Raw genomic sequence first — 227,437 nt, forward strand, 5'->3', positions numbered from 1 at the left:
GCGCTGGGTACAGAGCGGTGTGCAGGCGGTGCCGGATTCGTTCTGGGCCGAACGCGTGCTGGTCGCCTCGACCGCGCTCGCGGGTGAGAGAGCCCAATCCCGCCGGCAGGCGCGAACGCTGTTGCGCAAGGACGACAGCCTTACCGTGACCGGCGCGCGCGCTGCCTGGCCGTTTACGCCAGGCTTCATCGACCGGCTGGGAGAGGGATTGCAGATCGCGGGCGTGCCAAGGAACTAGCCGGGTATCCTGGCCTGCCATTTCGTCTCTACTGTGTGCCAGTTGGAGCGCGCCTGAGCTATGCGATTGCTCGCGCGAGGACACGCATGCTCGGCGCAGATCAGGCGACGCTCGGGCCATCCTCGCGCCCGAGGAAGTGCATTTCTATGAGCATGACAAACGGCAGATCTAAGAGCAGGACAAACGGCAGGATCTAAGAGCAGGCAAATGGCAGAGCCGCTGGATTCCAGGTCCGGGCGTACAGCGGTCGCGTGCGCACTAGGAATTTGTTCACGTGAAACAACGGACCAAATCCTTGAAACCTGGTCATTATTGACGCCGCCTCGAGGCGGTCCTATATGGCGCGCCATGACGAAGGCGCGCCCATTCTCGTTCCGCCGCCGTGCCGGCGCGGCACGGGTGCGTGCTTGCGCGTGATCGTCTCGTGCCGCCGGACATCGGCTCCGCGGCGTTTCTTCTCCCGAAATTCGCGGTTGTCATGTCCCGGCGGCGCCGGTTGATTGAACATGGCGGCTCGCGTAAGCCGCTGGCGAAGCTTGGAGAAACGACATGGCGACGAAGGCGAAGATCGGGGTGCTCGGCGCCTCAGGCTATACCGGCTCCGAACTGGTGCGGCTGTTGCTGCGGCATCCGCGCGCCGAGATCGCGCTGCTCACCGCCGACCGCCGGGCCGGGCAGGAGATGCGCGCCGTGTTTCCGCAATTCTCGCCGTTCGATCTGCCGACGCTGGTGTCCATCGATGACGTCGATTGGAAGACCACCGGCCTCGACCTGATCTTCTGCGCGTTGCCGCATGCGACCACGCAGAAGGTGATTTCGCAGATCTTTGCGGTGAAGCCTGACGCGAAAGTCGTTGACCTGTCTGCCGATTTCCGGCTGCGCGATGTGGCCGCCTACGCCAAATGGTACGGCCATGAGCACCACGCACCGGAGCTGCAGAAGGAGGCCGTCTACGGCCTTGTGGAAGTCCACCGGCGCGAGATCAAGAATGCGCGGCTGATCGCCAATCCCGGCTGCTACACCTCGGGCGCGCAATTGCCGCTGACTCCGCTCCTGAAGGCGAAGGCGATCGAGACCGACGAGATCGTGATCGACGCCAAGTCCGGCATGACCGGGGCGGGGCGTTCGCCCAAGGAAGCCATGCTCTTCTCGGAGGTGTCGGAAGGCTTCCACGCCTATGGCGTCGGCCATCACCGGCATATGGCTGAACTGGATCAGGAATTCTCGCTCGCCGCCGGCAAGGAGGTGATCGTCACCTTCACCCCGCATCTGGTGCCGATGAACCGCGGCATCCTCTCGACCATCTACGTGCGCGGCCGGCGCGGCAAGACGCCGGAAGACCTTCATGCGATACTATTGAAGTTCTACGAGAAGTCGGCGTTCGTGCACGTCCTGCCGTTCGGCGAGACCCCGCAGACGCGGCACGTTCGCGGCTCAAACATGACCTTCATCGGCGTGGCCAAAGACCGCATTCCCGGCCGCGCCATTGTGATCTCTGCGCTCGATAATCTGGTGAAGGGCGCCTCGGGGCAAGCGATCCAGAACATGAATCTGGTACTCGGCTATCCCGAGACGACGGGATTGGAACAGGTTGCGCTGTTTCCGTGAGCGTCAGTGCATCAGCGCGGAATAGCTCATGTACAGGCCGACGCTGATGACGATGCCTGCAAAGGTGAGGGAAAGCGCCCGCTTGTAGGGCGCCAGCCGTCGCGCTAGTGCGATGCCCAACACGCCGCCGATCATGCCTCCGGCAACAAAGGTTGCCGCCAGCCGCCAGTCCACAAGACCGGAGAACGCGTAGCTCGTCGCGGTCGTAAGCCCGAAGGCGCTCACCGACACCAGCGAGGAGCCGATGGCGTTGAGAAGCGGCATCGCGGTCGCACCGATCAGGCCGGGCACGATCAGAAAGCCGCCGCCGATGCCGAAAAAGCCGGACAAGGCGCCGACGCCGAAGCCCCAGGCGGCGAGACGGGGCAAAAGCTTGCGCGCGCTGGCGCGTGTGAGTTTGACTTCGGGGTCGCCGTCGGTGCGGCGCGGCCACAGCATCAGGAGGCCGACGATCACCATCAGCGCGCCGAACAGGCCGAGCAATGGTCCGCCCGGCATCATCTTGCCGAATTGCGCGCCGGCCGCTGCGCCGGCAATGCCGGAAAGCGCGAACACGATGGCGCAAGGCCATTTTACGGTCCGTGCGCGTGCATGCCCGGCGAGATTGAAGGCCGCGCTCAACGCCACCGCCACCGCGCTGGTTCCGATCGCGACATGCGCCGACGGCACCCCGACGACATGAATCAGGAGAGGCACGGCGAGGATCGAGCCGCCGCCGCCGATCAGGCCAAGAATGAAACCAACCGCGCTGCCGGAGAGGACCGACAGGATGTCCTGAAACTCGATCATGTCGGGGTAACGCGCCTTACGCTGCTGCGGCGCCCCTGCGATTCCACGGCATAAAGGCCAGCACCTTTGCCATGCCGCAAAAGCCGGTGATGCCTGCAAAGATCAATCCGGCGCCGACGAATCCGGACAGCGCGTAGAAGAAGGGATTGACCAGCGCACCGAGCAAAACGCCAATCAGAACAAGGCTGCCGGCTCCGATTTGCACCTGGCGGATGATCTCGATCGGCTGCTTGCGATCAATCGCGACCGGCAGGCCGGCCTTCTTCCAGGCGTCGAGCCCGCCTTCCAGCACATAGACGTTGCAGCCCTGCACCGCCTCGGCGAGCTTCGCAGCATTGGCCTTGGTGCGCATGCCGGTGCGGCAATGGAAGATCAGCACATCGTCACCCGCCCGAACGGGGCTTTCGGCGTCGATCTTCGACAGTGAGTGGTGACGCGCGCCGGCGATGCGCTCGCGCGCATGCTCGTCGGCTTCGCGGACGTCGACCACCACCGCGCCTTCGCGGATCAGGCGGGCCGCCTCATGCGGCTGAACAGCTTTCAGATCGCTCATCTTGTATTCCTTTTCTTGGTGTTGCGAGCTTTCGCTCGGGATCACGGGCAGTAGATATCCTTGAGGAGCTGAAGCAGCCGCGCGACTTTCGGATCGGTCAATCTGTAGAAGATTGTCTGTGCATCGCGCCGCGTTCCGACGAGGCCGTTATCCCGCATCATGGCGAGATGCTGCGACAGCGCCGACTGACTGAGCCCGACCGCATCGGCAAGGGCGCCAACCGGCATTTCCTCCTCGCCGATCAAACGGCAGAGGACCAGGAGTCGTTTCTCGTTGGCGACCAGCTTGAGCAGGCGCGCGGCATCCCCCACTTTCTTCTCGAAAATAGCGAGGTCGGCAGCCCGTTTCGTAGTCAAGACTATGCTCCTGATTAGATATTGCTAAATTAGGGTACCATAATATATAAGTCAAGGTCAGCACAGGAGTTTGCCATGACGACACCGCGCAGGCCCGAGATCAGGGCCTTTTTCGATGAACCGACCAACACCGTGAGCTACCTGGTCTGGGACGCCGCCACCCATGAGGGCGCCGTGATCGACCCGGTGCTGGATTTCGATCATCGCTCCGGCAAGGCGTCGGTCGCTTCCGCCGATGCGATCCTGGATTTCGCCGTACAAGCCGGGGTCAAGATCGTCTGGGTACTCGAAACTCACGCGCACGCCGATCATCTGTCGGGCGCGCCGTACATCAAGCTGAAAACCGGCGCCAAGGTCGGCATCGGAGAACATATTCGCGACGTGCAGCGCATCTTCCGACCGGTCTTCAATGCGCTCGATGTGTCGGGCGAGGGCACTGAATTCGATCATCTCTTCAAGGACGGCGAGCGGTTCAAGATCGGCGGGCTCGACGTCGAGATCATCTATACGCCTGGCCATACGCCTGCCTGCGTGTCGTACAAGATCGAGGACGCCGTGTTCGTCGGCGACACAATGTTCATGCCGGATTACGGAACCGCCCGCGCCGACTTTCCAGGCGGGGATGCACGTTCGCTCTACCGTTCGATCCAATGGATCCTCAGTCTGCCGGCCGAGACGCGCCTATTCATGTGCCATGATTACAAGGCGCCGGGCCGGGATTCATATGCGTGGGAGACCACCGTGGGCGAGGAGCGCGCGCGCAATGTTCACGTTCGCGATGGCGTCAGCGAAGATGAATTCGTAACGATGCGCGAAGCGCGCGACGCCAAGCTGGCGGCGCCGCTGCTGCTGTTGCCCTCGATCCAGGTCAATATCCGCGCCGGCAAATTTCCCCCCGCCGAATCCAATGGCGTCCACTATCTTAAAATTCCGGTGAAGCTGGCGTCCTAGACACCGCACCCAATGCTGAAATCGAGATCCTGGCGAGGCCGGTGGCGGCCTTGCCAGCCTTGAATTTGCGGCAGCCTGGTTCGATAATCGAACCTGAGTTCGTTATGCGAATAGGATTCCGCATGGCTTCCCATCTGACATCCCTGCCGGAGACAGCCGTTTCCGGCCCAGGATCACCCCGTGCGGGCCGTCCTGGTGCGGCCGACGACAAGGAATTCATGACCACTTTGGCCAAGGGCCTCGCGGTGCTCGACGCCTTCGGCCCGCACCGTCCGGCGATGACGCTGTCGCAGGCCGCTGCCGCGACGCAGGTCTCGCGCGCGACCGCCCGCCGGATCCTGCGCACGCTCACCGAACTCGGCTATGTGGCGCAGGAGGGCCGGCATTTCTCGCTGACGCCGAGCATCCTCGATCTCGGCTTCTCCTATCTCTCGACCCAGAACTGGATCGATCACGCGGTGCCGCTGATGAAGGAGCTGAGCGAGCGCATCCATGAATCGAGCTCGGCCGCGATCCTGCAGAATTTCGAGATCGTCTATGTCGCGCGCGTGCCGGCGAGCCGTATCATGTCGGTGGCGATCTCGGTTGGCAGCCGCCTGCCGGCATTCCACACCTCGATGGGGCGCGTCCAGCTCGGCTGCCTCGCCGACGACGTAATCTGGCGGCGGCTGACGTCAGTGCGTCTTGCGCAATACACACCGAACACCATCACCGAGCCGCAGGCGCTTTTCGCACGCATCCGCGCCGATCGCGCGCAAGGTTATTCCATTGTCGACGAGGAACTGGAGACCGGCTTGCGCTCGATCGCCGTGCCTATTGTCGACCGGCGCGGGCAGGCGGTGGCGGGGCTCAATCTGTCGGCGCATGCGATGCGGACCACGCGCGAAGACATGTGCAATGCTTTTCTTCCGGCCTTGCGCGACGTCGCCGCCCGGATTTCGGCGTTTGTGAATTAGGCAGTCCACGCGATCTTCCTCGACAGGTAGCCCGTCGCAGCCAGAAACAAAAAAAGCGCGGGTCTTGCGGCCCGCGCTTTCTGCTCAATTGCGTCCGGTGATCAAAGCAGCCGGAACACCGCCAGCACCAAAGCCGCCTGCGCCAGAAAGCCGACCGCGAAGGCGAGGGTGCGCAGCACCGGCACGCCGAGCGCATAGACGATCGCATGCGCCAGCCGCGCCCAGAAATACACCGCGCAGGCGATGGCGGTGGTCTGTGTCTGCCGGCCGAGCGAATCCAGGATCAAGACCAGCGGCGCAAAGATAACGAGATTGTCGACCGCGTTGGTGTGGGCGAAATACAGCCGCTGCGCCCACGGCGATTGCGGCTTATCCTTCGGAGAGGGATTGTCCAGGGTCTTCATCAGGCCGCGGACCATGATGCGGTCAATGATGTAGGGCAACCACAGCAGGCCGGTCAGAATGACCGTCATCGTCAGCCAGAATAATTCGCGTGACACGATTGCCTCCCATTTGCGTCGAAGCCGGACGGAGAGTGTAGCGCCTGTACGTTCTAAAATCCCACCCTTTGCGCTGGCGCTAATAATCCGGCGAATCGGTCAGACAAGGATAGAGTGGCCGCAGGTTGTTCCGGGAGGTCTTCATGCTGTCACGCCGTCGTCTTCTCCATGGTGCTGTCTGTGCATGCGGGGCGGCGTCGCTGGCTCCGTTTGTCCGGCAGGTCCATGCCGCGTCCGCCATGCCGAAAACCGCTTTGTCCGCCGATCAGGCACTTGCCTTGCTGAAGGAAGGCAATGACGCCTTTGTGAAGGGTTCCTGCGCCGCGACCGGCGCGCCGGCCCGCATCGGAGAACTAGCCAAGGGGCAGGCGCCTTTCGCGATTATTGTCGGCTGTTCCGATTCTCGGACACCGCCGGAGCAAGTATTCAGTCGCGGGCTCGGCGAATTGTTCATCACCCGGGTGGCAGGCAACACAGTCGATCCCGTCAGTCTCGGTTCGATTGAATACGGCCTCGCAGTCCTTGGGGTACCGCTGATCGTGGTTCTTGGTCACACACAATGCGGCGCCGTCGACGCCGCGGTGAAGGCGGTGAAAGACCATGCCAAATTTCCGGGCTCTATCGGCCGGGTGGTGGCACCGATCATTCCCGCTGTGCGCAGCGTCAAGGGGAGTGACGATATGGTGAACAAGGCAGTGCGCGCCAACGTCCAGCGCACGGTCGCGCAGCTCAAGACGGCCAAGCCGATCGTCGCCAAGGCGGTGAGTGGCGGTACGGCCAAGGTCGTCGGCGGTGTTTATGATCTGCAGAGCGGACTGGTGACGTTCATGATGTGACGGATGCGCCGGCGGACGATCACGACCGCACGCGCACATAGCTGCCCGGCGCATCCTCAATGGGTTTGAGTTTGCCGCTCCCCGGTTTTCGCGCCGGCACACGTTCGACATTTTGCGCTACGATCCAGGCGAGCCAGTCCGGCCACCACGATCCCTTGTGCTCGACCGCCTTTGTCATCCAGTCTTCGAATTCGCCGGCCGGCGTGTCACCCACCCAATACTGATACTTCGCCTTGGCGACCGGGTTGACCACGCCGGCAATGTGCCCGGAGCCCGACAGCACAAAGCGCACCGGCCCGCCGAAATATTGCGCGCCGAGAAACACAGATTTCGCCGGGGCAATGTGATCCTCGCGGGTGGCGAGATCATAGATGGGGACGGTGACCTTCTTCAAATCGAGACGAACGCCGCCGATCTCCATCTGGCCGCGGGTGAGCAGATTGTTGAGGTAGCAACTGCGCAGATAGAAAGAGTGATTGGCAGCCGGCATGCGCGTGGCGTCGGAATTCCAGTGCAGCAGGTCGAAGGGGAAGGGAGCTTTGCCTTTCAGATAATTGTTGATGATATAGGGCCAGATCAGATCGTTCGACCGCAGCAGATTGAACGCGGTCTTCATGTAGCGGCCGTCGAGATAGCCACGCTCCTGCATCTTCTGTTCCAGCGCCTTGAGCTGCTCTTCGTCGACGAAGACTTTCAGGTCGCCGGCATGGCGGAAATCGACCTGCGCAGCGAAGAAGGTGGCAGACAGGATGCGGTCGTCGTTCGTCGCCGCCATGTAGGCGAGGGTGATGGCGAGCAGCGTGCCGCCCACACAATAGCCGACCGTATGCACCTTGCTCTCGCCAGTAGCGTCGCGGATGGCGTCGAGCGCGGCCAGCGGCCCCTCGCGCATGTAATTCTCAAATCCTTTATCGGCGAGACGCTCGTCCGGATTCACCCAGGAGATGACGAAAACGGTGAGCCCCTGATCGACGCACCATCTGATGTAGGATTTCTCGGGCGTCAGATCGAGCACATAGAATTTGTTGATCCAGGGCGGCACGATGAGGAGGGGAGTCTTCAGCACCGCTTCTGTCGCCGGCGCATATTGGATGAGCTGCATCAACTCGTTCTGGAAGATCACCTTGCCAGGCGTCAGCGCCAGATTGCGGCCGAGCTCGAAGATGGACGGATCGGACTGGCGTATGTTGATATGCCCATGCGGATCGATGTCCTCGCTGAGCATCTGCATGCCGCGGACGAGATTCTCGGCATTAGAGGTCAACGTCTCGCGCAGCAATTCGGGATTGGTCAGGACGAAATTCGACGGCGACAGCGCGTTGGTGATCTGCCTGATATAGAATTCCGCCTTCTGGCGCGTATGCGGATCGAGGCCGTCTGCATTTCTGACCAGCCGGTCGGCCCAGTCGGTCGAGAGCAGATAAAGCTGCTTCAGGAAATCGAAGAACAGGTTTGACGACCATTCCGGGTCGGCGAAGCGCCTGTCCTTGGGATCAGCCTTGGCGACCGGTTCAACAGTTTCGCCGGCGAGGCGCTTGGCGGCCGAGCCCCAGAGTTCGAGATAGGAACGGCCGAGCGAGATTTGCAATTCGGCCGAGCGCTGCGGATCGGATAGCCAGTATTCCAGCACCTGTCCGAGCGTCTTCACCGCATCATTGATCTGGTCGGCAAAGTCGTCGCGGGCCCTGCCTTCCTCGCGCGGCTTCAGATAGGCGGCAAGCGCCTTGCCGCCTTCTTCGACAAAGCGTGCGAGATTCCCCGCGAAGCGCTCCACATCGACCGTGCCGTCTTCAGCAACGACCGGTTTCTCCGGCACCTTGTTCATCATCAACCCGAGCGCTCGCGGCTTTGTCTGCCGCTTTCCTCCAGCTCACTTTTGAGCTCCTTTGCATTGAGCATTGAGCCCCTTGCGCATTGATTCTAAGCAAGAATAGGACCGCAGAAGGGCTCAATTCGCCGTTAACCGCCTGTTTTTGCATCCTTGCTTTGGTCATATTGGCCCGATAGGGGCGGCTGATACCCTCCGCGGACTAAGATCTGATGTCGCGACGCCGGCCGAGTGTGCCTATAAAACTGCAACGTGCTCTTGGCCGGGCCCTTTGGCCGGTGCTGTTTTTGGCCGCAACTTTGATGGCCGGCTGCAGTACCGCGCAGATCGACCATATTCCCCACAATATAGGAGGGCTTCCCGAGGGCGCCCCGGCACGGCCGACCGTTCAGCCGGCTTATCCCGCAGTGCACGATATGCCCCCGGCCAGGGCACAGCCCCTGCTCGATGAGGAGCAGCAGAAGCGCCTGGAAAAGGATCTTATCAGGGTGCGCAACCGCAATACTGGCCAAAGCAAGAACCCGTGATAAAAGCTTGATTCCAGACGCCCGAGCCGGCCCATTGGCCGGGGCGCCAGAAAGCCCTGCAACCATGGAAGAATTTCATCGCATCCGCCGCCTGCCTCCTTACGTTTTCGAGGTGGTTAACCGCGCCAAGGCCGCGGCGCGGAATGCGGGCGCCGACATCATTGATCTCGGGATGGGCAATCCGGACCTGCCGGCACCGCCCCATGTGCTGGAGAAGCTCAAGGAGACCTTGGGCAAGCCGCGCACCGACCGCTATTCATCGTCCAAGGGTATTCCGGGCCTGCGCAAAGCGCAGGCGGCCTATTACGGCCGCCGCTTCGGCGTGAAGCTTAATCCCGACACGCAAATCGTCACCACGCTCGGCTCCAAGGAAGGATTCGCCAATGTCGCGCAGGCGATCACCGCGCCGGGCGATGTCGTGCTCGTTCCCAATCCGAGCTATCCGATCCATGCTTTCGGCTTCCTGATGGCCGGCGGGGTGATCCGCTCGGTACCGTCGGAGCCCACCCCGGAATTCTTCCACGCACTCGAGCGAGCGGTCATTCACTCGATACCGAAGCCGATAGCGGTGGTGGTCTGCTATCCGGCCAATCCGACCGCCTATGTGGCCGATATCGATTTTTACAAGGACCTCGTGGCTTTTGCGAAAAAGCACGAACTCATGGTCTTGTCGGACCTCGCTTACGCCGAGGTTTATTTCGACAACAACCCGCCGCCCTCGATCCTGCAGGTGCCGGGCGCGTTCGATGTTGCCGTCGAATTCACCTCGATGTCGAAAACCTTCTCGATGCCGGGCTGGCGCATCGGATTCGCGGTCGGCAACGACCGCATCATCGCCGCGCTGACGCGGGTGAAGTCCTATCTCGATTACGGCGCGTTTACGCCGGTGCAGGTTGCGGCAACCGCCGCACTGAACGGCCCGGAAGATTGCATCCGCGAGATGCGCGACACGTATCGCAAGCGCCGCGACGTGCTGGTTGATAGTTTCGGTCGCGCCGGCTGGCATATTCCGACGCCGTCCGCCTCGATGTTCGCCTGGGCGCCGCTGCCCGAGCAGTTCCGTTCTCTGGGCAGCGTCGAATTTGCAAAGCTGCTCGTTGAGAAGGCGGAGGTTGCGGTCGCGCCGGGCATCGGCTTCGGCGAGCACGGCGACGATTATGTGCGCCTTGCCGTCGTCGAAAATGAGCATCGCATCCGCCAGGCCGCACGCAATATCCGCCGTTTCCTTGAAACCGGCGCCCAGACATTGCACAACGTCGTTCCTCTTGCCACACGGCGCTGAGGCGCCATTCTTGCTTTTCGGAATTTTCAAATGGTCGCGCCCCTGAAAGTGGGTCTTGCCGGACTCGGAACTGTTGGCGCCGCTGTCATCCGTCTGATCCGTGACAATCAGCAGGCGCTCGCCGCGCGCTGCGGCCGGCCGGTTGAAGTCGTGGCGGTGACGGCACGCGCGAAAAACAAGGATCGCGGCATCGATCTGAAATCCGTGCGCTGGTTCGACGATCCGATAGCGCTGGCGCGCGATCCTGGCATCGACGTGTTTGTGGAGTTGATGGGCGGCGAGGGAGATCCGGCGAAGGCTGCGATCGAAGCCGCGCTGGGTGCGGGTAAATCCGTCGTCACTGCCAACAAGGCGCTGCTGGCGAAGCATGGGATTACACTGGCGGGTCTGGCCGAAAAAAATCAGGTCGCCCTGAATTTCGAGGCGGCAGTCGGTGGCGGCATTCCGATCGTCAAGGCGTTGCGCGAGGGCCTTGCAGGCAATGCGATTAGCCGCGTCTATGGCATTCTCAACGGCACCTGCAATTACATCCTGACCCGTATGGAGCAGGAGGGGCTATCCTTCGAGGATTGTCTGAAGGATGCGCAGCGCCTCGGCTATGCCGAAGCTGATCCGACCTTCGATATCGAGGGCTTCGATACCGCGCAGAAGCTCGCCATTCTGGCCAGCATCGCCTTCGGCACCAAAGTCGATTTCGACGCGGTGTATGTCGAAGGCATTTCGTCGATCACCTCGGCCGATCTGGCGGCCGCCGACGAGCTTGGCTATCGCATCAAGCTATTGGGTGTGGCCGTGAGAACGGACACCGGCATCGAGCAGCGCGTGCATCCGACCATGGTGCCGAAGGAATCCGCGATCGCGCAGGTCATGGGCGTGACCAACGCGGTGACGATCGACGCCGAAGGCTTTCCGCCGATCACGCTGGTGGGGCCGGGCGCTGGCGGCGCGGCCACCGCATCCGCAGTCGTCGCCGATATCGGCGACATTGCCCGCGGCACGCGCATCGCCCCGTTCGGCCAGCCGTCAGGCCGGCTTGCCGCCGCCGGCAAGGCGCCAATGCAATTGCATGAGGGCGGCTATTACATCCGGCTGCTTGCGCTGGATAAACCGGGCACTGCCGCGACCATCGCCACCCGTCTCGCAGAGCAGCAAATCTCGCTGGAATCGATTGTGCAGCGCCACCGCGGCCCGGAAGGCGGCAAGGATGCCCGTGCGGTCAGCGCTCCGGTTCCGGTGATCTTGATCACCTATGCCACGACCGAGGATGCTGTCCGCCGCGCTTTGGCCGCGGTGAAGGCGGACAAGGTAATAACCGGCGAGCCGCAATTGATCCGCATCGAAAAAAACCGATAGAAGAGCGGCGGGAAGCCGGGGACAAGACTGGAAAGTCGGGGAAGAAAAGGATTTCACTGATGTCGTCGTTGACCATTACGGTGCCTGCGCAACACGCTCTGGAGCGCATTCTGTCGCTGGAGATCGTGCGTGTAACAGAGCGCGCCGCCGTTTCGGCCGCCCGCCTGCGCGGCCACGGAAAGGACAAGGCATCGGATCAGGCGGCGGTCGATGCGATGCGCCGCGAGCTCAACAAGCTTCCTATCGACGGCACGGTGGTGATCGGCGAGGGCGAAATGGACGAAGCGCCGATGCTGTTCATCGGCGAACAGGTTGGCACCAAGACTGGTCCGAAGGTCGACATAGCGGTCGATCCGCTGGAAGGCACGACGCTCTGCGCCAAGAACATGCCGGGCGCGATCGCCACGCTGGCGATGGCTGAGGCGGGGACGCTGCTGCACGCGCCCGATTGCTACATGGACAAGATCGCCATCGGCCCGGGTTATCCGAAAGGCACAATCGATCTCGACGCACCGGCTGACGAAAACATCATTAGCCTCGCCAAAGCCAAAGGCGTCAAACCCTCCGAAATCAACGCGATCCTGCTCGATCGGCCGCGGCATGCAAAGATCATCGAAGCGGTGCGCAGGACCGGGGCGGCGGTCAGCCTGATCTCCGACGGCGACGTGGCCGGAGTCATCCATTGCGCCGAACCCAAGACCGGCATCGACATCTATCTCGGCATTGGCGGCGCGCCGGAAGGCGTGCTGGCGGCCGCGGCGCTCCGCTGCATCGGCGGCCAGATGCAATGCCGCCTTGTGGTTGATTCCGAAGCGTTGCGTGAGCGCACGCTGAAGATGGGTATCAAGGACCCCAACAAGAAATACGAGATCGAGGACATGGTGAAGGGCGATTGCCTGTTCGCCGCGACCGGCGTCACCACAGGACCGATGCTGACCGGCGTGAAATTCAGCAAAAGCATCATCGAGACCGAAACGGTGGTGATGCGCTCGGTCACCGGAACGGTGCGCAAGATTTTTGCCGAGCATCGTCAGCTCGACAAATTCCACCTGGATTGATCGGGCGATGTCGAGTGGCGATCTGCACGTTCGACCGTTGCGGCCGGACGAGCGCGCCGCTTGGGAACCGCTCTGGAACGGCTATCTCGCCTTTTACGAAACAGCGGTGCTGGCGGAGGTGACAGAAGCCGCCTGGCGGCGCATGCATGATTCGGCCGAACCCATGTTCGGTCTCGGTGCATATGCCGACGGCAATCTGGTCGGCATCGTGCATTACCTGTTCCATCGCTCCTTCTGGACTATCGGCGATTACTGCTATCTGCAGGATCTGTTCGTGTCGGAGGCGGCGCGCGGCAAAGGCGCAGGGCGTGCGTTGATCCAGGCGGTGGAGCGCGCGGCGCGGGAGGCGGGTGCAAGCCGCGTGCACTGGCTGACCAAGGAAGACAATCACACCGCACGCGCCCTTTACGACAGGCTGGCGGATCGCTCCGGTTTCATCCAGTATCGCAAGCTCTTCTAAATCGCCTGGTCGGGGTCCATGTCACTTGCTTTGGCCACCGCGCCGAGAATGCCCGCGCGGCATTTTCTCGGCGTCGAACGTTCCGTCTGCGGCCGCGCCTGGCGGGACCGGCTGGACGAGCGCGCGGCCGCGCAGGCTTTGGCGATCACACAACGCCATGGAATGCCCGAATTGCTTGCGCGCATTCTGGCCGGTCGTGGCGTGACTCCGGATCAGGCCGTCAGCTTTCTTGATCCGACGATCAAGACCCTGCTGCCGGACCCCAGTACGCTCACCGCCATGGCGTCAGCGGCGTCGCGCATCGCCGATGCCATCATGCGCGGTGAGAGCATTGCGATCTTCGGCGACTACGATGTCGATGGTGCCACCTCGTCCGCCTTGCTGGCACGCTATCTGCGCTATTGCGGCCTGTCTCCGATCATTCACATCCCCGACCGCATCTTCGAAGGCTATGGCCCGAACATCGAGGCTGTCCGCTCGCTGCGCGAACGTGGAGCGTCGCTGCTGGTCACGGTCGATTGCGGCACCACCAGCATTGAAGCTTTGGCGGAAGCGAAGAAAATCGGATTCGATATTGTCGTCATTGATCATCATCAGTGCGGCGATGCGCTCCCCGATGTGCTGGCGCTGGTTAATCCGAATCGGCCCGATGATTTGTCGCAGCTCGGACATCTGGCGGCGGCCGGTCTCGTTTTTCTCACGCTTGTTGCGGTCAATCGTGAATTGCGATCACGCGGATTTTTCTCGGGCGACCGGAAGGAACCCGATCTGTTGTCGACCCTCGATCTCGTCGCGCTCGGCACCATCGCCGACGTTGTGCCGCTGAGGGGATTGAATCGCGCTTTCGTCGCCAAGGGCCTGATCGCGATGCGCGGACGACGCAATGTCGGCCTGACCGCTCTGATGGATGCCGCGCGTCTGGATGGTCCGCCGGAACCGTTTCATCTCGGCTTCCTTCTCGGGCCTCGCATCAACGCCGGTGGTCGTATTGGCCGCGCCGATCTCGGCGCCAATCTCCTGCTGGAAGAAGACCCTATCGAAGCGGCGCGGGTCGCCGCCGAACTCGATCGCCTCAATCGCGAACGGCGGGCGATGGAGCAGCAGATGCTCGTCGAGGCGGAGGCCGAAGCTTTCGCCGCGTTGGGATTGGAGGAGAAGGGTGCGGTCGTTGTCACCGCCGCGCGCGGTTGGCATCCGGGCATTGTCGGGCTGATCGCGGCGCGGCTGAAGGAGCGCTTCGGACGGCCGGCCTTTGCCGTCGCGCTCGACACCGAAGGCGTCGGCACCGGCTCGGGGCGTTCGATCGCTGGCGTCGATCTGGGCCAGGCGGTACGGCGGGCAGTGTCGGAGGGACTGCTTCTGAAGGGCGGCGGCCATGCCATGGCCGCCGGCATTACCCTGCGCAAGGACGCCTTGGCTGCGTTCCGCGCCTTTATGGAAGACGCGCTCGGAAACACGGTCGAAGCTGCGCGGCGCGACGATGCATTGTTGATCGATGGAGCCCTTGCCGCGGCGGCCGCCACCGTCGAATTCTGCAACACCGTTGCACAGGCCGGTCCCTTTGGTGCCGGAAATGGCGAGCCGGTTTTCGCCCTGCCAAATCACGCCATCGCCTTCGCCGATGTGATCGGCGAAAAGCATGTACGGGTGCGGCTGCGGGCTGCGGACGGCGCCATGCTGAATGCGATCTCGTTTCGCTCCGCTGACAACGATCTCGGCAGGGCGCTGATCGCAAATCGCGGCCAGCCGGTTCACATCGCGGGATGTCTAAGCGTGGATCGCTGGCAGGGCGCCGAACGCGTGCAGCTTCGGATTCTCGACATGGCACCGGCCGGGCCCATGCCAGCAAACATGCCCGCAATCGGGATGTGAATGGCTTTCTGTTTTGCTTCTTGCGTCGCTTTCGCCTAAAGCAAGACGTTGTCAGTTCACGCGAAGTCAGCATACATGTCGAAGCTCAGTCTTTCCGTTGCCATCGGCGATTACGACCGCAATCGCCCGCTGATCGACGGCGCCGTCCAGATCGACGGTGTCGACCCGGTGTTCATGACGCTGTCGCCGGAGGAGATTTTCTTCCGCGCGTTTCGGGCGCAGGAATTCGACATCTGCGAATTGTCGTTGTCGAGCTCGACGGTGAAAACCGCGCAGGGCAATTTTCCGTATGTCGGCGTACCGGCATTTCTGTCGCGCGCCTTCCGCCACACCTGCATCTGGGTGCGCACCGACCGAATCAAGAAGCCGGAAGACCTGAAAGGCAAGCGTTTCGGGCTACCGGAATATCAATTGACTGCCATGGTCTGGGCGCGCGCCATGCTGGAAGACGATTACGGGGTGAAGCCGTCAGACGTCACCTGGGTGCGCGGCGGGATCGAGGAGCCGGGACGCCCGGAAAAGATCAAGCTCGATTTACCGAAGGACGTGCGGCTGGAAACTGCGCCGGAAGGCAAGACGATTTCCGGAATGCTGGCCTCTGGCGAGATCGACGCCTTCATGGCGCCGCGCGCGCCCGCGCTGCCGGCCAACACGCCGAATGTCGGCTGGCTTTTCCCAGATCCGGTGGCGGCGGCCAAGGATTATTACAAGCGCACCAAGCTGTTTCCGATCATGCACATTGTCGGCGTGCGGCGTGAGCTTGCGGACAAGCATCCGTGGTTGCCGGGCGCGGTGTTCAAGGCCTTCGAACAGTCAAAGGCGAAGGCGCTGGCGCATCTTGGCGAAACCTCGGCGACGAAGGTGACGCTGCCTTTTGTCGAAGAACGTTTGAGGGAAGCGCGCGACCTGATGGGCGACGATTACTGGTCCTACGGCGTCGAGGCGAACCGCCATACGCTGGAATATTTCTTTAAGCAGCACCATGCGCAGGGGCTATCGTCGCGGCTGGTGAAGCCGGAGGATCTGTTCCATCCCGGGACGCTGGAAAGCTTCAAACTCTGAAAGCATCGGGCCCGGCGAAAGCCGGGCCCGATTATTGAGGCTTAGGCCTTTGCCGGCCGCAGCCGTACGTGAATGTTCTTTTCTTGCGTGAAGGCGAACAACTCTTCAATGCATTCCTCGCGGCCGATGCCGGACTGCTTGAAGCCGCCAAACGGCGTACCGATGAAATGCTTGCTGGTCTCGTTGATCCAGACAAAGCCGGCTTCGACGGCGCCTGCGGTGCGGTGCGCGGTCGACAGATCGTTGGTCCAGATCGAGCAGGTGAGGCCGTATTCGACCGCATTGACCTGATCGAGCATGTTCTGTTCGTCCGACCATTTGAAGATGCCGAGCACGGGACCAAAGATTTCCTCCCGCGCGATGGTCATGTCGGGCGTGACGTCGGCGAAGATCGTCGGCTCGACGAAGAAGCCCTTGCCGAGCTTCGCATTGGCGGGGCGACCGCCGCCATAGAGCACGCGTGCGCCTTCCTTCTTCGCCGTGTCGATGTAATGCATGACACGGTTGAACTGCACCTTGGAGACGATGGCGCCCATGGTGGTGGCTGAATCGGTCGGGATGCCTGGCTTGTAATAGGCGACCTTCTGCTTCACGCGCTCCAGCACGGCGTCGTAGATCTTCTCATGGATGAAGGCGCGGCTGGTCGAGCCGCAGGATTGCCCGCACCAAGTGAAATTCATGCCGCCAACCACACCGCCCGCGACCTCGTCCGGATCGGCGTCGGGATAGGCGATCAGCGCATTCTTGCCGCCGAGTTCGAGCAGCACCGGCTTCACGGTGTCGGCGGCGGCTTTCATCACCGCGCGGCCGGCCGGCACGCTGCCGACCAGCGCCACCATGGCAATGTCGGGATGGGCGGAAAGACGCGCGCCCGCGTCCTTTCCGCCGGGGACGACGTTGAACACGCCGGGCGGGAACAGGCCGTCGCAGAGCTCGGCGAGACGCAGCGAGGAGAGGGGCGCCTGCTCCGGCGGCTTGACCACGATGGTATTGCCGGCGGCCAAGGGAGCGGCTGACTTGCCGGCGCAGAACATGAACGGATGGTTGAACGGGATGATGCGGCCGATGACGCCGCGCGGCTCGCGCACGGAGAAATTCACCACGTCCGGTCCCATCGGAATGGATGCGCCCTTCATTTCGGTAACGAGACCGGCAAAAAACTCCATCTGCGCTGCCGCGATGTTGGCGTCGGCGAGCATCTCCTTCACCGGGTTGCCGCAATCGGCGGCGTCGATCATGGCGAGTTCGCCCGCATGCTCGCGCAGGATTTGCGCGACCCGCTTGAGAATGCGTGCACGCTCTAGCGGCGGCACGCGGCGCCATTCCCTGAAGCGGGCCTTCGCCGAAGCGATGGCCGCATCCATGTCGGCGTCGCCGCAATCGGCGACTTTGCCAAGCGATTCGCCGGTGCCTGGATTGATGGTGTCGACATAGCTGCCGTTCTTCGGCTTGTGCCATTTGCCGCCGTAATACGCATCGCGGTGCTCGGGCAGCCGAATCTCCGTTGGAACGGCGGTCTGCGGAGGCAGGGCGGTCGTCACTGCATCACCTCTCAAAAAGAAAGCCCGCCGCGCGGACGCGGCGGGCGGATTACATCGCCTTACTTCTTGCGTGGCGGAATCTGGATCAACTGCTTGAGCTGATCGGCCGTGAGCGGCTGCGCGGTATATTTGAAAGTCACGGCGTCCGGCACGATCGCATCGAGGCCCTTCACTTCATCCGGATTGACCAGCGACTTCGGAAAGAATTCATCGCGCACGCGCTTGGCCGTTGCTTCCGGCACGCCGACGAATTCGGCATAATCTTTGATGACCTGTGGATTGTCGCTGTACATGTAGTCGATGGTTTCGCGATAGGCGTCCATGAATCGCTGCAGCACATCCTTCTTCTTCGCGACCGTATCGGGATGGGCGATCAGCAACCGGATGGTCTGGCCGCGCACCAGCGGGGAGTCGCTGGCCTTGGCGACGATATTGATCTGCTTGGCATCGATCTCCTTCAGGCCAAAAGGCGGGGAGGCCCAGCCGACATCGACCTGGTTTGTCATCACTGCTGTCAAGGTCGAGGCCGGATTGCCGGTCGCCGTCGGTTTCGCGGTCAGCTTGTTTTCCTTGACGAAGGCGAGAACGATTGAATGGGTCGAGGACCCGTTAGTGGAATAAGCAATTGTCTTGCCGTTGGTGTCCTTCAGCGATTTGATTCCGGAATCGGCTTTCGCATACCAATAGTCCGCGGCGCCTGTCGCCTGCGCGCCGATGATACGGACCGGCGCACCCTTCGAGAACGCGCCAAGCACGCCGTAAATGCCGGCTGCGGCGCCGACGTCGACGGAATTCGAGATCACCGCCTGCTGGGTTTCGCCGCCGCCGGAGGTGTAGAGTAGTTCAAGCTTGATACCGTGCTTCTTGAAAATACCGGCCTTGTCGCCGAGATGCGCGATGGCGGTGTCCCAGTTTCCGCGCTGGCCGATCGCCATCTTCACCAGGTCTTCGGCCGTCGCAGCCGTTGAAACGGACATTGCCGCAGCAGTTACGGCGGCTGCGCAAAGCAGCGACGTGAAGTTTCTCATTTGGTTCCTCCCTTACAAACGCTTGATGGAATCAAGCCCGCCAAGCCGCCCGACCAGAGCATTCGCGCCGATTGCCAGCACGAACAAGACGATCAGCATGGCGTACATGCGCGGCATGTCGAACAGGCTGTAGGCCTGAATGATCAGGAAACCGATGCCGCGGTTCGACAGCTTGGTTTCCGCGAGCAGTGTGCCGATGATGGCGACGCCGAGGCCGAGCCGCACGCCGTTGATGATCGGATGGCGCATCGCCGGGAGATAGATCTTCCAGGCCATCTGCCAGGCGTTTAGGCGGAAGCTCTTGCCGACGCGGATCAGGACGGGATCGATCTGCCGCATGCCGGCCGCGACGGAGAGGGCAATCGGAAAGAAGCAGGAGAGCGTGCCGAGCGCAACTTTCGAGGCGGGGCCGACACCGAACCACATGATCATGATCGGGAAGAAGATGATCTTGGGCGTCGGGCCGAGATAATAGAGATACGGTTCGTAGGCCTTGCCCAGAAAGCGGCTGCCGCCCAAGACCAGGCCGACCAGTACGCCGCTGATGCCGCCGATGGCCAGCGCCGCGCCGATTTCAGCGGCGGTCACGCCGAGATGCCAGTAATAATCTGGATTGGAAAGAAGCGTCACGAGCGCACGGCCGATGGCGAGCAGCGAGGGCACCACGTCGCGGTAGAGCCACCCGGAGGCGGCCACAGCCTCCCACAACACCAGCACGGCGGCGATGATGGCGACGCGAACCAGCGTCACCGGCCTCAGGAGTGGCGAGGTGATCGCCGCTTGGGTCAGTCTGCCGGTCTCAGCCATCGCTCAATCCGTTCAATGACGACAAAGAAGACGACGCTCACCAAGATGACAAAGCAGATCGCCGCGTAAGTGCCTGGAAGATCATAGCGTTCGGCCAGATCATTGATGAGCTGCCCGAGGCCGCCGAAATTGATCAGGAATTCCACGCCGACGACATTGATCAGGGCGAAAATCAACCCAAGCTTCAGCCCGACGAAGATCGTCGGCATGGCGGCCGGGAACAGGATTTTCCAGAACATCTGGCTTTCGCTCAGCTTGAAGCTGCGACCGACATTGATCAGCACACGCCGTGTCCCGGAGAGCCCTTCGATGGTCTTGAGAATGACCGGCGGCAGGCCCGCAACGAAGCCCATCATCACGATTGTCGTGGCCGACCGGCCAAAGATGACCAGAAAGAGGGGATACATCAGAACGGTTGGCGCGGATGCGGCGGCGGCGACCCATGTTTCGGTCGCGCGGCGTAACAGGTCGAAGCGGTGCAGCAGGGTGCCCATTGAAACACCGATCACGGTGATCAGCACTGCGGCGGCGAAGCATTCCTTGAAGGTCAGGTAAAAGCGGTCAAGCAGATGCTCTTCCACGATCACGCGCTCGAAGCTGGCCGCGATCTCCGACGGCAGCGGAACGATAAACTGATTGAGCAGGCCGACACGGATCGCAGCTTCCACGAGAAGCACGGCAACAACGAGCGTGCCGAAGCCGACAATTGCCGGCGCTCCGGGGATGCGGTTAAGCGCGGTGGCGGTCATCGCTTGGCTCGCGCCACGCGGCGGCCTTCATCTTCGCTCAGGCCGCGGCTGGCTTCCTCGCGCAGATCGTTCCAGATTTGCGCAACGTAATGACCGAAGGCCTCGGAGCCGACGATTTCGGATGAGCGCGGTCGCGGCAGATCGATATCCACCATGCGCTTCACTTTGCCGGGACGATAGGTCATCACCATGATGCGGTCCGACAACTGCACGGCCTCCGTGATGTTGTGGGTGATCAGCATCGTGGTCTGTTTCAGCTCCTGCTGAATCTGCAACACCTTGTCGCCGAGCAGGAGGCGGGTCTGCTCGTCGAGCGCCGCGAAAGGCTCGTCCATCAGGAGGATTTTAGGCTCGGACGCCAGCGTGCGCGCGAGCGAGACGCGCTGCCGCATGCCGCCGGACAATTCAGAAGGGTACCGGTTCTCGAAGCCGTCGAGCCCGACCATGTGGATGAAATGCCGCGCCTTCTCGTAACGCGTCGCCTTCGGCATGCCCTCGATTTCGAGCGGGAAGGAAACGTTCTCTATCACTGTGCGCCAGGGAAATGTCGATTCCTCCTGGAACACCATGCCGACAGACGGATGCGGGCCGGTGATCTTTTCGCCGGCGACGGTGACATTGCCTTCATACTCGCCGAGCAGGCCGCCGATTACGTTGAACAAGGTCGACTTGCCGCAGCCGGAAGGGCCGATCACCGACAGGAACTCGCCTTGCTTCACTCCGAGCGACACATGATCGACCGCTGTTACCGTGCCGTCCGGCGTCGGAAAGCGCTTGCTCAGGTTGTCGACAATGAGCAGGCCTTTGCCGTTATTTGCCGGTGCGGGAGCAGCTTGCTTGATGGGCATGGAGGCAACAGACATCGATCATCTTCCGTGTTGAAGTGCTCGGCTAGTCAGCTTGCCGGGTCATGGCTGCTGTTGTGAGCGGAGCATAGCCCGGTTCGACCCGCACATCGACTACTGCAACGGAGCCATTCTCGACAGCGGCAATCGCGTTGCGGAAAATTTCAGGCAGATCCGCCGACTGCGTGACCGGACCAAATCCTTCTGCACCTTGCGCGCGTGCCATAGCGGCAAGGTCGATCTCGGGATCAGACATGCGCTGGCCGATCCATCTGTTTTCCACCGGCCGGTTGCGCGTGCGGGCGACGCGTTCCTGATGCAATTCGTCGTTGAAGAAGGATCGATTGTTGGCCACGACAATGAGGAGCGGAATGCGGTAATGCGCCGCTGTCCAAAGTGCAGTCACACCCATCAGGAAATCGCCGTCGCCGCAAATCGCGATGGGGAGGCGGTCGCTGTCCTTCAGCGCCAGCGCCGCGCCGACGGCTATGCCGGGGCCGCCGCCAATGCCGCCGCCGCCGTCGGAGCCCAGATAATCGAGCGGATGACGGAACGGCCACCAGGCGCCGTTCCAGGATAGTGGCAAATGGCTGAACGACACCGGCTTGCTACCGACGGCGTCGCGCAATGCGTTTGCGAGATGCTCGACGGTGAGAGAAGTCTTGGAAAGACTGGACGCCGCGGGAATGGAGTTGCGTGGCTGATAGGCGGGCTTCGCCCCCGGCGCGAGGGTTTCAAGCAATGCGCTCACGGTGGCATCGGCATCGGCGGAAATGAACAGATCGACCGGCGGCAAAGCCTGATGATCCATGCTCCAGCCGTTATGGAGGTGATGATCGAGCGAGACTTGGATGATCTGCGCCTTGGTCGAAAGCGCCTTCGCTGTTTTCAACGCGCCGGCAAGATCCACCCAGTCGAGACTGAGAATGACGTCGGCCTCGGCCAGCGCTTCCAGCCCTTGCGCATCAGGAACGAGATTGCTCGGCGCGCCGACATGCAACGGATGGTCGGTCGGGAAAGAAGCGCCGATTTTCAGGTCAGTCATGACGCGCGCATTCAGCGCTTCAGCCAGCGCCACGCGATCGTTCCAGGCCGCGACATCGCGCGACGCACGGCCGGCAAGGATCACAGCGTTTTTGGCACCGCGCAGCTTGGTCGCGGCGAGTTGCACCGGTCCGCGGGCGGGTGCTGCGAGTACGGGCGGCATGAAACGCGCCGCATCGATCGGCGGCAAGGGCTGGGGAAGCCTTGCCTCCTGCATCTCTGCATCAAGATTGACATAGACCGGCCCCTGCGGTGCCGTGTTGGCGATCCACGCGGCGCGCAGAAGGGATTCGCGCGCTGCGGCCGGGGAGGCCGGCTGATCGTCCCATTTCGTGTAATTGCGGATTAGCGCGCCCTGGTCGCGCGCAGTGTGGATCCAGTCGATCCAGGGGCGGCGCTTGTCGGCATCGACCGGTCCGGTTGCGCCGAGGATCACCACCGGCGTGCGGTCGCACCAGGCGTTGAAGACCGCCATGGTAGCGTGCATCAGCCCGACATTGGAATGCACGACGGCCGCCATGGCGCGGCCGGTGACCTTGGCCCAGCCTTGCGCGATGGCGATTGCGGCTTCCTCGTGCAAGCAGAGCAGCATTTGCGGCTTCTGGTTGCCGAGATAGTTGACGATGCTGTCGTGCAGCCCCCGATAGCTCGCGCCGGGATTGAGCGCGACATAGGGGATGTCGAGCGAACGCAACGTCTCAGCGACGACATCGCTCCCGAAGCCCGGAGTATTGGCGCCGGAGGCGACGGGCCGCTCAAGAGACGTCAGATCCTGCGATACCATTTTTGCGGTCTGGACGCGTGATGTCGGTACAGTCACGAATGGTCCTTTTCGGCGAGCGGTCTTGCCTGCGTTCGTCCGGATATGAGGGTGAGCCCGTGGCGGGCGCTGTGTGGTTCGTTTTCTCCCTGCTGCGGCGCGTACCGCGCCGTCATATTGTTGCAGTCACCCTACGCTTTGACATTAGCGACGATAAGACGCTAAATACGAACCGCATTGTTGCAGATCATTAAACAATAGAGTCCGCGATGGACCGTTTCCGGACCATGGAAAGCTTCGTGCGGGTGGTGCGGGCGGGCAGTTTCACTATCGCCGCTAACCAGCTCGGGCTCTCGCGCGCATTGGTCTCGCGTCACGTCAGTGATCTCGAAACACGGCTGGGCGTGCGCCTGCTCAATCGTTCGACCCGCTCGCTCAATCTGACCGAAGAAGGGCAATCCTATCTGGAATTCTGCGAGCAGCTTTTTCGGGACGTTGAAAGCAAGGAGCGGCTCATTGTCCGAACGCGCACCGAAGCGGTGGGCACGCTGAAACTGACGGCGCCAAAATCCTTCGGGGCCATACATCTGTCCGACGCCGTCATCGCCTTCGCGGGCACGCAACCCAGGCTGCGCGTCTCATTGATCCTGGAGGATGTGTCAATGCGGCCGGGAGAGTTCAGCGAAAAGGGGCTTGATCTTGCCCTGCGGATCACCTCCGCCCGGAACGCGTCCTTCGTCGAGGAGGAGATCGCGCCGATCGACTGGATCGTCTGTGCCTCGCCGGAATATCTCGCGCGCAGAGGCCGTCCAGCCACGCCTGCCGAGCTCACCGATCATGCCTGTCTCGTGCATGTGAATGTGCTGCCGAGCGATCACGTCTGGCGTTTTGAGGGACCGAAGGGGGGCCAGTCGGTCAAGGTCAGGGGTGCCTTCATGTCCAACAGCGCACTCGCGCTACGCAAGGCGGCATTGGCGGGACTGGGCATCACCTTGGTGCCGCGTTATGCGGTTGTCGAGGATCTGGCAAATGGTGCGTTGTCAGCCGTACTTCCACGCTACAGGACAACGCCGCGCCCGCTTCTCGCCGTGTATCCGCGCGCGCCGGCGGTGCCGCAAAAGGTGCGCAGCTGCATTGATTTCCTGAACGACTGGTTCGCCGCGCGTAACGTCAATCGCGCGGCGGGGCTCAGGCCCTAATTGCCTTGGCGCAGCCGCGCCAGCAGCTTGACGCCGGCATATCCATCTGCAGGCTCCATGCCGACCTTGCGCTGATAATTGCGTACCGCCTTCATGGTCTCCAACCCGACACGGCCATCGGTGCCATTGGTATTGAAGCCGAGCGCCGTTAGCCGCCGCTGGATTTCCTGCACTTCAGCCAGCGTCGGCGCTCGTTCGCTGCCGGGAAAAGTCTGCAAAAATGGCTCGCCGCCGAGAATGCGGTCGCCGAGATGACAGATCGCGAGCGCATAATTCATCGAAGGATTGTAGCTCTTCACCGCCTCGAAATTCTGCCCGATCAGAAAAGCCGGGCCGCCGGCGACCGGCACCCAGAGTTTCGCCGAAGCGCTCGGCATGGAATAGGGTTTGCCGTCGGCGCGGACCACACCAAGCTGCTGCCACGCGGCATAACTGCGCGTGCCATTCGCAGCGTTCGCGGCCCGCACCTCATAGCCCCACGGCTCGCCGCGCCGATAGCGGCCGCGCTTCAGGAGATATTTGCAGGTGCCGGCCAGCGCATCATCAGGCTTGCCGAACGGTGAGGCCCGGCCGTCGCCGTCATAATCAAAGCCGATATTGAGCCACACCTCCGGCATCCATTGCGTGTGTCCCATCGCGCCGGCCCACGAGCCGCGCATGTCCTGCGGCGTGCTCCAGCCGCGTTCAATGATAACCAGCGCATTGAGCAATTCGGTTTCCCAATAGCTGCGGCGGCGCGGCTCCCCCCAGGCGAGAGCGGCCAACGCCGGGATCACCGGACGCATGTGGTTCTGATGTACGATGGGGTCGCCGAACGCCGTCTCCATGCCCCACAGGCCGAGCAGGATAGAGGGCGCGACGCCAAAATCTTTCTCCAGACGGGTGAGCAGAGGACGCACCTCGCGCAGCCGCTCCTTGCCGGTCATGATGCGCCAGTCGGAGACACGCCGGTTGAGATATTGCCAGAGCTGTTCGCGGAATTCCGGCTGGGAGCGTTGCAGGGTGAATACGCCCATGTCCGGCTTCAGGTTGCCCATCACGCGATTGTATGTCGCTTCCGAAATGCCGCGCTTCAACGCGCGCGGACGAAAGGCGATGATCCACTGCTCGAACGTTTGCTGCGCGGATTGCGCCAGCGTCGAAAGTGGTGACGCCAGCAGCGTGCATGATGACAGCGCGGAAACGAGCAGCGCGCGGCGTGTCGGCTTCGAATCGGGAAGGGGGCTCATCCTGCAATCCTATTCATGGAGGCCTTCGCTGCAATGAACGAGCCGATTGCCTGTGGTCGCGAGGCCGCCTCTGACGGTCACCGCGCTTGCCGGCATCCGAGCCGAGACTTGAAAGGAAAAGGCCTAAAGGGTGGTGCCCGGCCCGGGCCGCGCTGAGCAAGGTGGTCCTAGCCAGTTTGGAGGGGTCAAAGCGTGGTTGCCAGAAAGGCAACCAGGGCAACTCCCAGAATCCAGGTCAAGGTAAGAGCCGGTTCAAATTCGCTGTCTGCCTGCCGCCAGTCGCGGTTGGACCCGTCTTGCGCCATGGGTGCGTCCCGGGATCAGACCCGTGTGCCTTACAACCTTGAAACCGCCGCGCGGTTCCCGCGGAACCTTGCCTTGTTGCAGCCGACATTCAGACTGATGAAGCTGCACCCGGACGCGGCCGGCGTCTGGTTCAGGGGACATGGTTTCGGATATGGCGTTGGGCCGTCTTGCGACAATTTTCCTGCTGCTGACGGCGCTCGCCGGCTGCGGCTTTGGCCTTTCACCGGACAGCATAGGCGCCATTCCGGCCGCCGAGCGGCGCGACCTGCCTGGGCACGTCTATCTGCTGCGCGGTCTCATCGGCGACGTGTTCTCATTGGGCATGGACGATCTTGCTGCGAAGATCCAGAAGCGGGGCGTCAAGGCTTCGGTTCATGGCGTGTCGGCCGCGCGGTTTCTTGCCGACGATATCATCAAGGAGTATCGCGCCGATCCCGCGCATGCTCCGATTATGCTGATCGGACATTCGACCGGCGGCGACGAGATCATTGCGATGGCCGAGCGGCTGAAGGCTGCGAATGTTCCGGTTGCGCTTGCGGTCGGATACGATCCGACGCGCATAGCGGGCGATGTGCCGTCCAACGTGGAATTGTTCATCAATCTCTATCAGGCCACCAATCTGATTGGTGGCGGACGCGCGACTCCGGGGCGCGGCTTCCGCGGACGTCTTGTGAATGTCGATCTGCGTCAGCGCAGGGAGATCGTGCATATCACGCTGGACAAGTCCCCCGTCATTCATGCGCTCTTGATCGACAAGATCGTCGGCATTGCCGAGCTCGCGGCAGAAAGCCGTGAGTCGGCGCAGGCGAGCGCGTCAGCAAAGACATCACGCCGCCGCGACTCTCAGTCCTCTGACATCAGGCCGCTGGTAATGAAATATGTGATCCCGGCAAATGCGCGGATCGAATTGTGGGACAGCGCAATTGCTGAGACTGTTGCAGATGACGACACGCTTAACTCGATTGCTTCACGCACCGGCGCACCCGCCTGGGCCATCGCGCAAATCAACAATCTTGACGAGAATGCGTCGCTGCAACCTGGACGCAAATTGACGATCCCGCGCAACGCTGTGACGCGGGATCGGGCGAAAAATGACGGTTCTTCCGACACGGCGATCGGTGCCGCGCGCATAAAGCCGTCATCGTCTTCAATTCATTGAAAATTCTGCTCGGAACCTTACCGAATGGGCATTGTTGTCTTTCGTGCACGGACCGAAGCACAGGAGATGAACTATGTCTGACATGAGGGATCCCAGGCTGGACCCCAGCCACCCCGACTATCGCAATCCAAAAGCGAGCTATGAACCGGACGGGATGAACTGGAGCTGGATTCTCGGCGGAATCGGCGCTCTGGTCGTGCTTCTGTTGGCACTGAGCTACTGGTCCGGAAGCGATCGCCAGACGGCCGGCGATACGACACCGCCCGCTACCACTACTGGTCAGGCGCCGAAGCCTACTCCACCGGCCACAACCGGGCAGGGGTCGACGCGTCCGACCTCGCCGCCGCCGAGTTCAAATCAGTAAAAACCATTTGTTTTCAGGCCCCGGCAGCGATGCCGGGGCCTGTCGTCATCAAAAAGGCCCGAAATATCGGGATATCCAACGACATTGCATCAAAAAATGCTTGGTATTGCTTCGCTTCTGAGTGCGAATCTCCTAATGCCTTTTTCTGTAGGCGCATCACGCGCTCTCGGAGAAACAACAAATGGCTGCCAAAAAAGCGCCCAGCGCGAAACCCAATCGTCCCGTTACACTCAAGCATCTCGCTCATGCGCTTGCTGAAAGCCATGAGCTGACGAAGAAGCAGGGCGAAGCTCTGCTCGGTGATCTCGTTGGAATGATCACCAAGCATTTGAAGAAGGGCGAGAAGCTCCGCCTCACCGGTCTTGGCATTCTGCAGGTCCGCAAGCGGGCAGCCCGCATGGGCCGCAATCCGGCGACCGGTGAAGCGATCAAGATCAAGGCCAGCAAGAAGGTGGCGTTCCGCGCCGCCAAGGAATTGAAAGAAGCGGTCTGATCGCTACACGACATGCGGTCGATTTCGAAACCCCGCGGGCCCGAGCCGGCGGGGTTTTCGCTTGCCGGGCTTGCGTGACTTCACAGGAATACATTCCAGCGTGCGCCGGCAAGCGCGAAGGGATATTTGTCATCGCTGAAGGCGCGAGAAAGAGCTGGCGCTCCCTAGCGGAATCGAACCGCTCTCTCCACCGTGAAAGGGTGGCGTCCTAACCGATAGACGAAGGGAGCTTCTGCTCATGGCCGCGCCGGGGGCGCGTTGAGGCTGTGGGTATAGTCACCCGGGCCCCGACAGGCAAGCAGCCTGTCGCTACCATTTGCCGGAATTTGGCATCGACTTCCAAGGCTCTTGCGGCGGCAGCGGGTCGCCCTTCTGCAGCAATTCGATGGAATGGTGATCGGGTGAGCGAACAAAGGCCATCTGGCCGTCCCGGGGCGGCCGATTGATGGTGACTCCGGCCGCCATCAGGCGCTGGCAATGTTTGTAGATATCGTCAACCTCGTAGGCGAGGTGGCCGAAATACCGTGCTTCTCCGTAATCCTCGGTGTCCCAGTTATAGGTGAGCTCGACCAGCGGCGCCCCGCGATGGCCCTCGGCCTTCGCCACGCCGACCAGCTTCTCGTCCTCGGGAGCGGCGAGGAAGACGAGGGTGTAGCGGTTCTTCTCATCCACCCGCCGGCTGGTCTCCTTCAGGCCGAGCTTGTTCACGTAAAAATCCAGCGCCGCATCCAGATCGCGGACACGCAGCATGGTGTGCAGAAACTTCATGCGAATTCTCCTCGAAGCGCGGGCAGGGCTCATCACCGAATTAGGCGAAGCGCGGATGAGGTCAATAGACCCGCCCGAAGCCCGCATGTGGATAGGGGCGGCGGCGCTCTTGTGCCGCCCGGATGTTCCCGATACGTCCCGACAAGGTCAATGGAGTGACGTCATGCAGAAAATAGACTTGGACGCGATGTCGATCGAGGAACTGGCGGCGTTGCGCGACAACGCCACCGTGAAGCTGGCGGAAAAGGTCGCCGCGCGCCAGCAGGAACTCGAAGCCGAACTGGAAAAACTGTCCGCCTATGGCGGCAAGCCTCGCAAGACGCCGTCGCCCAAATCGGCAAAAGAGCCGGCGAAGGAGCAGAAAGACCCGGTCGCCAAGGCCGCGTGAGACAAGGCTGCGTGATAAATGGTCCGTTGAACGGGGCCCTTCGGGCCCCCGAATGCGTTTGTCGTCATCTGCCTGCATCTTGCAACCAGGCGCATGATGACAAAGATGCACGGTCATGATCCAGCTGCCGCACTGATCGTCCTCGCATGATCGCTCCCGATCTCACGACCGCCATCGACCGTCTGCGCGAACTGGTCGAGGAATCCGACATGGTGGTGCCGTTCACGGGCGCCGGCATTTCGACCGAATGCGGCATCCCGGATTTCAGATCGCCGGGCGGGCTCTGGACCAAGACGCAACCGATTCCCTTCGACGACTTCATGGCGCGACAGGACATGCGCGACGAGGCCTGGCGGCGCCGCTTTGTCATGGACACCTATTTCGCGAATGCGAAACCGGGACGCGGGCACCTCGCTCTGGCCAGTCTCTATCGCCTGGGCAAGGTGCCGGCGGTGATCACGCAGAATATCGACAATCTCCACCAGGTTTCAGGTGTCTCGCACGGCGACGTGGTGGAATTGCATGGAAACACCACCTTCGCCACCTGCATCGGCTGCGGGACGCGCTACGAACTGGACTGGGTCAAGCAGAAATTCGACGCGGAGGGCGGCCGCGCCCCCGATTGCGCCTGCGGCGGCCATATCAAGACGGCGACGGTGTCATTTGGGCAGGCGATGCCAGACGATGCGATGCTGCGCGCCGACGAACTTTCCAGCTCGTGCGACCTTTTCCTGTCAATCGGCTCTTCGCTTGTGGTGTGGCCCGCGGCTGGATTTCCGCTGCGGGCGAAGCAGCGAGGCGCGCGGCTGGTCATCGTCAATCGCGAGCCGACGGAATTCGACGAGATGGCCGATCTCGTTATTCGCAACGATATCGGCGACGTATTCGGTCCTTTCATTGCGCAATGATTCGCGCCGCGTGCGCGCGCATGGCGGTCAAGCGAACTTGTGCACAGCTCTTACAATCTCTTGCGCGACCACATTTTCCACTTTTTCCTCGGCGTCGCAGTGTTATCTTTAAACACATAGAGATTCGTTCAAGCGCCCTTGAAGAGGCGCCAGGAAAGCGGCGGCGCGAAGAGAGTCATGGCGTCGGACGGATTGGGGCCAAAAATGCCCGGCGCAACTTACGGTCTGGGGCCGGACCGAGGCGTCAACGAGCAGGATATCCACGTCTCGGATGAGACCGCGGCGAATATCGTCGAAATCTCCGGCGTCATCAAATGGTTCGATGTGTCGAAGGGTTTTGGCTTTATCGTCCCGGACAACGGGATGCCTGATGTTCTCCTGCACGTGACCTGCCTGCGACGTGATGGTTTCCAGACCGCCTATGAGGGGGCGCGGGTCGTCTGCGAAGCTCTGCAGCGGCCGCGGGGGCTTCAGGCGTTCCGGGTTCTGTCAATGGATGAATCGACCGCGATCCATCCGGCACAATTGCCGCCGCCTCGCACGCATGTGACCGTGACACCGACCAGCGGGCTTGAGCGGGCCGTGGTCAAATGGTTCAATCGCTTGCGCGGCTTCGGTTTTCTCACGCGCGGTGACGGCACTCCGGATATTTTCGTGCATATGGAGACGTTGCGCCGCTATGGAATCACCGAACTGCGCCCTGGTCAGACCGTTCTGGTGCGGTTTGGTCCCGGACCGAAGGGTATGATGGCTGCGGAAGTGCAGCCCGATGGCGGACCACACGGACCCGCCTCGCATTAGGCAGGGTGGTTGCGTGCTGCGATCTGGTCGGGAGTGGTGTGCGAGGCGGCGCCTGTGTCGGGTGGCCGCCTTTGTCATTCTGGCGCTGCTGGCCTGGCCTGCCGTTGCGGCCGACCAGAATACACTTGAGATCGTCAGCAAGTCCGGCGTGCATGTGTTTTCGGTCGAAGTCGTTTCCAACGATGCTGACCGCGCAAAGGGGCTCATGTTCCGCAAGGAATTGCCGGAAGGACGGGGCATGCTGTTCGATTTCCAGCGCGACCAGGAGATCGCGATGTGGATGAGGAACACCTACATACCGCTGGACATGATCTTCATTGCCGGGGACGGACGCATCAGGCGCATTGCCGAAAACACCGAGCCGATGTCGGAACGTATCATTCCGTCAGGCGGACCGGTTCGCGGCGTGCTGGAAGTCATTGGTGGAACGGCGCGCCGATTGGGCATCGCGCCGGGCGATCGGGTGGCCCATCCGATATTTTCGGGGCGCTAGAACCAATTCCGATCAGGCCACATTGACCCGGCGTTCGTCCCTGTGCCCCGATCTTCGCTCGCTTTGCGAACTTCGGCGGGTTCGAGTCCGCCGAAGCGCAGAGCGCGAAGGCGGAAAGCGGGGGGCCTGAGGCAAATTGCGTTGGATTCCCACTGGAGCCTGCACTTGGGGCTGCTCCGCGCGGACCGGGGTGCAGAAGTCATGTGGCACTTGCTGAGAGACAAGTTGCTGTACGTGCTCAAAGCTGTCGCTCCGCTGATTAGCGCAGTCCTGGTGCTTCAGATCACGATTGTTCAGGCGCCCGCTGAATTATTTCTGCAATTTCTGGCGGGTTCGGTGCTGGCGGTGGTCGGCATGATGCTGCTCTTTGTCGGCATCGACCTCGGCATATTGCCAATGGGCCGATTTGTCGGAGCCGAACTGCCCAAGAAGGGCTCGCTGGCGCTGATCCTCGCCGTGACCTTTTCGCTCGGCTTTGCGACGACCATCGCCGAGCCCGATGTGCTGGTCCTGTCACGGCAGGTCGATGTCGTATCGCAGGGCACGATCCCCGGGCAGGCAGTGCTGTATGTGATCGCTCTCGGTCTCGCCGTCTTCGCGGCGCTGGCGATGGCGCGAATCATCTTTGGCTGGCCGATGGCCTATCTGCTGACGGCCGCATATTCGGTCATGCTTGTTCTTTCGTTCTTTGCGCCTGCTGAATTCATCCCGCTGGCCTATGACGCGGGCAGCGTAACGACCGGCGTCTTGTCCGCCCCGATCGTGATCGCGCTGGCGATTGGCCTCAGCTCCGTTCTGGCGGGGCGTTCGGCCGTGTCTGACGGTTTCGGACTTCTGGGATTTGCCTCTGCTGGGGCAATTATCGCCATCCTGCTGATGGGAATGCTGCTGTCATGATTGATGTCTGGCTGGCCGAGATCGCGGAGACGATATGGAGCGTGACGATTGCGGTTGTTCCATTGGCGATTCTTTTTCTGCTCTTTCAGATCTTTCTTCTGAGATTGCCGCGCAGAGAAGTCGCAGACATCCTGAAGGGCACGGTGATTGCAGCGGTCGGCCTTTTCTTGTTTCTGCTCGGAATTGCCATTGGCTTTCTTCCATTCGGACGCCTCATCGGTGAGGCGCTCGGCGCGATGGACCAGGTATGGCTTTTCGTGCTCGCGGGATTGTTGCTCGGATTCGTGACCACATGGGGGGAGCCTGCCGTGCGCATTCTGGCGGAGCAGGTGGAGGAGGCCTCGAATGGCTCCATTCGCGGACCGGTGGTTTTGCTCGCGGTCTGCCTCGGGGTCGCGCTCTGGGTGGGGCTCGGGCTGATAAAGATCGCCTTTGGGATACCGCTGCTGTATCTGCTCGTGCCGGGCTACACTTTGGTCATCCTTATGATGTGGCGCAGCGAGCAGGATTTCGTCGCGGTTGCCGTGGATGCCGGCGGTGTTGCCACCGGACCCCTGGCGAACACGTTTCTCCTGGCCTTTGCGCTGGGCGCGTCCGCCGCAATGGAGGGGCAGAACCCTGTCGTTGATGGTTTGGGTTTCGTCGCGCTGATTGCGCTTGCCCCCATCATGTCGGTCATGATGCTGGGCTTCTTCTTTCGCCTGAAGACCCGCGAACGGGAGTAGATCACATGCACAATCCCTGCCTGATAGTCAGCATCGTTCGAAAGGGCTGGGGGGATACGGTCCTGGAAGCAACAATGAAAGCCGGTGCGCATGGCGGCACCGTGCTGTTTGGACGGGGAATCGGACGCAACGAGCAGCAGAGGGTCTTCGGCATCCAGATCGAGCCGGAAAAGGAAATCGTCCTCACGGTTGTTCCCCGTGAGATCAAGGAGGCCGTGCTTCAGGAGATCGTGCGGGCGGCGCAATTGACTGTGCCCGGTCACGGTCTCGCTTTTGTCGTGCCGGTCGAGGCGGTGGCCGGCATCGTGCATCTCGTGGAGGAGCGGCCTTCGTAATGGTCGCGACTTGCGGCCGGCGCCGGTCAGGTCGCGGTGGTCTTCCAGGCCCTCGGGTCCCTCACGACAAGCGCATCACACGGCAATTCCTCCATGATCTGCTTGGCGACACTGCCGATCAGCACGTCAAAGAACGCACTGCGCCCGTGCGTTCCCAAGACGACAAGATCGATGTCTCTGTCGCGCACATAGTCTCGCAAGAGCGCGCTCGGTGTTCCGAACTCGATGAGAGGCCGCGCACGTTTTCGGATCGCCGCGCCGGAGGGGATGGAGTTGAGAAACGCGTCATATTCCTGCTGGACGGAGTCTTGATAGTCCCGGCGATATGTTGCGGGATCGGTCGCGAGCCCGCTCATCACCGGATCGTAGGCATGGAAGATCGTCAGCGGATCTGACGGAAAATAACGGTCCGCCGCTTCGAGGGCATGGCGCGAGGATTCGGAGAAATCGGTTGCCACGAGGATGTGATGATAATGCCGTCTCGCCCTGTTCTTGACGACCAGGACGGGTAGAGGTGAATCGCGAAGCAGGCGGTCTATTGTCGTTCCCAGAAGGAAGCGTCCAAGCGGTTCGTCGCGGGCGACGCCGGTGATGATGAGATCGCAGTCTCGCGCCTCGGCGGTCCGCAGGGTCGCATCGGCCGGATTGCCCTCGTCGATGACGATCGTCGCCGTATTCGCCACCGGACCGACGTCGTCGATGAGCTGCCTTTGAGCAATTTTGAATGGATCGGGCGGACGCTTCCAGGACGGCAGAACAATATCCGTGTCCCAGGAGCGGACATCTTCGAGGACATTTAGAATGATGAGCTTGGCTTGCCACAGCTCAGCGAGCAGCACCGCCCGGTCCAGTGCACGGTCGCAGCGCGGGCTGAGATCCGTGGCAAGCAGGATTTTTTTGGGTGGTCCGCTCATCCAGCGCGGCGCGTTCATATGGCAATCCTTCCGCTTTCGTCTGACTCAAATGATTGAGAAATATCCGTTCGCTCGTCGTCCGGAAACCGAGGGATATTATGGCTGCGACAATCGGCTCCAGCATGTCATTTAACGATAGCAAAGTTGAATATTTTGAGAATTCTCAATCCGCCTTCTCAATGATTGTGGAAGATTAAATTGTCGCGCCGGCTGCATCCGATTCTGAAACAGGCGTATCTTTTCCCGCATGCAGGGCATATCCGAGGATTCCGCAGATGCAATTGCGCGCACGCCGCACCACCACGCGGTTGGTGATGTTCTGGCGGCTTTGCAGACCCACGCCGAGTCGGGCTTAGACCCGGCAGAGGCCGCGCGGCGTCTGGCGCGCTACGGCAGAAACGAGCTTGCCACCACGGCGCCGCGGCCGACATGGCGGAAATTCCTCGACCAGTTCACCTCTCTGCTGGTGATTCTATTGCTCGTGGCGGCGGCGATTTCAGCCGGCCTCTGGCTTTACGAACGCGAGTCCGTGCTGCCCTACGAAGCCATCGCGATTTTCGTCATCGTCATCCTCAACGCCTTCATGGGCTACATCCAGGAAGCCCGGGCCGAACGGGCCGTCGCGGCGCTGCGGGATCTGTCGGCCGCGCGCGCCAAGGTGCTCCGCGGCAATACAAGGCAAGTCATCTCGGCGACCGAGCTCGTTCCGGGCGACATCATTTTCGTCGAGGAAGGGGACACCATTCCGGCTGATGCGAGGCTGATCCAGTCTACCGCCCTGCAGACGGCTGAGGCCGCGCTTACGGGCGAGAGCCTGCCGGTTTCAAAGGACACCACCCCGGTCGTCGGTGAAGCGGAAGTCGGCGATTGGCACAACATGGTGTTTGGCGGCACCACGGCCGTTTACGGACACGGCCGCGCCGTCGTGACGGCGACCGGAATGCGGACGCAGATGGGCCGGATTGCCGACATCCTTGAGAGGGCGCCGGACGAGACGACGCCGCTCCAGAAAGAACTCGACCGCGTCGGCAGGATAATCGCGGTCACGGTCGTGGTGATCGCCACGGCAATGATCGGCACCATCTTGCTTGTCAACGAAGTGCATGGCTTCCGCGATTTGTTCGACGTGCTGATCCTGGGGGTCGCGCTTGCAGTTGCCGCCGTTCCGGAAGGATTGCCAGCCGTCGTCACGGCCGTTCTCTCCCTTGGTGTCCAGCGCATGGCGAAGAAGAACGCCATCATTCGGCGCCTCGCCGCCGTGGAAACGTTGGGCTCGGCGACGGTCATTGCTTCGGACAAGACCGGCACGCTGACGCGAAACGAGATGACGGTGCGGCGGGTCGTCACGGCAAGCGGCTGCGCCAATTTGTCGGGCACGGGTTATGTGCCGAACGGCAAGGTGGATCTTGTCGGCGGTCAATTGGACAGCGGCGCTTTGCAGTTCGAGCTTGTCCGCGCCTTGTCTGCGGCCGATCGGGCCAGCAATGCCGCATTGCAGGAATGCGACGGAGACTGGATCGTGCGGGGCGACCCGACAGAAGGGGCACTGATTGTGGCAGCGCGCAAGGCCGGCCTGTCGGCGGGATCGCTGGCCGCGCGTTTTTCCCGGGTCGGGGAAGTGCCATTCTCTTCCGAACGCAAGCTGATGAGCACGGTGCATACCGATGCGGAACGGAATGAACGTCTGATCGCAGTCACCAAAGGGGCGCCGGATGTTCTGCTTGGACGCTGCTCGCATGAACTTGTCGGCAAGGATGCGGTACCGCTGACCGACGCGCGGCGGTCCGAGATCGTGGCAAGTAACGATGCATTGGCAGCGGAGGCGCTGCGCACGCTTGGCGTTGCCTTCCGCTCGCTGCCGATCGATGCGATGGGAAGCGATTCATTCGATGAAGATGTAGAGCGCGACCTCGTCTTTCTCGGCCTGATCGGCATGATGGACCCGCCGCGACAGGAAGCGCGCGACGCCGTTGCGCGTGCGAGTGCAGCAGGAATTCGCTCCATCATGATTACGGGAGATCATCCGAGGACGGCGGCCGTCATTGCCGCGGAACTCGGCATAGGGTCCGGGCAGCGTGCCGTCAGCGGTGCCGAGCTTGCAGCGATGTCGGATGAAGACCTCGACCGGACGATGCGGGATGTGTCGGTTTATGCGCGCGTCAATCCCGAGCACAAATTGCGGATCGTCACCGCATTGCAGCGGGCAGGCGAAACGGTTGCGATGACGGGAGACGGTGTCAACGACGCGCCGGCGCTCAAAGCAGCCGATATCGGCGTGGCAATGGGTATCACCGGAACCGACGTTTCCAAGGAAGCCGCCGATATGGTGCTGGCGGACGATAACTTTGCCACCATCGTCGCTGCCGTCGAGGAAGGGCGGGCGATCTTCTTCAATATCAGAAAGTTCCTGCGCTACCTGCTCTCGTCGAATATCGGAGAGGTTGCGACCATGTTTTCCGGCGTGCTCCTCGCCGACATGATCGGACTGTCTGTCGCAGGAGACAGCGGCCTCGTGCTTCCGCTGCTGGCGACGCAGATATTGTGGATCAATCTGGTTACGGACGGGGCGCCCGCGCTTGCGATCGGCGTCGACCCGGCAGATCCTGGCGTGATGACGCAGCCGCCGCGCCCGCGCGGTGAAGGCGTGATCACAGCCCGCATGTGGGCCGGCATCTTCTTTGTCGGAATCATCATGGCAGCAGGGACGCTTCTCGTGCTCGACGCCTCCCTGCCGGGAGGACTGATCGAAGGGTCCGGCACCGTCGCCTACGGTCAGACGATGGCTTTTACGACCCTCGTGATGTTCCAGCTTTTCAACGTCTTCAATGCGCGCTCGGACGAGGAAAGCGCATTTTCGAGACTGTTCAGCAATGGCTGGCTCTGGGCCGCGGTCGCGCTTTCGCTGCTGCTGCATGTCGGCGTGATCTATACGCCGTTCCTGCAGGAGGCATTCTCAACCGTGGATCTGAGCCTCCGCGATTGGCTGTTTTGCACGGCCGTCGCCAGTTCGGTGCTGTGGCTGCGCGAACTCAGCAAGATTATGACAGGGGCATTCCGATCGTCATCCTCGCCCCGAGACGTCGCTCAAAGCCCCAGCCGGGGGTGAAATTCACCGCCAGTTCCGACAGGCGGTCAACCCGGCCTTGCGGAACGGGAGCAAAAACCCTATGCCAACTGGGCCTTTGGCGGCATCGGGGCATAGCGCAGCCTGGTAGCGCATCTGCTTTGGGAGCAGAGGGTCGCAGGTTCAAATCCTGCTGCCCCGACCAGCCTTCGGGCTATGGCTTGGCAAGCGGCCCGAATGCGAACGGTGAAGGCTGTCGCGCCAGAGCCTTGGCGAGGGCGGACGACAGCCGTGGGTCGAGATTGAGGTCTGATAGGAAGAATATGACAGCCCGCATCTACAAACCGGCGCGTACTGCGATGCAGTCCGGCACTGCCAATACCAAGGACTGGGTTCTGGATTACGAACCCGGCGCGCCGCGGGTGGTCGAGCCGCTGATGGGCTGGACCAGCTCCACCGACATGAACAGCCAGGTGCGGCTGCGCTTCGCCAGCAAGAAAGAGGCGATCGCATATTGCGAGCGGCACGGCATTGCCTATCAGGTGGCGGAGGACAAGGCGCCGACGCGCCGGACCATCGCCTATGCCGACAATTTTGCATTTCAACGCCGGGGAATGTGGACTCATTAGAGTCAAAGTCCCCGGACCCGAGCAGGGGCGATCGATGACATCGAATCTGCGTTTTCAGAATCCGGCGACGCTGTCGAAGCCGCCTGGCTACAGCCATGTCGTCGAGGTGATCGGGCCGGGGCGCATTGTCTATATTGCGGGTCAGCTCGGCCTTGACCGCGACGGCAATGTTGTCGGCGCGCCCGGCGATTTTCGCGCACAGATCACGCAGGCGTTCGAGAATCTGAAACTGGCGCTGGCCTCGGTCGGCGCGGGATTCGAGCATGTGGTGAAGATCACGAATTATCTGACCGACATGTCGCATCTGCCGATCTTCCGCGAGGTGCGCGACAGCTATTTCAACATGGCGGCGCCGCCGGCCAGCACGACCATCGAGATTTCTAAATTTGCCCGGCCCGGCGCGCTATTCGAAATCGAAGCCGTGGCGGTGCTGCCAGTGTGAGCGAATTTTCGAACCAACCACCCTAATTCTGGCGAACGTCGGAATTGGACACTAGGCCTTTTGAGGTAGGCTGCGCGGGCCGGTCGCGTCATTTTTGCGGCGGTTTTTCTGCTAATGTTGCTCGACGAATTATCTGCGGTGACGACGAATTATCTGAGGTGACACTGTACTTTTGCAGAGGCATCAGGTGTCAGGAACGGTCGGCAGGCGGATGCGATTTCTGGTGAGATCGTTGTGTCTCGCCGTTGTTGCCCTGTCGGCGCCGCTCGCGGCCGAACCTGTGTCGGTCGATCGCAGTGTGAAGGCACAATCCGGCCGCGACGTGCGCGTGGGCGTTTTCACCAGTCTCAAATCCGACTGCACGGCGGGACAATTGCCCACCCTGCGTCTCAAGGAGACGCCGAAAAACGGAACGGTGACCGTCAAGCAGGGGCGCTGGCGCGCCACCAACATCAAGCGATGCCTGGCGACGGAAGTGCCGGCCTTCATCGCGATCTACCGCTCGCAGCCGGATTTTTCCGGCAGCGACGAACTGGTGCTGGAGGTCGTGACTGCAAATGGCAAGATTCAACTGCAACGCATTCAAGTCACAGTCGAAAAGCCGCCGGCCGGGCAGTCGCTCTGAGCTGCAAAAATCTGGGAATTTGCTGTTAACTATTTGAAATGACAATATTTTTGGCGACCCCGGGAGGACTCGAACCTCCGACCAACAGCTTAGAAGGCTGCTGCTCTAATCCACTGAGCTACGGGGCCGCATCTGCAAACACATATCGGCAGAGTGGGACGGGCGCCAGCGCCCTGTATGGCGACAATTTGAGCGCATGGTTTGAACCGTCGGCGTCTCCCGCGCGACAAAAAACGTCTCATGCCGTCACGAACCCGACAATTTTTACCGCTGACCTGATGAAACCCCGCCGGCCTCGATTCTGACCTGCCGGCCGGCACCGGGGAGGAGGATTCTGCCCATGTTTGCGCATCTCCGTGCGGGCCTTGCCGCCGCGCTCGTCGCCTTTGCGTGTCTGCCTGCGGCCGCGGCCGACAAATCGTTCGAGCGCGACGATCTCGCGCAAGCCGCGATCCGGCTCGAAGCGCAGATCAAAAGCGATGCGGGACAGGTCGGAAAATCCGCCGCGCAATTGCGCAAGGAGATCGACGCCGCCTTCCAGCGCAACGATTTCCGCGGCGGCCTGCAGCTTGTCGGGCAGCTCGCGGCGATTGCGCCGCAGGATGCGTCGAACTGGCTGCGGCTCGCCCGCACCGTCCAGCAGATCAGGCCGGCCAACAGCAGCGAAAGGACCATGCTGCTGGAGCGGTCCGGCACCGCCGGCTATCTCGCCTACAAGCGCACCAAGGACCGCGGTGAGGAAGCCGACGCCCTGGCCATCATCTCGAACAGCTACGCGGAGCGGAAAATCTGGCGACCGGCGCTCGATGCGCTGCGGCTGTCGCTCGATCTGCGCGAAGTGGCGGAGCTGCGGGCGCAATATGAGAAGATGCGGGAAGATCACGGTTTCCGTCTCCTCGACTACAGTGTTGATGCGGATTCAGCGTCTCCTCGGGCCTGTTTCCAGTTTTCCGAAAGCCTTCCCGGGCGGCGGACGGATTTCTCACCCTTCGTCGCCGTCGAGGGGCAGGACCGGCCGGCGATCACCGTCGATGACAAGCAGCTTTGTGTCGAAGGCCTGAAACATGGCGAGCGCTATCAGGTGACTTTGCGCACCGGCATGCCGTCGACGGTCAAGGAAACCCTGGCGCGCTCTGCCGAAATGAATGTCTATGTGCGCGACCGCAGGCCGCTGGTGCGTTTCACCAACAAGGCCTATGTGCTGCCGCGGACCGGCCAGCAGGGCATTCCCGTCGTCAGCGTCAATACGCGCGCCGTCGAGATCGAGATCTATCGGGTCGGCGACCGCAATCTCCTCAACACCGTACTCGACAGCGACTTTCAGCGCGCGCTTTCGCGCTACGAGATCGAGCGGCTCGCCGATCAGCAGGGTGTCAAGGTCTGGAATGGCGAACTCGCCGTCGAGCAGACGCTGAATGCCGACATCACGACCGCTTTTCCCGTCGATCAAGCGGTGGGTGAGCTGCAGCCCGGCGTCTACGTGATGACGGCGACGCCGAAGGGGCTGCCGTCCGACGACGATTACGGGTCTCTGGCGACGCAATGGTTCATCGTTTCCGATCTTGGACTGACATCCTTCTCGGGCAATGACGGCATCCATGCCTTTGTACATTCGCTCGCCAGCGCCGAACCGAAGGGCCAGGTCGAGGTGCGGCTGCTGTCGCGCAGCAATGAGGTGCTTGCGACCAAACGCACCGATGCGAACGGGTACGTTCAGTTCGAAACCAATCTGGCGCGCGGCGAGGGCGGGGCGTCGCCGGCGCTTCTGGTCGCATCCGACGGCAAGACGGATTACGCATTCCTCAGCCTGAAAGCGCCGGCCTTCGATCTCACCGATCGCGGCGTGGCGGGCCGGCGCACGCCGGCCGGGCTCGATGCCTATGTCTATACCGAACGCGGCGTCTATCGCTCCGGCGAGACCGTGCACATCACCGCGCTTCTGCGCAATGCCGCGGGCGTTGCCGCGCTGAACGCGCCGCTCACGCTTGTGGTGGAGCGGCCGGACGGCGTCGAATATCGCCGCGTCACGTTGCAGGATCAGGGATTGGGCGGGCGCTCGCTCGATCTGCCGATCACAGCGTCGGCGTCGACCGGAACCTGGCGGATCCGCGCGTATACAGATCCGAAGCGCCCTGCCATCGGCGAGACCGCCTTCATGGTCGAGGACTATGTGCCCGACCGTCTCGAATTCGAATTGAAGGCGCAAAGCGAGAAGATCGCGCGCGATATTCCGGCCGAGATCGCACTTGAGGGCCGCTTCCTCTATGGTGCACCCGCCGCCAATCTCGACCTCGAAGGCGAGGTGAACATCGTCCCGGCGAAATCGCTGGCCGGATTTGCCGGCTATCAGTTCGGCGTTGCCGACGACGAATTCTCGGCCGAGCAGCAATCGCTGGACGACCTGCCGCAGACCGACGAGCAGGGCAACGCGCATTTCACGGTCAATCTTGACAAGGTGCCGGCGATGCAACGCCTCTTGGAAGCGCGCATCACCGTGCGCATGGCGGAATCCGGCGGCCGCGCGGTCGAACGCAAGATCACGCTGCCGGTGACGCCCGGCGGCAACATGATCGGTGTCAAGCCGCTCTTTTCCGGCAAGGCGCTCGGCGAGAATGATCAGGCTGCTTTTGACGTCGTCATGGTGCAGCCGGACGGCAAGGCCGTGGCGCGTCAGGGCCTGCGCTATGAACTCTTGAAGATCGAGTCGCGCTACCAATGGTACCGGCAGGGCGGAAGCTGGAATTTCGAGCCGATCAAGTCTGCCCGCCGTATCGCTGATGGCACGATCGACACTGCCGCGGGAACGCCCGGCCGGATTTCCCTGCCGGTGACCTGGGGCCGCTATCGTCTCGATGTGTCTGATGTCAATGGCGCGATGACATCGGTGTCGTTCGATGCAGGCTTCTATGCAGAGGCGACAGCCGACACGCCCGACCTGCTCGAATTGGCGCTCGACAAGCCGGAATACCGCGCGGGCGAGGCGATGAATGTCGCCGTCACTGCGCGCAGCGCCGGCCGCGTTACCCTGCATGTTGTCGGCGATCGCATGATCGCGACACAGACCGCCGAGGTGAAGCCCGGCCTGAATACTGTGAAGCTCGCTGTCGGAAAGGACTGGGGCAACGGCGCCTATGTGGTCGCGACCTTGCGGCGGCCGCTCGATGTGCAGGCCAAACGCATGCCGGGCCGCGCCATCGGCGTGCAATGGTTCTCGGTCGATCGCAAGGCGCGCACGCTGGCGCTCGACATGCAGACGCCGGATGTCATGCGGCCGAATTCGCCGCTGCGCATCCCGGTGAAAGTCGGCGGTCTCAACGCCGGAGAAGAGGCACGTATCGTCATTGCCGCTGTTGACGTCGGCATTCTCAATCTCACCAATTACAAGCCGCCTGCCCCCGACGAATACTATTTCGGCCAGCGCCGCCTCTCGGCGGAGGTGCGCGACCTCTACGGCCAACTCATCGACGGCATGCAAGGCACGCGCGGGCAGATCCGTTCCGGCGGCGACGGCGGCGCACCCGCTTTGGAAGGCTCGCCGCCGGTGCAGAAGCCACTGGCCTTGTATTCCGGAATTGTCACCGTGAAGCCGGACGGCACAGCGGAAGTCGTGTTCGACATTCCCGCTTTTGCCGGGACCGCGCGGGTGATGGCGATTGCCTTCAGCCGCGACAAGCTCGGCGCGGCGACAAAGGATGTGATTATCCGCGATCCGGTAGTGGTGACCGCGACCTTGCCGCGCTTCCTGCTCACCGGCGACCGCGGCACGCTGCATGTCGAGATCGACAATGTCGAAGGCGAGGTGGGCGACTATCTCGTTTCCGCGAAAACGGAAGGGGCCGTCGCTATCGAGGGCACGGGTCAGCGCCCCATCTATCTGCGCGCCAAGCAGCGGGACCGTTTGTCGCTTGCGCTCACCGGCTCATCCGCCGGTGCAGGTGAGGTGAATATCCGTGTCACCGGCCCGAACGGCTTCTCGAGCGAGCGCACTTACCCCATCCCTGTGAAGCCGGCGACGCAGGTGGCGACGCGCCGGACGGTGAAGCCGATCGCCAAGGGGGAAAGCGTCACGCTGTCGAACGATCTGTTCGACGATCTGGTGCCGGGTTCGGGACAGCTGGCGATCTCGGTGGCGCCGTCGACCGCGCTCGACGCGGCTACCTTGCTCAAGGCGCTGGACCGCTACCCGTTCGGCTGCTCGGAGCAGATCACCAGCCGCGCATTGCCGCTGCTCTATGTGAATGAATTGGCTTCGAGCCAGCAACTCGCGCTCGACACCGATGTCGACCAGCGCATCCGCGATGCCATCGATCGCCTGCTGGCGCGGCAGGGCTCGAACGGCTCCTTCGGCCTGTGGTCGGTCGGCGGCGACGAGCCCTGGCTCGATGCCTATGTCACGGATTTTCTGACGCGGGCGCGCGAGCGCGGGTTCGTCGTGCCGGACGTGGCGTTCAAGCTGGCGCTTGATCGGTTGCGCAACTTTGTCGCCACCGCGCCGGAGCCCGGCAAGGATGGCGGCCGCGATCTGGCCTATGCGCTCTATGTGCTGGCGCGCAACGGGAACGCGCCGCTGGGCGACTTGCGCTACATCGCCGACACCAAGCTTGGCGATCTTGCTACGCCCATCGCCAAGGCGCAGATCGCGGCGGCGCTCGGCTTCCTCGGGGACAAGCCGCGCGCCGAACGTGCCTACAATGCTGCGCTCGACGCCATTGCGCCGCAGCCGAAGCTGCAATTCGGGCGCACCGATTTCGGTTCGGTGCTGCGCGATGCAGCGGCTTTGGTGACGCTCGCCTCGGAAGGCAATGCGCCGCGCCAGACGGTGAGCGGTGCGCTGTCGCGCATCGATGCCGCACGCAATCTGTCACCCTACACGTCCACGCAGGAGAATGCCTGGCTGGTGCTGGCGGCGCGTGCGATCAGCAAGGACAAGGGCGGCGTCTCGCTGAATGTGAACGGCGAAGCGCGGCAAGGTCCGCTGTTCCGTAACATGACGGCGGCGTCGCTGCAGACTGCGCCTTTCATCGTGACGAATAGCGGAGAAGGCGACGTGCAGGCGGTGATTTCGGTCAGCGGTGCGCCGCTGGTTCCCGAGCCGGCCGCCGAGCATGGCTTCAGCATCCAGCGGGACTATTACACCCTTGATGGCGAGCAGACCGACATCGCGCAGGTGACGCAGAACCAGCGTTTCGTGGTGGTGCTGAAGGTCACCGAGCAGCAGCCGCAATTCGGGCGCATCATCGTCGCCGATTATCTGCCGGCCGGATTTGAGATCGACAATCCGCGTCTCGTCTCCTCCGGCGACACCGGCACGCTGGACTGGATCGAGAATGCGCAGGAGCCGGTGCATTCCGAATTCCGCGATGACCGTTTCACCGCGGCCTTCGAGCGCCAAGCCAAGGATGCGCCCGTCTTCAGTGTCGCCTATGTCGTGCGCGCCGTCTCGCCCGGCAGATATGTCGTGCCGCAGGCCTATGTGGAGGACATGTACCGGCCCGACCGGTTCGGCCGTGCGGCGACCTCCGAGATGGATGTGACGGCGGCGCGATGAGGGCGTTTCGCATCATCGCCGCTCTTGCAGGCACCGCGCTGTTTGGCGTGGTGTTCGTCTTCGCCTGCTGGGTCGTGGCGTTGGGGCCGGCACCGTGCGGAGAGAGTGTCGTTTTCTCCAAGCAGGTGCTGGATCGTGACGGCTGGCTGTTGCGGCCCTATGCGACGCCCGACGGGCGCTGGCGCATGCAGGCGGGCGTCGAGGATGTCGATCCGCGTTTTCTGAAGATGCTGATTGCCTACGAGGACAAGCGCTTTTACGCGCATCGCGGCGTTGATCCGCTTGCTGTGGTGCGCGCCGCGTATCAGTTCGTCAGGCATGGCCGCATCGTGTCCGGCGGCTCGACGCTGACGATGCAGGTGGCGCGGCTGCTGGAGCCGCGCCGCGAGCGCTCGCTGACGGCCAAGCTGCGGCAGATGGTGCGGGCGGTCGAACTTGAGGCCGTGCTGTCGAAGGACGACATACTCTCGCTCTATCTCAGTCTTGCGCCTTATGGCGGCAATCTGGAAGGAATCCGCGCCGCATCTTTCGCCTATTTCGGCAAAGAGCCGCGCCGGCTGGCGTTGCATGAAGCGGCCTTGCTGGTCGCCTTGCCGCAATCGCCGGAAACACGGCGGCCCGACCGCGCGCCGGACATGGCGCGCATGGCGCGCGATCGTGTGCTCGATCGCATTGCGGAGGACGTGCAGATTCCGGCCGACGAAATTGCGTTGGCAAAAGCCGAGCCGGTGCCGCATGCGCGCAAGCCGATGCCGCATTTTGCGCCGCATGCCGCCGATCGGGCGATCAGCGCCGCGCCGGATGCGCCCGTGCACAAGCTGACGCTTGATCTGCATTTGCAGAAGAATCTGGAACTTCTCGCGCATGAACGTGCGCAAGCGTTGGGGCCGGTTATTTCGGTTGCGATCGTGGTGATCGATCATGCCTCCGGTGAGATTCGCGCGCGCGTGGGATCGGCGGATTATTTCGACGAGCGCCGGGCCGGGCAGGTGGACATGACACAGGCTGTGCGGTCGCCGGGCTCCGCGCTGAAGCCGTTCATCTATGGTCTCGGATTTGAAGACGGACTTGTGCATCCGGAAACACTGATCGAGGATCGGCCGCTGCGCTACGGCAATTACGCGCCGGAAAATTTCGATCTGACCTTTCAGGGCACGGTGATGGTGCGCAAGGCGCTGCAATTGTCGCTGAATGTACCGGTCATCGCCTTGCTCGACAAAGTGGGCGCTAACCGGCTGACGGCGCGGCTGGCGCAGGCGGGCGCGCCGCTGTCGCTGCCCAGGGGCGAAGTGCCCGGGCTTGCCATGGGGCTCGGCGGCGTCGGCGTGAAACTCGCCGACCTGACCATGCTATATGGGGGGCTCGCACGACTTGGAACCACCGTGTCCCTGGTCGAGCATGCAGAAGATGCGTCGCTCGTGCGTCCACCGCGTCGCCTGCTTGACCCTGTGGCGGCCTGGTATGTCGGCAACGTCCTGCTTGGAACGCCGCCGCCCGACAACGCGGTGCGCAACCGCATCGCTTTCAAGACCGGCACGTCATATGGCTATCGCGATGCATGGGCCGTGGGCTTCGACGGCGCGCGAACCATGGGCGTCTGGGTGGGACGGCCCGATGGGGCGCCGGTGCCGGGCATGACCGGACGTTCCGCCGCCGCGCCAATTCTGTTCGATGCATTTGCGCGCAGCGGGGAAATGATCCTGCCGCTGCCGCCAGCGCCAAAGGGCGTGATCTTCGCGGCCAATACCAAGCTGCCGCTGCCCTTGCAGCGCTATCGGCCCGACCGGCTGGCGGGCGATCCGGCCGAGCCTGCAATCCGCATCCTCTATCCACCTGACGGCGCCCGGATCGAGCTTGGCGAAGCGAACGGTGCAGCGGGACCGCTGGCGCTCAAGATTTCCGGCGGTGTCGAGCCACTGACCGTGCTGGTCAATGGCATGCCGCAGGCGGCGCAGAGAGGGCGGCGCACGCTCTTTGTCGATCCGGGCGGGCCGGGTTTTGTGCGGCTGACGGTGATGGACGCAAAAGGCACAACCGACAGCGTTGTTGTCCGGATGCAGTAGCTTCCGCTTTCCGCGCGGAACCCTTTTCTTTATATGGGTCGGGCCGGTCTCCCATCGCCCGCCCCGAATGAGCCTACTCACAGACAATTCCCGCAGTTTCTGGCCCAGAGGACTTGCCGCGCTGCTCGACTATGCCAGCGCCACGCACGCACGTGCGCTGGCATGCCTGGCCCTGTTGTCGCTGCTGACATTCCTGCCCGGTGCCTTGCAGCTGCCACCGATCGATCGTGAGGAATCGCGGTTTGCGCAGGCGACCAAGCAGATGGTCGAGACCGGCGACTATGTCGACATCCGCTTCCAGGACGACGTGCGTTATTCGAAGCCGATCGGTCTGTACTGGATGCAGGCAGCAGTGGTGAAGACGGCCGATACGCTCGGCGTTCGCCGCGCGCTCGCGCGCATTTCGCTTTATCGCGTGCCGTCCCTGATCGGCGGCATCGGTGCGGTGCTGATCACCTATTGGGCGGCGCTGGCTTTCGTGTCCCGGCGCGGCGCTGTTCTGGCGGCGACCATGCTGGCGTCGTCACTCCTGCTTGGTGTGATCGCCCGTCTGGCGGTGACGGATGCCATGCTGCTTGCGGCAACAACCGCGTGCATGGGCGCGATGGCGCGCGCCTATCGTCTGCAGGCGCGCGGCGAGAGCGATAGCGATCATGTCGGCTGGTCTCTGCCCGCCATTTTCTGGACTGCGCTCGCCGTGGGCGTCCTGCTCAAGGGGCCGATTATTGTCATCTTTGTCGCCCTGCCAGTGCTGACATTGTCCGTGCTGGAACGATCGGTGCAGTGGCTGCGCGGATTGCGTCCGTTGATCGGCACCGTTTGGTTTCTGCTTCTGGTCGCGCCCTGGTTTATCGCTATCAGCTTGCGGACCGGGCGCTTCTTTTTCCTGGAATCACTCGGCCAAGACATGCTTGGCCGCATCGCCAATATCAGTGAATTCCGTTTCGTTCCGCCGGGCGTGTATCTGCTGCTGTTCTTTGTAACCTTCTGGCCGGGGTCGCTGATGGCGGCGCTCGCCGCGCCAGCGGTCTGGCGCGCCCGGCACACGCCGCCGACGCGCTTCCTACTCGCCTGGCTCATTCCGGCATGGCTCCTGTTCGAGCTGGTCTGGGCGAAGCTGCCGCACTTCATCCTGCCGCTCTATCCGACGATTGCGATCCTGATCGCGGGCAGCATCGAGACCTTTCAGTTGTCCCAGAACCGCTGGCTGGTGCGCGGCACCTTCTGGTGGTTCGGTCTGCCGGTCTTGTTCGTGCTGGCCGGTCTCATTTTCCTGATCCGCATGGAAGGTGATCTCGGCTTTCTCGCCTGGCCTTTCGCCGTCGCGGCGATGATCTTTGGTTTCCGCGCCTGGTGGCTCTACGACAATGACGGCGCCGAGCGCGGCGTGCTGCGCGCCTGTGCGGCGTCGATCCTGCTCGGTCTCGCTGTTTATTCGGTGGTGATCCCCTCGCTGCGATCGCTGTTTCCCAGCGATCTGGTGGCGCGCGCGATCCGCAATGCCGGTTGCCCGGATCCGGAAGTGGCCTCTGCCGGCTTCCATGAGCCGAGCGTGGTGTTTCTCCTCGGTACGCCGACGCAATTGACCGACGGAGCAGGGGCGGCCGAATTCCTGCGGCGCGGCGGCTGCCGGCTGGCGGTGATCGAGGCACGGCATGAGCGCAGCTTCGCCGTGCGCGCCGACGCGCTCGGGTTGCGCTACGCGCGCGGGGCGCGGATCGAAGCGGTGAACCTGCCGCGCGGCCGTCCGATGTCGGTGACGATCTATCGCTCCGAGGAGCGGCCCTAGCTACTTTTCGCCAACGCCGCGAAGCCGCGTTCGAGGTCGGCTTTCAGGTCGCCGACATCTTCAAGCCCGACATGAAAGCGCAGCGCTGGGCCGCCCGGCGCCCAGCGGGTCGCTGTGCGATACCCCGTGCAGTCGAACAGAATCACGAGGCTCTCATAGCCGCCCCAGGAGAAGCCCATGCCGAACAGGCGCAGGCTGTCGAGAAAGGCATAGACGGCCGCCTGTGAAACGGGTTTCAGAATCAGGCTGAACAATCCCGAGGCGCCGAGGAAGTCGCGCTTCCAGATCGCGTGGCCCGGATCTGTGTGCAGACCAGGATGCAGCACGCGCAAGACTTCCGGCCGTTGCTGCAGCCAGCATGCGATGTCCAGCGCGGATTGCTGGTGACGTTGCAGCCGCACGCTCAAGGTACGCAGGCCACGCAGGCCGAGATACATGTCATCCGGCCCGACGCATAGCCCGGCTGTCAGAACGGTGTCGCGGAGCTTCGGCCAGGTCGCGGCGTTGGCTGACACCGTTCCGAGCATCAGATCGGAATGACCGCCAATGTACTTTGTGCCGGCCTGAATCGAGAGATCGACGCCTTTGTCGAGCGCGCGGAAATAGAGCGGCGTCGCCCAAGTGTTATCCATGAGCACGACGGCATTCCGCTCATGCGCAACGTTGGCGATGGCGGGCACATCCTGCATTTCAAATGTCTGCGAGCCGGGCGCTTCAACGAACACGGCTCTGGTGTTTGGTTTGAACAACGCCGTGATGCCGGCGCCGATCAGCGGATCGTAATAAGTCGTCTCAACACCGAAACGCTTTAAAATCGTATCAGCGAAATTGCGCGTCGGCCGGTAGACGCTGTCGGTGATCAGCAGATGATCGCCCGACGACAGAACGGAGAGCAGTGCGGTGGATACAGCGGCGGCTCCGGACGGCAACAGGGATACGCCTGCGCAGTTTGGCCCCTCCAGCGCGCGCAACGCTTCTTCCAGCGCTTCCGATGTCGGCGTTCCGCGGCGGCCATATTGATAGCGCGCGCGATGCGCGACCATGTCGGCCGCGGTCGGATACAGGACAGTCGATGCGTGATAGACGGGCGGATTGACGAAGCCGTGGTAGAGCGCAGTGTCGCGGCCTGAGGTCACAAGGCGGGTGTCAGATTTCGTGTCCTGCGGGTGCTCTTCGTCTTGCGTGTGGCTCATCCAGTCTGCTTATGGGGTGTGCCGAGATGGTGCAAGGGCGCATGCCGGACGTGGGGATAACCCCTTGACCTGCAAATAAAATCGTTTTCAGATCGGAATGAATTCAGGACAGCAGGCGGGCGCTCTTTTGCCGGTGACAGGACGGGACACACTGGTGAATATGTCGGCTGAGCCGTCCGGTGCCCTTTAGGATGCCATGATGACAAGAATTTCAGGGGATAAGTACATGAAGCGCGTCATTTTGACTCTGAGCCTCGTGGCCGGGATTGCGTTGACGGTAATTCCGGCTTCCGCGCAGACACTCAATACTGTCAAGCAGCGTGGCGTGTTGAATTGCGGAGCCAATGGAACGCTGGCGGGTTTTGGCTTGCCTGATCCGCAAGGGAACTGGACGGGTTTTGATGTCGATTATTGCCGAGCCATTGCCGCGGCGATTTTCGATGATCCGAACAAGGTGAAATTCGTCCCGCTGACGGCCAAGGATCGTTTCACCGCCTTGCAATCGGGCGAGGTCGATGTGCTGGCGCGCAACACCACATGGACCAGCTCGCGCGATACCAGCCTCGGTCTGCAGTTTACTGCGATCAATTACTTCGACGGTCAGGGCTTCCTGGTGCGCAAATCGCTGAAGGTGAATTCGGCGCTGGAACTCAATGACGCGGCGGTCTGTGTGCAACAGGGCACGACGACCGAGCTGAACCTGGCCGACTATTTTCGCGCCAACCGCATGAAGCTGAAGACGGTCACCTTCGCGACTTCGACCGAAGCGCTGAAAGCCTATGACGCGGGCCGCTGCGACGCCTATACGACCGACGCTTCCGCCTTGTATGCCGAACGACTGCGCACCACCAATGCCAACGATCATATTGTGCTGCCGGAAATCATTTCCAAGGAACCCTTTTCGCTTGCGGTCAAGCAGGGCGACGACCAATGGGCCGACGTTGCCAGGTGGGTACATTTTATCCTGATCAATGCGGAAGAATTCGGAGTAACCAAGGCCAATGTCGAGCAGCAGTTGAAATCGGAAAATCCGGAGATCCGGCGGCTTCTAGGTGTCGAAGGCAAGCAGGGCGAGGCCTTCGGTCTGACTAATGATTTTGCGGTTCGCATCATCAAACATGTCGGCAATTACAGCGAAATCTTTGAGCGCAACCTCGGCATGAATACGCCGCTCAAGATTACGCGCGGATTGAATGCGCTCTGGACCAAGGGTGGATTGCAATACGCGCCCCCGGTGCGCTGACGGCAGTTCTGCGATGAACGCGCGGCCAGGAGGCCCCGCATGAGCCGCGCCGATACGGATCAGAAGCCGGCCATTTCGCCGCTGCATGATCCGCGTTGGCGTGGCATCGCCTATCAGGCGCTGCTCTGCATCGGGATCGTGGCGCTGGTCTACAGCGCCATCGACAATGCCGCGCAAAATCTGCAGAAAGCGCGGATCGCCTCCGGCTTCGATTTCTGGAATCACACTGCCGGATTCGACATCAGTCAGACACTGATCGACTATTCCACCGCGTCGACCTATGGCCGTGCCTTCTGGGTCGGCCTTCTGAATACGTTGCTGATCGCCGGTCTTGGTATCGTCTTTGCGACCATTCTCGGTTTCATCATCGGCATCGCGCGGCTGTCGCGCAATGTCTTGGTGTCGAAACTGGGCGGCGCCTATGTGGAAATCATCCGCAACCTGCCGCTGCTGCTGCAATTGCTGTTCTGGTACAACGCCGTGCTCAAGGCCTTGCCGGAGCTTGCCGACAGTCTGATCCTGCCGGGCGGCACTTTTCTCAACAATCGCGGTCTGTTTATGCCTCGCCCCATAGCGGGCGAGGGGTTATGGCTCGTCCCGATGATGTTCGTTGTCGGCTCGGCCTCCGCGGTTGCATTCCGCCGATGGGCGAAACGGCGGCAAGAGAAAATCGGCTTGCAGGCACCGGTAGCGACGGTTGCAACCCTCCTGATTATCGGTTTGCCGCTCGCAACATTTGTCCTCAGCGGCATGCCGGTCGATTTCGCCTATCCTGAGAAGGGCCGTTTCAATATCCGCGGCGGCCTGGAAATCTTGCCGGAATTCATGGCGCTGCTGTTCGGCCTTTCCATCTACACAGCGGCATTCATCGCCGAGGCCGTCCGCGCGGGCATTCTCGCCGTGTCCTATGGGCAGACCGAAGCAGCCTATTCGCTCGGCTTGCGCCCGGCGCAAACCCTGCGGCGGGTGGTCATCCCGCAGGCGATGCGGGTGATCGTGCCGCCATTGACCAACCAGTATCTCAACCTCACCAAAAATTCGACGCTCGCGGTCGCCATCGGTTATCCAGACCTGGTGCAGGTCTTCGCCGGGACTGTGCTCAACCAGACCGGGCAGGCGGTGGAAGTGATCGCCATCACGATGGCCGTTTATCTCACGATCAGCCTCATCACATCGCTCCTGATGAACATCTATAACGCGCGTGTTGCGCTGGTGGAGCGGTGAGCATGAGCGCGGTCACTCATGGCGACGTCTCCTTTGTGCGCCAGGCGCCAGTGGCCCCATTGCCGCCGCCGGTCAGCGAAACCGGCGTTATCGGCTGGCTGCGCAAGAATCTCTTTTCCGGCCCGCTCAACTTCGTTCTGACGGCACTGTCGCTCGGCCTCATCCTGTGGGTCATTCCGCCGCTGCTCGACTTCCTGATCTTCAACGCGACCTGGTCCGGGCAAGATCGCGAGGCCTGTGTTGCGACCGCGGAGCGGCCCGAGGTCGGCGCCTGCTGGGCCTTTGTGCGCGAGCGGATCAGCTATTTCATCTACGGTTTCTATCCGATCTCGCAGCGCTGGCGCGTCGACGTGTTCTTTGCGCTGCTCGCGGTCGGCATCGTGTGGCTGCTGGCGCCGCGTGCGAAGGGGCGGCTTTGGGGCGCATTGTATTTTTTCGTGGTGATGCCGCTTCTGTCCTACATCCTGCTGTTAGGCTGGCCGCGATACGGCCTGCCTTATGTCTCCACCGCGCAATGGGGCGGAATGCTGGTCACCGTGGTGGTGTCGGCGATCGGCATTGTCTTTTCCCTGCCGATTGGGGTCGTGCTGGCGCTCGGGCGCCGGTCGCGCATGCCACTGGTGAAGCTTTTCTCCGTTATCTTCATCGAGTTTGTGCGCGGGGTGCCGCTCATCACCGTGTTGTTCATGGCCAGCGTGATGTTGCCGCTGTTCGTGCCGGACCAATGGTCGCCGGACAAATTGCTGCGCGCGCTTGTCGGGGTGGCATTGTTCGCCTCCGCTTATATGGCCGAAGTGGTGCGCGCCGGGTTGCAGGCGATCCCGCGCGGACAATATGAGGGCGCCCAGGCAATCGGATTGTCCTACTGGCAGATGATGGGGCTAGTCATCCTGCCGCAGGCGCTGCGCACCACCATTCCCAATATCGTCAACAGCTATATCGCGCTGTTCAAGGACACGACGCTGGTGTTCGTGGTTGGCATTTTCGATTTCCTTCGCACCATCGAGACTGCCCGCGTTGATCCGAAATGGGCGACGCCGGTGACCAGCACGACAGGCTATGCCTTCGCCGCCATCGTGTATTTCTTTTTCTGCTACCTGATGTCGCGCTACGCTTATGACATGGAACGGCGGCTGGCGACGGATTATCGGCGGAGGCGACGCGCGTGACCGACCAGCCGACAACCACCGGGAAGAAGCCTGTTTTCGGCGGCTTTGTCCGGCGCGAGGCGGGCGGCGCGACGCGGCCTGCCGTCGAAATGACCGGCGTGCACAAATGGTTCGGTGATTTCCACGTGCTGCGGGACATCAATCTGACGGTCGCCCGAGGCGAACGCATCGTCATCTGCGGACCGTCAGGTTCCGGCAAGTCCACCATGATCCGTTGCATCAACGCGCTTGAAGAACACCAGCGCGGCACGATCCTGGTTGACGGTATGCAATTGACCGCCGATCTGCGGCGGATCGATGAAGTCCGCCGCGATGTCGGCATGGTGTTCCAGCATTTCAATCTGTTTCCGCACCTCACCGTGATGGAGAATCTGACGCTGGCGCCGATCTGGGTGCGGCGGATGCCGAAAGCCGAGGCGGAAGAGAGGGCGATGCATTTCCTGCGGCGGGTAAAGATTCCGGAACAGGCGCAGAAATATCCGGGGCAATTGTCGGGCGGTCAGCAGCAGCGTGTCGCCATCGCGCGAGCCTTATGCATGAATCCGAAGCTCATGCTGTTCGACGAGCCGACCTCGGCGCTTGATCCGGAAATGGTCAAGGAGGTGCTGGACACGATGGTCCAGCTTGCGGAAGACGGCATGACCATGCTGGTCGTGACGCATGAAATGGGCTTCGCCCGCCAGATCGCCGACCGTATCGTCTTCATGGACGAAGGACAGATCGTCGAGGTCAACACGCCGGCTGAATTCTTCGCCAATCCGAAGCACGAGCGGACGAGGCTGTTCCTCAGCCAGATTCTGCATTGATCCGGGATCAGATCGCGTCAATCGGGATTTTCAGATAGGAGCGGCCGTTGCTTTCCGGAGGGGGCAGGCGGCCGCCACGCAGATTGACCTGCAAGGCGTGCAGGATCAGCGCCGGCATCGGCAAGCTTTTGTCGCGCGCCTCGCGCATCGCGATGTAGCTCTCGCGCGTCGGATGCTTGGTAAGATGGATGTTGTTGCTCCTCTGTTCGGCGACGGTGGATTCCCACTGCGCCGGGCGGCCGTTCGGCTTGTAGTCATGGCCCGTGAAAAGCCGGGTCTGGTCCGGCAGCGCCAGAATTTTCTGAATCGAATCGTACAGCACCGCCGCGCTGCCGCCGGGAAAATCGGCACGCGCGGTCCCGAAATCCGGTTGAAACAGTGTGTCATGCACGAAAGCCGCATCGCCGATCACATAGGTAATGGAAGCGAGGGTGTGACCCGGCGAATGGATGACACGGACAGGCAATGCGCCGACCGCAAAGGTCTCGCCATCGGCGAACAAATGGTCCCACTCCTTGCCGTCGGTGGGGAAGTCCGGCTCGTGATAGATGTGCTTCCAAAGTTTTTGCACATCGACCACCTTCTCGCCGATGGCCGTCGGCGCGCCAAGCTTGTCTTTCAGATAGGCGGCGGCGGAGAAATGATCGGCATGCGGATGCGTGTCCAGAATCCAGTCGATCGTCAGCTTGCGGTCCTTGACAGCCTTCAGCAGTTCATCCGCGGATCTCCCCGAGACGCGGCCCGCTCTTTCGTCATAGTCGAGCACGGGATCGATGATGACGGCGTGATGGCTGGTCGGATCGGCCACGATATAGGCGATGCTGCCGGAAGGCTCATGGTAGAAGCCAGCGACGTCCGGACGAGGCAAGGCGCTAGTCATGCTCAGGGCTCAGGTTCGATCGGCAGGTCGCCGCGGCCCGCCCATTCGGTCCAGGAGCCATCGTAAAGCGCCTTCGGCTCCTTGCCGATGGCTTCCAGCGCCAGCGTCAGGATCGCGGCGCTGACACCGGAGCCGCACGAGGTGATCACCGGTTTGTCGAGATCGACGCCGCCCTTGCGGAAGGCCTGCTTGATGCGCTCGGCATCCACCAGGCGGCCGTCTTCCACAATGTCGGCATAGGGAACGTTGAAAGCACCCGGCATGTGGCCGGAAGGCAGTCCCGGCCGCGGTTCGGGCGCAGTGCCGGCAAAGCGCTCGGCGGAGCGCGCATCAACGACCTGGGCGGATTTGTCCGCCAGCGCCTTCTGAATGTCGGCGACCCTCGCCACCGCGCCGGCATTGAAGCGTGGCGTGAAATGCCGCGGGGTGCGGCGCGTTTCGCCAAGCTCGATCCTGCGGCCTTCGGCCTTCCACTTCGGAAAGCCGCCATCGAGGAGAAAGACGTCGCGCACGCCGAAAATGCGAAACGTCCACCAGACGCGGGCAGCGGAAAACAATCCGAGCCCGTCGTAGACCACGATGGTCTGGCCGTCTCCAATGCCGAGATGGCGCATGGCCGACGAGAACGCTTCGGGCGAGGGGATCATGTGCGGCAGATTGCTGGACGTATCCGCAATCTTGTTGATGTCGAAGAACACCGCACCTGGAATATGCGCCGCCAGATATTCCTGGTGGCCGTCGCGCTTCATCGTGGAGAGATAATAGGAGCCGTCCACCACCACAATGTCAGGTGCGTCGAGGTGGTCTTCCAGCCATTGCGTGGAGACCAGCCATCTGCTCGGCAACGTCGGATCGGAATTGGGCATTGCAAACTCTTGTTACACTTTCTCGAACGGCGGCTGAATGCTGGTTTTGCGTTCAAGCCACGCGGGCACCGGCAGATCTTTCGAACGCAGGAAAGCCGGATTGAACAATTTCGACTGGTAGCGCGTGCCGTAGTCAGCCAGCACGGTGACAATCGTCTTGCCCTTGCCGAGTTCCTTTGCAAGACGAATTGCGCCTGCGATGTTGATGCCCGATGAGCCGCCGAGACACAGGCCCTCATGCTCCAGCAGATCGAAGATGATCGGCACGGCTTCTTCGTCGGGGATCAGATAGGCGTGATCGACCTTGATGTCCTCGATGATCGGTGTGATGCGGCCGAGGCCGATGCCTTCGGTGATCGAGCCGCCTTCGGTCGCTTCCACCTTTCCGTGCGCGAACAGATTGTACATGGCCGCGCCTCTCGGATCGGCGACACCGATGACGATGTCTTTCTTCTTCTCGCGCAGGAATGTGGAGACGCCGGCAATGGTGCCGCCGGTGCCGATGGCGCAGATGAAGCCATCGATCTTGCCGCCGGTCTGCTCCCAGATCTCCGGTCCGGTCGATACGTAGTGGGCTTTGCGGTTGTCGAGATTGTTCCACTGGTCGGCGAAGATCACACCGTTCTTTTCAGTCTTCTTCAGTTGCTCGGCGAGGCGGCGGCCAACATGCTGATAGTTGTTGGGATTGCTGTAGGCGACCGCCGGCACTTCCACGAGCTCGGCGCCGCAGAGCCGCAGCATGTCCTTCTTTTCCTGACTCTGGGTGTCGGGGATGACGATGAGCGTGCGGTAGCCCAGCGCATTGGCGACCAGCGCAAGCCCGATGCCGGTATTGCCGGCCGTGCTTTCCACCACCAGGCCGCCCGGCTTGAGCTCGCCGCGTTTTTCCGCTTCCAGAATCATCTGCTTGCCGGCGCGATCCTTCACCGACTGGCCGGGATTCATGAATTCGGCCTTGCCCAGAATGGTGCAGCCGGTCGCGGCCGAGGCATGTTCGAGCTTGATGAGTGGCGTGTTGCCGATGGCGTCGACGAGGCCGTTGCGGATATGCATGAAGATCGATCCGGCTTTCTGTGGAGAGCGCGACCCTATCGAGGCCGTATCCTCACGACAAGCCGTCCCGGACGGGCCTCAGCTATGAGCTTTTGGCGAACACCATCTGCCGGACGTCGATATTTCCGGACAGAAATCCGGCTTCGCAATAGGACAGATAATATTCCCACAGCCGCCGGAATCGCTCGTCAAAGCCGAAGGGCGCCAGTCCCGGCCAGGCGGCCCGGAAGCGTTCGCGCCAGGTCGCGAGGGTGAGGGCGTAGTCATTGCCGAAGACTTTCTCGCCGGCGAGCGGCAGACCGAAGCCCTGTCCCAAAGCTTTCAGCGTTGACGGCGTCGGCAGCATACCGCCGGGAAACACGTAGCGGCGGATGAAATCGATCTCGCGCCGGTAATGGGCGAACAGCTTTTCCTGAATGGTGATGGTCTGGATGCCGGCAAGCCCGCCGGGTACGAGGCGATCGCGCAATTGCCGGAAATAATCCGGCCAGAATTGCTCGCCCACCGCTTCCAGCATCTCGATCGAGGCGATGCGGTCATAGGAGCCGCGCTCGTCCCGATAATCCTGCAGCCGAATCTCAATCTTCTCCGCAAGACCCGCATTGAAGACGCGCCGCTTCGCGTAGTCGAATTGCTCGCGGCTGATGGTCAGACCGACAACCCTGGCGCCGACGTTTTTCGCAGCATACTCGGCAAAGCCGCCCCAGCCGCAGCCGATCTCCAAGATTGTGTGATCGGATTTCAGATCGATCTGCTGTGCCAGGCTCTGATATTTGCGCAATTGCGCAGCGGATAGATCGTTGCCGTCCTGATCGAACAGGGCGGACGAATAGGTCATCGTCGGATCGAGCCAGGCGGCATAGAAGTCGTTGCCGAGGTCGTAATGGGCGTGAATGTTCTTGCGCGCCTGCCGCTTGGTGTTGCGGTTGAGCCAGTGGCGGAAGGTTTGCGCCCAGCGTACGAGGGGATGCGCAAGCACGGACTGCAGCATGTCCTGATTGACACAGAACAGATAGAGGAAACGGGTCAGATCGGACGTTTCCCACTCGCCGCGCAAATAGGCTTCGGCCATTCCGATGTCGCCGCTCTGGAGCAACCGCCAGGCAAATCGATAGTCCTTGATGACCAGTTGCGCGGTGGGACCGTCCGTCTCGCCCTTGAAGACCAGGAGCCGGCCGTCCGGCAGCGAGACCTCAAGCGTTCCGCATCGGATGCGTTCGGCCAGCTTGAAGGCGGTGCGGACCGCCGCCGGCAAGCCGGTCAGAGCCTCCGTACGCGTTTGCGGGGTAATAGTGACGATCTGCTGCATGAGGAGCCGCCCGAAGAACCAAAAAACCCATTATCGTGCGGCCACATCGACCTGTCTACGTGGCCTGTGGAGGCGCCGATGGGCAAATGGGCGGAAAGCCGTGGCGGATGTCCGGCAAAAAAAGAGGCAAATTCGCTGCGATTTTGAAACCACTTTGAAACCATGGCGAAGCGATTCAGCGTCACTCTTTGATCAGTTTCACGACTTGTTTGCCCCCCGGGGCTATTGGTTGGCGTGTTTCCAGACGGGCCGGATTGTCTTGGCATGGCCCGATTTTTTGCTTTCCGGGTCACCGTTGAATGAGTCTCGACGTCCATACGCTTTTTCTCGTCACGATTTACGTCGAGGCAATGCTTGGGCTGCTGCTCCTCTTCGCCTGGGTGCAGAATACGGCGATCACGGCGGTCGCTTGGTGGGCGTGGGCGCATCTGCTGCGGGCGGCGTCCATCGCTCTGTTCGGCAGATTTGGGTCGACCTCGGACCTCATCACCATCGATTTGGCGAACGCGCTTCTGTTCGTATCGTTCGCCATGACCTGGACCGGGGCGCGGGTCTTTGGCGGCCGCGCTCCATCGCTGATCGGTCTTGTTGTCGGTGCCGCGATCTGGCTGGCCGCCAGCAGGCTGGCCATCGTCGCCGAATCGATGGAAATGCGCATTCTCGTCAGTTCCAGCATTATCGCCGGCTATTCGTGGATGTCGGCCTACGAGTTCTGGCGCGGCCGCGACGAGCCGCTAGTGTCGCGCTGGCCCGCCATTTTCATGCTTTTCGCGCATGGCGCCTTGTTCATGCTGCGCACGCCGCTGAGCCTGATCCTCCCCTGGATGCCGGACACCCAGGTTTTCGACAGCGTGTGGATGATCGTCTTGAGCTTCGAAGCACTGCTGTTCACCATTGCGATCGCCTTCATCTTCCTTGCCATGGCGAAAGAACGCACCGAGTTTCTGCACAAGACCGCCTCTCTGGTCGATCCGCTCACCGGCATTGCCAATCGACGCGCCTTTCTGGAGGGAAGCGAGGAACTGGCGCGTCGTATCGAAGCGGATCAGCGTCCGGCCAGCGTGTTGCTGATTGACCTGGATCACTTCAAGTCGATCAACGACAATTATGGTCACGCCTTCGGTGACCGGGTGCTGCAGATTTTCGCCAAGACCGCGACCGCGCGGCTCGGGCCGTGGGATATCGTCGGACGGCTGGGCGGCGAGGAGTTCGGGGTGCTTCTCTATGACGCCGACCATGATCGCGCGATGACCATCGCCGAGGAGATCCGCCATTCATTCGCGGAGCATGCCCGCCAGGTTGACGGATGCGATGTGCGGGCCACCGCATCGATCGGTGTTGCGATCAGTTTCAAGGCACCCCTTGACGTGCATACGCTGCTCGCGCAGGCGGACGAGGCGCTTTATTGCGCCAAGGAGCGTGGCCGCAATCGCGTCGAGACATCCTCGCTCGACCTGATCCTCAGGTTGGACAGTTCGACGCCTTCGCTGCGCATTCCCGAACTGGTGGCGAAGAACGCGGCTTGATCGCGGCGCGCCCGCATTTGTCGGGCGGCGAACCTCTACATTCCAAACTGGGCATCCGACGCCATCGCGGATTTCATATTTGACAGCGCCCGCCGGCGCTATGCATTATAGTTCATGCTGGGTGTCACACCCCAAGAACAACCAATAAAACACTCGATCTGCGGGAGGATTTATGATTCCGGCACGACAGTCGCCGTCGCAGGGCGACGGTAAGCCGCCATTCAAGCCGATCAATTTCGCGACAGCGGATGTCGTCTGCGAGCAGACGCCGGACGGCGGCTACCGAATTCAATCAAAGCGTCCGCTGCAGTCGATCGAGCCAAGCTTGGCCGGCCTGTTTCGCCGCGCTGTCGAGCGACAGCCCGAGCGGCTGTTTCTGGCGGAGCGCGATGCCGCTGGGGTCTGGCAAGGCGTGACCTATGCGCAGGCGCGCGCGAAGGTTGATGCCGTCGCCCAAGCGTTGCTTGACCGCGGCTTGTCGGCCGAGCGGCCGGTCATGGTTCTCTCCGGCAATTCCATCGAGCACGCCATCCTGATGCTGGCGGGTTATACGGCGGGCGTGCCGGTGGCGCCGATTTCGGTTGCCTATTCTCTGCAGAGCCAGGATCACGCCAAGCTCAAGCACATCAATGCTCTGCTGACTCCGGGCTTGGTCTATGTGTCCGACACCGCGCCCTTCGCCAAGGCCCTGGCGCATGTCGATGCCCCCATAGTCGCCGGACGCAACGGCGCCAACATCGATGCTGTCACTGCCTTCGATGACCTGACGCGAACGGTGCCCGGACAGGCAGTGGAACGGGCTGCTGCGTCCATCGGCGCGGATACAATTGCGAAGTTCCTGTTCACATCGGGATCGACGAGTTTTCCGAAGGGCGTGATCAATACCCACGGCATGCTCACCGCAAACCAGCAGCAGCTCAGCCAATGTTGGCCCTTCATCGTCGAACGGCCGCTGATGATGGTCGATTGGCTGCCGTGGAATCACACCTTCGGCAGCAACTACACATTCAATCTGGCTCTTTATAACGCCGGCACCATGTATCTCGATGCCGGCAAGCCGGTTCCCGCCTTGATCGAGCACACGGTGCGCAATCTGCGCGAGGTTTCACCGAGCGTTTATTTCAATGTGCCGGCCGGCTTCGGTGCATTGCTGCCATTCCTTGAAAAAGACGATGCGCTGGCGCGCTCATTTTTTGACAATCTGCAACTGATCTTCTACGCCGGAGCCGCCTTGCCGCAGGATTTGTGGGAGCGGCTGGAAGCGATTTCGATCCGCACGACCGGGCACCGCGTGCCGATGACTTCGGCCTGGGGCACGACGGAAACCTCGCCCTTGGCCACGTCGGCGCATTTCTTTCTTGAGCGCGCGGGAAATATCGGCGTGCCTGTGTCGGGCGTCGAGCTGAAGCTCGTTCCCAACGGCAGCAAACTGGAAATCAGGGTGCGCGGCCCGAATGTGACCCCGGGTTATTGGCGCAGCCCGGAATTGACCAAGGACGCCTTCGACAAGGAGGGATTCTACAAGCCCGGCGATGCGGTGCGGTTTGCCGATCCTGACGACGCCAATCAGGGCGTGATCTTTGATGGCCGCACCGCCGAGGATTTCAAGCTCACCAACGGTACTTGGGTCGCTGTCGGTGCCCTGCGGGTGGGCGCGCTCGCGGCGGCGTCGCCCGCGCTCCAGGACGCCATCGTCGCCGGCGAGGGCCGCGATGAGGTGGGCCTTGTGGCTTGGCTCAACGCGGCAGGTTGCCGGCAATTGATCGGCGACAATGCCCCGGCAGATCTCGCCGAAATCGCCTGCCATCCGGTAATCCATGCGCATCTCGCCAAGGCCTTTGCGCGCTGGAATGCGGTTAATACCGGCGCGACCATGCGGATCGCGCGCATCCTGCTGCTGCCGGACACGCCGTCAATTGACGCCAACGAGATCACCGACAAGGGATACATCAATCAGCGGGTGGCGCTGGAAAACCGCCGTGCCGAGGTGAGCCGGCTTTTCGACAATGCGAAATATCCGGACACCTTGGTGATCGCCTGACGCGGCATCCGGTCACAAAAGTCTCAAGAGCGGAAACATTTGCTGGAATTGCCGCTCGCAGCGCGGTGTTCTATCACTGTTCCATAATCAAGATGGGTACAGGGAGGAACGGCCATGGTTGATGTGAGGCGCGCGCTCGCCTTCGGTGTCTTTGCGGCTCTGCTCGCAACGGCACCGCTTCCGGCTGCGGCGCAGGATTTTCCGAACAAGCCGGTCAAGATCATCGTGCCGTTCGGCGCGGGCGGTCCGGCCGACGTTTATGCGCGCGTTCTGGCTCAGCATCTCGGTGAGTCCTTGAAGCAGTCTTTCGTGGTGGAAAACCGGCCCGGCGCCGGCGCCACCATCGGAACCGACGCAGTCGCAAAGTCGGAGCCCGACGGCTACACGCTGCTAATGATGTCCAACACCCATACCACCAATGAATCGCTGCTGAAGAACAAGCCGTATGAGCTGATGCGCGATCTCACGGCGGTGGCGCCGGTCAATTATTCGGACCTGCTGATGGTCATCCATCCGTCGGTGCCGGCGAAGGACCTCAAGGAATTCATCGCGCTCGCCAAGAAAGATCCCGGCAAGCTGAATTATGCTTCGTCCGGCCCGGGTACGCCGTATCACATGGCCGGCGAGCTGTTCAAAGCGATGAGCGGCACCAACATCGTGCATGTGCCGCACAAGGCATCCGGCGACGCGCGCAACAGCGTGATCGGCGGGCATGTGCAGATGATGTTCGACGCCATCACCACCATGCGGACCAACGCCCAGGCGGGGCAGGTCAAGATCATGGGTACGACCGGCACCAAGCGTTCGGCGCTCTTGCCTGACGTGCCGACGGTGGCGGAAGCCGGCGTGCCCGGTTACGAGGCAACGATCTGGCTCGGCATCATGGCGCCGGCCAAGACGCCGAAGCCGATTATCGACAAGCTGAACGCCGAAATCCGCAAGGCAATGGCACGGCCAGAGGTGAAGGAGGCCTGGGCCAAGCAGGGCGCCGTCGCGATGGACATGAGCCCGGCCGAGTTCGAGGCCTATCTGAAGAAAGACATCGAGAAATGGGCGAATGTCGTGAAGGTGTCCGGCGCAAAGGCGCCTTGACCGTCGACCTCACCGAATCCGAAAGGGCGCGGACCTGTCCGCGCCCTTTCAGTTTCTGAACGTGCCAGCTCCTACGGCCGCGCTTCCAAAATCATATTGAAGGGCGTCTCTGTCGCACGGCGGCATCGTGTAAATCCGCCTTGGCGAAGCACGTCCTCGAGCCGTGCCTGGCCGGCTTGCGCGCCCAGCGCTGTGCCGACTTCCTGATTGAGCGACGTGGGAACGCAAACGCTCGTGGAGAACGCATAGAAGACGCGGCCGACCGGATTGAGATTACCTTCCAGCGTATCGGCGGCCATTGGCTCGACCAGCATCAAAGTGCCGTCGGGGGCCAGCGACTGGCGCATGTGCTTGGCGGCGCCGACGGGATCGCCCATGTCGTGCAGTGCGTCGAAGACTGTCACAAGGTCGTAGTCCCGGCCCGGATAATCTTGCGCGCGTGCGACTTCGAACCGGACGTTCTTGCGGCCTGCAATGCGACTGCGCCCCTCCCGGACCGAAGCCTCATGAAAATCAAAGCCGATGAATTCCGAGTTCGGGAATGCATCGGCCATCAGGATGGTGGACGATCCATGCCCGCAGCCCACATCGGCGACGCGGGCACCTTTCTTCAGCTTGGCCACGACGCCATCCAGCGCCGGCAGCCAGGAGCCGATGAGATTGGCCTTGTAGCCCGGCCGGAAAAACCGGTCGACGCCGCAAAACAGGCAATTGCATTGTTGACTCCAGCCGACTCCATTTCCGGACTTGAACGCGTCCGTCAGTTTCGGCTCTGAAGCATAGACGGCCGCGAGCGAATAGAATCCACCGGTCATGTTCACGGGGCTGTCATCGTCGGCGAAGACGGCTGCCTGCTCAGCAGTAAGAGAAAACTTCCGAGTGGCAGAATCGTATGTCACGTAGCCGGACGCGGCTTGTGTGGCGAGCCATTCACGGACCATTCGTTCGTGAGTGCCGGTCGTCTGAGCCAGCTCGGCCGGTGTCCGCGGCTCTTTCAGGGCACGGTAAAGACCAAGCCTGTCGCCGATCATGACCAGGGGCGCGTTGGCGGCGGCGCCCATCTCGTTCACCATCGTCCCGAGCAAAGCATTGAGTTTTTGCTGATCCAGATTCATCCTGTCTCTCCAGGTTTTAGGATATGTTGGTCGTTCGTCGGGCCGCATTGGTTCGATCAAAATGGCCAGTAATGCGGGCCGCCTCATTGGCGCGGCGACGTATCTCTGTTCAGGCGCGAACTGGAGAGGCAAAATCGCCACGAACGAGCCTATCCGGCCAAAGGAGAGGTCCTGATGCGGGCAAAGCCGCTTCACGTCAGTCTCGTGGTCTTCCCTGAGTGCGATCCGTCAATCCTGTACGGCATCTACGACACGTTGTGGGCGGCAGGACGGTTCTGGGACACGCTGAAAGGCGCACCACCGGGAGAGCCGCTTTTCGAACCTCGGATCGTGGGCGCGCAAGCCGGGCCGTTGCAACTGATCACCGGAGTGTCGATCATCGTTCAGGATTCCGTGGCTTCGGTGCACGACACGGATATCGTGATCATTCCGAACGTGATTGTAAGCAAGGCGGAATCGCTGCGCGAGCTGGATCGTCGGTTGCTTGAATGGATCAAAGCCGCGTATCGGTCCGGCTCATACATTTATTCCTCGTGCGGCGGATCGCTCGCGCTTGCCGAAGCCGGGCTACTCGATGGACTCGAGGCGACGACGCACTGGGGGTATGCAGACTTGTTCCGTCGTGAGTTTCCTAATGTCACTGTGCATGCCAACCGCATTCTCGTGCAATCGGGCCCTGGACAGAGGGTCGTCTGCAGCGGCGGCGCATCGTCTTGGCAGGATTTGGTGTTGTTTCTGGTTGCGCGACATGTTGGCTCCGAAGAGGCCATTCGTCTGTCGAAGATCTTTCTGTACCAGTGGCATCGGGACGGACAATTGCCTTATGCCAGCATGGTGCAAAACGTGCTGCACGACGATCCGCTGGTTCAGAAGCTGCAGGTCTGGATTTCGGAGAATTACAACGGGCCGAATGTCGTCTCCGAACTTGTCCAGATGTCCGGCCTTCCGGAGCGGACATTTACCCGCAGATTCAAATCAGCTACGGGCTATGCTCCGATTGCGTATATCCAGGCGCTTCGGATCGAAGAAGCCAAGCACGCGCTGGAAACGGGGGACGACACGGTCGAGCAGATCGCGCACGACGTCGGGTATCAGGACACAGCTTATTTTCGCCGTCTGTTTGCGCGCCTGACCGGCATGACGCCGGTAAACTACCGGCGCCAATTTCAGCTTCCGATTTATCCAGGAGAACGGATGAGCGACAAGCCGCGCATCCGTGAAACTGCGAAGACGAAAGCAGCGGTCCGCGCGTCCACTGAAACATAACGGACGCGCGGACTCACACGATCAATAGGCCGCCTTGTATTTGGCGAGTTCCGCCTTCAGATCGTCGAAAATCGCCTTCGGATCATGGCCGGCCTTTTTCACCGCCGCTTCCCATTCGGTTTTCAGCGGTTCGGCGGCCTTGCGCCATTCGGCAAGCTGGGCCGGTGTGAGCGCGTAGACCTCGTGTCCCTCCTGCGCCTTGATCTTGCCGCGGCCGCCAGCTTCGAAATCCGCCCAGGGCGTCGCGATCTTTTCGGCCCATTCGCTGGTGCAATGATCGTCCATGACTTTCTTCTGCGCAGGCGACATCGATTCATACTTCGCCTTGTTCAGCACCCAGGTCTGTTCGGTGACGTAGAAGGCCGAATCGATGTGATACTTCGTCACCTTGTCGATGCCGAACAGCACGATCGATCCCCAAGGAAAAGTGATGCCTTCGGCGACGCCCTTCTCCAGCACATCGCGGGCCTCGGGGGCTGAGGCCTGGATGTTGGCGCCGCCGAGCAGGGAGATGAAGCGCGCAATTGTTGCGTTCGCCGGACGGATCTTCATGCCGGCAATATCTGTCGGCATGACAACCTTCTTCTTGGTGGTGTGCACCGTTGCCGGGTCATGCGCGAAGGTGAGGCAATAGCGGACGTCCTTCATCTCCTTGTCGGCATATTTGCGGTACCAGGCATCAAGCGCGGCGCTGCCGCTCTTGGCATTGGCGAAGATGAAGGGGAGTTCGGACGCGCCCATGATTGGAAAGCGGCCCGGCTCGTAACCGGGATTCACATGCGCGATGTCGGCAATGCCGTCGCGCGCCATGTTATAGTGATCGAATGCCTTGCCGAGCTGCTGCGACGGAAAAATCTTGATGCTGATCGTACCGTTCGAGGCCTTCTTGATCGAATCTGCCCAGGCTTCCGCGGCCGCGTGCATCGGATGCGCCGGCGGCACCCAATGCCCGAACCGAAGCTCCATCGGCTTGTCCTGGGCAGGCGCAGGGGATGCCTGTGAAATCGCTACGAAACACAATCCAATCAAACACAGCCCAATACGTCTCATATCTGTCCTCCCAAATAATCGCGATTTGTTGTCGAGCAGAGCGCGTATGTGATCAGTTTGTCGTGTCAGGTCTCCAGAAGACGTTAGGATTCGTAGCGGCCGCAGATCACTCCGCCGCCTGTCGCGTGGCGCGACGCTCCCAATACGGTGCCGCGCTGGTGTGATCCTGATCGCCGCCGACGGCTTCGCGTGCGTCCGCCCACATGTCGCGGATCAACTGGGTGAGTGGCGCATTCATGTCGATCTGCTCGGCGAGATCGGCGGCGATGCCGACATCTTTTGCCAGCAGGCCGAGCGCGAATCCGGTGCCGAAGGCGCCGCTCAGGACGTGCTGCTTGATCAGGTTCTCGCTGGCGAAACTGCGGCCGGTCGAGACATTGATGACGTCGATCATGACCGCCGGATCGAGTCCAAAGCGACGTCCGACCGCGACGGCTTCCGCCGCCGCAGCAAAGCTGGTGGCGGCGAGAAAGTTGTTCAATGCCTTCATCGCGTGTCCGCAGCCAAGGCCGCCGACCTCAAACAATTTCTGGCCCATATTGGTGAGCAGCGGCTTGACCGCGGCCACCCCACTGGCATTTCCGCCGATCATGATGGCGAGCGAGCCATCCTTCGCGCGCACAACCCCGCCGGAGACCGGTGCGTCAATAAGCGTGATGCTCCGCGCCGCAAGATCCCGGCCAAGGGCCCGCGTGCCGACTGGATCGGCCGAACTCATGTCGATCACATACGCACCGGCTCTTAAATGGGCGGCGAGGGCGCCACCCTGCGCGTGCAGCAGGACATCGCGCACGTCGTGGCCGGTCGGCAGCATGGTGATGATGGCGTCAGCCGCCTTGCCGAGTTCGGCGAGATCGGATGTCGCCCGGGCAGAATGATCCTTTGCAAAAATCTGCGTGCGCCCCGCATCGAGATCGAAACCGATGACCTGATAGCCGCCGCGCACAAGATTGGCCGCCATCGGCACGCCCATATTGCCGAGGCCGATAAAGCCGATTGTTCTGATGTCACCCATGTCCGTGCGCTCTATTCCAGACCCATTTCCTTCAGCACTTCGGCGGCGGAGCGAAAGCCCTCGACGCCGCGCGGAATGCCGGAATAGACCATCGCGTGCAGCAGGACTTCCTGGATTTCCTCCTTGGTCAGGCCGTTAGCGATAGCGCCGCGCACATGCACTTTCAGTTCGTGCGGCCGGCCCTGCGCCACCAGAATGCCGAGCGTGATCATGCTGCGCGCCTTGCGCGGCAACTTGGTGCGCGTCCAGGTCTCGCCGAAACACCAGCGCGTCACATAATCCTGCATTGGCCAGATAAAATCGGTGGCTGAATCGATCTGACCTTCCGCGCCTTCGTGTCCCCACATGGCGCGGCGGACATCAAGGCCGCGCGCGAAGACCGGGTTGGCGGATTCCCGTTTCGAGCGGCTGTCAGGTGTCGGATTTTTCTGCGGCCTGGCGGATTTTCTTGTGGCGGTTTTTGTTGCTGCCGGCCTGATCCTGTTTGATTTTTTCATGATCGGGCGTTCCTCCAGCCGCGATCATGTATCAATTGTTGCGTGAGTGGAAGCGTTGCGGTTGCCCACCGTTGTCTTGATCTCTGCTCCGAGCGTTATTTGTTGGGCTGTTTTTACGACGCGCGGGTGTGAAACTGCGCCCAGGCCAGGGCCAGGGCCACAGCGAAAATAATGAAGGCACCCGTAATGGCCCCGACCACAATGGCAACGTCTGCCGGCATTCGCTCTACTGCGGCCCGCCTCGCTTTGATCCGGATCAAGGCGCGCAGGAGACAGCGGTTGCCGTATTGAAAAATTAAGATTGGCCGTCGAACAGATCATGCTCACGGGCAAGGCCATCGCCGACGAGATCGAAGAAAGCACGGACCCGCGCCGTTCCCCGGAGGTCCGCGTGGGTCACGATCCATAATTCGCCCGATAAATCCGGCACCGGATTCGGCAGCGCGCGGGCGAGGCCTGAATCTCCATCTCCGAGATAGCAAGGCAGGAGGGCGAGACCGATGCCGGCCTTCGCGGCGACGAACTGATTGATGAGGCTGTTCGTCCTGTAAACGACGGTCTCACCCGACACCGCTCGGTTCAGCCAGTCCGCAGCCATGATGCCGCCGACCGTTTCTTCCCATCCGATAAGAGGATGACGGCCAAGGTCTTCCGGCGACGACACGGTCGCGCCGTCTCCTTGCAGATAGTCAACGGCGCCGTAGACGGTCCATGCAACATTGGCGAGTTTGCGGCCCCAGAGATCACCTTCCTTCGGCCGCATCGGGCGAAGGGCGATGTCCGCCTCGCGTCGTGAAAGGCTGAGGACACGGTTGTCGACGACAAGTTCGACCACAATGCCCGGATGGGCCTGCCGGAACGCGGCGAGATGGCGGGTCAGGATCCGATACGCCAGCGTCTCCGAAGATGTTACGCGCAAGCGGCCGGAGAGACGGTGGTCCCGGCCGGCAACATCGCGGTTGATGGCGAGCGCCTCGTCCTCCATTCGCTCGGCCGCCGCCGCCATTCGCTCGCCCGCCGGGGTCGCCTGATACGCCCCGCCGGGCAACCGCTCGAACAGGCGCACGCCGAGCCGCGTCTCCAAGGCATTCAGGCGGCGAAACGCGGTGGAATGATCGATGCCGAGTGTTTTGGCCGCGCCGGTCAGGGTGCTCGTTCGTTGCACCGCAAGCACGAGTTGGAGCTCGTTCCAGTCATCCATGCACCATCATAACATCTGATCGCTTGCGGCTGTGCAAGGGGCGCTGGCGTAATCCCAACGTGCTTTCCATTTTGCCAGACCTAAGGTCTCGGGCAGTGGGCGAGTGGTTGTGTCGCTCAACAGCGGGAACACGAGATGACCCCGATCCAGCTTTATACCTACCAGACTCCCAATGGTCACAAAGCCTCGATCATGCTCGAGGAGACAGGCCTGCCATATGGCGTGCATGTCGTGGATATCGAGAAAGGCGATCAGAACGGCCCCGAATTCCTTGCCCTCAATCCCAACAACAAGATTCCGGTCATCGTCGATCCGGATCGAAACCGGACGGTCATGGAGAGCGGCGCCATTCTGCTCTATCTGACCGAGCGCTCCGGCGTCCTGAAAGCGCGAGACGAGGCCGAAGCGGGACTGACGCTTCAGTGGATCCTGTTTCAAGCGGCGCATGTCGGCCCGACACTCGGACAGCTCTGGAACTACAAGATCTTCGCCCCGGAGAAGATCGTATCCGTGATCGAGCGTTTCGAGCGCGAGACCGCGCGCGTTCTGCGCGTTCTCAACACCCGGCTGGCAGTGAACCAGTACCTCGCCGGCGATCGTTACGGTGCCGCCGACGTAATGACCTGGCCGTGGATTTACGCCGCTGCAGCGAGGATAGGCGTCGCATTGGATTCCTACACGAGCCTCGTCCGCTGGCGTGATGATGTCGCGTCGCGGCCGGCCGTCCAGCGCGGCCTTCTTGTTCCGGACCTCGCAAAACATGAGGCCGCCTGAACACAACATTCGACCAGACCTTCAGCACAGGAGAGAAAAATGGGCGCTCCATCCCCCGAACTTTGCAATCTCTGGCTCGCACGCGCCTTCAACGCGCAGGACGTTGAAGCCGCTGCGGCAATGTATCATCCCGACGCATCGATCGTTCAGGTCGATGAAGTTCATGGCGGGACCACCCTCGCGCGCGGCGCTAAAAACATCCGCAAGACGATGGCCGCTTATGTCGGGCTGAAACCACATATGGATGTTGTGACTCATCACACGACGGTCGCCGGCGACTTCGCCATGACCCGCTCACAATGGCTGATCAAGGGCACGGACAAAGACGGCAAGCCGACACAAGTGCATCACCACGGCATGGAAGTTCATCGCCGACTGCCGGACGGGACATGGGTGTTCTTCATGGATCATCCGTTCGGCGCCGATCCGAGCTGGGCGATCGAGGCCCCGCCGCACACCGAATAGCGGCGCCGGCGGCCCGTCTGCTATTGTGTTCAAGGTTCCGCTCGAGACCAGCGCGTTACCGAAGCCTTTTCGGCAATCGTTGCGCAGCGCATCTGTGGAAGGCGGTTGGGTATTGCGCCGCAGATGGAGCGCGGCCCAGGCGGCCGCAACAGACCGTCCAAAAACTGGCTCCGCGGGCAGGATTCGAACCTGCGACCAACCGGTTAACAGCCGCTAGATATAGCGTTTAGGGGTGTTTCCTACCGGTTCAACGGATTGCAGATTGTCCTCTAAAATAGCCGTTTCCTCGCATATTCTGCTTGCAAATCGTTTCACGGGGCCACACTCTATTGCGCATGATTTGTGGCCCCGACGTGGCCCCGGAGCGAGATATGGCCCGCAAGAAATTTTCCGATGCTTTCCTAAAGAGCCTGAAACCCGCCCCAGCCGGCACGCGATATGAGCGCCTAGACAGCGAAGTCCCCGGCCTCATCGTCCGCGTTACGGACAAGGGCACCCGCACATTCGCACTCAAAACCCGGATGCCGGGTAAAAAGCAGCCAACCCGCCGGGCAATGGGAGAGTACGGCGCAATCTCGCTCGCGGAGGCGCGCCAGAGGGCCAGGGATTGGCTCGCGATGGTGAAGCGGGGCGAAGACCCCAAGGCCGCAGAGGAACGCGCCAAACAGGCCGTGGCGCGCCGGCAGGCCCATACGTTTCGAAAGGTTGCCGAAGCCTACATCGCGGACGCCGTGATCGGCGCCAAGCCCGACAGGCCGATCCAGCGCAAGGGTGAGGAAGTTGCTCGGATGATCCGTAACGAGCTGGCCGGTGCCTGGGGGGATCGCCCGGTGGCCGGTATCGACCGCCACGACGTGCTGGCTCTAATACGCGCGAAAAAGGTGGAGGCGCCGGCACAGGCCCGCAATCTGCTTTCCATCGCCCGCACACTGTTTTCATGGGCCGTCATGAACGGATACGGCCTCGATCACTCACCTTGCGATGGAATCAAGCCCAAGCTGATTTTGGGCGACAAGGAATTTCGGGATCGGACGCTGAATGACGAAGAGGTCGCGGCACTCTGGCGAGCGTCCCGAATGCCATATCCATACGGGCCAATCTATCGACTTCTCCTGCTCACCGGACTGCGCTTGAATGAAGTCGCGGACGCGCGATGGAGCGAGTTTGATATTCCAAATAGGCGCTGGGTCATTCCCGCCGAACGAATGAAGGGCAAGAACCAGAAGGCGCGGGCGCACCTGGTGCCGATCACTGACGACATAATGGCCGTTCTGAACGGCTTGCCACGGTTTAAGCGCGGCGATTATTTATTTTCGCTCACATTCGGGGAGAAGTCCGTCTGGATTTCCAGCAAGGTCAAGGAACGAACTGATGCGCGGATGCTGCGCTCGCTAAGGGCGTGGGCAAAGCTGCAGGGCAAGGACGCTTCCAAGGTTCAACTTTCTCACTGGCAAAACCACGATATTCGCCGCACGGTTCGAACGATCCTTTCCTCACTGCAGATTTCTGAGGAGGTCCGCGAAGCAGTGCTGGCCCACGTGCGACCCGGCATCAAAGGCGCATACGATCACTACAAATATGAGCGGGAGAAAGCCGAAGCGCTAACGTTATTAGCGCAGCATATTCGACGCATTAGCACGCGGAAATCCGAACCCAATAACGTCGTTTCGTTGGTCGGGGGTAGATTATGACATTCGTATCCAAACACATGAGTTACTACGAAGCGCGGAAGCTTGCTCAAGCGCGCGACAAATCTGGCGTGTATGATCCGCTCGATGCGGCCATTAAGGAGGGTGCCCTTGTTGCTGAGATCAGAAAGAACGATGGTGACTTGTGGGAGATTTGCGATGTGGCAACATGGGATAAGTCATCAAAGTATGATGGCATGCGTTACCGAATAACGGCGGAATATCCCGAACATTTCGACATCGATCTCGGTAAGACCCGACTGTCTCGGGACGACGTTGAAAAACTGTGGCCAGATCAGCCTGCTATAAATGGAGAAAGGAGAGGGCGACCATCCCACGACTGGGAGGCGTTTTATATTGAGATCATCCGGCGCGCTAACACACCAGATGGACTACCTGACAAGCAAGCGGACCTAGAACAATCGATGCTGGTTTGGTGTCAATCAAAATGGGGAAAGGAGCCGGGCATCAGCACGGTTAGGGAGAAAATCTCGCCAATCTACAAGGCCAGAAAATAGTTTTATGACCTTTTCCGGCCATTTGCGGCCGACAAAGCGGTGTGAAATGCCGCTTATTCCTTCGCACAGAAATGCACGCGAAGGAATAACAAATGACGCTTCGAATTTTGAGTTACGAGGACTTAGCCACCCTGAAGGGTGTGAAGTATTCAAAAGTCCAACTTTGGCGGCTTGAGAAACTCGGCAAATTCCCGAAACGTGTCCCGGTTGGCCCCGCCCGTCATGGGTGGCTTGAGACCGAGATCGACGCCTATCTGCGCCGGCAGATTGAAGCCCGCGACAAGTCGATGGTGGCTGCATAGTGCGGACGCCACACACGGCGAACGCCGCCCTCGCTGAGACGAGAAGCGGCGTTCGGAAATCAGATCAAGCTGGCGGGCTGATCGAAAGTATCCTTAGCCAAGGACGCGCCTTTCCGCAATCTCGGAATTTCTTCGACGTTGGAATAGATGCGCGCACAATCGCTTCAATTCTAGGCGGCGACCTCACGAGCAAAGATTCGGTGAAGGTTCCCGGCCCAGGGCACAGCCCGCGCGACCGCTCCCTTTCAATCCGCGTCGATCCGAACGCGCCAGACGGCTTCGTTGTTCACAGCTTCGCCGGCGACGATGCAATTGCCTGCCGAGATTATGTGCGAGATCGGCTTGGGCTGTCCAAGTGGAAGCCTGGTGAACCAAATCCCTTCACGACCTTCCGCCCTAAACCTAAGACGGCGCCGGAGACTACCAACTTCGGTCAAGTGGCTTTGAGAATCTGGAAGGAAAGTGTCGATCCGCGCGGCACACTTTCAGAAAAATACCTGCGTCAACATCGCGGCCTCGATCTGCCGGATGACGTTGCCGGCGAGGTTGCACGCTTTCATCCGCGACTATCTTTTAACGGCGGCTTTGCGCCTGCGCTCATCACGTTGTTTCGCGACGTTCGGACAAACGCACCGGCCGCGATCCAGCGCACCTTTCTTGACAAGGAAGCGCGGAAGCTGGAGCGAAAAATGCTCGGCAGCGTTCGCGATGCGGCAATCAAGATTAGTGCCGACGAAAACGTCACGCAGGGACTTTGCATCGGTGAAGGGTTTGAAACGTGCCTCGCGGCGCGGGTGCTCGGATATTCGCCGGTTTGGGCCGTTGGTTCGGCCGGAGCAATTGCTTCATTCCCCGTTTTGCCCGGTATCGATACGCTCACCATTCTCGGAGAGCGGGGCGACAACGGCGCAAACGAGCGCGCGGCGCGTGAGTGCGGCGAGCGTTGGACGGCAGAGGGTCGCGAGGTTGAGATCGTTTTGCCCATGGTGGGCAACGATTTCAACGACGCGGTGCAGGGCGTCGAATGAAAAGCCTGTCCCCTGTCGGGAGTGTTCCCGTTGAGATTCAACGCTTCGGCCAACCCGCCAGCGCCGAACCGGCGCGTATCATCTGCGCGGCATCGTGGGCAGGAAGAGAAATCAAGCCGAGAGCGTGGATCGTTCCCGGCCTCATTCCGGATCGGACACCCTCAATCTGCTCGGGCGATGGCGGAACGGGCAAGAGCCTGCTTGCTCTGCAGCTCTGCGTCGCCATGGCAATCGGAAAGCCCTGGCTTGGCCTGGAAACAACACCGGGCGCGGCGCTCTTCGTCTCCGCTGAAGACGAAGAGGATGAGTTACATCGCCGCCTTGATGACATCTGCAATTCAAACGCGGTCAGCATTTCCGATCTAAACGGACTGCATCTTGTTCCGATGGCCGGCCGCGATGCAATCCTTGCGCAATTTTCGAAGGCCGGAGAAATGAAGCGCACCGCCCTCGCGGAATGGCTGCAGGAAACAATTCGCCATCGCCGGCCGAAGCTGGTTGTGCTGGACACCCTGGCCGATGTGTTTGCCGGTGACGAAATACAGCGAGCGCAGGCGAGGGCATTCATCGGAATGCTGCGCGGCTTCGCTCTCGATTTTGATACTGCAATCCTGCTTCTGTCTCATCCCAGCCTATCAGGGTTGAGCACGGGGACCGGGGCGTCGGGATCAACGGCTTGGAGCAACTCAGTCCGCTCGCGGCTCTATTTTCATCGAGCCACTACTACGGACGATGCCGAGCCCGATCCCGACCTTCGCGTTCTCACTACGATGAAGGCAAACTACGGACGCGCCGGCACCGAAATTCACGTCCGATGGCGTGATGGCGTTTTCATTCGCGAAGAAAGCGAAACCGGGTTCGATCAACTCGCGGCCGAGATGAAGGCGGATTACGCCTTCCTCGATCTACTGCGGTTGATGGCAACCCAAGGCCGAGATGTCAGCACGAAGCCGTCGCCAACCTACGCGCCAGCAATCTTCGCGGCACACCCTCAAGGCAAACGTATCACCAAACGCGCATATCGCGCGGCAATGGAACGGCTGCTTGCGTCGGGAAAGATTCGAATTGAACAGATCGGCCCAGCTTCGAAACGGCGGGAGAGGATCGTTCTGGCGAACGCAATCACACCTGGAGGGGACGATGATTGAACCTTCCAACCCCCTTCCAACGCGGAAATATTCCTATTCCAACGGCCTTCCAACCCCCTTCCAACGCCGTTCGAACCCCCTTCGAACCTATGCTCGCACACACCCCTATAACCCCCTTGGAGTTGGAAGCCGCCTGACGGCGCTTCAACTCCCTAAGGCAGGAACCGAAGCTAGAGGATTGTGGAAGTCGCGCAATTTTATTTCGTGGCTCCTTGTTTTTTCGGGGAGGCGATGTGCGGTCGTGGCCCGGCTGGCCAGCGCTCCAGGTTGGCGAAGTGGGGCACGCTCCAACGATCAGGCGGTATTCAACCGGTTGCACTGCATTTCATTTAGGCCGGTGAATACGAATTATCTTGCAAATCAGAATGAAGCTAATTTCTTATGGGGCCACACAGGGGCCACGCGAATGCTTGAGAATACCAGCGACGTGCAAGAGGGATACCCGGCCGAAGCCATGCCGAAGGGCGGGAGCAAGGCTCGCTTCCTGACGCTCGCGGACCTGGACCGCCGAACCAGTGCGTTCAGGAAGACGGAAGCGCTGATCGTCGCGCTCGAGTCCGATCTGGGCGGTAGTGAGGCCCTGACCACTGGCGAGCGCCAGCTCGTACAGCGAGCCGCCGTGCTGGGCTCCATGATCGAGGACATGGAAACGAGGTGGATCGGCGGTGCGCCCTTGGACACGACGGCATTCTGCACCGTCGTGAATGCGCAACGCCGCGTCTTGGAAACAATCGGCATCAAACGCCGACAGCGCGACGTAACTCCAAACCTGTCCGACTACATTCAAAACTCGGAGCGGGCGGCATGAGCGTGATTGATTTCACCGCCGAACGACAGGCGCGCCGCAACTCTGCCGAGGCGTGGCTAATCTGTTGCTCTGCATTGGACGCTATCGACAGGCGCCGGCAAACGGCAATCGCGGCCTATCGCGACAATCCCGCGTCGTGGCTTGCCAAACATGGCCAGAGCTTCGGTCAATTCCTCGCAGAACAGGCTGAGGAAGAGCGCGAATGGTGGGGGCGCATGCCATGACTATCCGTGCTGATCTCATCGGCAGTCAATGCGCTACGGCCCTGGGCATTACAGCAACAGGTCCGGCGCCTGTGCTTCGCTTGTGCCGTGCGCTGATTTCAACGGGCCACGATCCAGCGACACGATTGGAAGCGTATCGCGGCGAGACGTTATGCCTTGTCATTCGTTCAATCGGTGAAGCGGCTACGCTGACCGTCAAATCGACATCGGCAGGCCAAATAACGTTCGCGCCTGATAGCGCCACAGCCCCGTGCATTCGCGAAAACGAGTTGGCCGCTACCTCGGGCCACGAAACTGAAATTAGCGAACGTGCGAGCCTCCTGCACGGGGAGGCAGCATGAACGCTCGCTGCATTCTTGGAATTGATCCTGGCGTGACAGGCGGAGTTGCCTTCTATTTTCCAGATCAGCCCACGGTCATCGTTGCCGAGGATATTCCGAACGTTGCGGGTGAGGTTGATGCTGATGCTTTTGCCGCGAGGCTTAAGCAGATGCGGCCTGACTTCGCTGTGATCGAGCGGGCCGGTGCTATGCCTGGGCAGGGGGTTAGTAGCACGTTCAAGTTTGGGGCGGCCTACGGCGCTCTCTGCGGCGTTGTCGCTGCGCTTGGCATTCCCTCGCACCGTGTTGCGCCTGCGGTCTGGAAGCGGCATTTCAAACTGGACCGCGACAAAGAAAAATCGCGCGCGCTGGCTGTGCAGCTATGGCCTGGCGCTGGCTGCTTTTCCCGCAAATCCGATCACGGCCGTGCAGAGGCCGCGCTGATCGCCAGGTGGGGCGCCGCCGTGGCGTTTCAGGCTGAGATCGGGAGGGCTGCGGCATGATGCTCTCCAAGAACACGGTCCAATACATCTTCGCGACTGCGCGCATGATCCCTGATGTGGACCGGGACGAATATTTCGCCCGCGTTGCGCAATTGCTGCGGGGCACGCCAGCTGAGTTCGACGATGTGAATCGAGCCTGCCTGGATGCTCGCAACTACGTACTTGGGGGTGCTGAATGACAATCGTCGAGGCGCTTTCCGACCCGAAACTATTTTCGCAGTGGTTCCGCAAGCCGAAGACCTGGACGGCGTGGTTTGCCTTCCTGTGCGCGTTGTTCGCTCTCCCGATGACGGCGGCGCAGCTTGAAATCTATCAGCAATGCACGGGGCGAAAGCTGGCACCAACAAAGCCGGCGAGGGAGGCGTGGCTGATCTGCGGCCGGCGCGCTGGCAAATCGTTCATCCTGGCGCTGTGCGCTGTCTATCTGGCCTGTTTCAGGAGTTACCGCGAATATTTGATGCCCGGCGAGCGAGCGATGGTTCTTGTGATCGCCACCGACCGCAAGCAGGCCCGCGTCATCTTCCGTTATGTTCGCGCGTTCGTGACGCTGATTCCGATGCTCCGAAAGATGATCGAGAACGAAAATTCCGACAGCTTCGATTTAAAAAATTCGGTCAGCATAGAGGTTGCCACCGCGTCATTCAGGGCGGTGCGCGGCTATGCGATTTGCGCCGCTCTGCTCGACGAAATGGCTTTTTTTCCAACCGGGGATTCGGCCGAGCCTGACACCGAAATCCTCAACGCCATTCGCCCCGGCATGGCGCAATTCCCTAACGCGTTGTTGCTGTGTGCCTCATCGCCATACGCTAAAAAGGGCGAACTGTACGACGCCTTCCGCAGATACTTCGGACAGGACGGCGAAATCCTGATCTGGCACGCTGCTACGCGCACGATGAATCCGAGCGTGCCGCAGCGAATTATTGATGAGGCGATTGAACGGGACGCTGCAGCGGCGCGGGCGGAATACCTCGCTGAGTTCCGCGATGATGTTGAGTCCTACATCTCTCGGGATGCCATTCTCGCCTGTGTGGCGAAGGGCGTCATGGAGCGTCTTCCCATCGCCGGGCATCGTTATGTCGCCTTTGTCGATCCTTCGGGCGGGTCGAAGGATTCCATGACCGTGGCGATTGCTCACAATGAGGGCGGCGTCGCCCGGCTGGATCTGATGCGGGAGCGGAGGGCGCCATTCAGTCCCGAGGCTGTTGTCGAAGATTTCTGCCGCGATCTGAAACGTTACGGAATTCGCAAGGTCCGAGGCGACCGGTATGCCGGCGAGTGGCCGCGCGAACAGTTCCGCAAGCGTGGCATCGAATACGAGCTTTCTGATAAGCCCAAGAGTGACATTTATCGGGACGTGTTGCCGTCGATTAACTCGCGCAACGCCGATCTTCTCGATAGCGAACGACTGATCAATCAGTTCACGAGTTTGGAACGCCGCACGGGTCGAGGCGGCAAGGATTCTATCGACCATCCGCCGCAGGGCCACGACGATCTTTGCAATGCAGTTGCAGGAGTCCTGGATACTGTCATGACAAAACCGAAAACCGCAACGGCCGCAATTGGCCATTTTCAAACAACGTGGTGATCAAATGGCGAGCAAATATTACACGCGCGACACGTCGAAATGGGTGAAGAAGTCCAGCCTTCGACCGGGGGGCGAACCAACGACCGATCTATCCAAGTTCATCGGTTACTTTTGCTTTGATCCTGATCTGGACGCCAGCGGCACGGTTGCCAAGGCGCGGGGGGCTTATGCGGCGGCCTTCGAAATTGTTGATGGGCTTCGCGCCAAGCGCGGTGAACTGGAATCCAGCAAGAAATTCACGCCGCTCGGCCTGCAGGAACAGCTTGGTGATGCCGCGTTGAAAGAAGCCTTGCCGGCGCTGAAACGGTCACGAGTTGAGATCGAGAAGTTGCAGGCAGAAATAGCGGAACGCCGCAGGAAGGTGACGCTGGCCAAGCCATCCGAAGATCAGCGCCATGAGCAGGAGGAAATCCGCTCCGCGATGCGGGCAATGACGCCGGCCCAGCGTGATCAGTTTCTCGCAGATAATCGCGGCAATCCGGTTGTTGCCAGCGCAATCGCTAACGCTATACCGGCGTTGAGCGGCGTCCACGTCAAGGTCCATGAAAACATCTTCGCTGAGCAATTGCTGCGCGAGCGCGGGGAGGAGGTCGAGGAACTGGACGGGCTGACCGAGGTGTTGAACCTCGCGGCGGACGTGAGCGACAAAGCGCGCGCCGAATTGCAGGCAGTGATCGGCTGCAGCCGCGAGATTTTCGAGGAGATTGCCAAGGCCGCGGAGGCTAACGGAGGCCGCGGCCCAATGCGCCGGGAGCTTCGCGTGGTCGGCGGCGAGGAAGTTGAAATCCCTCGGGTCTACGACATTGAACGAAAAATATGGCGCGATGCCACGGCCGACGAAATTCGGGAGTTTGCAGCATGAACTGGATCAGCGGAATTTTCGGACCCGGAGCGCGGCTGACGCCGCAGGCTGCGGTCCATGCGCCCAAGGTTGCGGGTCCGGATACGTTGTCGGCCGAAGTCGAGGCGATGCAGCCGATCTGGCGAAAGATCGGCGACGTGCTTGAAGGGCACGATGCAATCAAACGCGGCGGTGAAATGTATCTGCCGCGCTTTGAAAAGGAAACCGAGCAAAAGTACAAGCGACGTCTCGCTGATGCACCTTGGCGCCCGATCTTTTCGGCCGCGTTGGAAAGCTTGTGCGCGCGGCCGTTTCGGAAGCCGGTGACATTGAACGGCACGCCGCCGGCGGCGCTGCAGAAATTTGCGGAGAACGTCGATGGGCGCGGCAACTCATTAAGCGTGTTTGCACGGTTGCTCTTCGACGAGGCGGTGGCAAACGGGCCGGGCCTATTCCTCGTGGATTATTCCCGACCGACGCCCCGCGCCGACGGCAAGCCGCTGACCATTGCCGAGGAAAAAGCCCAAGGATTGCGCCCATATTGGGTTATGATCCGTCCGCGTGACGTGATTGACGTGCGCACCGATTGGATCAGGGGCCGCGAAGTCGTCACGCACGCGCGATGGTTCGAATACGCAACCACTGCCGAGGGCTTTTCCGAAACGACAGTGACGCGCGTGCGAGTGATGGAGCGCGATCCCGGCGGTGCCGGAGCTCGGTGGACCTTATGGCAGAAGCCCGCCGGTTCGGGCGATTATGTCGAGATCGACAGCGGCATCATAAGCATCGGTGAAATTCCGCTGGCTCTATTCCACGTAGGAAAACGCAAGGGCACCGTGTCCTGCAAGCCGTGGTCATACGAACTTTGCCACGTGGCGCTCGAATACTATCGCAGCCTGGCGCGCCAAACTGAGATCGAAAATTTCAGCGGATGGCCGATTCTGGCTGGGCAAGGCATCGGCAAGCCGGAAGGCGACGAAATCACGGTCGGGCCGCATGTGACCCTGTTCGCTCAGGCAACAGGCGAAGGGAATCCGAAATGGGAAATCCTCGGTCCTGATGCTTCTCTCGTAGCAGAAATTGCCAAGGGTCCGGAACGCATCATGGAGGTGTTCTCCAAGCTCGCGCTTGAACCGACTCTGCCGAGATCGAACGTCACTGCGACGGCATCCGGCATCGACCAGAGCCGCGCACATAGCGCAATAGAATCCTGGTCCATCGCGTTGAAGAACGCCTTGGACGAAGGTCTCGCGTTCACCGCAAAATGGATGCAAATCGCCGACGTGACGACGGCGAACGTCTCGACCGACTTCGCGGCGCAGGCCGGCGGTGCCGAAGAGGCAAAGGTTCTAGCCTCCGCTCAGCAACGCGGCGTCATCTCCGCAAAGACCGAACGAAACGAACTGCGGCGCCGATCAATCCTCGGTCCCGACGCTCCGGATGATGAAGCCGAAGAAGAATTGATCGCTATCGAGCGCGAAGGTCTTGAGCCGGAATTTCAGACGGACCCGCGCACTGGCGAGCTAATCGATCCCGCGGAAAATCTGGAGGTCGCGGCATGAATACGAATGCGAACAGGCCAAAGCGGAATGCTGCGGCCGAGCGCAACCCCGTGCGGCTAGAGGGAGTCCGGTCGCACGGGACGCGCCTCGTCGCCGGCACAGGTGGCGGTCGGCAAGGCGCAAAAGGAGCGGAAACTATGATGGCTCAGCCAATCAAACCAGGAAGCCTCACGTCGGAGAAGATCGTCCTGCAAAGGAATGGCGGCGATTGCTCGCTCGCGTCGCTAGCCACCGTGATGGGCTGGACCTACGAAATGGCAGCGGAGGTGCTGGGGCTTGCGATCGATCCCGACACGGGATTCACCGAGCTGCAAGATCATGAACCAATCTATGAAAATGAAATCATCCCGCCGCTTTTTCGCATGGGGGTTTTGGCGATCCCATTGGCCAGCAACGACGCCATCGTCAATCTTTCATCGAGTTTTCGTCGGGCCACACTTCCTTCCACGCGAGAGGTCCGCGACATGATTAGCGGCCGTGTGGGAATTGTCGGCGTCATCGTTGATGAGCCAGTCGAAACCGACCTTGAGAAATTTCATTCATTGGCGTGGGATGGATCGCAACTTTTCGACTGTCGCGATGGAGCGGCGGTCGATCTCGATGAGGCGAACATCTGTAGCGCGCTGTTGCTGTCTCGAACCAGGGAAACTTAGTATGCCGCTTCGATGTACATTTGGCGCTGGAAGTGTTCGTGGGTTTCAGTCACCCCACCCGTTCATTCCGTTCGGCCTTGAACTGGTCGACAGCAAGACCAGCACAGCGACCGCCGCCGAGACGACATTTGAGGATGTGAATTTCGGCGCCAACGTTCCTGGCCGCGTCATCGTTGCCGCACTGATCATTGCTGATGGCGGTGTCAATTCAAACACGATAACCGCCTTCACTGTGGGTGGCGAAGCCGCGACGGAGCGAGTTGAGGCGCACCGAGACAACGCCACAACGGACGTGGTGAGTGCCTACATCTACACCGCGACACCGGGCGGCACTTCCGGTGATATTGTCGTCACGACTTCCACTACGATGGCGGCCAATTCATTCAAGACCCTGTTCGTGTATCGGTTGGTTGGCGGCGTTGAAGCGCCGCATGACACTCTTTCCGTGACTGGCTCAAATTCTGCGTCCGGCGCGATTGATTGTCCTGCTGGGGGGGCGATTCTCGCCGTCACCGGTTATCTGGACGCAGACGGGCCGGAAACGGCGGCAAGCGCATCCAAGACCTACGAATCCGCGCAGTCCGGCCTCACAATTGGGGCGGCCGGCGCGGCTACGCCAGATATAAGCTGGACCGAACTGACCGAAGACATTGAGTTTGATTTCTCTGAAGCGGTCAGCGGCTCGAACCGTCTGGCGTTCGCTGCGGCTGCGTTCGGTCCAGGAAAAGCCTGAATCGGCCTACCCTCGAAGCCGCTGTCGCTGCGGGGGAAAAATCCCAATAAAGACCCGCGCCGTCCTTGGGGACACGAGGGGGACAGCGCGGGTCGTCCGGCCTTGGGGAGACCTTATGAAAGCCTAGTCCAGACAAAGAAAAATCCAACGCGCGAAAGGCCGCACCTAAGCGCATGATTCCCTGATCGCTGCCGCGCACCGCGCACAAGCCGACGCACTCGACATCGAAGCGCAGGCCAAGCGCCGTCTCGCCGATGAATATGATGCAGCGCAGGAGCGCGGCGAGGTCGCAAAGATTGGCGACAACCTTCCTAAAATTTCCAACGGGAATTCTAAACCAACCATCGCAGACGTTGGCTTGAAACCCAAGGATTTGCACGAAGCCCGCGAAATCCGTGACGCCGAAGAACAAGACCCTGGCATCGTGCGGCGCCACCTGTCCGAAAGCCGGCGAGCGAAAGGCCGCGCTTCACTCCGATCTCAGAAAATCAATTTGTAAATGTTGTTCTTGGAGTCCTTCGCTACGCCGTAGCCATTCGCAGTTCCGCTTCCAGTGAAGAATTCAACCTGCATCGTCGTAGATCGATCGCAGGCGAGAAATGCTTCGCCTCGATTTACACCAGGCACGTTACCTGCGGAGATGGAATACCCAGCGACCGAGCCGTACGTTGAAAACAGAGAGCCGGATGTGATCGCAACTTGTTGTGGGGCGGCCGACGACCATCGTCCCTTGCAAGCCTCCCCGTCGGGCATGGTCAGCGTAATGTCGCCCGTGTTCCCAGTGATGCCGTCCGCTTGGGCAGTGATCACGGGAAGCGGATGTTGTTGGGAAAGGGGCCCTTGAACCGGGTAGAGATTCACTGACTGGCTGCAGCCAGCGAGCATTGCGCCAATCGCGTAGGGCACAACTCTGCGCATTTCATCCCTAACCCCCAGCAAACGTCTTAATCTTCCCACAACCGTGGCGCGCGCGCAACAGCCAAACAACCCGTTTTCCGCTTCAATTGGGCGACAGCGGGAGAGCGATATGCCGGCATATCTCGTGCGTTACGCCAACGATAAGGTCCTGGTGGGCGTCTACTGCGTCGAAAATAAACGAGAGCTGATCGATCTCGTCGACGAAGAACACGATCCGCACCATTGCGAGTACAAGCGCTTGCCGTCGGGTGGGCTGTACTGGGAGCAAGGTAAGTCGGCCCCTATGCCGCTCTCGCCCGAAAACGCCGAGGCGAGGGGACCTTTTGGATTGCCGATCGAACCGCCACAATTCACTGAGGGATGGTTCGACGCGTTCTGCACAGACAGCCGCGGATGGCGTACTCTTGCAACCGTCTTTGAAGTTATGGACGTCCTGACCGGCGGGTGGAACACGCCGCGCGAGCCCTCAGAAGCCAAATGAAGATTGTCAGTGAACAGAGCGAAGAGGACATTCGCCGCGTCAAAACTCGCGAAGCGCTCACTGACCCGATGCGCAATCTTGCCGCCAATGTTTTGCGAATTGTACGCGGTGCTGGCAGCACCGAAGACCTATTGGGTCAGTTGCGAGTATGTGCGGATCGAATGCAGGAATTCGTCGACGCGCATGGGCGCTGGCCGAAGCCTGAGTTGAACGAAATTCTGAATTGCGAACGCGCGTTTGCCGAGCATCGTCCGTGGACCACAAAAAATAGGGCCTCGGATCTCAAGCGGTGGGCGGAGGATGGCAGTACTGACTGCTCGCTCGCAATCGCAAGGATTCGAGATGCCTCGCTCCAGATTGCTGCGTCTATCCTAACCGATCATATGACGTGGCAATCTCGCGCCGAGCACGAATTGTATTTGGCACTTCAGGCGCTCGAACGCTCCAGAGAGAAAAGTATCACGTATGAGAGAGCGCGGTATGCGCCTGTGAAGCGGCGCCGCAAGAAGCCTACGTCCCGCGCAACCCCTTCTCGACAAGCTGACGAATAGCTTCCGGCCTAGTTGGCAATTCGGGCTGGTTGCGGCGAAATTTGTCGATTTCCGCAATCGTTTCAACGGGAAAGCGGACGTTCACCGCCTCGGTATCCACCGAAGGACGGCCACGACCTTTTTTCGATTTTATGGCGCTATTTATTCTTGACGTCATGATTTGTTAGTGCCATAAATTCGCGAGCCGGGCAAGCGTTGGCGCGCTCGACCCGGCTCTCACCCAAAGCAGGAGGTTCAGTCCATGCTTCAAGCTTCCAACAAGCCTAACACACTTCGTTTATCGGAGATCGCCCGCTCTCCCGTCCTGCGGGCATTCTTCGCCCGTGGCGAACGCGATAGCGGCGACATGTTCGCCGTCCCGGCAACCCCGCGCCGGCCGCTGGAAAGCGGCTCGGTCCGCGTTGAGCGACTGGAGGTGGCCTATGCGTAGTGCCATTTCTCGCCGCACAGTTCTTGCCGGCGCCGCGGCTTCCATGTCGCCGGTCCCCGCCGTCGCGGCCGCCTTGAATGCCGGCGACGTTGAGAAGGCCATGCAGGCCGCAATTCTTTCGTCCCGCACGGTTCATCGTGAGGTCGAGTCGCTCTGGCGTGAATACAAAACCCTCCGAACTCAAGAAGCAGAAGCGGGCTTGCTTTACGACGAAGCGAGGTCGCGTTTGCCCCGGTGGGCCGATGCCGGCCCGGCCTACATGAACGGCCTCGACGAGCGTGTCGGAGAAGAATCATTTTGGCCAGAAATGGAGCACATCCCGGAGTGCTCCGAATTTTCCAGGGGGTCTAAGACAGTATTCCGCCGTATTCGCGTATCGCCCCATGACATTCGCAAGGGATGGAAAACGTCGATTTCCGTGCACGATCTGGATCGGCCAAAGAACAAAAAGATTCGAGCCGAATTACGAGCCAAATATCGTGCGTCAATGGCGAAGGTCATCCGCCGCCTTCGTCAGCAGCGCGTGGAACATTTACAGCAGGGCATCCCTCAACTTCTGGACACGCTGGAGCTCACTGGCGACCGCATGTTCGATATACAACGGCGGCTGATGAACATTATCGCTGAGCAGCGAGACCCGAATGCTTTGGCTGTGTTCGAGATGGTCTATGAAGGTAACGACCGCCTTCAATCCCGAAGCCTCCTGCTGATGGTCCTGCAGCCGCTCGTGACCGGCGAGATCAGGGCGGATGTTGCCGCCAAGATCGAGGAGTTGGGGGTGTATCATGCGTAACATCTCCCGCCGTTCCATCGTCGCCAGCCTAGCTGTCGCGCCAGTCCTGAGCCTGCCGTCCGTTGCTGCGGCCACCTCACCTGAGCCAGACCCGGTAATTCGCCTCTGCAAAGCGTGGCACGAGTTTCATGACTACTTCCAAACGCGATCGACCCGGTCCTTTGAGATTATGAATCGTGTTCGGTCCGCAATGCCCATGCCGGACCCGTCGATTATTCCCGGTCCGCATACCGAGGCGCTACGCATTAAAGAGCCGGAATATTTCGGCAGTTGGCTGCCTCCTCATGGCGCGCTTGAACCAAGGTACATTGAGTCCGCGCTGTTTTACGTGCAGCCGAGCACCATAACGATAATCGAGGAGGCCCCCGGCATTCGCAAATTGATCGAGCACGACAAGCCCCAGCCCCTATCGGAAGGGCAGCAACAAAAGCATGACATGCTGACGCACATGCTTGAATTATCGAGGGAGTACTTCGCAGAATATAAGCGGAGGCTTACGGCGGCCGGATACGATGATGGCGACGATGATGTCGACCACATGGCCGACCGTCAGCATGTGATCGAGCGAGCTATCCGCATTAAGCCGGCACGGACACGCGAGGGTCTCTTGGCGAAAATCGACATGTTTGAGTCCGCGCCCGATACTTTTACTTCGGAGGAAATTGCTGGAGGTCTGATGGGCTCGATTCTTCGCGACACGCGCCGGCTATTGGTCGTTCGCAAGGAGGTACCCGCCTAGCTAGATGAGTTCGGGCGGCTGCGGATAGGCCACTCTTCCGCTGCGGAGAGGGTGGGGCCGGAGTGATCCGGCCCTGTCAGCCGCCCGAGCGAGTTTGAATCGATCTTGTGGCCCCAGATGTGGCCCCGAAAAGAAAACCCCGCTAACTCGGCGGGGTTTATTCTTTCTAAGCCTTTGATTTTGTTGGCTCCGCGGGCAGGATTCGAACCTGCGACCAACCGGTTAACAGCCGGTTGCTCTACCACTGAGCTACCGCGGAACATAACGCGGCGTATAACAAAGGTCGCCGCAGTTGCAAAGCATTGCTGCTGAAATTGGAGGCCACGCCCGGAATTGAACCGGGGTACGCGGATTTGCAGTCCGCTGCGTCACCACTCCGCCACGTGGCCCTTGGCCCTCGCTATATAGGAGCGAGGTTTGGCCGGCAACCGGTCAAGGCGCCGCAAAACCGATCTATCTAACAGCATCGGCTTGCATTTTCGCCTTGTCTGCCGCACAAGGCGAACGCTCACGGCACCACCCCGGGTTCATTGCATGACCGATTTTGCGACGATGCGGCGGATGATGGTCGATGGCCAGGTCCGGCCCAGCGACATCACCGATCCACGCCTGATTGACGCGATGCTCGACATTCCGCGGGAGGAATTCCTGCCCGCCGGCAAGGCTAGTCTCGCCTATCTCGATCAGGATTTGCCGGTCGGCGGCCCCGGAGAGGGCATTGTTCGCCGTCTGCTGAAGCCGATGGTGCTCGCCAAGATGATCCAGGCCCTGGACCTTGATGAAGAGGACCGGGTCCTGGATGTCGGATGCCTGACCGGCTACTCCTCTGCAATCCTGAGCCGCCTGGCTGGCTCGGTTGTCGCGCTCGATGAGGACACGTTCCTGCTAAGCGAGGCGCGTACGGCATTGGGACGCGTGGCGGCGCCGAATGTCCGGGTTGTGCAGGGCCGGCTGGTAGATGGTTACGCGGCCGAGGCGCCTTATGACGCCATTCTGGTCAACGGCGCGGTGGAGATACCCCCCGAAGCCCTGTTCAGGCAGCTTCGCGAGGGCGGGCGGCTGATCTGTATTCAGGGCCGCGGTCCGGCGGCCAAGGCCATGCTTTACCGCTTGGATCTGGGGGATGTGGGCGGCCGGCCAATTTTTGACGCCACGGCACCGGTTTTGCCGGGCTTTTCCCTGCCGCCGGCCTTCGTTTTCTAGCTCCGCCGCCACCTGTATCTCTTTGGTCGCATTCCCCTAGTTTTTTTCCCGGGGGGTCGTCAGGGCTTTCAAACCGCCCGCGTCCGGCTATAGGGTAATGAGGGGCTTCCGTGTTGCGAGTCTTGCAAGACTCACAACACGATGGGGCTTGGGCGGAGCGCTGGGAATGAGGGTGGTGAGAGGGGGCGGGTGGATTTTGGCGGCGGCGGCTTTGTCCGTCGCTGCACTGCCGGCTAGCGCCGATACAATCGAGACAGCCCTCGTTCAGGCCTACCAGAACAATCCGCAGATCAATGCGCAGCGGGCCCTGGTCCGCGCGACTGACGAAAATATTCCGCAGGCATTGTCTGGTTACCGCCCGAGGATCAGCGCGACGGCGACTTATGGCGCGCAGTATATTGACAGCAAGACAACAACCACGACCGCCGGCGGCCAGAATGTCGTCGTCAACCAGCAAGGCTGGAATGATCCGCGCAGCGTCGGCGCCACGCTGAGCCAGACATTGTTTAACGGGTTCCAAACAGGTAACCGGACCCGGCAGGCCGAAAGCCAGTCTTCCGCAGCGCGCGAAACCTTGCGGGTCATTGAGCAGACCGTCCTTCTCGATGCCGCGACGGCTTTCATGAACGTTTTGCGCGACAGCGCCACGCTCGATCTGCAACGGCGCAACGTCGAGGTGATTCAGGAACAACTGCGCCAGACCCGCGACCGCTTCAATGTCGGCGAAGTGACGCGCACCGACGTGGCGCAGGCTGAATCGCGCGTCGCCGCGGCGCAATCGCAGATGCTGGCTGCGCAATCCAATCTCGCGACCTCCAAAGCCGCCTATCGCCGCATCATCGGCGTCGATCCGGGCCGCCTGAGCGCGGGAACCCCGGTCGACCGGTTGTCGCCACGCACGCTCGCCCTCGCGATCTCGCAGGGGCAGGCGGAAAATCCGTCGGTCACCGCGGCGGAATACGGCGTCGACGTCGCCGCGCTGCAGGTGAAGGTCAACGAAGGCGCGCTCTATCCCGTTGTCACCGTGCAGGCGAGCGCGCAGCAAAATTACGATTCTTCGGTCAACAGCTCGCGGCAATTTGCAGGCGCGGTGATCGGTCAGGTCACCGTGCCGATCTATCAGGGCGGTTCTGAATTCTCGCTGATCCGTCAGGCCAAGGAAACAGTCAGCCAGAAACGGCTGGAACTGGCGCAGAACCGGGATCAGGCGCGAGCCAATGTCGTCCAGTCCTGGGCGCAGCTCGATGCGGCCAAGGCACAGATCGAGGCGACCAAGGCGCAAGTCGCCGCCGCCGAAATCGCGCTCAACGGCGTGCGCGAAGAAGCGCGCGTCGGTCAGCGCACCACGCTCGACGTTTTGAACGCGCAACAGGAACTCGTGAACGCGCGCGTGGCCCTCGTCACCGCGCAGCGCGACCGCGTCGTGGCATCCTACACCTTGTTGTCGGCGGTCGGGCGGTTGTCGATCCCGGTTCTCGGCCTGCAGGTGCCGCTCTACGATCCGATGGTGCACTATCAGCAGGTTCGCGACGCTTGGACCGGGGTGCGGACGCCTGACGGAAAATAACATCCGTCCCATTGTTCCGCACCGCGACATGAGGAAAGTATCCACATGTCCGGTTTTGTGTTCGATCTGAGCCATGCGATACTTCCGTTCGCACGCCACAATGGCGATTGTGGCGAATGATTCGCGTTTCCCCGCGAATCAGCGTGAGGCCGGTGCAAAAGCGGGACGGGAATGCGGCAATGAGCCAGGCGGCGAAGGCACAAGAACCATCAATGGAGGAAATTCTTGCCTCCATTAGGCGCATCATCGCCGATGACGATGTCAACAGACATGCGGCAAGCGCCGCTTCCGCGCCGCCGCCGGTCGCCGAAGCGCCACATCCTGCGGCTGTCGCTCCGACGCCGCCACCGCCTGAACCCGAGCCCGTGCTTCAACCGACGCCAGTGTTCGAGCCGGAACCGGAGCCCGCGCCGGCGGTGGCCGAGGCCGACATCCTCGATCTCACCGAAGAAATGCGGGCGCCGACCAACGCGCCGAGTTTCCGCACCATCGACGCCCAGCCGGATGTTGTCTTCACCGAAGCGGATGCGGCTGCTGCGCGGGATGAATCCGAGCCGGATCATCTGGAAGCGGCGCGGCAGCAACTCGCCGCGAGCATGAACGAGTCGCTTCTGTCCAGCAGCACGGCGGCGGCAGTCGATTCCGCGTTTAGCACGCTGGCCCAGACCGTGCTGGTGCAGAACGCACGCACGATCGAGGACCTGGTGAAGGAGATGCTGCGGCCGATGCTGAAAGGCTGGCTGGACGACAATCTTCCCGGCCTGGTCGAGCGTCTGGTGCGTGCCGAGATCGAACGCGTCTCGCGCGGCCGTTAGGCGCAGCCTTGCCGCCCCGGCAGACGCCGATGCTCCTGGCGCTGCGATCCTCTTTCTTGACTTTTGAACAGTTGCGCCCGGGTGAGCGACGATATCGTCGCCGCAGTCCATTTGATTCGGAGGAAAACAAATGGCTGCCCGCATTGTGCGTCAACGCCCCCTGGCATGGATGTTCGGCCTGCTGATTGCCGTGATCGCCGCCACGCTCGCACCGCAAGCGGCGGTCGCCCAGGCGATCGGCGGGTTGGAATTCTTCGGTGACAGCAACAGCGACGACGGCAATGCATGGCGCATCAGCGGCAAGGTTTTTCCCGCAAGTCCACCCTATTGGCAGGGCCGTTTCGGCGACGGGCCGGTCTGGTCCGAGCTGCTGCGCGACCGCCTCGGCATCGCTCCCGGCCGCTATGCCAATCATGCCGTCGGCGGGGCCTATACCGGACGCGGCAACCGCGTGTCGGACATTGCGCCCGGCACCAAGCTCGGGGAGGCAATGCAGAAGACCGGCCTGCTGTCGCAGGTTGATGCTTACCTCGCGTCCGGCAAGAAGCCGGCGACCGACACTTTGTTTGTCGTCTGGGCGGGCGACAACGACTATGACGCCGTGGACCGGATCGATCCGCAGGCGGTCGGGCGCGCCATCGCCAATATCGAAGAGACAGTGCGCCGGCTTGCGGCAGCAGGGGCTGCGCAATTCATGGTGGTCAATATCAACGAGGATCTCGTCTTTCCGGACGGTCGGGTCGCCAATGCGCAGGTATGGAACAAGGCCAATGCGGTGGATCACAATGCACGGCTGATCAAGGTGATCAAAGCCTTGCGCAACCAACTCAATGTACCAATCTTTCTGTTCGATAGTGCCGCTGTGACGCGGGCTATTTCCGCAGCGCCGACCCGCTTCGGCTTTACGGAGGCGGTCCAGCCCTGCTATTCCGGCTCGATCGTCAAGCACGGACAACCCTGCCGCGACCCCGAGCGTCATGTCTTCTGGGACGGCTCGCATCTGAGCCATGCCGCCCAGAAGCTGATCGCTGATCACGCGATGCAGGCCATCGGCAGAAGAAAGGCCGGTTTGCGGAACGACTAGCTCGCCACTCTTCGGCGCAATTCTCCGACAAACCAGAACGCCAGCAGCGGCCAGAGCAGGGCCGTGATGACAAAGACCGGCACGGTTCCGTAATGGTCGACGACCGGCGCCGCGAAGGCGACGCCGATGCTCTGCCCGAGATAGAGCGCAGATGAAAACATCGCCAAGGCGGTGGCACGCGAATCCGGCGCCATCTGTGTGGCGTTGACCTGCAAAGTGTTGTGAACCATGTGGAAGCCAAGGCCGATCACGATGATGGCGGCGACGGCGGCCCACCAGACCGGGATGAAAGCGAGCGCGAGGTATGAGCCGCACAACATCACGCTTCCCCAGATCACAAGCCCGCTTTGTCCGAGTCGATTGACCAGCGTCTGCACATTCAGCACATAAATCATGCCGCCGGCGCCGAAGACTGCCAGCACCAGACCGACCGCGCTGAAGCTCATTTCCTGGCGCGCGTGAAGATCCGCGCCGATATAGGCGAAGGCCGCGAACATGATGGCGGCTTCCGCCAGCACCGCGAAGATCACAACGCGCGCCCAGCGCCGCGACAGCACGTCAAGGTAGCCGGCCATCAGCCCGAATTTTCCGCCTTGGCTGCGGCCCGCGCTGCGGGTGAGCGGATTGCGCAGCAATTCGATCGCCATCGCCAGTGCCACGACGACGAACAGCGCGGCGATGACAAAAAAGACCGCGCGCCACCCGAAATGATCGCCGATCACGCCGCCGATGATCTGGCCGCTGACCAGACCGAAAATCTGCCCGGTGAGAAATCGCCCGAGCACGGTCTGCCGCCGTTCCCAGGGTACCGTGTCCCCGATGAACGCCATGCCCAGAGGGATGATCGTGCCCGCGGTGACGCCGCAGGCGAGCCGGGCAATACCGAGCATGGTGAGCGACTGGGCAAAGCCGCAAGCCGCCACCGCCACCGCGCACAGGGCACAGAGCAGCGTGACCATTCCATATTTCGGAAAGCGGTCGCCGAACGGCCCGAGGAACAATTGAGTCGCGCCATGCGAGACTGCATAGGCGGAGATGATAATCGAGGCGGTTCCGACCGTGGTTCCGACGTCGGCCGCGATTTGCGGCAGGAGCGGGTCGGCGGCCCGCACCATGGCCTGGCTGGCAAAGGCGGCCAGCGCCAGAAAGGCGATGGCACGCGTCGGGGTTTTATTCTGCATTTAATCCCCTGAAACGGGCGGGGAAGGGTCGCACGCCAAAGCCAAGCGACGGGGGCGCAGAGGGTTGTTTGCCAACATGTCGGCTCTCGAGGTGACCCCCACATGCCCCGCCTTCGCTTGCTTAGCGAGCCTCGGCGAGCAATCTCCCCCGTGCTGGGGGAGTTCATGCGCCTTCCGGCGTTGACAGAGGAAAGGGGTCGGGCTTTGTACGGCGCTGTTCCAGATTTCAGATAACGGCAAATGATTGACAAGACTTATCAGCCCACCGAGGTGGAAACGCGCATCTCGCAAGCGTGGGAAGAGGCGGGTGCCTTCCGCGCCGGCCGTCCCGACCGCGCGGAGGCGACACCATACTGTATCGTCATCCCACCGCCCAATGTTACCGGCTCATTGCATATGGGCCATGCGCTCAACAATACGCTGCAGGATGTTCTCTGCCGCTTCGAGCGCATGCGCGGCAAGGACGTGCTCTGGCAGGTCGGCACCGACCATGCCGGCATCGCCACCCAGATGGTGGTCGAGCGTCAGCTCATGGAGCGCCAGCAGCCAAGCCGTCGCGAGATGGGGCGCGAAAAATTTCTCCAGCGCGTCTGGGAATGGAAAGCCGAATCCGGCGGCACCATCATTAACCAGCTCAGGCGGCTCGGCGCCTCCTGCGACTGGTCGCGCGAACGCTTCACGATGGACGAGGGGCTGTCAAAGGCGGTTCTGAAAGTCTTTGTCGAACTTTATCGCGCCGGCCTCATCTACAAAGACAAGCGGCTGGTGAACTGGGACCCGAAACTGCTCACCGCCATTTCCGACCTCGAAGTGATGCAGGTCGAGGTGAAGGGCCATCTCTGGCATTTCAAATATGCGGTCGAGGGAATGCCCGGCACCCACATCACGGTCGCGACAACCCGGCCGGAAACGATGCTGGGTGACACCGCCGTCGCTGTGCATCCGGAAGATGAACGCTATAAGCATCTGGTCGGCAAGAACGCCATTCTGCCGCTGGTCGGGCGCAGGATTCCGATCATCGCCGATGACTATTCCGATCCGGAAAAAGGCACCGGCGCGGTGAAGATCACGCCCGCGCATGACTTCAATGACTTCGACGTCGGCAAACGGCACAATCTGCGGCAAGTCAATATATTGACGGTCGAAGGCAAACTTGCGCTTCAAGGCAATGAGGCGTTTCTCGAGGGATTGCCGGCATCGGCAGACCTCGAAGAGACGCTGGCAATGCACGGGCTCGACCGCTTTGTGGCGCGCAAGAAGACCGTCGAGCGCATGGAAGCCAAGGGGTTGCTCGACAAGATCGAACCCAACACCCACATGGTGCCGCACGGCGACCGCTCGAATGTGGTGATCGAGCCCTATCTCACCGACCAATGGTATGTTGACGCGGCGACGCTGGCGAAGCCGGCAATGGATGCCGTGCGCCAGGACCAGACTGTCTTCGTTCCGAAGAACTGGGAAAAGACCTATTTTGACTGGATGGAGAATATCCAGCCCTGGTGCATCTCGCGTCAGCTCTGGTGGGGGCACCAGATTCCGGCGTGGTATGGCCCGGACGGCAAGTATTTCGTTGCCGAAACTGAACAGGAAGCAAAGACCGAAGCCGCCAAGCACTACGGCAAGGATACGCCGCTGACCCGCGACGAGGATGTGCTCGACACCTGGTTCTCCTCCGCGCTGTGGCCGTTCTCGACGCTCGGCTGGCCGGACGAGACGAAAGAACTCAAGCGCTATTACCCGACCAATGTGCTGGTCACCGGCTTCGACATCATCTTCTTCTGGGTGGCCCGCATGATGATGATGGGACTGCACTTCATGAAGGAAGTGCCGTTCCACACAGTCTATATCCATGCGCTGGTGCGCGACGCCTCCGGCGCCAAGATGTCGAAGTCGAAGGGGAACGTGATGGATCCCCTCGAATTGATCGACCAGTACGGCGCGGACGCCTTGCGGTTCACGCTGGCTGCGATGGCGGCGCAGGGCCGCGACATCAAGCTGTCCAACCAGCGTGTCGAGGGTTACCGCAACTTCGCAACCAAACTCTGGAATGCCACCCGCTTCGGCGAGATGAACGGTGCGACAACTGTTCCGGGCTTCGACCCGGCATCAGCGAAAGAGACCCTCAACCGCTGGATCGCGCATGAAACCGCGAAAGCCGCACGCGAGATCACGGCGGCCATCGAAGCCTACAAATACAATGAAGCGGCGGGCGCGGCCTATCGCTTCGTCTGGAACATCTATTGCGACTGGTATCTCGAACTGGTGAAGCCGGTTCTCACCGGTCCGGATGGCGCAGCCAAGGACGAGACCCGCGCCATGGTCGCCTGGGCGCGCGACGAAATTGTCAAACTGCTGCACCCGTTCATGCCGTTCATCACCGAAGAGCTATGGGCGGTGACAGCGTCGGCGCCGCGCGCGCAATTGCTCGCGCTCACTGCATGGCCTGAACACAGGGGATTGGCCGATCCCGCCGCCGAAGCGGAGATCGGGTGGGTGGTCGACCTGATCACGCTTATCCGCTCGCTGCGCGCAGAAATGAATATTGCGCCCGCGACGATGATCCCGCTGCAACTCGTCAGCGCGTCGGCGGAGACTAAAGCGCGCGCCGAGCGCTGGACCGACTTCATTAAGCGCCTGGCGCGCGTATCCGGCATTTCCTTCGTTGATGCGATGCCGCAGGGCGCCGTGCAGCTTCTGGTCCGTGGGGAGGTGGCGGCATTGCCGCTCAAAGGCGTGATCGATTTGACCGCCGAGAAGGCGCGGCTGGACAAGGAACTGGCCAAGGCCGAGGCCGACATCAAGCGCGCGGATGCAAAACTCTCGAACGAGAAATTCGTCGCCAACGCGGCTGAAGAGGTGGTCGAGGAAGAACGCGAGAAGCGGCAGGAGGCCGAGGGCCGCAAGGCCAAGATCCTTGAGGCGCTCGAACGCCTCAAGGGTGCGGCGTAGCGATGCGCGCTTTGGGCGTCCGGCTGTTCGGCGCTCTTGTTCTCGCGTGCAGTTTTGCCGCGCCGGTGTCCGCGCAGCAGCGTCCGGACGACTCCTGCGCGGCGAAAATCCGCGCGGTGCTGGACGACATTGCCGCGCAGGATCTCGATACCTCGCAAGGCCCGCCGCTCAACGCATTCCTGACGCTGAACGCCTCCGCGATCGCCCAGGCCGAGGACCTGGATCGCAAGGGCGCGCGCGGCGAACCGCGCGGGCCGCTGCACTGCGCACCGGTCGCGGTGAAGGACAATTTTGACACTGCCGACATGCCAACGACCGTGGGTTCGCTCGCGCTCGTTGGCAATCAGCCGCCGCGGGACGCGGAATTGGTGGCGCGCTTGCGGAAGGCCGGCGCCATCGTCGTCGGCAAAACCAACATGGACGAATTCGCCATGGGCATTCGTGGTCTCTCGGGGGCGGGCGGCCGTGTCGGCAACGCCTACAACGCCCGCATGAGTCCGGGGGGCTCCTCGAGCGGTTCGGGCGTCGCGGTCGGCGCGGGCTTCGTGCCACTGGCGCTCGGCAGCGACAATTGCGGTTCGCTGCGTATTCCGGCCGTTTACAACGGCGCGGTTGCGCTGCGCCCGACGCCGGCACGCTTTTCGACCGACGGTGTATTTCCGATTGGCTTCGTCAACGGCGTGACAGGCGCCATTGCCAAGGATGTTCCAACGCTTGCCCTCGGGCTTGCGACACTGACTGATGACTGGCGCAAGGACGCCGCGAGTGCCGGCGGTGCCTTGCGCGGTAAGCGCGTCGGCGTCCTGCGCCGATACAACGGCAAGGATCCCTGGTCGGTCGCGGACACCGACATCCGCGCGCAGGTGGCCGAAGCGATTGCGCGGATGAAGGGGCATGGCGCGCAGATCGTGGAGAATGTCTCCATCGTGGGTTTCGACGACCGGCTCGGCATCGAGTTCCTGAAGGGCTTTGCGCCCAAGGTCGATGCCATCTTTGCAAGTTATTCCGGCCCGCGGCGATCTTGGGGTGACGTCTGCACCTCCGGACTCATTCGCCCCGAGTGGACTGCAAAGCAGTGCCTGGATGCCGGCGCATCATCGCTGCGGCGGGAACGCGTGGCGGTGCGACGCATCTCGGCCAACCGGGATCGCCTGGTGTCGCTGATGAATCGCATGAAGCTCGACGCCATTCTCTATCCCACCGATGCGCGTGGCGGCGCACGCGAGGATATGTCGAAGGGCATCACCTGTTTCATTGCGGGCAGTTCTGGCCTGCCGTCTGCCGCATTTCCGATCGGTCTCGACGCACGCGGAATGCCGATCGGTCTCGAATTGCTGGGGCGGCCGGGCAGCGACGAGGCTTTGCTCGCCATGATGGCGGATTTCGAGGTTGCCCGCGGGCCGCTGCCGCCGGCGCGGCGCGCGCAGGGTCGCCCCGACCTGTCAACACTTGACGTCGCGGCGCAGAACAAGTTGCGTCTTACACTTGGCGAGAGGGCGTTCAAATCTCGGCATAAGCAGAGCTTGGGCGATCTGGAGCCCGCGCGCTTCCGCGCGCTGACTGAAGAGACAATTCACAACGGGAAATCGGAATGAACATCTTTCTGGCAGGTGCAACTGGCGTAGTCGGTCGTCGCCTGGTGGTGCTGTTGCGCCAGGCCGGCCATGACGTCACGGGCACGACGCGATCGACGGTGAATGCGACCGCCTTGGAGACGCTCGGCGCAAGGCCGGCGATCGTCGATGTCTTTGATGCCAAGGGATTGCTGGCGGCGACGGCGGCCGCACAACCTGACGTCGTCATTCATCAACTCACCGATCTGCCGGACGTGATCGATCCTGCGGCGTGGCCGGCCATGCGGGAGGCCAATGCGCGGCTGCGCCGGGTTGGCACGCGCAACCTGATCAATGCCTGCGAGGTCCTGAAGGTGAAGCGCGTGGTCGCGCAGAGCATCGCCTGGATTTATGCGCCGGGCATGAAGCCCTATCGCGAGGGCGATGCGCTTGATCTGAACGGGCAGGGGATCGACAAGGAAACGATGGAGGGCGTCGTCGCGCTGGAAGATGCAGTGACGAAGACGCCCGGCATTGACGGTCTCGTGCTGCGCTACGGACGGTTCTATGGCCCCGGCACCTGGACCGAAACGCCAAAGGGACCGGCGCCCCTGCATGTCGATGCCGCCGCACAGGCCGCTTTGCTGGCGCTGACGCGTGGAAAACCCGGCATTTACAACGTTGTGGAGGAGGACGGCGAGATTTCCGCCGAGAAGGCCCGGCGTGAACTGGGTTTCGATGCCTCGTTCCGGATCGCATCCTAGACCTTGCAACCGCGCCCTGGGACTGTAAAAGGGCGCCGTCATGAACATTTCTGTCCGCGCCTCCGAAGGCGCCGAGGCCCGGTCGCCGCTCGCGGCCGAGATCGGCCGCCGCCGTACCTTCGCCATCATCTCGCATCCGGACGCGGGCAAGACGACGCTAACCGAAAAGCTGCTTTTGTTCGGTGGCGCCATTCAGCTCGCTGGGCAGGTCAAGGCCAAGCAGAACCGCCGCACCACCCAATCCGACTGGATGTCGATCGAGAAGGAGCGCGGCATTTCGGTGGTCACCTCGGTGATGACCTTCGAGTATGAAGACCACGTCTTCAACCTGCTCGATACCCCGGGCCACGAGGACTTTTCGGAGGACACCTATCGCACGCTGACCGCGGTTGACGCGGCGGTGATGGTGATCGACGCCGCCAAGGGCATCGAGGCGCGCACTCGCAAGCTGTTCGAGGTCTGCCGGTTGCGCGATATCCCGATCCTGACGTTCATCAACAAGATGGACCGCGAAAGCCGCGATCCCTTCGATCTGCTCGACGAAATCGAAAAGACGCTGGCGCTTGATACCGCACCGGTGAACTGGCCGGTGGGGCGCGGGCGCGATTTCACCGGCACGATCGACATCGAGAGCGGGGGCGTGCGCCTTGTCGAGGGTGATGCCGGCAAGGCCGGAACACTGCGCGCAATGAGCGTGGCGGAGGTCGCCGCACTCAATCCCAATCTCGATGGAGTGGCGATCGAAGGCGAGCTGGAATTGGTGCGCGATGCCTGCAAGCGGCTCGATCTCACCGCCTTCCTCGAAGGGCACCTCTCACCGGTCTTCTTCGGCAGCGCGCTGAAAAATTTCGGCGTCGGCGATCTGCTCGATGCCATCGGCCGCATCGCACCGCCGCCGCGCGCGCAGAAGGCCGACAAGCGTGAAGTGAAGGCCGACGAGAAGAACATGACCGCCTTCGTGTTCAAGATCCAGGCCAACATGGATCCGAACCATCGCGACCGCATCGCCTTCGCGCGGCTATGCTCGGGCAAACTGACGCGCGGCATGAAGGTGAAACAGACGCGGACCGGCAAGCCGATGGCGCTGAACGCACCGCAATTCTTCTTCGCCAAGGATCGCGCGCTGGCCGAAGAGGCCTATGCCGGCGATGTGGTCGGGATTCCCAACCATGGCACGTTGCGCATCGGAGACACGCTCACCGAGGGTGAGGATTTGAATTTTGTCGGCGTGCCGAGCTTCGCGCCGGAGATCTTGCGCCGTGTGCGGCTGCCGGACGCCATGAAGGCGAAGAAGCTGAAAGAGGCGTTGCAGCAGCTGGCGGAGGAGGGCGTGGTGCAGGTGTTCCGCCCGCATGACGGTTCGCCCGCCATGGTCGGCGTCGTAGGTCCGCTGCAGCTCGACGTGCTGCGTGTGCGGCTGAAGGACGAATACGGCCTCGAGGTGAGCTGGGACATCAGTGAGTTTCAGCTTGCCCGCTGGATCGCTTCCGACGATCCGAAAGCCCTGGAAACCTTCGTCAAAAATAATGGCTCGGGCATCGCCGACGATCTCGATGGCGATCCGGTCTTCATGGCGAAAAACCAGTTCTATCTGGATTACACGCGCGAACGCGCACCGGGAATCGTTTTCACTGATGTCAAGGATGTAAAAAGCGCGGCGGCAAAGGCGTGAGCCACCGGGGACTTCATCATCACCCACCGCACCGGGGACCTGGGCGACGGGCCCAGCCTTTACGAGATTCCGCGACAAGAAGGACGGCTGCGTCAAGGTCGTGATGTTTCCGCACGGACAGCCGGGACCGACAGCGATGCGCACCGAACAAAGGCAGGAGCTCCCGATCTGAGCCTGTGTCAGCGAAAGGGCTTGCTGAGAAACGGCGAGCCTTTCACGCCGTAACGCCAGGGCAGCTCGGCTGCCTTGGTGATGCCGATCCGCACGCCGATGGCGACGTCGAAATCATCCGCTCGTGCGCGCAATTCGAACGGCGGCTTGTCGAGCGGCAGGCCGTTATGCTTGCGGGTGACGCCCAGCGCCTCGCACACCTTGCCGGGGCCGGAGCAGAGTTGCCGCTCCTCTGTTGTGCCGCGCCGCCGCTTCATCGCCGCAAGACCCTGCGTCGGCTGCAGCGCACGGATCAGCACGGCACTGGCCGAACCCGCTTCCTCGCACACGAAGTTCATGCACCAGTGGATGCCGTAGGAGCGGTACACGTAGAGATGGCCGGGCGGGCCGAACATCACCGCGTTGCGCTCGGTCTTGCCGTTGTAACTGTGAGCGGCCGGATCGGTGTGATGATAAGCCTCCACCTCGACGATCAGGCCGCCGACGCCATCAACCAGTAGCGTCGCCCCGATCAACTCGGGTGCGACGTGATGCACGGATCGGTCGAAGAAGGATTTACGCAGGCGAGGCGGCAGGGAGGGCATCAGGCCCTTATGCCGTGCCATCCGGCAGGCCGCAAAAAATTATTTACGCCTCTGGAAAGCCGGACTAGCATTCCCACATTCTTTCGATCCCGGCGGTGAGTCGGGCCTTGTTACTTGGCCCGGAGACCGCTGAATGGATCCCTCCCGCCCCAGTTCCGAAGAAACCGTCACGCTGAATCAGGCGCGCAAGCTTATTCAGTGCATGGCGCATGAGCAGAGCTTTCTGTTCCTGTCGCCGCCGGGCGTTGGCAAATCGGAGATGGTTTACCAGGCCGCCTCCGAGGCGGGGCTGCCGTGCCGGTCGCTGCTTGGCACCCAGATCGCGCCGGAGGATGTGAGCGGCATTCCGCGCATTATCGGCGAGCGCTCCGTGTTTTGCCCGCCGCGCCTGTTGTTGCCGGAGAAGCCGGAGCCGTTCTGCCTGTTCCTCGACGAATTACCGGCCTGCGCGCCGGACGTGCAGAAGGCTTTCTACTCGCTGCTCCTGGAGCGGCGGCTCGGCGAGCACGCTCTGCCTGCGGGGACTTGGGTGGTCGCCGCCGGCAACCGCATGCAGGATCGCGCGCTGGTGCGATCCATGAGTTCCGCGTTGGTCAACCGCGTGACGATCCTGCATCTGCGCGTCGATGCCGATGAATGGCAAGCTTGGGCGGCGAGAAACGGCATCCGCGCCGACATCCGTCATTTCATTTCGCACATGCCCGATGCCTTGATGCGGCCGGTGCCGAACGAGCCGGTGCCGTTCTCCACGCCGCGCGCCTGGGCGCTCCTCTCGCGTGCGCTCGACATGGCGGAAAATTCCGGCATTCTTACACGCGAGACGCGCAGGGCGCTCGCCTTCGGACGGATTTCGGCAGAAGACGCCGCCGTGTTCTGCGCGCTTGCCGAGGAACAGATCGGCGCGTTGCATCCGATTGAAGATTACATCGCGCGGCCGCACTTGCTCCCGCAGACCGACGCCGCGCGCTGGTTCGTGCTCAATTGCATCCGCCAGCATGTCCGCGACGGTAAGCTCGCGCATCTGAAGCCGCGCAGCGTGAACCGCTTTCTGCGCAGTCTGTCGCCCGAGCAACAACTTAACGTGCTGACCGACCTTGTCGCGCAGTGGGGCGCGCTCGGCGCTGACCGGGCCATGTTCGACTTGTTGAAGAAGGTGACGGCGCTGTGAGCGCGGTGGTGCCGTCTATCCCGTCCGACGCCGAGACGCTGGCGCGCCTGGCGAAAGGCCTTCGCCTGCTCACCGCGCCGCTCCCCCATCTCGCGGGCCTGGCGGCCGCCGTTCGCGTCAACATCGACAGCCGCGTGCCGACCATGGGCGTGTTCGCTTCCGGGCGGCTGGTGGTCAATCCCGCCTTCGTAGCAAAGCTCAAGAACAATGAACTGATTTTCGTGCTCGCACATGAATTGCTGCATCTGGCTTTGCGCACGCATGACCGCGCCCGCGGCAGCCATCATCTCGAGTTCAACTTTGCGCACGATTACATCATCAACGACATCCTGCGCGTGGAGCTCGGCTTCACTGCGATCCCGGCCGGTGGCCTCGACATGCCCGGCGCACGGGAAAAGTCCGCCGAGCAGATCGTGCTGGAGATGCGCCGCAATGCCGACCGCATGCCCTCGCAATCGCGTGTCTTCGATGGCCAGCCGGTGACGCTGCGGAGGGTGCTGACGTCCGCTACCGGCCAGGCGCAACAGGACGCGGGCGACGTGCTCGACGACAAGACCGAACGCGAGCTGTTTCCGGAAGAGGCGGCGGAGCAGGACGCGCGCGAAAAGATGCTCAACGAACTGGCGGCGAAGAGCCTGGCGCTGGCCAAGGCCATGAATGCCATGAAGGGCCGGGGCGCTGACGCAAGCGGGGGACAGCAGCAAGTCGTCACCGCCCTGCGCGGGCTGTACCGCACGCCGTGGGAGATGGCGTTGCAAAAGTGGATGGAATCGGTCGCGCCGGGCGAGCGCACCTTCCTGCGTCCATCCCGGCGCGGCGCAACCCGGTCCGACGTTGTTCTGCCAGGCCGCAAGCGTGAATCCTGGATGCTCAACGTCGTGCTCGATACGTCCGGCTCGATGAGCGACGAGATCCCGCGCGTGCTCGGCGCCGTCGCTGATTTCTGCGACGCGCTGGCGGTTGACGACATCCGCCTCGTGCAATGCGACACCACGGTCACCTCGGACGAGATGCTCTCGCCCGGCGAGCTCGCCGACTATCAGGTGCGGGGCTATGGCGGCAGTGACCTCACGCCCGCCATGCTGATGCTGGCCGACGATCCGAATGTCACCGCCTGCCTGGTCATCACCGACGGCGACATCGGCTACCCGCCCCAGGAGATGCCCTACAACACGCTCTGGGTCTTGCCGGCCAGCGGCAATTCTCGATTCCGCCCGCTCTACGGGCAGGTACTGACCATGCAGGGAGGCCGGCCATGAAGGTCGTGCAGGAGCTCGTCGCCTATTTTGATCGCCGGGGCGACTTGTCGAAAACCTATCTGCGCAAGCTGCTCGATCAGGGCTTCCTCGCCGCCGACGCCCCGGCGACGATGATCGATCTTTGCAATCCGGTCGGGGCGACCTTCTATTTCAAGGTGCGGGGTGAGAGCGAGGGTCCGCTCTGGGGCACCGACACCTATACGGGCGATTCATCCCTGGCGGCCGCTGCCGTGCATGCCGGCCTGGTGAAGCCAGGGCAGACGGCCATTGTAAAGGTGACGGTCGTGCCGCCTTTGTCCGACTATCAGGGCTCGACCCGCAATGGGGTCACCAGCCATGACTTCGGGCGCTATGGCGCCGCCTTCCGCCTGGGCCCGATCTAGAGCTTCGTTTCAATCTGGTGAAAAGATACCTGTGACTTCATCGCCACATATTCAGAACATTTAAGTCACAACGACTGAAGTCGCAGACGGCGCCGCGATTTGGCCATACCCCTCACTGAGATCAGACGCAACCAATGGGCACAATGGTTGTTGCCCGCGTATGGTCAGGGCCGGGGGGCCCTTCTGGGTATCATGGACGCGAAAGCCAATCTGAAAGCGAAATTGCCGAGCCGGCATGTCACCGAGGGACCGGAGCGGGCCCCGCACCGGTCCTATTATTATGCAATGGGCCTGACTTCGGCCCAGATTCATCAGCCCTTCGTGGGCGTGGCGACCTGCTGGAACGAGGCCGCCCCCTGCAACATCGCCCTGATGCGTCAGGCGCAGGCGGTGAAAAAGGGCGTGGCCGCCGCCGGCGGCACTCCGCGCGAATTCTGCACCATCACTGTCACCGACGGCATCGCCATGGGCCATGCCGGCATGCGCGCGTCGCTGCCGTCGCGCGAGGTGATCGCGGACTCGGTCGAGCTGACCATGCGCGGCCACGGCTACGACGCGCTGATCGGTCTTGCCGGCTGCGACAAGTCGCTGCCCGGCATGATGATGTCGATGGTGCGTCTGAACGTGCCCTCGATCTTCATCTATGGCGGCTCGATCCTGCCTGGCACCTTCAAGGGCAGGCCCGTGACCATCCAGGATGTGTTCGAGGCGGTCGGGAAGCACTCGGTTGGCGCCATGTCCGACGAAGACCTGAATACGCTGGAGCAGGTGGCGTGCCCGTCGGCCGGCGCCTGCGGCGCGCAATTTACCGCCAACACCATGGCGACGGTCTCCGAGGCGATCGGCCTCGCACTGCCGTATTCGGCGGGCGCGCCGGCGCCTTACGAAATCCGCGACGCCTTCTGCATGACCGCGGGCGAGCAGATCATGGACCTGCTTCTCGCCGGCATCCGTCCTCGCGATATCGTGACCCGAAAAGCACTCGAGAACGCTGCCGCAGTTGTGGCGGCTTCAGGTGGCTCCACAAATGCTGCCTTGCATCTGCCTGCAATTGCTAACGAATGCGGCATTGATTTTACGCTCTTCGACGTCGCCGAAATCTTCAAAAAGACACCATATATCGCGGATTTGAAACCGGGTGGCCGTTATGTCGCCAAGGATTTGTTTGAAGTAGGCGGCGTGCCACTTTTGATGAAAACCTTGCTTGATGCCGGATACCTTCATGGTGATTGCATCACCGTGACAGGCCGCACCATCGCGGAAAATCTCAAGAGCGTGAAATGGAATGCCGATCAGGACGTCGTGCGTCCGGCAACGCAACCCTTGACGCCGACCGGCGGTGTGGTCGGCCTGAAAGGAAATCTCGCGCCGGATGGTGCGATCGTCAAAGTCGCCGGCATGCAGAATTTGAAATTCACTGGTCCGGCGCGCTGCTTCGATGGCGAAGAATCCTGCTTCGAGGCGGTGAAGAAGAAGCAGTACAAGGAAGGCGAAGTTCTGGTCATTCGCTATGAGGGACCGCGCGGCGGCCCTGGCATGCGCGAAATGCTGTCGACCACGGCGGCTTTGTACGGTCAGGGTATGGGCGACAAGGTCGCGCTCATCACCGACGGCCGTTTCTCCGGCGCGACGCGCGGTTTCTGTGTCGGGCATGTCGGCCCGGAGGCCGCGGTGGGAGGTCCGATCGGCTTGCTGCGCGACGGCGACATCATCGAGCTCGATGCCGAGAACGGTATTCTGAATGTGAAATTGTCCGACGACGAACTCAACAAGCGCAAGGCTGACTGGAAGGCGCGCGAAACGGAGTACGGCTCGGGCTATCTCTGGAAATACGCGCAGCAGGTCGGACCGGCGGTCGATGGCGCGGTGACCCACCCCGGCGCGAAGGCCGAGAAGACGTGTTATGCGGATCAATGAGGTTTCGCGTATCGGATTGCTGACGTTCGGGCTCTCGATAGTCCCGGCCTTCGGCTTTGACGGCACGGCGACGCCGCCAACGGCGAAGCCGCCGATCACGCCGCGGGATGCCTTCGTCTCGGGCGCGCAATCGCTCAAGGCCGGCGAAAATGCGAAGGCGATTTCCTCGCTGCAATATGCTGCCGAGAAGGGCCATGCGCTCGCGCAATGGAAGCTCGGCCGCATGTACGCCGCCGGCGATGGTGTGCCGCAGAATGATCTGCGCGCCTTCCAGTATTTCAGCCGCATCGCCGACACGCATGCGGAAGACAGCCCCGATCTGCCGCAGGCACGCTTCGTCGCCAACGCCTTCGTGCAACTGGGGCACTATTATCTTGAAGGTATCCCGAACACTTCGGTGAAGGCCGATCCGGACCGTGCGCGCGAGATGTACGCCTATGCCGCGTCCTATTTCCGCGACGCAGACGCGCAATACAATCTGGCGCGACTCTATCTCGACGGCACCGGCGGGCCGAAGGATGCACGGCAGGCGATCCGCTGGTTGATGCTCGCCTCCAACAAGGGGCAGTACAGCGCCCAGGCCTTGCTTGGTCATATGTTGTTCAAGGGCGACAAGATCCCGCGTCAGGCGGCGCGCGGCTTGATGTATTTGACGCTGGCGCGCGACAATGCTGCGGGCCCCGCCGACAAATGGATTGTCGATATGCACGAGGCCGCCTCCAAGCAGGCGACCGACGACGAGCGCCAACTCGCGGTGCTGTATCTTGAGCGCTATCTCAAGGGCCAGCGGGACTAAATTTCAGATCGCTTTCGTTTTGCTTTGATTTTGAGGGCGGCTCGCCCACGTTTTTCTTCATGACACGCGAGACGTGCAGCTCCGCCGCCGGCAATTCTCTCGGTTCACTCATCTCGACGCCGTGCGCGCGGCGACGGCGCGCTTTGTCCAGACGCATCTTCCAAAAAGCTGAGCGCGGACGGCGGTAGGCGACGTTCAGGCCGGCTCAATTCCCAGATCAACATAGACCGGCACATGGTCCGACGGTTTTTCCCAGGCGCGCACGTGCTTGTCGATGCCGGTGCGCTGCAACTTGTCGGCCGCGCGCGGTGAAAGCAGGATGTGATCGATGCGCAGGCCGTGGTTCTTTTGCCAGCAGCCGGCCTGATAGTCCCAGAATGTATATAGGCCGGGCTCGTCGCTTGAGGCGCGCACGGCCTCGGTGAGGCCGAGATTGGTCAGCGCGCGGAATTTCTCGCGGGTCTGCGGCCGAAACAGCGCATCCTCGATCCAGCCCTTGGGGTCATAAACATCCTCGGGCGCCGGGATCACGTTGTAGTCGCCGGCGAGGATCAGGTCTTCTTCCAGTTTAAGCCGTTCACCCGCATAATCGGCAAGCCGGTCCATCCACCTTATTTTGTAAGTATATTTTTCGCTCAGAACGGGGTTGCCGTTGGGCAGGTAGATGGAAGCGACGCGCAACGCTCCGCGGGCGGTGGAGATGACGGCTTCAATGAAGCGGGCATGGTCGTCGCCGTCTTCACCCGCCAGGCGCGGGGTGACCTCGTCGAACGGGAATTTCGACAGGATGGCGACCCCGTTGAAGGTCTTCTGGCCGTGGATGGCCAAGTTGTAGCCGAGCGATTCCAGCGGTTCCCGCGGGAAGTTGTCGTCGGTGGTTTTGGTCTCCTGCAGGCAGACAATGTCAGGCTGCCGCTCCTTCAGCCACGCAACAAGGTTATCGATGCGTTGCTTGATCGAATTGACGTTCCAGGTGGCAATCCGCATTGCGTCGGTCCAACAGGGCAGGAGGGGCGAAAAATGCCGCAAACCCGACCTATTCGGGGTGGCGGGGCATTTGCATGGTGAGGCGGTGTTCTACACCTGTCTGACTTTTAATGCAGTTTTATAAGGAAATGTGGTAGGTCTCGCATGCCGCAGCGCGAAAAAGCTGTGCAGGGGATAACAGGAAAGACGGCCCCGGCGGCCGATGCCGGTCCGGATAAAGGGCGATGACCAGGAAGACATGGCTTTTGGCTTTGGCCGGGCTCGCTGCGGTCGTTGTCGCCGTATTGATCACTCGCAACATGTGGAGCCCGGAACGGGCCTCCGCGCAGCAGGGCGATGCGCGCGTCATCCCGGTCGAAGTGGCGACCGCGGTCCGCGAGGACGTGCCGGTGCGCATCGTGGCGCTCGGAACGGTCACGCCGATCGCGAGCGTTGCCATCAAGGCGCGGCTCGAAAGCGTCATCACCAAGGTGCATTTCCAGGACGGCGCGACGGTGAAGGCCGGCGACGTGCTGTTTACGCTCGACGGCCGGCAGCTCGAAGCCGAAATCAAGCGGGTGGAGGCGGTGATCGCCGGCGCCGTAGCGCAGCTTGAACAGGCGCAGCGCGACGTCGATCGCTACAAGGAGCTCGTCACCAAGAACGCGACCACGGTGGTAACGCTCAACAATGCGCAGACCCAGGTCAACATCTTCGGCGCGACAGCGCAATCCAATCGCGCGCAGCTTGAGAATCTGAAGGTTCAACTCGACTACACGACGATCCGCGCGCCGATTTCGGGGCGAATTTCGGCGGCCAGTGTCAAAGTCGGCAATTTTGTGCGGCCGGCCGATACCGTGCCGCTCGCGACCATCAATCAGATCGCGCCAGTCTATGTCAGCTTCACCGTGCCGCAGCGCTCGCTGCCCGACCTGCGCAAGGCGCTGGCGGCGGAGACGGCGACGGTCGAAGCCGCCGCGCCCGGCGAGACGCGTCCATCGAGCGGCCAGGTCACCATGATCGAAAATACGGTCGATGCCACGACCGGCATGGTCATGGTGCGTGCGACCATGGACAACAAGGATGAGTTGCTGTGGCCTGGCACGCTGGTCAACACGCGGATCACGCTGCGGGTCGAGAGGGCGGTCGTGGTGCCGTCCGCCGCCATACAGGTCAGCCAGACTGGCTCCTTCGTCTTCGTCGTAAAGGACGGGGTCGCGAAGGTGCGGCCGGTGGAAGTCGAGCGCACGGTCGACAATCAGTCGGTGATCCGCAAGGGTCTGGAAGACGGCGAAACGGTCGTGACGGACGGGCAGTTGCTGCTTGTCGATGGCGCGCGTATCGCGCCGCGCAAGCCGAAGGGGGCAGGGGCCTGACGTGAACCTATCGGAAGCCTGTATCCGCCGGCCGGTGATGACGACGCTGATCACAGCGTCGTTTATCGTATTCGGTTTCTTCGCTTACAGATTGCTTCCGGTCTCAGCTTTGCCGCGCGTGGATTTTCCCACTATCGCGATCACGGCTACGTTGCCCGGCGCCAGCCCGGAAACCATGGCGGCCTCAGTTGCCTCTCCGATCGAGCGGCAGTTGTCGACCATTGCAGGCATTTCATCGATGACGTCCTCGTCATCGCTTGGCCGGACATCCATCACCATACAATTCGATCTCAACCGCGACATCGATGCGGCGTCGCTCGACGTTCAGACGGCCTTGACGATTGCGCAAAGGCGCCTGCCGGCGGAAATGACCGACCCGCCTAGCTTCCGCAAGGTCAATCCGTCTGATTCTCCGATCCTGTTCATTTCGGTCCGGTCCGGAACGCTGCCGCTGTCCACCGTCAACGAATACGCCGACACGGTGATGGCGCAGCAGATTTCGCAGTTGCCGGGCGTCGCGCAGGTTCTTGTTTACGGCGCGCAGAAATTCGCCGTGCGCGTGCAGGTGGATCCTGAAGCCGCGGCGGCGCGCGGCCTTTCGCTGGACGACATTCGCAGCGCCGTCAACAAGACCAATTCCAGCGTGCCGGTCGGCACATTGTCGGGACCGCGCCAGAACATCACACTGCAGGCGCCGGGTCAGCTCGAAAGGTCCCATGAATACAACGACGTCGTTGTCGCCTGGCGCAACGGCGCTCCGATCAGGCTGAATGAAGTTGCGCGTGTCATCGACAGCGTGGAGAACGACAAGATCGCCAGCTGGTTCAACGGCGAGCGTTCCATCGTGCTTGCCATCCAGCGCCAGCCCGACGCCAACACGGTCGGCGTCATCGACCTGATCCGCGAGAAGCTGCCGGCGCTGCGGGCGCAGGTTCCAGCCTCGATCAGCATCGAAACCCTGATGGATCGCTCGATCTCGATTCGTCAGGCGGTCAGCGACGTGCAGGGACATCTGACCATCGCGATCATTCTGGTTCTGCTGGTGATCTTCCTGTTCCTGCGCAAGCTGTCGGCAACTGTCATTCCGGCGCTGGCGGTGCCGATCTCCATCGTCGGCACGTTTGCGGTCATGTATGCGCTGGATTTCTCAGTGAACAACATGACGTTGCTGGCGCTCACGCTGTGCGTCGGTTTCGTGGTCGACGACGCCATCGTCATGCTGGAAAACATCGTCCGCCACATCGAAGGCGGCATGCGCCCGTTCGAGGCCGCGCTTAAAGGGTCCCGCGAAATCGGCTTCACCATCATTTCGATCACGCTCTCGCTGATCGCAGTGTTCATCCCGGTGCTGCTGATGGGCGGTGTGGTCGGACGCGTATTCCGCGAATTCGCAGTCACCATTTCCGTCGCCATCGTTATTTCCGGCTTCGTGTCGCTGACACTCACGCCCATGCTGTGCGCGCGCATGTTGAAGGCGCACGATCCAAACGAGCACGAAAAGAAGCAGATTTTCGTGCTGCGCTGGTTCGAGCATATGTTCAACAAATCGCTGCGCGGCTACGAATGGACGCTTGACAAGGTCATCGCCTACAAATGGGTGACGCTCTTGGTGACGATCGGCACCATCATCGGCACCATGTGGCTCTATGTCGTCGTGCCGAAGGGATTCTTTCCGACGGAAGACACCGGGATGATCCTCAGCGTGACCGAGGGGGCGACCGATACCTCCTTCGACGCCATGGTGGCGCGACAGCAGCAGGTGGCGGAAATTGTCCGCGCCGACAAGGCGGTCGAATACATCAACTCCACCGTGGGCGCTGGCGGTCCGAATCCGACCACCAATTACGGCCGCATGTTCGTCGTGTTGAAACCGAAAAGCGAGCGTGAACCCATCAGTGCCGTCATCAACCGCCTCCGGGCCGCTACCTCGCAAGTTCCGGGCATTGCCACTTATTTCCAGGTCATCCAGAACCTGAATATCGGCGGGCGCATTTCCAAGAGCGAATATCAATATACGTTGCAGAGCGGCGACACCGAAGCGCTCTACCGCATTGCGCCAGAATTGCGCGACAAGATCGCCAAGCTCGACGGACTGCGCGATGTCACGACGGATCTCTATATCAAGAACCCGCAGATGATGGTCGACGTTGATCGCGAGAAGGCCGCGGTCTACGGCATCACTATCGATCAGGTCCGGCAGGAATTGTTCAACGCCTATGGTTCGCGGCAGGTTGCGACCATCTACACGCCGTCAAACGATTTTCAGGTCATTCTGGAGACGCTGCCGGAATTCCAGATGAGTCCGTCCGACCTGTCCAAGCTGCGCCTGAAGACGGCGAGCGGGCAGGTGGTGCCGCTCGACGCGGTGGCGAGTCTGCGGCCGACCGTGGGTCCTCTGCAGGTCAACCACCAGGGCCAGCAGCCGGCGGTCACGATCGCGTTCAATCTCAATCCGGGAACCTCGCTCGGCCAGGCGGTCGATGCCATCCAGCAGGTCGAGCGCGACGCGGGCCTGCCCGCAACCATCGCGACAGGTTTTCAGGGCACCGCCCAGGTTTTCCAGGAATCGCTGAAGGGGCAGGGCATCCTGATCCTCGCCGCGATCTTCGCGGCCTATGTCGTGCTCGGCATTCTCTATGAAAGCTTCATCCACCCGATCACCATCATTTCCGGCCTGCCGTCCGCCGGCATCGGCGCCATCCTGACCCTGATGCTGTTCAAGATGGATTTGTCGGTGATCGCGATGATCGGCATCGTGATGCTGGTCGGCATCGTGAAGAAGAACGCGATCATGATGATCGACTTCGCGATCGAGCGGCGTCGCGTCGGCCTCACCGCCGAAGCGGCAATCCGCGAAGCCGCCTTGCTGCGCTTCCGCCCGATCATGATGACGACCTTCGCCGCGATCTTCGGCGCGTTGCCGATCGCGCTCGGCGCCGGTGCCGGCGCCGAATTGCGCCAGCCGCTCGGCGTTGCTGTCGTCGGCGGCCTGTGCGTCTCGCAATTGCTGACGCTCTACATCACGCCGGTGATCTACATCTATCTCGACCGCATCGACCGCCTGCTCAAGCGCCGGCTCGAACCGCAGCTCGAGGAAGTGCCGGAAGGCGAGCGCCCGCGCGCGGTGGCGGCGGAGTGAGTGAGAATTTCGCCGGCATCAGAAGAATCTGGTTCGGTCATCGTTCACAAAGCGGCGTCATGGTGCGGCTTGACGGCGTTTTCGGTCCGGTGTCTTCGGGTTCGCTGTCATGCTGGAAAAGGCCCTTGACCTCGCTCGCCTGCAGCGGTGGCAGGTCTGGCCACGCGGATGCGGCCTGCCGAGAATACGACGCGCAGTGCGACGTCCCGAAACGGGCATCTGCCGGGAAGACGCTGTAGTATCTTGCGCAGCAAGGCCCTGATGGTCGGATTTTGCTAACCAGGCGCAGGCTGGTGAACTTGATGGCAGCCATCAGCTTTTGCCAACGAACGCCAGCGCGCTTGCCGGATTTTACAGTCGTCGTATCTGGACGATTTTTGAGGCTCTTTGATTCCGCGCGTTCGCACTCCTTCCTACGTTCCGACAGGATCGGAGCTATCATTGCCAACCGCGGATCATTTGCAGGGACCGTGCCGTGATGGAGATCGGACGGCTTTCGCCGGCCTGCGCGGCCGGAAATGGCTGTGCCATGGGATGATGCAAATGCAATGGCTTTCATGCGTGCGGCTCAGCTACTTTAAGAGTGTCGGCGGCAGGTTCTTTGATTTGTCCATTGACAAGCGCTGCCAGCAGGCTCAGCGCGATCATTGCGGCCCAGCCGACGTCGTAAGATTTAAACCAGTCGAAGAACAGGCCGCCGGCCCATCCGCCAAGAAAACCGCCGAGTTGATGCGCAAGAAAGACGATGCCGCTCAGCATCGCCATGTTTCTGACGCCAAAAAGTGTCGCGACAGTTCCGTTGGTGAGCGGGACGGTGGAGAGCCAGAACAGTCCCATGGCGGCGCCAAAAGCGTATCCACTCAATTCGTTAGCGGGCAGGAAGGCGAAGATTGCGATGATGAGGCCGCGCGACAAGTAGATCAGTGCGAGCAGCTTAGTCTTGCTATACCGTCCTCCCCACAATCCGGCGTAGTAGGTGCCGGGAATGTTGAGCAGGCCAATCAGCGCGAGCAGCACTGAGCCCGTCCGAAGTGACAACCCCTTGTCCATGAGGAAGGCGGGCACATGCGTCGCAACGAAGACGACTTGAAATCCGCAAACGAAGAAGCCCAGTGCAAGAAGCTGAAATCCCCTGTGGCGAAGGGCCGTGCGTAAGGCCACAACGGCGGTGACGTCTTGGGCAGCCGCACGAACCGGGTCGTTGTTGCTCTTGCCTTCGAACAGCGGAATGGCCAAGGGAAGCATCACAGCCGCACAGAACGCTAGCGTTGCAAGCGTCGGCGACCAGCCCAGTCTCTCGATCCCCGCGAATGAAGCCGGCAGGAATAGGAACTGGCCAAAGGCGGCGCCGGCCATGGCAATTCCGAGCGCGAGACTGCGCCGCTCCGCTGACGTCGAACGGGAGACCGCTCCCAGAACCAAAGGATAGGTGGTGCCGCTGAGGCCCAGCCCGACCAGCACGCCCGCGCCGGCAATGAACACCAGTTGGCCATGAGGCTGCGACATTGTGAGTAGACCAAGCGCATAAAGCACCGAGCCCGCCGCGACGATTTTGCCCGCTCCGAATCTGTCGGCCAGCAATCCCGCGAATGGCTGGGAGATGCCCCATACGAGATTCTGAAGCGCGATCGCAAAAGCGAAGGTTTCCCGGTTCCAGTTCTCGGCAAGAGAAATCGGCTGCAGAAACAGCCCAAATGCGTGCCGCACACCTAATGAGATTGCGAGGATCGCAGAGGCGCAAATGAGCACCGTCGTCGGAGCATGGTTAGCGCGAAGAACGGTCATAGTGTTCTCGTTTGATGTGTAGGCGCAGTTGATCCGGCTAGCGACGGTCACAGGGAATGTCGTCGTCAAAATCGAGGTTGCACTCACGGGTAAGGCTTGTACGTAGGGTTTTGAGGCCACGATGCAGGACGACGCGCGCATTCGCTTCCGAGATGCCTAGGGCAGTCCCGATTTCACAGTGGCCGAAGCCGGCGAAATGATTCATCAGGACTGCGTCGCGCTGGCGCCCGGGCAGGCGCGCAACATGCCCGAGAATGCAGTCTGACATCTCGATCTTGAGCAGATCGAGCTCCGGTTGCGCCGGGGCGGGAAGCTGCTCGGCTTGGGTCAGAGCCGCCGCAGGCGGGGCACGCCTGGCGGCGCGAAAATGGTCGCGCACCACATTGAGGGCGATGGCGGTAAGCCATGTGGTCGGCGAGGCATCTCCGCGCATGGCGCCCGCTGCGCGCATTGCCCGCAACAGAACGTCCTGAGACAGGTCGTCCGCCAGGGCGTAGTCCTTGACCCGCTTGGCAAGAATCCTGCGCACAAACGTCCGGTACGAGGCGATGCTTTCAGCATCCACAGCCTTGCACATTGGTGCATCCCTCCCGGATTTCGTCCACGCCCAAGAGGGCGCTGGCAAACTTTGTTGTCTCTCCTGCGGCGCCGCGATTGACCTTCATGCCGATCTCGACGGCCTCCCTCACATCGTCATGATCCAGAGAGAGTCGGTCGCACTCGGCCAGATGCAGTTTGAGGCAGGGCCGGCAATTCACGGCCGCCGATGCGCCGATCGCGATGAGTTCCTTGACACGCTGGTCCATTGGAAACCTCCGGTGTTGAATGTCATGCACTTAGACGTCGGGGGCCGCCCAATCGTTACAACTTGTACTTTGATGATGGCGCGCCATGCGGTCAGCCGGCTGTCGCTTGAAAGATGAGGCCCGAAAGTAAGGCGCCGGCGGCGCCAAAAGCGACATAGGCGGCGAAGACCGCGCGGCGGGCGATGGCCCAGACGGCGAGCGCAGCCGGGATGGATGTGACGCCGCCGCCGATCAGGAATGCCATCGCCGCTCCCGGAGCCATGCCCTTGTCAATAAGTCCGGCGATCAGTGGCAGTGCGGCATTGCCGTTCAGATAACTCGGCACACCGACGAGCGTGGCGACCGCGATGGAGGCCGGCCCGCCGTCGCCGGCGATATGTGCAATCAGGCCGTCCGGCACATAGGCAATCATCAGGCTTTCGAGGAGGAAGGCGAGCAGCATCCATTTGCCCAGGAGCAGTCCATTCCGGACAAACGAATTGCGAAATGCATCTCGCCGCTCGACCTCTTTCCAGTAGCGCCACGACACCGCATTCGGATTGCGAATTCGCGATCCGGCGCATCCGCCGTTGCCGGCTCTGTCGTTCAGCGCAGGTCCGCTCAGCGTACCGAGGGTCTGCAGCGCAAGGACGCCAAAGCCGCCGAGGAGGCCAACGCCTATCGCGCAGATCGTCTTCGCGATCGCAAAGTGCAGGCCGAGTATGCCGAGGGTCAGGACGAAGGATGACGGATCGATCAGTGGTGAGGCGAGCCAGAATGCCATCACGGGAGCGAGGGGAACGCCGGCGGCGAGGAGGGCGGCGATGACCGGAATGACGCCGCACGAACAAAAAGGCGAAAGCGCACCTGTAACCGCGGCAACAATCACCATGCTCGCTTGTCTGCCTGCGAATGCGCGCGCAATCAGATTTTCCGCACCGCTTGCCCTGGCGTAAGCGGTCGATGCGATCGAGAGCACAAGGAAGGGCAGGATGAACACGACATTCTTTCCAACGAATGCCGCTGAGGCTGCCGCCTGCCGCGGGCTGAATATGGCAAGCGCGGCGCTGACGAGAATGATCGCGGCGACCACCGGGTCGAGGGGCAGAGGCGCAGCCCGGCGGATCTCCGCGATGATGTATCGGACCGGCATATATATCTATCCATCTAGAAATATAGTTGTAATGAGGCAAAAAAAATCAGGCTGCGCATTCAGCGTCGGCAACGCCGGCGCAGCATTCGGACTTCACGTATCCCAGGACATCGTTCACGGCCTTGAAATTGGCCGTGCAGATCACTTCCCGGCCTTGGCGTTCCTGGCTGATCAGCCCGGCTTGCGCCAGCGTGCCAAGGTGATGCGAAAGGGTCGTCGCCGGAACACGGAGCAGCCGCTGGATGGTTCCAATATTGGCGCCCCCCTGGCCTGCGCGAATAAGCACCTTGAAGATGCGTAACCGCGTACGATTGCCTAGTGCGGCAAGCGCATCGGCGGCCGCCTGTTCACTGATATTCTTCCCACGCTTCATAAAAGCAACTATACATTTAGATGTATAGTTGTCAAACGCGGCCTGCGTCTTGCCGGGATCAGAGCGAAAAACTTGTCCCGCAGCCGCAGGACGATTTGGCGTTGGGATTGTTGATCCTGAACGAGGACCCGATCAGGTCGTCGACAAAGTCGATCTCGGAATCCTTGAGAAAACCCGCCGAGACCGGATCGATCAGGATCGGCGCGTCGGCGCGCCCAAGCACGATATCGTCGGCCGCCCTTTCCCGCTCCACGTCGAATTTGTACTGGAAGCCGGAGCAGCCGCCGCCCTCGACGCTGACCCGCAGCATCGCGCCTGCCGGCTCGCCCTTCAGGATGGCCGCGACTTTCTGCACGGCTCGGTCGGTGACGGTGACATTGCCATTGCTCATGTCCCCTAGTTAAGTGCGCCGGCCGGCCCCGTCAATTCCGGGGCCGCGGCGAAAGGGCAGCAGAAATCAATGGCCATCGACGCACCGGGCAGGGCGCCCTATGCCTCTCAGGCGGCCCTGAGCCGCGGCCGGCTGATGCCGGAACCGCCGAGCCGCAGCCGCAATGACTTTCGCCGCGATTGCGACCGCATCATCCACTCCAATGCCTTCCGCCGGCTGAAGTACAAGACCCAGGTCTTCGTGTTCGATGAAGGCGATCATTACCGCACGCGTCTGACTCATACGATGGAGGTCCAGCAGATTGCCCGCTCGCTGGCGCGCGCGCTCGGGCTGGACGAGGATCTCGCCGAGGCGCTGGCGCTGGCGCATGACCTCGGCCATCCGCCCTTCGGCCATGCCGGCGAACGGGCGCTGGATGAATGCCTGGCCGGAGCGGGCGGCTTCGACCACAACGCCCAGACCTTGCGGGTGGTGACCTCTCTGGAGCGCCGCTACGCGCAATTCGACGGACTTAATCTGACATGGGAAGCGCTTGAAGGATTGGTCAAGCACAACGGTCCCTTGACCGATCGCGCCGGCAATCCCGTCGACCGTTACAAGGAGACCGGCCTGCCGGAGAGCATTCGCGACTATGCCGCCGTGCAGGACCTTCAGTTGTGGAGTTTCGCCAGCGCCGAAGCTCAGGCCGCGGCCATCGCCGACGACATCGCCTATGACGCGCACGATATCGACGATGGCTTGCGGGCGGGACTGTTCGGTCTCGATGATCTCGCCGCCGTTTCGCTCCTTGGCGGCATCATCCGCGAAATCCGGACGGCTCATCCCGGCCTCGACCAGACCCGCACCGCTCATGAACTGGTGCGGCGGGTCATCACCCGCCTGATCGAGGATGTGGTCGCGGAGTCCGGCCGCCGGCTCGCAGCGCTCGCGCCCCGCAATGTGGACGATATCCGCCTGGCGGCAGGTCCTGTCGTGGGATTTTCGGCCGCGATGGCCAAGGACGAGCGGAGCATCAAGGATTTCTTGTATCCTCGCATGTATCGTCATGAGCGTGTGATGCGAGTCATGGGGGCTGCTCAGGGCGTAGTGCGGGATCTGTTCCGGCACTATCTCGCGCATCCTTCCGACATGCCGGAGGAGTGGCAGGACGACATGAGCCGCACAGACGACAGGGGTCGCATCCGCCATACCGGCGACTTTATCGCCGGCATGACCGATCGTTATGCCATTGCGGAACATGCCCGTTTCTTTGACTCGCCCGCCGAATTGCGTTAGCCCCGCCGCTTCCTTAAAGCCCTGAAAAACCTTCGCCGGATTGGCCGTGAAGACCCCGACCCATAACCTGTTCGCCGACATGCATGACCGCGTGATCGCGGCCAATCATGCGCTGATTGCTGATGGTTTCTTGCCCAAGGGCATCGACCTGTCGCGCGTGCTGATCGAGCCGCCGCGCGACGCCGCCCATGGCGACATGGCGACCAACGCTGCGATGGTGCTGGCCAAGGATGCGGGCAAGAAGCCGCGCGAGATCGCCGAGGCGCTCGCCGATAAACTCCGTGCCGACCCGCTGGTGGAAAAGGTCGATGTGGCCGGGCCGGGCTTCATCAATCTGACGCTGAAATCTTCCGCGTGGCTGGAGGCGATCCGCGCCGCGATCAGGGCCGGCAAGGATTACGGCCGCAGTGCCGTGGGCAAAGGCGAAAAGGTCAATGTCGAATACGTCTCTGCCAATCCGACCGGTCCGATGCATGTCGGGCATTGCCGCGGCGCCGTGTTCGGCGATGCGTTGGCCAGCCTCCTGGCCTTTGCAGGCTTCGACGTCACCCGCGAATATTACATCAATGATGCCGGCGCGCAGATCGAGGCGCTGACGCAATCTGGCTGGCTGCGTTATCGCGAGGCGCTCGGCGAGAATATCGGCGAGATTCCGGAAGGCCTTTATCCGGGTGACTATGTGAAGCAGGTCGGCGAAGAATTGAAGGCCGATTACGGCGACACGCTGCTGCAAAAGCCGGAGAGCGAGTGGAAGCCGATCGTGCGTGAGCGCGCCATCAACATCATGATGGCCGATATCCGCAACGATCTGTGGTCGCTCGGCGTTGTGCCAGACGTGTTTTTCTCGGAAGCGTCGTTGACGGAAGAGGGCGACAAGGTCGCCGACACCATCGCCTTTCTGCGCCAGCGCGGCGAAATCTATGAGGGCCGCTTGCCGCCGCCGAAGGGCGCGCCAGTCGACGACTACGAGGATCGCGAACAGACGCTGTTCCGCTCGACCGATTTCGGCGACGACGTAGATCGTCCGCTGAGGAAATCAGACGGCAGCTACACTTACTTCGCCTCCGACATCGCCTATCACAAGTCGAAGATCGACCGCGGCTTCCTGTCGATGATCGACGTCTGGGGCGCCGATCACGGCGGCTACGTCAAGCGCATGCAGGCGGCGGTGAAGGCGATCAGCGAGGGCAAAGCCAATCTCGACGTGAAGATCGTCCAGCTTGTGAAGCTTCTGCGCGGCGGCGAGCCGGTGAAGATGTCAAAGCGGGCCGGCGAATTTGTCACGCTGCGGGAAGTGGTGGAGGAGGTGGGGCGCGACGCGGTGCGGTTCATGATGCTCTACCGCAAGAACGACGCAGTGCTCGATTTCGATCTTGCCAAGGTCATCGAGCAATCCCGCGACAATCCTGTGTTTTACGTCCAGTACGGGCATGCCCGCGGGCACTCGATCTTCCGCATGGCGCGGGAGGCCTTCCCGCATCTCCCGGAAGCGCCGGCCGAGCGCCAGGCGATGCTCGAGAAGGTTCCCCTGGAGCGCCTCACCGACGCGGGCGAGGTCTCACTGATGCGAAAAATCGCTGCTTTTCCGCGCGTCGTGGAGGCGGCCGCATTGTCGCATGAGCCACACCGAATTGCCTTTTATCTATATGAACTTGCAGGAGAATTCCATTCGCAATGGACGCGGGGAAAAGACTTGCCTCATTTACGCTTCATTATACAGAATGATGAAGAACTATCACTGGCGCGGCTTGCACTGGTTCAGGGCGCCGTAACCGTGTTCGCTTCCGGACTGAAGCTGTTGGGGGTGGGGGCTCCTGAGGAGATGCGGTGAAATCGGCGTCTGCGCTGTTGCGATTCGCTGTGGAGTTTGACGACGCAGAGCAGCAAGGATGCGTCGCGTAACCCGGTCCGAACAAAAAGAAAGATCAAGTATCGGCATGGCGGACGATCACTATTCCCGGCCACCCCGTCCGAGCAATCCTCTGGCGCGCCCGCAATCGGAACGCCGTGCGCCACCCTCGGGCGGCGATCCACTTGCGGAATTGGCGAGACTGATCGGCCAATCCGATCCTCACGCGGCCTACAGCCGGACGCCGTCGCATTCCGGCGCGCAACCGAACTACGCGCAGGGTGACGGGAATGATTGGCGCGCGAGGCCGGAGCCTTATTCTCCGCAGCACGATCCCTACGCACAGCAGCCGCCGGATTATCAGGGCGACAGCTACGGCGCGAACCCATCCCAAAATCCGCCATTCTCCTATCCGGATCCGTCCTACCCCGCGCCGCATGCGCCGGCGCAGGGTTACGACGATCGGCATTACAGCGATCAGACTTACAATGATCGCGACTACAACGAGCCGTATTACGACGATCGCCATCATGCGGGCGGTGCCCAGCAAAACCCGTCCTACGCACCGGAAAGCTACGCGCCACAGTCTTACGCGCCGCAGGCCTATCCCGATCCGCAATATCCGACGCGGGCGCATGATCCGCGCTATGTCGATCCTCATCCGGCTGTTCCGCAATTCGCCTCGCCGCAATACGACGACAAGCCATATCCGGCTTACGACAATCAGCTTTACGGACGGCAGACGCCGGCGTTTCCGCCCGCGCAGGGCGATGAGGCGCAGCGCTATGCAGCGCCATATGAGCAGGATTATCCCGGCGCGCCTTACGACGATCCCAGCGCACCGGCTTATGGCGCTCCCTATTATCACCCCGAAGCAGCTCCGGAAGCTGAAGCGCCGGCGCGCCGGCGCGGCGGTCTGGTGACGGTGCTTGCGGTGATGGCTCTGGCCGTCGTGGGCACGGCGGCCGCCTTTGGCTATCGCGCGATCTTTGCGCCTGCGGGCACACGGGTGCCGCCGCCGGTGATCAAGGCCGACACCACGCCCTCCAAGATCGTTCCGACCAGCGACAAGCCGATCCAGGATCGCGTTGGCGACCGCGCGCAGATCGAGCGCATCATCAATCGCGAGGAGCAGCCGGTCGACGTGAATACGGCCCGGGCCAGCGCGCCGCGTGTCGTGTTCCCCGGACCCAATCCGATTGCGCCGCTGCCGAATTCGCCGATTCCGCCAAACCCGACCGCACAGGCCCCGGCGCAGACCGGCTCGGCTGCTGCGGCATCCACCGAGCCGAAAAAGATCCGCACCGTGACCATCCGTTCCGATCAACCGGAGCTTGCCGCGGCGGCACAGGCTACATCAGCGGCATCTGCGCCACGCGCGAATGCTCCCTCCGGTGTGCTGCCCGAGGACGATCCGCGCACGACGTCCCGCGCGCAGGCCTCGGCCCTGGCGTCCAGTGGACCGCTCTCGCTGTCGCCGAGCACCGTGCAGTCTGCGCAACAGCGCGCTGCGCCGGTGCGCACCGCATCCGCGCCGGCGGCGAATGCCGGCGGCTATAGCGTGCAGGTGACTTCCCAGCGCAGCGAGGGCGAGGCGCAGGCCGCCTTTGCCGCGTTGCAGGCGAAGTTCCCGAGCGTGCTGGGCAACCGGCAGGCGCTCATCCGCCGGGCCGACCTCGGCGAGAAGGGCACCTATTATCGCGCGCAAATTCCTTTCGGCAGCCAGGGTGAGGCCGCGGATTTCTGCACCAGCCTGCGCAACGCGGGTGGCCAGTGCGTCATCCAGAGGAATTGAGCCGGCTGGCCTTGACCCCGCCGAGAGCCAAAAGCTAAGCCGCGCCGATGCCGGTGCGCGCCTTCATCACGGGACTGTCGGGTCCGGTCGTCACCTCCGACGAGGCCGCTTTCCTGCGCGATGCGCAGCCCTGGGGCCTGATCGTCTTCAAGCGGAATGTGAGCGATCCGGCGCAATTGCGGGCTCTCACGGATGCTTTTCGGGAAGCGGTGGGTCGCGACGCGCCGGTTCTGGTCGATCAGGAGGGGGGACGGGTCCAGCGGCTTGGCCCCCCGCATTGGCCTATTTACCCGGCGGGCGCCGTCTACGGCCGGATCTATGATGACGACTCAGGCGCGGGTCTGGAGGCTGCCTGGCTCGGGGCGCGGCTGATCGCCTCCGACCTGCGTGCCGTCGGGATCGACACCGACTGCCTGCCGCTGGCCGATATTCCGGTGGAGGGCGCCGATGCCGTGATCGGCGAACGTGCCTATGGCGCCACGCCGGAAAAGGTGACGGCGCTGGCGGGCGCCGTGGCCAAGGGGCTTATGGCGGGCGGCGTGCTGCCGGTGCTGAAACATATTCCGGGGCATGGACGGACCACCGCCGACAGCCATCTGAAGCTGCCGGTCGTGGAAACCGACCGCGCCACGCTGGAGCGGACCGATTTTGCCCCGTTCCGCGCGCTGTCGGACCTGCCGCTGGGCATGACAGCACATGTTGTGTTCAGCGCCATTGATCCGGTCGCCCCGGCCACCACTTCGGCGATAATGGTCGGCGAGGTGATTCGCCGCTTCATTGGATTTTCGGGACTGTTGATGGGCGATGACGTGTCGATGGGAGCCTTGTCTGGAACGCTGCAGGAGCGGGCGCGGGCCTCCCTGCAAGCCGGGTGTGATATGGTTCTCCACTGCAATGGCAACTTGTCGGAGATGAAAGACATTGCCGGGGCCGTTCCCGTGCTAGAGGGTCCGGCTTTGGAGCGGGCGCAGGCCGCGCTCGGGCGCAGGACCCCGCCGGAACCGATGAATACTGCCGACATGCGCAAGCGCTTTGCAGAATTGACCGCGGCCGTGGCCGGCGGTGCGGTGACCGCATGACCGCCGAGATCATTCCCTTCGAGCAGGCCGCAGCGACCGAGCGCGCGATCGACGAGCCGGCGCTGGTGGTCGACGTCGAGGGCTTCGAAGGCCCGCTCGATCTGCTGCTGACACTGGCGCGGCAGCAGAAGGTCGATCTCGCCAAGATCTCCATTCTGGCGCTGGCTGACCAGTATCTCGCCTTCATCGAGGAGGCGCGCAAGCTGCGCCTCGAACTTGCCGCCGACTATCTGGTGATGGCGGCCTGGCTCGCTTATCTGAAATCGCGGTTGCTGCTGCCGGAACTGAATGCACCGGAAGGGCAGAGCGCCGAGGACATGGCGACCGCGCTCGCCTTCCGTCTGAAGCGGCTGGAGGCGATCCGCGAGGTCGCACAGAAACTGATGGAGCGGCCGCAGCTCAATCGCGATGTCTTCGATCGCGGCGATCCTGAGCCGATCGCGCATATCAAGCATCCGCAATGGTCGGCAACCTTATACGACCTGCTGTCTGCTTATGCCGTGCAACGGCAGAAGCAGGCGGCGGGCAGCCGCGTGCGTTTCGCGCAGCGCAAGGTCTGGTCGCTTGCGGAAGCGCGGGAGGCATTGGAGCGGCTGGTCGGCGCTTCGACCGATTGGGGCCGCTTCGATGAATTCCTCATCAGCTATCTGGTTGAGCCGCAGATGGCGGCGACCGTCACGGCGTCGAGTTTTGCGTCCGCATTGGAAATGGTTCGTGAAGGTGTCCTTGAGTTGCAGCAACACGCGGCCTTCGCTCCGCTTTATCTCCGCAAGCGCAGCGATACAGGTCAAACCCCAACCCCCGGCGCGGCAGCGCAATAAGAGGAGGCCGCTACGATGGCAAGCTTGGCCCAAAAACGAATGATTGAGAACGACCACGACGACGAACAGCCCCACGAGACCGCGCGCCCGGAAGAGTTGCGTCTGCTGGAAGCGATGCTGTTCGCGTCGAAGGAGCCGCTGGACGAGAAGAGCCTGGCCGCGCGCATGCCGGACGGCGTCAATCTGCGTGACACGCTCGACAGGCTGAAGGCGGAATATCTGCCGCGTGGCGTCAATCTTGTGCGCATCAACGGCAAGTGGACCTTCCGCACCGCGACCGATCTTGCCTGGCTGCTCACCAAGGAAGCGGTGCAGCCGCGCAAGCTCTCGCGCGCGGCTATCGAGACGCTTGCCATCATCGCCTATCATCAGCCGGTGACCCGCGCGGAGATCGAGGATATCCGCGGTGTTGCCATCTCCAAGGGCACGCTCGACGTGCTGCTGGAGACCGGCTGGGTCAGGCCGCGCGGCCGCCGCAAGGTGCCGGGCCGTCCGATCACTTACGGCACGACGGAGGAGTTCATCTCCCATTTCGGTCTCGAGCAGCTCGGCGATCTGCCTGGCCTCGATGAACTGAAAGGCTCCGGCATGCTCGACGGCCGGCTGCCGCCGAATTTCACTGTGCCGGTTCCTTCCGACGATCCGACGTTGCGCGAGGACGAAGATCCGCTGGAGCCCGACGATCTCGATTTCGGTCTGGCGCCGCGGGCGGAGTCATCCGAGGAGTAAATGTCCGAGCGTGTTGATGTTGAAGTTGCCGACAATGTCCGTGCATCGCGCGGGCGGACGCCGGCGACCATCGCTGCGCGCCTGACTTACGAGCATGTCACGCATCGCTACGGCAATGTGACGGCCGTCCGCGATTTCAATCTCGACATCGAGCCCGGTGAAATCGTTTGTCTTTTGGGCCGCTCCGGCTGCGGCAAGACGACCTTGCTGCGGCTCGCCGCCGGCGTCGAAGAGCCGAGCGAGGGACGAATTCTGATCAACGATCAGGAAGTTTCGGGACCTTCGCGCTTTCTTCCGCCGGAGAAGCGAAATGTCGGGCTGATGTTCCAGGACTTCGCGCTGTTCCCGCATCTCACCAATCTGCAGAACGTCATGTTCGGCCTGAAAGCGTTGCCGAAAGCCGATGCCGAGCGCGAGGCGCGCGCCGCCTTGCGGCGGGTGGGCTTGCGCGAATACGCCGACGCCTATCCGCATATGCTCTCGGGCGGCGAGCAGCAGCGTGTGGCTTTGGCGCGCGCGGTGGTGCCGCGGCCAAGCGTGCTGTTGATGGACGAGCCGTTTTCCGGCCTCGACCGCAGGCTGCGCGATGATGTGCGGGATGAGACGCTTCATGTGCTGCGTGAAAGCCGCGTCACAACCGTTATCGTCACGCACGATCCCGAGGAAGCGCTGCGCATGGGCGACCGTGTCGCAGTGATGCACGCCGGCCGACTGGTCCAGGTCGACACGCCGGAAAACATTTATCGCCATTCGGTCAATCTCTTCGTGGCGCGATTTTTCTGCGAGCTGAACGAACTGGAGGGCGTCGTCAGCAGCGGCATGGCGGAGACGGCGGTCGGGCGCTTTGCCGCAGCCGGGTTCGAGGACGGCGTCAAGGTCGTCGTGGCAATCCGCCCGCAGGCCCTGCGCCTGCGCCAGCCGGGGTCGAGCTATGGCGTGCCGGGGCGGGTGCAGCACCGGCAGTTCCTGGGCTATGTCGATCTCGTGGAAGTCGCGGTCGAGGGCCTCGACAAGCCCCTGAAAGGGCGCGTTTTGCGCGACGCGCCGGGCGCGGTTAACGCTGAAATCAGCGTCGATTTCGATGTGGCCGAAGTCCTTGTTTTTGCCGCCTCCGGGGCCTAGTTTTCAGACAAATCCCAGGCGGCCCACGGACCGTCTCACCGGAGGATATGAGTATGGGTTCGTTGAGCATCTGGCACTGGATCGTCGTGCTCGTCGTGGTGCTGCTGCTGTTCGGACGCGGCAAGATTTCCGAACTGATGGGCGACATGGCCCAGGGCATCAAGGCCTTCAAGAAGGGCATGGCCGAGGACGACAAGACTGCAGAGGCCAAGCCCGACCAGATGAAGACCATCGACAATAAGCCGAACGATCTGAAAGAGCGTGCCGCGACCGAAAAGAAGTTCGAAGGCGGCACCGTCTGAGCGGCGCAGCGCGCGCTGTGCGGGAGGGGGGCGCTGAGCGCAATCGGCGCCCCTTGGAGTTAGAAGTCCCATGTTCGACATCGGCTGGAGCGAACTTGTCGTCATCGGCATTGTCGCGCTGATCGCCATCGGCCCGAAGGAACTGCCGGGCGTGCTGCGCAGCCTCGGTCACTGGATGGGCAAGGTGCGCCGCATGGCGTCCGAGTTCCAGGACCAGTTCCGCGATGCGATGCGTGAAGCCGAAGTCGCCGATCTCAAGAAGCAGTTCGACGAAGCGCAGGCCGCCGCCAGCAATGTGACGGCCGGATTCGACAATCCGCTCGAGACTGCGCGCCGCGAAATGGAAAAGGCCATTGAGGACAAGCCGCTGACGGCGCCCGACGCGCCGGCGGCAATTTCGGCTCCCGACAATGTGCAGGATTTTCCGGTGCCGGAAACGCCGCCGAGCGTTGTCGCCGAAGAACCGAAAGCTGAGACCGCATCACCCGAAGCCGCCAAAAGCGGCGGGAGCGGCGCGGCATGAGCAACACGCCGGCCAACGAAGAAGATGAGATCGAGGCGAGCAAGGCGCCTTTGATGGATCATCTGATCGAGTTGCGCTCGCGCCTGATCAAGGCGCTGATCGCCTTCGCGATCGCCTTTGCACTGTGTTTCGTCTTCGCCAAGCAGATCTACAACGTGCTGGTCTGGCCCTTTGTCTGGATCGCCGGGCCGGAAAATTCGAAATTCATCTACACGGCGTTGCTTGAATACTTTTTGACGCAGTTGAAGCTCGCCATGTTCGGTGCGGCGTTCCTGTCGTTTCCGGTGGTGGCGGCGCAAATCTACATGTTCGTCGCGCCCGGCCTCTATCGCCACGAGCGGCACGCCTTCGTGCCGTACCTCATCGCGACGCCGATCTTCTTCGTGCTCGGCGCCTTGGTGGTCTATTTCCTTGTGATGCCAATGCTGGTGCGCTTCTCCATCGGCATGCAGCAGACCGGCGTCGAAGGTACCGCCGAAATCGCGCTCCTTCCCAAGGTCGGCGAATATCTGTCGTTGATGATGGCTCTGGTCTTCGCCTTCGGTGTCGCGTTCCAGTTGCCGGTGATCCTCACCTTGCTCGGCCGCATCGGTGTCCTCACCTCCGATACACTGAAGCAGAAGCGCCGCTATTTCATCGTCGGTGCCTTCGTGCTGGCAGCGGTGCTGACGCCGCCCGACGTGATCAGCCAGATGTCGCTCGCGATTCCGCTGATGCTGCTCTACGAGGGCTCGATCTGGTCGGTGCGCATGGTGGAGAAGAAGGCGGCGAAGGCCAAAGCCACGCCGCCGGCCAACGCCGACGCCAAGCCGGCGGAGTAGGGCGCGCTCTCTCTCACGGCATCGTCATGGCCGGGCTTGTCTCGGCCATCTCGCTTGGGCGGGCACAGTCAGGCGTAGCCCGGATGGAGCGAAGCGCAATCCGGGACAGCGTGCTTCGTACCCGGGTTGAGCGCAGCGAAACCCGGGGAGGGCGTGTCATATCTCTGAGGGCAACCCCCGCATTCCGCTTCGCTCCATGCGGGCTACCGGGCACTTGACAAACTTCCATAGTAGGAATAAAATCGCAGTTATATACTTGACTGAACGGCCCGCCTGTGCGATAAAAGCTCAGGAGACAGGGCCATGACCGACAAATTCGACCTCAATCACCCCGCCTTTAAGGACGAGGAAGCCGCCAGAAAGTATCTGGAAGCCTCCCGCTGGCCGAATGGCGCGGTCTGCCCTCATTGCAAGTCAGGCGACCATGTGAAGCCCTTAGAGGGCAAGTCCATGGGACCGGGCTGGTATCACTGCAACGAATGCCGCGAAAAGTTCACCGTGCGCGTTGGCACCCTGTACGAGCGCTCGCATATTCCGCTGCACAAGTGGCTCTTGGCGACGCATCTCCTGACGGCCTCCAAGAAAGGCATGTCAGCGCATCAACTGCACCGGATGCTCGGCATCACCTACAAGTCCGCATGGTTCATGGCCCATCGCATCCGCAAGGCGATGGAGGACGTTTACAAAGGCCCCATGTCCGGCGAAGGCGGCGTGATCGAGGCCGATGAAACCTACTACGGAAACACGTCCAAGCGCGCCAAGGGCTACCGCAAAGGCCACCGCCACAAGTCGTCAGTGGTTGCCCTTGTTGATCCGGCTACGGGTCATGCCCGCGCCTTCAAGGCGAAGCGCGCCACATCCGAAACCGTTCGCCATATCCTTGTGACCAACGTGTCGCGCGATGCCGCGCTCGTAACCGACGAGTCGCACCTTTATCACAAGGTAGGCGCCGAATATGCGATGCATCAAACAGTGCTTCACGCTGGCCGCGAGTACGTCAATAAGGACGGCTTCACCACCAACCACGTCGAAAACTTCTTCGGCATCTTCAAGAAAGGAATGGTTGGCGTTTATCACTTCTGCGGTGAGCAGCACCTACAGCGTTATCTCACTGAGTTTTCGTTCCGCTATACGCACCGCCATGTAACCGATGGGGAACGTGCAGCCATTGCCCTGAAAGGTATCGAAGGCAAGCGGCTGACGTATCGTAGCGCTAACTAAGCCTCGCTCGAAAAAGCAGATCAGGAAGCGGTTTTTGGCTTGGAGGAGGCGCCTTTCTTCCGGGGACTCTTAGCCTTTTTCTTTGTAGGTTTATGCGGCTGGTGGGGCGTGTTTAGGAACACCTCCACCACCCTCTTGAAGCCCGGCTCCTTTGTCGCGTCCTTAGCCATTTATCCGACCGTTATGCTGCCATGCCCATAGAACTCTTCCAGGGGCCCAGACTCAAGGTCGAACGGGCCAAACGCCATATCGGTGAACTCCATAAGCTCTGCGCCGACTTGATTCAACGAAACCCATACATCCTGTTCAGTGAGGAAGATACGAATACCAACGAGATAGTTATAAGGGTGCGCGTTAAAGAAGATGTCCCCTGTGCGTGGGGCACCATCGTCGGTGACATCGCCCACAACCTGCGGGCCGCCCTCGACCACCTCATCTGCGACCTTGTCGTTGCGAACGGTAAAAGCATCAGCAAGACGAACGGCTTTCTGATCACCGGAAGCCGAGAAACGTTTGAAACCTACCTTCCCAAAAAAATAGAAGGGATCAGTCGGAAAGCTGAACAACTGATCCGCCGGTTTAAGCCGTATCACCGAGGGCACGGCGATAAATTTGGTTGCTCCGTGCTCTATTTGCTCGACTGGTTGGACGACTTGGACAAACACAAGGGAATTGTGATGGTAGGGGCCGCAATCCCGGCTAGCAGGGTCAAGACCATATTCCCCGGCCACCGGGCGACCATTGGCGCCGATGGTATGGTCGATATTCGTCTGCCCGCCATGGGACGCCCCCAAATTATCTGCCCGCTCCAAGACAATGCAGAACTCTTCCGCATCGCCAAGGCGGGCCTTAAGCACCAGTTGGAGTTTGCCTTCACGGTAGCGGTCGCAGAGGCGCCGGTTTTCCAAGGTCAGCCGATTGTCAAAGTTTTGGCAGATGCCGCTAATTTCATTGAAAAGGGCATCAACGTCCTTGAACGTTATGCGCGCTGAGGCACGGCCCCGGTTCGGAATATATTCGCCCGACATGGGCCAACCTCATGGTTGGCACTCATATTCTTGGCTAAATCACCGGCCTGTCACGCTATTCACAGATAGACGCCGGAATTTGTTCAGTCAAGTATATAAGTGCGAATAAAATCCACAATGTCTTTCCGCTCCGGTCCGATATCAGCCGGGACGGGGAGACGGTGGAGCGCCGGGAGGCGCAGCCCCCCACGCCAAGGGGGGCGCGCGCCTCGCGGGCGGGACTCGCAACCCCGCCCGTGTGAGATCGCCGAAAGGCGGTCGACGGCGCGCGGAACGGACCCTCGCAAGGTCCGTTATGGGGCCTCGCAACCCCCTGGCGCCTCCCGGCGCTCCATTTCCCTTTCGGGAAACGGAAAAGGGACACCGGCGTACCCCGCGCCGCAAACAACAGGGGCAGCGGAGCGTTGGCTAACCCCTGTGCCCGCGAAGGCGGGGACCCATATCGGATGGCCGTGGCTGTGGGCGTGCCCGGGACCGACCATGAAAGGCGGCGGAATGACTGTCAGGAAAGGGCTGTTATAAGAAGCCCTCGAATCTGATGAGACATCTTCATGCACGACATCAAGTGGATCCGGGAAAGCCCTGAGGCCTTTGACAAAGGGCTGGCGCGACGGGGTCTTGCCGGCGAGGCGAAAAAGCTGATGGCGCTCGACGAAGCGCGGCGATCGGCAATCCTCGCCTTCGAACAGGCGCAGGCGGCGCGCAACGCCGCCTCAAGGGAAATCGGCGACGCCAAGAAGGCCAAGGATGAGGCGCGCGCGGCCGCTCTGATGGCCACGGTCGCGGAACTGAAGGAAACCTTGCCGCAGCTTGAGCAGACCGCCAAGGACAAGGAAGCCGAACTCAATACGGTGCTGGCGACGATTCCGAACCTGCCGCTGGACGAGGTGCCGGACGGCGCCGACGAGCACGGCAATGTCGAGCATCACAAGTTCGGCGTAAAGCCCGAACTCGCGTTCACGCCGAAGCAGCATTTCGAACTCGGCGAAGCGCTTGGACTGATGGACTTCGAGACCGCGGCGAAACTGTCCGGCGCACGCTTTGTGGTGCTGAAGGGCGGCCTCGCGCGGCTGGAACGCGCGCTCGCCCAGTTCATGCTCGATGTGCATACCGGCGATCACGGCTACACCGAAGTCAATCCGCCGATCCTGGTGCGCGACGACGCGATGTTCGGCACCGCGCAATTGCCGAAATTTCGCGAGGACCAATTTCGCGCAGGCGAAGATTTCTGGCTCATCCCGACCGCCGAAGTGCCGCTCACCAATCTCGTGCGTGAGGCGATCACCGACGAAGCCGAACTGCCGCTGCGGCTCACCGCCTGCACGCCGTGCTTTCGCGCCGAGGCGGGTGCGGCGGGCAAGGACACGCGCGGCATGATCCGCCAGCACCAGTTCACGAAAGTTGAGCTGGTCTCGATCACGACGCCGGAGCAGTCGAAGGACGAGCACGAAAGAATGCTCTCCTGCGCGGAGGAAGTGCTGCGCCGACTTGGCTTGCATTATCGCGTGATGACGTTGTGCACCGGCGACATGGGCTTCGCGTCGCAGAAAACCTATGACATCGAGGTCTGGCTGCCGGGCCAGAACATGTATCGCGAAATCTCAAGCTGCTCGGTCTGCGGGGATTTCCAGGCGCGGCGCATGAATGCACGCGTTAAGGGGAAGGACGGCAAGAACCGCTTCGTGCACACGCTGAACGGCTCCGGCGTCGCCGTCGGCCGCGCGCTGATCGCGGTGATGGAGAATTATCAGCAGGCCGACGGCTCGATCGCGGTCCCGGAGGCGCTGCAGCCCTATATGGGCGGCGTGAAGGTGGTTGGGAAAGCGAAATGAAGGCCGTGATGTTTCCGCAGTCGTCATGCCCGGCCTGGTGCCGGGCATCCATGTCCTTCTTGCCGAGCATCAAGACGTGGATGGCCGGGACATGCCCGGCCATGACGAAGGAGAGTCAATAACGTGCGCATCCTTGTCACCAACGACGACGGCATTCATGCGCCGGGCCTGCAGGTGTGCGAGGAGATCGCGCGCGCCATTTCCGCCAATGTCTGGGTGGTCGCGCCGGAAACCGACAATTCCGGCGTCTCGCATTCGCTCTCGCTCAACGATCCGTTGCGCCTTCGCCATGTCGATGGCAACCGCTTCGCGGTGAAAGGCACGCCGACCGATTGCGTCATCATGGCGGTACGGCACCTGATGCCGGAGGACGAGCGGCCCGATCTCATTCTCTCCGGTGTCAATCGCGGCCAGAACGTTGCCGAGGATGTCGGCTATTCCGGCACCGTCGCCGGCGCGATGGAAGGCACCGTGCTCGGCATCCCTTCGATCGCGCTGTCCCAGGCCTATGGTCCCGGCAATCGTGACAATCCGCCCTGGGACACGGCGCGGCGCTTTGCGCCCGACCTCATCCAGCAGATCGTCGCCACCGGCATTCCGAAGGATGTCTTCATCAACATCAATTTCCCGGATTGCCACGCCGACAGCGTGCAGGGCGTCGCGGTCACCTGCCAGGGCAAGCGTGACCAGCAATTGCTGCGCATCGATCCGCGCTTCGACGGCCGCAACAATCCGTACTTTTGGATCGCCTTCGCCCGCAAGGGCAGGCCGGGACATGTCGACGGCACCGATCTGTCGGCACTGGCCAACAACCGCATTTCGGTGACGCCGCTGCGCCTCGACATGACCGATGAGCCGTTCATGACCAAGCTTGCGGAAGCCTTGGGCTAGGATCAGACTGGCGACTCAATCGGCCTCATCCTGAGGAGTTGTAGGGTGGGCTGAGTGTAGCGAAGCCCACCACGTCACGGTGAGCGCGGCTTGGTGGGCTCGGCGCTACGCGTCTTGGCCCACATTACGATCTGGAAGAATGTGGCATGCGCGCGGCGCGCGAAAAACACGACCGCATGGAATTCCTGCTGACGCTGCGCAAGCGCGGCATCGGCGACGCGGCGGTGCTGCGCGCGATGGAGGAGGTGCCGCGCGAATATTTCGTCGGCCCCGACATGACGGAGGCGGCCTATTACGATCAGGCCTTGCCGATCGCCTGCGGGCAGACCATCAGCCAGCCCTATGTTGTCGCCTATATGACCGAGCAGCTCGGGGTGCATCCGCATGACCGGGTGCTGGAGATCGGCACCGGGTCCGGCTATCAGGCCGCGGTGCTGGCCAAGCTCGCGCGCGAAGTTGTCACCATCGAGCGTTACCGCACGCTGGCAGACACCGCGCGCAAGCGTTTCGATCAGCTCGGCATTCGCAATATCGAGGTGCTGACCGGCGACGGCTTTCTCGGCGCACCCAATCACGCGCCGTTCCAGCGCATCATTGTCACCGCGGCGGCGGAGGACATTCCGCAAACCCTGGTCGATCAACTTGCGGTGGGCGGCGTCATGGTGCTGCCGCTCGGGCCGCATGGTGGCCCACAGCAGCTCGTGAAGCTGACCAAAACGGAGGAGGAGGGGCTCAGGCGCGAGGATCTGATCCTGGTGCGCTTCGTGCCGATGGTACCCGGGAAGGCAAGGGAGTTGTAAGCCCTCCTCCGTCATTCCGTTAACGTTTACGGACTCAATTCCCTTAAAACCTTATTTACTCCATCGGTGTTAACTCGACTTGGTGTTGTCGCGTACCGAGTGAGTTGTACCCATGCGTTCTCACGTCGAGCTCGTTCGCTCGTCTTCGTGGACCCGTCTCGCCGTCATGGCCGCGCTTGCGGCAAGCACGGCGGCCTGCAGTTCCGAAGTCAACCGCTTCAGCGACAATAATACCTTCTCCAACCCGTTCTCGAATTCCGCGCGCAGCCAGCCGGCGCAGCCGAGCTACGCGCAGGCGCCGGCCTCGCGGGTTGAATCGCAGCCGCTGCCGCCACAAGGCGGCTACCAGCAAAACGGTTATCAGCAGGGCGGCTACCAACAGCCGCCTTATCAGCAGCAGAGCTACAGCCAGCCGCTGCCGCCACCGCCGCAAAACCGGAGCTATGCGAGCACGCCGCAGACGCGCCCGGCCAATCCCAATCCGCGTGTGGCTTCGACCGGCCGCGCGACCAATGCCTCCTACGGCGACGTGACCGGCTCGGTCTCACGGGCGCCGGGGGCGGGTAATGGCTGGAGCTGGGAAGGCGGCACTGCAGTGACCATCGATCGCGGCGACACCATTATGAGTCTGTCGCGTCGTTATGGCGTGCCGGCCGCGGCGATCACGCAGGCGAACGGGTTGTCAGCCAATGCCCAGTTGCGCCCCGGCCAGCGGCTGGTGATCCCGAAATATACCGGCGGCGCTTCCTCGGCGCCGCGCGCGGCGGCCGTGCAGCCGCAGGCTGATCCCGTCACCACGGGCAGCACGCGCGGCAATGGCGGCCAGTTCGTCCATGTCATCAATCCGGGCGAGACGCTGATGGCGTTGTCGCGGAAATATCACAAGTCGCTGGGCGAGATCGCGCGCGCCAACAATTTGCCGATCAACCATCGCGTCCAGATCGGCGAGCGCATCATCATTCCGGGCTTGCGCGCCAACTATTCACAGGTGGCTGCAAGCACGCCGCGACCGGCGGTTACGGCCCCGCAAGTGCGGGCGGCGCCGGCACAGCCGCAGCGCATGGTCTCGGCCGAGCCGCCCGCGCAGAATTCGGCGCGCGTGGTGACGCCTGCCGCCAGCAATCCGGAACCCGCCAAGGCTGCTGACGCCGACGAGCCGACCGGCGCCACCGGTTTCCGCTGGCCGGTGCGCGGCCGCGTCATTGCCGGCTTCGGACCCAAGCCGACCGGCCAGCAGAATGACGGCATCAATCTCGCCGTGCCGGAAGGCACGCCGGTGAAGGCCGCCGATGACGGAACAGTGGCCTATGCCGGCAATGAGCTGAAGGGCTACGGCAATCTGGTGCTGATCCGCCACGCGAACGGTTATGTCACGGCCTATGCGCATGCCAGCGAGTTGATGGTGAAGCGCGGCGACACCGTGAAACGCGGGCAGGTGATCGCGAAATCCGGCCAGACCGGCAATGTCTCCTCGCCGCAACTGCATTTCGAAGTGCGCAAGGGCGCGACCCCGGTCGATCCCATGCAGCATCTCGCCGGCGCGAGCTGAACGAATCTGAATTCGTCGTGGCCGGCTTGATCCGGCCATCTGCGTCTTTGGACGCCTCCAAGCGAAGACGCGGGTGCCGGCGCAAAGCCGGCCATGACGGATTATGTCAGCCGAGCTTGACGCCCGTCCGGCCAGCCACCTCCTGGATATATTGCCAGGCCACGCGGCCGGAGCGCGAGCCGCGCGTGGTCGACCATTCCAGCGCCTCGCGCCGCATATCGTCGGGCGCGACCGGAATCTTGTAGTGCTTCACATAGCCTTCCACCATCGCCAGGAATTCATCCTGGCTGCATTTGTGGAAGCCGAGCCACAGCCCGAAGCGGTCCGACAGCGAGACTTTTTCTTCCACCGCTTCTCCGGGATTGATTGCGGTCGAACGCTCATTCTCGATCATGTCGCGCGACATCAGATGCCGGCGGTTCGAGGTGGCATAGAGGATCACGTTGTCCGGTCGGCCCTCGATGCCGCCTTCCAGCACCGCCTTCAGTGACTTGTAAGTCGTGTCCTCGCCGTCGAAGGAGAGATCGTCGCAGAACACGATGAAACGATAGGGTGCGCTGCGCAGCAGCGACATCAGCTCAGGCAGGCTTTCGATGTCTTCGCGGTGGATTTCGATCAGCTTGAGCAGGCCGTTCTTGGCGCCGAGGCTGGCATTCACTCCGGCATGCGCGGCTTTCACCAGCGAGGACTTGCCCATGCCGCGGGCGCCCCAGAGCAGGGCATTATTGGCCGGCAGGCCGCGCGCGAAGCGCTCGGTGTTCTCCACCAGGATGTCGCGCATGCGGTCGATGCCCTTGAGCAGCGACATCTCCACCCGGTTCACCTTCGGCACTGGCACCAGCCGGCTGCCCTCGGCATGCCAGACAAAGGCATCGGCCTTGGCGAAATCGGCGCTGCCCGCGGAGGCCGGCGCCAGCCGCTCCAGCGCGGCGGCAATCCGGTCGAGCGTTGCCGAATCGGGCAGGGCGCCGCCATTGGTCCGGCGTTTGCCGCCTTTGGCCGGTTTGGCTTTCGGCTGCGATTTCGGCCTGGCTTTCGGTCTGCGCATGGGTGGATGATTCCTCGCCGGCTCCCCTTAGCGGGGCCGGAACAGCCCTGCAAGACAGTCATTTCAGGGGTTACGACAAGCCTCCTGCGGCGCCGGGCGAAGTTGCTTTTGAGCCCGTGGCCGGTATAGTCCGCGCCGCTTTCGGTCGCGGCGGATCGCGCCGGACGACACGCTCACAAACAGAGGCCGTTCGATGCTGATCACGCCTGCTTATGCCCAATCCGTCGGTGGCGACGGCGGCATGCTGATGTCCCTGCTGCCGTTCCTCCTGATTTTCGTGATCATGTATTTCCTGATCCTCCGGCCCCAGCAAAAGCGGGTCAAGCAGCATCAGGAAATGGTCAAGGCGCTGCGCCGCGGTGATACGGTGGTCACCTCCGGTGGCCTGATCGGCAAGGTCACCAAGGTCGTGGACGAGGAGCAGATCGAGGTTGAGCTTGCGGACGGCGTTCGTGCACGCCAGATGCGTCAGATGATTGCCGAAGTCCGCGCCAAGGGTGAGCCGGTCAAGGACGAAGCCTGATCTGGTCTGGACCGGGGCGGTCCATCCAGACGGCGCGTGGGCACCGTAACGGTCGAGGATCATGCTCTATATTTCGCGATGGAAGACGACGGCGATTCTGGCGACGGTGTTGCTGGTCTGCCTGTTCGCGGTTCCCAACCTTTTCCCCGAGAGCGTGGTGCAGAGCTGGCCGAAATGGGCGCAGCGCCACATCGTGCTCGGCCTCGACCTCCAGGGCGGTTCGCACATCCTGCTGGAAGTGGATTCCAATGCAGTTCGCAAGGAAAAGGTTGACGCGCTTCGGGATGACGTCCGCCGTGTGGTGCGCGAGAACAGGCTGGGCAGCCCCGCCGCTGCCACCATCCGCGGCAACAGTGTGGAATTTCGCATCCGGGACGGCGTCGATCCCAAGCTGGCCTTGCAGAAATTCCAGGAACTGTCGCAGCCGCTGGGTGGCATTCTCGCCGCCACGGGTCAGCGCAGCGTCGATGTGGTCGATGCCGGCAACGGCCTCTTTCGCATGACGGTCAGCGAGCCGGCTTTGGTCGAGCGCATCCGGCAATCGGTCGAGCAGTCAATTCAGATCATCGAGCGCCGCGTCAACGAACTCGGCACGGTGGAGCCGTCGATCGCGCGCCAGGGCGTCGATCGCGTGCTGGTGCAGGTGCCCGGCCTGCAGGATCCGTCGCGTCTGAAGGAATTGCTCGGCAAGACCGCGAAGCTGACTTTCCGCATGGTGGATCTGTCGGTGCCGGTGGATCAGGCGTTGCAAGGCAAAGTGCCGCCGGAATCCGAAGTGCTTTTCGGCAGCGCCGCCGAAAACAAACAACCTTACCTGATCGAAAAGCGCGTTGTGGTCTCGGGCGAGGACCTGACCGACGCGCAGCCGGGATTTGACCAGCGCACCAGCGAGCCCATCGTCACTTTCCGCTTCAACACCAATGGCGCGCGCCGTTTCGCACAGGCGACGCAGGAGAATGTCGGCCGGCCCTTCGCCATCATTCTCGACAACGAAGTGATTTCGGCGCCGGTGATCCGCGAGCCCATTCTCGGCGGCTCCGGCCAGATTTCCGGCAATTTCACGGTGGAGCAGGCGAACGATCTCGCGATCCTCTTGCGTGCGGGCGCATTGCCGGCGCCGCTGACCATCATCGAGGAGCGCACGGTCGGCCCCGGTCTCGGCCAGGATTCGATCGAGAAGGGCACCCGCGCCGCGTGGATCGGCTCGCTGCTGGTCATTGCTTTCATGTTCGCGACCTATGGCCTGTTCGGCCTGTTCGCCAACGTCGCCGTCGCCGTCAACGTGGCGATGATTTTCGGCGTCCTGTCGCTGCTGAATGCGACCCTGACGCTGCCGGGCATCGCCGGCATCGTGCTAACCGTCGGCATCGCGGTCGACTCCAACGTCCTGATCTATGAGCGCATCCGCGAAGAGGTGCGGGCGGGACGCTCGCCGATCAACGCGATCGATGCCGGTTTCCAGCGCGCGCTGGCGACCATCATGGATTCCAACATCACCACCTTCATCGCCGCCGCCGTGCTGTTCTATATCGGCACCGGGCCGGTCCGCGGCTTCGCCGTCACCTTCGGCATCGGCATCATCACTACGGTGTTCACCGCCTTCACGCTCACCCGGCTGATCGTCGCCACATGGGTTCGCTGGTGGCGGCCGCAAACCGTGCCGATCTGACGCGCAGACACAGACAGAGAAAAACCGTGCGTATTCCGCTTCTTCGCATTGTTCCGGACGACACCAAGTTCGATTTCATGCGCTTCCGGCGCATCAGCTATCCGGTGTCGGCGGTGCTGTCGATCATCGCCATGCTGCTGTTCTTCACGCATGGCCTGAATTTCGGCGTGGATTTTGTTGGCGGCACGCTGATGGAGGTGCAGTCAAAGACGGGTCCGGCCGATCTTGCGAAAATGCGCGCAACCATGGGCACGCTCAATCTCGGCGACGTGCAGTTGCAGCAATTCGGCAATGCCACCGACGTCCTGATCCGCATTCCGCAGCAGCCCGGCGGCGAGGGCGCGCAGCAAGAGGCGGTCGCGAAGGTGCGCAATGCCTTGGGCGACACCGTCGAATATCGCCGCGTCGAAGTGGTGGGTCCGCGCGTTTCCACCGAATTGCTGGCCTACGGCACCATCGGCCTGATGCTCGCTATCATGGGCATCCTGATCTATCTCTGGTTTCGGTTCGAATGGCAGTTCGCGCTCGGCGCCATGATCGCCAACGTGCACGACCTCGTGCTCACCATCGGCTTTATGTCGCTGACCCAGATCGACTTCGATCTGACATCGATCGCGGCCCTGCTGACCATTCTCGGCTATTCGCTGAACGACACCGTCGTCATCTACGACCGTATTCGCGAAATCCTGCGCCGCTACAAGAAGATGCCGATCGTCGACATCCTCAATGTCTCGATCAATTCGACCCTGTCGCGTTCGATCATCACCCACGTAACGGTGACGCTGGCCTTGCTGGCCCTGTTCTTCTTCGGCGGCCACGCCATCCACAGCTTCACCGCCACCATGCTGTTCGGCGTCGTGCTGGTCGGCACCTATACCTCGATCTTTATCGCCGCGCCGCTGCTGATCTATTTCGGCGTCGGCTACGGCCGCGAAGCCTCGACCGACGGCACGCCCGCGAAATTCGAGGCGGAGGTGTTCGCTCCCAAGAAGGCGGCGCCGGCCAAGCGCTGATCGCAGGTGAGCGCATCCGCGCAGCAGCCGCATTTCCCGAGGCCTGCCGAGATCGAGGCTTACGGCAGGGGTGGCTTTCGCTTCGCGGGCATGTCGCACCGCGGCTCACTGCTCTGCCTGCCGAGCGGCATCTGGGGCTGGCCGGTGATCGAGCCCGCGCAGATCGACGAGGCGTCACTCAGCCGTGTGTTTGCCGATGCCGCCGGCATCGGATTCTTCATTCTAGGCACTGGGCAAGCCAGGGTGCCGTTGGCGGATGCGCTGCTGTGGCGTTTCCGTGATCTCAGGATCAATGTCGAGACGATGACCACGGGGCAGGCGGCCAACACCTACAACATCCTGCTCGGCGAAGGCCGGCAGGTGGCCGCCGGCCTGATCGCGGTGGACTGAGCGCATGGGACACGGCATGCCCGAGGCCCTTGCCTATTGCGAAAAATTTCTGCGCGAGGAGGACAAGGATCGCTATCTCGCCAGCCTGTTCGCGCCGGCGGATGCGCGCCCGGCCTTGTTCTCGCTTTATGCCTTCGATCTGGAGACGGCGCGTGTCGCGCTGCGCGTACGCGAGCCATTGGCCGGCGAGATTCGTCTGCAATGGTGGCACGACGCACTGACAGGGCAGATCCCCGACCAGGCGGCGGGCAATCCCGTGGCGGCGGCCTTTCTCGAAACCAGGCAGCGGCGCGATCTGCCGCTTGATCAGGTGCTGGCGGTGATCGAGGCGCGGCGAACGCGGCTTTATGAAGAGCCGCTGGCTGGGCTCGATGTGCTCGGCGATTTTTCCCGGAAGACGGCAGGCGCCATCTTTTCACTGGCCGCCCGTATTTTGAAAGGCGGCGCCGACCCGCAAGCCGACCGTCTCGGGGAGGCGGCCGCCTTGGCGATGGTCGTCGATGCGGAGGGCGGCACTCACAGCTATGCGGACAATGTCTTGAGCGCCGCGCGGTCCAGCCTTGCGCAGGCGCATGACCTGATCGGCTCCGTCTCCGACCGCGTTCTGCCCGCCTTTCTGCCGCTGGCTCTCGTGAACGCGCGCCTCGCCCTGATGGAGCGCAAGGCCTCGCCCGATATCCCGCAATGGCGCAAGCAATGGATTTTGTGGCGCGCGTCCAAAAATCTGGCGCGCCATCTTTCGTCTTAGAACGCGAAACGGTCGCGCAGATTGCGCCGTCCCGCGACGATGCGGGCGACCAGATCTTTCTCGATATGCCCTGAGATCAGCGGATCGATCAGGTCGATCTGGTTCATGGCGATGAGCTGCAGGATGTCGGAGCGGACCTCGCCATTCGCCGTGCGCGGCAGCTTGTCGACGACCTGCAGCCGCTCCGGTGCTTTCACGCCGTCGAGCCGGCCGGACAGATAGGCCGTGAAGATTTCATCGGCCAGAGTGTCGCTTTCAACAAAGGCATACAGCCCCGTGCCGGTGCGGCGATCGGGAAAGGCGACGATCGCGGCATCGCGCACCTGCGGGTGCTGCTTGAGTTGCTCGAGCAGCAGCGGGGCGTCATGCACAAGCCGCGGCCCGGACCCTTCGCGGTCGGTGAAATTCAGAAGGCCGCGCGTGATCCAGTAATAGACGCGCTTGCCGGTTGCCATCCACACGCGGGTCGGCAGGCTTTTGTTCGCCAGTACCCGCTTTTCCACCGGGGTGAGGCTTTGCGGCGCGTATTTGCGCTTGTGCTTCAGAAGGTGCCGCAGGTCCTCATAGGCCGCGAGGCGGAACAGCGCGTGGCGGCTGCGGAAACAGGTGGCGAGCTGGAAGTCGGTCAGCATGCAACGCCCGTCCGGCGTGCGCAGCCAGTTCTGTTCCTTGGCGAGGTCATTGTGCGTTACGTTATGCCGGTGCAGGGCGCGCAGCGCCCGCTTGGCCGACTTGAAATAGTCGAGATCGCCCTCGGGCTTGGCGATGTGCAGTGGCAAGGCCTCGATCCAGCCGCGGAACAGCACCAGCCGGCCCTGATGCAGCAATTCGGGCGCGATCCCCAGCCGGCCGGCGATTGCGAGCGCGCGCGCCTCGCGTTTCAGGAAGTGGCGGGCGATCGCATGGGTCCACCATGGTACCAGATCGATCCGCCGCATCACGGATTCGATCTCTCCATTCGGCGCCGTATAGAAGCCGCGTTCGACCGTGCTGAAGACATCCTGCTTCAGGATCACATCGCTGCGGAAGCGGCCGGCGGCCTCTCGGGGGAGTGTGTCGTGTGCGGTCATGGACGCTGGGTTTTACTCGGCGGGATGGCGCGCGGACAAGGTCAGGCGGCAGCGACGCCGTGGGCGCCGGATATCCAGTGAGCAAGATCCGCCAGGGCGCGGGCGCTCAGCGCGCGCTTCTTGGCGATGCTCTTCTCGGTCCCCCGCAATCGCTTGCCGTTGTCATCGCGGGTCGGAACGTGGGCGGGCGGCGGGAACAGACCGAAATTGATGTTCATTGGCTGGAAGGAGCGTGGCCCGGCGTCGATCGTCTCGACATGTCCACCGGTGATGTGACCAAGCAGGGCGCCGTGCGCCGTCGTGGGTGGGGGAGGATTTGCGGCTTCGCCCAGACATTCCGCCACCGCGAAGCGGCCGGCCAGCAGCCCGATGGCGGCGGACTCCACATAGCCCTCGCAGCCGGTGATCTGTCCGGCGAAGCGGAGCCGCGGTTGCGTACGCAGCCGTAGGGTCTCGTCCAGAAGCGCCGGAGAATTCAGGTAAGTGTTTCGGTGCAGTCCGCCCAGGCGGGCGAACTCGGCTTTTTCCAGCCCTGGAATGGTTCGGAAGATGCGCGCCTGCTCGCCGTGTTTCAGCTTGGTCTGAAAGCCGACCATGTTGAACAGCGTGCCAAGCTTGTTGTCCTGACGTAACTGTACGACGGCGTATGGATTCTGTGTAGGATTGTGTTCGTTGGTCAGGCCGAATGGCTTGAGCGGGCCGTGCCGCAAGGTCTCGCGTCCGCGCTCGGCCATGACCTCAATCGGCAGGCAGCCGTCGAAATACGGGGTCGAGGCTTCCCAGTCATGGAATGAAACCTTTTCGCCGGTCAGCAGGGCATCGATGAAAGTCTCGTATTGCTCACGATCAAGCGGGCAATTGATGTAATCGGCGCCGGAGCCACCGGGGCCCACCTTGTCGTAGCGCGACTGGAACCAGGCCACCGACATGTCGATCGAATCGCGATGCACGATCGGGGCGATGGCATCGAAGAAGGCAAGCGACTCGACGCCGCTGATCTTGCGGATGGCCTCGGCCAGGCTCGGCGAGGTGAGAGGGCCGGTTGCGATGATGACCTGACCCCAGTCGGGCGGCGGCAGAGCGTCGATCTCGCCGCGCGCGATGGTGATCAGCGGGTGCTGTTCAACCGCCGAAGTCACAGATCTGGAGAATTCGTCGCGATCGACCGCCAACGCGCCGCCGGCCGGCACTTGGTGCGCATCGGCGCAGCGCATGATCAGCGAGTCGAGACGCCGCATCTCCTCATGCAAGAGTCCGACGGCATTGGTCGCGGCATCGTCGGAGCGGAAGGAATTCGAGCAGACAAGCTCGGCAAGCCCCGCCGTCTTGTGCGCGGCCGTATCACGGTGGGGCCGCATTTCGTGCACGACCGCGGGCCATCCGCGCCCGGCGATCTGCCAGGCCGCTTCGCTGCCGGCAAGGCCGCCGCCGACGATGTGGATGGGGCGCTGGGCGCTCATGGAGCCGCTCATGGCGGTTAGCTAGGCCAATCCCGGGGTCCGGGCAATGCACCAAATGAAAACGCCCGCTGTTGGCGGGCGTCTTCATGCAGACTTGGAGGTCTGGTTCGTCTTAGGCGGTACGCTCGGCATTTTCCCAGGCGACCCGCGCGATTTCCGAACGGCTGATGCCGATATCGGCGAGCTCACGGTCGCCAAGACGAGACAGTTCCCGCAGGCTGGCGTCGTAGGCGCGCCACTGCCGGAGGAAGCGGAAGAAACCGGAGAGAAACATGACCATCATCCCTTTGATTGGACTGAAGAAGTCCGTAACGAATCTGAGAGAAAGATAAGCCGGGATGGTGCGGTGCAAAAGATATTATGTTGCGGTGCAGCTATGCAAGGAACACATATCCCAAGTCATAATTCATTAGAATTTTAGCCAAGCGGGCCATGATTTTCTTGCTTTAGGGCTTTCCGCAGGAAATTTGCCCTCCATTTGACGCATAGGTTACCTTACACCCGCCGGGATTTTCGATGGAAGCCCGACCTTTGCGGCAAAGGAGCCGCAGGACCCGGACCGGGTCAGCAATCTGGTGGTCGCGGAAGCGTCCGCGGCGCCGAGCGCCCGTTCGCGGGCGACCTTGCACTTGCCGCAGGATTTGCAGCGACGCTTCGAGCAGCCGACTGCATTGCGCGACAATGTCAGGCGTCAACTGTGAGCCGGCGGCGGCTTCAGGTTTCGACCATGAGCATTTCAGGCAATGCTCGAGATCATCCACAAACACGACATCCCCGGACTCGACATCCGCGGCTGCGCTCGGCGGCTTGCGGCCGAAAGTCCGACGAATGTTGTCGATCTGCTCAGCCAATTCAGCAAGCAAATCCGCGACGCCTTGATCGCCCTCAAAATCCGCCAGAGTGCTGCGCAACCGCTCTCTGTGTCCGGCGGCCAAGGTCATTCCGAACTCTGCCTCGCTTCTCAAGGCTCATATGCGAGCGTGCTTGCATTCCTGTTAATCAAAATTGGGCCGGAGTCGCGGAAAAAAGTTTTCATGATGCGATGAGCATCGGCGAGAATTCGTCGCGGTATTTAATAGTCAGAGGCTACCGCGGACGAACGCCAGGCTTGCCAGTGGGTGGAAACAGAAATTCGGCGCCCGCCCGTTCAAAGACTTCGCGGATCGGCTCAAGGCTTGGTTCGTCGCCAGCGGCGGCGCCTGTCATTTCCTCAAGACGGCGGATGGTCGAGGATGAGACCTTGGCGGTCTCCGCAAGATCACGCACCGACCAGTTCAGAATGCCACGCGCGGCCCGGATTTGCGCACCGGTCAGTTTTGCAGAACTGGCATTGCTCGCCGGCGCCCAGACTTTGCGCTCGTGAATGTCGATGCAGATTCCAACCCATTCGCGGATTGAGCCGTCAATGTTGCGCACGGGTGCGCCGCGGCAATTGTACCAGCGGTAATCGCCCGAGCGCCGGCGGATGCGGAATTCGGCGTCGTAGATCTCGCTTCGCTCGACGGCCCGATGCAAGTTCTGAATGGCAATCGCCTTGTCGTCAGGATGAAGGGCGTCCAGCCAGCCCCATCCCGCGACCTGTTCAGCCGTTTGTCCGGTGAGTTTCCGCCATTCCGGCATGTCGGTGACCTTGCCTTGCGGATCGCTGGTCCAAACCACGGTGGCGATCGCTTCGACCAGCGCGCGATACCGCGCGTCGCTGGCTTGCTTGGCAAGTGAAGCTTCCCGGCGGCGCGTCACGTCGAAGATGATTCCGATGGCGCGCGCGGGCTTTCCGGCCTGGTCGAGCAGAACCTCACCGCGCGACGACAGCCAACGCACGCGCCGGTTCGCCTGGATGATTCGGAATTCGCGATCAAGGGGCATGGCGTCGTTGACCACCCGCTCGAGTTCGCCTTCCGGACGGCGATCGTCGGGATGGGTCATCGACCGCAAGAGCCGGTAGGACGGCTCCACTGAATCCGGCTCGAGGCCGAGCAAGGCAAAGACGCCTCGCGACCATTCCATTTTTTGCGTTCGGAGATCCCAGGTCCAGATTCCGGCGCCACCTTTTTCTTCGATAAAGCGAAGTGTTTCGGCCGGGCCGCTATCGCCTTCGAACAAGACTAGCATCAGAGCCTCCTGCTGCCGCGAGAAGGTCACACAAAATTCTAGTCCAAAAGGACGCTATTACTCAAAAATTGCGTAATCAATGGCAAAGCAACGGGGAGTGGTATAAATATTTGTTGCAACTGAACCCTGCCGCTGAATATGGCGACCATTGACTGGATCGGCGCGTTGTCGGAATGCCAACCCAAGGGAAGGAAAAATCATGCGGCTCTTAAGTCTCGTGACTTTGTGCTTGGCTGGGACGGCTTTAGTGAGCGCAGCGGCATCGGCACGCACAGCCCAGGTGGCGCCGGTCCGACCCGAATTTACCCGTCCCGGCGGCACCCCTGGCGCCGCGCGCGGGATCGTGAAGCCATCAGACACTTACATGATCGCGCCGGCTCAGCCGGATGCGGCAGGCATGAAAAAGAAGCGAAAGCGCCGCTGAGCTCGCAGGTTGCCGGTCAAAACGGCGGTCTGCTATAGCCTCCGGGCCTCATCCTCGAACCGGAGCGTTTCATGTCTGTCGACACCGCGACCGTCCGCCGTATCGCGCATCTGGCGCGGATCGCCGTGGAGGACAGCGAGGTCGAGAAGATGCGCTCCGAGATCAACGCGATCCTCGCTTTCGTCGAACAGCTGTCGGAAGTCGATGTCGAGGGGGTCGAGCCGATGACGTCGGTGACGCCCATGAGCATGAAGAAGCGAACGGACGAGGTCACCGACGGCGGCATTCCCGATATCATTGTCAGAAATGCGCCTGCGACCCAGGATCACTTTTTCTTGGTGCCGAAGGTGGTTGAGTGATGTGCCTCGCCTGCGAAGAAGCCGAGCTGTTCTATCGCTTCGAGCTGCTCAGGCAGATTGCGGACGGCAAGATGCCGGACGGGGTCACCGAGGCCGATCTGCGCGCCATGGATTTGCCGCTGCCTGGCGAAGTCGAGGTGGTCGAGGATGCAGACGGCAAGAAAACACTGAGACGGATTGAAAAGAAATCCGGCACCAAATCTTTCGCGTGCGACAGCCCTAACTCATGACAGAACTGACCTCTCTCACCATCGCGGAAGCGCGCGATGGGCTGAAGGCCAAACGCTTCAGCGCGACCGAGCTCGCCAATGCGCATCTTGCGGCGATGGAGCGGGCGCGTGTCCTTAACGCCTTTGTGCTGGAAACCCCGGATATCGCCCGCGCCATGGCGCAGGCCTCCGACCAGCGCATCGCGTCCGGAGCGGCGGGCCCCCTGGAAGGCATTCCGGTCGCGGTGAAGGACATGTTCTGCACCAAGGATGTGCGCACCACCGCGTGTTCGCACATCCTCGACAATTTCATCCCGGCCTACGAATCCACCGTGACCGCGCAGCTCTGGCGCGACGGCGCGGTTATGCTGGGCAAGACCAACAATGACGAATTTGCCATGGGCTCCTCGAACGAGACCTCGTTCTTCGGACCGGTGACATCGCCGTGGCGACGGCAGGGATCGAACACGCCGCTGGTGCCGGGCGGCTCATCCGGCGGATCGGCGGCGGCGGTCGCCGCCAATGTCTGTCTGGGGGCGACGGGTACGGACACCGGCGGCTCCATCCGCCAGCCGGCCGCCTTCACCGGCATTGTCGGCATCAAGCCGACCTATGGCCGGTGCTCCCGCTGGGGCATCGTCGCCTTTGCATCTTCGCTCGATCAGGCAGGACCGTTCGCTCGTTCGGTCCGCGACAGCGCCATCCTTCTGCGCTCGATGTCCGGGCACGATCCGAAGGACACGACATCGGTCGATCGCCCCGTGCCTGACTACGAAGCGGCTATTGGCAAGTCGGTCAAAGGAATGCGGATCGGCATTCCGAAGGAATATCGGCTTGAGGGCATGCCGGCCGAGATCGAACGTCTGTGGGAGCAGGGCATTGAATGGCTGAAAAAAGCCGGCGCCGAAATGGTCGACATCTCGCTGCCGCATACCAAATACGCGCTGCCGGCTTATTACATTGTGGCGCCGGCGGAGGCTTCATCCAATCTCGCGCGCTACGATGGCGTGCGCTACGGGCTGCGCGAAGAAAGCCGCGACATTGTCGGGATGTACGAAAAGACCCGCGCATCGGGTTTCGGGGCCGAGGTGCGCCGCCGCACCATGATCGGCACCTATGTTCTGTCGGCCGGCTATTACGACGCCTACTATCTGCGGGCGCAAAAAGTCCGCACTCTAATCAAGAAGGACTTCGAAGATTGCTTCAAGAATGGCGTGAACGCCATTCTGACGCCGGCAACGCCATCGGCCGCCTTCGGCATCGGCGAGAAGGGGCAGGCTGATCCAGTCGAGATGTATCTCAACGACGTGTTCACCGTCACCGTCAATATGGCCGGTCTCCCGGGCATCGCCGTGCCCGCCGGATTATCGGCAGAAGGCTTGCCGCTCGGCCTTCAACTCATCGGGCGCCCGTTCGATGAAGAGACGCTGTTCTCGCTCGGCGACGTGATCGAACAGGCCGCGGGCCGCTTCGCGCCGCAGCCCTGGTGGTGATCAAGAGAAACGCTGAGGTGGCGTAACTCGTCAACCGCTCTTCAAAGCGGTCTGTCGAGCGATTTTTCTCCGTGTCAGATTGATCTTGCTGCCAGAATCAATTTGCGGCGCGGGGGAAATTGCAGTGACCGTTGAGGAAATACACTGGCTGGTGCGCCTCTCATACGGGGCTTATGATAGCGGCGCGCGACACGATCTTTGATTTGTTCGACGACGATATCGAGTGGCGCATGTTCTGCCCGCCGGAGGCCCTGCCTTTTTCCAACAGGCTCTGCGCAAGACCGAAGTTCTGACGGCGACCCGAAAGATTGATGAACTGGTTGAAGTGCTTGGCAACGACCTGGAACTGGTCGTGGTGGTGGAGGGAGACCAGGCGGCGGTGATCCGCGATGGCAAACTGCGTCAGCGGTCCACCGGCCGTGTCATGCGTTACAAGGTCGCCGCCTTCCATCGCTACCGGAACGCCGGCTGGTCGAATACGTGGCCTTTGCCGACAGTTTCGACATGATGCAGCAGGAGTTCGGCCGCACCATTCAATTGCCGCCGTCCTTTCCGGATGCCACCAAGCCCTGAAACCTCCGCGCCTTGATGGCCGGTCCGGGAAGGTTCTATAGCTGTGCCGGAAATCTGTGCCCCCTTTCCGGACAGGGGCAGCGGGTCTTTTTCGGGATCGGACATGAACGCACCGGCTAAGGCGAGCAAGCTCATCAGGGGAGCGGATGGCGACTGGGAAGTCGTGATCGGCATGGAAATCCATGCCCAGGTCACGTCGCAGTCCAAGCTCTTTTCCGGCGCCTCGACCGAATTCGGCGGCGAGCCGAATTCGCATGTATCGCTAGTCGATGCGGCGATGCCGGGCATGCTGCCGGTGATCAACGAGGAATGCGTCAAGCAGGCCATCCGCTCCGGCCTCGGTCTGAAGGCGCAGATCAATCTGAAATCTGTTTTTGACCGGAAGAACTATTTCTACCCGGACCTGCCGCAGGGCTATCAGATCAGCCAGTACAAGTCGCCGATCGTGGGCGAGGGCGAGGTCGTGGTCGACATGCCCGACGGCGAGACCGTCACCGTCGGGATCGAGCGCCTGCATCTTGAACAGGATGCCGGCAAGTCGCTGCACGACCAGCACCCGACGATGTCGTACGTCGATCTGAACCGGTCGGGCGTGGCGCTGATGGAAATAGTGTCCAAGCCTGATCTGCGCTCCTCGGAAGAAGCCAAGGCCTATGTGTCGAAGCTGCGCACCATCCTGCGCTATCTCGGCACCTGCGACGGCAATATGGAGGAGGGCTCACTGCGCGCCGACGTCAACGTCTCGGTCCGCAAGCCGGGCGCGCCGTATGGCACCAGGTGCGAGATCAAGAATGTCAACTCGATCCGCTTCATCGGCCAGGCGATCGACTATGAGGCGCGCCGCCAGATCGACATCCTGGAGGACGGCGGCACGATCGATCAGGAGACGCGGCTGTTTGACCCCGGCAAAGGCGAGACCCGTTCCATGCGCAGCAAGGAAGAGGCGCATGACTATCGCTATTTCCCCGACCCCGATCTCTTGCCGCTGGAATTCGATCAGGCCTATGTGGAGGCGCTGAAGGCCAACCTGCCCGAGCTTCCGGATGAGAAGAAGGCGCGTTTCATCGCTGACTACGGACTGACGCCCTACGACGCCGGCGTGCTGGTCGTGGAACGCGAGACCGCCGACTTCTTCGAGGAGGCCGCAAGGGGGCGCGATGCGAAAGCCACCGCCAACTGGGTCATCAATGAGCTTGCCGGCCGTCTCAACAAGGACGGCAAGTCGATCGCGTCTTCGCCGGTCAGCGCAAGCCAGCTTGGCACCATCCTCGACCTCATTGGCGAGGGCACCATCTCCGGCAAGATCGCCAAGGACCTGTTCGAGATCGTCTGGGCCGAGGGTGGCGACCCGCGCGCCATCGTCGAACAGCGCGGCATGAAGCAGGTCACCGATCTCGGCGCGATCGAGAAGGCGGTGGACGAGATCATTGCCGGGAACCCGGGCAAGGTCGCCGATGCGAAGTCCAACCCGAAAGCGGTCGGCTGGTTCGTCGGGCAGGTGATGAAGGCGACGAGCGGCAAGGCAAACCCGCAGGCCGTCAACGACCTGCTGAAGAAGAAGCTCGGCCTTTAGTCCGTCCGTTCATTCGGGTATGTCGCACGCAACGCGAGGCCTTGCGAAAAACGCAAGCAGCGTGCCCGCGAATATTTTGCAAATCTGTCAGTGACTTGCAGATCGAACGTCGCGCGCACAGGATGGGCTTGCGGACGAAAGCAAATCGAGCGCCGACATCATCTCAAAGGTGGAAGGGCGCCGGTTTGTCGCTCTCATCGGGATCAAGCGTGCAAGATTTGCGCGGCGGATTAACCATAGCGACGTCCGAAGCAGTGGATGAACCGCAACTCTCGCTGCTCAGCACATCGAACCGCGTCGTTCGCGGATGCGAAGAGCAATATCAGTATCGTCAGCAACGATTGTTTCGAGCAAGGGAGGGGTCGGAGAGCCGCGCACGTGCAAACGGAACGGATGAAGCGGCACCTTTTGTGCCGATCGTTGCGAATCGCTTGCACCCGATTCGCTCGTTTTTGACCGATTCAGCGTTGGCGCATCCGATTTTGCCGGCGCTTTCCAAAATTTTTTTTTGGCGCCCCTTTGCGATCCGATCTTGACAACGTAAGCCGCTGAAACGGCTGCAATGCGTACGCGAGGATATTTGAATCAGCCGACTGTGCGGATTCTTCAAGCTGAACTTGGCCTTTATTTTCAAGCTTATTTGCGATTCCGCGCATGATGCGGCGAATGTCGGAGCAAGCAGCTTGCTCGCATGCGAGACGATGCGATCTTGTGCGCCGTCGGCCGCGCCAACGGCGCGCAAGCGCTTGCGCGCGTACACGTTTCGTTAAGTGGAGTCGCTGTTTTTTGCATTCTGTAGTAATCGAAATGGAGTGCACGTCGATTCGCGACTGCACTTATTCGATAGCGCCATCTCTTAACTGGAGGGCACAATGGCGAAACGTAGGAAGGCGAAGGCCGCGGCCAAGAAGACCGCGAAGAAGACGAAGCGCAAAGCCGCGAAGCGGAAATAGTCGCATCGTTTTCGGCCACGTCATATAGGCCGGCAAGGTCATTCAGCGCGATGCGCTCGTGCGAGGCTTTGCCGGCTTAACGTGACGACGGAGGGCGTCGGCGAGACAGACGTTTAGTCTCTCCGACGCCCTCGGTCTTTTAAGCGGGGCGATGATCGCCCGGGATTGTTCAGGCCGCTTATGCGGCCTTCTCTTTGAGCCGCTTGTTGCAGGCGCTGTAATATTTCGACCAGGTCATCCCCTTTTCGACCTTGCCGTCGGCCTTGGCCTTCTTCCATTCGGCGCCGCACGCCTTCTGCCGCTCATGCGCCGCCTTGCGCGCGGCTTTCCCCTGCGCCTTTCTTTCCTCGAGCTTGGCCTTTCTTTCCGCGGCGGCGGCCTTGCGGGCTTCTGCCTTTGACATCTTCTGCGCCGCCTTCTCGGTCTCTACCTTGGCCGCGGGCGTCTGCGCGAATGCGGAATTGATTGGTCCTGAAACGACAAATGCGGCCGCCGCGACGGCGGCCAGAATGACTTTCGTTGACATCGGTTCACTCCCTCACGCGGCCGATGTGATGCAGCACGTCTCGTGCGGCCGCTCGCGAAACGATACGCGTTTTGCCGGCCGCCCGCCACAGGCGCGCTAGTGCAAAGCTCGTGATACGTCGCAGCAATCAGCGCCGCTTTCGATTTGAAGTACGAGACCTGAGCACGCCGCAAGTGTGCAGGACCTTCAAATCGGCCGCACTGGTTGCGAAACGGGGAGGCGCATTCTAGGTGATCGGGACCCGAATTTTCATCCCGGAGCATGACATGGCGCGTGTGCAGACGAAGGCAAAGCGGAGGTCGGCGGCGAAATCGAAAGCGGTTGCGAAGCGGGCCGGCGCCCGACCAAAGACCGCGAAAGTGCGCGCCGCCAAAGCCAGGCCGCGCCAGCGCCCGATCGAACTCTATTACTGGCCGACGCCGAACGGCTGGAAGATTTCCATCATGCTGGAGGAGTGCGGGCTTCCCTATGTCATGAAGCCGGTCAACATTTCCGTCGGCGATCAGTTCAAGCCCGAATTTCTGAAGATCTCACCGAATAACCGCATGCCGGCGATCGTGGATCCGGATGGTCCGGGCGGGAGGCCGATCTCGGTCTTCGAGTCTGGCGCCATCCTGCAATATCTTGGGCGCAAGACCGGCAAATTCTATCCGAAGGATGAGCGCGGCCGCGTCGAGGTCGATCAATGGCTGTTCTGGCAGATGGGCGGGCTCGGCCCGATGGCGGGGCAGGCGCATCACTTCCGTCTCTATGCGCCCGAGCAGATTCCCTATGCCATCGAGCGCTACACCAATGAATGCAATCGCCTCTATGGCGTCATGAATACCCGCCTGAAGGACCGGCCGTTCCTCGCCGGCAAATATTCCATCGCCGACATCGCCTGCGTCGGCTGGGCCTCGCGCTACGAGCGGCAGGGACAGGACTTTTCAGAATTTCCGCATCTGAAACGCTGGCTCGACACCATTCTCGCGCGGCCGGCAGTGAAGCGCGGCATGAGCTTGCGCGTGGAAGAGGCGAGCAAGGTCGACATGAAAGATCCGAAGGTGCAGGAGCTCTTGTTCAAACAGCGGGCCAGGGCCGGCTGATCTGCAACGTGTGCGCTACGCTGTCACCGCGGCAGACGGCGGGCCAGCGCCGGCTGATCTGCAGCGTATACGTTACCCTGTCTCCGCGGCGGACGTGCGCGAAGGTTATCGCCGGGATAATGAGGGGGGTCGCCGATTGGTAACCGTGCGTCTCCGGAATGCAGAATTCCCTTTGTTTTCTGGCATTTTCTGATGCCGCGAGGCGCGGCGCCGGCCCGACGCGTTGAGATTCGATTCACTGCAACGCTTAAACTGCCATTCAAATTTTCCCCGAATGATCTGCGTGTCCGGTGGGGATGCCGGACAGCAAATGCAAACCGCCGCAAAAGGCGGATCGACAGGGGATTGTCATGGCACGTTTTGAAATGTCCGGCCTCGAGCCGGCGACACTGGGGCAGGGGACGCTGACCGCGGATGCCTTTTATGATCTCGGCATTCGCTACGCCGTCGGCAACGCGGTTCCCGCCGATCTCGTCGTGGCGCACAAGTACTTCAACATCGCCGCGCTGAAGGGCAACAAGCACGCCGCCCAGCAGCGCCAGGAGATCGCCGCCAACATGTCGCCCGCGGAAATCGCTGCGGCCTTGCGCGAAGCCCGCGCCTGGCTGAGGTCGCATTGAGGCGCACCCAGGCGAAACTGTGACAAGCGTCGGAAACCGGCGGCGCCTGTTCATTGTTGTCTGCTTGCGTCGCCGGGCTCTCTCCGGCATATCCCGTGATGACGGAGACGTGGCCGAGTGGCTGAAGGCGGCGGTTTGCTAAACCGTTATACGCTCTCAAGGCGTATCGAGGGTTCGAATCCCTCCGTCTCCGCCATTCTCCATCCTGCGCGCTACGCCGGATAGTCCGCTGCGAGCCGCGCTTGTTCGCCTTCGGAATCGAAGGTCGCATCCCATCTGAGCTTGCCTATCAGGTGGAGCGGCAGTTCCGGGCGACTTGTCGCCATCTGGGTCCCCACCAGAGCTTGTTCGATAGTCAAGACGGCAATGCCCGGTGATTCTCCGAAACTGCCGTTTCTGTCCCCAAAACGGACGCCGCACGGGATGGGATCGCCCCGGAAAACCGCTGCCGGCAGGGGAGGTAAAATCCTGCGCCATGCGGTGTCAAACTGGCACCAGGTTTCCTGAATTCCGACAACCTGTTGAAAAACTGAAGTAAAATCGCCCAATCGACCGCCCGTCATCATCGCCGGGCACAAGTTTCCGCCCTCTTAATCTGAGTGCCATTTGTGCAACAGCCACCTGAAAACAGTGCCAAGTGCCTGTGTACGAGGCGTTTCTTCATTGCACGCTAATTGGCCTTGGCTAATGTGGCTGAGCGACGGAGGGGGGCATCTCCCAAGTCGTCCCGCTTGGTTTTCTCTCTCGGGGGAATTTCCAAAGAGAAAGCCAAGTGGTTCGCGGGGGCAACGGAACTTCAAGGGTGGCAACACCCGGCAGAGGCCCAACCCTCCCTAAAGTCAAACTTGGAGGTTCAACATGAAGATGGTGAAAAGCCTTCTCCTCGGCTCGGCGGCAGGTTTGTTCGCTGTTGCGGGAGCGCAGGCTGCCGATCTTCCCGTTAAGGCCAAAGCGGTCGAATACGTGAAGGTTTGCTCCCTGTACGGCGCGGGCTTCTACTACATCCCGGGCACCGATACCTGCATCAAGCTCGGCGGCTTCCTGCGCGTCGACATCGGCCACAATCAGGCCGGGTCGCTGGCGACTTATACGTCGGGTGCAGATGCCCAGTATGACCGTGGCACGAACACCCATCGCACGCGCACGCGCGCTGCGCTGTCGGCTGACGTGCGCACCCAGACCGAATACGGCACGCTGCGCTCCTATCTGCGCGGTGGCTGGCAGTGGTCGACGAACGACACGATCACGTCGAACAACAACATCACGTATTTCGACCGTGGCTTCATCCAGTTTGCCGGCTTCACCTTCGGCAAGACCGAATCGTTCTTCGACTTCTATCCGGTGCCGGTCTATTCGTTCCAGACCCAGGCGTTTGAAGGCTCCTCGGGCGGCGTCGGTATCAACGTCTATGCCTATACCGCCCAGTTCGGCAACGGCGTGTCGGCGACACTCTCGTTCGAAGATCAGAGCTTCCGCAGCCTGTCGGTTGTTGACCTCTCGCAAGGTGTACCTTTCACCTATAACGCTGCTAACGCGACCGACCGAACCGGTCAGGACGTCCTGGACATCGTGGCCAATATCCGCGTCGACCAGGCCTGGGGTTCGGCGCAGATCATGGGTGCGCTGCACGAGAATGCCGCGCGCTACTACGCGGCAAACCAGAATCTCGGCCATCCTGACTCCGAATGGGGCTGGGCGGCTGGCGCCGGCATCACCCTGAAGATGCCGTGGGATGCCAGGGACACCCTGTCCTTGCAGGGCGTCTATTGTGAAGGCGCGGCCGGTTACTGCGTGAATCCGGGTCGTGCGGCCACTGCAGGCACCAGCGGTTGGTCGGGTCTGGCGTTCGGCTGGAAGCAGGATGCTGGCACCATCGGTGGCGCATGGGCGGACGATGCCTATTTCAATACCGGCACCAGTCTCGAACTGTCGCAGGCCTTCAGCCTGGCGGGCGCTTTCCAGCACTACTGGACCCCGTCGCTGCGTACTTCGATTTACGCTCAGTATGCCAACTACGAGGCCAACAGCACGCAGGTTGACACTGTGATTTGCGCCGCCCGTGCTCTCTCGGCTGGTTGCGCCGACTGGTCGGCCTATCAGATCGGCTCCCGCACTCTGTGGAATCCGGTTGCCAATCTCGATGTCGGCGTGGACATCATGTACACTCACCTCGACAGCGCTCTGATCGGTTCGTCGCAACTTGACAATCCGAACGGTGGTACGCCCGCCTTACGTCCCTTCGCTGATGGCGACGTATGGTCGGGCCTGCTGCGCGTGCAGCGCAACTTCTGGCCGTGATCGTCTGATCAAGGTCTGAGTTACAAGATCCCCCGGTGGCGACGCCGGGGGATTTTCTTTATGGGACCAGCCGAGTGACGTCATGCAATGTCTGAAGCCTGAACCTCTTTACCTAGACGGATCGGCCACCGGGGCCAATGTCATGAGAACGGACACGAAGGTCCGGCATAATGCCGGCCAGAAAGGAACAAAAAAAACCCGCAACCCGGTCTATTCCGGCCGCTTGCGACGCTCCGCCGCAATTAATTCACAAAATTTAGGTATTTTGCTACCAGCCCTCGCTGTGAGCTGCCGTCGCGAAGCGCGAGACCCAAAATGGCTTGCCTCTCTTTTAGAGGAAGGCAACTAAGCTGCCGCACCGCCTGACGAAGTCGGAGATCGACGCCACAAGGTCGCCCCTGAGCAGCGGCGGATGCCCCTGATCGGCGACCTCGATCGTCTGCAGGTCCTTTCGCCGCGCCTTCATCATCTGCAGCGTCTGCGCGCTCAGGATGTCCGAATTGGCGCCGCGGATCGCCATCAGCGGGATGCCCGCCAGCGCATCGAACTGGTTCCACATGGCGGGCGGCGGCTGCTCAGGATCGACGGCCTTCAGCGTCTCGCGCAGGCGCGCGTCATAGGTCAGCACGAGGCGCCCATTCGCCCGCCGCCAGGTCTGGCGCGCCGCCTCGAGCCACTCCTCCGCCGTCAATCGCGGAAACTGCGCGCTGAAGAGCCGCCGCAGAATGTCCGCGCCTTCGTCGAATGACCGCGGTTCAGGCAGCTTGCCGACATAGCTCTTGATCCGCATCAGCCCGCCCGGCTCGATCACCGGGCCGATGTCGTTCAGCACGGCGCCGGCGATCAGCGTCGGCCGCGCCGCCGCCAGCAGCATGGTGAGGATGCCGCCGCGCGAGGTGCCGACATAGACCGCGGGGATGGCGTCAAGTGCGGTCACGGCGGCGATGACATCGGCGAGCTCGACCGCAAGATTGTAGTTCTGCGGATCGCGATCGTAGTCGGAGGCGCCGCGCCCGCGATAGTCGAGCGCCAGCACCCGGCGCGGCCGTATGGCATCGTGCGCAAGCGTAATGGCCAAACCGTCGAAATCCGCCGTATTGCGCGACAGGCCCGGCAGGCAGACGACCGGGACACTGTCGCAGTGCTGCGCGCCCCAGACACGCGCATGCAGCTTCAGGCCATCGGGGGCGGAGAGGAAAACCGATTCGCCATTGCTCACGTACCCTCCGCTTGTCATCGCTCGCTTGCCTCTCCGTTGTCATCATCCGCGAAAGCGGATGATCCAGTAACCCCGGTCCGGCAAAATTCGCTCAAATCCGCGTTTACTGGATTCCCCGCTTTCGCGGGGAATGACGAAGGAAAGGTCAAGCCGACAGCACGTCATCTTCTGTCATGCCCGTGTCATGCCCGCGAAAGCGGGCATCCAGTACCCGGAGTGCCGGCGACCGCGGGATAAAGGTCGATCCAGTTGGGATTGTTCTCTTCAATCAATTGAATCTTCCAGGCGCGATTCCACTTCTTGAGACGTTTTTCCCGCTGAATGGCGCTGTACGCATCATCGAACTGCTCGAAATAGACCAGTCGGCACACGTCGTATCGTGCGGTAAAGCCGCCAACGGCCTTCGACTTGTGTTCGACGACGCGTTTGATGAGGTCGCTGGTCACGCCGATATAGAGAGTGCCGCCGATGCGACTCGCAAGGATATAGACGTAAAAATTTCTACGCCCGCGCATGCGCGTAGTCTGTCCCGCCGTCTTCGCCCGCGCAAGCGGGCGATCCAGTAACCCCGGTCTGCGAAAACAGGGCGCGGCCTGCGTTTACTGGATTCCCCGCTTGCGCGGGGAATGACAAGAAAGACTCAATTCCCGCTCATCCCCCGCCGCAGATCGGCTTCGATCATCAGCCTGGGCGAGCCGCCGAAGCGCACGCGATAGATCTGCATGTTCTCCATGACCCGCTGCACGTAATTGCGCGTCTCGGAGAAGGGAATGCGCTCCACCCAGTCGACCGGATCGACTTTCGGGTCGCGCGGGTCACCGTAGCGTTCGCTCCATTCGCGCACGCGGCCGCGGCCCGCATTGTAGGCGACAAAGGCGAGGATGTAGGAGCCGCGATAGGCCTCAATGACGTCCCCCAATTCGGCCGCGCCCATCTGGACGTTGTAAACCGGATCGTTGAGCAGCCGCTTCTGGTCGAAGGAGATGCCGTTCTTCTTCGCGATATATTTGCCGGCGGCCGGCGTCACCTGCATCAGCCCCAGCGCATTGGCGCTCGACACCGCACGCGGATTGAAACCGCTTTCCTGGCGCGCGATCGCGTAGGCGATATGCGGCTCGACCTGCGGTCCCACCGGATTGTAGCGCGGCAGCCCGGCAATCGGGTAGGCATAGGCCTCGAACGGCAGGCCGCGCCCGACCGCGGTGCGGCCGAGCAGCACCATGGCGCGCGGGTCCTTGTTCTTCTCGGTCAGCGCCGCGACCGCCGCCAGCGCCGCGATGTCGGTGGTCTTGTCGGCGAGATCGGCCACCGCCGAGACCACGAGATCGCGCTCGTCGATCGCGTAGAGAATTTCGATCGCGCGCACGATTTCGAGCCGCGCGCCGTTCGGCGCCGCATGCGGCGGCGGCGGCATCCTGATTTCCCCAGGACCGAGCCTGGCGCGCGCAAGCTGGCCGTAATAGGCGGTCGGATATTGCGCACCCCGCTCGTAGTGGCGGCGTGCCTCGTCCCGGCGCCCCATCGTTTCCGCGGCGCGGCCCTGCCAGTAATGGGAGCGCGAGATCGAGGCGGGATGCTCGGCGCCCTGCATGATCTTCGCAAAATAGGGCATGGCCGCCGCCGGGTTGTTCAGAAAACGCAAGGCAATCCAGCCACTTGTGAACAGAGCCTCAACCCGTGGATGCTCCTTCTCAGGTAACGCTGCAGCGGCGGAAATACGGAAAGCAGCCTGCGGCTCGCCGATGTCGAGCAGCTTGCGCGCCAGCAGTCTCCGCTCGGTCCACCATTCTTCCAGGTCATGGATGGCGGCGGGCGACGTCGGTGCCTTCAACATCCATTGCGCGGCTTCCGCGATCTTGTCGTTGCGGCGTAGCCATTGCGCCATGGTGAAGATGAAGGCCGCGTCGTTGCGCGCATCCCGCGGGACGGCATCAAGCAGCGCCTTTGCGTTTGACGCCTTCTTCGCCACAGCCGCGCGCGCCTTTGCCAGCGCCACCTGCGAGGCGCCGAGCCGCTGCGCCGCGCGCATCGCGTCGTCCATGTCCTCGGCATAGAGAAGATTGTCCAGCCGCGCCTTGTGATCGCCCGCTGAAAGCAGCGCGCCGAAGGCGTCGAGCGCGCGTTTCTCCACGTCCGCGGAGAAGGAGTCATTGCGCCACGTGTCGCGCACCAGCTGCTGCGCCAGGGCCCGGTCACCCTGTGCCAGCGCGGTTCGCGCCAGAGCCAGCTTGCCCTTGGCGGAGACCGGCTTCTGCGCGGCGAAGAAATTGCGGACCTGTGCGTCGCTGGAAGGGTTCTGCCAGAGCGCCGCTTCCGCCTTACGGCGGAACTGCATCACGCTCGGCCAACCGGGATTGGTGGCGATGAAGGCGGCGTAGCGTTCAAAATTGAAATCATCGTCTTCTGCGCGCAGCACCGCCCATTCGATGACCTTGCGCGCCACCGGATCGCCGACCGAGCGCATGACCTCGGTTGCCGCCGAATTCTTGCCCTTGCGCACGAGATCGATCGCCTGCTTCACCGCGGCGAGGTCGGCCGGCGATGTGGCCGCGGTCGGCGCCAGCGGGGACTGTTTCGGCGGGGTCACGGCCGCGTGCCGCACCGGCGGTTGCGCAAAGGCTGCGGGCGGGGGCTGGATTGGCGTCGGCGCGAAAGCGGGAGGCATGGCGCTTGCAACCGTCACAGTGGCTGCGGCCGCCGGGCGTGGCCGCGGCATCGGCACGGTCGCGGCGATTTGCCTAGGAGGCGCAGCTTTCGCTTTGGGCGCGGCCTGTTTGGGCGCGGGTTTGGGCAGAGGCTTGGCGGCCGCCTGAGGCTCAGCTCTGGGCGCCGCCAGCGCCGGCGAGCCAAGGACAGCCAGCGCGGTCGCGGCCAACAGATGCCCGATCAGCTTGCGATGCAATGTGAACCCCGATCCTCGCCCAACGGCCGCGTTCTCGGCCCGATTCGGGCGCAATTCCATTGTCCTGAAAATCGTAAAGGATCGCCAACCATGCCCGGGCGAATCCCCTGTCCGCGGCCTCATTGGCACCGGAAAGCGGCGGGAATGGGGTGTCATCTCACCACCCGGGGTGATCTGTTCGATCAGCAACATTCGCTTTCAACGCCGGGACCGAACCGCTAACAATGGCGGAGTGCTTCCGATTGGGAGTTCCTGCGCCGCTTGCAGCAAGCTCAGCTCGGGAACTTCAAATCGAAAGCGGCACTAGCAACCGCATCAAGAAACCGCATCAAGACCGGGGTTAGTCATGGCCGCCAACGGCGCACGCTTTCGGGGCTCGTTCACCGCACTCGTCACGCCCTTCAGGAACGGCGCGCTCGACGAGAAAGCGTTCCGGGATCTCGTGGAATGGCAGATCGCCGAGGGCACGCGCGGCCTTGTGCCCGTGGGCACGACCGGCGAAAGCCCCACGCTCTCCCATGACGAGCACAAAAAGGTGGTCGAGTGGTGCGTCGATCAGGCGCGCGGCCGGGTGCCGGTGATCGCCGGGGCTGGATCGAATGCGACGAGCGAAGCAATCGAACTCGCCCGGCATGCCGAAAAGGCCGGCGCCGACGCCGTGCTGGTGGTGACGCCCTATTACAACAAGCCGACGCAGGAAGGCCTGTATGTGCATTTCAAGGCGGTGAACGACGCCATCGGCATTCCGATCATCATCTACAACATCCCGCCGCGCTCGGTGGTCGACATGTCGGTTGACACCATGAAGCGGCTCTATGAACTCAAGAACATCGCCGGCGTGAAGGACGCGACGGGCAATCTGGCGCGGGTGTCGCTGCAGCGCGAGGCGATGGGGCCGGACTTTATCCAGCTCTCCGGCGAGGACATGACAGCGCTCGCCTTCAACGCCGCCGGCGGTCAGGGCTGCATCTCGGTGGTGTCGAACGTTGCGCCTGCGCTCTGCACGCAATTGCAGGAGGCGACGCTTGCCAACGATTATCCGCAGGCGCTGAAAATCCAGGACCGGCTGGTGCCGCTGCATCATGCGATCTTCATCGAGCCGGGCCTTGCCGGCGCCAAATGCGGGCTCACGCTGCTCGGGCGCGGCAACGAGGAAGTGCGTTCGCCGCTGTTGCCGGTCACCGATGTTGCCCGCAACGCCATCAAGAAGGCGATGGTGCATGCGGGGCTGCTGAATTAAGCAAATGTGTGCCTATCCTTTGTCATGCTCCGCGAAAGCGGAGCATCCAGTAGTCACTGACACCCTTGTGTTTACTGGATCGCCCGCTTTCGCGGGCGATGACAAATGAGAGGTGGCGATGGCCGCCAAAACCGAAGCCAAGCTGAAAGTCGTCGCCGACAATCGCAAGGCGCGTTTCAATTACGAGATCGGCGAGACCATTGAGGCCGGCGTCGCGCTCACCGGCAGCGAGATGAAGTCGCTGCGCGCCGGCAAGGCGACGATCGGGGAATCCTACGCCGATTCCCGCGGCGGCGAGCTGTGGCTGATCAACGCCAATATCCCGGAATATCTGCAGGCTGGCCGCTTCAACCATGCGCCAAAACGGCCGCGCAAATTGCTGCTGCACAAGCGCCAGATCAACAAGCTGATCGGCGCGGTCGAGCGCGAGGGAATGACTATCGTGCCGCTGAAGCTCTATTTCAATCCGAAGGGCCGCGCCAAGATCGAGATCGCGCTCGCGCGCGGCAAGAAGCTGCACGACAAGCGCGAGACGATGAAAAAGCGAAGTTGGGAACGCGAGCGCGGCCGGCTGATGCGGATGAAGGGGTGAGATATCCAATTGTCATCGCCCGCGAAAGCGGGCGATCCAGTAAACACAACAGTTTCAGTGATTACTGGATTCCCCGCTTTCGCGGGGAATGACGAAAGGAGAGGCGCGCGCACACTCCTACTTGATCACAACGCAGCCCACGCGCGCGCCGGCATTGCCGATCGGCTGGCTGGTGTGGTCATCCTCGCTGGCATGGATGACAAGCGCCGACCCGTCCCTGTCGCGCAGGGCGTTCTTGCCATCCAGACGCACCTCTTCCGTCGAGACCTCGGCATTCACCGACCCGTCCGCATTGGCGAAGATGTTGGGCAGATCGCCGTCGTCCGGCCCGTCCGGATTGAGCAGGCCGTGCTTGTCGTCGTCATGGTTCACATGGCCCTTCGAGAGCTGGAACTTGCCGACATCCGAACAATCGCCCACCTGATGAAAATGCACCCCGTGCCAGCCCGGTGTCAGGCCGCCGGCATTGATGGTGATGCGCACAACGGTCGCCTCCTTGCCGCTACGGATGGCGATCTTGCCGATCGGCTCGCCCTTGGCGCCGACGACCTGCCCCTCAAAGGTCTGCACGTCCTGCGCGAGCGCAGGGGCCACAAGCGTGAGCGCGGCGCCCATCCCGATCCATGCCGTTTTCATGCGCAATCTCCTTTGGCTGCAAAATTCAACGCGCAACGATGCCAATTGGCTCCCAGCCGGTTGCGACGGCGTGGTTTCGCGCGCGCTGCGAAACTCGCAAGTGTAACGGCTTTCACCTACCGGCAGGCGGACAGGCCGCTCACATGGGCGTGAAGCGACGCTGGATCGGCTGAGGCGGTGTTCTGCATTGCTTGTCATCGCCCGCGAAAGCGGGCGATCCAGTAACCCCGGCCTGGCCAAAATAACTTCCGCCTTCGTTTACTGGATTCCCCGCTTTCGCGGGGAATGACACGTAGAGCGTCAGTCAGCAACATCCAAAAAGAAAATCCCCCGGCGTCGCCACCGGGGGATCTTGTAACTCAGACCTTGATCAGACGATCACGGCCAGAAGTTGCGCTGCACGCGCAGCAGGCCCGACCACACATCGCCATCGGCGAAGGGGCGCAGGAAGGCCGCACCACCGTTCGGAGCGTCATTCTGCGACGAACCGATCAGAGCGCTGTCGAGGTGCGTGTACATGATGTCCACGCCGACGTCGAGATTGGCAACCGGATTCCACAGAGTGCGGGAGCCGATCTGATAGGCCGACCAGTCGGCGCAACCAGCCGAGAGAGCACGGGCGGCGCAAATCACAGTGTCAACCTGCGTGCTGTTGGCCTCGTAGTTGGCATACTGAGCGTAAATCGAAGTACGCAGCGACGGGGTCCAGTAGTGCTGGAAAGCGCCCGCCAGGCTGAAGGCCTGCGACAGTTCGAGACTGGTGCCGGTATTGAAATAGGCATCGTCCGCCCATGCGCCACCGATGGTGCCAGCATCCTGCTTCCAGCCGAACGCCAGACCCGACCAACCGCTGGTGCCTGCAGTGGCCGCACGACCCGGATTCACGCAGTAACCGGCCGCGCCTTCACAATAGACGCCCTGCAAGGACAGGGTGTCCCTGGCATCCCACGGCATCTTCAGGGTGATGCCGGCGCCAGCCGCCCAGCCCCATTCGGAGTCAGGATGGCCGAGATTCTGGTTTGCCGCGTAGTAGCGCGCGGCATTCTCGTGCAGCGCACCCATGATCTGCGCCGAACCCCAGGCCTGGTCGACGCGGATATTGGCCACGATGTCCAGGACGTCCTGACCGGTTCGGTCGGTCGCGTTAGCAGCGTTATAGGTGAAAGGTACACCTTGCGAGAGGTCAACAACCGACAGGCTGCGGAAGCTCTGATCTTCGAACGAGAGTGTCGCCGACACGCCGTTGCCGAACTGGGCGGTATAGGCATAGACGTTGATACCGACGCCGCCCGAGGAGCCTTCAAACGCCTGGGTCTGGAACGAATAGACCGGCACCGGATAGAAGTCGAAGAACGATTCGGTCTTGCCGAAGGTGAAGCCGGCAAACTGGATGAAGCCACGGTCGAAATACGTGATGTTGTTGTTCGACGTGATCGTGTCGTTCGTCGACCACTGCCAGCCACCGCGCAGATAGGAGCGCAGCGTGCCGTATTCGGTCTGGGTGCGCACGTCAGCCGACAGCGCAGCGCGCGTGCGCGTGCGATGGGTGTTCGTGCCACGGTCATACTGGGCATCTGCACCCGACGTATAAGTCGCCAGCGACCCGGCCTGATTGTGGCCGATGTCGACGCGCAGGAAGCCGCCGAGCTTGATGCAGGTATCGGTGCCCGGGATGTAGTAGAAGCCCGCGCCGTACAGGGAGCAAACCTTCACGTATTCAACTGGTTAGCGCTTTTTCTTTGGAAAATTCTCGAGCGGAATCAGCGCCGCATTGTCCGACGGAAAGACGCAGAGCATCGTTTTGCCGTCGCCCGGGCGGGGGACCGGCTAGGTGGTTCGCCGCGCACGGCCGGGCCGCGCAACGCGATCTTGCGCCATCCGGCGACGATGCGCGGTGCATCGGGCCGTGCCGCTCAGGATCGTCGCGCTGGGTATAGCCTAGGTCGAACCGCGCAAGCGCAGACGCGCGCACAAACAAACGCGCGCACCACGCGCATGGGCAATGCGCGCGGCGCGGTCAAAGTTTCTGCGAGAAAGAAGAAGGAAGTCTTACACCGCCTGGCTTGGCGCTTCCGAACGGATCACGACGCGTCCAACCACTTCCGCGGCTTCGAGCAGCGTGTCCTGCGCCAGATGCGCGTAGCGCTGGGTGGTGCGCGGCTGGGTGTGGCCCAGCAATCCCTGCACGACGTAAAGCGACACGCCCTGGTTCACGAGGAAGCTCGCGAACGAGTGGCGCAGATCGTGCAGCCGCACGTCATCAAGCAAAGCGCGTTCGCGAATGCGCGCCCAGGGGAAATGCAGCGACGCGCTCGGCCGGCCGGTGACGGGCGAGGGGAAGATATATGGGTTACCCGGAATGGGCGTGATCGAACGCAGAAGCGCCAGCGCCTGTCCGTTCAGAGCGATGGAGCGCGGCCGGCCGGTCTTGGAAATCGGCACCAGCAACGTTCGCTTGACCCAGTCGACATAGTCCCACTTGGCGTGCGTGATCTCGTTGCGACGCGCGCCGGTGAGCAGCAGCAGCAAGATGGCCTGTGCGGCGACCTTGTTCTCGTCGACATTGATCGACGCGATCAGGCGTTGCGTTTCCTCCGGCGTCAGAAACCGGTCGCGCTGCACGTCCGGCGCGGTGCTCAGGCCGAAGGTCGGATTTTCGCGCACGCCGGGAATCTTCCACTTGCGCGCGAGATTGAAGATGTAGCGCAGCAGGATCAGCACGCGGTTGGTGGTGCCGGTGGCGTAGCCCCTGTCGCGCATAGCCTGCAGCAGATTGGCGATCGCGGTGCCGGTGATCTCGTCGACATGCAGCGCGCCGAGGACCGGCAGGATGTGGATACGCAGCACCGTTTCGTCGGTGCACCAGCTCCGCTTGTAGGACTTGACGTGCGGCATGTAGCGGTCGCGCACGAGCTCCGTCAGCGTCGGAATCGCGCGCAATTCCTTGCGCTTCTCCTGCGGATCGTCCCCGAGCAGCGCCTGCGCCAGCACGACACGCGCCTTGCGCCGCGCCTGCTCGACCGTCAGCGCGTCGGCGGGGCCGATCTTGTACTGGCGCTCGCGCCCGCGCTCGTCGGTGTAGCGCTGATAGAAGGTTTTGCCGCCCGACGCCCGCACTTCCAGCATGAACCCCCGCTGATCGATATCGAAATAGTCGACCTTGGGCCGGCCGGGTGTGCACGCGGCATTTGCAACGAAGGATTTAGTGAGTGCGGCTTTGGGCATGCCTACGCGAACAACGTCTGTGAGGACACAGATGTCACATCAGATGACATTCGAGGGTCAAGGCATCAGCGGAATCATGTCCTATGTGATGACGCAATTGTCGCATGCGACGTTTTTTCCATCATAAAAAATGATCGGTTCGTCATAGAAAGTGACATTCTGGATTGGAGGGCTGATGATCGGCGACAACCGACGACGTAAGCTATTGGTCGTACCTGGTCCCAACGCGGCGCTTTTCGAGCGTCGCGAATTCGCCTCGAAAGTGAGAGCAGCGCGCGCCGTGCTTGGCTGGAGTCAAGCCGAGCTGGGCATGCGCGTGGGCATCACCCAACGCTCGATCAACCGGCTGGAAAAAGCCGATGTCGATGTCCGGCGTTCAACCGCCGTGGCGATCGAAACGGCGTTTCGCGACGAGGGGATTGTCTTCGAGCCGATCAAGGAGGGCGGATTCCGGATGCTGGTGCTCAAGTGAAGGGCCGGATGAATTTCGGTTACCTCCCCCCGACGGGGGTAACCTGAGTTTTGCCGCGCCGCTGAGCCACATGCGATTGCCCCCGAGCCCATCTTAGGGACAGGGAGTCCCGCAGCGTTCGCCGCAACGGTTTTAATCCCGATCGCATCTCGTTGGCTGCTTCCGTTGGCTTCGCAATCGGGTACAATGCGCGCCGCATTCCTGCACGAACACCCATGCCGACGCCGCACGACCCCACAATGCTGCCGGACGAACTTCCGATCCCGGTCGATGACGGCGCAACGCGCCATGTCGTGGGCACTAAGCTTCCCGACATCGCGCTGCCGTCGACCGACGGCACAAGGGTCAGCCTGGCCTGGCTGCCGGGCCGCGCCGTGGTCTACATCTACCCGCGTACCGGCGTTCCCGGTCAGGCCTTGCCGACCGGCTGGGATGCCATCCCCGGAGCGCGCGGCTGCACGCCGCAATCCTGCGCCTTTCGCGATCACTTCGCCGAACTGACCGCGCTCGGCGTCACGCACCTCTACGGCTTGTCGACGCAGGACACCGCCTATCAGCGTGAGGCGGCGGATCGGCTGCATCTGCCGTTTCCGCTGTTGTCAGATGCAGAGCTGAAATTTGCGAAGGCGCTTGATCTGCCGACCTTCGAGGTCGACGGCATGACGCTGATCAAGCGCATGGCGCTGGTGATCGATGACGGGACGATCACGCATGTCTTCTATCCCGTCTTTCCGCCCGACAAGAACGCGGAAGAGGTGATTGCCTGGCTTCAGGCCGAGCGACGCTGACTTTTTTCTGATTTATCCAGAGTGTCGCGCACGGCGCGAAACACGGCGCGAAACATCTCGGGCGTCAGCACGCCGGTATTCGTATTGTAGCGCGAGCAGTGATAGCTGTCGAAGAGTGTCACCGGCCCGATTGCGGTCGTGTTACCATGTCCAAACGGGGCCGCCGACAATTTCGTGTCCAGCGCGCGCACCACGGTGTCATGTGCGATCTTGCCGAGTGCGATGATGGCACGGAGATTCGTCATTTCCGCAATCGTCGCCTGGAGGAATGTTCGGCAAGTGTTGATTTCCAGCGGCGTCGGCTTGTTCTCGGGCGGGACGCAACGCACGCCGTTGGTGATGCGCGCGTCGACCATGGTCAGCGTGTCGTCGGGGCGGGCGAGAAATTGCCCGCTGGCGAAGCCGAATTCAATCAACGTGGAATAGAGGAGGTCGCCGGCATAGTCGCCGGTGAAAGGGCGGCCGGTCCGGTTGGCGCCCTGCAGCCCCGGCGCCAGCCCGACGATCAGCAAGCGGGCCTCCAAGGGGCCGAACGAGGCCACCGGCGCGTTGAACCAGCCCGGCTCGCGCTGACGCAAGGCGGTACGGAAGGACACAAGGCGGGGGCAGAGGGGACAGTCACGCCCTGGCTTGCCGCTGTCGCGGATCAGCGTCGGATTTTCAGTCCTCGAAGTCGTCGTCGTCACCATCGGCGCCGACATTGGCACGTTGCGGCGCGCCGCGCTGCAAAAATTGCGGGGTATGTGAGCGCGGCTCCCGGCCTTCGCGCGGCTCGCGAGCGGGCCGCTCCGCCGGATCGCGGCCGATCTTGGTCTGGAGTTGCACGATGTCGACGAATTCGTCGGCCTGACGGCGCAGTTCGTCGGCGACCATCGGCGGCTGCGTGGCAATGGTCGACACGACCGTCACCCGCACGCCGCGGCGCTGCACCGCTTCCACCAGCGATCGAAAATCGCCGTCGCCGGAAAACAGCACCATGTGATCGATCGAGCCGGCCAGCTCCATGGCGTCGACCGCCAGTTCGATGTCCATGTTGCCCTTGACCTTGCGGCGGCCGGTCTGGTCGACAAATTCCTTGGTGGCCTTTGTGACGACTGAATAGCCGTTGTAATCGAGCCAGTCGATCAGCGGCCGGATCGACGAATATTCCTGATCCTCAATCACCGCCGTATAATAGAACGCCCGCAAGAGATTTCCGCGCGCCTGAAACTCCTTGAGCAGCCGTTTGTAATCGATGTCGAAGCCGAGCGAACGCGCGGTGGCATAGAGATTGGCGCCGTCAATGAAGAGAACTATCTTGTCGTTTTGTCTGGACATCCGTCCGCTTGTCCTTGTTGTTGGCCTCGGCTGGAGGCGTGGTCTAACGCTATTCGTGGTCGAAATTCACATGAGGGACCATGAATTCATCTGGCGGCCCGGGGGTCTTTCCGGAGCCTTTCCTGGGCGCCCAGAATGGCCGATCGAACAAAGAAATCCTGGTCTAATTACAAATTAGTCATGCTTTATTCGTCGGCAATAAGGCAACTTCACTCCCGCGCTTTGGTTTCCGCTGATGGAAGAACCCGCCCATTCTCCCGTGATTGGGCCTTGCGCTTTGGGGCGGAGGAGGGTAGCTAGAGCCCAAATCCACCAAGGTCCCTGTTTCCAGGAGTGGCGAGCCCATGGCCCGTGTCACCGTAGAAGACTGCATCGACAAGGTCGAAAATCGCTTCGAGCTCGTCCTGGTGGCGAGCCACCGCGCCCGCATGATTTCGTCCGGTTCCCAGATAACCCTGGACCGCGACAACGACAAAAACCCGGTTGTGGCGCTGCGCGAGATCGCGGAAACGACGATCTCCCCCGGCGACCTGAAGGAAGATCTGATCCATTCGCTTCAGAAATACGTTGAAGTGGATGAACCAGAGCCTGAAGCACCGCTCATCGGCACCTCCGGCTCGGTTGACGCCGATGACACCGATGTCGCCATGGAGCACATGAGCGAGGAAGAGCTTCTCAAGGGCCTCGAAGGCCTGACGCCGCCGGAGGCGCAGCCGGAGCCAGAACCCGAGCCCGAAGACGAGTAAGGGTCCTTTCACCGAAATCCGCGATGGCCCGGCTTTGCCGGGCCATTTTGCTTTTTAATTTAAGGGCCGGCGGCTTAGCCTTGCGGCTGGGGCAAAACGCCGTGATATCATGGTGTTGAAAGGCGTGATGGGCGCCCGAAGCAGCCCTGTGGCCGCCTTTCAGGATCGTCATGGTGCGTTCGAAGCCTCAATTACCTCGCATGCAGAACCAGGCGCGCAGCCGGGTCTCGCTCGAACACTCCCTGAGCGTTGTCGGGCAGGTGGCTGAGAAGAAACAGAAAGTCGCCAAGCCGCCGATGATGCGGCAATACGAATTGGTTGAGCGGGTACGCCGCTACAATCCACAGACCAACGAGGCCTTGCTCGACCGCGCCTACGTTTACGCCATGAAGGCGCATGGCGAGCAGAAGCGCGCCTCCGGCGACCCCTACTTTTCCCATCCGCTCGAAGTCGCCGCCATTCTGACCGATCTCAAGCTCGACGACGCCACCATTGCGGCGGCGTTGCTGCACGACACGATCGAGGACACAGAGGCGACCCGCGCCGAAATCGACGAATTGTTTGGCCACGACATCGGCACACTGGTCGAAGGCCTGACCAAGCTGAAAAAGCTCGACCTCGTTACCAAGGAGGCCAAGCAGGCGGAGAATCTCCGCAAGCTGCTGCTGGCGATTGCGGCGGATGTGCGCGTGCTGTTGGTGAAGCTCGCCGACCGCCTGCACAATATGCGTACGCTCGATTACATGTCGCCGGAGTCGAAGCGCCGCAACGCCGAGGAGACGATCGAAATTTATGCGCCGCTTGCCGGCCGCATGGGCATGCAGGAATTGCGCGAAGAGCTTGAGGATCTCGCGTTCCGCGAACTCTATCCCGAAGCCTATGATGTCGTAACCGAGCGGCTGTTCACACTGGCGCTCCGCAACAAGGATCTCATCACCGACATTGAGCAACAGCTCACTCGCAAGCTCGCCGACCGCGGCATCATTGCCACCGTTAAAGGGCGGCAGAAACGCGCCTATTCCATCTGGCGAAAGATGGAACGCAAGTCGGTCGGTTTCGAGCAGCTATCGGATATCTATGCCTTCCGCGTGATCGTGAAGTCGACGGCCGATTGCTACCAGGCGCTGGGCATCGTGCACACGACATGGCCGTTCGTGCCCGGGCGCTACAAGGATTACATTTCGACCCCGAAGCAAAACGATTACCGCTCGATCCACACCACGGTGATCGGCCCGGGCAAGCAGCGCGTCGAGTTGCAGATCCGCACCGAGGATATGGACAACGTCGCCGAATACGGTATCGCCGCGCACGCGCTCTACAAGGATGGCGCCGGTTCGCCAAGCGAGATGCTGTCGCGTGAATCGAACGCCTATGGGTGGCTGCGGCGGACGATCGAACTTCTGGCTGAGGGGTCGAACCCCGAGGAATTTCTTGAGCACACAAAACTTGAACTGTTCCATGATCAGGTCTTCTGCTTCACGCCCAAGGGCAAGCTGATCGCGCTGCCACGGCAGGCAACGCCAATCGACTTTGCCTATGCGGTACATACCGATGTCGGCAACACGGCCGTGGGCTGCAAGATCAACGGCAAGATCGCGCCGTTGATGTCGGAGTTGGCGAATGGCGACGAGGTTGAAATCCTCGTTTCCAAGGCCCAGAAGGCGCCGCCGGCCGCCTGGGAGTCCCTCGTGGTGACCGGAAAAGCGCGCGCCGCCATCCGCCGCGCCACACGGGTTGCGGTGCGCACGCAATATGCGGGGCTCGGGCGGCGCATCGTCGAGCGGCTGTTCCAGCGCGCCAAGAAAGACTACTCCGACGAGAAGCTGCAGGGCGCGCTGCCGCGCCTGGCACGCGCCTCCATCGAGGACGTCATGGCGGCGGTGGGTCGCGGCGAGATGAAAGCGTCAGACGTGGCGCGTGCCATGTACCCCGATTATCGGGAGGAACGGGCTGCCATCAGCGCCCCCGCTGGCGACAGCGGTTGGTTCGACCTGAAGAAAGCGAAGTCGGTGAAGGCCAAGATACCGGCCGGTGAAACCCGCTCGGCGATCCCGGTGCGCGGCATCAACAGCGACCTGCCGGTGCGTTTTGCGCCGAAGGGAGGGGCGGTGCCCGGCGACCGCATTGTCGGCATTCTCACACCGGGCGAGGCCATCACCATTTATCCGATCCAGTCGCCGGCTTTGAAAGAATTCGAGGACACGCCCGAGCGCTGGCTCGATTTGCGCTGGGACATGGACGAGCGTGCGCCGCAGCGATTCCCGGCCCAGATCGTTGTCCACTCGGTGAATGAGCCGGGGTCGCTTGCGCAGATCGCGCAGGTCATTGCCGAGCATGATGGCAATATCGACAATATTCATATGACACGGCAGTCGCCGGATTTTACAACGGTGATCATCGATCTTGAGGTTTACGACCTCAAGCATCTCACTGCGATCATCTCGCAATTGCGTGCAAAAGCCGTGGTCGCGCATGCGATGCGTGTGAATGGCTGATTGACAAGAGCTGCGACGTGCCGACAATTCCGTATCTCCGGCTGGGCGTGAACATCGATCACGTTGCGACGATCCGCAACGCGCGCGGCGGGGTGCATCCCGATCCAGTGCGGGCGGCGAAACTTGCTGTCGCAGCGGGCGCGGACGGCATCACCGCGCATCTGCGCGAAGATCGCCGCCATATCCGCGATGAAGATATCGCGCGACTGAAGGCTGAAATTACCAAGCCGCTCAATTTCGAGATGGCCGCGACCGACGACATGATCGCCATCGCGGTGAAGACGAAGCCGCATGCCGCTTGCCTGGTGCCGGAGCGGCGGGCGGAACGCACCACCGAAGGCGGCCTCGATGTCGTGGGACAGAAAGTTCTGGTTGAGGACGCGGTGTCGGCGCTGACTGCGGCCGGGATCCGGGTGTCGCTGTTCATCGCGCCCGAGCCGGCGCAGATTGAATCCGCCAAGATGGTCGGTGCGCCGGTGATTGAGATTCACACCGGCGCCTGGTGCGAGGCGCTGGTGCATGACAGGACGGCGGCCAAGCCCGAATGGAAGCGCATCGTCGAGGGCGCACGCCTTGCGAACAGCCTGGGACTGGAAGTGCATGCCGGCCACGGTCTCGACTTTGCGAGCGCCGAGACAATCGCCGCGTTGCCGGAAATCGTCGAACTGAATATCGGACATTTCCTGGTCGGGGAGGCGGCCTTCGTCGGGCTCGACGCCGCGATCAAAACCATGCGCGCTGCAATGGATCGCGGCCGCGAGAAAGCGCCGCGATGATCCTCGGCATCGGCTCCGATCTCGTCGACATCCGCCGCATCGAGAAGGTGATCGCGCGCCATGGCGAGCGCTTCATCAAACGCATCTTTACCGACATCGAGCGCGCCAAGGCGGAGCGGCGCGCGACCCGCATCGACACCTACGCAAAGCGCTTCGCCGCCAAGGAGGCCTGTTCGAAGGCGCTCGGCACAGGTTTCCGGCGTGGCGTGTTTTTCAAGGACATGGGCGTCGTCAATCTGCCATCGGGGCGTCCGACCATGCAACTGACGGGCGGCGCGCTCGATCAGCTTCGGCGGATCACACCGAAAGGATGCGAGGCGCGGATCGATGTCAGCCTGACCGACGAGTATCCGATCGCACAGGCCTTTGTTGTGATCTCGGCCGTGCCGGGCAAAGCGGACGCGGGTTAGCGACGATGGCGGTCGGAAAACAAAGCCGGGGCGGTCGTGGCGGATCACCCGATGATCGTACTGTCGACGAGGCGAAAGCCGCCATCGAAGCGGGTCGTCTGGATGAAGCCGAGCAACTGGCGCGCGGGGTGCTTGCCCGTAAGCAGAACCATCGCGGTGCCTTGCATGCGCTCGGTGTGGTCTTGCTCGCCCGATCCAAACCGGCCGAGGCGGCGGGATTGCTGGAAACCGCCGCACGCGACAGCAAGGACCCGGTGATCGAAACACATCTCGCCATGGCGTTGCGACAGACAGGCCGCGCCGCCGATGCTTTGACTTGGCTTGAACGTGCGACGGCACGCCAGCCAGCCTTTGCGGCCGCATTCCATGAATACGGCATATTGCTGGACAGCCTCAACCGGTTTGCCGAAGCCGAAGACATTTTGCGAAAGGGCCTGAAGCTTTTCCCAGGCGATCCCGAAACATGGTGCACATTGGGGCGCGTCTTGCTGATGCGGGGCGATCGCGACGGGGCGCAAAGGGCGTTTGCGCGCGCCTTGGTCGAAAGACCTGCCCATCCCAATGCAGTTTATGGCCAAGGCTGCGTGTTACGGGACAACGGCGAATTCCCGCGCGCGGCAGATCTGTTCCGGCAGGTTTTGCGGCAGATTCCGGAATGGGCGGAAGCACGGCTGCAACTTGGCTATTGCCTGCTCGAACTCGATCAGTGGGATGACGCCATGGCTGAACTTCGCGGCGCCATCGCCCTCAATTCCGCGCTCTATGACAAGGCCCGTTACATTCTGGTACGGTCGGCGCGCGGACGGTTCTGGCTGCGGCCAAGCGCAGTGGCGCAAGCGCTCGGGGCACACGCGCAAGCCTAACGTTTGCTGGCGCGGAATTCGTGGCGATAGACGCCTTGCTCAAGCGCGAGCGCCATCGACACGTCGTGCAGGCGCTGGGCGGCATCTCCTGTGATGGTTTCGAATTTTGCAGCCCAGCTTTCGCGGTTCACAGGAATGCATTGGGCAACCGGCGTGCCCTTCGCAATTATTCCGGTAAAAGCCGGGTTCTCCCAGCAGGCCGGGAAATGAATGAAATTGTCGTGATAGGTATCGGCGTCGACCAGCCCTGTCAGCGTCGTGAAAGGCAGATCGCGGCGGTTCACCGGATGGGTGATCAGAAGTGAAAATCCTCTTGGAAGTTCGATGGTCCAGAAGTTGGTGAACTTCACGATGAAGCGGTCGTCTTCATAGAAGGGCGTCCCGACCACCTGGGTGTTGTCGTGGAATTGCAGGGGCGAGCGCGGGTAATTGGTGATCGCGCCGCCCGGGACATCGCGATCCCAGCTGAATTCTCCTTTCTCGACCTTGAGATCGGCGACCAACGGCATCAGAAAACCGTAGGTCATGGCGTCGATGAAGGGCGGGCATTTCTTGACGGTGAATTGCTCGTCCTGCGACGCCGCGTTGAATGCCTTTTGCGGCATGGTCTTGAACCAGTCCGGAAGGCCCTGCACGGCCGGCACGGGCTTGGGCAGAATAGTTTCCAGTTCCGGCGGACAACGGAAGGTGATTTGCTGCTCGTGCGTCTGATCCGTCATCACGATCCCCGATACCGACATATTTGAACCGGATTTGCAGGAGTAATGGGACTGCTAAGGGCAGTCGGCAACAGGTGAATCATACTTGCATTCCATGTCAGCGGTGCGACCGAGGTCTGATCGGGGCGCTTCAGTGGTTGTGGGCAGATTTGATTTATCCTGTAAAATCATAGGATTAGACAAAATTCCTGCGTTTATTGCGCCTTGGTAGCCCAGCCGCTACAAGTCGCCGGACGCGCGATCCAAGAGATGTTCAGGGACAAGAAGGCTTATGAGCGTGACCACCGGGGCGAAGAAAAAAGAAGGCGGGTTGGGTGAAACCGTCCGCGTCATTGTCCACGCGCTCATTATCGCGCTGGTGATCCGGACCTTCCTGTTCCAGCCGTTCAACATTCCGTCCGGCTCGATGAAGGAAACGCTGCTCGTCGGCGATTACTTGTTCGTTTCCAAGTATTCCTACGGCTACAGTCACTATTCTTTCCCCTTTTCCCCGCCACTATTCTCCGGCCGCATCATCGGCTCGCAGCCCGATCGCGGCGACGTTGTGGTGTTCCGCCTGCCGAAGGACGACTCGACCGACTACATCAAGCGCGTCATCGGATTGCCGGGCGACCGCATCCGCATGATCGACGGCCTGCTGCACATCAACGGGCAGGCGGTGAAGCGCGAGCGCATTTCCGATTACATCGAGACCGAGGAGACTGAGCGCGCGACGCGGGTCAAACGCTGGCGCGAGACGTTGCCGAACGGCATCACCTATACGACGCTCGATCTGATCGATAACGGCTTCTATGACAATACGCAGGAGTATGTCGTTCCCGCCGGCCATTATTTCATGATGGGCGACAACCGCGACAATTCCACCGACAGCCGCGTGCTCAGCCAGGTCGGCTACGTGCCGTTCGAGAACCTGATCGGCCGCGCCCAGATCATTTTCTTTTCGGTCGCCGAGGGTGAGCGCGCCTGGCAGGTGTGGCGCTGGCCCTGGGTGGTCCGCTGGAGCCGGTTGTTCACTATCGTCAGATGAATCGAAGGGCCGATAACGCGTCAGGTGAGCCCGGCGGCTCGGTGGCCGCAAAGCGCGGTGCGGCCGCCAAGGAGCGCGCAGCGCCCGCACGCGCGCGCAAGACCAAGGCCAAGCCGGCGGCGACTCCGCTGGAATCCACCATCGGCTACCGGTTCAATGATCCGGCTTTGCTCGACCGCGCGCTGACCCATATTTCGGCGTTGAAGGGGCAGGGGCGCGTCGGCAGCTACCAGCGGCTGGAATTTCTCGGCGATCACGTACTAGGCCTCGCCATTTCCGAAATGCTGTTTGCGGCCTTCCCCAAGGCGGATGAGGGTGAGTTGTCGCGCCGCCTGGCCGATCTTGTCCGCCGGGAAACGTGCGCGGATGTTGCGCGGGCCATCGATCTCGGCACCGCCTTGCGGCTGGGCGCCTCAGAAGTGCGCGCCGGCGGACGCGCCAAGGCCGCCATTCTCGCCGACGTATGCGAATCGCTGATCGGCGCGGTCTTTCTGGACGGCGGCTATCAGGCGGCAAAAGCTTTTGTCGATCGCTTCTGGGCGGAGCGGATGCGCAAGCCCGCGCGGCCGCTGCGCGATCCGAAAACGGTGCTGCAGGAATGGGCGCAGGGGCGCGGCCTGCCGACCCCGGCCTATCGCGAGGTCGAACGCACGGGGCCCCACCATGATCCGGTTTTCCGGGTGGCCGTGACGTTGCCCAATCGCGATCCTGCCGAAGGCAAGGGGCGCTCAAAACGCGCCGCGGAGCAGGCGGCGGCCGCTGCTCTCTTGGCGCGGGAAGGCGTGCGCAGCGATGGCTGAGCGGAAGATCGGCGCAGTAGACGAGACAGAGACGCGTTGCGGCTTCGTAGCTTTGATCGGCGCCCCCAATGCGGGAAAATCGACGCTGCTCAATGCGATGGTCGGCTCCAAGGTGTCGATCGTGTCGCACAAGGTGCAGACCACGCGCATGCTGGTGCGCGGCATCGCCATAGAAGGCAAGGCGCAACTCATCTTTGTCGACACGCCGGGCATCTTCAAACCCAAGCGGCGGCTTGACCGCGCCATGGTGGACAGCGCGTGGATCGGCGCACAGGACGCCGACCTCACCGGATTGTTGGTCGATGCCCGCAAGGGCATCGACGAGGAGACCGACGCGATCCTGTCCAAAATCGGGGATATTGGCGGCGAAAAGTTTCTGCTGCTGAACAAGGTCGATCTCGTCGACAAGGAAGTGTTGCTCGGCCTCGCCAACGACATCAACGCTCGCGCCAAATTCGCCGCGACCTTCATGATTTCCGCCTTGACCGGCAGTGGCGTCGCCGATGTGAAACACTGGCTGGCCGAACACGTGCCGCCGGGCCCGTGGCATTATCCCGAAGATCAGATTTCAGACGCGCCCCTGCGCCAGCTCGCCGCCGAGATCACGCGCGAGAAGCTGTATCACCGGCTGCATCAGGAATTGCCATATCAGTCGACGGTGGAGACGACCGACTGGAAGGAACTCAAGGATGGCTCGGTGCGCATCGAGCAGACGATCTTTGTCGAGCGTGAAAGCCAGCGCAAGATCGTGCTCGGCAAGGGCGGCCAGACCATCAAGGCGATCGGTGCCGACGCGCGCAGGGACATCGCTGAAGTCGCGGAAGCGCCGGTGCATCTGTTTCTGTTTGTGAAGGTCCGCGAAGGCTGGGGCGACGATCCGGCACGCTATCGCGAAATGGGATTGGAATTCCCCAAGGATTGACGCCCGCGCAGATTCGCCGGCAAGGTTGCGTCATGCACTGGCTCGACGACGGCATTGTTCTGGGCGTGCGCAAGCACGGGGAGGCCAACTCCATTCTCGAACTGATGACGCGCGCGCATGGCCGCCATCTCGGCCTGGTGCGTGGTGGCAGCGGCTCGCGCCTGCGTCCGGTGCTGCAGCCCGGCAATACGGTGCACGCCACCTGGAGCGCGCGTCTCGACGATCATCTCGGCACCTTCACGGTTGAAGGCCTCAACCTGCGCGCCGGCGCGCTGCTGACCTCATCGCATGCGGTCTATGCCGTGACGCATCTTGCGGCACTGGCACGGCTGTTGCCGGAGCGTGATCCGCATGAAGCGATCTATGACAGCCTGGAAATGATCCTCGATGCGCTCGACGAGCCGGCGCTCGCCGGCGCGCACGTCGTGCATTTTGAGATGCAGATGCTGGTTGAACTGGGTTTCGGTCTTGATCTCATGTCCTGCGCCGCGACCGGGCAGACGCATGATCTCGTCTATGTCTCGCCGAAATCGGGCCGGGCGGTCTCACGCCAGGCGGGGGAGGAGTGGCGCCATCGTCTGCTCGCCTTGCCGGCATTTCTGGCGGAGGACAATCATGGTGCGCCGTCGGCCGCCGATCTGGCCAAGGGTTTTCAGCTTACCGGCTTTTTCTTGGCGCGCGATGTGCTTGAGCCCCGCAACCTGACATTTTCTGATGCACGCGTGCATTTCATCGCCGCCGTCGAGCGCGCGTTGCCGAACGCCGCGTGAAAATAAAAAGGGCCGGTCGCAGGGACCGGCCCTTTGTCCGAAACCGGACGCTATCAGTAGCAGCGGCGCTCCCACCAGCAACGGCGATAATAGCCATATCCGCGGCAAACGCGGACGTTGCGGCAGCGCGGGCCGCGGCGATAGTAATAATACTGCGCCTGCTCAATCATGCTTTGCATGTTGATCGCGCCGTTAATCGCGCCGCCATTGGCCGGAGCGGCGGATGCGCCGGTGGTGCCGGCGAGGCCGAGTCCAACGGCCACCAGCATCGCAACAAGGATTGTCTTCATCAGGATCTCCGTTCTTCCTTCCTACGGTTTGAACCACCCGCCGCACGGAAAAGAGACTCAATGCGGTCGCAGCCAATGTTTAGCAGAAGACGCAACATTCCGGCGACATACCGACGTCTGCGTGCCGCCGGTGCCGGTCAATATTCCATTACATCGTTACCGGCTGTTACCAGCGGTAATAGCGATAGGGACGATAATAGCCATAGGGTCGGTAGGGCCGATAATAGGGACGGTAGTAACGCGGTCCGGTCCACCAGCATCGCCGGGTGCAACCATAGCGGCCGCAGCGGCGCCGGCACACATAAGCGGCCTCTTCGGTGAGCTTGTAATCTGCCAGTGCGCCATTGATGGCCGCCGGCGCCGGAAGCGTGACGGCGTTGGCATGATTCGTTGCCAGGGCCGCAAAAGAAAAGAGAGCGGCCACAGCGGCGAATGCGAGACATATCCTGCGCATGTTCATTCCTTCCCTTCAATATCTGTAGCAAGCCGAAGAACCCGCATCGGGTCCGTCAGCCTGTGTTGCGTCGCCTCCGTACAGCCAGTAAAGCGGCGACACTCTGAATCCGACGTGGTTCCCGTGTTCATCCCTTGTTCATGGGCCTTTTGCGGGTTACCGACACATCATGGGAAAGCAAACGATTCCGCCCGAAAAAGGCGAGGTCCAGGAAATCGCCCTGCGCGAGGCGCTGGAAGAGCGCTATCTCGCCTATGCGTTGTCCACCATCATGCACCGGGCGCTGCCCGATGCGCGGGACGGCTTGAAGCCGGTCCACCGCCGCATCCTCTACGGCATGCGTCTGCTGCGCCTTGATCCCGGTTCAACCTTCAAGAAATCGGCGAAGATCGTCGGCGACGTGATGGGTAACTTCCACCCGCATGGCGACCAGGCGATCTACGACGCGCTGGTGCGTCTCGCGCAGGATTTTTCGTCACGCTACCCGCTGGTCGATGGTCAGGGTAATTTCGGCAATATCGACGGCGATAACGCCGCCGCGTACCGCTACACTGAAGCGCGCATGACCGAGGTCGCGCGCCTTCTGCTCGAAGGCATCGACGAGGACGCGGTCGACTTCCGTCCGAACTATGACGGTCTGTCGGAAGAGCCGGTTGTTCTTCCCGGCGCGTTCCCCAATCTTCTCGCCAACGGCTCGCAGGGCATCGCGGTTGGCATGGCAACCTCGATCCCGCCGCACAACGCCGCCGAATTGTGCGACGCAGCCTTGTTCCTGATCGCCAATCCGAATGCGCGTTCCAAGACGCTGATGAAATACGTGCCCGGTCCGGATTTCCCCACCGGCGGCATCATCGTGGATTCTCCCGAGACCATCGCGGAGGCCTATGCGACCGGCCGCGGCTCCTTCCGTGTGCGTGCGCGCTGGAAAGAGGAGGACACCGGCCGCGGCACATACCAGGTTGTGGTCACGCAGATACCCTATCTCGTCCAGAAATCGCGGTTGGTGGAAAAGATCGCGGAACTGATGAACGAGAAGAAGCTGCCGTTGGTCGCCGACATTCGCGATGAATCGGCGGAAGACGTGCGGCTGGTGATCGAGCCGCGCGCGCGCACGGTAGACGCGGCGGTGATGATGGAATCGCTGTTCAAGCTCACCGAGCTTGAAAGCCGCATTCCGCTCAACATGAATGTGCTGATCAACGGCAAGGTGCCGAAGGTTGTCGGCCTGGCCGAGGCACTGCGCGCCTGGCTCGACCATCGCCGCGATGTCTTGATCCGGCGTTCGAACCACCGGCTGCGGCAGATTGATCATCGCCTGGAGGTGCTGGGCGGCTTCCTGATCGCCTATCTGAACCTCGACAAGGTGATCAAGATCATCCGCACGCACGACGAGCCGAAGCCCGTGCTCATTCGCACCTTCAAGCTCACCGATCTGCAGGCCGATTCCATCCTCAACATGCGGCTGCGCAATCTGCGCAAGCTCGAGGAGATGGAGATCAAGCGGGAGGACAAGGCATTGCGCGAAGAGCGCAAGAGCCTGAAAACGCTGCTCGGCTCCGAGGCGCAGCAGTGGAAGAAGGTTTCGGATGAGATCAAGGCGGTGCGCGACGCCTTCGGACCGAAGACCGAACTGGGCAAGCGCCGCACCACCTTCGGGGAGGTCGCAGAACACGCGGCAGCCGCCGTGGAGGAAGCGCTGATCGTCCGCGAGCCGGTCACGGTGGTTGTGTCGGAGAAGGGCTGGATCCGGGCGCTGCGCGGCCATGTCTCCGATCTGTCCGGTGTCGTGTTCAAGACCGACGATGCGCTGAAATTCTCGTTCCCCGCCGAGACCACCTCGAAATGTCTGCTGTTCGCGACCAACGGCCGCTTCTACACCATCGATGCCGGCAAGCTGCCGGGCGGGCGGGGTCACGGCGAGCCGGTGCGGCTGTTCATCGATCTCGATCAGGATGCCGACATCGTCTCCGTCTTCGCGCACACGGGCGGACGCAAATTCCTGGTGGGCAGCCAGACCGGCCGCGGCTTCATCGTCTCAGAAGACGAGTGCCTGGCGAACACGCGCAAGGGCAAGCAGGTGCTCAATGTGAAGGAGAAGGATGGCGCCTGCGCCATCACCACCATCGATGGCGAGCTGGCCGCCGCGATCGGCGAGAACCGCAAGATGGTGATCTTCCCGCTGGAGCAGGTGCCGGAAATGGCGCGCGGCGCGGGCGTGCGCTTGCAGCGCTACAAGGACGGCGGATTGTCCGATCTGACTACCTTCGGCGGCAAGGAGGGGCTGACCTGGTTCGACAGCGCCGGGCGGGCCTTCTCGATGTCGCTGAAGGAGCTGAAGGATTGGCGCGGCAACCGCGCCGACGCCGGGCGGCTGGCGCCGAAAGGATTTCCGAAGAGCAACAAGTTCGGGAAGACGATTGCCTCATAGTCATTCCGGGGCGCCAGTGTTAGCTAGCGACCCCGGAATTCGGCGGCAAGGTTGCTACGTCTGGATTCCGGAACGTGTTTCAGCGCGTCCGGACTGACGGCGAGATCAAAGCTCCGCCCGCACCCAGCCCTGCGACATCAGTCGTTCCTGCGGCAGGAAGCGGCTCTTGTAATCCATCTTGCGCGAGCCGCACACCCAATAGCCAAGATAGACATAGGGCAATCCCATGCGGCGCGCGCGTGTGATGTGGTCAAGGATCATGAAGGTGCCAAGCGAACGGTTGTCCTCTTCGGGCTCGAAGAAGGAATAAACCATCGACAATCCGTCATTGAGGATATCGGTCAGCGCCACCGCCAGCAGCGTGCCGCTGCTGCGACCTTGAAAGGCCGCGTCTGAGTCCCGCCGCCGGTATTCCACAATGCGGGTTTCAACGTGGCTGTCTTCCACCATCATCGCGTAATCGAGCACGGTCATGTCGGCCATGCCGCCGTCGCGGTGCCGCGCGTCAAGGTAGGCGCGGAACACCGAATATTGCTCCGAGGTCGGCGTGGCCCTGCGCATCTCGCCAATCAGATCGGAATTGCGATCGTCAATGCGCCGCATCGAGCGCGTGGGGCGGAAGTCATCGGCGACGACCCGCACCGAAATGCAGGCGCGACATGCTTCGCAGGCTGGGCGATAGGCGATGGACTGGCTGCGGCGGAAGCCGCCATGCGTCAGCAGATCATTCAGGCCCGGTGCGCGGTCGCCCACGAGGTGTGTGAACACCTTCCGCTCTTCTTTTCCTGCCAGATACGGGCAGGGCGAGGGCGCGGTCAGATAGAATTGTGGTGTGTCGCGCGAATGCTGGGTCACGGGCCGATGCAAACCCTCCTGCCGCCATGTTCTCCCGTCAGGCCCCATTCGTCAAAGGGGGCGGTTCTCCGGCCGCCTTGTCAGGCGGTCGGCCGCACCGGCCGCATGGCGGCCGCCCGCATCTGATTGTTGATCACAACCGTACCCACCAGCATGTCGTGCAGGAGGCGGCGGCGGCTGTTGAAAAAACAGACAAGGAGGATGAAGGGTGTCAGGGCCGAGACGGTCACCCAGAATACCACGGCATGGACGGCGCCGAGGACGAAATAACTCGGAGCGCCGTACCAGGTGCGCATCTCCAGATCCATCACCCGCATGCCGATGGTGGCCGAACGCGGAGAACCAAGCGTCATGCCGTAATAGAACAGCGCCCAGAGCACTGAGACGACCGGCATCAGGCCGTAGAGCACGAAACCGAGCCCCAGCGTGACGACGCCAACGGCGAAGATGAACATCGCCAGGAATACCATCGGCACTGCGAGGATGATCAGGTCGATCAGGAAAGCGATCACACGCCGTGCCGGCACCCCGTCGAACAATTCAGGCTGGGTGGCCGGATCATAGGCGTGCGGCTTCACGTCGAAGGACACGCCGACCTGTTTCGGATCGTTGCCGCTGGGACCGCTGCTCATGGGATATCCTCGCTCCTGCGGAAAGATGGGGACAAAAAGCATCCCCACGCAAGAGGTTCCCGGACGTCCTCCCATCAGATTCGCGCGAGCGGCGTGCAGTTCACGCCGCCGGCGTCACATCGCGAGGGCGGGCAGTTTCAGCCGGCTGTGATGATCGTCGACCACATGCAGCGAATCGGAGGAGGCCGACGCGGAGCCAAAGGGCAGATTGGAAGGCTTCTCGATTTTCACCGCATTGACGACAAAGTCGCGGATCTTGAAGACGCCGGAGGCGAGCTTGTCGAACACGCCTTCGAGGCCCTCGCGCGCCGTCGGCTTGTCGGCGACGGCAGCTGGCGTGATCACAAGAGGCGCCGCGGGCGCGGCCGTAGTGACCGCGAATGAAGTCTCCCGCCGCGCCGTCTGCAGCTTTTTGCGGTCGGGCTGCGCCTGTGCCGCCGCGTGGCTGCGCGCCTGCTCGCGAGCGGCCTCCTTTTCGGCTGCTTCCGCCGCCGCCCGGCGTCGCGCTTCGGCCTCCTGGGCCGCCTTCAATTCGCGCATGGCGACATGTCCGGCCTCGACCCGCTGGGCGACGTTGTCAAAGCGGGTCAAATCCGACTGGTCGAAAACAATCATCTCAAGCTTCTGCGCCGGCTCATGATGCAACAGGCCGAGCTTGGAAACGAGCAGGGCGCCGGCGACAGAGCACAGGACGGAAAAGGCCATTCGTCCTGCATAAGTCCAGAACAGCTTTGGCATGACAGGCCTCGGCGAGGTGGCGCCGGCCGAAACGGTCGGCATGACGCGGGGGCGTGATTTCTGGCGGTTGATCTCGCCGAAAACATGGCGTCTGGTGCCGCGGATACGCCATTTTCAGCCTGTGACGAACCCGACATGACCATTGCACTTTCCGATATCGAGGCCGCGCAGGCGATTCTGGCCAACCGGGTGGTGCGCACCCCCATGCTGCCGGCACCGCGGCTGTCCGAGCTCACCGGCGCCACCGTCTTTGTGAAATACGAAAATCTGCAGGTTACGAATTCCTTCAAGGAGCGCGGCGCGCTCAACAAGCTGGCGAGTCTCGACAAGCCCGAGCGGGCCCGCGGCGTGATTGCCATGTCGGCCGGCAATCACGCGCAGGCGGTGGCCTACCACGCGGCGAAACTCGGCATCGCCGCCACGATCGTCATGCCGGTGACCACGCCGCTGGTGAAGGTCGCAGCTACCCGGGGCTATGGCGCCAATGTGGTGCTGCACGGCGAAAGCGTCGCAGAAGCGCAGGCGCGGATGGAGGAATTGCGGGCCGAGCGCGACCTGGTGCTGGTTCACCCTTACGACGATCCACGGGTGATCGCCGGGCAGGGCACGATCGCGCTGGAAATGCTGCACGACGCGCCCGACCTGGATTGCCTTGTTGTGCCGATCGGCGGCGGCGGCCTGATTTCCGGCAATGCCATTGCGGCAAAGGCGATCAAGCCGGAGATCGAGATTCTGGGCGTGGAAGCCGCGCTCTATCCGTCGATGTGGAACGCAATCAACGGCAAGGACCGGCCGATCGGCGGCCCGACCCTGGCGGAAGGCATTGCCGTCAAGAATGTCGGGCGGCTGACGCTGCCCATCGTGCGCGCGCTCGTGTCACGCATTTTGCTGGCAGACGAAGAACATCTCGAGCGCGCGGTGAACATCTTCCTGACCTTGCAGAAGACCATGGCGGAAGGCGCCGGCGCCGCCGGACTGGCGGCGATGCTGGCGGAGCCGGATCGCTTTTGCGGCAGGCGCATCGGTTTGATCCTTTGCGGCGGCAATATCGACCCGCGCATTCTCGCCTCCATCATGGTGCGCGAGCTCGAACGTGGCGAACAGATCGTCTCATTCCGCCTGACGATTCCGGATCGGCCGGGCGTGCTCGGGCAGATCGCGACGCGCCTCGGCGTGCTCGGCGCCAATATCCTGGAAGTCGCTCACAAACGGCTGTTCCTGGACGTGCCCGCAAAAGGCGCGCGGCTGGATGTGACGGTCGAGACGCGCGACCATGCGCATGCCGAGGAGATCATCAGCGCGCTGGCGAAGGATGGCTATCAGCCGGTGCGGCTGCATGCCGGCGAGACGATGGAGTAAAGCCACCTCTCCCCGCGTGCGGGGAGAGGTTGGCGCCGCTAAGCTTGTTTCAGCTTCTCCGCCGCCCTCGGCGCAAAATACGTGAGCACACCGTCGCAGCCGGCGCGCTTGAAGGCGATCAGGCTCTCGATCATCGCACGCTCGCCGTCGAGCCAGCCGTTCTGTGCCGCCGCCATGATCATCGCGTATTCGCCCGACACCTGATACGCGAAGGTCGGCATGCCGAAGGTGTCCTTCACTCGCCGCACGATGTCGAGATAGGGCAGGCCGGGCTTTACCATCACCATGTCCGCGCCTTCCTCGATGTCGAGGCTGACCTCGCGCAGCGCCTCGTCAGAATTGGCATAATCCATCTGGTAGGTGCGCTTGTCGCCGGTCAGCGTCTTCGATGAGCCGACCGCGTCGCGGAACGGACCATAGAAGGCCGACGCATATTTCGACGCATAGGCCATGATCGCAACGTCGGTGTGGCCGGCGGCATCGAGCGCTGCGCGAATGGCGCCAACGCGTCCGTCCATCATGTCGGACGGCGCGATGATGTCGCAGCCGGCCTCCGCCTGCACCAGAGATTGCTGCACCAGCACTTCGACCGTTTCATCGTTGAGGATCACGCCGTCGCGGATCAACCCGTCATGGCCATGGCTGGTGAATGGATCGAGCGCGACGTCGCAGAGCACGCCGAGATCGGGAAATTCATTTTTGAGTGCGCGCAGCGTCCGGCAGACCAGATTGTCGGGATTGGTCGCCTCGGAGCCGAATTCGTCGCGCAGCTTTGGGTCCGTATAGGGAAAGAGCGCAAGGCAGGGGATCGACAGCGTCATCGCCTGTTCAGCGGCGCGGAGGATTTCGTCGATCGACAGTCGTTCCACGCCCGGCATCGACTCGATCGGCGTGCGCGCTTTTTGCCCGTCCACGACAAAGACCGGCCAGATCAGGTCGTCGGTAGTGAGCACATTTTCGCGCACCATGCGGCGCAGCCACTCGGCCCGCCGCAGGCGGCGCGGCCGCACCGGCAGATCGAGGGGTTCAGTGGCGCGGGCGGCATCGGGCTCGACCGGCACGACGCGGGTTTTTCTTTCAAGGGGACGGCCGAATTTGATGGCCATGGCGGGCTCCGTTTTCAGTCTTTTATCCCTTTCATGAGGAGACTGCCACGGTCCCGCGGCGAGGCCGATTGACTGGGGTAAACGGCCCACTTATCGCTTCAGATATGGACTTTGAGCTGTCGGACGACCAGCGCGCCTTTCAGGCCACCGCGCGGCAATTCGCCCGCGACGAAATGATGCCCCATGCCCGGGACTGGGACGAGGGCGAGGTGTTTCCGGTTGAGACGCTGCGCCAGGCTGCCGCGCTCGGCTTTGGCGGTATTTACGTGAAGGACGATGTCGGCGGTTCCGATCTATCGCGGCTCGACGCCACCATTATCTTCGAGGAACTGGCGCAGGGCTGCACCTCGACCGCCGCCTATATCTCCATTCACAATATGGCGGCCTGGATGATTGACGCTTTTGGCGGCGAAGCGCAGCGCAAGCGGTTTTTGCCCAAGCTCTGCAGCATGGAGCATTTCGCGAGCTATTGCCTGACCGAGCCGGGCGCCGGTTCGGACGCAGCAAACCTGTCAACGCGTGCGCGGCGCGACGGCGACCATTATGTGCTCGACGGTGCCAAGGCTTTCATTTCCGGCGGCGGTGTCTCCGACATCTATGTCTGCATGGTGCGCACCGGCGGCGCCGGGCCGAAAGGCATTTCCTGCATTGTCGTCGAAAAAGACACGCCGGGGCTTTCCTTCGGCGCGCAGGAGAAGAAGCTTGGCTGGAAGTCGCAACCCACGGCGGCTGTCATTTTCGAGAATTGCCGCGTCCCGGTTGAAAATCTCGTCGGCAAGGAAGGGGACGGCTTCAAGATTGCGATGATGGGGCTTGACGGCGGTCGGCTCAACATCGCCGCCTGCTCACTTGGCGGGGCTCAATTCTGCCTCGACCGTACGCTTGACTACATGCGCGAGCGTAAGCAGTTTGGTTCTCGCCTTTCCGATTTTCAGGCGCTGCGTTTTCGCATCGCCGACTATGCCACCGAGCTCGAAGCCGCACGGCTGATGGTGCACCGCGCCGCGCATGCCGTGAGTGCCGGTGAACCGGGCGCGACGCGCCTCGCGGCCATGGCCAAGCGCTTCGCGACCGACATCGGCTTCGAGACCGTCAACGGCTGCCTGCAACTGCACGGCGGCTACGGCTATCTGCGCGATCACCCCATCGAGCGCGTGCTGCGCGACGTGCGCGTGCATCAAATTCTTGAAGGCACCAACGAAATCATGCGGCTGATCGTCAGCCGCGATCTCTTGGGGAATTGAATTGAATCCATCCGACGACATCCTGTTCGAGCGCCGCGGCAGCGCGGGCCTTGTCATTCTCAACCGGCCGAAGGCGCTGAATGCGCTGACGCATGACATGGTGCGCGCGCTGCACGCGCAACTGAAGACCTGGGCGGTGGATGACGCCGTGAGCCGCGTGATCGTCACCGCCAATGGCGAGCGCGCTTTCTGTGCCGGCGGCGACATCCGTGCGCTCTATGATCTCGGCCGCGCCGGCAAGCAGAAAGAAGCGCTGCAATTCTTCCGCGAGGAATATGCCCTCAACGCCTACATCAAGCGCTATCCCAAGCCTTATGTGTCGCTGATCGACGGCATCGTCATGGGCGGCGGCGTCGGCATTTCCCTCCACGGCTCGCATCGCGTGGCGGGCGACCGCTATGGCTTCGGCATGCCCGAAGTCGGCATCGGCTTCTTTCCCGATGTCGGCGCAACCTACGCGCTGCCGCGGCTGCCCGGCGAGATCGGCACCTGGTGCGCGCTGACCGCCAACCGCCTCCATGTCTCGGACGCTGTCCTCAGCGGCGCCGCCACGCACCACGTCAATTCACATCACTTTGCTGGTCTTCTTGAGTCGCTCTGCGGCGCCGATCCGGTCAACGCCGTGCTCTCATCCTTTATGACGAGAGCGGGGGAGGGCGAAATCATGCCCCGGCGGCGTGTCATCGACCGGCTTTTCTCCTATGACCATGTTGAAGACATACTCGCGGGCTTGGACAAGGAGGCGATGTCGGGGTCCGGCGACGCGGGCTGGGCGGCGGACACCACCCGCGCGATGCGCTCCAAGTCGCCGACGAGTCTGAAGATCGCGCTGGCGCAGATGCGGCTCGGCAGGACGAAGCCGTTTGAGGAGTGCATGGCTATTGAATTTCGCATCGTGTCCCGCATTCTCTACGGCCATGATCTCTATGAAGGCGTGCGCGCGGTGATTGTCGACAAGGACAACAAGCCGGTCTGGCGGCCGGGTGCGCTCGGCGACGTGTCGGACGCCGACGTTGCCCGTCATTTTGCGCCGCTGGCCGATGGCGAACTGGTGCTCGGATGATCGATCCGATCACCACCGCGCAGACCCAGAGCATCGAGCCGGTGCGCACACGCAAGGATGCGGCGCAGCAGGGGCCGTGGACACGGCGGCTTATCCTGTTTCTGCGGGTGATGGCGGTGCTGTCGATGATCAAGGGCCTGTTTCACTGGTCGGTGGTATTGGGGATCGGCGAGGGGCCCGACACCCAGTTCACCGCCAACCCGGTGCCCTGGCAGACGGCGACGGTGTATTTTGCCATCATCGATCTTGTCGCCGCGGTCGGGCTTTGGCTCGCCGCGGTCTGGGGCGCGGTGGTGTGGCTCACGGCGGCGGTCTCGATGGCGGCGGTGGAGGCATTCTTTCCGCAGATTTACGGCGGCTCCGTCATTGTCGTTGCGGTCGAGCTTGCCTTGTTGTGCTGCTATCTGGTGCTGGCGATGCAATCGGCGCGGGAACATCCGCACTGAACATGAATAACTCGGGAGGCTGACATGGCGCGGATCGCATTCATTGGACTCGGCAATATGGGTCTGCCGATGGCGATGAATTTGCTCAAGGCCGGCCATCAGGTTGAAGGCTTCGATCTGAATCGCGAGGCGGTCGAGAAACTCGTCGCGGCCGGCGGCGCTTCGATGGAAAGCGCGAAGATCGCCGCCTCGCGCGCCGAAGTCGTCATCACCATGCTGCCTTCGGGCAAAGAGGTGAGGGAGCTCTATCTTGAGCCGGGCGGCATCATCGACAGCGCCAATCCAGGCACGCTGCTGATCGATTGTTCGACCATCGATGTCGCCACCGCGCGCGACGCGGCGGCCTCGGCGGACGCCAGAGGTCATTTCATGATCGACGCGCCGGTCTCCGGCGGCGTCGGCGGCGCCCAGGGGGCCACGCTCACCTTCATGGTCGGCGGCAGCGAGGCGGCGTTCGAAAAGGCGAAGCCAATCCTGGAAGCCATGGGAAAGACCATCGTGCATGCCGGCGGACCCGGCAACGGTCAGGCCGCAAAGATCTGCAACAACATGATCCTCGGCGTGTCGATGATCGCCGTGTCGGAAGCCTTCGTACTGGCGGAAAAACTCGGTCTCGACGCGCAGAAGCTGTTCGACATTTCCTCGAAGTCCTCGGGACAATGCTGGTCGATGACCACCTATTGCCCGGTGCCGGGCCCTGTTCCGACATCGCCCGCCAATCGCGATTATCAGGCCGGCTTCACCGCCAACATGATGCTGAAGGATTTGCGTCTGGCGAAGGAAGCAGCACAGGCCGTCGAAGCGCGCACGCCGCTGGGCGCGGGAGCTGCGGCGATCTACAGCGCCTATGTCGACAGCGGGGAGGGCGGCCGAGACTTTTCCGGCGTCATCCAGTTCCTGCGCGACAATTGAAACGAGCGCTTGTTCATCGTCGGTTGTCTAGCGCGCAAGTCGAAATGGTTACCGGAATTCCGCGTGGTTAGCGCGCGGTTGACGCGATCTGAACAATTTGAAATTCCGTCGTCGTTTGTGACGGGCGGGAACAATCTGCGAAAGCGCAGAAAGCGCGGATATTCGAGGCGCACACCGCGCATGGTAAACACGGGCTAACCGCATCCATTCAACTGCGCGCGATGCATCTTCCATTCACTATCCCAAATAAACCTAATCTTTATTCTAGAATTTAATCCGTTCTTCAGCCGGGCTTCGTATCGTCGGACCACTAACGAGGGGAAACAGGGCCCCCGTCCAAAACGACAAAGAACTACGAAGGAAGGCGTCACATGAAAGCCGTTGCAAAAACGGTCGAGCCGTCTGTGCCGGGTGCTCAGCGTTTCGACCATGTCAGGCCGCTTTATCTGGAGGCTCTGACGCTGGTCGAGCGTCTGCATCGCCGTCTGCTCGACGTCATCAAGGACGAATTCGATCGCCGCGGGCGCGCCGACATCAATTCGGTGCAGGCCTTGCTGCTCTACAATATCGGCGACAAGGAGCTGACTGCGGGCGAACTGCGCACGCGCGGCTATTATCTCGGCTCCAACGTCTCCTACAATCTGAAGAAGCTTGTCGAGATGGGATTCCTCGATCATCAGCGCTCGCGCGTCGATCGCCGGTCGGTGCGCATCAAGCTGACCGACAAGGGCCGCGAGGTACGCGACATCGTCGAGGCGCTGTATCAGAAACATGTGCGCACCGTGGAGCAGGTCGGCGGCATTAGCTGCGACGAGTTCTCGACGCTGAACAAGTCGCTGCACCGCCTCGAGCGGTTCTGGACCGACCAGATCCTCTACCGGCTGTAAGACATTCGAAGCGAAGCCTTTCTTCTTGCCTCGGCGGGTCCTTTTGGACTCCGCCGGGGCCTTCATTTTTGCCGCAGTCACAAAATCGCCAGACCGGTTGCCTTTCTGTGCTCCCGCTGGGCGGAATGGGGATTTCGGATGCGAGACGGCGGGCAGGACACATGGCTGAACCGCAGGCGGCTGCTGCGCGGCATCGCCTCGCTCGGCGGCACCATGGCCATGGGCCCTGCATTTGCGCAGGACGCCACCCTGCAGGCGCTGATCGACCAGAACCAGCGCGGCGGCTTCGGGCTGGGCTTCGACGCCGGGCTGCGCAGCGTAAAGATGCCCAAGGCCTCGCTGGCCACGCTGTCACCGCAGACCGTCCAGACCACCGAGAAGGCCATTCCCCGCTATGAGGCCATCGTCGCGCGCGGCGGCTGGGCCGTCGTGCAGCCGACAGACCGGCTGCGGCTCGGCAACAGGCACAAGTCTGTCGTCAAGCTGCGCGAACGGCTGATCGTCGGCGGCGATCTCGACCACAACAACGGCGTCAGCGACGTGTTCGATTCCTATGTCGAGGCCGGGGTCAAGCGCTTCCAGGCGCGGCATGGCATGACGGTCGACGGCATCGTGCGCGAGCAGACCTTCAACGCCCTGAATGTGCCGGCCGAGGTGCGGCTCAATCAGCTCAAGACCAATTTGATCCGCCTGCGCAGTTTCTCCGGCAATCTCGGCAACCGCTTTGTGATGTGCAACATCCCGGCGGCGGAAATCGAAGCGATCGAGAACGGCGTCGCCGTCACCCGACATACCGCGGTTGTCGGCAAGCCAGACCGCCCGTCGCCGGACATTCAGAGTCGCATCGTCGAAATCAATTTCAATCCTTACTGGACCGTGCCGGTCTCGATCGTGCGCAAGGATTTGATCCCGCGGATGCAGGCGGAGCCGGATTATCTCGACAAGCAGCATATCCGCATCTTTGATCAGCGCGGCAACCAATTGCAGGCGCACCAGATCAACTGGTATTCGGACGAAGCCGTCAATTACATGTTCAAGCAGGATCCCGGCGAGTTCAATTCGCTCGGATCGATCCGCATCAATTTTCCGAGCGCGCATGGCGTGTACATGCATGACACGCCCTCGAAGAATCTGTTCGGCGAGGATTTCCGTTTCCATTCGTCCGGCTGCGTGCGCGTGCAGAATGTGCGCGAGTTGGTCACCTGGCTATTGAGCGACACCTCCGGCTGGTCGCGGCAGGAGATCGACCTGGTCATCCGCTCCGGCGAGCGGCGCGATGCGCGCATCGCCAAGCCCCTGCCGCTCTATTGGGTTTATGTCACCGCCTGGGCGACGCCCGACGGCGTGGTGCAATTTCGCGACGATATTTATAATCGCGACGGACTGGGGCACATCGCCACCATCAGCCGCGAATAGATCCCGGACGGATATGAGCGCACAGGACGACGAGGCGCGTGAAGTCCTCTTCGAGTTCAGGCAGGTCGGGACGACGGTCCGGGTCGCGGCGATCGATGCCGCGACCGGGACCGAAGTCACGGTGATGGGCCCGGCCACCGCCTCCCGCAACGACCTGCAGCGGCTGGCCCTGAACAAGCTGAAAGTCCGGCTGGCGGCTTTAGGTCGCTAGATATTGCGGCTTTCCACCTGACCGACCTCAAGTCTTGGCCGTTTTTTGCCGATATGCTAGGCCCTGCGTCCGGCCTTTACAGACATTCCGGGCATTCAGGAGCATTCCATGTCAGCATCCGACCGATCCCCGGCCGGCACGTCAGCGTCCAATCTGTTCACAGCAACCTTGGCGGAAACCGATCCGGAAATCGCCGCCGCGATCCGCGGCGAACTCGGCCGGCAGCGCGACGAAATCGAGTTGATCGCGTCGGAAAACATCGTCAGCCGCGCGGTGCTGGAAGCACAGGGCTCGGTGCTGACCAACAAGTATGCGGAGGGGCTTCCGGGCAAACGTTATTACGGCGGCTGCCAGTTCGTGGACGTTGCCGAACAGCTCGCCATCGACCGTGTCACCAGATTGTTCGGCTGCCGCTTCGCCAATGTGCAGCCGCATTCCGGCGCGTCCGCCAACGTCGCCGTGTTCATGGCGCTGATGAACCCGGGTGATACCTTCCTTGGCCTCAACCTCGCTGCCGGCGGGCATCTCAGCCACGGCATGAAGCTCAACATGTCGGGCAAGTGGTTCAATCCCGTGCCGTATGGCGTGCGCCGCGACGACCATCGCATCGACATGGATGAAGTCGCCTCTCTCGCCCGCCAGCACAAGCCGAAGGTCATCATCGCCGGCGGTTCGGCCTATCCGCGCATCATTGATTTCCGGCGCTTTCGCGAGATCGCCGATGAAGTTGGTGCCTTTCTGTTCGTCGACATGGCGCATTTTGCCGGCCTGGTCGCAGGCGGCGCGCATCCGTCGCCGTTTCCGCATGCGCATGTCGTGAGCACCACCACGCACAAGACCCTGCGCGGCCCGCGCGGCGGGGTCATTCTCACCGACGACGAGGAACTGACGAAAAAGATCAACTCGGCCGTGTTCCCCGGCACGCAAGGCGGCCCGCTGATGCATGTCATCGCCGCCAAGGCGGTCGCGTTCAAGGAAGCCTTGCAGCCCTCGTTCAAGGTCTATGCAAGGAACGTGGTGGAAAACGCCAAGGCGCTGTCGGAAACACTGAAGTCGCGCGGCTTCGATATCGTCTCCGGCGGCACCGACACGCATCTGATGCTGGTCGATCTGCGGCCCAAGCGCCTGACCGGCAAGGTGTCGGAAAGCGCGCTCGGCCGCGCCCATATCACCTGCAACAAGAACGGAATTCCCTTCGATCCGGAAAAGCCGACGATCACATCGGGCGTACGACTGGGAACGCCGGCCGGCACCACGCGCGGCTTCGGCATCGCTGAATTCCGCCAGGTCGGCGAGATGATCTGCGAAGTGCTCGATATCCTCTCGCAGAAACAGGTGGAAGAGGATTCGCTGGTCGAGAGCAAGGTGCGCGAGCAGGTGAAGAAGCTGGTCGAACGATTTCCGATTTATCAATCGTAGTCCGTCATGGCCGGTCTGTGCCGGCCATCCACGTCTTCTTGGTCGCGAAGACGCGGAGTCCCGGTACAAGGCCGGGCATGACGCAGGAGGAAAAGGTTTCATGCGCTGCCCGAATTGCGGAAGCCTCGACACCCAGGTGAAGGATTCCCGGCCGACCGAGGATTCATCCGCGATCCGCCGCCGCCGCGTCTGTCTGGCCTGCAATTTCCGTTTCACCACCTTCGAGCGTGTGCAGTTGCGTGAGCTCGTCGTGATCAAGCGCAACGGCCGGCGCGTGCCCTTCGACCGCGACAAGCTGATGCGCTCGATCCAGATCGCGTTGCGCAAGCGGCAGGTCGATCCTGAGCGGGTGGAACGGGTGGTGTCGCAGATCGTGCGCGAGCTGGAAAGCCTCGGCGAGAACGAGATCACCTCCGACACCATCGGCGAGAATGTGATGCAGCATCTGCGCGAGCTCGATCACGTCGCCTATGTGCGCTTCGCCTCGGTCTATCGCAATTTCCGCGAGCCCAAGGATTTTGAAACTGCCGTCGCCGAATTGTCCGAGGATGACGCCCGGACGGCCCAGGCGCCGCGCAAATAGGCGGTCATGTCGAGCGACGATGAACACTTCATGCGGCTCGCCCTGAATCTGGGCCGGCGCGGTCTCGGCAATGCCTGGCCCAATCCGGCCGTCGGCGCCGTCATCGTCAATGACGGCGCCATTGTCGGGCGCGGCTGGACGCAACCGGGCGGGCGCCCGCATGCCGAGACCGAAGCCTTGCGTCGGGCCGGTGACGCGGCCAAGGGCGCGACGCTTTACGTCACTCTCGAGCCTTGCTCGCATCACGGCAAGACGCCGCCCTGCGCCGACGCCATCGTCGCCGCCGGCATTGGCCGGGTCGTGTCGGCGCTGGAAGATCCCAATCCGGACGTGGTCGGGCAGGGCCTTGCGCGCTTGCGTGAGGCCGGTATCGAAGTCGAGACCGGCCTCTGCGAGGAGGACGCGCGGCGCGCGCATGCCGGTCATATCCGGCGAATTCGCGACGGCCGTCCGCATGTGACGTTGAAACTGGCGGTGTCGTCCGACGGCAAGAGCGGACTTCCCGGGCGCCGTCCGGTCCAGATCTCGGGAGAAGCGGCGCGCGCGCGCGTGCACATGATGCGCGCCATGAACGATGCCGTGCTGATCGGCATTGGCACGGCGCTGGCGGACAATCCGCTGCTGACCTGCCGGTTGCCCGGCATGCAGAAACGTTCGCCGGTGCGTGTCGTGCTCGACAGCAAGCTGCGGCTGCCGCCCGAACATGCCCTGGTCGCCGGCGCGCGCGAGACGCCGCTCTGGGTGATCGCCGCCCCCGATGCGCCCGCCGCAAATGAAAAGGCGTTGCAGGAAGCCGGCGTCGACATTCTGCGCAGCGGCAAGGGCGAGGGTGGACTCGATCTGCGCAAGGCGCTGGCGCTTCTCGGCGGCAAAGGCATTACGCGCCTGCTGGTCGAGCCCGGTCCGCTCCTTGCCGCGGCCTTCCTGAAAGCCGAGCTGATCGATGAGGCGGCTGTGATCCGCTCACCCGCAGCGCTTGGCGCCGGTGCCATTGGCGCGATCGAGGGACAGTCTCTCAACGCGCTCACCGACTCGCTAAAATTCAGGATTGCCGGACAGGAAAAATTGGGCGCCGATCAGCTGACGATCTATGAACGGATTTAGCAGGCAAACATGTTTACCGGCATTGTGACCGATATCGGCGAAGTTTTGAGTGTCACCGCGCGCGCCAACACGCTCAGCCGCATCGAGATCGCCTGCAGTTTCGATCCGACGTCCATCGCGCTCGGCGCCTCGATCTGCTGCTCCGGCATTTGCCTGACCGTGGTCGAGGTCGGCGAAAAGAACGGCCGCGGCGTCTTCGCGGTCGATGCCGCGGCCGAGACGCTGCGGCTGACCAATGCCGGCGGCTGGCAGGCCGGCACCAAGCTCAATCTGGAACGGTCGCTCAAGGCCGGCGACGAACTTGGCGGCCATATCGTCAGCGGCCATGTCGACGGACTCGCCGAGGTGCTGTCGCGCGAGGATTTCACCGACCAGGCGCGCTTTGTCCTGCGCGCTCCGAAGGCTATCGCGCGCTTCATCGCCGCCAAGGGTTCGGTGGCGCTCAATGGGGTCTCGCTCACGGTAAACGACGTGTCAGGCGATGATTTCTCCGTGCATATCATCCCGCATACGCTAGCCGTCACCACCTTTGGCGCCGTCAAGGCCGGCGATGCCCTCAATCTCGAAATCGATGTGATGGCGCGCTATGCTGCGCGCCTGATGCAGGCGCAATGAAAGCGGCTTGCGCTGGCCCGCACGGACGCGTAGGTGACGGCGTTCTGAGTGGAGTGACGTGATGGCCGGCAAGCGCGGTGACAGCACAAACGGCGATGGCCTGCAGGGCGCGCGCATCCTGATCGTGGAGGCGCGCTTTTACGACGATATCGCCGACGCGTTGCTGGCTGGCGCGACCCGGCGGCTGACCGAAGCCGGCGCCGTTTTCGATCGCATCACCGTGCCCGGGGCGCTGGAAGTTCCGGCCGCCATCGCGATGGCGCTCGACGCCGCGGCCAAGGCGAACACGCCATATGACGGCGTGGTGGCGCTGGGTTGCGTCATCCGCGGCGACACCATTCATTTCGAGATCGTCTCGCAGGAATCCGCCCGCGCGTTGATGGATCTGTCGGTCGCGCGCCAGATTCCGCTCGGCAATGGTATCCTCACCGTCAACACCGAAAGCCAGGCTTGGGCGCGGGCGAAACTCGACGAGGGCGACAAAGGAGGGGACGCCGCGCGCGCCGCCTTGGCCATGCTGCAGATCAAGCGCGATCTGTCGAAACCGAAAGCGCGGGCGGAGTGATGAAGCGGGCGCAGAAATCCGACGATCGCAAAGCCAACCGGCGCGGCGCGGCGCGCCTTGCCGCCGTGCAGGCGCTGTACCAGATGGACATCGCCGCCACTGCGCTCGACGAGATTCTTGCCGAATTCGAAAGCCATTGGCTCGGCGGCGAGGTCGAGGGCTCGCAATATCTGCCAGCCGAAGCCGCCTTCTTCCGCGACATCGTGACCGGCACCGTGCGTGAGCAGCGCAAGCTCGATCCCATGATCGACGCCGCGCTCAGCGCCGGCTGGCCGCTCAAGCGGGTGGAAGCCTTGCTGCGCGCGGTGCTGCGCGCCGGCGCCTTCGAACTCGACCAGCGCAGGGACATTCCCGCCCGCGTCGTTGTCTCTGAATATGTTGACGTCGCACACGCCTTTGTCGACCGCGACGAGACCGGCATGGTCAATGCCGTGCTCGATACGCTGGCGCGCCAGTTGCGGGCGGCGGAATTCGATCGCGCCTCCGGCTGACGCATCATGGAAACGGCGGAAGACAGGCTGATCGCGCGTTTCTTCCGGCCTCTGGCGAGCCATCCCGGCGCGCTGTCGCTCGCAGATGACGCTGCGGTTTTCGCGCCGCCCGAGGGACACGAAATTGTCCTCACCACCGACGCGGTGGTCGCCGGCGTGCATGTGCTGGCGGGCGAGACACCCGACGCGATCGCGCGCAAGACGCTACGCGTCAATCTTTCCGATCTCGCGGCCAAGGGTGCGACGCCGGCGGCTTTCCTGCTGTCGATCGCGCTGCCGCGCGAGACAGGTGAGGACTGGCTCGCCGCCTTTTGCAGCGGACTCAGGGACGATGCCGACGCATTTGGCTGCTCCCTGATCGGCGGCGACACCGATCGCACCGACGGCCCGCTCACCGTAACCATTTTCGCGCTCGGCACCTTGCCGCGCGGCACCATGGTGAAGCGCAGCGGCGCGCAGCCGGACGATCATATTCTGGTCAGCGGCAGCATCGGCGATGCCGCGCTCGGCCTTATGCTCCGGCGCGATGCATCTTTGGCCGCGCGCTGGTCGCTCACCGCAGACGAGCGCGATCATCTGCTCGCGCGCTACCGCCTGCCGCAGCCGCGCGTCGCCTTCGCCGATGTCGTGCGCGCGCATGCCTCCGCGGCGATCGACGTCTCGGATGGGTTCGTCGGCGACCTGTCGAAATTGCTGCGGGTCTCCGGCATGTCGGCCGAGGTGACTCTGGCGTCTGTGCCGCTGTCCTCCGGCGCCCGCAAAGCGCTCGCGGCGGACGCCGCCTTGCGGGACACGATCTATGGCGGCGGCGACGATTACGAAATCGTCTGCACGGTGCCCGACAGCAAGCTTGAGGCCTTCAACACGGGGGCTGGGGAGGCCGGCATTGTGGTGGCGGACGTGGGCCGCGTGCGTGAGGGCCGGGAGCCGCCGCGCTTTCTCGATGCCACCGGCGCCCCGTTGACCTTTGCCCGTCGGTCCTTCAGCCATTTCTGAAAGCAAAAAATTCGGGGAAGGATGAGATGTCGCCGGATGCAGGAAAAACAGCCAGCGAACCGAAATCCTGGGGCGTCGCCGGCCATTCGCGCGCAGCCCGGCGCAAGCGCAATTTCCCGACCGTCGAGGATTTGCGCAAGCGCGCGGAGCGGCGTGTGCCGCGGCTCGGCTACGCGACGGTGGCGGGCGGCACCGGCAGCGATCTGTGTGTGATCCGCAACACAACCGCGCTCGACGCCATCCAGATCGTGCCGCGTTATGGTGTCGACCGCGAACGAGTCTCGACCGAGGTCGAATTGTTCGGGCGTTCTTACGCCGCGCCGGTCGGCGTCGCGCCGATGGGCTTGCAGGGGGTGATGTGGCCGGGCGCCGAACGTCATCTCGCCCGTGCCGCGCAGAAGTCTCGCATTCCCTATACGGCCGGTACCGTCGGCGGCGTCGCACTTGAAGAACTCGCCGCCCTTGCGCCGGACGTGATCTGGTTTCAGCTTTATCGCTTCCCCGCCAATGATCATGCCGTGGGAATCGATCTGGTGAAACGTGCCAAGGCGGCGGGTGCACATGTTCTGGTGCTCACGCTCGACACGCCGACGCGCGCCAAGCGACCGCACGAATTGCGCAACCGTCTGGTGCTGCCGTTTCGTCCATCTGCACGAATGGTGCTGGAGACGTTGATGTGTCCGGCTTGGCTCGCGGCGTTGCTGACGCAAGGCCGCCCAAGCTTTCCAAGTCTCGCCCGTTATGTCGGCGCCAATCCGAGCAAGGCGGAGATCGCCGATTTTGCGCAGAATGCACTGACGGGCGGTTTCACCTGGGATGAGGTCGCGCGTTATCGCGATCTCTGGCGCGGGCCGATGGTCGTGAAAGGCATCATGCATCCGGCCGATGCCGAGACGGCGGTGTCTCTTGGCGTCGACGGCGTGCAGGTGTCGAACCATGGCGGCCGGCAATTCGAAGCCGCGCCGGCGGCGATCGATGCAGTGCCGTCGGTTGCCGCGGCTATAGGAAAGCGCGCTACAGTCCTGTTCGACGGCGGTGTGCGATCAGGGATCGATATCATGCGCGCCCTGGCAGTTGGCGCGCACGCGGCGCTTGCGGGCCGCACATTTCTCTATGGTGTCGCGGCGCTTGGCGCGGAGGGCGCAGACTACGTCGCCTCGCTCTTGATAGACGAGCTTCGTATTGCAATGCGACAGGCGGGCGTGCATGCGCTGCAGGACATCGCCTCGCTCACCGTCCGTCACCCCGGCGCGTTGCAGGTCTGGCCTGCGGTGGCTCCACTGGCGCAGGTGGGATTCGGCCGTTAAGAAGGCCAACCCCATTCAGGGAACTGAATATGACAGCCCCTGTCGAAACCGCCGCTTTCGTGCCCGATGATCGCCTTGCAAAACGCAACGCGGTCATTCTCGCCGTAACCCAGGCGCTTGCCGGCGCCAACAATACGGTGATGCTGGCGACCGGCGCGATCGTTGGGTCCATGCTCGCGCCCGACAAGGCCTACGCAACTGTTCCCATCACCGTCTACGTGGTTGGGATGTGGCTTGGCACGCTGCCGGTTGGCCGACTTGCGCGCCGCTACGGCCGCCGCACGGCATTCCAGGTCGGCACCGTTTTCGGCGTTCTGACCGGCCTGTTCGGTTACATGGCCGTCATGCAATCGTCGTTCATGCTGTTCAACATCGGTGCGATCTGCTGCGGACTTTATGCCGCTGCGCATCAGGCTTATCGTTTCGCCGCGGCTGATACCGCCAGTGAAGCCTTTCGTCCAAAAGCGATCTCGTGGGTCATGATCGGCGGCGTCTTTGCCGCGATCCTTGGTCCGCAACTCGTCATCTTCACCAAGGATGTCTGGCCGCCTTATCTGTTCGCGGCCAGTTTTCTCGCGCAGGCGGCCGTCGCAGTTGCTGCCGCAATCGTTCTGAGCTTTCTCAAAATTCCGACGCCCCCGCGTGTGCAGGCAGGCGGCGAGGGCAGGCCACTGAAGGAGATTGTGCAACAGCCGCGATTCGTCGTGGCAGTGATCTGCGGTGTCGCCAGCTATTCGATGATGAACATGGTGATGACCTCGGCGCCGCTTGCCATGGTCCAGTGCAATCATTCGGTGAGCGATGCCGCGCTCGGCCTGCAATGGCACGTGCTCGGCATGTACGCGCCGAGTTTCTTTACCGGCAGCCTGATCGCGCGCTTCGGTTCCGCGAAGGTCATCGGTGCCGGCTTCGCGCTGCTTCTGGCGAGCGCCACGATCAGCATTGCCGGCATCTCGCTCTGGCATTTTTGGCTCGGCCTCGTGCTGCTTGGCATGGGCTGGAATTTCGGATTTATCGGGGCCACCGCCATGGTGACGCAATGCCATCGCGCGGAAGAGCGCACGCGTGTGCAGAGCTTCAACGACTTTCTGGTCTTCGGCTCGATGGCGATCGGCTCCTTCGCCTCTGGCAATATGCTCGCCCTTTACGGCTGGGCCTTCGTGAATGGCGTCGTGTTCCCGGTCGTGCTGATCGCGACAGCATTGCTGATCTGGCTGACTCTGCGCAGCCGCCGCCCGGCGGTGTAGCTCGGCGTGAGTGCGGTCCTTGTCGCGCGGAGCGAAGCGAAATCCGGGTGCGGAAAGACCGTCGCCGGATCAAGCCCGCATTCCGCTGCGCTCCATGCAGGGCTAGCCGTATCCAGCCAGGATGGTCTGGAATTCACGAAACTAGGATTATTGTCACAATTCGTGATTGGCCTTTCGCCGCAAATAGGATTATATTCTGATCATCCCGCTCATCGAGGGGCGTCTTCCGGAGACGTTCTGAGGACGGAGCGGGATGCGGCGCCCTGCGGGCCGGCTCTAACGTGGAGCCGGCTCCCGGGTGGCCCCGGGGCTCCGCCCCTCCGGCAATAAGACCGGGGCGCAGCAGGCCTGCTTAAGTCGGATCGGCCACGTGTGCACGGTCCGGGAAGCGCGGCCCGGGGTTGGTGGGGAACAGTCCCGCGCTGTCGGGCCCCATCAGAACGCCGCCGACGGTGCGCCGAGAGGCGGCTGTGCTTCGCAAGGAGCGCAGCACGATCAGGACTGGCCTGCGCCTCTTGGCGCGCCGTCCCCCTCTCTCATAGCCTGGGCGCGGTTCGCGCGTCGCGGGAGAGCAAATCCGTGTGCGTATGAACGGGAATCGCGGCCCGCTCTTCCCATCCGCAAACACGCCGTCAAACCCCGATGGAACTGCAAAAATAGCCTGAAATGCGGGGATTTCCGCCGTTGCGTTCGCGAAACGTTTTTGGCAATGTCCGCGCACTTTCGGGGACCCGACGGAGGCGTTTCGCGCGTCGGGTCTCGTTTCCAAGCACGGCCGGTCGGGGGCAACCACCGGCTTGAATTCCACTATCGGGGACTGCCATGACAGCTTTGTGGGTGATCATCGCCTGCGGTTTGCTTTCCATCGTCTACGGCGTCTGGGCCACCATGTCGGTGCTCAAGGCGGACGCCGGTTCAGCCAAAATGCAGGAGATCGCGGCGGCCGTGCGCGAGGGCGCGCAGGCCTATCTCAAGCGCCAGTACACGACCATCGGCATGGTCGGCGTCGTGATCTTTGCGCTGGTCGGCTATTTCCTCGGCTGGCTGGTCGCCATCGGCTTCGCCATCGGCGCGGTGCTGTCGGGCGTTGCGGGCTTCATCGGCATGAACGTCTCGGTGCGCGCCAATGTCCGCACCGCGCAAGCGGCGATCGGTTCTCTGGCCGGCGGTCTTGAGCTCGCCTTCAAGGCGGGCGCCATCACCGGCATGCTCGTCGCCGGTCTCGCGCTGCTCGGCGTCGCCGTCTACTACTGCGTGCTGACCGTCCAGCTTGGGCTTGCCCCCAACAGCCGCACCGTCGTCGACGCACTGGTCGCGCTCGGCTTCGGCGCCTCGCTGATCTCGATCTTCGCCCGTCTCGGCGGCGGCATCTTCACCAAGGGTGCGGACGTCGGCGGCGATCTCGTCGGCAAGGTCGAGGCCGGCATTCCGGAGGATGATCCGCGCAACCCGGCGACCATCGCCGACAACGTCGGCGACAACGTCGGCGACTGCGCCGGCATGGCTGCCGACCTGTTCGAGACCTATGCGGTGACCGCGGTCGCCACCATGGTGCTCGCGGCGATCTTCTTCGCCGGCACGCCGGCCTTGAGCAGCATGATGATCTATCCGCTCGCCATCGGTGCGGTCTGCATCATCACCTCGATCATCGGCACCTTCTTTGTAAAACTTGGCGCCAGCCAGTCCATCATGGGCGCCCTCTACAAGGGCCTGATCGTCACGGGCGTGCTCTCGCTCGGCGGCATCGCGCTGGTGACGCATCAGACGATCGGCTTCGGCGCGATCCCCGGTGTGACCTATACGGGCATGTCGCTGTTCATCTGCGGCGTCGTCGGTCTGGCCGTGACCGCGCTGATCATCTGGATCACCGAATACTACACCGGCACTGACTATCGCCCGGTGAAGTCGATCGCGCAGGCCTCGGTCACTGGCCACGGCACCAACGTGATCCAGGGTCTCGCCATCTCGATGGAAGCGACCGCTCTTCCGGCGCTTGTGATCATCGCCGGCATCCTGATCACCTATGCGCTCGCTGGCTTGTTCGGCATCGCCATCGCGGTGACCACCATGCTGGCGCTGGCCGGCATGATTGTCGCGCTCGACGCCTTCGGCCCGGTCACCGACAATGCCGGCGGCATTGCCGAAATGGCCGGTCTGCCGAAAGAGGTGCGCAAGTCGACCGACGCGCTCGATGCGGTCGGCAACACCACCAAGGCGGTGACCAAGGGCTACGCGATCGGCTCCGCCGGTCTCGGCGCGCTGGTGCTGTTCGCGGCCTACAACGAAGACCTGAAGTACTTCATCGCCAACGCGAAGCAGTACCCGTACTTCCAGGGCATCACGCTCGATTTCTCGCTGAACAATCCCTACGTCGTGGTCGGTCTGCTGTTCGGCGGCCTCTTGCCGTATCTGTTCGGCGCGATGGGCATGACCGCCGTGGGCCGCGCTGCTTCGTCCATCGTCGAGGAAGTGCGCCGTCAGTTCCGCGAGAAGCCAGGCATCATGAAGGGCACCGACAAGCCGGATTATGGCAAGGCGGTGGACCTTCTGACCAAAGCGGCGATCAAGGAAATGATCATTCCCTCGCTGCTGCCGGTGCTGTCGCCGATCGTCGGCTACTTCATCATCTACTTCATCGCCGGGGGCGGAGCGGCCGGCAAGTCGGCGGCGTTCTCGGCGGTCGGTGCGATGCTGCTCGGCGTGATCGTGACCGGTCTCTTCGTCGCCATCTCGATGACCTCGGGCGGCGGCGCTTGGGACAACGCCAAGAAGTACATCGAGGACGGCCACTTCGGCGGCAAGGGTTCGGAAGCTCACAAGGCGGCCGTGACCGGCGACACCGTCGGCGATCCCTACAAGGACACGGCCGGCCCCGCGGTCAACCCGATGATCAAGATCACCAACATCGTCGCGCTACTGTTGCTCGCGATCCTCGCGCACTGATCCGCGCGCCATGAATGCGAAAAGCCCCGCGAGTGATCGCGGGGCTTTTTGCTTGGACGTTCAGACAATTATGCAGAAATCTTATTCCGTGCCGATGATCTTGAACAGATAGGTGATGTAGGACAATTCCTTTCCGCCAGTCGGCGTGGTGCGGCTGACGAAGTCGAAAACCTTGCCGTCCTTCATGCCGTAATCGGCGAGCCGCTGCACGCGGCGGTCCTTGTCGAAATAGACCGCGATGACGCGTTGGTCGACGACCTTCTGCGGCATGAAGGCGGCGGCCTTCTGCGCGCGCTGGGAAATGTAATAGAAAGCTTCGCCGCTGACGGTTGCGACGGTCGAGGGCGTGCCAAGCACGATCAGCACCTGCTCCTGGCTGGAGCCCACGGGGATCTGTTCGAGGGCGCCTTCCGGCACCACATATCCGCGCTGGAAATTCTGTTGGAAACCGCCGCAGGCCGCGAGCAAAAGACCGGCCGCAAGCAGGCAGGCTGCAGCCCGTGCATTCCGCTTCCGCTGTGATACGACAGGCCCGGTTGTTTCCATGCTGGCAAACGACCTAGCGGCCCAAATCCTGAATTGCAACGATGACACCCCTGAATCCCGGCCGCATGCGCTGGACTGACACGCGATGATATTGGCCTTGTTTTCCCGCCGTTCCCGCCGGACGGCCACCATTGAAGCCCTCTATGGCGCCATCGTGGCACAGGCCCGTCGCCCTGTATTCTACCGCGATTATGGCGTTCCCGACACGGTTAACGGCCGTTTTGAGATGATCCTATTGCACGCCGGACTCCTGCTCGACCGGCTCTCTGGTGAGGCCGGTGCGATCCGCAAAGTCGGGCAGGATGTCTTTGACCGCTTTTGCCAGGACATGGATGATACAATGCGCGAGCGGGGCGTGAGCGACCTCAAGGTGCCAAGGGAGATGAAGCGCGTGGCCGAAGCCTTTTATGGCCGGCAGGCGGCCTACCGTACGGCGCTGAATGGAGCCGATCCGCAGGCCCTGACGGACGCCTTGCGGCGGAATGTCTATGCTGGCGCTGCGGAGCATGGCGCCGCTCGGCTCGCGGCTTATACGCGGGCTGTGGCCGAGGACTTGCGTCGGCAAGAGGCAGCCGATTTGGTGGGGGGGCGGCTTGCCTGGCCCGATCCGGCTATCATATCCAGCGAATCCCACTCGTGACGTTCGGACCCGCCAAGGACCGCTTTATGGCCGCCTCCCAACCCATCTGGAGCCGCAAGGTCGCGGTTGAGGACGTTCCCGAGGCGGGCCTGCATATAGATCTTGATGCGGACGGCCACACCCGGGCGGCCATAGCGGAAGCGGCGGGTCTGCGCGATCTGCCGCGGCTCGAGGCGTCCTTTGACCTCAGCCGGCATGGCCGGGGTGGCCTGCGGGTGGATGGCGAGATGTCGGCGACGGTCGGGCAGACCTGTGTGGTGTCTCTGGAGCCGATCGAGTCCGGTATTCGCGAGACCATTGATCTGGTCTTCACACCTTCCGCCGGCCCCTCGCTGGCGGATGAAAGCGGGGCGGCCACGATGCGGTTTGGCGACGCGGAGCCGCCGGAACCGCTGATTGGCGGGGAAGTCGATCTGGGAGTGATCGTGACCGAATTTCTGATGCTGGGGATTGATCCCTATCCGCGCAAGGAAGGGGTGGAATTTGAACCGCCGGTGCGCCAGGAGGATCAGTCCGGGCATCCCTTTGCGGCGTTGGCGGCCCTGAAGAAAGCAAAGGGCGGCAAGGGCGGCGAGGGCGAGTGATGTGGTGGCTGGGCGACGGGGGCGGGAACCGGTTGTATCCGGCGGGCGAACCGTTATTGTCGCCGCTCGCACCCGGTCATCCAACACCCTCCACTGTTCCGGCGTCTCCCGGCGTCCGCTAGGTTCGGTTTATGCCCCAAAAGGTACGCATCGCGCTTGACGCTATGGGCGGCGACCATGGGCCGGCCATTGTGGTGCCGGGCGCCGACCTGTCACTGAACCGGCATCCCGACAGCGAGTTCATCTTCTTCGGCGACCAGGCGGTCCTCGTGCCGCTGATCGCCCGCTACCCCCGCCTGCAGGCGACATCCCGCGTCGTCCACACCGACGTCGCCATCAAGATGGATGACAAGCCGAGCCAGGCGCTGCGCTATGGCCGTTGGAAATCGTCGATGTGGCTTGCCATAGATGCGGTCAAGAAGAGCGAAGCCGATGTCGCGGTCTCGGCCGGTAACACCGGCGCGCTGATGGCGATGGCGAAGTTCCATCTTAAGACTATGGCTGGCATTGAACGGCCCGCCATTGCGGCGATCTGGCCAACCTTGCGCGGTGAATCGGTCGTGCTTGATCTCGGTGCGACAATCGGCGCCGACACGCAGCATCTTGTCGACATGGCGCTGATGGGCAGCGCCATGGCGCAGATTTTATTCGATCTCGATCGTCCGACCGTCGGACTGCTCAACATCGGTGTGGAAGAAGTGAAGGGTCTGGAAGAGGTGCGTGCTGCGGGGCAGATCTTGCGCGAGCGCAACCTGCCGCACATCAACTATGCAGGCTTCGTCGAAGGCGATGATATCGGCAGGGGCACTGTCGATGTCGTGGTGACCGAAGGCTTTGCCGGCAACATCGCATTGAAGACAGCAGAGGGGACCGCGCGACAGCTGAGCGCCTATCTCAAGGCGGCGATGTCGCGTAGCATCTGGGCGAGGATCGGTTACCTTTTCGCGCGCAGTGCCTTTCGCACCTTGGCCGAGAAGATGGACCCGCGTCGATCCAATGGCGGCGTCTTTCTCGGTTTGAACGGCATCGTCATCAAGAGCCACGGCGGCACCGACGCAGAGGGCTTTGCGGCCGCGGTGGATATTGGCTACGACATGGTGCGCTACGAATTGCTCGAAAAGATCGGGCAGGCGCTCATTCCCGCTGCGCGCGTCGACGCATCGGCCCAGGTTGCGGGTGGAGCAGCATTGTGACCATTCGTTCCGTGATTTTGGGGGCAGGTTGCTACCTGCCGTCGCGCCGCGTCACCAACGAAGAACTGGCGAAAACCGTCGACACCTCTGATGAGTGGATCGTGCAGCGCACGGGCATTCGCGAACGCCATATCGCAGCCGCGGGCGAAATGACCTCCGATCTCGCCATCAAGGCGGCGCAGGCCGCGTTGAAAGACGCCAAGATGGATGCGCAATCGATCGATCTGATCGTGGTCGCCACATCGACGCCCGACAACACCTTTCCGGCGAGCGCGGTGACCGTGCAGGCCGGACTGGGCATTAACCATGGAGCCGCCTTCGACCTGCAGGCGGTGTGCTCGGGTTTTGTCTACGGCATGTCGACGGTCGACGCTTTATTGCGGGCCGGCACCTTCAAGCGCGCATTGTTGATTGGAGCAGAGACCTTTTCGCGCATCCTCGACTGGACCGATCGCACCACTTGCGTGCTGTTCGGTGACGGCGCCGGCGCGGTGGTGATGGAAGCGCAGGAGCAGCCCGGCCTTACTACAGATCGCGGCGTGCTCACCTCGCATCTGCGCTCGGATGGGCGCCACAAGCAGAAGCTCTATGTGGATGGCGGGCCGTCCTCAACCCAGACGGTCGGGCATCTGCGCATGGAAGGGCGCGAGGTGTTCAAATATGCCGTCGGCATGATCACCGACGTGATCAGGGACGCCTTCAATGCCACCGGCTACACCGCCGACGATCTCGACTGGTTTGTGCCGCATCAGGCCAATCGTCGCATCATCGATGCCTCCGCGCACAAGCTGGGCATCGATCCGGCCAAGGTGGTGATCACCGTCGACAAGCACGGCAACACCTCGGCCGCCTCTATTCCGCTCGCCTTGTGCGTGGCTATTGCGGATGGGCGCATCAAAAAGGGCGATCTGGTGATGTTTGAAGCGATGGGCGGAGGATTCACCTGGGGCGCGGCGCTGGTCAGGATGTGACACTGAGCGGTCGCACCGCGCTGCAGCAAGACCATTTCGGTATTAAATTACGGGCCCGCGCGGCGGCCACGCCGGTATTTTCAAGCCATAGGTCAAAAAATCGTAGGCGCGATTGCAATTGACGCTTGAAAACCGGGTCCATATCGTTCGATAAATCAGTGGGATCGCCAATTATTTGGGGCTGTATGGCGACGATGGCGGCAAAGACAGTTACTCGGGCAGATCTGTGTGAGGCGGTCTATCAAAAGGTCGGCCTGTCCCGGACAGAATCCGCAGCTTTGGTCGAGGCGGTGCTTAAGGAGATCACCGACAGCCTGGAGCGCGGGGAAACGGTGAAATTGTCCTCCTTTGGGTCATTCGTGGTTCGCAAAAAAGGCCAAAGAATCGGGCGCAATCCCAAGACCGGCAAGGAAGTTCCGATCTCGCCGCGGCGGGTCATGGTGTTCAAGCCCTCGGCGATCCTGAAACAGCGCATCAACGGCAGCGACGGCCACATCAGCGACGACGGCCTCGACGACTGAGGTCTCTGAAAAGATCTGGGAGCAGGACTTGGACAAGGCCCCGGACGCATTCCGCACCATCAGCGAAGTTGCGGACGATCTGAAAGTTCCCCAGCACGTACTGCGTTTCTGGGAAAGCCGCTTTTCCCAGATCAAGCCGATGAAACGGGCCGGCGGGCGCCGCTATTACCGACCTGACGATGTCGATCTGCTGCGGGGCATTCATCACCTGCTCTATGGCGAGGGCTACACCATTCGTGGTGTGCAGCGCATCCTGAAGGATCAGGGCGTCAAGTTCGTGGAGACGGTCTGGCAGGAGGGCGCTGCGCAGCCGCCGCACGGTCCGCAGGATCAGGAGGATGGTGATGCTGAGGGTGCGGAGTTACCGGATGGTGAGCCGGGCTACGCCTCTGCGCCACGAGCCGCAATGTCTTCGCCGGACAACGCGGCCGACCTGTCCCGCGACGACTTACGCAAGCTTCAGGCGGCCTTGTTCGAATTGAACGAGTGCAAGCGTCTGCTCGACAGCGCCGGCAAGAAGGGCGATTGAGCCGCTTTCCGTCCTGCGGCTTCACAAAACCGTTCCGTATGGAGAGGACCCGCGCGTGCTATCAGCAGCGCTTGACGCTTTTTATCCTGAGAAGCTGCAAAAAATGGTCGGAGCGGCGGGATTTGAACCCACGACCCCTAGTCCCCCAGACTAGTGCGCTAACCGGGCTGCGCCACGCTCCGACGGCGGCGGTTATAGGTTTCCTGCGTCGGGAGCGCAACCGGCGCCTGCCATGGGAGGCCCTGAAAGGCTCAAGGCTTGCGGCAGAGGAAGACCTTTTCGCCGCGAATGAGCCCGTGCCGGGACACGTCAGGCTCGACCGCGGTGAATTCCTCGACGCCAAAGCCTGGCGCCTTCAGGCGATCGCGGAAGTCATGGCCGAACATGCGGATGTGATCTTCCTGGTTGAAATAGAGAGTCCGCTCCGCATCGCTCCCGGCCTTGGAGGCGTCGATGAAGCTTTGGTCCCATCCCTCGATCAGCGGCACCATGATCAGCGCCACGCCGCCCGGCTTCACGATGCGATAAAGTTCCGGAATGGCGCGGCTGTCGTCGACATGCTCGAGCACATGCGAGCAATAGACGAGATCGAATGAATCGTCGGGCAGGTCGATCTTCTCGATGTTGATTGTGAGATCACCGACGCCCGGCCGAAAGTCGCAGGTGACGTAGCGCTTCGGCTTGCGGCTGAGGATATAGTCGCGCATGCCCGGCTCCGGCGCGAAATGCAGGATTTCTTTTCCCTCAAAGAGCCTCTTGGCGCGGTCGCAGAGCGCGATCAGACGATGCCGTTCGAGGCTGCGGCAGCGCGGACAGCGCGAATCGATGTTCGCGCCCAGATGCAGCGGATTGTCGAAGGCGAAGAAGCGCCCCTTATAGCCGCAGACGGAGCATTCCCGGGGAAACTTGCCGAACAGAGCGCCGGCGATTTTGACGCCGTATTTCACTGCGCCGAGGTAGGAGCGGAGGGCGTTGGACATCATGGGGATTGCGGCTCGCCATCGTGATTGAATGGCGCATACCCTGCGACAAAATGAATAAGAAACATCTACGGCCTGCGCTCAGAGTGAGTTAACGCAAGCTTACGCCCGGGCTGCCCTGATCGGTCCGCGAATGAGCGCAGCAACAGAGAATGCGACGCTGACGGCGAATATGGCTGCATAGCCCCACAAGAAACCCGTGATGTCGAGTCGCATGGCGAGGACGATCGCCGTCATGGCCGTGACCGCGACGGCAAAGCCGGCGGCAATCGCGGCGAGCTGCCGGAAATAGCCGGTATGGAGGAGGAGGGAATTGGACACGGTCTGGGCGAGATTGCAGAGCAGCAGCAGGATCAGGATCGGAGTCGTGGCCGGCGGCATGACGGCGGCGGGGCCAAGCAGCAGCGCAAAAAGCTGCTCGCCCGCGAAGAGGAGAAGGCCACACAGTGCCATGGCGGGCAGGCTGCATAACGCCGTCGCCATCAGCGTCGCTTTGACGACGGCCGGCTGGTCCTTCTCTGCCAGGGCGCGGGTCTGACGCGGCACCATGACGTCGCAGCCGGCGGCGTAGATGATCATGGTGCCGCGGAACACCTTGAACGTGGTGTCGAGGATGATGGTCGGCGCACCGAGCCCGAACGCCAGCGGCACGACAAGATAGGGAATGTTCGCGGAATAATATTCGGCGCCGGCAAAGGCACCGGTCCGGAAGGCTTCCTTTTTGTTTCTGCGGAAGAACGAGCGAAAGCCCGCGACCACGCCGCCGTGCGGCCATGTCAGCGCCTGCCGCCGTGTAAGCCGCAGGATACCGGACGCGAGGATTGCCGCCCATAGCAGGTTGGCGAGAATGAGGAAAACAGTCAGCGGCAAGCCGGCAAGCATCGCCAGCATTAGCGCGATATGCCCGATGCGGCGGATCGCTTCATGCGTCTCGAAGAAGATGAATTCGTCAATGGCCATGCTCACAAAGCGCACCACGAACCAGACGAGATTCAGCGACACGAACATGAAGAATAGCGCAAATTCGAACGCGTGCAGGATCGGCTGCGCGCGCATCATCATCACGAAGAAGCAGAGCGCGGTTCCGCAAAGAACGGCTGCGGCATAGAGGCTGATCACGGCCGTCGATTGCCCGGCGACGGCGCGCGCCTTGCGGCCGGCAAGGAAGGCGTCGCGCTGACGCACGTACAGGATGCGGGCTAGACCAAGATCGAAAAGCCACAAAGATACGCCGAGCGTGCCGACGATGATGAACAGCGAGAACCGCTCCGGATCGAGCACGCGCGCAAAGACGAAAGTCTGGATCAGCCCTGCCGCCAAAGCGCCGCCCGCCGTCGACGACCGCAGGAGGAGATAGGGAATGGACAGGAAACGGCTGCTCATAAAGGACGTCCGGTGGCGCTGGCAGTCTCGCGACGGCTGATGGCCGTCGAGCCGCGCACGGCCGGGGCACCAGGCCGCGAGCTAAAACGCTAGAACGGCAGGTCTGAAGAAATCGCTTAAAGGGCTGTTCTATAGCGGTCTCACGGATCGTTTACCCCAAGGCCGTAAGACAGGTCGCCGATCGGGAACCCTTTATGCCTGCAACCGACCATAATCCTGCCGTCAGCGTCGTCGTGCCCTGCTACAACGGGGCCCGGTTCATCGACCAGTTGATGGCAACGCTGGCGGCCCAGACATTCCGCGATTTCGAAATCATCATCGTCGACGACGGGTCGGGCGAAGAAACGCGCGCCAAACTCGACAGCCTTGGCCCTACGGTGCGCGTCATTCACCAGGTCAATCAGGGGCCCGGCGCCGCCCGCAATACCGGCATCGAGGCGGCCCGCGCGGAGATCGTGCTCGCCCTCGATTGCGACGATCTGCTTGAGCCAAGCTATCTGGCGGAGACGGTGCCGGTCATGCAGGCCGCGCCGGCGGATGTCGGCCTTCTTTTGACGCATGAGCGCATGTCCGGCCTGCGGCAGGGTGTCGAGGAACATTACTTCAAATTCTTCGATCAGTTGTTCATCAATCGCGTTCCCTCCTGCCTGATGATGCGCAAGGAAGCTTGGCGCAACGCCGGGGGCTATGACGCGGCGATGCGCGAGGGCTATGAGGACTGGGAATTCACGATCGCGATGGCCGCGGCGGGTTATCGCTGCATTGAAATTCCCAAGCCGCTCTTCATCTACCGCGTCAGCAATGACGGGCTGCTGCTGCGGCTGTCGTCCAAGCTGCATGCGCAGCTCTGGGCTCGCATTCGGCGTAAGCACCGCGATCTCTATCGTCTTCCGGCTTTGCTTCGCCTGTGGTGGACTTCACGACATCAGCCCGGAGAAATGAGCCTCGGACGCGCTTTTGCGCTGTTGACGGCCGGGACGCTGTTGCCTGATCGCTCGTTCAATGCGTTAATCAACCGGGTGCGGGCGCTTAAAATGGCGCAGTAATGATCCCGCCTATTGTTTTTTAGCATGCCACTCGCACTATCGTGCGATCAGTGAATGGCGGGTTCCTCCGCTGCCGGCGCGCGTAATTGGTCGTTGCCGCTGACATCCCCCAGATCACACCGAGCAGCAGGTAATAGTGGCGCCAGTGATCGGTATCAACGATTGCACTTTCGAGACACAGCCCGAAATAGCTTGCAAACGTGACGATCAGGAAGTCCTGCCAAGGAGCGCGAATCAGCGCGGCGCGAAATCCGATCGCGAGGGTGGTTAGCACCATCGCAATGTAGATGCTACCGCCAAGCCATCCGTGATTCAGCATGGTTCCAAGATACGAGTTATGCGACACGAGGCCGTATTGTACGGCAAAGACCCAAGGGCCCATTCCATTCCAGTGGTCAAGCATCTCTTCGATGCTGCGCTGCTGGATATTGAAACGGCTGCCTTCGGTGCCCGTGTCGTAGGACTGCAGAAGAGTGGCCCTTTGCAGGAACATCTGGCGGACTTCGTCGATCGAGACCAGGATGGTCACCAGAACCGCGACCACGGCGACGGCGACGAGACTGGATAGCACAATGCGTCGCCGAGCGGCATGACTGGATCGCGTGACGAGCAGCAGTAGAATCATGGTCGTCGCGGAAACGGCAAAATGACCCCAGGCTCCGCGCGAGAAGGCGAGCAGGAGTCCAAAGAGGATGATGAAACCGGAAACGACATAGCGGAGCTTGAATTCTCCGGCAAGAAAGCGCTCACCGATCATCAGCAGGGGCATGATCAGGAAGGGGCCAAAAATATTTGGGTCCTTGAATGTAGAAACGGCGCGGTTGTTCATGATGAACACGTCGGAGCCGGCAAAGACCTTAAAGTAACCGGCGATGCCGAGCAGCGCCGCAATCGTGGCGGCCGAAACATAGCCCGCACGCAGAATGCGGTAGCGCCGTTCGCAATCAGACGAGAAGACGACGGCCATGATCATGCCACTCAACCCTAGATAGGTCGAGATCATCATGAAGGTGACCCCGTCCTTAAAATCGAGCACCTGCATCAGCGACATGAAACCGCCAATCTCGAAGACCAGCAGCATGATCACCAGAGGCATCACCTTGTAGTCGATGGGTACCCGCGCAAACAGGCATGCGACGCCAAGCAGCAAGACAAGGAACTCATAAGGGGCCGGCTGCACCGTGGTAAGAAAGCTCGACAGGATGCAGATATACAGGAGCGCCTCGAGGATTTTGACCCCAAGCGGCTTTGTGTGGCCAAGTGAAAAGGACGTCGGCGCGGCGGGCCGGGCCTCATCCAGGGTAATCAATAGGCGTTCTCGGTTTTCAGTAGCGCGAATGGCGTGATCGCCACGATGTAAAGGTCGAATAGCACCGACCAGTTTTCGATATAGTAAAGATCGTATTCGACGCGCTTCTGTATCTTTTCCTGGGTATCGGTCTCGCCGCGCCAGCCATTCACCTGTGCCCAGCCGGTGACGCCGGGCTTGACGCGATGGCGCGCGAAATAGCCGTCCACGACTTCGTCATAGAGCCGAGTTTCGGCCTTGGCATTGACCGCGTGCGGGCGCGGGCCGACCAGTGACAGGTTGCCCTTGAATACCACGTTGACGAGCTGCGGTAGCTCATCAAGGCTCGCCTTGCGGATAAAGCGGCCGACGCGGGTGACGCGCGGATCGTTCTTGGTGACGAGCTTGGAGGCGGTCGCGTCAGTGGCATCGACATACATCGAGCGGAACTTAAAGACCTCGATCATGTCGTTGTTGAAGCCGTAGCGCTTCTGCTTGAACAGCACCGGTCCGCGGCTGTCGAGCTTGATGGCGATGGCGATGACGGCCATGACCGGCAAGGCAAACAGAAGGGCGAGGCCGCCGATGACCTTGTCGAACAGCCATTTCATTACAACGTCCCAGTCCGCCATCGGGCGGTCGAAGACATCGAGCACCGGTACATTGCCGATATAGGAATAGGAGCGGGGGCGGAAACGCAGCTTGTTCAGGTGCGCCGCAAGCCGAATATCGAGAGGCAGCACCCAGAGCTTCTTCAGCATCTGCAGGATGCGGGTTTCGGCCGTGAACGGCAGCGAGAAGATCACAAGATCGATGCGCGTGCGGCGCGCGAATTCCACGAAATCGTCGACAGTGCCGAGTTTCTCGAGGCCGCCGCATGTGGTGGGCGAGCGGTCGTCGTTGCGGTCGTCAAAAACGCCGACGATCTGCACGTCGCTGTCTTCCTGGTGTCGCAATGCTGCGATCAGATTGGCGCCAGGTTCGCCGCCGCCGACGATCACCGTCCGCCGCGTCAGCCGCCCGTCATGGATCCAGCTACGCACAAGCGCGTAGAGAGCGGCCCGCTCGGCCAGCAGCACCGCAAGGCCGGCAGCGTAAAACGCGATTGCCCAGACCCGCGAGAATAGGACATCGAATTTTCCGAGAAACGATACCCCGGCTGCGATCAGGAACACGATCGACCAGGCCGAGAAGAGCCGCGCCATCTGGCTGACGGGGCGGAACGCATGCACCTGATAGATGTCGGCGGCCTGGAACGCGACAATGCTCAGCGCCGTGATCCCTGCTATCGCCGCGCCATACGTCCAGCTAAATCCATGCTGTGGGACGACATAGGCGAGATATAGAACGCTGCCCACCAGCGCGATCAGCACGCATTCGATCGCACGCACAAAACCGGCAATGACAATTGGCGAATAGGCCGGGCGCGGCTGGACAGCAGCGGCAGCGAGCGCGGCCGGCGACAGCTTTCTGGGGCCGCGCGACAATGCCGCGCCGCCGGACATTGTTGCCGATGCAGCCGATGCCGCGCTCAGCATTTCGCGAGCGTTCAACTCAACCATACGCGCCACCCTGACGAGGCTATTGTCGCGCGGTTGGTCCGCGCGCCGCCTCTTTGTCGGGACGGTCCTATCGGAAAAATTTCAACAAAAGCTTATGTGAATTTAGCTTTTGCAGGCGGCAATCGCGGAGCGATAGGCGCGGATTCCGTTTTCGACCATGTTTGCGACGGAAAAGTTGGTGCGGATGCGCTCCTGCAACAAGCGGGCGTTGGCAGTCATGCTTTCCGGATGGTTAACGCAATCCATCAAAGTCTTCGCAAGTATGGTGCTGTCGCCCGCTGTGATGAGAAGATCGCTTTGTGGTCCGAAGATTTCGGGAATGCCCCCGACATTGGTGGCAATCAGCGGTTTGCCCGCAGCGGCTATTTCCAGCACGATATAGGGCAGGGATTCCTTGCGCGACGGCACCACGACAATCCGGCCCAGCGCAAAAGCCTTTCGCGCCGGCATTGGCGACCTGAACCGGACGGCGTCCGTCAGTCCCAGCCGTTTCGCCTGTTCGACAATCTCTTGCCGGGCCGGTCCGTCGCCCACAATCGTGGCCGTCAACGGCATTTTCGCCTGCCGCGATATGGCGATGGCGTCGAGCAGGATGTCCACGCCTTTGATGTCGCGCAACTCGCCGATATAGAGAAGGTCCGTTGCATCCGGCTCCAAGGCGACGTCCGCAAACTCGGCTTCACCGACGCCGTTCGTCACTACCTCGATCATGCCACGCGGATCGCCGATCAGGCTCCGGAAGCTTTGCTCGGCGAAGTCGCTTTCGAACAGAAACAGGTCGGTCCGCGCCCGCAGGATTTTTTCCAGCGTGATGTAGAGGAAGCCGACCGGAGTCTGCGGCCGGTAATGCAGGCTGCCGCCGTGCGGCGTGTAGACGGTGATGGCGTGGCCTTTGGATGCGAGCCGTGCATAAGCCGCGCCCTTTGCGCCATGACCGTGCACGACATCGGGGCGGGTTTGGCTGATGCGCTGCGACGTATGAAGAACAACCTGAATGTCGCCGAAGCCGATATGGCGGCTCATGGGAATGCGTGTGATGCCCAATGCGCATCGGTCCGCAATGCGCGCCAACGCGTTCACTGCCTGCGCGCCGCCCGTGATACTGTCGGTAATCAGGCCGATCTGATGGCCACGCGCGGACTGTCCCTCAACCAGATCGATGACGTGCCGGAACAATCCTCCGACCGGCGAGCGGAACACATGAAGGATTTTCAGTGCGCAGTCCTGGCCCGGCATCACAGCCATCTCTCGCTGATGGTGACGGTGTCGCCGGGGCGGATCGGATAATTGAGCGGCACGTTCTGGCGCAGCATCTGGCCGTTGATGTTGCGGGTGACGGTGATCTTCTTCCTGTCGGCGCGCGGGGCATAGCCGCCGGCAATCGCCACCGCGCTCTCCGCCGTCATGTTGGCGACGTAAGGGTATTGGCCGGGCGCGTTGACCTCGCCGAGGATGAAGAAGGGCCGGTAGGCTTCGACCTCCACCGACACATGCGGCTGGCGGATATAGCCGTCCTGCAGCCGCGCGGCGATGGCGCGGGCGAGCTCGGCGGTGGTGAAGCCGCGCGCGGCGACCGGCCCGACCAGGGACAGCGAGATATTGCCGGCGGCGTCGACGATGTAGGAATTCGTCAGACCGTCCTGGCCGAACACCTGCACCCGCAGCCGGTCGCCGGAATCAAGCCGGTAGGGTTCGATCGGCAGTCCCGCGGGCTGTGCCGGCAGATAGGGATCGACAGCCGAGGTCGGGACCGGAGCGGGCTGCGCCACCGGCGCCGGCACATAGGGCCCGCCGACGGCGGCCTGCGGCACATAGGCATAGGTCGCAACCCCGCGCCGCGCGCAGCCGGCGGCGGCCAGCGCGGCCAGCATCACCGCCAATACGCGGTTCCAACGCGTCAAACGCCGCATCTGAAGAATCCGGGGCCGAAAAGTTAAACCTGATTAGCGGTACGCGTGGTTAACGTTGCCTTACCGCCCTAAAAGCGCAGGCTTGTGCAATACGCCGGAGCCGGATTAACCCCGCGGAAACCATGCTCGTTAATGATCGCGGATATTCGATCTCGGAATCGGTGATGGTTATGAGCGTGGCGTCTATTGGTGGAAGCGGCAATGACAGGCCGGCTGAGAACTATCTCGATCTGAGCGCGCTCGGTCGCGATCTGTGGCGGAAGAAAAAGTGGATTCTCATCCCCACGCTGATCGCTGCAATCTGCGCAATTATTTACGTCAACGTCGCGACGCCTATTTATCGGTCGGAGGCGCGGCTTCTGGTTGTCGGCAAGGAAAATATCTTCCTTCGTCCTGACGCAGAGAAGAGCACCTCCGTTGATCGCACCGACGTGGATCCGGAAGCCGTCACCAGTCAGGCGCAGATCCTGATGTCGCGCGACCTGGCTCTTCGCGTCATCAAGGACCTCAGGCTAGGTGACTTGCCCGAGTTCGATCCGGTCCTGCGCGGTGTGTCGTTGCCAGGAACGATCCTGTCCCTGTTCGGTCTCGGGCGGGACACGCTCAAGCTGTCGCCCGAAGACCGGGTGTTGGCCAATTACTATGAGCGGCTGAGCGTGCTGCCAATCGACAAGTCGCGCGTGATCCAGGTTGAGTTTCAGTCTCGCGATCCCCAACTCGCAGCGCGTGTAACCAATGCCATTGTCGACACTTACTTCACCATGCAGCGGGCTGCCAAACTGGAACAGACCCGCGATGCCGGTCAGTGGCTACTGACCGAAATCGAGAAGCTCAGGCCAAAAGTCGCGGAAGCCGAGGCAGCCGTCGAAGACTTCCGCGCGAAAGCCAATCTGTTTGCCGGACCAAACAGTTCCAATTTGCAGCAGCAGCAACTGGCCGAACTGACCAGTCAGATCTCCTCGGCCCGCGCAAACAAGGCCGATCTCGAAGCCAAAGCGAAATTGATCAGCGATTTGCTGAAATCCGGTAGGCCGGTCGATTCGGCGGAAATCGTCAATTCCGATCTGCTCAAACGGCTTGTCGAGCAGCGCATCACGTTACGGTCCCAGCTGGCCGAGCAATCCACGACGTTGCTTGAACGTCATCCACGCATTCAGGAGCTACGCGCGCAGATCAACGCAATGGATGCGCAAATCCGCGGAGAGCTGGAGCGTCAGGTTAGGGCCTTCGAGACCGATGCGCGCATCGCCGGCGCCCGGGTCGAGACGCTGACCGCCACGATGGACCGATTGAAAAAGCAGGTCGCGGCCTCAAGCGGCCAGGACGTACAATTGCGCGCCCTAGAGCGGGAAGCCAAGACGCAGCGCGATCTGCTGGAGTCCTACCTCGCGAAATATCGCGAAGCCTCCGCGCGTGACAGTCTTGATGCCGTGCCGGCAGATGCGCGGGTAATCTCGCGCGCCACAGTCACCAACAACCCAATCTTCCCGAAGAAGATCCCGATCGTGTTGATCACGACCCTCGCGACTGCGTTCGTCTCGTCGGCGCTGGTGATTGCCGGCTCTCTTCTCGGAGAAGGCGCGCCTGCACCCGCACGCGAGCAAGGTCCGGGGCGGATGCCGGGCCTCGCGTCGCGCTTCGCTTTCTTCCTCCGCAAAAAACCGGCTGTGGCGTCCAATGCCGCGCAGTCTGAGCAAAAGCCGGCGGCTATCGACGATCTGGTACGGGCTCTGCGGCAACTCGGCGAGGCCGGACGGCGCGTCACGGTTGTCGGCGCCGCGCGCAATGTGGGTACGACCTATACGGCGCTCGGGCTCGCGCGCGGTCTTGCCGGCCAAGGTGGCCGCGTGGTTCTGGTGGATCTGGCCTTCAGCGCGCCCAATCTGGCCGTGATTTCCACCAATCCGGATGCGCCGGGATTTGCCGAACTGGTCTGTGGCACCGCCACGTTTGGGCAGATCGTCACCCGTGACAAGTTCTCGCGGGTTCACCTCGTCGCGACAGGGCGGATAGCGGGTGAGGGGACTGCGATTGTGTCGTCGCCGCGGCTGGTCATGGCGCTGGAAGCTTTGGCGCGGACTTATGATCACGTCGTGATCGATGCCGGCGCCGTACCGGAAATGACCGTCGAACCTTTTGCCCGCATCGCACCGCGGGCCGTACTGGTCGCAACCGACCTCGCGCATCCCTCGACGCAGGCCGCCCGTGAACGGCTGATCGCCGCCGGCTTCACTGATGTCACCCTGTTCCTGGGGTCGCCGCGGCCCGCCATGCAGCCGCGTCCGGCTGCGGCTTGACGCGTCAGGCTTGCGAAGGGAAGCCGTTACCGCCCTTGAGTCGGTTCAGAGTCGACCGCACGGAGGAAGCAATACGCCACAGTATGGGACTTCGCTTGATCGTGCTCTTCAACCACAACAGCGTTCGCAATGGCAGAACCAGCGCGCGCCCGCGGGCCGACAGCGGCAGAATGCTGTCGAAGATCGGCTCGAATTCCTTGCAGAAGACGGTCTTATAAGTCGCTTCGCCGGGGCCGATGTCGAAACTCTCAAATCCGCGATCGGCGCAGCCGCTGACTACATACTGCAGCAGGATGAGCCCCGGACTTTGCCGGGAATGGTCGCTGGCCGTATGCGAGGCGAACATCAAGCTGAAGCGATGGCCATCATGGATTCCGGAAAAAAGCGCCAGCATTTCTCCATCGCCTTCCAGCGCATGCAGCTCGATGACCGGCTCACCCTCGGCAAGGCCGGCGAGGCACGCAGCGCGCACGAAAGACTGGACGCCCGGCTCCGCGAACACGTTCTCAAGACCAAGTGCTGTCAGCTTTGATGCTTTCTGCACGAAGAAGGCTGCGAGTAGCCGCTCGGTATCTTCGGTGCTCGTTGCCTTGATGTATCGATATCCCGGTAGCTTGGCGAGTTTCCGCTCCCGGTTGCGCAGGCGGCCGCGCATGGACGAAGAAATCTCGCGCGCGATGACCTGGGTCCCGGGCAGGCCAAGCCGCATGATGAAATTGTCTTCGGTCCCCCTCTGTCGCGCGAGCAGGGCAAAAGGATTGGGCAAACCGCGCCAGGTTTCGGGCTGGTTTGACAGCAGCAGAAGATCCAGATCGGGCGCCTGTCTGGCGAATTCAACCAGGACGGCTTGCATGTCTCCGGCGGTCAGGTTGCGCGCGGCATCCGAACGCCAGAGCATGAGATTGAGGGCGGCATGCTTGCCGCCGAAGACGGAGGCCACAGTCAGCGGACCCCACGTGGTGCGTAGCAATGGCCACAGAAACAGCGGTTCCCCTCGCTGGTCGAAGCCGACCACGATACGCGGCTTCTGCCCGGCGGGGCCGCTGACATGCTCGTGCCAGAGGCGCACCCAGTCATTGCGCTGATAGGGAGAATAGACGCTGTCACCGGTTTCGAGCTTTTGCCAGTGGCGAGCGGCCTCACCGAGGTCCTGAAAGACCTCGATCCGGGCTGGTCGAAGTTCCGCCGCGGAGCCAGGCATATGGACCTGCTCAAGAGGCATAGATCGAATGGCGACGTTCATGCGGGCCGGTCCGCTCCCTTGCGGGGCAAGCTGGCAAAGAAATCTCAATAAAGCGTTGGCAAGATGCTGCAGAACGTCGAGGAATTCCGTGTCCGGACTGAAAAAATCCATCATCCGCGCTGGCCTGGAAACGCTGTATTTCAGCGGGGCCCATTGGGCCCTGCGCCCCTTTGTACGCGGCGTCGGCGTCATTCTGACGCTGCATCATGTTCGCCCGCCGCGGCTCGACAGATTTCAGCCCAACCGGCTCCTCGAGGTGACGCCGGCCTTCTTCTCCGACGTCGTGAAAAACCTGCGACGTTCGAAGATCGATATCGTATCGCTCGATGAAATGCACCGGCGGATGACAGAAGGTAATTTCCGCCGCCGCTTCGTCTGCCTGACATTCGACGACGGCTATCGCGACGTCCTGCAATGGGCCTATCCCATTTTACGAAAACACGAGGCGCCGTTCGCGCTCTATATTCCGACAAGCTTTCCGGACCGCATCGGCGAAATGTGGTGGCTGGCGCTTGAGAAGGTGATCGCCGGTAATACGCGGGTCGGTCTGTGGATGAACGGCATTGAAAAGAGATTCGATTGCAGAACAGCGGAGGAGAAACGCGTTCTGTTCGAGCATCTCTATTGGTGGCTACGCAGCCATGACACCGAGGATGAGATGCGTCACATCGTGCGCGATCTCTGCGCGCGCTATGGTGTCGATATGAAAACGCTTTGCGCAGAATTGTGCATGACTTGGGAAGATCTGGCGGAACTCGCAAAGGACCCGCTCTGCACCATCGGCGCGCATACTGTGAACCACGTCATGCTGAAGAAGGTCTCGGAGGCGGCGGCGCGATCCGAAATGGAGATGAGCCGCTCGGTCATCGAAGCCGCGATCGGGGTGCGGCCCGAACATCTTTCATATCCGGTCGGCGATGCCAGCGCCGCCGGACCGCGCGAATATCGGATAGCTGCGGAACTCGGCTTCAAGACCGCGGTGACCACAAAACCCGGCGTGCTCTTTCCCGCGCACCGTGAGCATCTGACGGCGCTGCCGCGCATTTCGCTTAACGGCGAGTACCAGCAGTTGCGCTATGTGAAGGTGCTGATGTCGGGGGCCGCCACCGCGATGTGGAACGGGTTCCGCCGCGCGGAAGCGGCCTGATCAGGTCCCGGTCGAGGGGCGCGACATCCAGCTCACGATCGGCATCGCCGGCAAGACCCAGCCCAGGCCGGCCACCACATAAAACAGCCATGCCGCCAGACTGTTGTTGGACGCAAAGGCGAATTGCGCCACCGCCATGGCCAGGAGCGCCCAGACCGTGACCAGGGCCAGCAGTGCAAAGCCGCCGATAAGTTTGCGAATCCGCATGGACATGGCTGGCAGAGCGGGTGATGACGAACCAAAATTGACGGTCTATATGTCTGATCCGCATGGCAAATACAAATTCACTACCGGCTGAAAAATCGCCGTTCCACCGTCGCGCCATTAGCATCTGGCTGGTTGTGGTGGCGGCTTTGGTCGTCGCGACCCTGCTTGTGGGCGGGGCCACCCGCCTCACCGAATCCGGCCTGTCGATCACCGAATGGAAGCCGGTGACGGGCGTCTTTCCGCCTTTGTCGGAAACGCATTGGCAGGCCGAATTCGACAAATACAAGACCATTCCACAATACCGCGAAATCAACCGCGGCATGACGCTCTCGGAATTCAAGACCATTTTCTGGTGGGAATGGGCGCACCGGCTGCTTGGCCGTGCCATTGGCGCAGTGTTCCTGCTGCCGTTCTTGTTTTTCCTCTGGCGCGGCTTTGTCGGGCGCGGGCTCCGCTGGCAGCTCTGGACCTTGTTCGGACTTGGCGCGGTCCAGGGAGCCGTAGGCTGGTGGATGGTGTATTCCGGCCTCAGCGACCGGGTCAGCGTGTCGCAATATCGTCTGGCATTTCACATGACGCTCGCTTGCGTGATCTATGCCGCAATCGTTTGGACGTTGCGCGGACTGGCGCCACACAAGGTCGTGCAGGCGCCCGCGCGTATCAAGCTGGCCGCGGCCGTTTTGGCTTTGCTCGTGCTCCTGCAGATTTATGTAGGTGCGCTGGTCGCCGGGCTCGATGCCGGGCTGGTCTACAATACCTGGCCGCTGATCGATGGCGCGCTGGTGCCGGCCGCGGATCGACTCTGGTTCTTCACGCCGGCATGGCGGAATATCTTTGAGAATGATCTGATGGTGCAGTTTCTGCACCGCATAATCGCTTATTTTCTTTGGGCCTTAGCGCTGCTGCATGCGGTCGACGTGATGCGCACGCTACGGCATGGACCGGCTGTGACAACCGCGATCTGGCTGGCAATAGCGGTAACATTGCAGGCTGCGATCGGCATTGCGACCTTGCTGCATCAAGTGCCAATTTCGCTGGCGTTACTACACCAAGGCGCGGCGATCGTCATTCTGACGATCGCCGTCGTGCATGCCGAAAGCCTGGCGCGGCGAGCCCGAGCCGAAACCATGGACACCACGCCGGCGCTGGCGAGCTAGTTCAGCTTGCCAGCGCTTGCGCAAGATCGGCGATGATGTCGTCCTTGTCCTCGATGCCGATAGACAGGCGCACAACATCGGGACCGGCGCCGGCCTGCACCTTCTGGACGTCCGACAATTGGCGGTGCGTGGTCGAAGCCGGGTGAATGATCAGCGAGCGCGTGTCGCCGATATTGGCGAGATGCGAGAAGAGCTGCACATTCGAAACCAGCTTCACGCCGGCCTCATAGCCTCCCTTGAGTCCGAACGTGAAAACGGCGCCTGCGCCTTTCGGAACGTATTTCTTCGCCAAGTTGGCATAACGGTCGCCCGCAAGCCCAGGATAGCTCACCCACGCCACTTCCTTATGGGCTGCCAGCCATTCTGCGACCGCCTTGGCATTGTCGCAGTGCTTCTGCATGCGCAGCGGCAATGTCTCGATGCCGGTCAGGATCAGGAACGCGTTGAACGGCGACAAGGCGGCACCGATGTCGCGCAGGCCGAGAACGCGGCACGCAATCGCGAAGGCGAAATTGCCGAAAGTCTCGTGCAGCACGATGCCCTGATATTCCGGACGCGGCTCCGACAGCATCGGATAGCGCCCCTCGCGCGACCAGTTGAATGTGCCGCCGTCGACGATCATGCCGCCGATGGAATTGCCATGTCCGCCAAGAAACTTCGTCAGCGAGTGGACGACGATATCGGCACCGTGCTCGATTGGACGGCAGAGATAGGGCGTAGCCAGTGTGTTGTCGACAATCAGCGGTACACCGGCGCGTTTGGCGATTGCGGAGACCGCTTCGATATCGGTGATGACGCCACCCGGATTGGCGATGGACTCGACGAACATGGCTTTGGTCTTGGGCGTAACCGCTCGTTCGAACGTGCTGATGTCGTCGGGATCGGCCCAGACCACGTTCCATCCAAAGTTCTTGAATGCATGGTTGAACTGGTTGATCGAGCCGCCATAGAGCTTCTTGGAGGCGACGAACTCATCGCCCGGCCGCATCAGCGCATGCATGACCAGCACCTGCGCAGCATGACCGGATGCGACCGCAAGGCCGGCGGTGCCGCCTTCGAGCGCCGCAACGCGCTCTTCCAGAACGGCCGTCGTCGGATTTCCGATGCGGGTGTAAATGTTGCCGAAGGTCTGCAGGCCGAACAGCGAGGCCGCATGATCGACGTCATCAAAGACAAAGGAGGTGGTCTGGTAAATCGGTGTCGCCCGCGCGCCGGTGGTCGGATCGGGCTGCGCCCCGGCATGAATGGCGAGTGTGGAAAAGCCAGGCGTGCGTTCTTTCATGGGAAAAGCCTCAGCAATGGCGGGGCGGCGGGAAATTGGGTGCTGGTTTATCTAACCGGTTCGTTGGGTCAAGGCCTCGACGGAGCAAGATCACTCCGTCGGCGTAGCGGCCAAGATCCGGAGGGCGAGAAGCGGCTGGCTATACCTAATTTTTTAGACCGAAACGCCGGAAGGCTTGTTGACGCCGCGCAATATCGGACAATTTCAGCAGGCTCTGCTTCAGCAAGGGTCAAAATCTGGAATGGACGTCTCCGCGCCCCCCGATCAGATGCCGCTTTCCTTTTCTTTTTCAAGCGCGGCGCGCGTCGTGGCGTCGGTTGTGCCGCCGGCCATGGTCCTCCGGTCCAGCGACATGCGTTGCACGCCCTTTCCGAGCAAGGGCGCCCGTCGCGCCGACAATGTGCGTGAGTTCACGCCGATCCAGGAAATCTCGGATGAGAGCCGGCCATATTCGATCTTCGGGCAACGATTCATGACGACCTTCATGCCAGCCGCCTCTGCCTTCGCTGCCGCTTCGTCGTTGCGCACGCCAAGCTGCATCCAGATGACTTGCGGCTTGCGCTCCAGGTTAATCGCTTCCTCGACCACAGGCAGCGCGTGCTGCGACGCGCGAAAAATATCGACCATGTCGATCGGCTCGGGAATGTCGCTGAGCCGCGCATAAACCTTTTGCCCGAGAATCTCCTTGCCTTCCTGACCAGGGTTGACAGGGATCATCCGGTAGCCGCGTTCCAGCAGATATTTGAAAGCGAAATAGCTCGGCCGGTTTTCTTTCGGCGAAATTCCGACCATGGCGATTGTCTTCACCGTATTGAGGATGCCGCGGATATAGCTGTCGGAATACGTGTCGTGATTCATGATCGCCATATATAGGAGTCGAATTCGGCAGCGCCACCGCTGCGGCGCTGCCATGCCCGTCAGTGATTGAAGAATCTTAGCCTTTTATGCCAAGAGCCATCATTGGTCCGATCGTTCCGATGCCGGCCACAACAGACAAAGTTGTCGTGACGAGCGCATCGCCGATGCAAACCACGCCGCAACTGTAGTAGGTGAGCGTCAGCAATCCGGCCGACAGCAAGAGGCCCCACAGCGTTCCGTACGCGATCATGCGGAAAATCGGCCCGTTCGGTAACCGCACCGGCGTGTACAGCCTTTGTTTCAGAGCCCATGCGGCCATCAGCAGTCCTCCCATCGGGGCTTTCGTTTTTCAATAAAGGCGCAAATACCTTCTTCCGCATCATGCGCCATCATATTCTCGGTCATCACCTCGGATGCGTAATCATACGCTTCGGCCAGTCCCAATTCGGCCTGCCGATAAAAGGCCTTCTTGCCGATCTTGACCGTGAACGAGGATTTCGTTGCGATCTTTCGCGCCAGCGCGATCGCCGCCTCACGTTCGCTGCCCGGCGTCACAACCTGGTTGATCAGACCGAACGCCCGGGCACGGTCGGCATCGACCATGTCTCCGGTCAGCAGCATTTCCATCGCAAGTTTGCGCGGGACATTGCGCGTCAGCGCCACCATCGGGGTGGAGCAGAACAGTCCAATATCCACGCCCGGGGTTGCGAATTTCGTATCCGATCCGGCGATCGCGAGGTCGCAGGTGGCGACCAACTGGCATCCGGCGGCAGTCGCAACGCCGTGCACGGCGGCGATCACCGGCTGCGGCAATGCGACGATCGACTGCATCATGGCGCTGCAGGTCGCCATGATGTGCTTGAAATAGGCGCGCCCGCCATCGGCGTCGCTGCGCCGCGCGGTCAGTTCCTTAAGATCGTGGCCGGCGCAGAAAGCCGGGCCGTTGGCGGCCAGGATGACGGCCCGAATGGATCGATCGGCCGCGATGGTCGCGAAGCTTTCGGTCAGAGCAAGCAGGAGTCCTTCCGACAGCGAATTACGTGCGGCAGGTCGGTTCAAGGTGAGAATGGCGATTTGATCAAGGTCCTGCCGGATCAGGACCGCGGCCGCCGGATCGGCTGCCGGCTTGGTTTGGATATTCATGTCGTCGTTCAGTCCGGCCGTTTTGCGAATGGGACTACAGCATTGTATCGATCACCGCCGCCATAGGCGAGGGGACAAGCTGGGGAGCCAATATGCGCGCAGCGAAAATGACCGTCGCGGAGGTCGAGCACCTGCTCGCCAAGGAGTTCCCGCAGGCCTTTCACGCACAGAGCGGCCTGACCATCGAGGAGGTCTGGGACGGGGGCGCCCGGGTGCGCCAGTCGTTTCAGGATGGCTTTATCCGGCCTGGGGGCACCATTTCCGGTCCTACCATGATGGCCCTGGCGGATTTCACCTTCTACGTGGCGCTGCTGGCAACCATAGGGGCCGAACCGCTGGCGGTTACAACCAATCTCAACATCAATTTTTTACGAAAGCCGGAGCGGCAGGACTTGGTCGCCAAGGCGCGGATGCTCAAGCTCGGGCAGCGGCTGGCGGTCATGGAGGTGGAGATCTTCTCGGACGGAGTGGAGGCGCCGGTCGCTCATGTTACCTCCACATACTCGATCCCACCGCGCAGAAGGTAAGTTAGTTCATGGTAATATTGCACCGATTTTATAAGGTGCTGATATAGATGAATAAAATTCGATTGGCATGCGTTGACGGTCGATCAGGCGGCGTGTAGAAGCGCGCAACTTCATTTCCGGACACGACACATCATGAGCACCTATTCGGCCAAAGCCGCCGACGTTGAGAAAAAGTGGGTCATGATCGACGCCAACGGCCTTGTTGTCGGCCGCCTGGCTTCGATCGTCGCTCTGCGTCTGCGCGGCAAGCACAAACCGACTTTCACTCCGCATGTCGACGACGGCGACAACGTCATCGTCATCAATGCCGCCAAGGTCGTTCTGACCGGCCGCAAGCGCGACCAGAAGGTCTATCACCATCACACCGGTTTCATCGGCGGCATCAAGGAACGCAGCGCCAAGTATATTCTGGAAGGCCGCTTCCCCGAGCGCGTCGTCGAGAAGGCCGTCGAGCGCATGCTGCCACGCGGCCCGCTGGGACGCCGGCAACTCGGCAATCTCCGCGTCTATCCCGGCTCGGAACATCCGCATGAGGCGCAAAAGCCTGAAATGCTCGATGTTGGCGCCATGAACCGCAAGAACAGGATCGCCTGACCATGGCCGAGACCGTCCAATCCCTTGAAGCTCTGTCGTCGCTGAAAACCGAGACGCCCGAACAGCCCAAGCATGTTCAGAAGCTGGACAAGCAGGGCCGCGCCTACGCGACCGGCAAGCGCAAGAACGCCGTCGCCCGCGTGTGGATCAAGCCGGGCTCCGGCAAGATCACCGTCAACACCAAGACGATCGAAGTGTTCTTCGCCCGTCCGGTGCTGCGCATGATGATCCAACAGCCGCTGCTCGCGGCCAACCGCAACGGCCAGTATGACGTCGTCTGCACGGTGTCCGGCGGTGGATTGTCGGGACAGGCCGGTGCCGTGCGTCACGGCATTTCCAAGGCGCTGACCTATTTCGAACCGGATCTACGCAGCCCGCTGAAGAAGGGCGGCTTCCTCACCCGCGACTCGCGCGTGGTGGAACGCAAGAAATACGGCAAGGCGAAAGCCCGCCGGTCCTTCCAGTTCTCCAAGCGCTGATCAAGCATCAGTTTTTCAGACAATTTTCGACGATAAAAAGGGGCCTTTCGGCCCCTTTTTGTTTGTTTTTTTATTGAAAAGGCCGCTTCCGAAACAAACCGCTTTTGAACGGGCGGCGCTCTATCTCTGGCGCAGGTGAATTCCGGTAACGGCTTCCGCGAGAAGGGGCCGCGCCGGTGACGGGTCTTCGCCAGAGGGTGACTATGTGGTTGGATCTGCCAACGCTGTTTATTGCTGCAACCTGCATTGCTGCTCTTCTCGGGCTGTTCTTGCTTGGTCTGTGGTTTCAGGATCGCTCCATCCGCGCACTCGGCTGGTGGGCGTCCGCCTATCTGGTCGGCGGCTTTGCCGTTTCGCTGTGGATTTTGCCGCGTCACCTCATCGCGTCCGGCATTAGCGAGATCGCCACGGCGCTCCTGTTCATTTCCTGCGGCATGGTCTGGAGCGGTGCACGCCGATTTCACGGCCGTCAGGTTTTGCCGCTTGCAGCCGTGACAGGCGCCTTTGTCTGGCTGCTGGCGAGCCAGTTGCCGGCCGTCAGTGGAGCGAGCAGCACGCGCGTCGTGCTGAGTTCGCTCATCATCGCGGCCTACGCGGCCCTGACAGCGATGGAATTGCGACGCGAGCGGCGCAACCCCAAAATCGCGAAGTTGCGCGCGCTGATCGTTCCGATCCTGCATGGCGTCGTGTTTCTTTCGCCCATTCTAGTGGTGTATTCCCTGCCGGACGCCGAAATCGGCGGAGGACAGGGATTTTTCGCGGCGTTTGCTCTGCTGGTCCTGCTTTACGTGGTGGGCACGGCTTTCATCGTCGTGGTAATGGCGAAAGAGCACAGCGCCCAAGTCCACAAGACGGCGGCGATGACCGACTATATGACCGGCCTTTATAATCGCCGCGGCTTTCTTGAAGTTGCGCAGAAGCTGATCGCCGCCCAGCGGCGCAAGGGCGAGTCGGTGACGGTGCTGATGTTTGATCTCGACCATTTCAAGTCGATCAATGACCGGTTTGGCCATGACGTGGGCGATGAGGCGCTGCGGACGTTCGCCGCGACGGCCAGCAGCAACATGCGCGGCGACGACATCGTCGGCCGTCTCGGCGGAGAAGAGTTTGCCGCCATCCTGCCCGGCAACGGCGGTACGGCCTTCATGGTGGCCGAGCGCGTGCGGCTGGCATTCGAGGTGGCGGGCGTTACGATTTCCGGTCATGACATGAACGCGACCGTCAGTATCGGCGCGGCTGAATCGCCAGCAGAAACGGCCAATATCACGGCCTTGCTCACGCGTGCTGATCTGGCGCTCTATCGGGCCAAGACGACCGGTCGTAATCGGGTTGTCGTGGAAGGCAGCGCACCATCGACAGGAAAATCCGCCACCGAGCCGGTGACGGATATATCTGCACCGTCCCTGGTGCCCCCGGCTGGTATGGACTTTGTCCACGAGCCCAGCGCCGCCCTGTCCTGATCGCCAGGCGAAAATGCCTCGGGCAAATCTCAGGCAATAACTCGTTTACCATTTGCCCGCACCATCGCCGCATGTGGCAAATGCGAGTCTCTTCCGGAACGAATGCCGATCTTCTGAACCTGGACGCGCAGCGCGCCGGGACGGCTTTGGCGTGCGTCTTTTCATCCTCGGACGAATTTGAAGAGGCGGTTATCCGCGCGCGGCGCGCCGCCGGCGCTTACGGGCGGAGCCATGCGCACAGACGGGTCTATTGGGGTTGTGCGATTGGCGCGCTGATCGTCGTTCTTGTGACGGTTCTCTAATCCGCATCCATCACGCCGCCATCCCCTCTGGATGCTGTCACGCGGCAAAAGAAAAAGGGCGCTCGTGCGAGCGCCCTCTGCAATTGCATGGCTTCCGCGATGATTGGAACAAAACGCTTCAGGCGGAATAGTACATCTCGAACTCGACGGGATGCGGCGTGTGTTCGAAGCGGATCACTTCCGTCATCTTGAGTTCGATATAGGCGTCGATGAAATCGTCATCCATCACGCCGCCGGCTTTCAGGAAGGCGCGGTCCTTGTCGAGATTTTCCAGCGCCTCGCGCAGCGAGCCGCATACCGTCGGGATCTGCTTCAGCTCGGCCGGCGGCAGATCGTACAGGTCCTTGTCCATCGCCGAACCCGGATCGATCTTGTTCTTGATGCCGTCGAGGCCGGCCATCAGCATCGCGGCGAAGCCGAGATACGGGTTGGCCATCGGATCAGGGAAGCGCACTTCGACGCGCTTGGCCTTCGGATTGGTGGTGAACGGAATGCGGCACGAGGCCGAGCGGTTGCGGGCTGAATAGGCGAGCAGCACTGGCGCCTCATAGCCCGGGACCAGTCGCTTGTACGAGTTGGTCGAAGGGTTGGTGAAGGCATTGATCGCCTTCGCGTGCTTGATGATGCCGCCGATATAGAACAGGCAGGTTTCCGACAGGTCAGCATACTTGTTGCCGGCGAAAGTCGGTTTGCCGTCCTTCCAGATCGACTGGTGACAGTGCATGCCGGAGCCGTTGTCGCCGTAGACCGGCTTCGGCATGAAGGTGGCGGTCTTGCCGTAGATGTTGGCGACCTGGTGGATGCAGTACTTGTAGACCTGCATCTGATCGGCCATGTAGGTCATCGGCGCGAACTTCATGCCGAGCTCGTGCTGGGCCGACGCCACTTCGTGGTGATGCTTTTCGACCTTCACACCCATGCGCGCCATGGCGCCGAGCATTTCGGTGCGCATGTCCTGCGCCGAATCCTGTGGCGGGACCGGGAAATAACCCTTCTTGGTGCCGATGCGGTGGCCGAGATTGCCGCCTTCATAATCGGTGTCGCCATTGATCGGCAGTTCGATCGAGTCGAGCCTGAATCCGGTCTTGTACGGCTCGGCGCTGATCTTCACGTCGTCGAACACGAAGAATTCTGCTTCCGGTCCGAAGTAAACGGTATCGCCGATGCCCCAGGCCTTGACGAGGCCTTCGGCTTTCTTGGCGATGCCGCGCGGATCGCGGTTATAAGGCTCGCCGGTGGTCGGCTCGAGCACGTCGCAGGTCAGGACAAGCGTCGTCTCGGCGAAGAACGGATCGATCACGGCCGTCGCCGGATCCGGCATCAGGCACATATCGGATTCATTGATCGCCTTCCAGCCGGCGATCGAGGAGCCGTCGAACATCGTGCCTTCGGCGAAGATTTCCTCATCGACCATCGACACATCGAAGGTGACGTGCTGCCACTTGCCGCGCGGGTCGGTGAACCGCAAGTCAACGTATTTGACCTCGTTGTCCTTCATCATCTTGAGGACGTCTTTGGCCGTCGTCATGGAACGCATTCCCTTTCTTGAGGGGACTTAGAGTGAGAGTGATTAAGCCCAGCGTATCAGATGGCATCCAATCCGGATTCCCCCGTCCTGATCCGGATCGCTTCTTCGATGTTGGAAAGAAAGATCTTGCCATCGCCAATCCGTCCGGTTTGGGCCGCACGGCGGATCGCATCGACGGCTTTTTCGACCATGTCGTCGCTGAGTACAATCTCGATCTTCACCTTGGGGAGAAAGTCGACGACGTATTCCGCGCCACGATAC

The 227,437-nt window shown here is 62.0% G+C and carries 222 protein-coding genes and 7 tRNA genes (2 of these 229 only partly in view); 151 read left to right on the forward strand and 78 right to left on the reverse strand.

Translation table 11 applies throughout. The annotated features are described in order from the left end of the window. Window positions 1-238, forward strand: partial view of an AraC family transcriptional regulator gene (locus tag RO009_15360; GenBank protein ID MDT3686413.1) — the 3' end only. 935 nt of this gene lie to the left of the window's left edge; 238 of the gene's 1,173 nt are visible here — the last part of the coding sequence; its start codon lies off the left edge, out of view; its stop codon occupies window positions 236-238. A 549-nt stretch (window positions 239-787) separates the two neighbouring features. Then, entirely contained in the window at window positions 788-1,846 is a 1,059-nt protein-coding gene (gene argC / locus RO009_15365; protein MDT3686414.1) for an N-acetyl-gamma-glutamyl-phosphate reductase, read from the forward strand. A 3-nt stretch (window positions 1,847-1,849) separates the two neighbouring features. On the opposite strand, the gene RO009_15370 is transcribed toward argC, so the two are convergent. The 3 genes from RO009_15370 to RO009_15380 are packed head-to-tail and all read right to left on the reverse strand — an operon-like array spanning window position 1,850 to window position 3,544. Then, window positions 1,850-2,635 carry a sulfite exporter TauE/SafE family protein gene (locus tag RO009_15370; protein MDT3686415.1) on the reverse strand — a complete coding sequence of 262 codons (786 nt, stop codon included), beginning with the start codon at window positions 2,633-2,635 and terminating at the stop codon, window positions 1,850-1,852. 16 nt (window positions 2,636-2,651) lie between these two features. Further along, complete coding sequence (locus tag RO009_15375; protein ID MDT3686416.1) at window positions 2,652-3,188, reverse strand: rhodanese family protein; 537 nt, start codon at window positions 3,186-3,188, stop codon at window positions 2,652-2,654. 41 nt (window positions 3,189-3,229) lie between these two features. After that, window positions 3,230-3,544, reverse strand: coding sequence for a metalloregulator ArsR/SmtB family transcription factor (locus tag RO009_15380; GenBank protein ID MDT3686417.1), 315 nt, complete (start codon window positions 3,542-3,544; stop codon window positions 3,230-3,232). 75 nt (window positions 3,545-3,619) lie between these two features. Between RO009_15380 and RO009_15385 the strand changes: the two genes are divergently transcribed. Both RO009_15385 and RO009_15390 read left to right on the forward strand, forming a co-directional pair. Further along, window positions 3,620-4,495 (forward strand): MBL fold metallo-hydrolase, encoded by an 876-nt coding sequence (locus tag RO009_15385; GenBank protein MDT3686418.1) that lies wholly within the window; start codon window positions 3,620-3,622, stop codon window positions 4,493-4,495. A gap of 122 nt (window positions 4,496-4,617) precedes the next feature. Further along, on the forward strand, window positions 4,618-5,451 hold the full coding sequence (locus tag RO009_15390; protein ID MDT3686419.1) for an IclR family transcriptional regulator C-terminal domain-containing protein: 834 nt from the start codon (window positions 4,618-4,620) through the stop codon (window positions 5,449-5,451). Between the two features lie 101 nt (window positions 5,452-5,552). Here the strand turns inward: RO009_15390 and RO009_15395 are convergent, their stop codons facing one another. Then, the gene (locus RO009_15395; protein MDT3686420.1) at window positions 5,553-5,951 is read right to left on the reverse strand and encodes an MAPEG family protein; all 399 of its coding nucleotides are present in this window, start codon (window positions 5,949-5,951) and stop codon (window positions 5,553-5,555) included. Between the two features lie 143 nt (window positions 5,952-6,094). Between RO009_15395 and RO009_15400 the strand changes: the two genes are divergently transcribed. Continuing rightward, window positions 6,095-6,787, forward strand: coding sequence for a carbonic anhydrase (locus RO009_15400; GenBank protein ID MDT3686421.1), 693 nt, complete (start codon window positions 6,095-6,097; stop codon window positions 6,785-6,787). 19 nt (window positions 6,788-6,806) lie between these two features. On the opposite strand, the gene phaC is transcribed toward RO009_15400, so the two are convergent. Continuing rightward, window positions 6,807-8,615, reverse strand: coding sequence for a class I poly(R)-hydroxyalkanoic acid synthase (gene phaC, locus RO009_15405; protein ID MDT3686422.1), 1,809 nt, complete (start codon window positions 8,613-8,615; stop codon window positions 6,807-6,809). A 591-nt stretch (window positions 8,616-9,206) separates the two neighbouring features. On the opposite strand from phaC, the gene RO009_15410 reads away from it, so the two are divergent. The 6 genes from RO009_15410 (at window position 9,207) to RO009_15435 (ending at window position 16,229) form a co-directional block, all read left to right on the forward strand. Continuing rightward, window positions 9,207-10,424, forward strand: a complete 1,218-nt coding sequence (locus RO009_15410; protein ID MDT3686423.1) for an LL-diaminopimelate aminotransferase — start codon at window positions 9,207-9,209, stop codon at window positions 10,422-10,424. Between the two features lie 30 nt (window positions 10,425-10,454). Continuing rightward, window positions 10,455-11,777, forward strand: coding sequence for a homoserine dehydrogenase (locus tag RO009_15415; protein MDT3686424.1), 1,323 nt, complete (start codon window positions 10,455-10,457; stop codon window positions 11,775-11,777). Between the two features lie 59 nt (window positions 11,778-11,836). Further along, entirely contained in the window at window positions 11,837-12,835 is a 999-nt protein-coding gene (gene glpX, locus RO009_15420; GenBank protein MDT3686425.1) for a class II fructose-bisphosphatase, read from the forward strand. A 7-nt stretch (window positions 12,836-12,842) separates the two neighbouring features. Continuing rightward, window positions 12,843-13,295 (forward strand): GNAT family N-acetyltransferase, encoded by a 453-nt coding sequence (locus RO009_15425; GenBank protein MDT3686426.1) that lies wholly within the window; start codon window positions 12,843-12,845, stop codon window positions 13,293-13,295. A gap of 18 nt (window positions 13,296-13,313) precedes the next feature. After that, the gene (gene recJ, locus RO009_15430) at window positions 13,314-15,167 is read left to right on the forward strand and encodes a single-stranded-DNA-specific exonuclease RecJ (protein MDT3686427.1); all 1,854 of its coding nucleotides are present in this window, start codon (window positions 13,314-13,316) and stop codon (window positions 15,165-15,167) included. Between the two features lie 75 nt (window positions 15,168-15,242). Continuing rightward, a complete protein-coding gene (locus tag RO009_15435; protein MDT3686428.1) occupies window positions 15,243-16,229 on the forward strand; it encodes an ABC transporter substrate-binding protein in 987 nt (328 codons plus the stop codon). Between the two features lie 41 nt (window positions 16,230-16,270). Here the strand turns inward: RO009_15435 and RO009_15440 are convergent, their stop codons facing one another. From RO009_15440 to RO009_15465, 6 genes are read right to left on the reverse strand one after another with little or no spacing between them, the layout of a single operon-like run. Then, window positions 16,271-17,770, reverse strand: a complete 1,500-nt coding sequence (locus RO009_15440) for an aldehyde dehydrogenase family protein (GenBank protein MDT3686429.1) — start codon at window positions 17,768-17,770, stop codon at window positions 16,271-16,273. A 59-nt stretch (window positions 17,771-17,829) separates the two neighbouring features. Then, entirely contained in the window at window positions 17,830-18,798 is a 969-nt protein-coding gene (locus tag RO009_15445) for an ABC transporter substrate-binding protein (GenBank protein MDT3686430.1), read from the reverse strand. 12 nt (window positions 18,799-18,810) lie between these two features. Further along, the gene (locus RO009_15450; protein MDT3686431.1) at window positions 18,811-19,605 is read right to left on the reverse strand and encodes an ABC transporter permease; all 795 of its coding nucleotides are present in this window, start codon (window positions 19,603-19,605) and stop codon (window positions 18,811-18,813) included. Beyond that, window positions 19,584-20,354, reverse strand: a complete 771-nt coding sequence (locus tag RO009_15455) for an ABC transporter permease subunit (GenBank protein MDT3686432.1) — start codon at window positions 20,352-20,354, stop codon at window positions 19,584-19,586. The genes RO009_15450 and RO009_15455 overlap by 22 nt, the downstream gene beginning before the upstream one ends. Next, window positions 20,351-21,217 carry an ABC transporter ATP-binding protein gene (locus tag RO009_15460; GenBank protein MDT3686433.1) on the reverse strand — a complete coding sequence of 289 codons (867 nt, stop codon included), beginning with the start codon at window positions 21,215-21,217 and terminating at the stop codon, window positions 20,351-20,353. Before RO009_15460 ends, RO009_15455 begins: the two co-directional genes overlap by 4 nt. Before the next feature lie 28 nt (window positions 21,218-21,245). Next, window positions 21,246-23,063 (reverse strand): thiamine pyrophosphate-binding protein, encoded by a 1,818-nt coding sequence (locus tag RO009_15465; GenBank protein MDT3686434.1) that lies wholly within the window; start codon window positions 23,061-23,063, stop codon window positions 21,246-21,248. 209 nt (window positions 23,064-23,272) lie between these two features. Here RO009_15465 and RO009_15470 point away from each other — a divergent pair, with 209 nt between their 5' ends. Continuing rightward, entirely contained in the window at window positions 23,273-24,202 is a 930-nt protein-coding gene (locus RO009_15470; protein MDT3686435.1) for a LysR family transcriptional regulator, read from the forward strand. On the opposite strand, the gene RO009_15475 is transcribed toward RO009_15470, so the two are convergent. Beyond that, a complete protein-coding gene (locus tag RO009_15475) occupies window positions 24,199-25,431 on the reverse strand; it encodes a lytic murein transglycosylase (GenBank protein ID MDT3686436.1) in 1,233 nt (410 codons plus the stop codon). The genes RO009_15470 and RO009_15475 overlap by 4 nt on opposite strands. 445 nt (window positions 25,432-25,876) lie before the next feature. Here RO009_15475 and RO009_15480 point away from each other — a divergent pair, with 445 nt between their 5' ends. The 3 genes from RO009_15480 to RO009_15490 all read left to right on the forward strand — a co-directional run bounded on the left by RO009_15480 (window position 25,877) and on the right by RO009_15490 (window position 27,753). After that, complete coding sequence (locus RO009_15480) at window positions 25,877-26,896, forward strand: LysM peptidoglycan-binding domain-containing protein (protein MDT3686437.1); 1,020 nt, start codon at window positions 25,877-25,879, stop codon at window positions 26,894-26,896. Between the two features lie 73 nt (window positions 26,897-26,969). Then, entirely contained in the window at window positions 26,970-27,260 is a 291-nt protein-coding gene (locus tag RO009_15485) for a hypothetical protein (protein ID MDT3686438.1), read from the forward strand. Between the two features lie 181 nt (window positions 27,261-27,441). After that, entirely contained in the window at window positions 27,442-27,753 is a 312-nt protein-coding gene (locus tag RO009_15490; GenBank protein ID MDT3686439.1) for an HU family DNA-binding protein, read from the forward strand. A gap of 155 nt (window positions 27,754-27,908) precedes the next feature. On the opposite strand, the gene RO009_15495 is transcribed toward RO009_15490, so the two are convergent. Both RO009_15495 and RO009_15500 read right to left on the reverse strand, forming a co-directional pair. Further along, window positions 27,909-27,983 (reverse strand) — tRNA-Glu (locus RO009_15495). 79 nt (window positions 27,984-28,062) lie between these two features. Next, window positions 28,063-28,521, reverse strand: coding sequence for a VOC family protein (locus RO009_15500; GenBank protein ID MDT3686440.1), 459 nt, complete (start codon window positions 28,519-28,521; stop codon window positions 28,063-28,065). Between the two features lie 163 nt (window positions 28,522-28,684). On the opposite strand from RO009_15500, the gene RO009_15505 reads away from it, so the two are divergent. The 7 genes from RO009_15505 to RO009_15535 all read left to right on the forward strand — a co-directional run bounded on the left by RO009_15505 (window position 28,685) and on the right by RO009_15535 (window position 33,068). Then, window positions 28,685-28,909 carry a hypothetical protein gene (locus tag RO009_15505; GenBank protein MDT3686441.1) on the forward strand — a complete coding sequence of 75 codons (225 nt, stop codon included), beginning with the start codon at window positions 28,685-28,687 and terminating at the stop codon, window positions 28,907-28,909. Window positions 28,910-29,055: 146 nt separating this feature from the next. Further along, on the forward strand, window positions 29,056-29,817 hold the full coding sequence (locus RO009_15510; GenBank protein MDT3686442.1) for a Sir2 family NAD-dependent protein deacetylase: 762 nt from the start codon (window positions 29,056-29,058) through the stop codon (window positions 29,815-29,817). 204 nt (window positions 29,818-30,021) lie between these two features. Next, complete coding sequence (locus tag RO009_15515) at window positions 30,022-30,618, forward strand: cold-shock protein (protein MDT3686443.1); 597 nt, start codon at window positions 30,022-30,024, stop codon at window positions 30,616-30,618. Window positions 30,619-30,670: 52 nt separating this feature from the next. Continuing rightward, on the forward strand, window positions 30,671-31,111 hold the full coding sequence (locus RO009_15520) for a DUF192 domain-containing protein (GenBank protein ID MDT3686444.1): 441 nt from the start codon (window positions 30,671-30,673) through the stop codon (window positions 31,109-31,111). A 201-nt stretch (window positions 31,112-31,312) separates the two neighbouring features. After that, the gene (locus RO009_15525) at window positions 31,313-32,008 is read left to right on the forward strand and encodes a DUF1538 domain-containing protein (protein MDT3686445.1); all 696 of its coding nucleotides are present in this window, start codon (window positions 31,313-31,315) and stop codon (window positions 32,006-32,008) included. Then, a complete protein-coding gene (locus tag RO009_15530; GenBank protein ID MDT3686446.1) occupies window positions 32,005-32,733 on the forward strand; it encodes a DUF1538 domain-containing protein in 729 nt (242 codons plus the stop codon). The genes RO009_15525 and RO009_15530 overlap by 4 nt, the downstream gene beginning before the upstream one ends. A 5-nt stretch (window positions 32,734-32,738) precedes the next feature. Continuing rightward, window positions 32,739-33,068, forward strand: a complete 330-nt coding sequence (locus RO009_15535; GenBank protein MDT3686447.1) for a P-II family nitrogen regulator — start codon at window positions 32,739-32,741, stop codon at window positions 33,066-33,068. 26 nt (window positions 33,069-33,094) lie between these two features. On the opposite strand, the gene RO009_15540 is transcribed toward RO009_15535, so the two are convergent. Continuing rightward, the gene (locus RO009_15540; protein ID MDT3686448.1) at window positions 33,095-34,000 is read right to left on the reverse strand and encodes a universal stress protein; all 906 of its coding nucleotides are present in this window, start codon (window positions 33,998-34,000) and stop codon (window positions 33,095-33,097) included. Between the two features lie 229 nt (window positions 34,001-34,229). On the opposite strand from RO009_15540, the gene RO009_15545 reads away from it, so the two are divergent. The 5 genes from RO009_15545 to RO009_15565 all read left to right on the forward strand — a co-directional run bounded on the left by RO009_15545 (window position 34,230) and on the right by RO009_15565 (window position 38,742). Next, a complete protein-coding gene (locus RO009_15545; GenBank protein MDT3686449.1) occupies window positions 34,230-37,088 on the forward strand; it encodes a cation-translocating P-type ATPase in 2,859 nt (952 codons plus the stop codon). Window positions 37,089-37,174: 86 nt separating this feature from the next. Continuing rightward, window positions 37,175-37,251 (forward strand) — tRNA-Pro (locus tag RO009_15550). 118 nt (window positions 37,252-37,369) lie between these two features. After that, window positions 37,370-37,675 (forward strand): ETC complex I subunit, encoded by a 306-nt coding sequence (locus RO009_15555; protein ID MDT3686450.1) that lies wholly within the window; start codon window positions 37,370-37,372, stop codon window positions 37,673-37,675. A 34-nt stretch (window positions 37,676-37,709) separates the two neighbouring features. Then, the gene (locus tag RO009_15560) at window positions 37,710-38,117 is read left to right on the forward strand and encodes a RidA family protein (GenBank protein MDT3686451.1); all 408 of its coding nucleotides are present in this window, start codon (window positions 37,710-37,712) and stop codon (window positions 38,115-38,117) included. Window positions 38,118-38,340: 223 nt separating this feature from the next. After that, complete coding sequence (locus RO009_15565; protein ID MDT3686452.1) at window positions 38,341-38,742, forward strand: hypothetical protein; 402 nt, start codon at window positions 38,341-38,343, stop codon at window positions 38,740-38,742. A gap of 51 nt (window positions 38,743-38,793) precedes the next feature. Here the strand turns inward: RO009_15565 and RO009_15570 are convergent. Beyond that, window positions 38,794-38,870, reverse strand: a tRNA-Arg gene (locus RO009_15570). 212 nt (window positions 38,871-39,082) lie between these two features. Here RO009_15570 and RO009_15575 point away from each other — a divergent pair. The 3 genes from RO009_15575 (at window position 39,083) to RO009_15585 (ending at window position 48,142) form a co-directional block, all read left to right on the forward strand. Next, window positions 39,083-44,290, forward strand: a complete 5,208-nt coding sequence (locus RO009_15575) for an alpha-2-macroglobulin (protein MDT3686453.1) — start codon at window positions 39,083-39,085, stop codon at window positions 44,288-44,290. Continuing rightward, on the forward strand, window positions 44,287-46,353 hold the full coding sequence (pbpC, locus tag RO009_15580; protein MDT3686454.1) for a penicillin-binding protein 1C: 2,067 nt from the start codon (window positions 44,287-44,289) through the stop codon (window positions 46,351-46,353). The genes RO009_15575 and pbpC overlap by 4 nt, the downstream gene beginning before the upstream one ends. Before the next feature lie 67 nt (window positions 46,354-46,420). Further along, window positions 46,421-48,142 carry a glycosyltransferase family 39 protein gene (locus RO009_15585; protein MDT3686455.1) on the forward strand — a complete coding sequence of 574 codons (1,722 nt, stop codon included), beginning with the start codon at window positions 46,421-46,423 and terminating at the stop codon, window positions 48,140-48,142. Here the strand turns inward: RO009_15585 and metC are convergent. Beyond that, window positions 48,139-49,335, reverse strand: a complete 1,197-nt coding sequence (gene metC, locus RO009_15590; protein ID MDT3686456.1) for a cystathionine beta-lyase — start codon at window positions 49,333-49,335, stop codon at window positions 48,139-48,141. The genes RO009_15585 and metC overlap by 4 nt on opposite strands. Before the next feature lie 226 nt (window positions 49,336-49,561). Between metC and RO009_15595 the strand changes: the two genes are divergently transcribed. The 4 genes from RO009_15595 (at window position 49,562) to RO009_15610 (ending at window position 53,777) form a co-directional block, all read left to right on the forward strand. Next, complete coding sequence (locus RO009_15595) at window positions 49,562-50,578, forward strand: amino acid ABC transporter substrate-binding protein (protein ID MDT3686457.1); 1,017 nt, start codon at window positions 49,562-49,564, stop codon at window positions 50,576-50,578. 39 nt (window positions 50,579-50,617) lie between these two features. Further along, complete coding sequence (locus tag RO009_15600) at window positions 50,618-51,802, forward strand: amino acid ABC transporter permease (GenBank protein ID MDT3686458.1); 1,185 nt, start codon at window positions 50,618-50,620, stop codon at window positions 51,800-51,802. Between the two features lie 2 nt (window positions 51,803-51,804). Continuing rightward, window positions 51,805-52,971, forward strand: a complete 1,167-nt coding sequence (locus RO009_15605) for an amino acid ABC transporter permease (protein ID MDT3686459.1) — start codon at window positions 51,805-51,807, stop codon at window positions 52,969-52,971. Window positions 52,972-53,060: 89 nt separating this feature from the next. Next, window positions 53,061-53,777 carry an amino acid ABC transporter ATP-binding protein gene (locus tag RO009_15610; GenBank protein MDT3686460.1) on the forward strand — a complete coding sequence of 239 codons (717 nt, stop codon included), beginning with the start codon at window positions 53,061-53,063 and terminating at the stop codon, window positions 53,775-53,777. 7 nt (window positions 53,778-53,784) lie between these two features. Here RO009_15610 and RO009_15615 read toward each other — a convergent pair whose 3' ends face one another. The 4 genes from RO009_15615 to RO009_15630 form a co-directional block, all read right to left on the reverse strand. Next, complete coding sequence (locus RO009_15615; protein MDT3686461.1) at window positions 53,785-54,657, reverse strand: MBL fold metallo-hydrolase; 873 nt, start codon at window positions 54,655-54,657, stop codon at window positions 53,785-53,787. Between the two features lie 2 nt (window positions 54,658-54,659). Then, window positions 54,660-55,523: a 3-mercaptopyruvate sulfurtransferase gene (gene sseA / locus RO009_15620; protein MDT3686462.1), complete on the reverse strand. Its 864-nt coding sequence runs from the start codon at window positions 55,521-55,523 to the stop codon at window positions 54,660-54,662. Window positions 55,524-55,535: 12 nt separating this feature from the next. Next, on the reverse strand, window positions 55,536-56,576 hold the full coding sequence (locus RO009_15625; protein ID MDT3686463.1) for a cysteine synthase A: 1,041 nt from the start codon (window positions 56,574-56,576) through the stop codon (window positions 55,536-55,538). Window positions 56,577-56,658: 82 nt separating this feature from the next. Beyond that, window positions 56,659-57,885: a cyclopropane-fatty-acyl-phospholipid synthase family protein gene (locus tag RO009_15630; protein ID MDT3686464.1), complete on the reverse strand. Its 1,227-nt coding sequence runs from the start codon at window positions 57,883-57,885 to the stop codon at window positions 56,659-56,661. 299 nt (window positions 57,886-58,184) lie between these two features. Between RO009_15630 and RO009_15635 the strand changes: the two genes are divergently transcribed. The 3 genes from RO009_15635 to RO009_15645 all read left to right on the forward strand — a co-directional run bounded on the left by RO009_15635 (window position 58,185) and on the right by RO009_15645 (window position 62,544). Then, a complete protein-coding gene (locus RO009_15635) occupies window positions 58,185-59,411 on the forward strand; it encodes a GGDEF domain-containing protein (protein MDT3686465.1) in 1,227 nt (408 codons plus the stop codon). Window positions 59,412-59,583: 172 nt separating this feature from the next. After that, the gene (locus RO009_15640; GenBank protein ID MDT3686466.1) at window positions 59,584-61,452 is read left to right on the forward strand and encodes a feruloyl-CoA synthase; all 1,869 of its coding nucleotides are present in this window, start codon (window positions 59,584-59,586) and stop codon (window positions 61,450-61,452) included. A gap of 114 nt (window positions 61,453-61,566) precedes the next feature. Further along, window positions 61,567-62,544, forward strand: coding sequence for a tripartite tricarboxylate transporter substrate binding protein (locus tag RO009_15645; GenBank protein MDT3686467.1), 978 nt, complete (start codon window positions 61,567-61,569; stop codon window positions 62,542-62,544). Window positions 62,545-62,615: 71 nt separating this feature from the next. Here RO009_15645 and RO009_15650 read toward each other — a convergent pair whose 3' ends face one another. Beyond that, window positions 62,616-63,659 (reverse strand): class I SAM-dependent methyltransferase, encoded by a 1,044-nt coding sequence (locus tag RO009_15650; GenBank protein MDT3686468.1) that lies wholly within the window; start codon window positions 63,657-63,659, stop codon window positions 62,616-62,618. A gap of 174 nt (window positions 63,660-63,833) precedes the next feature. Between RO009_15650 and RO009_15655 the strand changes: the two genes are divergently transcribed. After that, a complete protein-coding gene (locus tag RO009_15655) occupies window positions 63,834-64,925 on the forward strand; it encodes a helix-turn-helix domain-containing protein (GenBank protein MDT3686469.1) in 1,092 nt (363 codons plus the stop codon). A gap of 21 nt (window positions 64,926-64,946) precedes the next feature. Here the strand turns inward: RO009_15655 and RO009_15660 are convergent, their stop codons facing one another. The 4 genes from RO009_15660 to RO009_15675 all read right to left on the reverse strand — a co-directional run bounded on the left by RO009_15660 (window position 64,947) and on the right by RO009_15675 (window position 68,688). Continuing rightward, window positions 64,947-65,975 (reverse strand): TRAP transporter substrate-binding protein, encoded by a 1,029-nt coding sequence (locus tag RO009_15660; protein MDT3686470.1) that lies wholly within the window; start codon window positions 65,973-65,975, stop codon window positions 64,947-64,949. A 106-nt stretch (window positions 65,976-66,081) separates the two neighbouring features. Beyond that, the gene (locus RO009_15665) at window positions 66,082-66,990 is read right to left on the reverse strand and encodes an NAD(P)-dependent oxidoreductase (protein ID MDT3686471.1); all 909 of its coding nucleotides are present in this window, start codon (window positions 66,988-66,990) and stop codon (window positions 66,082-66,084) included. An 11-nt stretch (window positions 66,991-67,001) separates the two neighbouring features. After that, window positions 67,002-67,487: a carboxymuconolactone decarboxylase family protein gene (locus tag RO009_15670; GenBank protein MDT3686472.1), complete on the reverse strand. Its 486-nt coding sequence runs from the start codon at window positions 67,485-67,487 to the stop codon at window positions 67,002-67,004. Window positions 67,488-67,782: 295 nt separating this feature from the next. Continuing rightward, window positions 67,783-68,688 carry a LysR family transcriptional regulator gene (locus RO009_15675; GenBank protein MDT3686473.1) on the reverse strand — a complete coding sequence of 302 codons (906 nt, stop codon included), beginning with the start codon at window positions 68,686-68,688 and terminating at the stop codon, window positions 67,783-67,785. A gap of 135 nt (window positions 68,689-68,823) precedes the next feature. On the opposite strand from RO009_15675, the gene RO009_15680 reads away from it, so the two are divergent. The 16 genes from RO009_15680 (at window position 68,824) to RO009_15755 (ending at window position 81,840) form a co-directional block, all read left to right on the forward strand. Continuing rightward, window positions 68,824-69,462, forward strand: coding sequence for a glutathione S-transferase N-terminal domain-containing protein (locus RO009_15680; protein ID MDT3686474.1), 639 nt, complete (start codon window positions 68,824-68,826; stop codon window positions 69,460-69,462). 39 nt (window positions 69,463-69,501) lie between these two features. Then, window positions 69,502-69,927, forward strand: coding sequence for a nuclear transport factor 2 family protein (locus RO009_15685; protein ID MDT3686475.1), 426 nt, complete (start codon window positions 69,502-69,504; stop codon window positions 69,925-69,927). Window positions 69,928-70,298: 371 nt separating this feature from the next. Then, the gene (locus RO009_15690; GenBank protein MDT3686476.1) at window positions 70,299-71,618 is read left to right on the forward strand and encodes an integrase arm-type DNA-binding domain-containing protein; all 1,320 of its coding nucleotides are present in this window, start codon (window positions 70,299-70,301) and stop codon (window positions 71,616-71,618) included. Further along, window positions 71,615-72,133 (forward strand): hypothetical protein, encoded by a 519-nt coding sequence (locus RO009_15695; GenBank protein MDT3686477.1) that lies wholly within the window; start codon window positions 71,615-71,617, stop codon window positions 72,131-72,133. Before RO009_15690 ends, RO009_15695 begins: the two co-directional genes overlap by 4 nt. Before the next feature lie 92 nt (window positions 72,134-72,225). Beyond that, entirely contained in the window at window positions 72,226-72,435 is a 210-nt protein-coding gene (locus RO009_15700; protein ID MDT3686478.1) for an AlpA family phage regulatory protein, read from the forward strand. Beyond that, window positions 72,435-73,463 (forward strand): toprim domain-containing protein, encoded by a 1,029-nt coding sequence (locus RO009_15705; protein ID MDT3686479.1) that lies wholly within the window; start codon window positions 72,435-72,437, stop codon window positions 73,461-73,463. The genes RO009_15700 and RO009_15705 overlap by 1 nt, the downstream gene beginning before the upstream one ends. Continuing rightward, window positions 73,460-74,611, forward strand: coding sequence for an AAA family ATPase (locus RO009_15710; GenBank protein ID MDT3686480.1), 1,152 nt, complete (start codon window positions 73,460-73,462; stop codon window positions 74,609-74,611). Before RO009_15705 ends, RO009_15710 begins: the two co-directional genes overlap by 4 nt. Before the next feature lie 406 nt (window positions 74,612-75,017). After that, a complete protein-coding gene (locus RO009_15715; GenBank protein ID MDT3686481.1) occupies window positions 75,018-75,419 on the forward strand; it encodes a hypothetical protein in 402 nt (133 codons plus the stop codon). After that, window positions 75,416-75,643: a hypothetical protein gene (locus RO009_15720; GenBank protein ID MDT3686482.1), complete on the forward strand. Its 228-nt coding sequence runs from the start codon at window positions 75,416-75,418 to the stop codon at window positions 75,641-75,643. The genes RO009_15715 and RO009_15720 overlap by 4 nt, the downstream gene beginning before the upstream one ends. Before the next feature lie 337 nt (window positions 75,644-75,980). Continuing rightward, the gene (locus tag RO009_15725) at window positions 75,981-76,466 is read left to right on the forward strand and encodes a hypothetical protein (GenBank protein ID MDT3686483.1); all 486 of its coding nucleotides are present in this window, start codon (window positions 75,981-75,983) and stop codon (window positions 76,464-76,466) included. Further along, a complete protein-coding gene (locus RO009_15730) occupies window positions 76,463-76,645 on the forward strand; it encodes a hypothetical protein (protein ID MDT3686484.1) in 183 nt (60 codons plus the stop codon). The genes RO009_15725 and RO009_15730 overlap by 4 nt, the downstream gene beginning before the upstream one ends. Beyond that, on the forward strand, window positions 76,642-78,051 hold the full coding sequence (locus RO009_15735; GenBank protein ID MDT3686485.1) for a terminase large subunit: 1,410 nt from the start codon (window positions 76,642-76,644) through the stop codon (window positions 78,049-78,051). Before RO009_15730 ends, RO009_15735 begins: the two co-directional genes overlap by 4 nt. Beyond that, on the forward strand, window positions 78,026-78,913 hold the full coding sequence (locus RO009_15740; protein ID MDT3686486.1) for a hypothetical protein: 888 nt from the start codon (window positions 78,026-78,028) through the stop codon (window positions 78,911-78,913). Before RO009_15735 ends, RO009_15740 begins: the two co-directional genes overlap by 26 nt. Beyond that, complete coding sequence (locus RO009_15745; GenBank protein ID MDT3686487.1) at window positions 78,910-80,454, forward strand: DUF4055 domain-containing protein; 1,545 nt, start codon at window positions 78,910-78,912, stop codon at window positions 80,452-80,454. The genes RO009_15740 and RO009_15745 overlap by 4 nt, the downstream gene beginning before the upstream one ends. Before the next feature lie 140 nt (window positions 80,455-80,594). Further along, window positions 80,595-81,107: a hypothetical protein gene (locus RO009_15750; GenBank protein MDT3686488.1), complete on the forward strand. Its 513-nt coding sequence runs from the start codon at window positions 80,595-80,597 to the stop codon at window positions 81,105-81,107. Window position 81,108: 1 nt separating this feature from the next. Further along, the gene (locus tag RO009_15755) at window positions 81,109-81,840 is read left to right on the forward strand and encodes a hypothetical protein (GenBank protein ID MDT3686489.1); all 732 of its coding nucleotides are present in this window, start codon (window positions 81,109-81,111) and stop codon (window positions 81,838-81,840) included. Window positions 81,841-82,320: 480 nt separating this feature from the next. Here the strand turns inward: RO009_15755 and RO009_15760 are convergent, their stop codons facing one another. Next, window positions 82,321-82,701 carry a hypothetical protein gene (locus RO009_15760; protein ID MDT3686490.1) on the reverse strand — a complete coding sequence of 127 codons (381 nt, stop codon included), beginning with the start codon at window positions 82,699-82,701 and terminating at the stop codon, window positions 82,321-82,323. Between the two features lie 166 nt (window positions 82,702-82,867). Here RO009_15760 and RO009_15765 point away from each other — a divergent pair, with 166 nt between their 5' ends. From RO009_15765 to RO009_15785, 5 genes are all read left to right on the forward strand, one after another. Beyond that, window positions 82,868-83,239, forward strand: coding sequence for a hypothetical protein (locus RO009_15765; protein ID MDT3686491.1), 372 nt, complete (start codon window positions 82,868-82,870; stop codon window positions 83,237-83,239). Next, window positions 83,236-83,790, forward strand: coding sequence for a hypothetical protein (locus tag RO009_15770; GenBank protein ID MDT3686492.1), 555 nt, complete (start codon window positions 83,236-83,238; stop codon window positions 83,788-83,790). Before RO009_15765 ends, RO009_15770 begins: the two co-directional genes overlap by 4 nt. A gap of 241 nt (window positions 83,791-84,031) precedes the next feature. Continuing rightward, a complete protein-coding gene (locus RO009_15775) occupies window positions 84,032-84,220 on the forward strand; it encodes a hypothetical protein (GenBank protein ID MDT3686493.1) in 189 nt (62 codons plus the stop codon). Next, a complete protein-coding gene (locus tag RO009_15780) occupies window positions 84,213-85,013 on the forward strand; it encodes a hypothetical protein (GenBank protein MDT3686494.1) in 801 nt (266 codons plus the stop codon). Before RO009_15775 ends, RO009_15780 begins: the two co-directional genes overlap by 8 nt. Then, a complete protein-coding gene (locus tag RO009_15785; GenBank protein MDT3686495.1) occupies window positions 85,006-85,752 on the forward strand; it encodes a hypothetical protein in 747 nt (248 codons plus the stop codon). The genes RO009_15780 and RO009_15785 overlap by 8 nt, the downstream gene beginning before the upstream one ends. 184 nt (window positions 85,753-85,936) lie before the next feature. Here the strand turns inward: RO009_15785 and RO009_15790 are convergent. Continuing rightward, a tRNA-Asn gene (locus RO009_15790) sits at window positions 85,937-86,011 on the reverse strand. A 56-nt stretch (window positions 86,012-86,067) separates the two neighbouring features. Further along, window positions 86,068-86,141 (reverse strand) — tRNA-Cys (locus RO009_15795). Window positions 86,142-86,169: 28 nt separating this feature from the next. On the opposite strand from RO009_15795, the gene RO009_15800 reads away from it, so the two are divergent. The 4 genes from RO009_15800 to RO009_15815 all read left to right on the forward strand — a co-directional run bounded on the left by RO009_15800 (window position 86,170) and on the right by RO009_15815 (window position 90,421). Continuing rightward, window positions 86,170-86,955 carry a protein-L-isoaspartate O-methyltransferase gene (locus RO009_15800; protein MDT3686496.1) on the forward strand — a complete coding sequence of 262 codons (786 nt, stop codon included), beginning with the start codon at window positions 86,170-86,172 and terminating at the stop codon, window positions 86,953-86,955. 166 nt (window positions 86,956-87,121) lie between these two features. Then, a complete protein-coding gene (locus tag RO009_15805; GenBank protein ID MDT3686497.1) occupies window positions 87,122-88,522 on the forward strand; it encodes a TolC family outer membrane protein in 1,401 nt (466 codons plus the stop codon). 179 nt (window positions 88,523-88,701) lie between these two features. Beyond that, window positions 88,702-89,337 (forward strand): DUF2497 domain-containing protein, encoded by a 636-nt coding sequence (locus tag RO009_15810; GenBank protein ID MDT3686498.1) that lies wholly within the window; start codon window positions 88,702-88,704, stop codon window positions 89,335-89,337. Between the two features lie 130 nt (window positions 89,338-89,467). After that, on the forward strand, window positions 89,468-90,421 hold the full coding sequence (locus tag RO009_15815) for an SGNH/GDSL hydrolase family protein (GenBank protein MDT3686499.1): 954 nt from the start codon (window positions 89,468-89,470) through the stop codon (window positions 90,419-90,421). Here RO009_15815 and RO009_15820 read toward each other — a convergent pair. Next, on the reverse strand, window positions 90,418-91,602 hold the full coding sequence (locus RO009_15820) for an MFS transporter (GenBank protein ID MDT3686500.1): 1,185 nt from the start codon (window positions 91,600-91,602) through the stop codon (window positions 90,418-90,420). The genes RO009_15815 and RO009_15820 overlap by 4 nt on opposite strands. A 240-nt stretch (window positions 91,603-91,842) precedes the next feature. Between RO009_15820 and RO009_15825 the strand changes: the two genes are divergently transcribed. The 4 genes from RO009_15825 to RO009_15840 are packed head-to-tail and all read left to right on the forward strand — an operon-like array spanning window position 91,843 to window position 98,540. After that, window positions 91,843-94,551, forward strand: coding sequence for a valine--tRNA ligase (locus RO009_15825; GenBank protein ID MDT3686501.1), 2,709 nt, complete (start codon window positions 91,843-91,845; stop codon window positions 94,549-94,551). Window positions 94,552-94,553: 2 nt separating this feature from the next. Further along, window positions 94,554-96,146, forward strand: coding sequence for an amidase (locus RO009_15830; GenBank protein MDT3686502.1), 1,593 nt, complete (start codon window positions 94,554-94,556; stop codon window positions 96,144-96,146). Then, window positions 96,143-96,868 (forward strand): NAD(P)-dependent oxidoreductase, encoded by a 726-nt coding sequence (locus RO009_15835; protein ID MDT3686503.1) that lies wholly within the window; start codon window positions 96,143-96,145, stop codon window positions 96,866-96,868. The genes RO009_15830 and RO009_15835 overlap by 4 nt, the downstream gene beginning before the upstream one ends. A 40-nt stretch (window positions 96,869-96,908) precedes the next feature. Further along, the gene (locus RO009_15840; protein MDT3686504.1) at window positions 96,909-98,540 is read left to right on the forward strand and encodes a peptide chain release factor 3; all 1,632 of its coding nucleotides are present in this window, start codon (window positions 96,909-96,911) and stop codon (window positions 98,538-98,540) included. Between the two features lie 179 nt (window positions 98,541-98,719). Here RO009_15840 and RO009_15845 read toward each other — a convergent pair whose 3' ends face one another. Continuing rightward, a complete protein-coding gene (locus RO009_15845) occupies window positions 98,720-99,295 on the reverse strand; it encodes a DNA-3-methyladenine glycosylase (protein ID MDT3686505.1) in 576 nt (191 codons plus the stop codon). Between the two features lie 133 nt (window positions 99,296-99,428). Here RO009_15845 and RO009_15850 point away from each other — a divergent pair, with 133 nt between their 5' ends. The 5 genes from RO009_15850 (at window position 99,429) to RO009_15870 (ending at window position 104,818) form a co-directional block, all read left to right on the forward strand. Then, a complete protein-coding gene (locus RO009_15850) occupies window positions 99,429-100,463 on the forward strand; it encodes an AAA family ATPase (protein MDT3686506.1) in 1,035 nt (344 codons plus the stop codon). 8 nt (window positions 100,464-100,471) lie between these two features. Continuing rightward, window positions 100,472-101,722 (forward strand): VWA-like domain-containing protein, encoded by a 1,251-nt coding sequence (locus RO009_15855; protein ID MDT3686507.1) that lies wholly within the window; start codon window positions 100,472-100,474, stop codon window positions 101,720-101,722. Next, a complete protein-coding gene (locus RO009_15860; GenBank protein MDT3686508.1) occupies window positions 101,719-102,105 on the forward strand; it encodes an LCCL domain-containing protein in 387 nt (128 codons plus the stop codon). Before RO009_15855 ends, RO009_15860 begins: the two co-directional genes overlap by 4 nt. Before the next feature lie 192 nt (window positions 102,106-102,297). Beyond that, window positions 102,298-104,022 carry a dihydroxy-acid dehydratase gene (ilvD, locus tag RO009_15865; GenBank protein MDT3686509.1) on the forward strand — a complete coding sequence of 575 codons (1,725 nt, stop codon included), beginning with the start codon at window positions 102,298-102,300 and terminating at the stop codon, window positions 104,020-104,022. Next, window positions 104,009-104,818 (forward strand): tetratricopeptide repeat protein, encoded by an 810-nt coding sequence (locus RO009_15870; protein ID MDT3686510.1) that lies wholly within the window; start codon window positions 104,009-104,011, stop codon window positions 104,816-104,818. Before ilvD ends, RO009_15870 begins: the two co-directional genes overlap by 14 nt. A 195-nt stretch (window positions 104,819-105,013) precedes the next feature. Here the strand turns inward: RO009_15870 and xth are convergent, their stop codons facing one another. After that, complete coding sequence (gene xth, locus RO009_15875; GenBank protein ID MDT3686511.1) at window positions 105,014-105,805, reverse strand: exodeoxyribonuclease III; 792 nt, start codon at window positions 105,803-105,805, stop codon at window positions 105,014-105,016. Window positions 105,806-106,029: 224 nt separating this feature from the next. Between xth and RO009_15880 the strand changes: the two genes are divergently transcribed. Together RO009_15880 and RO009_15885 are read left to right on the forward strand one after the other, a co-directional pair. Continuing rightward, the gene (locus RO009_15880) at window positions 106,030-107,160 is read left to right on the forward strand and encodes an efflux RND transporter periplasmic adaptor subunit (GenBank protein MDT3686512.1); all 1,131 of its coding nucleotides are present in this window, start codon (window positions 106,030-106,032) and stop codon (window positions 107,158-107,160) included. Window position 107,161: 1 nt separating this feature from the next. Beyond that, a complete protein-coding gene (locus tag RO009_15885; protein MDT3686513.1) occupies window positions 107,162-110,299 on the forward strand; it encodes an efflux RND transporter permease subunit in 3,138 nt (1,045 codons plus the stop codon). 37 nt (window positions 110,300-110,336) lie between these two features. Here the strand turns inward: RO009_15885 and RO009_15890 are convergent, their stop codons facing one another. The 7 genes from RO009_15890 to RO009_15920 form a co-directional block, all read right to left on the reverse strand. Then, the gene (locus RO009_15890; protein ID MDT3686514.1) at window positions 110,337-110,858 is read right to left on the reverse strand and encodes a hypothetical protein; all 522 of its coding nucleotides are present in this window, start codon (window positions 110,856-110,858) and stop codon (window positions 110,337-110,339) included. After that, entirely contained in the window at window positions 110,855-112,084 is a 1,230-nt protein-coding gene (locus RO009_15895; GenBank protein MDT3686515.1) for an MFS transporter, read from the reverse strand. The genes RO009_15890 and RO009_15895 overlap by 4 nt, the downstream gene beginning before the upstream one ends. A 37-nt stretch (window positions 112,085-112,121) precedes the next feature. After that, window positions 112,122-112,649, reverse strand: a complete 528-nt coding sequence (locus RO009_15900) for an RNA polymerase sigma factor (GenBank protein MDT3686516.1) — start codon at window positions 112,647-112,649, stop codon at window positions 112,122-112,124. Continuing rightward, complete coding sequence (locus RO009_15905; protein MDT3686517.1) at window positions 112,639-112,890, reverse strand: carboxymuconolactone decarboxylase family protein; 252 nt, start codon at window positions 112,888-112,890, stop codon at window positions 112,639-112,641. Before RO009_15905 ends, RO009_15900 begins: the two co-directional genes overlap by 11 nt. Before the next feature lie 91 nt (window positions 112,891-112,981). Further along, complete coding sequence (locus RO009_15910; GenBank protein ID MDT3686518.1) at window positions 112,982-114,022, reverse strand: permease; 1,041 nt, start codon at window positions 114,020-114,022, stop codon at window positions 112,982-112,984. A 46-nt stretch (window positions 114,023-114,068) separates the two neighbouring features. Then, window positions 114,069-114,395 (reverse strand): metalloregulator ArsR/SmtB family transcription factor, encoded by a 327-nt coding sequence (locus RO009_15915; GenBank protein ID MDT3686519.1) that lies wholly within the window; start codon window positions 114,393-114,395, stop codon window positions 114,069-114,071. A gap of 58 nt (window positions 114,396-114,453) precedes the next feature. Then, window positions 114,454-114,786: an iron-sulfur cluster assembly accessory protein gene (locus RO009_15920; GenBank protein ID MDT3686520.1), complete on the reverse strand. Its 333-nt coding sequence runs from the start codon at window positions 114,784-114,786 to the stop codon at window positions 114,454-114,456. Between the two features lie 69 nt (window positions 114,787-114,855). Between RO009_15920 and RO009_15925 the strand changes: the two genes are divergently transcribed. The 11 genes from RO009_15925 (at window position 114,856) to RO009_15975 (ending at window position 126,323) form a co-directional block, all read left to right on the forward strand. Next, the gene (locus RO009_15925; GenBank protein ID MDT3686521.1) at window positions 114,856-116,061 is read left to right on the forward strand and encodes a deoxyguanosinetriphosphate triphosphohydrolase; all 1,206 of its coding nucleotides are present in this window, start codon (window positions 114,856-114,858) and stop codon (window positions 116,059-116,061) included. Window positions 116,062-116,140: 79 nt separating this feature from the next. Then, window positions 116,141-117,892, forward strand: a complete 1,752-nt coding sequence (gene argS, locus RO009_15930; GenBank protein ID MDT3686522.1) for an arginine--tRNA ligase — start codon at window positions 116,141-116,143, stop codon at window positions 117,890-117,892. A gap of 106 nt (window positions 117,893-117,998) precedes the next feature. Beyond that, a complete protein-coding gene (locus RO009_15935) occupies window positions 117,999-119,705 on the forward strand; it encodes an SPOR domain-containing protein (protein ID MDT3686523.1) in 1,707 nt (568 codons plus the stop codon). A 47-nt stretch (window positions 119,706-119,752) separates the two neighbouring features. Beyond that, a complete protein-coding gene (gene nagZ / locus RO009_15940) occupies window positions 119,753-120,784 on the forward strand; it encodes a beta-N-acetylhexosaminidase (protein MDT3686524.1) in 1,032 nt (343 codons plus the stop codon). After that, window positions 120,781-121,605 (forward strand): ScpA family protein, encoded by an 825-nt coding sequence (locus RO009_15945; GenBank protein MDT3686525.1) that lies wholly within the window; start codon window positions 120,781-120,783, stop codon window positions 121,603-121,605. The genes nagZ and RO009_15945 overlap by 4 nt, the downstream gene beginning before the upstream one ends. A 15-nt stretch (window positions 121,606-121,620) precedes the next feature. After that, window positions 121,621-122,334 carry an SMC-Scp complex subunit ScpB gene (scpB, locus tag RO009_15950; protein MDT3686526.1) on the forward strand — a complete coding sequence of 238 codons (714 nt, stop codon included), beginning with the start codon at window positions 121,621-121,623 and terminating at the stop codon, window positions 122,332-122,334. After that, entirely contained in the window at window positions 122,335-123,456 is a 1,122-nt protein-coding gene (locus RO009_15955) for an ABC transporter ATP-binding protein (protein ID MDT3686527.1), read from the forward strand. Between the two features lie 53 nt (window positions 123,457-123,509). Then, window positions 123,510-123,758 carry a twin-arginine translocase TatA/TatE family subunit gene (locus RO009_15960; protein MDT3686528.1) on the forward strand — a complete coding sequence of 83 codons (249 nt, stop codon included), beginning with the start codon at window positions 123,510-123,512 and terminating at the stop codon, window positions 123,756-123,758. 70 nt (window positions 123,759-123,828) lie between these two features. After that, window positions 123,829-124,281: a Sec-independent protein translocase protein TatB gene (gene tatB / locus RO009_15965; GenBank protein MDT3686529.1), complete on the forward strand. Its 453-nt coding sequence runs from the start codon at window positions 123,829-123,831 to the stop codon at window positions 124,279-124,281. Further along, window positions 124,278-125,102 carry a twin-arginine translocase subunit TatC gene (gene tatC / locus RO009_15970; GenBank protein ID MDT3686530.1) on the forward strand — a complete coding sequence of 275 codons (825 nt, stop codon included), beginning with the start codon at window positions 124,278-124,280 and terminating at the stop codon, window positions 125,100-125,102. The genes tatB and tatC overlap by 4 nt, the downstream gene beginning before the upstream one ends. Before the next feature lie 303 nt (window positions 125,103-125,405). After that, complete coding sequence (locus RO009_15975) at window positions 125,406-126,323, forward strand: IS1595 family transposase (GenBank protein MDT3686531.1); 918 nt, start codon at window positions 125,406-125,408, stop codon at window positions 126,321-126,323. Between the two features lie 170 nt (window positions 126,324-126,493). Here the strand turns inward: RO009_15975 and RO009_15980 are convergent, their stop codons facing one another. Then, window positions 126,494-127,351 (reverse strand): hypothetical protein, encoded by an 858-nt coding sequence (locus RO009_15980; GenBank protein ID MDT3686532.1) that lies wholly within the window; start codon window positions 127,349-127,351, stop codon window positions 126,494-126,496. A gap of 551 nt (window positions 127,352-127,902) precedes the next feature. Here RO009_15980 and serS point away from each other — a divergent pair. The 4 genes from serS to RO009_16000 all read left to right on the forward strand — a co-directional run bounded on the left by serS (window position 127,903) and on the right by RO009_16000 (window position 132,423). Then, window positions 127,903-129,183 carry a serine--tRNA ligase gene (serS, locus tag RO009_15985; GenBank protein ID MDT3686533.1) on the forward strand — a complete coding sequence of 427 codons (1,281 nt, stop codon included), beginning with the start codon at window positions 127,903-127,905 and terminating at the stop codon, window positions 129,181-129,183. 123 nt (window positions 129,184-129,306) lie between these two features. Beyond that, window positions 129,307-130,074 carry a 5'/3'-nucleotidase SurE gene (gene surE, locus RO009_15990; GenBank protein ID MDT3686534.1) on the forward strand — a complete coding sequence of 256 codons (768 nt, stop codon included), beginning with the start codon at window positions 129,307-129,309 and terminating at the stop codon, window positions 130,072-130,074. Window positions 130,075-130,220: 146 nt separating this feature from the next. Next, complete coding sequence (locus RO009_15995) at window positions 130,221-130,874, forward strand: protein-L-isoaspartate(D-aspartate) O-methyltransferase (protein ID MDT3686535.1); 654 nt, start codon at window positions 130,221-130,223, stop codon at window positions 130,872-130,874. 112 nt (window positions 130,875-130,986) lie between these two features. Next, entirely contained in the window at window positions 130,987-132,423 is a 1,437-nt protein-coding gene (locus tag RO009_16000; protein ID MDT3686536.1) for a LysM peptidoglycan-binding domain-containing M23 family metallopeptidase, read from the forward strand. 106 nt (window positions 132,424-132,529) lie between these two features. Here RO009_16000 and RO009_16005 read toward each other — a convergent pair whose 3' ends face one another. Continuing rightward, window positions 132,530-133,471, reverse strand: coding sequence for an ATP-binding protein (locus RO009_16005; protein MDT3686537.1), 942 nt, complete (start codon window positions 133,469-133,471; stop codon window positions 132,530-132,532). 193 nt (window positions 133,472-133,664) lie between these two features. On the opposite strand from RO009_16005, the gene yajC reads away from it, so the two are divergent. From yajC to RO009_16030, 5 genes are all read left to right on the forward strand, one after another. Further along, on the forward strand, window positions 133,665-133,994 hold the full coding sequence (gene yajC / locus RO009_16010) for a preprotein translocase subunit YajC (protein MDT3686538.1): 330 nt from the start codon (window positions 133,665-133,667) through the stop codon (window positions 133,992-133,994). A 61-nt stretch (window positions 133,995-134,055) separates the two neighbouring features. Then, on the forward strand, window positions 134,056-135,663 hold the full coding sequence (gene secD / locus RO009_16015) for a protein translocase subunit SecD (GenBank protein MDT3686539.1): 1,608 nt from the start codon (window positions 134,056-134,058) through the stop codon (window positions 135,661-135,663). Window positions 135,664-135,740: 77 nt separating this feature from the next. Further along, entirely contained in the window at window positions 135,741-136,676 is a 936-nt protein-coding gene (gene secF / locus RO009_16020) for a protein translocase subunit SecF (GenBank protein MDT3686540.1), read from the forward strand. Between the two features lie 6 nt (window positions 136,677-136,682). After that, window positions 136,683-137,066 carry an Mth938-like domain-containing protein gene (locus RO009_16025; protein ID MDT3686541.1) on the forward strand — a complete coding sequence of 128 codons (384 nt, stop codon included), beginning with the start codon at window positions 136,683-136,685 and terminating at the stop codon, window positions 137,064-137,066. A gap of 16 nt (window positions 137,067-137,082) precedes the next feature. Beyond that, window positions 137,083-137,814 (forward strand): squalene/phytoene synthase family protein, encoded by a 732-nt coding sequence (locus RO009_16030; GenBank protein ID MDT3686542.1) that lies wholly within the window; start codon window positions 137,083-137,085, stop codon window positions 137,812-137,814. Here the strand turns inward: RO009_16030 and RO009_16035 are convergent. The 3 genes from RO009_16035 to RO009_16045 form a co-directional block, all read right to left on the reverse strand. Then, entirely contained in the window at window positions 137,811-138,884 is a 1,074-nt protein-coding gene (locus RO009_16035; protein MDT3686543.1) for a serine/threonine protein kinase, read from the reverse strand. The two genes, RO009_16030 and RO009_16035, sit on opposite strands and share 4 nt — an antisense overlap. 41 nt (window positions 138,885-138,925) lie before the next feature. Next, complete coding sequence (trmFO, locus tag RO009_16040) at window positions 138,926-140,356, reverse strand: methylenetetrahydrofolate--tRNA-(uracil(54)-C(5))-methyltransferase (FADH(2)-oxidizing) TrmFO (protein ID MDT3686544.1); 1,431 nt, start codon at window positions 140,354-140,356, stop codon at window positions 138,926-138,928. A 100-nt stretch (window positions 140,357-140,456) separates the two neighbouring features. Next, window positions 140,457-140,618, reverse strand: a complete 162-nt coding sequence (locus tag RO009_16045) for a DUF1127 domain-containing protein (protein ID MDT3686545.1) — start codon at window positions 140,616-140,618, stop codon at window positions 140,457-140,459. Between the two features lie 469 nt (window positions 140,619-141,087). Between RO009_16045 and RO009_16050 the strand changes: the two genes are divergently transcribed. Then, window positions 141,088-141,390, forward strand: a complete 303-nt coding sequence (locus RO009_16050; protein ID MDT3686546.1) for a hypothetical protein — start codon at window positions 141,088-141,090, stop codon at window positions 141,388-141,390. 40 nt (window positions 141,391-141,430) lie between these two features. Here the strand turns inward: RO009_16050 and RO009_16055 are convergent, their stop codons facing one another. Then, a complete protein-coding gene (locus RO009_16055) occupies window positions 141,431-142,456 on the reverse strand; it encodes a PAS domain-containing protein (GenBank protein ID MDT3686547.1) in 1,026 nt (341 codons plus the stop codon). Window positions 142,457-142,951: 495 nt separating this feature from the next. Between RO009_16055 and gatC the strand changes: the two genes are divergently transcribed. The 6 genes from gatC (at window position 142,952) to RO009_16085 (ending at window position 147,623) form a co-directional block, all read left to right on the forward strand. After that, a complete protein-coding gene (gene gatC / locus RO009_16060) occupies window positions 142,952-143,239 on the forward strand; it encodes an Asp-tRNA(Asn)/Glu-tRNA(Gln) amidotransferase subunit GatC (protein MDT3686548.1) in 288 nt (95 codons plus the stop codon). Continuing rightward, window positions 143,239-143,469: a hypothetical protein gene (locus RO009_16065; protein MDT3686549.1), complete on the forward strand. Its 231-nt coding sequence runs from the start codon at window positions 143,239-143,241 to the stop codon at window positions 143,467-143,469. Before gatC ends, RO009_16065 begins: the two co-directional genes overlap by 1 nt. After that, complete coding sequence (gatA, locus tag RO009_16070; GenBank protein MDT3686550.1) at window positions 143,466-144,941, forward strand: Asp-tRNA(Asn)/Glu-tRNA(Gln) amidotransferase subunit GatA; 1,476 nt, start codon at window positions 143,466-143,468, stop codon at window positions 144,939-144,941. The genes RO009_16065 and gatA overlap by 4 nt, the downstream gene beginning before the upstream one ends. Before the next feature lie 223 nt (window positions 144,942-145,164). Further along, the gene (locus tag RO009_16075) at window positions 145,165-145,449 is read left to right on the forward strand and encodes a hypothetical protein (protein ID MDT3686551.1); all 285 of its coding nucleotides are present in this window, start codon (window positions 145,165-145,167) and stop codon (window positions 145,447-145,449) included. Between the two features lie 168 nt (window positions 145,450-145,617). Then, complete coding sequence (gene gatB / locus RO009_16080; GenBank protein ID MDT3686552.1) at window positions 145,618-147,087, forward strand: Asp-tRNA(Asn)/Glu-tRNA(Gln) amidotransferase subunit GatB; 1,470 nt, start codon at window positions 145,618-145,620, stop codon at window positions 147,085-147,087. Window positions 147,088-147,296: 209 nt separating this feature from the next. Further along, window positions 147,297-147,623, forward strand: coding sequence for a hypothetical protein (locus tag RO009_16085; GenBank protein MDT3686553.1), 327 nt, complete (start codon window positions 147,297-147,299; stop codon window positions 147,621-147,623). A gap of 595 nt (window positions 147,624-148,218) precedes the next feature. Here the strand turns inward: RO009_16085 and RO009_16090 are convergent. Continuing rightward, a complete protein-coding gene (locus tag RO009_16090) occupies window positions 148,219-148,566 on the reverse strand; it encodes a hypothetical protein (GenBank protein ID MDT3686554.1) in 348 nt (115 codons plus the stop codon). 230 nt (window positions 148,567-148,796) lie between these two features. Here RO009_16090 and RO009_16095 point away from each other — a divergent pair, with 230 nt between their 5' ends. The 3 genes from RO009_16095 (at window position 148,797) to RO009_16105 (ending at window position 150,467) form a co-directional block, all read left to right on the forward strand. Next, window positions 148,797-149,651, forward strand: coding sequence for a glutathione S-transferase N-terminal domain-containing protein (locus RO009_16095; GenBank protein ID MDT3686555.1), 855 nt, complete (start codon window positions 148,797-148,799; stop codon window positions 149,649-149,651). A gap of 350 nt (window positions 149,652-150,001) precedes the next feature. Next, complete coding sequence (locus RO009_16100; protein MDT3686556.1) at window positions 150,002-150,271, forward strand: sel1 repeat family protein; 270 nt, start codon at window positions 150,002-150,004, stop codon at window positions 150,269-150,271. Between the two features lie 103 nt (window positions 150,272-150,374). Next, window positions 150,375-150,467, forward strand: a tRNA-Ser gene (locus RO009_16105). 16 nt (window positions 150,468-150,483) lie between these two features. Here the strand turns inward: RO009_16105 and RO009_16110 are convergent. Further along, a complete protein-coding gene (locus RO009_16110; protein ID MDT3686557.1) occupies window positions 150,484-150,837 on the reverse strand; it encodes a hypothetical protein in 354 nt (117 codons plus the stop codon). Between the two features lie 292 nt (window positions 150,838-151,129). Between RO009_16110 and RO009_16115 the strand changes: the two genes are divergently transcribed. Continuing rightward, window positions 151,130-152,569: a porin gene (locus tag RO009_16115; protein MDT3686558.1), complete on the forward strand. Its 1,440-nt coding sequence runs from the start codon at window positions 151,130-151,132 to the stop codon at window positions 152,567-152,569. 331 nt (window positions 152,570-152,900) lie between these two features. On the opposite strand, the gene RO009_16120 is transcribed toward RO009_16115, so the two are convergent. The 3 genes from RO009_16120 to RO009_16130 form a co-directional block, all read right to left on the reverse strand. Next, on the reverse strand, window positions 152,901-153,788 hold the full coding sequence (locus RO009_16120) for an alpha/beta hydrolase (protein MDT3686559.1): 888 nt from the start codon (window positions 153,786-153,788) through the stop codon (window positions 152,901-152,903). 182 nt (window positions 153,789-153,970) lie between these two features. Continuing rightward, window positions 153,971-154,303, reverse strand: a complete 333-nt coding sequence (locus RO009_16125; protein ID MDT3686560.1) for a GIY-YIG nuclease family protein — start codon at window positions 154,301-154,303, stop codon at window positions 153,971-153,973. A 125-nt stretch (window positions 154,304-154,428) separates the two neighbouring features. Next, window positions 154,429-156,690 (reverse strand): lytic transglycosylase domain-containing protein, encoded by a 2,262-nt coding sequence (locus tag RO009_16130; protein ID MDT3686561.1) that lies wholly within the window; start codon window positions 156,688-156,690, stop codon window positions 154,429-154,431. 346 nt (window positions 156,691-157,036) lie between these two features. Here RO009_16130 and dapA point away from each other — a divergent pair, with 346 nt between their 5' ends. Beyond that, a complete protein-coding gene (dapA, locus tag RO009_16135; GenBank protein MDT3686562.1) occupies window positions 157,037-157,930 on the forward strand; it encodes a 4-hydroxy-tetrahydrodipicolinate synthase in 894 nt (297 codons plus the stop codon). Between the two features lie 118 nt (window positions 157,931-158,048). Further along, window positions 158,049-158,522 (forward strand): SsrA-binding protein SmpB, encoded by a 474-nt coding sequence (gene smpB / locus RO009_16140; protein MDT3686563.1) that lies wholly within the window; start codon window positions 158,049-158,051, stop codon window positions 158,520-158,522. A 117-nt stretch (window positions 158,523-158,639) separates the two neighbouring features. Here smpB and RO009_16145 read toward each other — a convergent pair whose 3' ends face one another. The 3 genes from RO009_16145 to RO009_16155 all read right to left on the reverse strand — a co-directional run bounded on the left by RO009_16145 (window position 158,640) and on the right by RO009_16155 (window position 162,383). Further along, the gene (locus tag RO009_16145) at window positions 158,640-159,137 is read right to left on the reverse strand and encodes a superoxide dismutase family protein (GenBank protein ID MDT3686564.1); all 498 of its coding nucleotides are present in this window, start codon (window positions 159,135-159,137) and stop codon (window positions 158,640-158,642) included. Between the two features lie 399 nt (window positions 159,138-159,536). After that, window positions 159,537-160,871 carry a porin gene (locus tag RO009_16150; protein MDT3686565.1) on the reverse strand — a complete coding sequence of 445 codons (1,335 nt, stop codon included), beginning with the start codon at window positions 160,869-160,871 and terminating at the stop codon, window positions 159,537-159,539. A 336-nt stretch (window positions 160,872-161,207) separates the two neighbouring features. Then, complete coding sequence (locus RO009_16155) at window positions 161,208-162,383, reverse strand: site-specific integrase (protein ID MDT3686566.1); 1,176 nt, start codon at window positions 162,381-162,383, stop codon at window positions 161,208-161,210. Between the two features lie 175 nt (window positions 162,384-162,558). Here RO009_16155 and RO009_16160 point away from each other — a divergent pair, with 175 nt between their 5' ends. After that, complete coding sequence (locus RO009_16160; GenBank protein MDT3686567.1) at window positions 162,559-162,855, forward strand: helix-turn-helix transcriptional regulator; 297 nt, start codon at window positions 162,559-162,561, stop codon at window positions 162,853-162,855. 215 nt (window positions 162,856-163,070) lie between these two features. Continuing rightward, window positions 163,071-163,643 (forward strand): peroxiredoxin, encoded by a 573-nt coding sequence (locus tag RO009_16165; GenBank protein ID MDT3686568.1) that lies wholly within the window; start codon window positions 163,071-163,073, stop codon window positions 163,641-163,643. On the opposite strand, the gene RO009_16170 is transcribed toward RO009_16165, so the two are convergent. Beyond that, complete coding sequence (locus RO009_16170; GenBank protein ID MDT3686569.1) at window positions 163,625-164,329, reverse strand: uracil-DNA glycosylase; 705 nt, start codon at window positions 164,327-164,329, stop codon at window positions 163,625-163,627. The genes RO009_16165 and RO009_16170 overlap by 19 nt on opposite strands. Continuing rightward, window positions 164,304-164,960 (reverse strand): NYN domain-containing protein, encoded by a 657-nt coding sequence (locus tag RO009_16175; protein MDT3686570.1) that lies wholly within the window; start codon window positions 164,958-164,960, stop codon window positions 164,304-164,306. Before RO009_16175 ends, RO009_16170 begins: the two co-directional genes overlap by 26 nt. A 344-nt stretch (window positions 164,961-165,304) precedes the next feature. On the opposite strand from RO009_16175, the gene rpoZ reads away from it, so the two are divergent. The 5 genes from rpoZ (at window position 165,305) to RO009_16200 (ending at window position 170,250) form a co-directional block, all read left to right on the forward strand. Beyond that, window positions 165,305-165,706, forward strand: coding sequence for a DNA-directed RNA polymerase subunit omega (rpoZ, locus tag RO009_16180; protein ID MDT3686571.1), 402 nt, complete (start codon window positions 165,305-165,307; stop codon window positions 165,704-165,706). A 296-nt stretch (window positions 165,707-166,002) separates the two neighbouring features. Beyond that, window positions 166,003-168,201: a bifunctional (p)ppGpp synthetase/guanosine-3',5'-bis(diphosphate) 3'-pyrophosphohydrolase gene (locus RO009_16185; protein ID MDT3686572.1), complete on the forward strand. Its 2,199-nt coding sequence runs from the start codon at window positions 166,003-166,005 to the stop codon at window positions 168,199-168,201. A 17-nt stretch (window positions 168,202-168,218) separates the two neighbouring features. Further along, window positions 168,219-168,977, forward strand: a complete 759-nt coding sequence (locus RO009_16190; GenBank protein ID MDT3686573.1) for a pyridoxine 5'-phosphate synthase — start codon at window positions 168,219-168,221, stop codon at window positions 168,975-168,977. Beyond that, window positions 168,974-169,387 carry a holo-ACP synthase gene (acpS, locus tag RO009_16195; GenBank protein MDT3686574.1) on the forward strand — a complete coding sequence of 138 codons (414 nt, stop codon included), beginning with the start codon at window positions 168,974-168,976 and terminating at the stop codon, window positions 169,385-169,387. Before RO009_16190 ends, acpS begins: the two co-directional genes overlap by 4 nt. 5 nt (window positions 169,388-169,392) lie before the next feature. Further along, entirely contained in the window at window positions 169,393-170,250 is an 858-nt protein-coding gene (locus RO009_16200) for a tetratricopeptide repeat protein (GenBank protein ID MDT3686575.1), read from the forward strand. Here the strand turns inward: RO009_16200 and RO009_16205 are convergent. Continuing rightward, a complete protein-coding gene (locus tag RO009_16205; protein ID MDT3686576.1) occupies window positions 170,247-170,969 on the reverse strand; it encodes a hypothetical protein in 723 nt (240 codons plus the stop codon). The genes RO009_16200 and RO009_16205 overlap by 4 nt on opposite strands. Window positions 170,970-171,240: 271 nt before the next feature. Between RO009_16205 and lepB the strand changes: the two genes are divergently transcribed. From lepB to recO, 4 genes are read left to right on the forward strand one after another with little or no spacing between them, the layout of a single operon-like run. Beyond that, entirely contained in the window at window positions 171,241-171,996 is a 756-nt protein-coding gene (gene lepB / locus RO009_16210) for a signal peptidase I (protein ID MDT3686577.1), read from the forward strand. 41 nt (window positions 171,997-172,037) lie between these two features. Continuing rightward, window positions 172,038-172,796 carry a ribonuclease III gene (gene rnc, locus RO009_16215; protein MDT3686578.1) on the forward strand — a complete coding sequence of 253 codons (759 nt, stop codon included), beginning with the start codon at window positions 172,038-172,040 and terminating at the stop codon, window positions 172,794-172,796. Then, the gene (gene era / locus RO009_16220; GenBank protein ID MDT3686579.1) at window positions 172,789-173,718 is read left to right on the forward strand and encodes a GTPase Era; all 930 of its coding nucleotides are present in this window, start codon (window positions 172,789-172,791) and stop codon (window positions 173,716-173,718) included. The genes rnc and era overlap by 8 nt, the downstream gene beginning before the upstream one ends. Before the next feature lie 32 nt (window positions 173,719-173,750). After that, window positions 173,751-174,488 carry a DNA repair protein RecO gene (gene recO, locus RO009_16225; GenBank protein MDT3686580.1) on the forward strand — a complete coding sequence of 246 codons (738 nt, stop codon included), beginning with the start codon at window positions 173,751-173,753 and terminating at the stop codon, window positions 174,486-174,488. A gap of 53 nt (window positions 174,489-174,541) precedes the next feature. Here recO and RO009_16230 read toward each other — a convergent pair whose 3' ends face one another. Together RO009_16230 and RO009_16235 are read right to left on the reverse strand one after the other, a co-directional pair. Beyond that, complete coding sequence (locus tag RO009_16230; protein MDT3686581.1) at window positions 174,542-174,778, reverse strand: hypothetical protein; 237 nt, start codon at window positions 174,776-174,778, stop codon at window positions 174,542-174,544. Between the two features lie 166 nt (window positions 174,779-174,944). Further along, entirely contained in the window at window positions 174,945-175,232 is a 288-nt protein-coding gene (locus RO009_16235) for a hypothetical protein (protein MDT3686582.1), read from the reverse strand. 169 nt (window positions 175,233-175,401) lie between these two features. On the opposite strand from RO009_16235, the gene parC reads away from it, so the two are divergent. Continuing rightward, window positions 175,402-177,660 carry a DNA topoisomerase IV subunit A gene (parC, locus tag RO009_16240; GenBank protein MDT3686583.1) on the forward strand — a complete coding sequence of 753 codons (2,259 nt, stop codon included), beginning with the start codon at window positions 175,402-175,404 and terminating at the stop codon, window positions 177,658-177,660. Window positions 177,661-177,765: 105 nt separating this feature from the next. Here the strand turns inward: parC and RO009_16245 are convergent, their stop codons facing one another. From RO009_16245 to RO009_16255, 3 genes are all read right to left on the reverse strand, one after another. Next, window positions 177,766-178,515 (reverse strand): arginyltransferase, encoded by a 750-nt coding sequence (locus RO009_16245; protein ID MDT3686584.1) that lies wholly within the window; start codon window positions 178,513-178,515, stop codon window positions 177,766-177,768. Between the two features lie 80 nt (window positions 178,516-178,595). Then, a complete protein-coding gene (locus RO009_16250) occupies window positions 178,596-179,147 on the reverse strand; it encodes an RDD family protein (GenBank protein ID MDT3686585.1) in 552 nt (183 codons plus the stop codon). 114 nt (window positions 179,148-179,261) lie between these two features. After that, window positions 179,262-179,885, reverse strand: coding sequence for a hypothetical protein (locus tag RO009_16255; GenBank protein ID MDT3686586.1), 624 nt, complete (start codon window positions 179,883-179,885; stop codon window positions 179,262-179,264). A 135-nt stretch (window positions 179,886-180,020) separates the two neighbouring features. Between RO009_16255 and RO009_16260 the strand changes: the two genes are divergently transcribed. Then, window positions 180,021-181,244 (forward strand): threonine ammonia-lyase, encoded by a 1,224-nt coding sequence (locus RO009_16260; protein MDT3686587.1) that lies wholly within the window; start codon window positions 180,021-180,023, stop codon window positions 181,242-181,244. A 38-nt stretch (window positions 181,245-181,282) separates the two neighbouring features. On the opposite strand, the gene hemB is transcribed toward RO009_16260, so the two are convergent. Continuing rightward, window positions 181,283-182,350: a porphobilinogen synthase gene (gene hemB, locus RO009_16265; protein ID MDT3686588.1), complete on the reverse strand. Its 1,068-nt coding sequence runs from the start codon at window positions 182,348-182,350 to the stop codon at window positions 181,283-181,285. A 104-nt stretch (window positions 182,351-182,454) separates the two neighbouring features. On the opposite strand from hemB, the gene RO009_16270 reads away from it, so the two are divergent. From RO009_16270 to RO009_16350, 17 genes are all read left to right on the forward strand, one after another. Beyond that, entirely contained in the window at window positions 182,455-183,594 is a 1,140-nt protein-coding gene (locus RO009_16270; GenBank protein ID MDT3686589.1) for an isobutyryl-CoA dehydrogenase, read from the forward strand. 1 nt (window position 183,595) lies between these two features. Then, entirely contained in the window at window positions 183,596-184,657 is a 1,062-nt protein-coding gene (locus RO009_16275) for an enoyl-CoA hydratase/isomerase family protein (protein ID MDT3686590.1), read from the forward strand. Further along, window positions 184,654-185,103, forward strand: a complete 450-nt coding sequence (locus tag RO009_16280) for a DUF6163 family protein (protein ID MDT3686591.1) — start codon at window positions 184,654-184,656, stop codon at window positions 185,101-185,103. Before RO009_16275 ends, RO009_16280 begins: the two co-directional genes overlap by 4 nt. 24 nt (window positions 185,104-185,127) lie before the next feature. Continuing rightward, window positions 185,128-186,015: a 3-hydroxyisobutyrate dehydrogenase gene (mmsB, locus tag RO009_16285; protein MDT3686592.1), complete on the forward strand. Its 888-nt coding sequence runs from the start codon at window positions 185,128-185,130 to the stop codon at window positions 186,013-186,015. A gap of 371 nt (window positions 186,016-186,386) precedes the next feature. Next, window positions 186,387-186,902 (forward strand): MarR family winged helix-turn-helix transcriptional regulator, encoded by a 516-nt coding sequence (locus RO009_16290; GenBank protein ID MDT3686593.1) that lies wholly within the window; start codon window positions 186,387-186,389, stop codon window positions 186,900-186,902. Window positions 186,903-187,040: 138 nt separating this feature from the next. Further along, a complete protein-coding gene (locus tag RO009_16295) occupies window positions 187,041-188,318 on the forward strand; it encodes a L,D-transpeptidase family protein (protein ID MDT3686594.1) in 1,278 nt (425 codons plus the stop codon). 13 nt (window positions 188,319-188,331) lie between these two features. Continuing rightward, the gene (locus RO009_16300; protein ID MDT3686595.1) at window positions 188,332-188,529 is read left to right on the forward strand and encodes a serine hydroxymethyltransferase; all 198 of its coding nucleotides are present in this window, start codon (window positions 188,332-188,334) and stop codon (window positions 188,527-188,529) included. Between the two features lie 108 nt (window positions 188,530-188,637). Next, window positions 188,638-189,948, forward strand: coding sequence for a serine hydroxymethyltransferase (glyA, locus tag RO009_16305; protein MDT3686596.1), 1,311 nt, complete (start codon window positions 188,638-188,640; stop codon window positions 189,946-189,948). A gap of 100 nt (window positions 189,949-190,048) precedes the next feature. Next, complete coding sequence (gene nrdR, locus RO009_16310) at window positions 190,049-190,531, forward strand: transcriptional regulator NrdR (protein ID MDT3686597.1); 483 nt, start codon at window positions 190,049-190,051, stop codon at window positions 190,529-190,531. Window positions 190,532-190,537: 6 nt separating this feature from the next. Next, window positions 190,538-191,635, forward strand: coding sequence for a bifunctional diaminohydroxyphosphoribosylaminopyrimidine deaminase/5-amino-6-(5-phosphoribosylamino)uracil reductase RibD (gene ribD, locus RO009_16315; GenBank protein ID MDT3686598.1), 1,098 nt, complete (start codon window positions 190,538-190,540; stop codon window positions 191,633-191,635). Between the two features lie 9 nt (window positions 191,636-191,644). Further along, on the forward strand, window positions 191,645-192,250 hold the full coding sequence (locus tag RO009_16320; protein MDT3686599.1) for a riboflavin synthase: 606 nt from the start codon (window positions 191,645-191,647) through the stop codon (window positions 192,248-192,250). A 61-nt stretch (window positions 192,251-192,311) separates the two neighbouring features. After that, on the forward strand, window positions 192,312-192,815 hold the full coding sequence (gene ribH / locus RO009_16325; GenBank protein MDT3686600.1) for a 6,7-dimethyl-8-ribityllumazine synthase: 504 nt from the start codon (window positions 192,312-192,314) through the stop codon (window positions 192,813-192,815). Further along, window positions 192,815-193,306: a transcription antitermination factor NusB gene (gene nusB, locus RO009_16330; GenBank protein MDT3686601.1), complete on the forward strand. Its 492-nt coding sequence runs from the start codon at window positions 192,815-192,817 to the stop codon at window positions 193,304-193,306. Before ribH ends, nusB begins: the two co-directional genes overlap by 1 nt. A 6-nt stretch (window positions 193,307-193,312) precedes the next feature. Next, entirely contained in the window at window positions 193,313-194,302 is a 990-nt protein-coding gene (thiL, locus tag RO009_16335) for a thiamine-phosphate kinase (GenBank protein MDT3686602.1), read from the forward strand. Window positions 194,303-194,328: 26 nt separating this feature from the next. Then, window positions 194,329-195,609, forward strand: coding sequence for an alpha-hydroxy acid oxidase (locus RO009_16340; protein ID MDT3686603.1), 1,281 nt, complete (start codon window positions 194,329-194,331; stop codon window positions 195,607-195,609). 29 nt (window positions 195,610-195,638) lie between these two features. Continuing rightward, a complete protein-coding gene (locus RO009_16345) occupies window positions 195,639-196,856 on the forward strand; it encodes an MFS transporter (GenBank protein MDT3686604.1) in 1,218 nt (405 codons plus the stop codon). Between the two features lie 822 nt (window positions 196,857-197,678). Continuing rightward, the gene (locus RO009_16350; GenBank protein MDT3686605.1) at window positions 197,679-199,799 is read left to right on the forward strand and encodes a sodium-translocating pyrophosphatase; all 2,121 of its coding nucleotides are present in this window, start codon (window positions 197,679-197,681) and stop codon (window positions 199,797-199,799) included. A gap of 81 nt (window positions 199,800-199,880) precedes the next feature. On the opposite strand, the gene bamE is transcribed toward RO009_16350, so the two are convergent. Beyond that, entirely contained in the window at window positions 199,881-200,345 is a 465-nt protein-coding gene (bamE, locus tag RO009_16355) for an outer membrane protein assembly factor BamE (GenBank protein ID MDT3686606.1), read from the reverse strand. Between the two features lie 97 nt (window positions 200,346-200,442). Here bamE and RO009_16360 point away from each other — a divergent pair, with 97 nt between their 5' ends. The 6 genes from RO009_16360 (at window position 200,443) to RO009_16385 (ending at window position 204,783) form a co-directional block, all read left to right on the forward strand. Next, on the forward strand, window positions 200,443-200,985 hold the full coding sequence (locus RO009_16360; GenBank protein MDT3686607.1) for a ubiquinol-cytochrome C chaperone family protein: 543 nt from the start codon (window positions 200,443-200,445) through the stop codon (window positions 200,983-200,985). 26 nt (window positions 200,986-201,011) lie between these two features. Beyond that, on the forward strand, window positions 201,012-201,569 hold the full coding sequence (locus RO009_16365) for a DUF177 domain-containing protein (GenBank protein ID MDT3686608.1): 558 nt from the start codon (window positions 201,012-201,014) through the stop codon (window positions 201,567-201,569). A 131-nt stretch (window positions 201,570-201,700) separates the two neighbouring features. Then, window positions 201,701-202,762 carry a phosphate acyltransferase PlsX gene (plsX, locus tag RO009_16370; protein MDT3686609.1) on the forward strand — a complete coding sequence of 354 codons (1,062 nt, stop codon included), beginning with the start codon at window positions 201,701-201,703 and terminating at the stop codon, window positions 202,760-202,762. Continuing rightward, window positions 202,756-203,733: a beta-ketoacyl-ACP synthase III gene (locus RO009_16375; protein ID MDT3686610.1), complete on the forward strand. Its 978-nt coding sequence runs from the start codon at window positions 202,756-202,758 to the stop codon at window positions 203,731-203,733. Before plsX ends, RO009_16375 begins: the two co-directional genes overlap by 7 nt. 194 nt (window positions 203,734-203,927) lie before the next feature. Beyond that, window positions 203,928-204,254 carry an integration host factor subunit alpha gene (locus RO009_16380; protein MDT3686611.1) on the forward strand — a complete coding sequence of 109 codons (327 nt, stop codon included), beginning with the start codon at window positions 203,928-203,930 and terminating at the stop codon, window positions 204,252-204,254. Window positions 204,255-204,282: 28 nt separating this feature from the next. After that, window positions 204,283-204,783 (forward strand): MerR family transcriptional regulator, encoded by a 501-nt coding sequence (locus RO009_16385; protein ID MDT3686612.1) that lies wholly within the window; start codon window positions 204,283-204,285, stop codon window positions 204,781-204,783. A 104-nt stretch (window positions 204,784-204,887) separates the two neighbouring features. Here the strand turns inward: RO009_16385 and RO009_16390 are convergent. From RO009_16390 to RO009_16400, 3 genes are all read right to left on the reverse strand, one after another. Then, window positions 204,888-204,965, reverse strand: a tRNA-Pro gene (locus tag RO009_16390). A 69-nt stretch (window positions 204,966-205,034) separates the two neighbouring features. Then, entirely contained in the window at window positions 205,035-205,766 is a 732-nt protein-coding gene (locus tag RO009_16395) for a methyltransferase domain-containing protein (GenBank protein MDT3686613.1), read from the reverse strand. Between the two features lie 99 nt (window positions 205,767-205,865). Further along, window positions 205,866-207,146, reverse strand: coding sequence for a hypothetical protein (locus RO009_16400; GenBank protein MDT3686614.1), 1,281 nt, complete (start codon window positions 207,144-207,146; stop codon window positions 205,866-205,868). Between the two features lie 194 nt (window positions 207,147-207,340). Between RO009_16400 and RO009_16405 the strand changes: the two genes are divergently transcribed. After that, window positions 207,341-208,192 (forward strand): glycosyltransferase family A protein, encoded by an 852-nt coding sequence (locus tag RO009_16405; GenBank protein MDT3686615.1) that lies wholly within the window; start codon window positions 207,341-207,343, stop codon window positions 208,190-208,192. 19 nt (window positions 208,193-208,211) lie between these two features. On the opposite strand, the gene RO009_16410 is transcribed toward RO009_16405, so the two are convergent. The 4 genes from RO009_16410 to RO009_16425 all read right to left on the reverse strand — a co-directional run bounded on the left by RO009_16410 (window position 208,212) and on the right by RO009_16425 (window position 212,952). Further along, the gene (locus RO009_16410; protein MDT3686616.1) at window positions 208,212-209,501 is read right to left on the reverse strand and encodes a hypothetical protein; all 1,290 of its coding nucleotides are present in this window, start codon (window positions 209,499-209,501) and stop codon (window positions 208,212-208,214) included. Beyond that, window positions 209,498-211,042 carry an undecaprenyl-phosphate glucose phosphotransferase gene (locus RO009_16415; protein ID MDT3686617.1) on the reverse strand — a complete coding sequence of 515 codons (1,545 nt, stop codon included), beginning with the start codon at window positions 211,040-211,042 and terminating at the stop codon, window positions 209,498-209,500. Before RO009_16415 ends, RO009_16410 begins: the two co-directional genes overlap by 4 nt. A 102-nt stretch (window positions 211,043-211,144) precedes the next feature. Beyond that, entirely contained in the window at window positions 211,145-212,287 is a 1,143-nt protein-coding gene (locus tag RO009_16420; protein ID MDT3686618.1) for a glycosyltransferase family 4 protein, read from the reverse strand. Continuing rightward, entirely contained in the window at window positions 212,278-212,952 is a 675-nt protein-coding gene (locus RO009_16425; protein ID MDT3686619.1) for a polysaccharide biosynthesis/export family protein, read from the reverse strand. The genes RO009_16420 and RO009_16425 overlap by 10 nt, the downstream gene beginning before the upstream one ends. A 170-nt stretch (window positions 212,953-213,122) precedes the next feature. Between RO009_16425 and RO009_16430 the strand changes: the two genes are divergently transcribed. Further along, complete coding sequence (locus tag RO009_16430) at window positions 213,123-215,249, forward strand: exopolysaccharide transport family protein (protein ID MDT3686620.1); 2,127 nt, start codon at window positions 213,123-213,125, stop codon at window positions 215,247-215,249. 4 nt (window positions 215,250-215,253) lie between these two features. On the opposite strand, the gene RO009_16435 is transcribed toward RO009_16430, so the two are convergent. Then, window positions 215,254-216,450 carry a GNAT family N-acetyltransferase gene (locus RO009_16435; protein MDT3686621.1) on the reverse strand — a complete coding sequence of 399 codons (1,197 nt, stop codon included), beginning with the start codon at window positions 216,448-216,450 and terminating at the stop codon, window positions 215,254-215,256. A 130-nt stretch (window positions 216,451-216,580) separates the two neighbouring features. On the opposite strand from RO009_16435, the gene RO009_16440 reads away from it, so the two are divergent. Next, a complete protein-coding gene (locus RO009_16440) occupies window positions 216,581-217,639 on the forward strand; it encodes a polysaccharide deacetylase family protein (GenBank protein ID MDT3686622.1) in 1,059 nt (352 codons plus the stop codon). Here RO009_16440 and RO009_16445 read toward each other — a convergent pair whose 3' ends face one another. Beyond that, the gene (locus RO009_16445) at window positions 217,640-217,852 is read right to left on the reverse strand and encodes a DUF2842 domain-containing protein (GenBank protein MDT3686623.1); all 213 of its coding nucleotides are present in this window, start codon (window positions 217,850-217,852) and stop codon (window positions 217,640-217,642) included. A 56-nt stretch (window positions 217,853-217,908) separates the two neighbouring features. On the opposite strand from RO009_16445, the gene RO009_16450 reads away from it, so the two are divergent. Beyond that, the gene (locus RO009_16450) at window positions 217,909-219,003 is read left to right on the forward strand and encodes a COX15/CtaA family protein (GenBank protein MDT3686624.1); all 1,095 of its coding nucleotides are present in this window, start codon (window positions 217,909-217,911) and stop codon (window positions 219,001-219,003) included. A gap of 1 nt (window position 219,004) precedes the next feature. On the opposite strand, the gene RO009_16455 is transcribed toward RO009_16450, so the two are convergent. From RO009_16455 to RO009_16470, 4 genes are all read right to left on the reverse strand, one after another. Further along, the gene (locus tag RO009_16455) at window positions 219,005-220,285 is read right to left on the reverse strand and encodes an O-acetylhomoserine aminocarboxypropyltransferase (protein ID MDT3686625.1); all 1,281 of its coding nucleotides are present in this window, start codon (window positions 220,283-220,285) and stop codon (window positions 219,005-219,007) included. Between the two features lie 264 nt (window positions 220,286-220,549). After that, the gene (locus tag RO009_16460; protein ID MDT3686626.1) at window positions 220,550-221,143 is read right to left on the reverse strand and encodes a CoA-binding protein; all 594 of its coding nucleotides are present in this window, start codon (window positions 221,141-221,143) and stop codon (window positions 220,550-220,552) included. Window positions 221,144-221,219: 76 nt separating this feature from the next. Continuing rightward, entirely contained in the window at window positions 221,220-221,462 is a 243-nt protein-coding gene (locus RO009_16465) for a hypothetical protein (GenBank protein MDT3686627.1), read from the reverse strand. Beyond that, entirely contained in the window at window positions 221,462-222,286 is an 825-nt protein-coding gene (locus RO009_16470) for an enoyl-CoA hydratase (protein ID MDT3686628.1), read from the reverse strand. The genes RO009_16465 and RO009_16470 overlap by 1 nt, the downstream gene beginning before the upstream one ends. A 92-nt stretch (window positions 222,287-222,378) precedes the next feature. Between RO009_16470 and RO009_16475 the strand changes: the two genes are divergently transcribed. The 4 genes from RO009_16475 (at window position 222,379) to RO009_16490 (ending at window position 225,346) form a co-directional block, all read left to right on the forward strand. Continuing rightward, a complete protein-coding gene (locus tag RO009_16475) occupies window positions 222,379-222,813 on the forward strand; it encodes a PaaI family thioesterase (GenBank protein ID MDT3686629.1) in 435 nt (144 codons plus the stop codon). A gap of 132 nt (window positions 222,814-222,945) precedes the next feature. Next, a complete protein-coding gene (gene rplM / locus RO009_16480; protein MDT3686630.1) occupies window positions 222,946-223,407 on the forward strand; it encodes a 50S ribosomal protein L13 in 462 nt (153 codons plus the stop codon). A 2-nt stretch (window positions 223,408-223,409) separates the two neighbouring features. Next, window positions 223,410-223,886 (forward strand): 30S ribosomal protein S9, encoded by a 477-nt coding sequence (gene rpsI, locus RO009_16485; GenBank protein MDT3686631.1) that lies wholly within the window; start codon window positions 223,410-223,412, stop codon window positions 223,884-223,886. Window positions 223,887-224,089: 203 nt separating this feature from the next. Then, the gene (locus RO009_16490) at window positions 224,090-225,346 is read left to right on the forward strand and encodes a GGDEF domain-containing protein (protein MDT3686632.1); all 1,257 of its coding nucleotides are present in this window, start codon (window positions 224,090-224,092) and stop codon (window positions 225,344-225,346) included. Between the two features lie 420 nt (window positions 225,347-225,766). Here RO009_16490 and glnA read toward each other — a convergent pair whose 3' ends face one another. Both glnA and RO009_16500 read right to left on the reverse strand, forming a co-directional pair. Further along, on the reverse strand, window positions 225,767-227,176 hold the full coding sequence (gene glnA / locus RO009_16495) for a type I glutamate--ammonia ligase (GenBank protein MDT3686633.1): 1,410 nt from the start codon (window positions 227,174-227,176) through the stop codon (window positions 225,767-225,769). A gap of 56 nt (window positions 227,177-227,232) precedes the next feature. Continuing rightward, window positions 227,233-227,437, reverse strand: partial view of a P-II family nitrogen regulator gene (locus RO009_16500; GenBank protein MDT3686634.1) — the 3' portion only. The gene runs 134 nt beyond the window's last position; the window shows 205 of its 339 coding nt (coding positions 135-339); the start codon falls outside the window, past its right edge; the stop codon is at window positions 227,233-227,235.

The sequence above is a fragment of the Pseudorhodoplanes sp. genome (genome assembly GCA_032027085.1).
In the GTDB taxonomy this organism is placed as follows: Bacteria; Pseudomonadota; Alphaproteobacteria; order Rhizobiales; family Xanthobacteraceae; genus Pseudorhodoplanes.

Bases quoted from the DNA above. Each gene is read 5' to 3' on its own strand.
- RO009_16470 (MDT3686628.1), bottom strand. From the start codon at position 222,286: ATGAATATCCAAACCAAGCCGGCAGCCGATCCGGCGGCCGCGGTCCTG.
- RO009_15955 (MDT3686527.1), top strand. From the start codon at position 122,335: ATGTCCGAGCGTGTTGATGTTGAAGTTGCCGACAATGTCCGTGCATCG.
- RO009_15525 (MDT3686445.1), top strand. From the start codon at position 31,313: ATGTGGCACTTGCTGAGAGACAAGTTGCTGTACGTGCTCAAAGCTGTC.
- RO009_16380 (MDT3686611.1), top strand. From the start codon at position 203,928: ATGGCGGCAAAGACAGTTACTCGGGCAGATCTGTGTGAGGCGGTCTAT.
- RO009_15945 (MDT3686525.1), top strand. From the start codon at position 120,781: ATGACCGCCGAGATCATTCCCTTCGAGCAGGCCGCAGCGACCGAGCGC.
- gatC (MDT3686548.1), top strand. From the start codon at position 142,952: ATGTCTGTCGACACCGCGACCGTCCGCCGTATCGCGCATCTGGCGCGG.
- RO009_15415 (MDT3686424.1), top strand. From the start codon at position 10,455: ATGGTCGCGCCCCTGAAAGTGGGTCTTGCCGGACTCGGAACTGTTGGC.
- RO009_15665 (MDT3686471.1), bottom strand. From the start codon at position 66,990: ATGGGTGACATCAGAACAATCGGCTTTATCGGCCTCGGCAATATGGGC.
- RO009_16235 (MDT3686582.1), bottom strand. From the start codon at position 175,232: ATGCGCAGGATATGTCTCGCATTCGCCGCTGTGGCCGCTCTCTTTTCT.
- yajC (MDT3686538.1), top strand. From the start codon at position 133,665: ATGCTGATCACGCCTGCTTATGCCCAATCCGTCGGTGGCGACGGCGGC.
- RO009_16045 (MDT3686545.1), bottom strand. From the start codon at position 140,618: ATGTTTCTCTCCGGTTTCTTCCGCTTCCTCCGGCAGTGGCGCGCCTAC.
- RO009_16145 (MDT3686564.1), bottom strand. From the start codon at position 159,137: ATGGGCGCCGCGCTCACGCTTGTGGCCCCTGCGCTCGCGCAGGACGTG.
- RO009_15675 (MDT3686473.1), bottom strand. From the start codon at position 68,688: ATGGATGACTGGAACGAGCTCCAACTCGTGCTTGCGGTGCAACGAACG.
- RO009_15835 (MDT3686503.1), top strand. From the start codon at position 96,143: ATGAACATCTTTCTGGCAGGTGCAACTGGCGTAGTCGGTCGTCGCCTG.
- RO009_15400 (MDT3686421.1), top strand. From the start codon at position 6,095: ATGCTGTCACGCCGTCGTCTTCTCCATGGTGCTGTCTGTGCATGCGGG.
- RO009_16475 (MDT3686629.1), top strand. From the start codon at position 222,379: ATGCGCGCAGCGAAAATGACCGTCGCGGAGGTCGAGCACCTGCTCGCC.
- metC (MDT3686456.1), bottom strand. From the start codon at position 49,335: ATGAGCCACACGCAAGACGAAGAGCACCCGCAGGACACGAAATCTGAC.
- ribH (MDT3686600.1), top strand. From the start codon at position 192,312: ATGGCCGGCAAGCGCGGTGACAGCACAAACGGCGATGGCCTGCAGGGC.
- tatC (MDT3686530.1), top strand. From the start codon at position 124,278: ATGAGCAACACGCCGGCCAACGAAGAAGATGAGATCGAGGCGAGCAAG.
- RO009_15725 (MDT3686483.1), top strand. From the start codon at position 75,981: ATGAACGCTCGCTGCATTCTTGGAATTGATCCTGGCGTGACAGGCGGA.
- RO009_16035 (MDT3686543.1), bottom strand. From the start codon at position 138,884: ATGACCGCACACGACACACTCCCCCGAGAGGCCGCCGGCCGCTTCCGC.
- RO009_16005 (MDT3686537.1), bottom strand. From the start codon at position 133,471: ATGCGCAGACCGAAAGCCAGGCCGAAATCGCAGCCGAAAGCCAAACCG.
- scpB (MDT3686526.1), top strand. From the start codon at position 121,621: ATGGCAAGCTTGGCCCAAAAACGAATGATTGAGAACGACCACGACGAC.
- ribD (MDT3686598.1), top strand. From the start codon at position 190,538: ATGTCGAGCGACGATGAACACTTCATGCGGCTCGCCCTGAATCTGGGC.
- RO009_16205 (MDT3686576.1), bottom strand. From the start codon at position 170,969: ATGACGGATCAGACGCACGAGCAGCAAATCACCTTCCGTTGTCCGCCG.
- RO009_15870 (MDT3686510.1), top strand. From the start codon at position 104,009: ATGCGGATCAATGAGGTTTCGCGTATCGGATTGCTGACGTTCGGGCTC.
- acpS (MDT3686574.1), top strand. From the start codon at position 168,974: ATGATCCTCGGCATCGGCTCCGATCTCGTCGACATCCGCCGCATCGAG.
- RO009_15600 (MDT3686458.1), top strand. From the start codon at position 50,618: ATGAGCCGCGCCGATACGGATCAGAAGCCGGCCATTTCGCCGCTGCAT.
- RO009_15915 (MDT3686519.1), bottom strand. From the start codon at position 114,395: ATGAAGCGTGGGAAGAATATCAGTGAACAGGCGGCCGCCGATGCGCTT.
- RO009_15825 (MDT3686501.1), top strand. From the start codon at position 91,843: ATGATTGACAAGACTTATCAGCCCACCGAGGTGGAAACGCGCATCTCG.
- RO009_16000 (MDT3686536.1), top strand. From the start codon at position 130,987: ATGCGTTCTCACGTCGAGCTCGTTCGCTCGTCTTCGTGGACCCGTCTC.
- RO009_15920 (MDT3686520.1), bottom strand. From the start codon at position 114,786: ATGAGCAATGGCAATGTCACCGTCACCGACCGAGCCGTGCAGAAAGTC.
- RO009_16165 (MDT3686568.1), top strand. From the start codon at position 163,071: ATGCCGACGCCGCACGACCCCACAATGCTGCCGGACGAACTTCCGATC.
- RO009_16420 (MDT3686618.1), bottom strand. From the start codon at position 212,287: ATGGCTGTGATGCCGGGCCAGGACTGCGCACTGAAAATCCTTCATGTG.
- RO009_15735 (MDT3686485.1), top strand. From the start codon at position 76,642: ATGACAATCGTCGAGGCGCTTTCCGACCCGAAACTATTTTCGCAGTGG.
- serS (MDT3686533.1), top strand. From the start codon at position 127,903: ATGCACGACATCAAGTGGATCCGGGAAAGCCCTGAGGCCTTTGACAAA.
- RO009_15655 (MDT3686469.1), top strand. From the start codon at position 63,834: ATGCGGGCAAAGCCGCTTCACGTCAGTCTCGTGGTCTTCCCTGAGTGC.
- RO009_16300 (MDT3686595.1), top strand. From the start codon at position 188,332: ATGAGCGCACAGGACGACGAGGCGCGTGAAGTCCTCTTCGAGTTCAGG.
- RO009_16055 (MDT3686547.1), bottom strand. From the start codon at position 142,456: ATGCTAGTCTTGTTCGAAGGCGATAGCGGCCCGGCCGAAACACTTCGC.
- RO009_15810 (MDT3686498.1), top strand. From the start codon at position 88,702: ATGAGCCAGGCGGCGAAGGCACAAGAACCATCAATGGAGGAAATTCTT.
- RO009_15755 (MDT3686489.1), top strand. From the start codon at position 81,109: ATGCCGCTTCGATGTACATTTGGCGCTGGAAGTGTTCGTGGGTTTCAG.
- RO009_15805 (MDT3686497.1), top strand. From the start codon at position 87,122: ATGAGGGTGGTGAGAGGGGGCGGGTGGATTTTGGCGGCGGCGGCTTTG.
- RO009_15370 (MDT3686415.1), bottom strand. From the start codon at position 2,635: ATGATCGAGTTTCAGGACATCCTGTCGGTCCTCTCCGGCAGCGCGGTT.
- RO009_16465 (MDT3686627.1), bottom strand. From the start codon at position 221,462: ATGGCCGCATGGGCTCTGAAACAAAGGCTGTACACGCCGGTGCGGTTA.
- RO009_16430 (MDT3686620.1), top strand. From the start codon at position 213,123: ATGAGCGTGGCGTCTATTGGTGGAAGCGGCAATGACAGGCCGGCTGAG.
- RO009_15505 (MDT3686441.1), top strand. From the start codon at position 28,685: ATGCAGAAAATAGACTTGGACGCGATGTCGATCGAGGAACTGGCGGCG.
- RO009_16400 (MDT3686614.1), bottom strand. From the start codon at position 207,146: ATGAGCAGCCGTTTCCTGTCCATTCCCTATCTCCTCCTGCGGTCGTCG.
- RO009_15610 (MDT3686460.1), top strand. From the start codon at position 53,061: ATGACCGGCGTGCACAAATGGTTCGGTGATTTCCACGTGCTGCGGGAC.
- RO009_15995 (MDT3686535.1), top strand. From the start codon at position 130,221: ATGCGCGCGGCGCGCGAAAAACACGACCGCATGGAATTCCTGCTGACG.
- xth (MDT3686511.1), bottom strand. From the start codon at position 105,805: ATGCGGATTGCCACCTGGAACGTCAATTCGATCAAGCAACGCATCGAT.
- RO009_16200 (MDT3686575.1), top strand. From the start codon at position 169,393: ATGGCGGTCGGAAAACAAAGCCGGGGCGGTCGTGGCGGATCACCCGAT.
- glpX (MDT3686425.1), top strand. From the start codon at position 11,837: ATGTCGTCGTTGACCATTACGGTGCCTGCGCAACACGCTCTGGAGCGC.
- RO009_15460 (MDT3686433.1), bottom strand. From the start codon at position 21,217: ATGTCTGTTGCCTCCATGCCCATCAAGCAAGCTGCTCCCGCACCGGCA.
- gatA (MDT3686550.1), top strand. From the start codon at position 143,466: ATGACAGAACTGACCTCTCTCACCATCGCGGAAGCGCGCGATGGGCTG.
- RO009_16340 (MDT3686603.1), top strand. From the start codon at position 194,329: ATGTCGCCGGATGCAGGAAAAACAGCCAGCGAACCGAAATCCTGGGGC.
- RO009_16100 (MDT3686556.1), top strand. From the start codon at position 150,002: ATGGCACGTTTTGAAATGTCCGGCCTCGAGCCGGCGACACTGGGGCAG.
- RO009_15775 (MDT3686493.1), top strand. From the start codon at position 84,032: ATGCTTCAAGCTTCCAACAAGCCTAACACACTTCGTTTATCGGAGATC.
- RO009_15385 (MDT3686418.1), top strand. From the start codon at position 3,620: ATGACGACACCGCGCAGGCCCGAGATCAGGGCCTTTTTCGATGAACCG.
- RO009_16115 (MDT3686558.1), top strand. From the start codon at position 151,130: ATGAAGATGGTGAAAAGCCTTCTCCTCGGCTCGGCGGCAGGTTTGTTC.
- RO009_16415 (MDT3686617.1), bottom strand. From the start codon at position 211,042: ATGGTTGAGTTGAACGCTCGCGAAATGCTGAGCGCGGCATCGGCTGCA.
- ilvD (MDT3686509.1), top strand. From the start codon at position 102,298: ATGGACGCGAAAGCCAATCTGAAAGCGAAATTGCCGAGCCGGCATGTC.
- RO009_15715 (MDT3686481.1), top strand. From the start codon at position 75,018: ATGCTTGAGAATACCAGCGACGTGCAAGAGGGATACCCGGCCGAAGCC.
- RO009_15745 (MDT3686487.1), top strand. From the start codon at position 78,910: ATGAACTGGATCAGCGGAATTTTCGGACCCGGAGCGCGGCTGACGCCG.
- RO009_16365 (MDT3686608.1), top strand. From the start codon at position 201,012: ATGGCCGCCTCCCAACCCATCTGGAGCCGCAAGGTCGCGGTTGAGGAC.
- RO009_15575 (MDT3686453.1), top strand. From the start codon at position 39,083: ATGTTTGCGCATCTCCGTGCGGGCCTTGCCGCCGCGCTCGTCGCCTTT.
- RO009_15410 (MDT3686423.1), top strand. From the start codon at position 9,207: ATGGAAGAATTTCATCGCATCCGCCGCCTGCCTCCTTACGTTTTCGAG.
- RO009_15530 (MDT3686446.1), top strand. From the start codon at position 32,005: ATGATTGATGTCTGGCTGGCCGAGATCGCGGAGACGATATGGAGCGTG.
- RO009_15625 (MDT3686463.1), bottom strand. From the start codon at position 56,576: ATGCATATCCGCAACGGCCTCGTCGACGCCATCGGCAACACGCCACTC.
- RO009_15910 (MDT3686518.1), bottom strand. From the start codon at position 114,022: ATGCCGGTCCGATACATCATCGCGGAGATCCGCCGGGCTGCGCCTCTG.
- RO009_16230 (MDT3686581.1), bottom strand. From the start codon at position 174,778: ATGAAGACAATCCTTGTTGCGATGCTGGTGGCCGTTGGACTCGGCCTC.
- RO009_15720 (MDT3686482.1), top strand. From the start codon at position 75,416: ATGAGCGTGATTGATTTCACCGCCGAACGACAGGCGCGCCGCAACTCT.
- RO009_16290 (MDT3686593.1), top strand. From the start codon at position 186,387: ATGAAAGCCGTTGCAAAAACGGTCGAGCCGTCTGTGCCGGGTGCTCAG.
- RO009_15750 (MDT3686488.1), top strand. From the start codon at position 80,595: ATGGCTCAGCCAATCAAACCAGGAAGCCTCACGTCGGAGAAGATCGTC.
- RO009_16030 (MDT3686542.1), top strand. From the start codon at position 137,083: ATGCCCGAGGCCCTTGCCTATTGCGAAAAATTTCTGCGCGAGGAGGAC.
- RO009_15635 (MDT3686465.1), top strand. From the start codon at position 58,185: ATGAGTCTCGACGTCCATACGCTTTTTCTCGTCACGATTTACGTCGAG.
- RO009_16460 (MDT3686626.1), bottom strand. From the start codon at position 221,143: ATGAATCACGACACGTATTCCGACAGCTATATCCGCGGCATCCTCAAT.
- RO009_15840 (MDT3686504.1), top strand. From the start codon at position 96,909: ATGAACATTTCTGTCCGCGCCTCCGAAGGCGCCGAGGCCCGGTCGCCG.
- RO009_16125 (MDT3686560.1), bottom strand. From the start codon at position 154,303: ATGCGCGGGCGTAGAAATTTTTACGTCTATATCCTTGCGAGTCGCATC.
- RO009_16110 (MDT3686557.1), bottom strand. From the start codon at position 150,837: ATGATGACGGGCGGTCGATTGGGCGATTTTACTTCAGTTTTTCAACAG.
- RO009_15690 (MDT3686476.1), top strand. From the start codon at position 70,299: ATGGCCCGCAAGAAATTTTCCGATGCTTTCCTAAAGAGCCTGAAACCC.
- era (MDT3686579.1), top strand. From the start codon at position 172,789: ATGGCTGAGCGGAAGATCGGCGCAGTAGACGAGACAGAGACGCGTTGC.
- RO009_15500 (MDT3686440.1), bottom strand. From the start codon at position 28,521: ATGAAGTTTCTGCACACCATGCTGCGTGTCCGCGATCTGGATGCGGCG.
- RO009_16090 (MDT3686554.1), bottom strand. From the start codon at position 148,566: ATGTCAACGAAAGTCATTCTGGCCGCCGTCGCGGCGGCCGCATTTGTC.
- RO009_15935 (MDT3686523.1), top strand. From the start codon at position 117,999: ATGGCGGACGATCACTATTCCCGGCCACCCCGTCCGAGCAATCCTCTG.
- RO009_15455 (MDT3686432.1), bottom strand. From the start codon at position 20,354: ATGACCGCCACCGCGCTTAACCGCATCCCCGGAGCGCCGGCAATTGTC.
- rplM (MDT3686630.1), top strand. From the start codon at position 222,946: ATGAGCACCTATTCGGCCAAAGCCGCCGACGTTGAGAAAAAGTGGGTC.
- RO009_15680 (MDT3686474.1), top strand. From the start codon at position 68,824: ATGACCCCGATCCAGCTTTATACCTACCAGACTCCCAATGGTCACAAA.
- RO009_16250 (MDT3686585.1), bottom strand. From the start codon at position 179,147: ATGAGCAGCGGTCCCAGCGGCAACGATCCGAAACAGGTCGGCGTGTCC.
- RO009_15645 (MDT3686467.1), top strand. From the start codon at position 61,567: ATGGTTGATGTGAGGCGCGCGCTCGCCTTCGGTGTCTTTGCGGCTCTG.
- RO009_15605 (MDT3686459.1), top strand. From the start codon at position 51,805: ATGAGCGCGGTCACTCATGGCGACGTCTCCTTTGTGCGCCAGGCGCCA.
- RO009_15615 (MDT3686461.1), bottom strand. From the start codon at position 54,657: ATGACTAGCGCCTTGCCTCGTCCGGACGTCGCTGGCTTCTACCATGAG.
- hemB (MDT3686588.1), bottom strand. From the start codon at position 182,350: ATGGCCATCAAATTCGGCCGTCCCCTTGAAAGAAAAACCCGCGTCGTG.
- RO009_15895 (MDT3686515.1), bottom strand. From the start codon at position 112,084: ATGACCGTTCTTCGCGCTAACCATGCTCCGACGACGGTGCTCATTTGC.
- RO009_16405 (MDT3686615.1), top strand. From the start codon at position 207,341: ATGCCTGCAACCGACCATAATCCTGCCGTCAGCGTCGTCGTGCCCTGC.
- RO009_15850 (MDT3686506.1), top strand. From the start codon at position 99,429: ATGGATCCCTCCCGCCCCAGTTCCGAAGAAACCGTCACGCTGAATCAG.
- RO009_16260 (MDT3686587.1), top strand. From the start codon at position 180,021: ATGACCATTGCACTTTCCGATATCGAGGCCGCGCAGGCGATTCTGGCC.
- RO009_15960 (MDT3686528.1), top strand. From the start codon at position 123,510: ATGGGTTCGTTGAGCATCTGGCACTGGATCGTCGTGCTCGTCGTGGTG.
- glnA (MDT3686633.1), bottom strand. From the start codon at position 227,176: ATGACGACGGCCAAAGACGTCCTCAAGATGATGAAGGACAACGAGGTC.
- RO009_15490 (MDT3686439.1), top strand. From the start codon at position 27,442: ATGGCTGCCAAAAAAGCGCCCAGCGCGAAACCCAATCGTCCCGTTACA.
- RO009_15445 (MDT3686430.1), bottom strand. From the start codon at position 18,798: ATGAGAAACTTCACGTCGCTGCTTTGCGCAGCCGCCGTAACTGCTGCG.
- RO009_15555 (MDT3686450.1), top strand. From the start codon at position 37,370: ATGACAGCCCGCATCTACAAACCGGCGCGTACTGCGATGCAGTCCGGC.
- RO009_15425 (MDT3686426.1), top strand. From the start codon at position 12,843: ATGTCGAGTGGCGATCTGCACGTTCGACCGTTGCGGCCGGACGAGCGC.
- dapA (MDT3686562.1), top strand. From the start codon at position 157,037: ATGGCCGCCAACGGCGCACGCTTTCGGGGCTCGTTCACCGCACTCGTC.
- RO009_16295 (MDT3686594.1), top strand. From the start codon at position 187,041: ATGCGAGACGGCGGGCAGGACACATGGCTGAACCGCAGGCGGCTGCTG.
- nagZ (MDT3686524.1), top strand. From the start codon at position 119,753: ATGCCGGTGCGCGCCTTCATCACGGGACTGTCGGGTCCGGTCGTCACC.
- RO009_15695 (MDT3686477.1), top strand. From the start codon at position 71,615: ATGACATTCGTATCCAAACACATGAGTTACTACGAAGCGCGGAAGCTT.
- RO009_16185 (MDT3686572.1), top strand. From the start codon at position 166,003: ATGATGCGGCAATACGAATTGGTTGAGCGGGTACGCCGCTACAATCCA.
- RO009_15785 (MDT3686495.1), top strand. From the start codon at position 85,006: ATGCGTAACATCTCCCGCCGTTCCATCGTCGCCAGCCTAGCTGTCGCG.
- smpB (MDT3686563.1), top strand. From the start codon at position 158,049: ATGGCCGCCAAAACCGAAGCCAAGCTGAAAGTCGTCGCCGACAATCGC.
- RO009_15475 (MDT3686436.1), bottom strand. From the start codon at position 25,431: ATGAGCCCCCTTCCCGATTCGAAGCCGACACGCCGCGCGCTGCTCGTT.
- nusB (MDT3686601.1), top strand. From the start codon at position 192,815: ATGAAGCGGGCGCAGAAATCCGACGATCGCAAAGCCAACCGGCGCGGC.
- RO009_16155 (MDT3686566.1), bottom strand. From the start codon at position 162,383: ATGCCCAAAGCCGCACTCACTAAATCCTTCGTTGCAAATGCCGCGTGC.
- RO009_15640 (MDT3686466.1), top strand. From the start codon at position 59,584: ATGATTCCGGCACGACAGTCGCCGTCGCAGGGCGACGGTAAGCCGCCA.
- RO009_15535 (MDT3686447.1), top strand. From the start codon at position 32,739: ATGCACAATCCCTGCCTGATAGTCAGCATCGTTCGAAAGGGCTGGGGG.
- parC (MDT3686583.1), top strand. From the start codon at position 175,402: ATGGGAAAGCAAACGATTCCGCCCGAAAAAGGCGAGGTCCAGGAAATC.
- RO009_15545 (MDT3686449.1), top strand. From the start codon at position 34,230: ATGCAGGGCATATCCGAGGATTCCGCAGATGCAATTGCGCGCACGCCG.
- RO009_16350 (MDT3686605.1), top strand. From the start codon at position 197,679: ATGACAGCTTTGTGGGTGATCATCGCCTGCGGTTTGCTTTCCATCGTC.
- RO009_16490 (MDT3686632.1), top strand. From the start codon at position 224,090: ATGTGGTTGGATCTGCCAACGCTGTTTATTGCTGCAACCTGCATTGCT.
- RO009_15660 (MDT3686470.1), bottom strand. From the start codon at position 65,975: ATGAGACGTATTGGGCTGTGTTTGATTGGATTGTGTTTCGTAGCGATT.
- RO009_16320 (MDT3686599.1), top strand. From the start codon at position 191,645: ATGTTTACCGGCATTGTGACCGATATCGGCGAAGTTTTGAGTGTCACC.
- sseA (MDT3686462.1), bottom strand. From the start codon at position 55,523: ATGCCCAATTCCGATCCGACGTTGCCGAGCAGATGGCTGGTCTCCACG.
- RO009_16270 (MDT3686589.1), top strand. From the start codon at position 182,455: ATGGACTTTGAGCTGTCGGACGACCAGCGCGCCTTTCAGGCCACCGCG.
- RO009_15650 (MDT3686468.1), bottom strand. From the start codon at position 63,659: ATGAATCTGGATCAGCAAAAACTCAATGCTTTGCTCGGGACGATGGTG.
- RO009_15880 (MDT3686512.1), top strand. From the start codon at position 106,030: ATGACCAGGAAGACATGGCTTTTGGCTTTGGCCGGGCTCGCTGCGGTC.
- secD (MDT3686539.1), top strand. From the start codon at position 134,056: ATGCTCTATATTTCGCGATGGAAGACGACGGCGATTCTGGCGACGGTG.
- RO009_15435 (MDT3686428.1), top strand. From the start codon at position 15,243: ATGTCGAAGCTCAGTCTTTCCGTTGCCATCGGCGATTACGACCGCAAT.
- RO009_15860 (MDT3686508.1), top strand. From the start codon at position 101,719: ATGAAGGTCGTGCAGGAGCTCGTCGCCTATTTTGATCGCCGGGGCGAC.
- RO009_15820 (MDT3686500.1), bottom strand. From the start codon at position 91,602: ATGCAGAATAAAACCCCGACGCGTGCCATCGCCTTTCTGGCGCTGGCC.
- RO009_16255 (MDT3686586.1), bottom strand. From the start codon at position 179,885: ATGCCAAAGCTGTTCTGGACTTATGCAGGACGAATGGCCTTTTCCGTC.
- recJ (MDT3686427.1), top strand. From the start codon at position 13,314: ATGTCACTTGCTTTGGCCACCGCGCCGAGAATGCCCGCGCGGCATTTT.
- RO009_15670 (MDT3686472.1), bottom strand. From the start codon at position 67,487: ATGAAAAAATCAAACAGGATCAGGCCGGCAGCAACAAAAACCGCCACA.
- rpoZ (MDT3686571.1), top strand. From the start codon at position 165,305: ATGGCCCGTGTCACCGTAGAAGACTGCATCGACAAGGTCGAAAATCGC.
- tatB (MDT3686529.1), top strand. From the start codon at position 123,829: ATGTTCGACATCGGCTGGAGCGAACTTGTCGTCATCGGCATTGTCGCG.
- RO009_16345 (MDT3686604.1), top strand. From the start codon at position 195,639: ATGACAGCCCCTGTCGAAACCGCCGCTTTCGTGCCCGATGATCGCCTT.
- argC (MDT3686414.1), top strand. From the start codon at position 788: ATGGCGACGAAGGCGAAGATCGGGGTGCTCGGCGCCTCAGGCTATACC.
- RO009_15595 (MDT3686457.1), top strand. From the start codon at position 49,562: ATGAAGCGCGTCATTTTGACTCTGAGCCTCGTGGCCGGGATTGCGTTG.
- trmFO (MDT3686544.1), bottom strand. From the start codon at position 140,356: ATGAGCGGCTCCATGAGCGCCCAGCGCCCCATCCACATCGTCGGCGGC.
- RO009_16455 (MDT3686625.1), bottom strand. From the start codon at position 220,285: ATGAAAGAACGCACGCCTGGCTTTTCCACACTCGCCATTCATGCCGGG.
- RO009_15480 (MDT3686437.1), top strand. From the start codon at position 25,877: ATGGTTTCGGATATGGCGTTGGGCCGTCTTGCGACAATTTTCCTGCTG.
- RO009_15710 (MDT3686480.1), top strand. From the start codon at position 73,460: ATGAAAAGCCTGTCCCCTGTCGGGAGTGTTCCCGTTGAGATTCAACGC.
- RO009_16445 (MDT3686623.1), bottom strand. From the start codon at position 217,852: ATGTCCATGCGGATTCGCAAACTTATCGGCGGCTTTGCACTGCTGGCC.
- bamE (MDT3686606.1), bottom strand. From the start codon at position 200,345: ATGGAAACAACCGGGCCTGTCGTATCACAGCGGAAGCGGAATGCACGG.
- RO009_15925 (MDT3686521.1), top strand. From the start codon at position 114,856: ATGGCCATCGACGCACCGGGCAGGGCGCCCTATGCCTCTCAGGCGGCC.
- RO009_15700 (MDT3686478.1), top strand. From the start codon at position 72,226: ATGACGCTTCGAATTTTGAGTTACGAGGACTTAGCCACCCTGAAGGGT.
- RO009_16050 (MDT3686546.1), top strand. From the start codon at position 141,088: ATGCTCGAGATCATCCACAAACACGACATCCCCGGACTCGACATCCGC.
- RO009_15375 (MDT3686416.1), bottom strand. From the start codon at position 3,188: ATGAGCGATCTGAAAGCTGTTCAGCCGCATGAGGCGGCCCGCCTGATC.
- RO009_15780 (MDT3686494.1), top strand. From the start codon at position 84,213: ATGCGTAGTGCCATTTCTCGCCGCACAGTTCTTGCCGGCGCCGCGGCT.
- RO009_15390 (MDT3686419.1), top strand. From the start codon at position 4,618: ATGGCTTCCCATCTGACATCCCTGCCGGAGACAGCCGTTTCCGGCCCA.
- RO009_15470 (MDT3686435.1), top strand. From the start codon at position 23,273: ATGGACCGTTTCCGGACCATGGAAAGCTTCGTGCGGGTGGTGCGGGCG.
- argS (MDT3686522.1), top strand. From the start codon at position 116,141: ATGCATGACCGCGTGATCGCGGCCAATCATGCGCTGATTGCTGATGGT.
- mmsB (MDT3686592.1), top strand. From the start codon at position 185,128: ATGGCGCGGATCGCATTCATTGGACTCGGCAATATGGGTCTGCCGATG.
- RO009_15515 (MDT3686443.1), top strand. From the start codon at position 30,022: ATGCCCGGCGCAACTTACGGTCTGGGGCCGGACCGAGGCGTCAACGAG.
- RO009_15980 (MDT3686532.1), bottom strand. From the start codon at position 127,351: ATGTCGGGCGAATATATTCCGAACCGGGGCCGTGCCTCAGCGCGCATA.
- RO009_16395 (MDT3686613.1), bottom strand. From the start codon at position 205,766: ATGATGTCCAACGCCCTCCGCTCCTACCTCGGCGCAGTGAAATACGGC.
- RO009_16280 (MDT3686591.1), top strand. From the start codon at position 184,654: ATGATCGATCCGATCACCACCGCGCAGACCCAGAGCATCGAGCCGGTG.
- RO009_15890 (MDT3686514.1), bottom strand. From the start codon at position 110,858: ATGAAAGCCATTGCATTTGCATCATCCCATGGCACAGCCATTTCCGGC.
- thiL (MDT3686602.1), top strand. From the start codon at position 193,313: ATGGAAACGGCGGAAGACAGGCTGATCGCGCGTTTCTTCCGGCCTCTG.
- RO009_16065 (MDT3686549.1), top strand. From the start codon at position 143,239: ATGTGCCTCGCCTGCGAAGAAGCCGAGCTGTTCTATCGCTTCGAGCTG.
- RO009_16160 (MDT3686567.1), top strand. From the start codon at position 162,559: ATGATCGGCGACAACCGACGACGTAAGCTATTGGTCGTACCTGGTCCC.
- RO009_15815 (MDT3686499.1), top strand. From the start codon at position 89,468: ATGGCTGCCCGCATTGTGCGTCAACGCCCCCTGGCATGGATGTTCGGC.
- rpsI (MDT3686631.1), top strand. From the start codon at position 223,410: ATGGCCGAGACCGTCCAATCCCTTGAAGCTCTGTCGTCGCTGAAAACC.
- RO009_15905 (MDT3686517.1), bottom strand. From the start codon at position 112,890: ATGGACCAGCGTGTCAAGGAACTCATCGCGATCGGCGCATCGGCGGCC.
- RO009_15830 (MDT3686502.1), top strand. From the start codon at position 94,554: ATGCGCGCTTTGGGCGTCCGGCTGTTCGGCGCTCTTGTTCTCGCGTGC.
- RO009_16450 (MDT3686624.1), top strand. From the start codon at position 217,909: ATGGCAAATACAAATTCACTACCGGCTGAAAAATCGCCGTTCCACCGT.
- lepB (MDT3686577.1), top strand. From the start codon at position 171,241: ATGAGCGTGACCACCGGGGCGAAGAAAAAAGAAGGCGGGTTGGGTGAA.
- glyA (MDT3686596.1), top strand. From the start codon at position 188,638: ATGTCAGCATCCGACCGATCCCCGGCCGGCACGTCAGCGTCCAATCTG.
- RO009_16435 (MDT3686621.1), bottom strand. From the start codon at position 216,450: ATGCCTGGCTCCGCGGCGGAACTTCGACCAGCCCGGATCGAGGTCTTT.
- RO009_16175 (MDT3686570.1), bottom strand. From the start codon at position 164,960: ATGTCCAGACAAAACGACAAGATAGTTCTCTTCATTGACGGCGCCAAT.
- RO009_15560 (MDT3686451.1), top strand. From the start codon at position 37,710: ATGACATCGAATCTGCGTTTTCAGAATCCGGCGACGCTGTCGAAGCCG.
- RO009_15630 (MDT3686464.1), bottom strand. From the start codon at position 57,885: ATGCAGCAGATCGTCACTATTACCCCGCAAACGCGTACGGAGGCTCTG.
- plsX (MDT3686609.1), top strand. From the start codon at position 201,701: ATGCCCCAAAAGGTACGCATCGCGCTTGACGCTATGGGCGGCGACCAT.
- RO009_15510 (MDT3686442.1), top strand. From the start codon at position 29,056: ATGATCGCTCCCGATCTCACGACCGCCATCGACCGTCTGCGCGAACTG.
- gatB (MDT3686552.1), top strand. From the start codon at position 145,618: ATGAACGCACCGGCTAAGGCGAGCAAGCTCATCAGGGGAGCGGATGGC.
- RO009_15845 (MDT3686505.1), bottom strand. From the start codon at position 99,295: ATGCCCTCCCTGCCGCCTCGCCTGCGTAAATCCTTCTTCGACCGATCC.
- RO009_15540 (MDT3686448.1), bottom strand. From the start codon at position 34,000: ATGAACGCGCCGCGCTGGATGAGCGGACCACCCAAAAAAATCCTGCTT.
- RO009_15730 (MDT3686484.1), top strand. From the start codon at position 76,463: ATGATGCTCTCCAAGAACACGGTCCAATACATCTTCGCGACTGCGCGC.
- RO009_15770 (MDT3686492.1), top strand. From the start codon at position 83,236: ATGAAGATTGTCAGTGAACAGAGCGAAGAGGACATTCGCCGCGTCAAA.
- phaC (MDT3686422.1), bottom strand. From the start codon at position 8,615: ATGATGAACAAGGTGCCGGAGAAACCGGTCGTTGCTGAAGACGGCACG.
- RO009_15975 (MDT3686531.1), top strand. From the start codon at position 125,406: ATGACCGACAAATTCGACCTCAATCACCCCGCCTTTAAGGACGAGGAA.
- RO009_15585 (MDT3686455.1), top strand. From the start codon at position 46,421: ATGAGCCTACTCACAGACAATTCCCGCAGTTTCTGGCCCAGAGGACTT.
- RO009_16425 (MDT3686619.1), bottom strand. From the start codon at position 212,952: ATGCGGCGTTTGACGCGTTGGAACCGCGTATTGGCGGTGATGCTGGCC.
- pbpC (MDT3686454.1), top strand. From the start codon at position 44,287: ATGAGGGCGTTTCGCATCATCGCCGCTCTTGCAGGCACCGCGCTGTTT.
- secF (MDT3686540.1), top strand. From the start codon at position 135,741: ATGCGCTTCCGGCGCATCAGCTATCCGGTGTCGGCGGTGCTGTCGATC.
- RO009_15485 (MDT3686438.1), top strand. From the start codon at position 26,970: ATGTCTGACATGAGGGATCCCAGGCTGGACCCCAGCCACCCCGACTAT.
- RO009_15685 (MDT3686475.1), top strand. From the start codon at position 69,502: ATGGGCGCTCCATCCCCCGAACTTTGCAATCTCTGGCTCGCACGCGCC.
- nrdR (MDT3686597.1), top strand. From the start codon at position 190,049: ATGCGCTGCCCGAATTGCGGAAGCCTCGACACCCAGGTGAAGGATTCC.
- RO009_15450 (MDT3686431.1), bottom strand. From the start codon at position 19,605: ATGGCTGAGACCGGCAGACTGACCCAAGCGGCGATCACCTCGCCACTC.
- recO (MDT3686580.1), top strand. From the start codon at position 173,751: ATGCACTGGCTCGACGACGGCATTGTTCTGGGCGTGCGCAAGCACGGG.
- RO009_15765 (MDT3686491.1), top strand. From the start codon at position 82,868: ATGCCGGCATATCTCGTGCGTTACGCCAACGATAAGGTCCTGGTGGGC.